Below are 166754 nucleotides of genomic sequence, written 5' to 3' on the forward strand. Positions count from 1 at the left end.
TACTCGATCTGGTAGACCGTATGACTGCCGTATCTGTAATCCATGCGCTTGCCCTCCAGCCCCGCATGGTGGCGCTAAAGCTCACCGGCTGAAAGCCGGTGGTTTTAACCTTTCGATGGAAAATAAAAAGCCGCTGGCGTTGGTTACACCAGCGGCGAATAACAAGCGGACAGCGCTGGGGCTAACCGGCTTGACGTTGCGCCAGCTCCAGCCGTTTGACCTCATCCATTGCCCAGGACTCGAAAGTGGTTAACTGTGAGGCCTCGACAGGCTTGGCCAGCGGGTAGCAGTTAACCTCATACGCGCGCCCCGGATACTGCTTTGTGAGCACGTCTCTTGCCCAGTTCGCGTTTGCCTCGGTGGATAGCGGGCGCACCATCGCATGGCTTGCCCCCTCGCTCACTGCGGCCCAGCATACGGCCTGCCATATCACCGGCAGGCCCTGTACGGTCTTAAAGCCATTACGCAGTTGACGTGAGACAGCGGCGCGATATGGGGTACTCATGCCGGCCACTCAGAGACCCTGCGGCTGGGCGTTGGCACGGCCAGCCAACTCCACCAGGTCATGCCGGCCCAGGCGCACACGGCTCCCACCTGACGAGAAGAACGGGATATTGAGGTCATTGGTCTCATGGTAGCCACCGTCACTCAGCAACTGCACAAGCGGAGCGCCGTACCTCGCCAACAGGTCAAGAGCGGCGTCATTCCACGCAGCCATGGCCAGCGCGGCCTTGGCACCTTGCACACGGGCTAGAGCCTTAGCTGCCCTATTCTCGGCCTGCTCCATTTCAGCAGTGAGCATTTCCGCCTTGTTACGCAAAGCATCCATTAATCCAGCGTCATCAGCTACAGCCTGCCGGGCAGTGGTGAGGGCACGCCGCGCATCAACTAGGCGAACTTCCAAAGCCTGAATAGCCTTATCCGGCGAACCATTTGCGAGTGCCTCGGCAATCTCCCGTGCAATCTGGCCTTCAGATTGGGCGGCTTTATCAATGGCGGCGGCGCCATTCTCACTCAAAGCAGTGAGCCGGGGGGCAACCGCCTGCAACTGCTTGGCAACTTGTGCCACCTCAGAGTCGGCAACCTGCTGAGACTGCAGAGCATCGGCCAACGCGGCCTTGAGGGATTGATAAACGTCTTCCGAAGTCTTGGTATGAGTCATCTCGTTAAATCTCCAATTCGATATAGGGTCTGTTCGTTCACGGGCGGGCCAGGCCCGAAGGCGGCCGGCACTCTCCTGCATGCGGCAGCCCTGGCTTATGCGGCCTCGGTTGCTGCGTCTTCGGAGAACAGCGCGGCATTGCTCACCACATAGGTACGCGTGCTGCCCATGCCGGGCAACGCCGTAACCTGTGCGGCTTTGCCATCCTTGCCGGGCAGCAAAATCCCACGTGCGACCAGCTCCCTGTTCACGTTGCGGGCGTTCATGCCCTTGAACACCTCATTGCTCCAGGCAGTCGTCAGGAAGTAGTAAGTCTTGGTGGTGTAGAGAATATCTCCATAGCCGTGGCTGTCCGTGCGCTGGAAGCCGAGACGGTCAACCGTGCGCGGGCTGTGGTCGTCGACCTTGGCGGCGACGCTCTCCCAGCGGGTAAACCGGCTTTCGCCATAGCGCTCGATGGTCAGGCGCAGGCGCTGCACAATGGCGTCGCCTTCTAGGTTGCCAGCCCCGCCCCGCTCAGCGAGCCAGGCGCCCAGGCACACCCTGGCCGCGTGTGTGGCCGTGCCATCCGGCCAGCCCGTGACGCCCAGCGACGTGGCCAGTTCGCCGGCTGCAGCAGCCAGGCCAAAGCGCGCCGCAGCTCGCTGGGCCTGGCCGCTCGCGTCAGCCGGCAACGCCTCGGCAGTGAAGCGCTCCACCGTACTGCGCACCACGGCCGCATAGCCGCGCAGCTTGCCCGGCTCGCAGAGGGCCGACAGGAAGGCCAGAGCCGGCGTGCCGTAGAACTTGCCTGCCCGGGCCTTGAGTGCATCCGACAGCGCGGCAGCATCCTCGAAGCCATGCAGCACCTCGAACAGCCCGAGACCCTTGCCAGCGTCTGCAGGTACGGCCAGCAGCCGAACCTCCATCCCTGCTTTCAGTTCCTTGTGTGCCTCGGCCATGTGCTGCGCTAGCGTCTTCTCCCCGGTGGAAAGGAACAGCAAACGCCACTCATGCACCTGTCGACCGGCCTGTCCTCGATCATTGGCGCGAGCCTTGCCGGTGCCATTGCCAAGCATGTAGACCATCTCGCCGATAATGCGTGGCTCTGACTGGCCAATTTCGTCCAGGATCAACAGCGCATCAGACAGAGCGGCGGCAATGCTCTCCATCGCGTTGTCCGTCGCCCGCCACGGCATTACCAATCGGGGGCCACCCCACACCGAGGCAGCTACCTGCAAGTGCGTGGTCTTGCCGCCCGAGCTGTCGCCATAGAGGTGGAAGCCACCCGACTCGGCGCCCAACAGATGCAGCAGCGGGCCGGCGAAGGCCACGCACACCACGAACGCCAGCCGGTTGTTACCGACGCAAAGCGCGCCAACCTGCTGCCGCCATTGTTCCAGGGTGCCGGCCTGGCTGATCGGCGGGAGGCGTGCGCCGGCTTCGTAGAAGTGCAGGTGCTCTACGCTCTGCCCTATCTGGCGATCCGGCAGCAGGTAGGCATCGCCATGCCAGCCCAGGCGCGTGACCAGCCGAGCCCGCTCGGCACTGTCATAGCCCTGCAGGTAGCTCTGCAGGTCGTTGCGTGAATTGCGGGCGGTACGCACGGGAGCCAGGCGCAAGCCTGCGTCAACCAGTGGAGCGACCACCTCCTTTCCGAAGTCGCCAGCCATGGCACGGGCTGGGATGTTAAGCCGCTTCTTGTCGCCGTCCGGGTCGTCGAACTCCACCAGCAGACCCCAGCTCCCGCCGTTACCGTCTCGAGTGCGCGCCTTAATTTCCAGCCATGAACACACCGGCCGCGCCTCGCCATCCTCGCCGGCATAGAACACGCCATCGGCTGTGACGCGAAAGCCCGCCGGCAGGGGCGCGGGCTTCTCGGTTGGTGCCGGTTTGCTGCTGGCACTCCCCTTGGTGCTGGGCTTGCCGCCCTTACCTTTACTGGCAGGCGCTGCAGCCGGCGCCAGGGCGAACAGTTCCCCGGTGCGTTCCAGCTCGGCCAGGTGCGCCGCCGTCCAGCCCTTGGCCACTGCATCGGCGGCGTCGTCACCCTCGGCCCATTCGCCACCAGGGGCGAAGGTGGGCCGGTCGCCATCGAGGCCAGGGCGCTGGCTGAACACCGTCAGCGCTACCGAGCGCACGGAGGCCGCGCCAAGCTGGCGCAGGTGCTCGGCCAGGGCATCCATGCACTTGAGGCCCGGCGCGTCGTTGTCCGGCCACAGCAGCACATGGCGACCGGCCACCGGGCCGAAGTCGGCTTTCTGCCAAGAGTTGGTGCCGTTGGGCCAGCAGGTAACGACGTAGCCCGGCAGCAGCTCGGCGGCAGCGTCTGCCGCTTTCTCGCCTTCGCACAGCACCACCGGGGCAGCCGCTCGGGTGGCCAGCTCATCGAGGCGCAGCAGCGGGCGCGGCTCGGGCAACACCTGCCAACGCCAGGACAGCGAGCCATTGCCCGAGTGCTTGCACCAGGTCAGTGGGGCGAACACCTTGCGCGGCGTGCCGCTTTCATCCGGCCCCAGGTCGAAGCGATACAGCACCATCAACGGTTGGCCATCGGCGGCACGGTAGATCCACACCTTCGACGGCTTGCCGTGCTGGCGGTGCGTCTGCAGCACCTTGCGCATGGCTTCATCAGGAATTGGCAGCACCGGCACCCACTCGGGCGCCTTGGGCTTGTTGCTGGCCGGCGCGCTGGCGCTGACAGTGCCTGGCGTAACACCCAGGAAGTCCGCCAGCTTGTTGCAAGCGTCCACCTCGCTGCCGCCGTCCAGGTAGCGCACCAGGTCTATCAGGTCGCCGCCCTTGTCGCCGGTAGCAAAGTCGCTCCAAGTGCCCTTGGCCAGGCTCACCTTGAGCGAGCCAGCGCGCTTGTCGGCCCGCGTTGGGTTGGGTGCGGTGTATTCCTTGCCACCGTCCACCCGCTTGCCACCGGGCAACCAGTGCGACAGCACCCGGTCGATGGCCTGCAGGGCGGCGCGCTTCACCTCGGCAAAGGTGGGGTACTTCTTGTGCTCTCGGGCGTCAGTCATTGGCCGCCCTCCGCGTCAAACACCCCGCCGGCACTGGCATCTACCAATGCCTTGGCCATCTCGGCCAGGTACTGGATAGCGAAAATATCACCGCCCCGGTTTGCCTCATCGCCAATCTGTACCGCCAGGTTCTCCACGCAGGCGAGTAGGTTGGATGCCTGCTCCAAGGCATCAGCGACCGGCATGCCTGCTTTAACGGCGAACAGCATGCCGGCGGGGAAGCGGCTGAACTCCTGAGGCTGGGTCAGAATGCGGCGGCGCTTCATTTCGCACCCCCTTTCATTTTCTCGGCCTGCGCGTACAGCTCGAAGCCAGTCACGCGCACATAGTTTCCCAGCGCCATGACAGCCTGTTGCAAGCCGTTAACGTCATCGGCGTGCAGCTCGCTTTCATTCAAGAGCCGACCGATTGCCTCCAAGCCCATGCCGGCCGAGGTAAGGCCATCGGCACGCTGACTCAATTGATCCAACTCCCAACGCGAATCGAGGTTATCCATGGCTCACCTCCTTGGCCTTGAGGGCAGCTGCAATCTCTTCGCAGGCATCGGCCCAGGCGTCGCCCTCCAAGCTCTCCAGCCAATCGCAGGCATTGGCTTGTGCTTCAAGAGAGCGCTGGATGGCGCGGTGGTGGTTGTAGCGGTTGAGCCGAACGGCAAGGGAGGAAGTGCTACGCAGTGCAGCAAGGGCCATTGCCCGGTGAGCGGCGGCGCGTGCTTTGGACGGATTGAGGGCGTGCGGGTGCTTCATGGGTGGTGCTCCTTTTGCTTGGTAGGAGCTGCCACGTACCGTCGCCAAACGGATAAGGGTGGCAGCCGTGCGCAGGTTGGCGAACCGGGGCAAAAGGAACCCGGCAGACCCGAAGGTCTCCCACGCACGGCCGCCATAACACGGCATTGCGGGCACAAAAAAAGCGCCTGCAATGGGGTCTATGGCGCCTGTGCGCCTTTTGCTGATCGGGTCGCCAAACCCGGCCGCTGGATTGACAGCGACGGGCGCAGAGTAGCGCGGCCGATTGGCTCGCGCAAGGTTCAAGAGCGAGCGCATTGCTTGCGCGACACTCGGCCAAGGCATAGATTGATCGAACACAGTGCGTCACCTCTAACGCCCTCGGCTGCCACCGGGGGCGTTTTCATTAGTGAATCGTGGTAGTCGGGCGCTGCAGATGCAGCCAGGCCAGGTGCTGGCCTTGCGTGGCATTGCGGTGCATCTGCTGCAGCGCCTCTGGATTGGCCATCAGGTTGGGGATGAGCTGCGCAGCGTCCTTGATCACCACGCCGGCCGGCACCTCGACAGCGAGCAATGCCCACTCGAAGGTTGGCCAGAGCAACAGCAGCACATGCGCACCGTCTGCCAGGGCTCGGTCACGCAAAGTACAGAGACGGCTGCGCCCCTGTCGGGCAGTCTCGGGCAGCGCGGCGGCGCCCAGTTCGTCGATGGCATCAAGGGCCGTGTGCGGCAGGAATATCGGCGTCATGCGGCAGCCTTCCCACGCGCAGCGATGCGAGCCAGCACCCACTGATTAACCTCACCAAGAACCCATGCCACAGGCGCGCCACGGGCGGTGCTATCGCTCAGCTTTACCGGCTGGGGAAAGCCGCTCTCAGGTTGGCGCAGCAGCTTGTAGATGGTGGGGCGCGCCAAGCCGACAATGGCCACCACCTCATTGATACGAATCAGGGTGGTGGACGGGTCACGGGGGATGGCGCCGGCTGTCGCATCCATTGCAGAAGCAGGGCGACTGCCAGCAGAGAGCGCGGCAGGTTTTCGGGTCGGGTGATCCATGGGTAGCCTCCTGTAAATTGGTTCAGGCAGGAGGCTATTGGCGCGCGATTGACAGGGCGAAGCTGGCTTTACTTTTTCTTCGCGGGTGAACTGTGTAGGCCGTAGCGCTTGAGAATGGCGTTCATCGCCGGCTTGCTCAGAGATTTTCCGGTGCCCCGTAGCAGCCATCCACGCAACTTGCTGCTCAGATTATGTAGCTTCGTGCCGGTTCTAATCAGCTCTAGCGCCTTGAGCCGGATTGCCTCATCGCGGGCATCTGTTCCGTCAAGCTGTCGCCGCCCTTCGACCAGCAAGCCGCCTACCGGCTGATACCCTTCAATCCCTCGATAGCCGCTGGCAGAGCGCGTAGCTATCAGCGCTGCAGCGTCAGCAAGGTCGGCTATCTCAAAACAGGCATCTATCTCGCCGGCCGACAGCCCTGACGGATTAGGCGCCGTGTAACCATGCACCGCGCAGTCACGCACCGCGCCTACAGAGTCGAGAAAGACTTTATGCCACTCCCAGTCATCCGCGCCGCCCCGCTCGCCCGCCAGGATCGGCAGCAGCGCCTGCAGAGCGTGCGCAGCGCATGCCAGCACGTACGCCGATATGGCCTCCATATCGCCGGCTTGCTCATAACCGGCAGCCCGCCTTACCTCACCGGGTAACACGCGCCCGCCGTAGCCTTCTGCCATCTGGTCAATTGCGTCATTGCGAGTGTAAGCAGCCTCGGCTAAGCGCCTGGCATGCGCGCCGTCCAGCCAAGGCCTGCAAGCCTCCACAATCGACAGGATGGAGCTGATTCGCGCTTCGCAATCGTCAAAGCGCCGGTAGTCAGCCAAGCGCGCCCGCACACCCTCAACTGGGTTTTCGACTGGTTCCAGATAACTGCCAACAAGAATCTTCCACCCTATGCGGTCATCCAATCATCACCCCCCAGGCCCCGAAGTCGGCGACCATACCCGCGCTGGTTTGCTCATGCCGCAGCAGGCCAACAGGCAGGAACGGGGCCGTATCGTGTCGGACGAGGCATTACACCGATGGTGTAAATTACACGTGGTGTACGCACTCCCCGTGCCTTGTGTAATTTCTCTGAAAGCCACGCCACGCAAGGCTTTCAGAGCTTTCATTACACCTGTTACACCGATTACACCGGATTTTTGAGGGGTACGGGTTCGCATACTCAAACCACCTTGCCGAAGTTGACCGGCACCACGTTAGCGGCGCCCTCCCCTCGGTGAGCAAAATCATAGGGGGTGACGTGCTGCTGCCTGTTGGCATCGAGGTAGTCAGCCCACCACTGCACCATAAGCCGACGCTCCTCAAGGTGTTCAGCCTTGTGGATATAGGCGGCCCGCACCGTGTTGCGTTCTTGGTGGCTCATCTGCCGCTCTACCGCCTCGCGCGTCCACAGCCCTGACTCCACCAGGGCAGAACAGGCCATTGCCCGAAAGCCATGCCCGCATACCTCTGCCTTGGTGTCGTAACCCATGCGGCGTAGGGCAGCATTCACGGTGTTCTCACTCATGGGCTTGTGGTGGTAGTGGTCGCCAGGGAACACCAGCTCATAACGGCTGGACAGCATATGAACCTGCCCGAGCAACCCCAGCGCCTGGCGGCTCAGCGGCACCAGGTGCGGCGTGCGCATCTTGGCCCCTCGGCTGGAGTGCTTGACGCCCTCGATAACCTCACGCTCACCCGGGATCGTCCAGAGGCTGGCTTGCATGTCGATCTCCCGCCACCGAGCAAAGCGCAGCTCGCTGGAGCGGATGAACACCTGCAGGGTGAGTGCCACGGCCAGCTTGGTCAGTGCGCGGCCGTTGTAGGTGTCGATCCGCTCCAGCAACTCGGGCAGCCGCTCCAGTGCGAGCGCCGGTCGGTGCTGCGCCTTGCGGGTCGCCGTAGCGCCCACCAGGTCACTCGCTGGGTTGGTTTCGATAAGCCCATGCTGGACGGCGTAGCGCATTACCCCAGTGGTGTACTGACGCAAACGGCCGGCCAGCTCCAGGGTATCGCGCTGCTCTGCCGCCTTGAGCGGTGCCAGCAGGTCACGCACCTTGAGGCTTGCCACCGCCCGGCTACCGAGCGCCGGGAACAGGTGCTGTTCGATGCGGCGCAGCACCTTGGCGGCATGATCCGGCGACCACTTGCGGGCACCGGCCGCATGCCAGTCCAATGCTACGGCCTTGAAGGTGTTGGTCTGCTCGGCCTGGGCGGTCGCCCTCGCCTGCTGTTCGTGCTCAATGGGATCAACACCTTCGGCCAGCAGCTCAAGGGCTGCAGCACGGCGACCACGCGCAGACTTTAGACCGAGGGCTGGGTAGTTGCCGAAGGTGGCCAATCCGGCGCGGCCATCAGGACGGGTGAACTTGAAGCGCCACACCTTGGAGCCATTGCGCTTCACAAGCAGGAACAACCCTTGACCATCAAACAGGGTGTAGTCCTTTTCCCGAGCCTTGGCGGCCTCGCATTTGGCGTCTGAAAGTGGGGTAACGGTACGCGCCATAGGTATATGCCTCCCTTGCCGAACCGGCGTATACCTAAACGTATACCCATTTTAGGTATATGCCTAGAGACAAGAGTAGACAGCCATAAACAACAAAACCGGCCAAGAGTGCCGGTTTAGATGGGTTTCGTAGACTTATAGAGACTGCTAGAAACAGATGAATGGTGCCCGAAGCCGGACTCGAACCGGCACGCCATTACTGGCGAGAGATTTTAAGTCTCCTGCGTCTACCGATTTCGCCATTCGGGCGGTAGCGCTGTGCAAAGGACCGGACTATATACAGCCCTCCCCGTCCTCGCAAGGTATGCCAAAGCACATCAGGGGTAATGAAAAAGGCCTCGTAAATCATGGATCTACGAGGCCTTTTAAATTGGAGGCTGAGGTCGGAATCGAACCGGCGTTCACGGATTTGCAATCCGGTGCATAACCACTCTGCAACTCAGCCATGAAGCAAACGAACCGCCTTGGCGACTCGTGTAAAGCTGGAGCGGGAAACGAGACTCGAACTCGCGACCCCGACCTTGGCAAGGTCGTGCTCTACCAACTGAGCTATTCCCGCTTGTCTTGTCGACGGGCGCCATTCTATAGAATCGAATCGCGCCGTCAACCCTTTGATTCAAAAATACTTATTTCTTTTCCGAGGTGGTGCTGAGGTGTGGCCAGGCGGCCAACAGGTACTGCAGCATCGACCACAATGTGAGCACGGCTGCGACCACCAGCAAGATGTATCCGAGCACGACCCAGAAGGTGAACACCGGTGGATTACCCAGCAGGATGACCAGCGCCAGCATTTGCGCTGCGGTTTTCCACTTGCCAAGGTTGGACACGGCCACATGTGCCCGAGCCCCCAGCTCGGCCATCCACTCGCGCAGCGCAGAGACGACGATCTCGCGACCGATGATGATCGCCGCCGCCAGCGTCAGCCAAAGATTGGAATGTTCGGCAGCCAACAGCACCAAGGCTACAGCAACCATCAATTTATCTGCGACCGGATCGAGGAAGGCGCCAAAAGGCGTACCCTGCTCCCAGCGTCGCGCCAGGTAGCCATCTAGCCAATCAGTGACGGCAGCAACGGCAAAAACTCCGCTGGCTGCCCAGTAACTCCAGGCAAACGGCAGATAGAACAGGAGGATGAAAACCGGTATCAGTGCGACCCGGAGCACGGTAAGCAGGTTGGGGATATTCATCGGCACAACAAGGCTGCGAGGTGAGCGGGCATTCTACTCGCTGTGCAGAGTGTCATAAATCGACTCAGCGAGCTTTTTATTGATTCCGGGCGCTTTGGCAATTTCTTCAGCGCTGGCACGGGACAATTCCTGCAGGCCGCCGAAGTGGTTGAGCAATTCGCGCCGCCGCTTGGGGCCGATACCAGGCACTTCTTCCAATGTAGAGGTACGTCGGGTCTTGCCGCGTCGCGCACGGTGCCCGGTGATCGCAAAGCGGTGCGATTCGTCACGGATCTGCTGAATCAGATGCAGTGCCGGGGAGTTGCCGGGCAAGGTGAACTCATGCTCGGCATCGTTCAAGTAAAGCACTTCCAGGCCCGGCTTGCGCGTCGTGCCCTTGGCCACACCAAGCAGAATCAGATCCGGCACGGCCAGCTCCTGCAGTACCTCGCGCGCCATGGCCAACTGCCCCTTGCCACCGTCCACCAGCAGCACATCGGGCAACTTGCCTTCGCCATCCTTGATCTTGCTGAAGCGCCGAGTCAACGCCTGGTGCATCGCGGCGTAGTCGTCGCCAGCGGTCACGCCATCGATATTGAAGCGCCGGTAATCGGATTTCAGCGGACCTTCGGGACCGAATACCACGCATGAGGCGACCGTCGCCTCACCACTGGAATGGCTGATATCGAAGCATTCCATGCGCTGCGGCGGCTCGTCCATTTCCAGCACGGTAGCCAGCGCCTCGAAACGCTCGGCCAGATGCTGCCGGTTGACCAGGCGTGCGGCCAGCGCCTGTTCGGCGTTGGTCACGGCAAGCTGCTGCCAACGAGCTCGCGTGCCACGCACGCGCAAGCTGATGCTGAGACTACGGCCGCGTAACGACTCGATGGCCTCGATCAGCGTGGCGAAATCTTCATGCTGCACGTTGACGATCAGCTCGCTGGGCAGGTCGCGCTCGGCATTACCCAGGTAGTACTGAGCGAGGAAGGCCATCAGCACGTCGCCACCCTCCTCTTCGATCGCCACCTGCGGGAAGAAATTCTTGCTACCCAGCACGCGCCCGCCACGCACGCTGATCAGGTGGACGCAGGCGCCGCCGGGGGTGAGCATCACCGCGACCACGTCGACGTCGCCGGTGCCACCTTCCATGCTTTGCTGGTCCTGCACACGGCGCAGCATTGCGATCTGATCACGCAGCTCAGCGGCGCGCTCGAACTCCAGGGCCATCGAGGCCTTTTCCATACTGGCCGAGAGCTCCTCACTCAGTGCATTGCTGCGGCCGTCGAGAAACATCACCGAGTGACGCACGTCCTCGGCGTACTCCTCCGGACTGACCAGGCCGACGCAGGGGGCTTTGCAGCGTTTGATCTGGTATTGCAGGCAAGGTCGCGTGCGGTTCTTGTAGTAACTGTCCTCGCACTGGCGAACCAGGAAGGTCTTCTGCAGCAGGCTCAGGCTCTCGCGAATCGCCAATGCACTGGGATAGGGGCCGAAATAGCGCCCCCTGGCCTTCTTCGCCCCTCGGTGAATGCCGAGCCGTGGAAAGTCGCCGTCAGAGAGAAACACGTAAGGATAGGATTTATCGTCGCGCAGCAGGATGTTGTAAGGCGGCCGCCATTCCTTGATCAAGGTCTGCTCGAGCAGCAGTGCCTCGGTCTCGTTGGCGGTGATGGTGGTTTCGATCTGCGCGATACGTGCGACCAGCGCGGCCGTCTTGGGTGCCTGACCGGTCTTGCGAAAGTAACTGGAGAGACGCTTCTTGAGGTTTTTCGCCTTGCCGACGTAGAGCAGGCGAGCCTCGCTATCGAACATGCGATAGACGCCGGGGCGACCACTGCAGGTCGCCAGGAAGGCACTCGGATCGAATGGGGCAGGCATTTTCAGCTGACGGCGTCGACCATGCCGTGGCACACCGCGAGCAAAGCCAGCTCGACATCGCTGGTGATAGAGAGCTTCTCGAAGATGCGATAGCGGTAGGTATTGACCGTCTTCGGCGACAGGCACAGTTTGTCCGAGATGTTCTGCACCTTGTGGCAGTTGGCGATCATCAGCGCGATCTGGATTTCGCGCTCGGACAACAGATCGAATGGCGAACCACTGTTCTGCGGCTGGAAGGATTTCAGCGCCAGTTGCTGGGCGATTTGCGGGTCGATGTAGCGCTGGCCGGCGAATACGAGACGAATGGTCTGCACCATCTCATCCAACGCTGCACCCTTGGTCAGATAACCAGCGGCGCCCGCCTGCAGCAGGCGCGTCGGGAAAGGTTCATCCTCACACACGGTAACGGCGACGACCTTGATATCGGGATGACTGCGCATCAGCTTACGGGTGGCTTCCAGGCCGCCGATACCTGGCATCTTGACGTCCATCAGGACGACGTCGGGCTTGAGTTCGCGAACCTTGAGCAGGGCTTCTTCGCCAGTGCAGGCTTCGCCCACGACTTGCAGACCGTCGATATCGGCCAGCATACGGGTGATGCCCGTGCGAACCAGATCGTGATCGTCGACAACCAGGACCCTAATCAATCGCCACCTCGTTGCACCTTGTCAGCCACCGTGCAACGACGGTGAGATTGAACTTGCCGGTCACCTTAACAAAAAGCCAAGGCCTGACCTAGCTTGGCGCACGGTAGTCAAAAAGCAAGCGCCAGATTAGGATCAGTAATTGCGTCGTAGCAATTTTGGAGAGTTGGCGGAAGCGGTGAGATTCGAACTCACGGATAGTTGCCCATCGACGGTTTTCAAGACCGTTGCCTTAAACCACTCGGCCACGCTTCCAGATTCTTGAGTGCGGAGGCTAACGCTCAAACCTCCGCAGCAGTGCGGGCGGCAATCTTACCGGAACGCAACACACTGTCAAACTCTAAGTCTTGGCAGGCAATCCCGCTCTGCTATGATCCGATACATTCGAATTTGAAAGCCTCTTACAACAGGAGCGTCGCCATGCAAGAGCGAGATTATGCACTCAACCATTCTCAGGTTGAGCAACAGGAAGTCAGCAGCGTTCTGCGTAATACCTATGGCCTACTGGCCATCACCCTGGCCTTCAGCGGCCTTGTGGCGTTCATCTCGCAGCGCGCCAACGTTCCTTATCCGAACATCTTTGTCGTACTGATCGGTTTCTACGGCCTGTTCTTCCTCACCGCCAAGCTGCGCAATTCTGCGTGGGGTCTGCTTTCTACCCTCGCGCTGACCGGCTTCATGGGTTACACCCTTGGCCCGATCCTCAACCGCTACCTGGGCATGACCAACGGCGCTGAGGTCATCAGCTCCGCCTTTACCATGACTGCGCTGGTGTTCTTCGGCCTGTCTGCCTACGTGCTGACCACCCGCAAGGACATGAGCTTCCTCAGCGGCTTCATCACGGCAGGCTTCTTCGTTCTGCTGGGCGCCGTGGTTGCCAGCTTCTTCTTCCAGATCAGCGGCCTGCAACTGGCGATCAGCGCTGGCTTCGTGCTGTTCTCCTCGGCCTGCATCCTGTTCCAGACCAGCGCCATCATCCATGGTGGTGAACGCAACTACATCATGGCCACCATCAGCCTGTACGTATCGATCTACAACCTGTTCGTCAGCCTGCTGCAGATCTTCGGCATCATGGGCGGCGACGACTGATAGCTTTCGTCCCCCTTCAAGCCCGCTTCGGCGGGCTTTTTCTTGCGCGGCCATCAGTTGCCTTTGTTTGCCGGGCACCCTGGCCTTATCATTGGCACAGTTTTGCCTCGCCGGAAACGCCATGAAGTTTGCCATTGCCCTGTTCGCTGCTCCTCATCTGCCTGCCTCGCGACGCGCACTGCGTTTTGCCCAGGCGGCGCTGGCGGACGGCCACGAGATCGTTCGCCTGTTCTTCTATCAGGACGGCGTGCATAGCGCCGCCAGCAACGTGGTCAGCCCGCAGGACGAGCTCGATCTGCCCGGCGAGTGGCGCGAGTTCGTCACTGCCAACGGGCTGGACGCGGTGGTGTGTATCGCTGCTGCACTGCGTCGCGGCGTACTCAACGCCGAAGAAGCGCAGCGCTATGCGCGCCCTGCGGCCAATCTGCAGGCCCCGTGGGAGCTTTCCGGCCTTGGCCAATTGCATGAAGCGGCGCAACAGGCCGACCGCCTGATCTGCTTCGGAGGCCACTGAATGAGCAAGTCGCTATTGATCATCAGCCGCCAGGCGCCCTGGAGCGGCCCTGGAGCCCGCGAGGCGCTGGATATCGCCCTGGCTGGCGGCGCCTTCGACCTGCCCATCGGCATGCTGTTTCTCGACGATGGCGTGTTCCAGCTAAGCAAAGCGCAGCAACCTGGTGCACTACAGCAAAAAAAACTTGGCGCGAACCTACAGGCGCTGCCAATGTTCGGCGTAGAAGATCTGTACGCCAGCCAACGCAGCCTGGCCGAGCGCGGCCTGAGCGATGCCGAACTGAATCTGGCGGTAGAGCGACTGGACGACAGTGCGCTGACCGCCCTCCTTGATCGTTATGACCAGGTGATCACCCTCTAATGGCCACCCTGCACATACTTTCCCATTCGCCGTTCGCCGATAGCCGCCTGGCTAGCTGCCTGCGTCTGTTGGGTGCCGCTGATGGTCTGTTGCTCAGCGGCGATGCGGTCTACGCGCTACAGCCCGGCACAGCCAACCTGCAGGCTCTGCAACTGATGCCCGCCAGCGTTGCGCTCTATGCACTGGGCGAAGACCTAAGCGCCCGCGGCCTGCAGGCGCCCGAGCGCGCACAGGTCGTGGACTATCCAGAGTTCGTCGAGCTATGCATCCGCTACGCCAAGGTCAACAGCTGGCTATGAGCACGCTCAACGTCGCCGGACGTGAAATTGCCCTGGACAAGGACGGCTACCTGCTCGACCTGCAGGATTGGTCACACCCCGTAGCCGAGGCGCTGGCCGCAGCTGAAGATTTGCAGCTGAGTGAAGAACACTGGGAAATTCTCGACCTGCTGCGCGCTTTCTACGCCGAATTTCAGCTATCACCGGCCAACCGCCCACTGATCAAGTACGTGGCATTGAAGCTCGGTCCGGAGAAAGGCAACAGCCTGCACCTAAACCGCCTGTTCAAGGGCACGCCCGCCAAACTCGCCGCCAAGCTTGCCGGCCTGCCAAAACCGACCAATTGCCTATGAACCTGATCACCCCCGCCGAACATCCCTTCGCCCAGTTCGTGCGTATTCTCGGCAAGGGCAAGCGCGGCGCACGTGGTCTCACCCGCGAGGAAGCCCGCGAGGCCATGGGCCTGCTGCTCGACGGCAAGGTGGAGGACACTCAGCTCGGCGCTTTTCTGATGCTGCTGCGGCACAAGGAAGAAAGCGCCGAAGAACTGGCCGGCTTCACCGAGGCAATCCGTCAGCGCCTGCCCACGCCCAGCGTTGCAGTGGACCTGGATTGGCCCAGTTATGCCGGCAAGAAACGTCATCTGCCCTGGTATCTGCTGGCGGCCAAGGCGCTGGCCGCCAGCGGCACGCGCATTTTCATGCACGGTGGCGGCGCTCATACCGCAGGGCGGCTGTATACCGAACAACTGCTAAAGCAGCTGGATATAGCCAGCTGCGATAACTGGCAGGCCGTGGAAGAAGCGCTCGACACGCACGGCCTGGCCTACAGCTACCTGGGCAACTGGATGCCGGCGCTACAGCGCATGATCGACCTGCGCAACACCCTTGGTCTGCGTTCGCCGATTCATTCCCTGGCACGGGTAATCAACCCACTGAACGCCCACTGCGGCCTGCAGAGCATTTTTCACCCCGGCTACCAGGCCGTGCATCGTGAAGCCAGCCGGCTACTGGGCGATCATGCCATCGTGATCAAGGGCGAAGGTGGCGAGATCGAGGTCAACCCCGATGTCGCCTGCCATCTGTATGGCACCCGCAATGGCGAGGATTGGGACGAAGAATGGCCCGCGCTGTCGGCACAGCGTCACGTCAAGCCCGAGCGGCTCGACCCGGCCGTGCTGGTCGCGTTCTGGCGCGGTGAACATGATGATGCCTACGGTCGCCTGGCCGTGATCGCGACCATGGCAACCGCGCTACGTGGATTGGGCCTGAGCCGCGATGAGGCCATGCAACAGGCTCGACAACGCTGGGATGCACGCTTTCAATCCAACTGATCGATCAGTTAAGCCAGCTTTTTCCACCTTTCCATCGACCCCACAACGCTAGACTCCAGGTTCATTCAAGACGGAGGCACGTGTTATGGGCTTGTTGATCGATGGCCGCTGGCATGATCAGTGGTATGACACCGGCGACAGCGGCCGCTTCCAACGCGAAAGCGCACAACGGCGCAACTGGGTGACCGCCGATGGCAGTGCCGGCCCGAGTGGCAGCAGCGGTTTCAAGGCGGAGGCCGGGCGCTATCACCTGTATGTTTCACTGGCCTGCCCCTGGGCTCACCGCACCCTGATCCTGCGCAAGCTCAAAGGCCTGGAATCGCTGATCGACGTCTCGGTGGTCAGTTGGCTGATGCGCGAGCAAGGCTGGACCTTCGACCGCATCACAGGCTCCAGCGGCGATCACCTCGATAACCTGAGCTACATGCACCAGCGCTACACCGCCGATGACCAGCATTACACCGGGCGTGTAACCGTGCCTGTATTGTGGGACAAACAAACGGGCGGCATCGTTAGCAATGAATCGGCGGAAATCATCCGCATGCTCAACAGCGCCTTCGATGGCCTGACTGGCAACGCTCTGGACCTGTATCCCGAAGCCCTGCGCGAACGCATCGACTCACTCAATGAGCGCATCTACCCGGCGGTGAACAACGGCGTCTACCGCGCGGGCTTTGCTACCACCCAGGACGCTTACGAAGAAGCCTTCGACGAATTGTTCGTCATGCTCGACGAACTGGAGGCATTGCTGGCTGACACACGCTATCTGGCCGGTGAGTACCTGACCGAAGCCGATATTCGCCTGTTCACCACACTGATTCGCTTCGATGCCGTCTATCACGGGCACTTCAAGTGCAACCTGCGACACATCGAGGACTACCCGAACCTGTCCAACTGGCTACGCGAGCTCTACCAGTGGCCAGGCATCGCCGAGACGGTGGACTTCACCCACATCAAGTCGCACTACTACGCCAGCCACGCCAGCATCAACCCTACGGGCGTGATACCCCAAGGGCCGCGGCAGGACTTCATGCGCGCACATGACCGCCAACGCCTGCCGGGCAAAGGTGTGTTCCAGCGTTAGAAACGCGATGGCTGGTGACTTGAAGCCTCGACAACGAGGCTTCAGTCGCGGGGTTTCAGATGCTGTTCTGAGCGCCTTCGAACCAAGCGAGCTTGTCACGCAGAGTGACCACTTCCCCGACGATCACCAGGGTTGGCGCATGTACTTCATGCGCTGCTACCAACTCCGGCAGGGTCGCCAGAGTGCCGGTAAACACGCGTTGATTCTGCGTCGTGCCTTGCTGCACCAAAGCCGCTGGCGTGGCGCCTGAACGGCCGTGTGCGATCAATTGCGCGCAGATGCCGGGCAGGCCAACCAGCCCCATGTAGAACACCAGGGTTTGTCCCGGCGATACCAGATCCTGCCAGGGCAGATTGCTGCTGCCATCCTTGAGGTGGCCGGTAACGAAACGTACGGACTGCGCATGATCGCGATGAGTCAGCGGAATCCCGGCATAGGCTGCGCATCCTGAAGCTGCGGTAATACCCGGCACCACCTGAAACGGAACGCCTTTGGCAGCCAGTTGCTCGATCTCCTCACCGCCCCGGCCGAAGATGAACGGATCGCCACCCTTCAGGCGCAGCACCCGCTTGCCCTGCTTCGCCAGGTCGATCAATAGCTGATTGATCTGCTCCTGCGGTACGGCATGATCGGCGCGGCGCTTGCCGACGTAGATACGCTCCGCATCACGGCGGCACAAATCGATGATCGCCGGCGCCACCAGACGGTCGTACAGCACCACGTCGGCCTGCTGCATCAGGCGCAGCGCCCGAAAAGTCAGCAGATCGGGGTCGCCGGGGCCGGCGCCGACCAGATACACCTCACCCAGCGCACGTGGCGCAGCACCGGCCAGACGCGCCTCCAGCAGACGCTCGCCCTCTTCCAGTTTGCCGGCAAAAACACTCTCGGCGATCTGTCCCTGGAACACATCTTCCCAGAATACACGGCGCTGCTGTACGTCGGGGAACAGCTGCTTGACCCGCTCACGAAAGCGCTTGCCCAGGTTGGCCAACTGGCCATAGGTGGCCGGAATCCAGGTTTCGATCTTGGCGCGGATCAAGCGCGCCAGTACCGGTGCGTCACCACCGCTGCTGACCGCGACGATCAGCGGCGAGCGGTCGACGATGGCTGGGAAGATCACGCTGCACAGAGCCGGCGCATCCACCACGTTGACGGGGATACCCAACGCCTGGGCCTCGGCAGAGATTCGCGCATTGAGCGGCTCGTCGTCGGTCGCGGCAATCACCAGGCCAACGCCCTGCAGATCATCGCTCTGGTAACCGCGCAGGAAAACACCCTGCTCGCCGGCCATGGCCTGCAGCTCGCGACGGACATCGGGCGCCACAACCCGCAGGCATGCGCCCGCTTCGGCCAGCAGGCGCGCTTTACGCAGCGCCACCTCGCCGCCGCCGACGACCAGCACCGGGCGACCCTGCAGCTTGTGGAACAGCGGAAGAAATTGCATAAAGTCAGCCTCGAATGAGGTGGGAAGGCGAACGACGGGCACGTAGGGTGCGCCATGCGCACCCTACGTCCATCGCCAGGCGCGCCGCTTGTAAACGGGGCAGCCGCACCACCCCGTTTTAGTAGCGGCTCAGCCGATTACTTCAATGCCGCCCATATAGGGTTTCAGAACCTCGGGCACACGAATACTGCCGTCAGCCTGCTGATAATTCTCCAGTACCGCCACCAGGGTGCGACCAACTGCCAGGCCGGAGCCATTGAGGGTGTGCACCAGCTCCGGCTTGCCGGTTTCCGGATTGCGGTAGCGCGCCTGCATGCGGCGCGCCTGGAAGTCGCCGCAGTTGGAGCAGGAAGAAATCTCACGGTACTTGTCCTGGCTCGGCACCCAGACTTCCAGGTCGTAAGTCTTCACCGCGGAGAAGCCCATGTCACCAGTGCACAGAGCCAGCTTGCGATACGGCAACTCCAGCAGTTGCAGCACGCGCTCAGCGTTTGCGGTCATGCTTTCCAGAGCCTCGAAGGACTTGGACGGCTCGACGATCTGCACCATCTCGACCTTGTCGAACTGGTGCTGACGGATCATCCCACGGGTGTCTCGGCCGGAGGCGCCCGCCTCACTGCGGAAACATGGGGTATGGGCGACGAACTTCAGTGGCAGCTGTTTGGCATCGAGAATTTCGCCGGCGACGATATTGGTCAGCGAGACCTCGGCAGTCGGGATCAGGTACAGGTCGGCCTGGTCTTCGCGACGGATTTTGAACAGGTCTTCCTCGAATTTCGGCAGCTGACCTGTGCCCTGCAGCGCCGGAGCCTGCACCAGGTACGGGGTGTAGGCCTCTTCGTAGCCATGTTCGCCGGTGTGCAGGTTGATCATGAACTGCGCCAGGGCGCGATGCAGGCGCGCGATGGGGCCGCGCAGCAGGGCGAAACGCGCGCCGGACAGCTTGGCAGCGGTCTCGAAGTCCAGCCAGCCGTGCTGCTCGCCCAGGGCCACATGATCCTTGATCTCGAAATCGAAGCTGCGCGGCGTACCCCAGCGCGCGACCTCGACGTTGCCGTCCTCATCCGCGCCAACCGGCACAGACTCGTGCGGCAGGTTGGGAATGTTCAGCAGCAGGTTGTCCAGCTCGTTCTGGATGGCGTCCAGCTCGCGCTTGCCGGCCTCCAGGTCGCTGCCCAACTGATCGACCTCCGCCAGCAGCGGCGCAATATCCTCGCCGCGCGCCTTGGCCTGGCCAATGGACTTGGAACGGCTGTTACGCTCGGCCTGCAGCTGTTCGGTGCGTACCTGCACCGACTTGCGCTGACTCTCCAGGGCCTCGAAGCGGGCGACGTCGAGGACGAAGCCACGGGTGGCGAGGCGCTCGGCGATTTCGGTGAGTTGCGTGCGGACGAGTTTGGAATCGAGCATGTTCGGGTCTCAATACATCGGCGAAAAAAGGTTGCGGCCACCAGCGTGACGCGGGTTGCCGAGTGTAAAGCCTTAGCAGGCTGTTGAAAAACCACCTGCGCTCTTTTCAACAGCCTGCTGCCAGGTCAGGCAGCCAAACGAGCCAGGCTCAAACCTGCCCAGGCCGCCAGCAGACCGCCGATGATGCTGAACGCCAGGTAGCCGAGCGCCTCGACTGCGCGACCACCCTCGATCAGTTTCATGATTTCCAGGCTGAAGGATGAAAAAGTGGTGAAACCGCCCAAAACGCCGGTAATCAACCCCGTGCGCAGCTCCTGTGGAAGATCGGTACGCGTGAGGAACAGCCCCGAAAGCAAGCCGATCAACAGGCAGCCAACGAGGTTGACGGCAAAGGTGCCCAGATAAAAGTGCCTGGGCCAATTGCCCGCGACCCAGCTGGAAGCCAGAAACCGCAGCACCGAGCCAACCGCGCCCCCAGCAGCTACGGCAAGCGCGACGCGGATCATGGTGCTCTCCTCCGCCTTGGGCTCGCAGCGTCCAGGCTGCGCAAATGCAGCAGCTTGTCGCGAATCTTCAGCTCCAAGCCGCGCGGCACAGGGTCGTAGTACTGACGCGGCTGCAAGCTCTCGGGGAAGTAATCCTCGCCCGCCGCATAGGCATCCGGCTCATCGTGCGCGTAACGATATTCGTCACCGTAGCCGAGCTGCTTCATCAGCTTGGTCGGTGCGTTGCGCAGGTGCAGCGGCACCTCCTGCGAACCCTGCTCGGCCGCATCACGCATGGCTGCCTTGAAAGCTGTGTACACCGCGTTGCTCTTCGGCGCACAGGCCAGATAAACGATGGCCTGTGCCACGGCCAGCTCGCCTTCCGGGCTGCCCAGGCGCTCCTGCACGTCCCAGGCATTCAGGCACAGGGTCAGGGCGCGCGGGTCGGCGTTGCCGATATCCTCGCTGGCCATGCGCACCACACGGCGGGCGATGTACAGCGGGTCGCAGCCGCCGTCGAGCATGCGTGCGTACCAGTACAACGCGCCATCCGGGCTGGAGCCGCGTACCGATTTGTGCAGGGCGGAAATCTGATCGTAGAAAGCTTCGCCGCCCTTGTCGAAACGGCGGCGGCTGTCGCCCAGCAGGTTCTGCAGCAGCTCCACCCCAATTTCGCCACCGTCCTCGGCCAGGTCTGCAGCGTTCTCGAGGAAGTTGAGCAAACGACGGCCATCGCCATCGGCGGCAGCCAGCAGAATCTGAAAAGCCTCGTCCGGCAGGCGTAGATGGCGTTCGCCCAGGCCTTTCGGGTCGGTCAGAGCGCGATTGACCAGCTTGCGCATCGCCGCCTCATCGAGGCTCTTGAGCACGTAGACGCGGGCCCGCGAGAGCAGCGCATTGTTCAGCTCGAACGAAGGATTCTCGGTAGTGGCACCAATGAAGATCAGCGTGCCGTCTTCCACGTAGGGCAGAAAGGCGTCCTGCTGGCTCTTGTTGAAGCGGTGCACTTCATCGACGAAGAGGATGGTACGCCGGCCATACTGCGCCGCGTGCTGCTGAGCCACTTCGACGGCCTGGCGAATCTCCTTGACCCCGGACAGCACGGCCGAGATGGTCTCGAAATGAGCATCGGTGACCTTGGCCAGCAGGCGCGCCAGGGTCGTCTTGCCCACCCCGGGCGGCCCCCAGAAGATCATCGAGTGCAAGGCGCCCTGCTCCAGCGCCTCACGCAGCGGTTTGCCCGGCGCCAGCACATGCTCCTGGCCGACGTACTCGTCCAGGCTGGTAGCACGCAAACGCGCAGCCAGGGGCTGCGCGACGGGTTGGCGACTGAACAGATCCACGCCTTACTCCTGGATGACGTCCGCACCTTCCGGAATGTCGAAGGTGAACTGCCCATCATCGACCGGCTCGTTCATCTTCACATTGAGGAACAGGATGTTGGTGCGCTGGCCGATGCTGTCGATCAGTTGCATGTCGTTGAGCACGCGGTTGCGGAACGACAGACGCAGGCTGTCGAACAGACTGTCCTTGGCCTTGGGCTTGAGGATGAAGTCGACCACGCTGCCGCCTTCCTTGTAGTCGATCTCGAAGTTCTCGCGAATCTGCGAGACATCACCGGAAAGCAGCAATGCCGGGGTATGGGTCAGGCGCTGATCGAGTGTCTGAATGGTCACCTGCTCCAGATCCGGGTCGTACAGCCAGACCTTTTCGCCATTGGAGACCAGCAACTGCTCCATGGGTTGATCGGTGTGCCAGCGGAACATGCCCGGACGCTTGAGCGCCAGTTGCCCTGCAGTTTCCTGCAATTGCGTGCCGCTGGCGTCGAGGGTCAGCTGCGAGAAGCGCGCACTGATGGTCTGGGCCTGGCCGAGTAGCTCGCTCAGCCGCTTGCTCGCCACCTCTTCATCGGCCTGTGCGTTCAGCAGGGTAAAACTCAGAGCAGCCAGCATCAGCAGGCGAATAACACGCATATAAACCCCTTGAGTCGAATGAGAACGGCGAAGCAACTGCACACCTCGCACTGCTCGGCAGCCCGGGCTGCCGTGAATCCTGTAGACCGCGAAATCAGCGGTTTATCCGTGACGGCAACACTCAGTCACGAGATGAACCGGGCGCCAGCACTTCGCGTGAGCCGTTGGTGTTCATCGAGCTGACCACGCCGGCCATTTCCATTGCCTCGATCATCCGCGCGGCGCGGTTGTAACCGATCTTCAGCTTGCGCTGCACGGCGGAAATGGAAGCACGGCGGCTTTCCAGCACGAAGTTGACGGCTTCGTCGTACAGCGGATCTTCCTCGCTGCCCTCACCACCCTCACCACTGCCGCCACCCTCGAAGCCGCTGCCACCTTCTTCGGCGCCGGCGAGGATATCTTCGTTGTAATCCGGCGCGCCACGCAGCTTCCAGGCCTCGACCACGCGATGCACTTCATCGTCGGAGACAAAGGCGCCGTGAACACGAATAGGCAAGCTGGTGCCGGGCGGCATGTAGAGCATGTCACCGTGGCCAAGCAATTGCTCAGCACCGCCCTGGTCGATGATGGTGCGCGAGTCGATCTTGCTCGAGACCTGGAACGCCATGCGGGTCGGGATGTTGGCCTTGATCAGGCCGGTGATCACGTCCACCGAGGGGCGCTGGGTGGCGAGAATCAGGTGAATACCGGCCGCACGCGCCTTCTGCGCAATACGCGCAATCAGCTCTTCGACCTTCTTGCCAACGATCATCATCATGTCAGCAAATTCGTCGACCACCACCACGATGGTCGGCAGCGGCTTGAGCAGCGGTGCTTCATCGTCCAGGTTTTCCCGGCGAAACAGCGGGTCAGTCAGCGGCTCGCCAGCCTCGATGGCATCCTTGACCTTGCGGTTGAAGCCCGCCAGGTTGCGCACGCCCATCTTCGACATCAGCTTGTAGCGACGCTCCATCTCGGCGACGCTCCAGCGCAGGGCGTTGGCCGCCTCCTTCATGTCGGTGACCACCGGGCACAGCAGGTGCGGAATGCCCTCGTAGATCGACAACTCGAGCATTTTCGGGTCGATCATGATCAGTTTGGCGTCTTCCGGGCTGGACTTGAACAGAATCGACAGAATCATCGCATTCACGCCCACCGACTTACCGGAACCGGTGGTGCCAGCCACCAGCAGGTGCGGCATCTTGGCCAGATCGGTGATCACCGGTTTGCCGCCGATGTCGTGCCCCAGTGCAAGGGTGACCGGCGACTTGGCCTCGTCATACTCGGGGGTCGACAGCACTTCGGAGAAACGCACGATCTGGCGGTTCTCGTTGGGAATCTCGATACCGACGGTGGTCTTACCCGGAATGACCTCGACCACACGCACGCTGGTCACGGCCAGCGAGCGCGCCAGATCCTTGGCCAGGTTGGCGATGCGGCTGACCTTGACCCCGGCAGCCGGCTGAATTTCGTAGCGGGTGATCACCGGGCCCGGGTGGATCGAATCCACCGCCACTTCGACGCCGAACTCCTTGAGCTTGATTTCCAGCAGATGGCCGACGCCCTTGAGCGACTCCGGCGAATACTCGACCTTCTTGGCTTCCGCCGGGTCGAGCAGGGAAATCGGCGGCAAGGTGCCTTCCACCGCGCTGTCAACAAACAACGGCGCCTGTTTTTCCTTCTGCACGCGCTTGCTAGGCTCTGGCGCCTTGACCACTGGCGGCGTGGCGATGACCGGCGCAGGGCGCCTCTCGCGCTCGCTCATGTGCTTGCTCAGCGACTCTTCGCGCTCGAGCAGACGCTCCTTGACCCTGGCCTGCTCACGACGATCGGACACCACCGGCGCGGCCACCTCGATAACGCGTTCGTCCAGCTCGCGCAGCTGGATCTTCATCTGCTTGCGTTCGCTGCGGGCGTTCCACCAGCTGGTGATGGCACCATGAATCAGCTCGAGCAGATCGAGGGTGATCTTGCCAGTCAGATCCATCACGCGGAACCAGGACAGGTCGGTGAATACGGTCAAACCGAACAGGAACAGCGCCAGAAAAATCAGCGTACTGCCCTGTACGTTCAGCGCATGCACGGCCAAATCGCCCAGGCTGGCACCCAGCATGCCGCCGCCGGAACCCTGCATGCCGGCCGCGGCGGCAAAATGAATGTCACCCAACGCTGCGCCGGAAAGAATCAGAAAGACCAGACCGATGCTGTGCCAGGAAAACAGCCAGCCATTCCAGTGCCAGGGTTGATTACGGGTGCGAAACACCTGCCAGGTCTTGGCGGCCAGCAACAGGGGGAAGATGTAGGCGAAGTAACCCAGGGCGCCGAACAACGCGCTGGAGAGCCAAGCACCAATACTGCCACCGGCATTGATGATGCGCTCGACCTGCACGCTGTTGTCCCAGGCCGGATCAGCCACGTTATAGGTCAACAGTGCCATCAGCAGGTACAGGCACATCGCGCCCAGGGCGATCAACGCGCCTTCCTTCAGTCGATACTGAAGCTTGTGGCGCCAGTCGGTAATCTGGGTGGTGGAATTCTTCAAAACAGCCATTTCCTGCGCCCTTGGCGCGTCCATCTGGTGGTTGATCACAAGCGACTTATTGTAGGGCCAGCCTGACGCCGAGGCCAATTGCCAAGCTCCCGCACCCACCCTGCTTCGGTGTAGCATAGCCGCCAGCAGCTTCCATGCGGCTCAATTGGAGCACGCATTCTCTTTTGTGACAAAGGCTTATGGGGTTTTTTTATGAGCGAAGTCAAGCATTCCCGCCTGATCATCCTGGGTTCCGGCCCAGCCGGTTATAGCGCTGCCGTGTATGCTGCGCGCGCCAACCTGAAACCCGTCGTGATCACCGGCATCCAGCCTGGCGGTCAGCTCACCACCACCACCGAAGTGGACAACTGGCCGGGCGACGTCGAAGGCCTCACCGGCCCGGCGCTGATGGAGCGCATGCAGAAGCATGCCGAGCGCTTCGACACCGAGATCATTTACGACCACATCCATACCGCTGAGTTGCAGAGCCGTCCCTTCGTGCTCAAGGGTGACAGCGGCACTTACAGCTGCGATGCCCTGATCATTGCCACCGGCGCCAGTGCCCAGTACCTCGGCCTGCCATCGGAAGAGGCGTTTTCCGGCAAGGGCGTTTCGGCCTGCGCCACCTGCGACGGCTTCTTCTACCGCAATCAGGTGGTCGCCGTGATCGGCGGCGGCAATACCGCCGTCGAAGAGGCGCTGTACCTGTCGAACATCGCCAAAGAAGTGCACCTGGTGCACCGCCGCGACAAGCTTCGCTCGGAGAAGATCCTGCAGGACAAACTGTTCGATAAGGTCGAGAACGGCAACATGCGCCTGCACTGGAACCACACCCTGGATGAGGTGCTGGGCGACCAGAGCGGCGTAACTGGCGTACGCCTGAAAAGCACCCTCGACGGTAGCACCAAGGAGCTGGCCCTGGCTGGCGTGTTCATCGCCATCGGCCACAAACCCAATACCGAACTGTTCGTCGGCCAGCTGGACATGCATGACGGCTACCTGAAGATCAAAGGCGGCAGCGAAGGCAATGCCACTGCTACCAGCATCGAGGGCGTATTCGCCGCCGGCGACGTGGCCGACCACGTCTACCGCCAGGCCATTACCTCGGCCGGCGCCGGCTGCATGGCCGCACTGGACGTCGAGAAGTTCCTCGACAGCAACTGATGGACAAGGGCGAGCCGCCCCGCTCGCCCTCCCCCGCCCCAATGGACAAGCGCGCATGCTGACCTGGCTGCAACGTGACTCCCTGCAGTTCCCGCCACTGGCAAAAGCCATGCGCGAACCCAACGGCCTGCTCGCTGCTGGTGGCGACCTGAGCGCCGACCGCCTGATCAGCGCCTATCGGCACGGCTGCTTTCCCTGGTTTCAGGATGGCCAGCCGATTCTCTGGTGGTCACCCGATCCGCGTACCGTTCTGTTCCCCGAGGAGCTGCATGTCTCCCGCAGCCTGGCCAAGCTGCTGCGCCAGCAGCGCTACCGCGTCACCTTCGATCAGGACTTCGCCGCCGTCATACAGGCCTGCGCCGAGCCGCGCACCTACGCCGATGGCACCTGGATTACCCGTAGCATGCAGGAGGCTTACCTGCAGCTGCATGAGCGCGGCATCGCCCACTCGGTGGAAGTCTGGCAGGAGGATCAACTGGTCGGCGGGCTTTACGGCCTGGCGATGGGGCAGCTGTTCTTCGGCGAATCCATGTTCAGCCGCGCCGACAATGCCTCGAAAGTCGGTTTCGCCACACTGGTCGGCAAACTTCGAGACTGGGGCTTTGTACTCATCGACTGCCAGATGCCCACACAGCACCTGCGCAGCTTCGGCGCCAGGGCCATACCGCGCGCCAGCTTCGCCGAATACCTCAAGTGTCACCTCGATCTGCCCACCGGAGCAGATTGGCTCGCCTAGTCGATCTTCGCAGCCTGGCATACACTCTTTATCAGGCTTCCCCGAGACACCGCCATGACCGAGCTGGCCCGCCTGAAGTTCTATGCCACTCAACCCCATCCATGCAGCTATCTGCCGGAAGAACAGGCCACCACCCTGTTTCTCGACCCCAGCCAGCCCATGGATGTGCTGGTTTATGCAGAACTTTCGGAAATGGGCTTTCGCCGCAGCGGCGACCACCTCTACCGACCGCATTGCCAGCAGTGCACCGCCTGCATTCCTGCACGCATTCCTGCTGCGCGCTTCACACCTAACCGCCAGCAGCGGCGCATCCTCAAACGCAATGAAGACATCGTAATTCGCTGCGTGCGCCCGGCATTCACTGAAGAGTATTACGATCTCTACGTGGGCTATATCGAGCAGCGCCATGCCGATGGTGACATGTACCCACCGAGCCGTGACCAGTTCTCGACCTTTCTGATTCGCGACCTGCCGTTCTCACGCTTCTACGAGTTTCGTCTGCAAGGCAGATTGGTCGCCATCGCAGTCACTGACGTTCTGCCAAACGGTCTGTCAGCGGTTTATACCTTCTATGACCCCACCGAAGAACGCCGCAGCCTGGGGCGATTCGCCATCCTCTGGCAAATCGGCGAGGCCGAGCGCCTGGGGCTGGAGGCCGTCTACCTCGGCTACTGGATCAAGAATTGTCGGAAGATGAACTACAAGACCCAGTACCGCCCCATCGAACTATTCGTTAATCAGCGCTGGACACTGCTTACCTAGGGTCTGTTGCCGTTTCGCGCACGGCCGCAACGGAGCCAGTTTTTGCGTGGGGCTAGGCGCGAGACGCGAAGTTTGGTCGCCCAAATGAGCCGTCGAGTAACGACGTACCACGCAAAAACTGGCCGTCCCTTCGGGTTGCGCGGCAAATTGCGCCATGCGTCGTTGCGGGATTTGGCAAGGGAACGACCATTACCTGCATCCCGCGCCTCGCGTGGCGCAATTTGGCGCAGCAACGCGGCTCGCGTCGAAACGGCAACAGACCCTAACCTCTCAGCCACCATCCCAGTCAGTTCGACACTCCAAGCCACTTGGCGCAGCCCACTGTTTTCGGGCACAATGCACGCCGCTTTTGCCTGGCGCCAGTTGCACCGGGCCATTTCCTGGATACCGAGGGCTTTACTGCATGTCGAAAGAAGACAGCTTCGAAATGGAAGGCACTGTCGTCGACACCCTGCCCAACACCATGTTCCGCGTGGAGTTGGAAAACGGGCACGTCGTTACCGCGCACATCTCCGGCAAGATGCGCAAGAACTACATCCGCATTCTCACTGGTGACAAGGTGCGCGTTGAGCTGACGCCTTATGACTTGAGCAAGGGCCGCATTACCTACCGCGCCCGTTAAGCCAAGCACCAAACGAAAACGCCCGGCATATGCCGGGCGTTTTCGTTGACTTACTGAAAGCCACCAGGGCTTTCAGTGCACTTGAGGCCATTCGATCAGGCGACCTCTGCCGCCGTCTCGAACTCGAAGCTGGGCTCGCCACCCTTGATGTCGATGTGCACCACACCGCCATGCTCGGCCAGCTCGCCGAAGAGGATTTCCTCCGCCAGCGGACGCTTGATCTTGTCCTGGATCAGGCGTGCCATCGGTCTGGCCCCCATCATCACATCGTAACCGCGCTCGGCCAGCCAGCTGCGCGCCGCATCGCTGACTTCCAGCGTGACACGCTTGTCTTCGAGCTGCGCCTGCAGCTCGGTGAGGAACTTGTCGACGATGCTCTTGATAGTTTCGTGACTGAGACGACCAAACTGGATGATAGTGTCCAGACGGTTGCGGAACTCCGGCGTGAAGCTCTTCTTGATGACTTCCATGGCATCGGTGGAGTGATCCTGCTGGGTGAAACCGATCGACGCACGCGAAGCGGTTTCCGCACCGGCGTTGGTGGTCATGATCAGGATCACGTTGCGGAAGTCCGCCTTGCGTCCATTGTTGTCAGTCAGCGTGCCGTGGTCCATCACCTGCAACAGCAGGTTGAAGACTTCCGGATGCGCCTTCTCGATCTCATCGAGCAACAGCACGCAGTGCGGCTGCTTGGTGATCGCCTCGGTCAGCAAGCCACCCTGGTCGAAACCAACGTAACCGGGCGGCGCACCGATCAGGCGCGATACGGTGTGACGCTCCATGTACTCGGACATGTCGAAACGCACCAGCTCGATACCCATGGCCTTGGCCAACTGCCGCGCCGCTTCGGTCTTGCCCACGCCCGTGGGGCCGGCGAACAGGAAGGAGCCGACCGGCTTGTCCGGCGCCTTGAGTCCGGCGCGCGACAGCTTGATCGCAGTGGCCAGCGAGTCGATGGCAGCATCCTGGCCGAACACGGTGAGCTTGAGATCACGCTCCAGGTTACGCAGCAGTTCCTTGTCGGAACTGGAGACATGCTTCGGCGGAATCCGCGCGATCTTGGCGACGATATCCTCGACCTGTGCTACCTCAATACGCGCCACGCGCTTGTCTTCCGGCTGCAGGCGCTGGTAGGCGCCGGCCTCGTCGATGACGTCGATGGCCTTGTCCGGCATGTGCCGATCATTGATGTAGCGCGCAGCCAATTCAGCCGCTGCACGCAGGGCTTCGTCACTGTATTCGATGTGGTGATGCTGCTCGAAGCGCGCCTTGAGCCCCTTGAGAATGCCGACGGTGTCCTCTATCGAAGGCTCGACCACGTCGACCTTCTGGAAGCGTCGCGCCAGCGCACGGTCCTTCTCGAAGATGCCGCGGAATTCCTGGAAGGTGGTGGAACCGATGCAGCGAATCTCACCCGAGGACAGCATCGGCTTGAGCAGATTGGAGGCATCCATGACCCCGCCCGACGCCGCGCCAGCACCGATGATGGTGTGAATCTCGTCGATGAAGAGGATCGCATGCGGCCGCTTGCGCAGCTCATTGAGCAGCGCCTTGAAGCGCTTCTCGAAGTCGCCGCGGTACTTGGTGCCGGCCAGCAGCGCACCGAGATCCAGAGAATAGACCACGCTGTCAGCCAGCAGGTCGGGCACCTGCTCGTCAACGATACGCTTGGCCAGGCCTTCGGCGATGGCTGTCTTGCCGACACCGGCCTCGCCTACCAGCAGTGGGTTGTTCTTGCGCCGACGCGCGAGAATCTGCGCAACACGCTCGACTTCATGCTCGCGACCGACCAGTGGATCGATACGTCCCTGACGAGCCAGTTCGTTGAGGTTGCTGGCGTAGGCATCCAGCGGATTGCCGGACGCTGAGGACTCACCGCCCTCCTCATCCTGCATGTCCTGATCATTTTCGTGGTGATCGCCATGCCCAGGCACCTTGGAGATGCCATGGGCGATGTAGTTGACCACATCGATGCGCGCCACGCTCTGCTGCTTGAGCAGGAACACGGCCTGACTTTCCTGCTCGCTGAAGATCGCGACCAGGACGTTGGCGCCGGTCACTTCACGCTTGCCGGAGCTCTGCACATGGAAGACAGCACGCTGCAGAACGCGCTGGAAGCCCAGAGTCGGCTGGGTTTCGCGGTCTTCATCGTGCTGAGGAATCAGTGGCGTGGTGGAGTCGATAAACTCCTGCAGATCGTGGCGCAGCTTGTCGAGGTTGGCCCCACAGGCCCGCAGCACACTGGCGGCTGCCTCGTTATCCAGCAAGGCGAGCAGCAGGTGCTCGACCGTCATGAATTCATGACGCCTGGCACGGGCCTCCTTGAAAGCCAGATTGAGGGTGACTTCGAGCTCTCGATTCAACATAGCTTCACCTCATACCCAATTGGCCGGCGTTAACCGTCCTTCTCTATTTCACAGAGTAGCGGATGCTGGCTCTCTCGCGCGTATTGGTTGACCTGCATTGCCTTGGTCTCCGCAATATCACGGGTGTACACACCACATACCGCACGCCCTTCCGTATGGACGGCCAGCATGATCTTGGTCGCCAACTCCCGGTTCATGCCAAAAAACGTTTCGAGCACTTCGACAACGAAATCCATCGGGGTGTAGTCGTCATTGAATAAGACCACCTTGTACATCGGTGGCGCCTGCAATGCTGGCTTGGATTCCTGAACAGCGATACCAGAGGAGTCATCCTCATGCTCTGCCGGGTGATCCTGATTGAATGTTAGTCGAATCTGGCTACTTGCATGCATGCTGAAATCAGAGGTTCAGGGCCGGGCGAACGGGGATGCTAGAAGGAGTTTGACTGAGTTCTCAGCCATCCGCCGTATAGCCTTGACTAACGGCAAAAGGGTGTTACAACAAATGAGTACCCATACGCGGGTATCAGGGATTCCGCACCTTCGCCCAGCCTGGTCGGTTATCGCGCGGAATCAGGGTGGATGATACTCCAGAGATGGAGTCCTTTGCAGAGGGATATCAGCATGCTCAGCGGTAAGGTCAAGTGGTTCAACAACGCCAAAGGTTATGGATTCATCCTGGCCGATGGCCGAGATGAGGACCTGTTCGCCCACTACTCGGCTATCCAGATGGACGGTTACAAAACGCTCAAGGCCGGCCAACCGGTTCGCTTCGAGATTGTGCAAGGCCCCAAGGGCCTGCATGCCATCAATATCAGCGCGGTTACCGCCAACCAGGGCGCCCCAGCGGCCTTACCCCAGGCGCACACTGTCGCGAGCCCTGTCGAAGCCTGAGCATTCTGGCAAATCGTCACGAAAAGGCCGGTCATTTGACCGGCCTTTTTTTCACACCTGAATCAGCCTACATATGGCTGATCATCGCATCGCCAAATTCGGAGCATGACATCAACTTCGCTCCTTCCATCAGGCGCTCGAAGTCATAGGTGACCGTCTTCGCAGCGATGGCGCCATTGGTGCCCTTGATGATCAGATCGGCAGCCTCGGCCCAACCCATATGACGCAGCATCATTTCGGCAGAAAGGATGATCGAGCCCGGGTTGACCTTGTCCTGGCCAGCGTACTTGGGCGCCGTACCGTGCGTCGCTTCGAACATGGCCACCGAGTCGGACAGGTTGGCACCCGGCGCGATGCCGATACCCCCCACCTCGGCCGCCAGCGCATCGGACAGATAGTCGCCATTGAGGTTTAGGGTAGCGATCACGTCATATTCAGCCGGACGCAGCAGAATCTGTTGCAGCATGGCGTCGGCGATCACGTCCTTGACCACGATATTCTTGCTGGTGCGCGGATTCTTGAACTGCATCCACGGGCCGCCATCGAGCAACTCGGCACCGAATTCCTCACGGGCAATCTCGTAACCCCACTCCTTGAAGGCACCCTCGGTGAACTTCATGATGTTGCCCTTGTGCACCAGGGTCACCGAGCTGCGGTCGTTATCGACTGCGTACTGCAGCGCCTTGCGCACCAGGCGCTTGGTACCCGCTTCGGAGACCGGTTTGATGCCGATACCGCACATATCAGTGAAGCGGATCTTCTTGACGCCCATTTCCTCGGTGAGGAACTTGATGACTTTCTCGGCTTCAGGGCTGCCGGCCTTCCACTCAACGCCGGCATAGATGTCTTCGGAGTTCTCGCGGAAGATCACCATGTCCACGTCACCCGGTTTCTTCACCGGGCTGGGTACGCCCTCGAACCAGCGCACCGGGCGCAGGCAGACATAAAGGTCGAGCTCCTGGCGCAGGGCTACGTTCAATGAACGGATGCCGCCGCCTACGGGCGTGGTCAGCGGGCCTTTGATCGAGACCACGTAATCACGCACGGCCTCGAGGGTTTCTTTCGGCAGCCAGGTGTCCTGATCGTAAACCTGGGTCGCCTTCTCACCGGCATAAACTTCCATCCAGGAGATCTTGCGGGCGCCGCCATAGGCTTTTTCGACGGCAGCGTCGACCACCTTGATCATCACCGGGGAAATATCGACACCAATACCGTCACCCTCGATGAACGGGATGATCGGATTGTCTGGAACATTCAGCGACATATCGGCGTTAACGGTGATTTTGTCACCGCTGGCTGGCACCTGGATCTTTTGGTATCCCATGCTGGACTCCATCTTGTGGTTAGGCAGTGTGCATCTCCGAGAGTAGCGCAAACCGCTCAAGGAGACACATGTGCAAAGGTCTTATGCAACTGGGCATTCTGTGGCGAGGTGTCGCAGTGGTATACTGCTTAGGTGACTAACGAGTCATAAGGGGCGACCTATCTGGAACCAGACAGCAACCTCTTGAACCCGGTAAACGGCCACCACTGTCTGCCGGCTCGAAATGCTCGACACTCTACGGGTGCATCCAACATCACCGCGGCGAGTCCTCGACCCGGCCCCGCCATCATGGGGCTCAAGCGCCTACCCGCGCAGGTCGAGTTTCTATGCGCGCTCAGCAAAGAAGAGAGTTAACCCTAAATGTCCACCCCTTCGAAGATCATCTACACCTTCACCGACGAAGCTCCGGCCCTCGCTACCTATTCGCTTCTGCCAATTGTAGAAGCCTTTGCCGCCTCGGCTAACATCTCCGTTGAAACCCGCGACATCTCTCTTGCTGGACGGATCCTGGCAAGCTTTGCCGACCGCCTGGACGCCGACAAGCGCATCGATGACGACCTGGCCAAACTGGCCGAGCTGACCCTGCAGCCGGACGCCAACATCATCAAACTGCCGAACATCAGCGCCTCCGTACCTCAGCTCAAGGCTGCCATCGCCGAGCTGCAGGCTCAGGGCTATAACATTCCGGACTTCCCGGAAGATCCGCAGAGCGACGAAGACAAAGAAGTTCGCGGCCGCTACGCCAAAATCCTGGGCAGCGCCGTGAACCCGGTTCTGCGCGAAGGCAACTCCGACCGCCGCGCCCCGGCCGCGGTCAAGGCCTATGCACGCAAACACCCGCACAGCATGGGCAAGTGGAGCATGGCCTCGCAGTCCCACGCCGACTACATGCGCGGCGGCGACTTCTTCTCCAGCGAGCAATCGATCACCATGGCCAAGGCCGGTGACGTGCGCATCGAGTTCGTCGGCAAGGACGGCAAGGTCGAGGTCAAGAAACAACTCGCCCTGCAGGAAGGCGAAGTGTTCGACAGCATGTTCATGAGCTGCCGCAAGCTACGTGACTTCTTCGAGAAGACCCTGCAGGACTGCAAGGAAACCGGCGTGATGTGGTCCCTGCACGTCAAGGCGACCATGATGAAGGTCTCCCACCCGATCGTCTTCGGTCACGCCGTCAGCGTTTACTACAAGGACGTGTTCGACAAGTACGGCGAGCTGTTCAAGGAACTGGGCGTCAACCCGAACAACGGCATCAGCAGCGTTTACGACAAGATCAAGGCCCTGCCGGCCTCGCAGCAGGAAGAAATCCTGCATGACATCCACGAGGTTTACGCCCATCGCCCGGAAATGGCCATGGTCGACTCGGTCAAGGGCATCACCAACCTGCACATCCCGAGCGACGTGATCGTCGACGCCTCGATGCCGGCGATGATCCGCAACTCCGGCCAGATGTGGGGCAAGGACGGCAAGCAGAAAGACACCAAGGCCGTCATGCCTGAGAGCACCTACGCGCGCATCTATCAGGAAATGATCAACTTCTGCAAAACCAACGGCGCCTTCGACCCAACCACCATGGGCAGTGTGCCGAACGTCGGCCTGATGGCGCAAAAGGCCGAGGAATACGGCTCCCACGACAAGACCTTCGAAATGACCGCCGACGGCACCATGCGCGTCGTCGCCGCCGACGGCACCGTGCTGATGCAGCACCAGGTCGAAGCCGGCGACATCTGGCGCGCCTGCCAGACCAAGGACGCGCCGATTCGCGACTGGGTCAAGCTGGCCGTTACCCGCGCCCGTCAGTCCAACACCCCGGCGATCTTCTGGCTGGACCCGGAGCGCGCCCACGACCGCGAACTGCAGAAGAAGGTCGAGCTGTACCTCAAGGACCACGACCTGACTGGCCTGGATATCCGCATGATGGGCTACAACGAAGCCATCCGCGTATCCATGGAGCGCATGATCCGCGGCCAGGACACCATCTCGGTAACCGGCAACGTACTGCGTGACTACCTGACCGACCTGTTCCCGATCATGGAGCTGGGCACCTCGGCCAAGATGCTGTCCATCGTTCCGCTGATGGCTGGCGGCGGCATGTACGAAACCGGCGCCGGCGGTTCGGCGCCCAAGCATGTGCAACAGCTGGTCGAAGAAAACTACCTGCGCTGGGATTCCCTGGGCGAGTTCCTGGCCCTGGCCGTGTCGCTGGAAGAAACCGGCATCAAGACCAACAACGCCAAGGCCAAGGTACTGGGCAAGACCCTGGATCAGGCTACCGGCAAGCTGCTGGACAACAACAAGTCCCCGGCGCGCAAGGTCGGCGAGATCGACAACCGCGGCAGCCACTTCTACCTGGCACTGTACTGGGCACAAGCCCTGGCCGAGCAGAATGACGATGCCGAGCTGAAAGCCCATTTCGCCCCGCTGGCCAAGCAACTGACCGAGCAGGAAGCGACCATCGTCGCCGAACTGGCTGCCGTACAAGGCAAGCCGGTCGACATCGGCGGCTACTACCGCTCCAACCCTGAGCTGACCAGCAAGGTGATGCGCCCCAGCGCCACCTTCAATGCCGCTCTGGCTGCACTGAATGCCTGATAAGGCTTGAGTGTCAAAGAACCCCGGCCTTGCGCCGGGGTTCTTTATTTATGGATCTGGACAATCTTTGTAGGAGCGAGCTCTGCTCGCGAAGCCGTTTTTCGCGAGCAGAGCTCGCTCCTACAGAATCCTGCACGCTGATCGTTTTTTGGAGCACTGAAAATGCAGTGGCAACCCCATATCACCGTGGCCACGGTGATCGAAGATGATGGCCGTTTCCTCTTCGTCGAAGAGGTCAAGGCCGGCCGCCTGGTACTCAACCAGCCGGCCGGGCACCTGGAAGCCAATGAATCGCTACGCGAAGCCGCACTGCGCGAGACGCTCGAGGAAACCGGCTGGGACGTCGAGCTCACCGCCCTGCTCGGCATCTACCTCTATACCGCACCAAGTAATGGCGTGACCTATCAGCGCGTGTGCTTCAGCGCACGCCCCGTGCGCCATGACGCCGAGCGCGAGCTGGATAACGACATCAGCGGCATCACCTGGTTGACCCGCGATGAGCTGGCCACCCAGCCCGAGCGCTGGCGCAGCGAGCTGGTACTGCGCTGCGTGGACGATTACCTGGCCGGTGTAAACGGGCCGCTTGAGCTGCTGCGCGACTAAGCGTAGCCCAATGAGATCCGGGGATGTCGTGCTCACCGGTTCCAGATGAGGACGCAGGGCGGACCGGAACGCCGGCCGCTCGTAGCGAAGCGAGCAGTCCGCCGCTCTTGAGCGCCACACAAACCCAGCGGCGTACTGCTTCGCGACGACTGCATGGATGCAGGAGGTAGAGCGACGCAGGAAGCCAAAGCCGAGTACGCCCTACGGGCGGCAGGCTTTCTGGTAGACTCGGCAACTTTTAAGGCTTCACTCGCAGATTCCTATGCAAGCACCTAGCACCCAACGCGTGATCGTCGGCATGTCCGGCGGCGTCGACTCGTCCGTTTCCGCCCTGCTGCTGATGGAGCAGGGTTACCAGGTCGAAGGCCTGTTCATGAAGAACTGGGACGAAGACGACGGCACCGAATACTGCACCGCCATGGATGACCTGGCCGACGCCCAGGCCGTATGCGACCGCATCGGCATCAAGCTGCACACCGCCAACTTCGCCGCCGAATACTGGGACAACGTGTTCGAGCACTTCCTGGCCGAATACAAGGCCGGGCGTACGCCGAACCCGGACATCCTGTGCAACCGTGAAATCAAGTTTAAAGCCTTCCTCGACTATGCCCTGTCGCTCGGTGCCGACCTGATCGCCACCGGTCACTATGTGCGTCGCCGCGATATCGATGGTCGCACCGAACTGCTCAAGGGGCTCGACCCTAACAAGGACCAGAGCTACTTCCTGCACGCCGTCGGCGGCGAGCAGATCGCCAAGACCCTGTTCCCGGTTGGCGAGCTGGAAAAGCCGCAGGTACGCGCCATCGCCGAGAAGTACGAGCTGGCCACGGCGAAGAAGAAGGACTCCACCGGCATCTGCTTCATCGGTGAGCGTCGCTTCAGTGACTTTCTCAAACAGTACCTGCCGGCCCAGCCAGGCGACATCGAGACCACCGAGGGCCAGGTCATCGGCCGCCATCACGGCCTGATGTACCACACCATCGGCCAGCGCCAGGGGCTTGGCATCGGCGGTCTCAAGGACGCCAGCGACGATCCCTGGTACGTGCTGCGCAAGGACCTAACGCGTAACGTACTGATCGTCGGCCAGGGCAACGAACACCCCTGGCTGTTCTCACGCGCCCTGCTCGCCTCGGACATCTACTGGGTCAACCCAGTGGATCTGAGCAGCCCGCGCCGCCTGACCGCCAAGGTGCGCTACCGCCAGAACGATCAGCACTGCACCCTGGAGAGGACCGAGACCGGCTATCGCGCCGTGTTCGACGAGCCGCAGCGCGCCGTCACTCCGGGTCAGTCCGTGGTGTTCTACGACGGCGAGGTGTGCCTCGGCGGCGGCGTGATCGAAACCGCAGAAGCCTGGTACGAGGACGCCCGATGAGCCCGCTGCAGGAGCAACTGGTTGCCCTCGGCGCCGTATTCGAAGCAGCAGTGCTGGCCGACAAGATCGCCCGGACCGGCCAGGTCAGCGAAGCCTCGATGGGCTGCATGCTCGGCAGCCTGCTGGTGCGCGACCCGAAAAGCACGCTGGACGTATACGGCGGCGACGATCTCAACCTGCGTGACGGTTATCGCGCGCTGATCAGCTCGCTGGAGCGCAATCCGTCTGCCTTGCAGCGCGAGCCCCTACGCTATGCGCTGGCGATGATCGGCCTGGAGCGGCAACTGGACAAGCGCGGCGACATGCTGCAGGTGATGGGCAGCCGGCTGGATCAGATCCAGCAACAGGTCGAGCATTTTGGCCTGGTCCATGACAACGTCATCGCCGCCTGCGGCGGCCTCTATCAGGACACCATCAGCACCTTCCGCCAGCGCATTCAGGTGCACGGCGACATGCGCTTCCTGCAGCAGCCGAACAACGCGGCGAAAATCCGCGCACTGCTGCTCGCCGGCATTCGCTCAGCGCGCCTCTGGCGCCAGCTCGGCGGCCACCGCTGGCAGTTGGTGTTCAGCCGCAGCAAACTGCTCAAAGAACTCTACGAACTGACGCGAAACTGACCATGGAACCCGCCAGCCGCAGCGTAAAACCCATACAGGGTGCCCTGCTGCTGGCGCTCTCGGCGCTGCTGTTTGCCTTCACCGGAGTCGGCATCCGCGAGATTTCCGTCAGCGTCAACAACGAGTCGGTGGTGTTCTTCCGCAACCTGGTCGGCGTGTTGTTCTTCCTGCCTTTGCTGCTGGTGCGTGGCGTTCGACCGTTGCGCACGACACGCCTGAAGTCCCATCTGTGGCGCACCACCTACGGCCTGGCGGCGATGTACTGCTTCTTCTACGCCATCGCCCATCTGCCACTGGCCGACGCCATGCTGTTCACCTATTCGGCGCCGGTGTTTACCCCGCTGATCGCACATATCTGGCTCAAGGAGCCGCTGACTCGGCGCATGCTGGTAAGCAGCCTGATCGGCTTGTGTGGCGTGCTGCTGGTAGCCAAGCCCAGCGCAGCATTATTCGAAGGGCCAGCCCTGGCCGGCCTGGCTGCCAGCCTGCTGGCGGCCTTTGCCTTCGTCTCCATCCGAGAGATGAGCGACAGCGAGCCGGCCACACGCATCGTCTTCTATTTCTCGCTGTTTTCCGCGTTGTTTTCCGCCATCCCGCTGACCTGGAGCTGGCAGCCGCTGGACGCCAACCAGCTTGGCTGGCTGCTGGGCATCGGCCTGCTGGCCACCGCCAGCCAGGTGATCATGTCACGCGCCTACGGCCTGGCGCCGCCGGGACTGATCGGTCCGGTGGCTTACCTGGCCATCGTCTTCGCCGGCATCATTGCCTGGCTGCTCTGGGGCGAGACGCCAGACACCCTGTCGCTGTTCGGCGCGGCGCTGATTTTTGCCGCCAGTCTGTTATCGGTCGCCAGACGCAGGACATAGGCGGTCACACGCCGGTTTTCATGTATGATATGCGCCCTTTTCGTCAGAGGTCGTCCAGGCACCTGAGCTAGCGCCCGCTTCACTGAAGCAGGCACGACGCGCAGCGACCCCGGATGGCTTTTCAGCCCGACAGCCCGAGAACGCCTACATGCAGCTTTCCTCGCTCACCGCGGTTTCCCCCGTCGACGGCCGCTACGCCGGCAAAACCAGCGCCCTGCGCCCTATCTTCAGCGAATACGGTCTGATCCGTAGCCGCGTACTGGTCGAAGTGCGCTGGCTGCAGCGCCTGGCCGCTCACGAGGGCATCCCGGAAGTCGCGCCCTTCTCCGCCGAAGCCAACGCCCTGCTCAACGAGCTGGCCGAGAACTTCGCCGTCGAGCACGCCGAGCGCGTCAAGGAAATCGAGCGCACCACCAACCACGACGTCAAGGCCGTGGAATACCTGCTTAAGGAACAGGCTGCCAAGCTGCCGGAGCTGGACAAGGTCAGCGAGTTCATCCACTTCGCCTGCACCAGCGAGGACATCAACAACCTGTCCCACGCCCTGATGCTGCGTGAAGGCCGTGACAGCGTGCTGCTGCCGCTGATGAAGCAACTGGCAGGCGCCATTCGTGAACTGGCAGTGAAGTTCGCTGACGTGCCGATGCTCTCGCGCACCCACGGCCAGCCGGCCTCGCCGACCACCCTTGGCAAGGAACTGGCCAACGTCGTCTACCGCCTGGAGCGCCAGATCGCTCAGGTCGCGGCCGTGCCGCTGCTGGGCAAAATCAACGGCGCCGTGGGCAACTACAACGCCCACCTGTCGGCCTACCCGAGCATCGACTGGGAAGCCAACGCGCGTCAGTTCATCGAAGGTGACCTGGGCCTGACCTGGAACCCCTACACCACCCAGATCGAGCCGCACGACTACATCGCCGAGCTGTTCGACGCCATCGCTCGCTTCAACACCATCCTGATCGACTTCGACCGCGACGTCTGGGGCTACATCTCCCTCGGTTACTTCAAGCAGAAGACCGTGGCCGGCGAGATCGGCTCCTCGACCATGCCGCACAAGGTCAACCCGATCGACTTCGAGAACTCCGAAGGCAACTTAGGGATAGCCAACGCGATCTTCCAGCACCTGGCCAGCAAGCTGCCGATTTCCCGCTGGCAGCGTGACCTGACCGACTCCACCGTGCTGCGTAACCTGGGTGTCGGCTTCGCTCACAGCGTCATCGCTTACGAAGCCAGCCTCAAGGGAATCAGCAAGTTGGAGCTCAATGCTCAGAAAATTGCTGAAGACCTGGATGCCTGCTGGGAAGTGCTCGCCGAGCCGATCCAGACCGTCATGCGTCGCTACGCCATCGAGAACCCGTACGAGAAGCTGAAAGAGCTGACTCGCGGCAAGGGCATCAGCCCCGAGGCCCTGCTGGCCTTCATCGACGGCCTGGACATGCCTGCCGCCGCCAAGGAAGAGCTCAAGCAACTGACTCCGGCGCGCTACATCGGTAACGCCGTGGCCCAGGCCAAGCGGATCTAAGCGCGATCAGCCTGGCAGACAGCCGAAAAACTACCTACGTTGGCAATACTGCATTAAAACCGGCCTCAGAATGCTCATTTACAGCACGTAAACTCCGCTTCTTCGGCCGCTTTTGCCTTGTCTTGCCTGCCTCGCCTACGTTTTTTGACAGTCCGCCAAGGACGCCCGGCTGAGCCGGGCGTTTTTGTTTTAAGGTTTTTATCTATTTCAAGGGCTTACTGATGAATCCTGATACTCCGCTGCAATTGCTGGGCGGCCTCACAGCCCGTGAATTTTTGCGCGACTACTGGCAGAAAAAACCGCTGCTGGTGCGCCAGGCCATTCCCGACTTCGAAAGCCCGATCAGCCCGGACGAACTGGCCGGCCTGGCGCTGGAGGAAGAAGTCGAATCGCGCCTGGTGATCGAGCATGGCGAGCGTCCCTGGGAACTGCAGCGTGGCCCGTTCAACGAGGACAGCTTCCAGGATCTGCCCGAGCGCGACTGGACGCTGCTGGTGCAGGCCGTCGATCAGTTCGTTCCGGAAGTGGCCGAACTGCTGGAAGACTTCAAGTTCCTGCCTAAATGGCGCATCGACGACCTGATGATCAGCTTCGCCGCCCCCGGTGGCGGCGTTGGCCCGCATTTCGACAACTACGACGTATTCCTGCTGCAGGCTCACGGCCATCGCCGCTGGCAGATTGGCCAGATGTGCGATGCCGACAGCCCGCTGCTCCCCCACGCCGATCTGAAGATCCTGGCCCAATTCGAACCAACCGATGAATGGGTGTTGGCACCCGGCGACATGCTTTACCTGCCGCCCTGCCTCGCCCACTGTGGCACCGCTGAGGATGATTGCATGACCTATTCTGTGGGCTTCCGCGCGCCGAGCGCCGCCGAAGTACTGACCCATTTCACTGATTTCCTCGGCCAGTTCCTGCCCGACGAAGAGCGTTACAGCGATGCCGACATCCAGCCGAGCGAGGATCCCAACCAGATCCAGCGCGACGCCCTGGAGCGCCTCAAGGCGCTGCTCAACGAGCACATGAGTGACGAACGCCTGCTGATGACCTGGTTCGGCCAGTTCATGACCGAGCCCAAGTACCCGGAGCTAGTTGCCGGCATCGAGATCGAGGAAGAGGACTTCCTCGGCGCACTGGAAGATGGCGCGATCCTCATTCGCAACCCCAGCGCACGCATGGCCTGGTCGGAAGTCGGCGAAGACCTGGTGCTGTTCGCCAGCGGCCAGAGCCGCCTGGTTTCCGCCCGCCTGCGCGAGCTGTTGAAGCTGATCTGCAGCGCCGATGCGTTACATGTGGAAAACCTCGGCGCCTGGCTGGCCGACGACGAGGGGCGTACCCTGCTATGGGAACTGGTCAAGCAAGGCAGCCTGGGATTTGCCGATGAGTGAGATCACTGTCCGTGTCGCGGACTGGCATAGGGACAATGCCGAGCTTCGTCGTATCCGCGACAGCGTTTTCGTTGCCGAGCAATCGGTACCGCCGGAGCTGGAATGGGACGCCGAGGATACCGACGCCGTGCACTTTCTCGCCGAGGAAGGTGATTACCCGGTGGGTACCGCGCGCCTGCTGCCCGATGGCCATATCGGTCGCGTTTCGGTGCTCAAGGACTGGCGCGGCCTGAAAGTGGGCGAAAAACTGATGCAGGCGGTGATTGCCGAAGCTGAAAAACGCGGCCTGCATCAGCAAATGCTCACCGCTCAGGTGCACGCCACGCCGTTCTATGAAAGGCTAGGCTTCAGGATTGTCAGCGACGAGTACCTCGACGCCGGCATACCGCACGTGGATATGGTGCGCAGCAGCCAGTAGAGACCGAAATGAACGACAAAGACGCCCCGGTCGAACCGATCGATACGCCAGATCCCATTGAACTGGCGGCCATCGAATTCGAGTCGCCGGGGCGTTTTGCCGTGCACAACCCCGAACCCATCACGCCGGATGCGGCGCAATGGGAGCCGGCCCCGTTCATACTCGGCCAGCACGAGCGTCTGGAGCGTTTCAGCCAGCCCCAGCAGGCTCGCGCCCACATCCTGGCGCTGATCCAGCAAGCCCAGCGCAGCCTGTGCCTGTACAGCGATGACCTGGAGCCCTGGCTCTATCACCACAGCAGCGTGCAACAGGCCTGCACCCGGTTCCTGCTGAGTAGTCCTCGGGCGCGCCTGCGCATTCTGCTGCGCGACCCGACCCGTGCCGTAAAGGAAGGTCATCGTCTGCTCGCCCTGCCACGCCGACTGTCCTCCAACCTGCATATCCGCAAACTCAATCCGGACTATGCCAGCGAGGAACTGGCCTTCCTGATCGCCGATGACAGGGGCCTGTTCGTGCGACCTGAACTCGATCAACAATCCGGCTACACCCTGTACAACGATCCGGCGCGCGTGCGCCAACGCCAAACCCAGTTCGACCAGGCCTGGGATACCAGCATCACCGACCCTGATCTGCGGAGCTTTCTGCTATGACCCTGCGCACGCTGTTCGCCGCCCTGCTTCTCGGCCTGTGCCTGCCGCTGCAAGCGGCCACCGAGGTAATCGCATTGAATTACCGCACTGCCGATGACGTACTCGGCGTGGTGCAGTCGATGCTCGGTAACGAGGGCAAGGTCAGTGCCTATGGCAACCAACTGATCGTCAATGCGTCACCGGCCAAGATCGGCGAGGTGCGCGTGCTGCTGCAGCAACTCGACACCCGCCCGCGGCGCCTGCTGATCACCGTCGAAAGCGCTGACAGCAATTACCAGAACGACCGCGGCTATCGCGTCGACGGCACCCTCAGCGCCGGCAATGCCGAGGTTCAGGTCGGACGTGGCGAAGTCAACGGTCGCGACCAGGTGCGCATCATCCGCCGCAGCACCGACAGCCGTGGTGGCGGCACCCAGCAGGTACAGGCCACCGAGGGCTATCCGGCGCTGATCCAGGTCGGTCAGAGCGTGCCGCTGACCACCACCAGTACCGGCCCGTACGGCCAGGTTTACCAGGACACCCAGTATCGCGACGTGACGCGGGGCTTTTACGTGACAGCCAGCCTCTCTGGCGAACTCGTCCACGTGGCCATCAGCAGCCAGCGCGATCGCGTCAGCAACAGCCGCCCCGGCGTGATCGACGTGCAAAGCACCGACACGCGCGTCAGCGGTCGTCTCGGCGAGTGGATTACCTTGGGCGGCGTCAGCGAGGAAACCAGCTCCAGCGGCCGTGACGTGTTGCGTCGACACTCCACCCAGGGCCGCGAGGACATGTCGCTGCGCCTTAAGGTCGAAGCGATCGACTGACACCCCCGACCAAAGTCGAATGCCTTTCCCTCGCAAGAACGATGGACAACTCTCGCAACCCGCGAAATGCCTGAAACGCCCAACCCATGGGCTGCCAAGCGTGACCAGCCAGTCGCCTACTGAATATGTAGTAGCTTTAAAAAACCACTACAAAACGTTTGACGAAGCATTTTCCCAGAGGCATGATGGCCTCGCTCCCGCTAGCCAGGGGTCCTGAAAAGGATCTCCAGACCGCCCGCGAAGTACTTCGCACCGGTCCGTGTCCCAACAGCCCACAAGGCCGTACGACGAGGTTGCGACTGGAACGAAGTTGTCCTGAGGGACGGGGAAGCGTTTAGCGTCAGACAGATCGAAAGCCCAGCAGGTGCCCAAGGTTTCCACGAGCCAAACGGCCCACGCGACGCTCTCGCACTGTTCGCCACATCCCCCTCCTCGCGGTCAATCCTCGCCCCAGCCGTATTCTCGCCGTCAAAGTGGAAGCCTCCCGCAGCCGCTGCATCCGTGCACGCATTGCGTGGGTAGTCGGTGCTCAACCAACACATTTTTTTGAAGGATTGACCATGTCCGCATATCAAAACGACATCAAGGCTGTAGCCGCTCTGAAAGAGAAGTTCGGCAGCAGTTGGAGCGCTATCAACCCCGAGTCCGTCGCCCGTATGCGCGCTCAGAACCGCTTCAAGACCGGTCTGGAAATCGCTCAGTACACTGCTGACATCATGCGCAAGGACATGGAAGAGTACGACGCCGACTCCTCCCTCTACACCCAGTCCCTGGGCTGCTGGCACGGCTTCATCGGTCAGCAGAAGCTGATTTCGATCAAGAAGCACCTGAAGAGCACCAACAAGCGCTACCTCTACCTGTCGGGCTGGATGGTCGCTGCCCTGCGTTCCGAGTTCGGCCCGCTGCCGGATCAGTCGATGCACGAGAAGACCGCCGTCTCCGACCTGATCGAAGAGCTGTACACCTTCCTGCGTCAGGCCGACAGCCGCGAACTGGACCTGCTGTTCACCGCTCTGGACGCTGCCCGCGACGCTGGCGACCACGCCAAGGCTGCCGAGATCCAGAACCAGATCGACAACTACGAAACGCACATTGTCCCGATCATCGCCGACATCGATGCCGGTTTCGGTAACCCGGAAGCCACCTACCTGCTGGCCAAGCGCATGATCGAAGCGGGTGCCTGCTGCATCCAAATCGAAAACCAGGTATCCGACGAGAAGCAGTGCGGCCACCAGGACGGCAAAGTTACCGTTCCACATGCCGACTTCCTCGCCAAGATCGCTGCCGTTCGCTACGCCTTCCTGGAACTGGGTATCGACAACGGTGTAATCGTTGCTCGTACCGACTCCCTGGGTGCCGGCCTGACCAAGCAGATCGCCGTGACCAACCAGCCGGGCGACCTGGGCGACCTGTACAACTCCTTCCTGGATTGCGAAGAAGTGTCCACTGCCGAACTGAAGAACGGCGACGTCGTTCTGAACCGCGAAGGCAAGCTGCTGCGTCCGAAGCGCCTGCCGTCCAACCTGTTCCAGTTCCGCGCTGGCACCGGCGAAGACCGCTGCGTACTGGACTGCATCACCAGCCTGCAGAACGGCGCCGACCTGCTGTGGATCGAAACCGAGAAGCCGCACGTTGGCCAGATCAAAGGCATGGTTGACCGCATCCGCGAAGTCATCCCGAACGCCAAGCTGGTTTACAACAACAGCCCGTCCTTCAACTGGACCCTGAACTTCCGCCAGCAAGTGTTCGACGCCATGGTTGCCGAAGGCAAGGACGTTTCCGCCTACGACCGCGCCAAACTGATGAGCGTCGAATACGACAATACCGAACTAGCCCAGATCGCTGACGAGAAGATCCGTACCTTCCAGCGCGACGGCTCCGCTCACGCCGGCATCTTCCACCACCTGATCACTCTGCCGACCTACCACACTGCCGCTCTGTCGACCGACAACCTGGCCAAGGGCTACTTCGCCGACCAGGGCATGCTGGCCTACGTGAAAGGCGTACAGCGTGAGGAAATCCGTCAGGGCATCGCCTGCGTCAAGCACCAGAACATGGCTGGCTCGGACATCGGCGACACCCACAAGGAGTACTTCGCTGGCGAAGCCGCTCTGAAAGCGAGCGGTAAAGACAACACCATGAACCAGTTCCACTAAGAACGGTTCCCCTGCTGCGGACCACGCATCCGCAGCAGCCTGCTTGCCTAATCCGCCCCGGCTTGCCGGGGCTTTTTTTACTTGCGCGATAAACCGCTTCAGCCAAACAGGGCGCAGCCTTGGCATATCCCCAAGACAGGATGGGCGAGTAAATGCCAAAGGCCCGATAAACCTTGAGGCAGAGCTGCAGGCGGAGAGATACATCAAGAGAATTTAAGTCAATGCCTGCTGCCGTCGCCCCAATACCAAAGTGGCAGACAATTACTCATCTTGCCGAGGCGCATCACCCAGCAAAATGAGGCAGATTAGCCGGATGAATGGGCGCCACGGATTGCCAGAACAAAGCCATCAGCCATAGTCCAGAAGCGCCGACCTGCATGGCCTGCAGCGCAATTACAGCGATGCGACAATTCAGGCAAAAACCTGGCAATAGTGATGAAAATGCAGGAATAATTTTCTTTGAAAAATTGACTTACAGTCGGCATACACATAGTATTGTATACACACTTTGCATCAGCACCCTTGACGGTGCTTGTCAGCTAACCAAATACAAGCCGTTCCTTGAGTTTCAGGAGTACCGGCATGCCTGATGCGGTAACCACCATGTCCCAGAACTGGGCCTTCGCTGTTTTCTTGCTGGGTGTCTGCGCGCTCATCGCCTTCATGCTCGGCGTTTCCAGTCTGCTCGGCAGCAAAGCCTGGGGACGTAGCAAGAACGAGCCTTTCGAGTCGGGCATGCTTCCTACCGGCAGCGCGCGTCTGCGCCTGTCAGCCAAGTTCTATCTGGTCGCGATGCTCTTCGTGATCTTCGACGTTGAAGCCCTCTATCTCTTCGCTTGGGCAGTCTCGGTGCGCGAAAGCGGCTGGGCGGGTCTGATCGAAGCTACAGTTTTCATAGCAATTCTGTTGGCAGGTCTTGTCTATCTTTGGCGTATCGGCGCGCTCGATTGGGCACCGCAGGGACGTCGTGAACGGCAGGCGAAGCTGAAACAATGAGGCTTTGGCGATGCAATACAAACTTACTCGGGTCGACCCGAATGCGCCCAACGAGGCGTATCCGATCGGCCAGCGGGAGGTCGTCTCCGACCCGCAGCTAGAGGACCAGGTTCACAAGAACATCTACATGGGCAAGCTCTCGGACGTGCTTAACGGCGCGGTCAACTGGGGGCGCAAGAATTCCTTGTGGCCGTACAACTTCGGCCTGTCCTGCTGCTATGTGGAAATGACCACCGCCTTCACCGCCCCGCATGACGTGGCGCGTTTCGGTGCGGAAGTCATTCGCGCATCACCCCGTCAGGCTGACTTCATGGTCATTGCCGGCACCTGCTTTATCAAGATGGCGCCGGTCATCCAGCGTCTCTACGAGCAGATGCTGGAGCCCAAGTGGGTCATTTCCATGGGTTCATGCGCCAACTCCGGCGGCATGTACGACATCTACTCGGTCGTTCAGGGCGTGGACAAGTTCCTCCCCGTGGACGTCTATATTCCCGGCTGCCCGCCCCGCCCCGAGGCGTTCCTGCAAGGCTTGATGCTGCTGCAGGAATCCATCGGCCAGGAGCGCCGCCCGCTATCCTGGGTCGTTGGCGATCAAGGCATCTACCGTGCCGAAATGCCTTCGCAGAAGGAACAGCGACGCGAGCAGCGAATCGCCGTTACCAACCTGCGTAGCCCCGACGAAGTCTGAGCTGATGCTTGCCTGCGCAAGCGTCACGCCCACTTTCTACGTTGATCGACAGCGACCGAGACCATGACTCAAGACACCGTTGTGTCCATACCGCCTTACAAGGCTGACGACCAGGACGTCGTCGCCGAACTGTGCGCCCGTTTTGGCGACGACAGTTTCACCCTGCAAGCGACCCGCACCGGCATGCCGGTACTCTGGGTCGCCCGTGAGCGCCTCATCGAAGTGCTCACCTGCCTGCGCAACCTGCCGCGCCCCTACGTGATGCTCTTTGATCTGCACGGCGTCGACGAGCGCCTGCGCACCCAACGTCGCGGCCTTCCCGATGCCGACTTCACGGTGTTCTATCACCTGATGTCGCTGGAGAGTAATAGTGATGTGATGATCAAGGTCGCCTTGTCCGAGCGCGACCTCAACCTGCCCACCGCCACCGGCATCTGGCCCAACGCCAACTGGTACGAGCGTGAAGTCTGGGACCTGTACGGCATCACCTTCACCGGCCACCCACACCTGAGCCGCATCATGATGCCGCCGACCTGGGAAGGTCACCCGCTGCGCAAGGACTACCCGGCGCGCGCCACCGAATTCGACCCGTTCAGCCTGACCCTGGCCAAACAGCAGCTGGAAGAGGAAGCCGCGCGCTTCCGCCCCGAAGACTGGGGCATGAAACGCGGTGGTGAGCACGAGGACTACATGTTCCTCAACCTCGGCCCCAACCACCCTTCCGCTCACGGCGCGTTCCGCATCATCCTGCAGCTCGACGGCGAAGAGATCGTCGATTGCGTGCCAGAGATCGGCTACCACCACCGTGGCGCCGAGAAGATGGCCGAACGGCAGAGCTGGCACAGCTTCATCCCCTACACCGACCGCATCGACTACCTCGGCGGGGTGATGAACAACCTGCCCTACGTGCTCTCGGTGGAGAAACTCGCCGGCATCAAGGTGCCGGCCCGCGTCGATGTCATCCGCGTGATGCTCGCCGAGTTCTTCCGTATCACCAGCCACCTGCTGTTCCTCGGTACTTACATCCAGGACGTTGGCGCGATGACCCCGGTGTTCTTCACCTTCACCGACCGCCAGCGTGCCTACAAGGTGATCGAAGCCATCACCGGTTTCCGCCTGCACCCGGCCTGGTACCGCATCGGCGGTGTCGCCCATGACCTGCCGCGCGGCTGGGACAAGCTGGTCAAGGAATTCGTCGACTGGCTGCCAAAGCGCCTCGACGAATACGAGAAGGCCGCGCTGAAGAACAGCATCCTCAAGGCCCGTACCATCGGTGTGGCGCAGTACAACACCAAGGAAGCGCTGGAATGGGGCACCACCGGTGCCGGCCTGCGCGCCACCGGTTGCGATTTTGACCTGCGCAAGGCGCGTCCCTACTCCGGCTATGAGAACTTCGAATTCGAAGTGCCGCTGGCGGCCAATGGTGACGCCTACGACCGCTGCATGGTGCGCGTGGAAGAAATGCGTCAGAGCATCCGCATCATCGATCAGTGCCTGAAGAACATGCCGGAAGGCCCGTACAAGGCCGACCACCCGCTGACCACGCCGCCGCCGAAAGAGCGCACGCTGCAGCACATCGAAACCCTGATCACTCACTTCCTGCAGGTTTCCTGGGGCCCGGTCATGCCGGCCAACGAAGCCTTCCAGATGATCGAGGCGACCAAGGGCATCAACAGCTACTACCTGACGAGCGACGGCAGCACCATGAGCTACCGCACCCGGATTCGCACCCCCAGCTTCCCCCACCTGCAGCAGATCCCTTCGGTGATTCGCGGCAGCATGGTGGCGGATCTGATCGCCTATCTGGGCAGTATCGACTTCGTCATGGCCGACGTGGACCGCTGATCATGAGCACGCTAATTCAGACCGACCGTTTCACCCTCAGCGAAACCGAGCGCTCGGCCATCGAGCACGAGATGCATCACTACGAAGACCCGCGCGCCGCCAGCATCGAAGCGCTGAAGATCGTGCAGAAGCAACGCGGCTGGGTGCCGGACGGCGCCGCTGACGCCATTGGCGAAATTCTCGGCATTCCTGCCAGCGACGTCGAGGGCGTGGCCACCTTCTACAGCCAGATCTTCCGTCAGCCCGTCGGCCGCCACGTGATTCGCGTGTGCGACAGCATGACCTGCTACATCGGCGGCCATGAGTCGGTGGTCAGTGAGATGCAGAAGCAGCTTGGCATCGGCCTTGGCCAGACCACCAGCGATGAGCGTTTCACCCTGCTGCCGGTGTGTTGCCTGGGCAACTGCGACAAGGCTCCTGCAGTGATGATCGACGACGACACATTCGGCGATGTCCAACCTGACGGCGTCGCCAAGCTGCTGGAGGACTACAAATGAAAACGCTGACCTCCATCGGCCCAGCCAACCGCATCACTCGTAGCGAAGAAACCCATCCGCTGACCTGGCGCCTGCGTGACGACGCCCAGCCGGTATGGCTGGAGGAATACCAGCAGAAGAACGGCTACGCCGCCGCACGCAAGGCACTGACCGAGATGGCCCAGGCCGACATCGTGCAGACCGTCAAGGAATCCGGCCTCAAGGGCCGTGGCGGCGCAGGCTTCCCCACGGGCGTGAAGTGGGGCCTGATGCCGGCCGACGAATCCATGAACATCCGCTACCTGCTGTGCAATGCGGACGAAATGGAGCCCAACACCTGGAAAGACCGCATGCTGATGGAACAGCTGCCGCACCTATTGGTGGAAGGCATGCTGATCTCGGCGCGCGCACTGAAGGCCTATCGCGGCTACATCTTCCTGCGTGGCGAGTACGTCGATGCGGCGCGTAACCTCAACCGCGCCATCGATGAAGCCAAGGCCGCCGGCCTGCTCGGCAAGAACATCTTTGGCAGCGGTTTCGATTTCGAGCTGTTCGTGCACACCGGCGCCGGCCGCTACATCTGCGGCGAAGAAACCGCACTGATCAACTCGCTGGAAGGCCGCCGCGCCAATCCGCGCGCCAAACCGCCCTTCCCCGCGGCCGTTGGCGTCTGGGGCAAGCCGACCTGCGTCAATAACGTCGAAACCCTGTGCAACGTGCCGGCCATCGTCGGCCAGGGTGTGGACTGGTACAAGGGCCTGGCCCGCCCGGGCAGCGAAGACCACGGCACCAAGCTGATGGGCTTCTCCGGGAAGGTGAAGAACCCCGGCCTGTGGGAACTGCCGTTCGGCATTACGGCGCGCGAATTGTTCGAGGACTACGCCGGCGGCATGCGCGATGGTTACCAGCTCAAATGCTGGCAGCCGGGCGGCGCCGGCACCGGCTTCCTGCTGCCCGAGCACCTCGAGGCGCAGATGTACGCCGGCGGCATCGGCAAGGTCGGCACCCGTATGGGCACTGGTCTGGCGCTGGCGGTCGACGACTCGATCAACATGGTGTCGCTGCTGCGCAACATGGAAGAGTTCTTCGCCCGCGAGTCCTGCGGCTGGTGCACGCCGTGCCGCGACGGCCTGCCGTGGAGCGTGAAGATCCTTCGTGCACTGGAGCGGGGCGAAGGCACACGCGAGGACATCGCCACCCTGCTCGGCCTTGTCAACTTCCTCGGCCCGGGCAAAACCTTCTGTGCTCACGCGCCAGGCGCCGTGGAGCCGTTGGGCAGTGCCATCAAATATTTCCGTAAAGAGTTCGAGGCCGGTGTGGCCAAGGTGGCGACCACGCCCCGCATGCCGGCAAGAGCGAGCTGAACAGACGAATTCCCTTAGCCAGCCGCTTTTCTGAAGCGGGTAAACGAAGACTGAAGAAATGGCCACTATCCACGTAGACGGCAAAGATTTCGAAGTCGATGGTGCAGACAACCTCCTGCAGGCCTGCCTGTCCCTTGGACTCGATATCCCCTACTTCTGCTGGCACCCGGCGCTTGGCAGCGTCGGCGCCTGCCGCCAGTGCGCGGTCAAGCAGTACAACGACGAGAACGACACCCGTGGTCGTATCGTCATGTCCTGCATGACGCCTGCCACCGACAACACCTGGATCAGCATCGACGACGAGGAGTCCAAGGCGTTCCGCGCCAGCGTCGTCGAATGGCTGATGATCAACCACCCGCACGACTGCCCGGTTTGCGAGGAAGGTGGCCACTGCCACTTGCAGGACATGACGGTGATGACGGGGCACAACGCCCGGCGCTACCGCTTTACCAAGCGGACTCATCAAAACCAAGAGTTGGGCCCGTTTATCGCCCACGAGATGAACCGCTGCATCGCCTGCTACCGCTGCGTGCGCTACTACAAGGACTACGCCGGCGGCACCGACCTGGGCGTCTACGGCGCGCATGACAATGTGTACTTCGGCCGCGTCGAAGACGGCACGCTGGAAAGCGAGTTCTCCGGCAACCTGGTGGAGGTCTGCCCGACCGGCGTATTCACCGACAAGACCCACTCCGAACGCTACAACCGCAAGTGGGACATGCAATTCGCCCCGAGCATCTGCCACGGCTGCTCCAGCGGCTGCAACATCAGCCCCGGCGAGCGCTACGGCGAGCTGCGCCGTATCGAGAACCGCTTCAACGGCTCGGTGAACCAGTACTTCCTCTGTGACCGTGGCCGCTTCGGCTATGGCTACGTCAACAATGCGGATCGCCCGCGTCAGCCGCTGCTGGCCGGCCAGGCCGTCGGCATCGATGCCGCGCTGGACAAGGCCGCCGAGCTGCTCAAGGGCAAGCGCGTGATCGGCATTGGCTCGCCGCGCGCCAGCCTGGAATCCAACTTCGCTCTGCGCGAACTGGTGGGCGCCAGCAACTTCTATAGCGGCATCGCCGCTGGCGAACTGGCCAATATCCGCCTGATCCGCGACATCCTGCAGAACGGCCCACTGCCGACCCCGACCCTGCGCGATGTCGAGCTGCACGACGCCATCTTCGTCCTCGGCGAAGACCTGACCCAGACCGCCGCACGCCTGGCCCTGGCCCTGCGCCAGGCGGTCAAGGGCAAGGCCACCGAGATCGCTGCCGGCGCGCGCATTCAGGACTGGCACATGGCCGCCGTGCAGAACGTCGCCCAGCACGCTCGTCACCCGCTGTTTATCGCCAGCGTCACGGAAACCCGCCTGGACGACGTGGCCGCCGAAAGCGTGCACGCCGCGCCGGCTGACCTGGCTCGCATCGGTTTCGCCGTGGCTCATGCCATCGACCCGAGCGCCCCAGCCGTCGACGGTCTGGAAGCCGAGGCGCAAGCGCTGGTACAGCGCATCGCCGACGCCCTGCTGGCAGCCCAACGCCCGCTGATCGTTTCCGGCGCCTCGCTGGGCGACAAGGCCTTGATCGAAGCTGCCGCCAATATCGCCAGCGCGCTGAAGAACCGCGAGAAGAACGGCTCGCTGAGCCTTGTGGTGCCCGAAGCCAACAGCCTGGGCCTGGCACTGCTTCTGGATAAAGAGCAGGGCGGCGAGTCCGTCGATGCCGCGCTCGATGCGCTGAGCAACGGCCAGGCCGATGCCGTGATCGTGCTGGAAAACGACCTGTACCGCCGCGCCGATGCGGCCAAGGTCGATGCAGCGCTCAGCGCCGCGCAGGCGGTGATCGTCGCCGATCACCAGCGCACTGCCACCAGCGAACGCGCCCATCTGTTGCTGCCGGCGGCCTCCTTCGCCGAAGGCGACGGCACCCTGGTCAGCCTCGAAGGCCGCGCCCAGCGCTTCTTCCAGGTCTATGAACCGAGCTACTACGACAGCAATATTCTGATCCGCGAAGGCTGGCGCTGGCTGCACGCGCTGCACAGCACGCTGCAAGGCAAGGCCGTGGACTGGACGCAACTGGATCAGGTCACCGAGGCCTGCGCCGCCAGCAACCCGCTGCTGGCCGGGATCAAGGACGCCGCGCCGAACGCCTCGTTCCGCATCAAGGGCCTCAAGCTCGCCCGCGAGCCGCACCGCTACAGCGGCCGTACCGCCATGCGCGCCAACATCAGCGTGCACGAGCCGCGTCAGCCGCAAGATCAGGACACCGCCTTCGCCTTCTCCATGGAAGGCTATGCCGGCAGCAAGGAAGACCGTCAGCAGATTCCATTCGCCTGGTCGCCGGGCTGGAACTCGCCACAGGCCTGGAACAAGTTCCAGGACGAAGTCGGAGGTCATCTGCGTGCCGGCGACCCCGGCGTGCGCCTGCTCGAAGCGGCCGGTAACGTCCTGCCCTGGTTCGCCGTCAATGCAGCGTTCAACCCGGCAGCCGGCACCTGGCAGGTGGCGCCGCTGCACCACCTGTTCGGCAGCGAGGAAAACTCCGCGCGCGCCAAACCGATTCAGGAGCGCATGCCCGAGCCCTACGTGGCCCTGGCCCGCGATGAAGCGGCACGTCTGGGCGTGAACGACGGTGCGCTGCTGGCTCTGCGCGTCAACGGCCAGGCGCTACGCCTGCCGCTGCAGGTGCGTGATGATCTGGCCGTTGGCCTGGTCGGCCTGCCGGTTGGTTTGCCAGGCATTCCGGTGACACTCGCCGGCGCCAGGGTGACCCTGCTGCAGGAGGCCGCGCAATGAGCTGGTTGACGCCCGAACTGATCGAGATCGTCATCGCGGTGCTCAAGGCCATCGTCATCCTGCTGGTGGTGGTGGTCTGCGGCGCACTACTGAGCTTCGTCGAACGCCGTCTGCTCGGCTGGTGGCAGGATCGCTACGGCCCCAACCGTGTGGGGCCGTTCGGCATGTTCCAGATCGCCGCCGACATGATCAAGATGTTCTTCAAGGAGGACTGGACGCCGCCGTTCGCCGACAAGTTCATCTTCATCCTGGCACCGATGATCGCCTTCTCGGCGATGCTGATGGCCTTCGCCATCATCCCCATCACCCCGACCTGGGGCGTGGCGGACTTGAACATCGGCATCCTGTTCTTCTTCGCCATGGCGGGTCTTTCGGTCTATGCCGTGCTGTTTGCTGGCTGGGCAAGCAACAACAAGTTCGCCCTGCTCGGTGCCCTGCGTGCTTCGGCGCAAACGGTGTCCTACGAAGTGTTCCTGGCCCTGGCGCTGATGGGCGTGGTGGCGCAGGTCGGCTCGTTCAACATGCGCGACATCGTCGATTACCAGGCGCAGAACCTGTGGTTCATCATTCCGCAGTTCTTCGGCTTCTGTACCTTCTTCATCGCTGCCGTTGCGGTGACCCACCGTCACCCGTTCGACCAACCGGAAGCCGAGCAGGAGCTGGCCGATGGTTACCACATCGAATACGCCGGGATGAAATGGGGCATGTTCTTCGTCGGCGAGTACGTCGCCATCGTCACCGTGTCGGCCTTGCTGGTAACCCTGTTCTTCGGTGGCTGGCACGGCCCGTTCGGCATCCTGCCGCAGATTCCGTTCTTCTGGTTCGCGCTGAAAACGGCCTTCTTCATCATGATCTTCATCCTGCTGCGCGCGTCGATCCCACGCCCTCGCTATGACCAGGTCATGGCCTTCAGCTGGAAGTTCTGCCTGCCGCTGACCCTGATCAACCTGCTGGTGACCGGCGCCGTCGTGCTGGCCACGGCCCAGTAAGGAGAACCACAGAATGTTCAAATACATATGGGACGTGCTGGTCGGTACCGGCACCCAACTGCGCAGCCTGGTCATGGTGTTCAGCCATGGCTTTCGCAAGCGCGACACCCTGCAATACCCGGAAGAGCCAGTCTACCTGCCGCCGCGCTACCGTGGCCGCATCGTCCTGACCCGCGACCCCGACGGCGAGGAGCGCTGCGTGGCCTGCAATCTGTGCGCCGTGGCCTGCCCGGTGGGCTGCATCTCGCTGCAGAAGGCGGAAACCGACGACGGGCGCTGGTACCCGGAGTTCTTCCGCATCAACTTCTCGCGCTGCATCTTCTGCGGCCTGTGCGAGGAAGCCTGCCCGACCACCGCGATCCAGCTCACCCCCGATTTCGAGATGGGCGAGTTCAAGCGCCAGGATCTGGTGTACGAGAAGGAAGACCTGCTGATCAGCGGCCCCGGCAAGAACCCGGACTACAACTTCTACCGCGTTGCCGGTATGGCCATCGCCGGCAAGCCCAAGGGCGCCGCGCAGAACGAGGCCGAGCCGATCAACGTCAAGGGGCTGTTGCCATGAGCCAAGGTCATGGGTTTTCCCGCCCTGTAGGAGCGAGCTCTGCTCGCGAACGCAGACGACGCCAAACGCTTCGCGAGCAGAGCTCGCTCCTACGTCTTTGGTGTCATCTCCCGAAATATGCCGCTGCTTCTCACGAGGCGAGCGCAATGAGGAGCTTCTGATGGAATTCGCATTCTACTTTTCCGCCGGTGTGGCGGTGGCATCGACGGTTGGGGTGGTCACCAACACCAACCCGGTGCATGCCCTGCTCTACCTCATCGTCTCGCTCTTGGCGGTGTCGATGGTATTCTTCGCCCTCGGTGCGCCCTTTGCCGGCGCGCTGGAAATCATCGTCTACGCCGGCGCCATCATGGTGCTGTTCGTCTTCGTGGTGATGATGCTCAACCTCGGCCCGGCTGCCGCCGAGCAGGAGCGCAAGTGGCTGACGCCCGGCATCTGGGTCGGCCCGGCAATTCTCAGCGCGCTGCTGCTCGGCCAGTTGCTCTATGTGCTGCTGAATCATGTCAGCGACGCCCATATCGGCCACACCACGGTCGAAGCCAAGGCTGTCGGCATCAGCCTGTTCGGCCCTTACCTGCTGGCGGTGGAGCTGGCCTCCATGCTGCTGCTCGCCGCACTGGTCGCTGCCTACCACCTGGGCCGCCATGACGCCAAGGAGCCCACCGCATGACTGGAATCCCACTCGAACACGGCCTGGCCCTGGCCGGCGTGCTGTTCTGCATCGGCCTGGTCGGCCTGATGGTGCGACGCAACATCCTGTTCATCCTGATGAGCCTGGAAGTGATGATGAACGCCGCCGCGCTCGCCTTCGTCGTCGCCGGCGCCCGCTGGGGCGCTGCTGACGGCCAGGTGATGTTCATTCTGGTGATCACCCTGGCAGCCGCCGAGGCCAGCATCGGCCTGGCGATCCTGCTGCAGCTGTATCGCCGCTTCAACACCCTGGATATCGACGCTGCCAGCGAGATGCGCGGATGAACCTTCTAGCCCTGACTCTATTCTTCCCGCTGCTCGGCTGGCTGCTGCTGGCCTTCTCGCGCGGACGCTTCTCGGAAAACACCAGCGCCGTAATTGGCGTCGGTTCCATCGGCCTGGCGGCTGCCAGCGCTGCCTGGGTCATCGCTGCCTTTCTCGGCAATCCGCCGGCCGGCGGTGCCTACAGCCTGACCCTGTGGCAGTGGATGAGCGTCGAAGGCCTGGCGCCGAGCTTCACCCTGCATCTGGATGGTCTGTCCGCCACCATGCTCGGCGTGGTCACCGGCGTGGGATTCCTGATCCACCTGTTCGCCAGCTGGTACATGCGCGGCGAGGAAGGCTATTCGCGCTTCTTCGCCTACACCAACCTGTTCATCTTCAGCATGCTGCTGCTGGTGCTCGGCGACAACCTGCTGGTGCTGTTCTTCGGCTGGGAAGGCGTCGGCCTGTGCTCGTACCTGCTGATCGGCTTCTACTACAAGCACGTACCCAACGGTAACGCCGCGCTCAAGGCCTTCATCGTCACCCGCGTCGGCGACGTGTTCCTGATGATCGGCATGTTCCTGCTGTTCATCAACCTCGGCACCCTGAACATTCAGGAGCTGATGGTGCTGGCACCGCAAAAATACGTGGCCGGCGATACCTGGCTGTGGCTCGCCACCCTGATGCTACTGGGCGGCGCGGTGGGTAAATCCGCCCAGTTGCCGCTGCAGACCTGGCTGGCCGACGCCATGGCCGGCCCGACCCCGGTGTCGGCGCTGATCCACGCCGCCACCATGGTCACCGCTGGCGTCTACCTGATCGCCCGTACCCATGGCCTGTTCCTGCTGACCCCGGAGATTCTCGAACTGGTCGGCATCGTCGGTGGCGTGACCCTGGTACTGGCCGGTTTCGCCGCACTGGTGCAAACCGACATCAAGCGCATCCTCGCCTACTCGACCATGAGCCAGATCGGCTACATGTTCCTGGCCCTGGGCGTTGGCGCCTGGGATGCGGCGATCTTCCACCTGATGACCCACGCCTTCTTCAAGGCCCTGCTGTTCCTCGCTTCCGGTGCGGTGATCCACGCCTGCCACCACGAGCAGAACATCTTCAGGATGGGCGGCCTGTGGAAGAAGCTGCCGCTGGCCTATGCCAGCTTCGTCGTCGGCGGTGCCGCCCTGGCCGCTCTGCCGCTGCTGACCGCTGGCTTCTACTCCAAGGACGAAATCCTCTGGGAAGCCTTCGCCAGTGGCCACAGCGAGCTGCTCTACGCAGGCCTGGTCGGTGCCTTCCTGACCTCGATCTACACCTTCCGCCTGATCTTCATCGCCTTCCACGGCGAGCAGAAGACCGAGGCGCACGCCGGTCATGGCATCGCCCACAACCTGCCGCTGCTGGTGCTGATCGTGCTGTCGACCTTCATCGGCGCCTGGATCACCCCGCCGCTGGCCGGCGTGCTGCCACAAAGCGCCGGCCATGCCGGTGGCGAGGCCAAGCACAGCCTGGAGCTGCTGTCGGGGCTGATCGCGGTGAGCGGTATCGTCATCGCCGCCCTGCTCTTCCTCGGCCAGCGCCGCGTCGCCTCTGCCGTGGCGCAGAGCGCGCCGGGTCGCCTGCTGAGCGCCCTGTGGTTCGCCGCCTGGGGCTTCGATTGGCTGTACGACAAGTTGTTCGTACAGCCCTACCTGCTGCTCTGCCGTGTGCTGCAACGCGATCCGATCGACCGTGGCATCCGTGTCATCCCGCTGGCAGCACGGGGCGCCAACGCCCTGCTGGCCACCAGCCAGACCGGCCAGGTGCGCTGGTACGCGGCCTCCATCGCAGGTGGCGCGGTACTGGTACTCGCCGTCATTCTATTTCTGAGCTAAGGAACGCAGCCTGTCATGATTCTGCCCTGGCTAATCCTGATTCCCTTCATCGGCGGCCTGCTGTGCTGGCAAGGCGAGCGCTTCGGCCACGTCCTGCCGCGCTGGATCGCCCTGATCACCATGGGCCTGCTGCTGGGCCTCGGCCTGTGGCTGTGGGCCAGCGGTGATTTCACCCTGGCACCCGCGCCTGGCGGCGAGCCGCGCTGGGCCCACGAGTTCGTCATCGACTGGATCCCGCGCCTGGGTATCACCATCCACCTGGCGATGGACGGCCTGTCGGTGCTGATGGTGGTGCTCACCGGCCTGCTCGGCGTGCTCTCGGTGCTGTGCTCGTGGAACGAGATCCAGAACCGTGTCGGCTTCTTCCACCTCAACCTGATGTGGATTCTTGGTGGCGTGGTCGGCGTGTTCCTCGCCGTCGACCTGTTCCTGTTCTTCTTCTTCTGGGAAATGATGCTGGTGCCGATGTATTTTCTCATCGCGCTCTGGGGTCATAGCGGCAGCGACGGCCGTACCCGCATCACCGCCGCCACCAAGTTCTTCATCTTCACCCAGGCCAGCGGTCTGATCATGCTGGTGTCGATCCTGGCCCTGGTGTTCGTGCACTTCAACCAGACCGGCGTGCTGACCTTCAACTACGCCGACCTGCTGAAGACCGAGCTGGCGCCAGGCACCGAATACCTGCTGATGCTCGGTTTCTTTGTCGCCTTCGCGGTGAAGTTCCCGGTGGTGCCGGTGCACTCCTGGCTGCCGGACGCCCACGCCCAGGCACCGACCGCCGGCTCCGTCGACCTGGCCGGCATTCTGCTGAAGACTGCGGCCTACGGCCTGCTGCGCTTCGCCCTGCCGCTGTTCCCCAACGCCTCGGCGGAGTTCGCGCCCATCGCCCAGTGGCTTGGCGTGTTCGCCATCATCTACGGCGCCCTGCTGTCGTTCGCACAGACCGACATCAAGCGCCTGGTGGCCTACTCCAGCGTCTCGCACATGGGCTTCGTGCTGATTGCCATCTATTCGGGCAGCCAGATCGCCCTGCAAGGTGCGGTGGTGCAGATGGTCGCCCACGGCCTGTCCGCTGCTGCGCTGTTCATCCTCTGCGGCCAGCTCTACGAGCGCGTGCACACCCGTGACCTGCGCCAGATGGGCGGCATCTGGGCGCGTATGCCGTGGCTGCCGGCCATCAGCCTGTTCTTCGCCGCTGCCGCGCTGGGCCTGCCGGGCACCGGCAACTTCGTCGGCGAATTCCTCATCCTGATCGGCAGCTTCCCCGGCGCGCCCTGGATCGTGGTGCTGGCCGCCACCGGCCTGGTGCTCGGCTCGGTGTACGCCCTAGCGATGATCCACCGCGCCTACTTCGGCCCGGTGCAACAGGACGCGCCGCTGCCTGGCCTGAAAGCCCGTGAGCTGGCGATGGTACTCGGCCTCGCGGCCCTGCTGATTCTGCTTGGCGTTTACCCGCAACCGGTGCTCGATACCTCCGCTGCCAGCATGCATGGCGTGCAGCAGTGGATGGCTGGCGCCCTCGATCAACTCGCCTCGGGCCGGTAAGGGTAAGGATTAGAGACTCATGGAACATCACGCTGTCGAATTCACCCTGCAACACCTGATCGCCCTGCTGCCACTGCTGGTGACCAGCCTCACCGCTATCGTGGTGATGCTGGCCATCGCCGCCAAGCGCAATCACGCCCTGACCTTCATCCTCTCGGTGGTGGGCCTGAACCTGGCGCTGCTATCGTTGATTCCGGCACTGGAAGTAGCGCCGCTGGAAGTCACCCCGCTGCTGCTGATCGACACCTTCGCCTGCTACTACATGGCGCTGGTGCTGGCCGCCAGCCTGGCCTGCGTCACGCTGATCCATGCCTACCTGGGCGGCGAGTCCGGCAAGGGCTACCCGGGCAACCGCGAGGAGCTGTACCTGCTGGTGCTGCTCTCCGCCGCGGGCGGCCTGGTGCTGGTCAGCGCCCAGCATCTGGCAGGCCTGTTCATCGGCCTGGAACTGCTGTCGGTGCCGACCTACGGCATGATCGCCTACGCCTTCTTCAACAAGCGCTCGCTGGAAGCCGGCATCAAGTACATGGTGCTGTCGGCCGCAGGCAGCGCCTTCCTGTTGTTTGGCATGGCGCTGCTGTATGCCGAGTCTGGCAACCTGGCCTTCGCTGATATCGGCGCAAGCCTGGCGCGCGAGAGCAGTCAACTGGTGCAGATCGGCATCGGCATGATGCTGATCGGCCTGGCCTTCAAGCTGTCGCTGGTGCCCTTCCACCTGTGGACGCCGGACGTCTACGAAGGCGCCCCGGCGCCGGTGGCGGCCTTCCTCGCCACTGCCAGCAAGGTGGCGGTATTCGCCGTGCTGCTACGCCTGTACCAGATATCCCCGGCCATGAGCGGCGGCTGGCTGAGCGAGCTGCTGACCCTGATCGCCATCGCGTCGATCCTGTTCGGCAATCTGCTGGCGCTGCTGCAGAACAACCTCAAGCGCCTGCTGGGTTACTCGTCCATCGCCCACTTCGGTTACCTGCTGGTGGCATTGGTGGCGAGCAAGGGGCTCGCGGTGGAAGCCGTGGGCGTGTACCTGGCCACCTACGTGCTGACCAGCCTCGGTGCGTTCGGTGTGATCACCCTGATGTCCACGCCCTACAGCGGCCGCGATGCCGATGCGCTGTACGAATACCGTGGCCTGTTCTGGCGCCGCCCGTACCTGACCGCCGTGCTCACGGTGATGATGCTGTCGCTGGCCGGCATTCCGCTGACCGCAGGCTTTATCGGCAAGTTCTACGTGATCGCTGCCGGCGTCGAGGCGCAACTGTGGTGGCTGCTCGGCGCCATGGTGCTGGGCAGTGCCATCGGCGTGTTCTATTACCTGCGGGTGATGGTCACGCTGTTCATGCGCGAACCCAATATGCATCGCCACGATGCGCCCTTCGACTGGGGTCAGCGTGCCGGCGGCATCATGCTGCTGGTGGTCGCCCTGCTCGCCTTCTTCCTCGGCGTGTACCCGCAGCCGTTGCTGGAACTGGTGCAGCAGGCAGGACTGGTCGCCCTGGCGCAGTAAGCGAAGCCCCGCAATCGGGTAGGAGGCGGGGTCACCCCCGCCGTCCTCCCACACCACCGTACGTACGGTTCCGTATACGGCGGTTCCTGCCTACTGACAAACAGCATCAGTGAGCTTGGTTCCGTTGATGTGTCGCCTGCGGTAGCTAAGCGCCCAGACCGACCCTCGGAGTTTCCGACTCCTACCTCCTGATGGTCTCGACCACCGCTGCTCACGGCGTTTCTGCTTTACGCTCCAACAGAGAGCACACCTGACTATCCACTCATGACAGGTTCAGCCCTTCATCGCTCCGGTTTCCAGCAACTACTACGGCCTCTGCTGACTTCTGTTCGCCCATCCCGTCACCTCTCGGGGCCGGTAGCACATGGCAGGCCAAACAGATCTCCCAGGGTAATTCGCGCGACCTTCCTGCTTATGCCTGTCGGATTTACGTCGTAGCGTTCCGTGCAAGTATCGGGCTTTGGCAATCGTTGCTACCTCACCCCGCTACGCCGCCTCTATCCGCTTCCTGTTCGTCAGGCCAGCATTTTGCCTCGGGCTTCCTTCAGATTCGCAGTCGCCCGCGACACCCTTGCCTCTGGCTAACACTTCCCCTTGCCGGGTGTGTAGAGGACTTTCACCTCCAAGTCGTCCAGTCCACCACCACAGTGAACCGAACAGCGCCAGTCACGGCGCTACGCGCCATGCCTGGCGCAGTAAACGAACAGCCCCCGCAAATGCGGGGGCTTTCTTTCTTTTAAGGGTCGCGGCTAAAGCCCCTCCCACAGATCGCAGTGAAGACTGTGGGAGGGGCTTCAGCCGCGACAGACCTGCCCCGGATTGCATCCGGGCTACCGCCGAGCTACCAGAAACAGACGCGGAAACGGCAGCAACAGCCGACCATCGGTCTGCGCCGGATAGGCCTCGGCAATCGCCGCCTGATAGCGTTGCAGAAATGCGACCTGCTGCTCGGCCTCCAGCGGTTGCAAAAACGGCAGTAACGCCGTGGATTTGAACCACTCCACCACCGCTGCGGCATTCTCCAATACGTGGAAGTAAGTGGTACGCCAGATATCCAGCTCACGGGCGTGGGCAGCAAGCATGTCGTAATAGGTTTGCGCGTCATGCCGCTCGGCATGGCGCACCTCGCCGATCTGCGCTGCCCATGGTCCATCTGCCGCCACCTCACGAGCCAGGCGATGCGCAGGTTCCTGCAGGTTGTCCGGGGTCTGGATCGCCAACCAGCCACCGGGCGCCAGTTGCGCGAGCAATCTCGGATACAGCCGAGCATGGTCCGGCAACCACTGCAGCGAGGCATTGGCCAGGATCAGTTGCGGCGCGTGCTCGGCCTGCCAGTGCTGGATATCCATCAGTTGAAAGGTCACCTGGGGCAGCCGCTCACGCGCTGCGCGCAGCATGTCTGCGCTGCTGTCGATAGCGATCACCCGTGCCCCGGGCACATGCGCCTGCAACACGGCAGTGGAGTTGCCGGGGCCACAGCCGAGATCGACGGCCAACTCGATACCGTCGCGCGGTACCGCTGCCAGCACGTCATGGACCGGGCGAGTGCGCTGGCGTTCGAACAGGGAATATTGTCGGGCAGACCAACTCATCGGCACCTCCGCAGCACAATCGACTGGCGCAGAGTAACAGGTGACAAGAAACTCGGCACATCAGCAATTTTCCGCCGCATGGACACGCACACCTGGCGGTTTTTCGCCATGCATTGTGCGCCACTTCACAGTGCTTTTCTCAGCCCTGAAAGCCTGGCGGGAATTCGCCATACTGGCACAAGCCTTGCGGTAACAAGGCACGCTCTAAACTGTCGACGCGGCTGCCCATAGCCCTCCAGCAGAACAGTGGAGCAACCAACACGAGGCACCCACGGGTGTCGCAACCGACAAGAAGAAAAGGAAGCAGTATGTTCAATCCAGTCCGCGCCCTGGCCGCCTGCGCCTTGGCGTTAGCCTCTTTCGGTGCCACCACGGCACTGGCCGATGAACCTATCCTGATCAAATTCTCCCACGTCGTCGCCGATGCCACGCCCAAGGGCCAGGGCGCACTGCTGTTCAAGCAGCTGGTCGAGGAACGTCTGGCCGGCAAGGTGAAGGTCGAGGTCTACCCGAACTCCAGCCTCTTTGGCGACGCCAATGAGCTGGAAGCCCTGCGCAAAAACGATGTTCAGTTGCTGGCACCGTCTCTGGCAAAGTTCGAGCAGTACACCAAGCAACTGCAGGTGTTCGACCTGCCGTTCCTGTTCGATGACCTGGATGCGGTCAACCGCTTCCAGAAACGCGCCAAGGGCCGCCAGCTGCTGCGCTCGATGGAAGACCACAACATCGTTGGTCTGGCTTACTGGCATAACGGCATGAAGCAGCTTTCCGCTACCCGCGCGCTGAACATGCCTGGCGATGCCAATGGTCTGAGCTTCCGTATTCAGCCGTCGGCGGTACTGGAGACACAATTCGCCCAGGTAGGCGCAAATAGTCAGAAACTACCGTTCTCGGAAGTCTTCAAAGCGCTACAGAATGGCCAGGTACAGGGGGCGGAAAACCCCTGGTCGAACATCTATAGCCAGAAGCTGCATGAAGTGCAGCCCTTCATCAGCGAAACCAACCATGGCGTGCTGGACTACATGCTGGTGAGCAATTCGCGCTTCTGGTACGGCATCCCGCATCAGACCCGGATGGAGCTGGAAGCCATCATCGACGAGGTCACCTACGTGGTGAACAAACAGGCCGAGGCCGCCAACCAGGCCGACCGCCAGCGCATCGTGGATTCTGGTCGCAGCCAGGTCATCAACCTGACCGCCGAGCAGCGCCAGGCCTGGCGCGATGCGATGCGTCCGGTATGGGAACAGTTCCAAGGGCAGATTGGCAGTGACGTGATCAAGGCGGCGCAGACGGTGAACCGCAAGCATCGCGAATGACTCACAGCCGGCATGGCGGTTTTCCGCCACGCCGACTGCTTACTTCCTTCACCTACTGGGGCGCCTGCTGCTGTAGTCGCTCCACCTGCCAGCCGCCACCGAGAGCAGCGATCAGCTGCACACTGGCAGTCAGCCGGCTACCCAGTAGCGTGAGATTGGTGCGTTCGTTGTTCAGCGCGGTGGCCTGTACGGTAACCACGCTGTTGTAGTCGACGGTACCGGCGCGGTACTGGTTCTCGATCAGCCGCAGCGACTCGCGCGCCGCATCCAGCGCCTCCTGCTGCACTCCGCTCTCCTGCTCCAGCACGCGCAACTGCACCAGGTAATCCTCCACTTCGCGGAAGCTGTCCAGCACGGCCTGGCGGTATTGCGCCACGGTCTGGTCATAGACGGCTTCGCTACGTTCCAGCTCCGCACGCCGCGCGCCGCCGTCGAACAGGCTCAAGGCCAGTTGCGGGCCCAGCGACCAGAAACGATTGGGCACTTCGATCCAGTCGGCGAAGCTGCTGCCGCGATACCCCCCGCTGGCCGAGATCGTCAGATCGGGGAACCACGCAGCCTCGGCTACGCCTATCTGCGCGTTGGCCGCCATCACCCGGCGCTCGGCGGCGGCAACGTCAGGGCGGCGCTCGAGCAGCTGCGAAGGCAGCGCCACGGGCACCTCGGGCAGCGTCGGCAGGCTTTCGCGCGGTGCGATGGACAGTTCGGCCGGGCTGACGCCGACCAACACGGCAATGGCGTGTTCGAGCTGCGCCCGTTGCCACTCGAGATCGATTGCCTGCGCCTGGGTGCTCTTGAGCTGCGTGGTGGCCTGGGACACATCTGACCTGGGCACGATGCCGGCGCGGTACTGGTTCTCGGTCAGGCGCAGCGAGCGTGCGTAAGCGGCCACCGTGGCGTCGAGCAGGCGCTTCTGTTCGTCGAGGATGCGCAGTTGCAAATAGTTCTGCACCAACTCGCTCTGCAGGCTCAGGCGCGCAGCGGCAAGGTCGGCGGCGCTGGCCTCGAATTCGGCGCGGCTGGCCTCCAGGCCCCGGCGCAGCTTGCCCCAGAGATCCAGCTCCCAGGCTGCATTGAGGCTGAGGTCATAACTCTTGGAAATGCTTGACGCTCCAGAACCGCTGACGGTGACGCCATCGGCGGTACGGATGGTGCTGTCACCGCCACCCTGCCCGACCCGAGTCACCCCGGCGCTGCCGGACAGCGTTGGATAGAAGCTGGCCCGTGCGCCGCGCACCAGCGCCCTTGCCTGGCGGTACTGGGCCTCGGCGGCGGCCAGGTTCTGATTGGACAGTTGCAGGCGCTCGGCCAGCGCATTGAGCTCGGTGTCGCCGTACAGCGCCCACCAGTTGCCACGCTCCAGAACATCTGCCGGCGCGGCGGCTTTCCAGCCCTCGACCTGTTTGAACTGCACGGGCGCCATCAGCTCGGGGCGTTGATAGTCAGGCCCCAGGGCGCAGCCGCCCAGCACACCGAGCAGCACGAACAGACTGTAGGAGCGAGCTCTGCTCGCGAATGGGTTGTATCGAGGCTCTTCGCGAGCAGAGCTCGCTCCTAGCGGAACGGTATGCATGGTCATAACGGATTTTCCAACGAAGCATCGGTGCGCACGCCACGCCAGCGGTTGACGCGATGGCGCAGGCGGTCGAAGTAGAGGTAGACCACCGGAGTGGTGTAGAGGGTCAGCATCTGGCTCAGCACCAGACCACCGACGATGGTGATACCCAGTGGCTGGCGCATCTCCGAACCTTCGGCACTGCCCAGCACCAGCGGCAAGGCGCCAAGGATCGCAGCCAGGGTGGTCATCATGATCGGTCGGAACCGCAGCAGGCACGCCTGGCGGATGGACTCCTGCGGACTCAGGCGCTCACCACGCTCCAGTTGCAGGGCCAGATCGACCATCAGAATGGCGTTCTTCTTGACGATACCGATCAGCAGGAACAGACCCAGCAAGGAGATCAGACTGAACTCCATGCCTACCAGTTGCAGCGCCAGCAAGGCGCCAACCCCGGCCGACGGCAAGGTCGAGAGGATGGTCAACGGATGCACGTAGCTCTCGTAGAGCACGCCCAACACGATATACACCACCACCAGTGCCAGCAGGATCATCAGCGGTTGATTGCCCTGGGTCTGCTGGAAGGCCGCGCCAGTGCCGCCCAGCATGCCCTGCACTTCGGTGGGCAGGCCGACCCGCGCCACGGCATTGTCGATGGCGCGGCTGGCCTGATCCAGGCTGACCCCTTCGGCCAGGGAGAAGCCGATGTTCTCGGCGGCGAACTGGCCCTGGTGGTTGACCCGGTCCTCTTCCAGGCTGCGTTCCCAGTGGGCGAAGGTGGACAGCGGCACCCGTGCGCCATCGGCGGTGATCAGCTGAATCTGGTCCAGCGCCTCGGGATGTTGGGCATAGAGCGGGTTGATTTCCATCACCACGCTGTACTGGTTCAGCGCTTCGTAGATGGTGGAAACCTGGCGCTGACTGAAGGCGTTGTTGAGCACCGCGGTGATCATGCTCATCTCCACGCCCAGGCGCTGCGCGGCTTCGCGATCCACCACCAGGCGAATCTGCTGGGCACCACTGTTCTCGCGGGCGTCGATATCGGTCAGTTCGGGCAACGCGCGCAGCGCTTCACGCACCTTGGGTAGCCACTCACGCAGGGCATCGAGGTCGCCCGAGAGCAGCATGTACTCGTTCTCCGAACTGCGCCCCTCGCGCCCGCCAATCTGCAGGTCCTGGTCCGGCATGAGGAACATGCGCCCACCGGGCACCTTCGGCACGCTGGCGCGCAGGCGGTTGATCACCTGTTGCGATGACACGCTGCGCTCGCTGATGGGCTTCAGGCGCACGATCATGAAGGCGTTGTTGATGCCGCCGGCACCGCCGATGAAGCCAGCGACGCTGTCCACCGCCGGATCGGCCAGCACCGCCCTGCGGAAAATCTCCATCTTCGGCTGCATGACCTGGAACGACAGGCCATCGTCGCCGCGGATAAAACCGATCAGTTGGCCGGTGTCCTGCTGCGGCATGAAGGTCTTCGGAATGCTGACGAACAGGTAGACGTTCAGCGCGATGGTCGCCAGCAGGCTGATGACCATCAGCAACGAATGGCGCAGTGCCCAGTCCAGCGAACGCCCGTAGATAGCCAAAACCCGCGTCTGCAGGCGGTCGCCCCATTGCTGCAGGCGGCCGCGTGGTTGTTCGTCCTCGGCCTTGAGCCAGCGCGCGCAGAGCATCGGCGTCAGGGTCAACGACACCAGCAGGGAAATCACCACCGCCACGGCCAGGGTGATGGAGAACTCACGGAACAGCCGCTCGACGATGCCACCCATGAACAGGATGGAGATGAACACCGCTACCAGCGACAGGTTCATCGACAGCAGGGTGAAGCCTACCTCGCGCGTGCCTTTGAACGCCGCCGCCATCGGCTTCTCGCCGTTATGGATGTGCCGGGCGATGTTCTCCAGCACCACGATGGCATCGTCCACCACCAGCCCGGTGGCGATGATCAGCGCCATCAGCGACAGGTTGTTCAGCGAGAACCCCAGCAGGTACATGGCGGCGAAACTGCCGATCAGCGACACCGGCACCGCCAGCGCCGGAATCAGCGCTGCGCGCCAACGCCCGAGAAACGCCAGCACCACGAGGATCACCAGGCCCACGGCGATCAGCAGCGTCTGCTCGGCCTCGTGCAGGGTGGCGCGGATTACCGGCGAGCGATCCATCGCCACTTCCAGCTCGACACTGGCTGGAATCACCTCGCGCAGCGCCGGCAGCTCGGCGCGGATGTCGCTGATGGTCTGCAGGATGTTCGCCCCGCTCTGCCGGTTGATAACCAGCAGCACCGCTTCCTTGTCGTTGTAGAAACCGCTGTTGTAGCGGTCTTCGACGCCATCGGTAACCGTGGCCACGTCGCCCAGGCGCACGGCAGCGCCGTCCTGGTAGCGGATGATCATCGGCAGGTAATCGGCGGCCTTGGCCAACTGGTCACTGGCCTGCACCTGCCAGCGGCGCTGCTCGTCCTCGACCGCGCCCTTGGGACGCAGGGCATTGCTCGCGGCGATGGTCTGGCGCACTTCGTCCAGCGCAATGCCATAGTGATCGAGCAGGCGCGGCTCCAGCGACACCCGCACAGCTGGCAACGAGCTGCCGCCGACCTGCACCTCACCCACGCCACCAACCTGGGACAGTTTCTGCGCCAGGATGGTCGAGGCCACGTCGTACAGCTGGCCCTTGTTCAGCGTGGCACTGGTCAGCGACAGCACCATGATCGGTGCCTGCGATGGATTGATCTTGCGGTAGCTGGGCATGCTGCGCATGCCGCTGGGCAGCAGTTCGCGCGCCGCATTGATCGCCGCCTGGACCTCGCGCGCGGCGGTGTTGATGTCCTTGTCCAGGTCGAACTGGATCATGATCCGCGTGCTGCCCTGGCTGCTGCGGCTATTCATCTGGCTGACCCCGGCGATCGAGCCGAGCGAGCGCTCCAGCGGCGTGGCCACGGTCGAGGCCATGATCTGCGGGCTGGCCCCAGGTAGGCTGGCCTGCACGGTGATGGTGGGGAAATCCATCTGTGGCAGCGGCGCCACCGGCAGCAGGCCGAAGCTGACGCCGCCGAGCAGCATGATCGCCAGGCTCAGCAGCAGCGTGGCCACCGGACGGCGGATAAAGGGGGCGGAGAGGTTCATGCGCGATTGCCCTGCTCCCTCTCCCATTTATTGGGGGCACGCCTAGTGGAGAGGGTTGGGGAGAGGGCCGATGGCACAGCACGACACCCGCCCTCTCCCCCGGCCCCTCTCCCGCAAGCGGGAGAGGGGAGGAAAAGCCACACACCAGTCATACCGCCACCCCCGCCGCACTGCGCCCACTAAAGCGGCGCGACAGGCGATCGAAGTACAGATAGATCACAGGTGTGGTGAACAGCGTCAGCACCTGGCTGACCAGCAGGCCGCCGACCATCACCAGCCCCAGCGGCTGGCGCAGCTCGGCGCCGGAGCCCGAGGCGAGCATCAGCGGAATGGCACCGAACAGCGCCGCCAGGGTGGTCATCAGAATCGGCCGAAAGCGCAGTAACGCCGCCTGGTAGATCGCCGCCTCGGGCGCCATGCCCTGGTTGCGCTCAGCCTCGAGGGCGAAGTCGATCATCATGATCGCGTTCTTCTTGACGATACCGATCAGCAGGATGATGCCGATGATGGCGATCAGCCCCAGGTCGTTACCCGTCAGCAGCAGCGCCAGCAGCGCACCAACGCCCGCCGACGGCAGCGTGGAAAGAATGGTGATCGGGTGGATATAGCTCTCGTAGAGCACGCCCAGCACGATGTACATGGTGACGATGGCCGCCAGAATCAGCAGCAAGGTCGACGACAACGACGCACGGAACGCCTCCGCAGCGCCCTGGAACTGGGTGTTGATGCCGCCCGGCAGGCCGATTTCCTGCTCGACCCGCTCGATCACCGCCACTGCCTCGCCCAGCGACACGCCAGGCGCCAGATTGAATGACAGGGTCACCGCCGGGAACTGGCCGATATGGTTGACCAGCAGGCTGGCCGGACGCTCCTCGACATGCGCCAGGGACGACAACGGCACCTGCTGGCCGTCGCCGGTGGCCACGTGAATCTGACGCAGCGCGGCCAGGCCGATACGCCCGCCATCGCGGCTCTCCAGCACCACGCGGTACTGACTGGCCTGGGTGTAGATGGTGCTGATCTGGCGCTGGCCGAAAGCGTCGTACAAGGCATCGTCGATAGTGCCGACGTTAATGCCAAGGCGCGCCGCGGCGTCGCGGTCGATATCCAGAAACACCTGCAAGCCGCGGTTCTGCAGGTCGCTGGCCACGTCAGTCAGCTCCGGCTGCTCGCGCAGCGCCTCGACCAGACGCGGCGTCCAGGTTTCCAGCAGCGCGCTGTCGGGCGACTCCAGGGTGAACTGGAACTGGGTGCGGCTGATGCGATCTTCGATGGTCAGGTCCTGCACCGGCTGCATGAACAGCTCGATCCCGGGAACCTTCGCCAGCTCAGGACGCAGACGTTCGATTACCTCACTGGCGGTGACGTCGCGCTCGGCGTGGGTTTTCAGGTTGATCAGCAGACGGCCGCTGTTGAGCGTCGGATTGTCGCCATCCACGCCAATCGACGAGGACAGGCTGGCCACCGCCGGATCACGCAGGATGACATCCGCCAGGCGCTGCTGACGCTCGCTCATGGCGGCAAAGGAGATCGACTGCGGCGCCTCGGAAATACCCTGGATCACGCCGGTGTCCTGCACCGGGAAGAAGCCCTTGGGCACCGCCATATACAACAGCACGGTCAGGCCCAGGGTCGCCACGGCCACCAGCAGGGTCAGCGGCTGATGCCTGAGCACCCACTGCAGCCAGACGCCATAGCGTTCGATCATGGCGTCGATGGCGCCACCGGCGACGCGATAGAAGCGCCCTTCCTGCTCGGGTTTCTCGGCCTTGAGCAAGCGCGCGCACATCATCGGCGTGAGGGTCAGCGACACCACCAGGGAAATCAGGATGGCCACGGCCAGGGTGATGGCGAACTCGCGGAACAGCCGGCCGACCACATCGGCCATGAACAGCAGCGGGATCAGTACGGCAATCAGCGACAGGGTCAGCGAGACCAGGGTGAAGCCGATCTGCCGGGCACCCTTGAGTGCGGCGTTGAGCGGCGTCTCGCCCTCCTCCAGATGGCGGGCGATGTTCTCCAGCATGACGATGGCGTCGTCGACCACGAAACCGGTGGCGATGGTCAGCGCCATCAGCGTCAGGTTGTTGATGGTGAAACCGGCCAGGTACATCACGCCGAAGGTGCCGATCAGCGACAGCGGCACGACGATCGACGGGATGATGGTCGCCGACAGCTTGCGCAGGAACAGGAAGGTCACCATCACCACCAGGGCAATGGCCAGCAGCAGTTCGTGCTGCACATCGCGCACCGCAGCACGGATGGTCTGGGTGCGGTCGGTGAGCACCTTGACCTCGACGCTGGCCGGCAGGCCCTCGGTCAGGTGCGGCAGCAGGGTCTGGATGCGGTCGACCACATCGATGACGTTGGCACCAGGCTGACGCTGCACGTTGACCAGTACCGCCTGGTTGCGGTTGGCCCAGGCCGCCAGGCGCTCGTTTTCGGCGCCGTCGATGATCTCGGCGACATCCTTCAGGCGCAGCGCGGCACCATTCTGATAACTGAGGATCAGCTCGCGATATTCCTCGACCGACTTCAGCTGGTCGTTGGCATCGAGCTGGGAAACCCGCGTAGGCCCGTCGAAGTTGCCCTTGGGCTGGTTGACGTTGCTGGCGGTGATCAGGCTACGCACGTCGGCCAGGCTCAGGCCGTAGGACGCCAGCGCCTCCGGGTTGACGCGGATACGCACGGCCGGGCGTTGCCCGCCGGCCAGGGTCACCAGGCCGACACCGCTGGTTTGCGCGAGCTTTTGCGCCAGGCGGGTATCGACCAGGTCGTTGACCTGCGGCAGCGGCATTGTCTTTGAACTCACCGCCAGGGTCAGCACCGGCGTATCGGCCGGGTTGACCTTGTTGTACACCGGCGGCGCCGGCAGATCGCCAGGCAGCAGATTGCTCGCCGCGTTGATCGCCGCCTGCACCTCCTGCTCGGCCACCGCCAGGGAAACATCCAGATTGAAGCGCAAGGTGATCACCGAGGCACCACCAGAGCTGGTCGAGGACATCTGTTTGAGCCCGGCCATCTGCCCGAACTGGCGCTCCAGCGGCGCGGTCACGGCGCTGGTCATCACATCCGGGCTGGCGCCTGGATAGAGGGTCAACACGCGAATGGTCGGGTAATCCACCTCCGGCAGCGCCGACACCGGTAGCAGTCGGTAGGCGATCAGGCCGCTGAGGAAGATCGCCACCATCAACAGCGTGGTAGCGACCGGCCGCAGGATGAATGGGCGGGAGATGTTCATGCGTCATTCCGCGCCGCGGTCCGACCAGGCTCACGCAGCCCTTCGCTCTTGGATTCCTGCACGGCAGTGGGCTCGACCACCTCCACTTCGCTACCGTCCCGCAGACGATCGGTGCCCTCCAGCACCAGCCGCTCACCCTGCTGCACGCCCTCGTTGACCATGCTGCGTTCAGCGTCGCTGGCGGCGATGGTGACCGGGCGGATGCTCACCTTGTTATCGTCACCCACGACATAGACGAAGGTGCCCTGGGTGCCGAACTGCACCGCAGCGGACGGAATGATGGTGGCGGCCTCACGGGTTTCCACGCGCAGACGCACGTTGACGAACTGATTGGGGAAGAGCATCTGCTCGGCGTTGTCGAAGCGCGCCTTGAGCTTGACCGTACCGGTGGTGGTGTCGATCTGGTTATCCAGGCTTTCCAGCACGCCCTCAGCCAATTTCAGGCGTTCGCCACGGTCCCAGGCCTCGACGGCCAGGATCGTGCCGTCGCGGCGGCGCTGCAGCACGGCTGGCAGATCGCCCTCGGGGATGGTGAAGATCACCGCAATCGGATCGGCCTGGGTGATTACCACCAAAGGCGTGGTATCACCGCTGCTGACCAGGTTGCCGATATCCAGCTGACGCAGACCGAGGCGACCGTCGATGGGCGCGCGAATCTGGGTGAAGTCGAGGTTGAGCTTGGCCGTGGCGACATCTGCCTGGTTGCTCTGCAGACTGCCACGGTACTGATTGACCAGCGCCTGCTGGGTGTCCAGGGTCTGTTTGGCGATGCTGTCTTCGTCGTACAGCCCCTTGTATCGCTGCAGGTCCAGTTCGGCGTTCTTCAGTTGCGCCTGGTTTTCCTGCAGCGCCCCCTGCGCCTGCTGCAAGGCCACCTGATAAGGACGTGGATCGATCACCGCCAGCAGGTCGCCGGCCTTGACCTGCTGGCCCTCCTCGAACAGCACCTTGACCAGTTCACCGTCGACTCGCGAGCGTACGTTGACCGTGTTGTAGGAAGTTACCGTGCCAAGCGCCTTGAGCTCGATGGCGAACTCACCCTGCTTGACCTCGGCCACGCGCACCGGCACCGGCCCCATGTCACCGAAACGGCCACGGCCCATCTGCTGGCTTTCTGGCTTGCTCGGCCAGAACCACCACAGCAGCAGAAGCAGCACGGCGAGCAACGTCAGGCCAATCAGCCATTGACGGGAGGAATTCGATGGAGACGGGGAAGCATTCGACATGGCAGGCGCAATATCACTTTTAAGGGGAGTCGGCACGATAAGCACTGGCCCGCGTCAAGCAAAGCCCATTTACCCGCTTTTTACGCTGCCCTTACGTTACTAACTGTTTGACTCCGCGAAAAAATCTGCATTGGGCAAGGGACTGTCGACGTGCTCAGAACGTTCGCCTTGGTGCACAAATAAAAACGGCCTGCAAAGCAGGCCGTTACATCGAACCAGCTGCGAGTTACTTCAGCGCGGCCAGGGCAGCTGCGTAATTCGGCTCATCAGCGATTTCGCCAACCAGCTCGCTGTGCAGCACCTTGTCGTTTTCATCCAGCACTACCACGGCGCGCGCGGCCAGGCCGGTCAGCGGGCCGCTGGCAATGGCCACACCGTAGTTCTTGAGGAAGTCGGCGCCACGCAGGGTGGACAGATTGACCACGTTTTCCAGACCTTCAGCACCACAGAAGCGTGCCTGGGCGAACGGCAGATCCGCGGAGATGCACAGCACCACGGTGTTGTTCAGTTGACCGGCTTCAGCGTTGAACTTGCGCACGGAAGTGGCGCAGGTCGGCGTGTCGACGCTGGGGAAGATGTTCAGCACCTTGCGCTTGCCGGCCAGGCTGGCCAGGGTGACGTCGCTCAGGTCGCCCGCGACCAGGCTGAACGCCGGCGCCTGTTGACCAGCCTGCGGCAGTTGACCATCGACCTGTACCGGATTGCCTTTGAGAGTGACTTGCGCCATGGGAGTTTCCTTATCGTCAGGGAGTTGAAGGGCAAATATGTGACACGGGCTTCGCCACAGCGAATAACCCGTCGAATGGCAGGTCACGGCCCGACCATGCGTCCAGACTAGCGCAGAAGCGACGCCGATACACCGGAGATCGAGTAGGGATTTTAGCCAATGAACCTTTTGCCATCAGAAATCGCGCCGGTAGAACAGGTCGAGCGAACTGGCCAGGCCGCTGGCGGCCTCCAGATACAAGCGGCGGCTCAACTGATAGCGCAGGGCGATGGTGTTGGCCGGCTCGAACACACCCACGCCGTAACGCAGACTCAAGCGCTCGGTGATATTGCCGCTGGCCACCACACTGGTGGTCACGCCACTGCCCTCGGTGTCGAGCTGAAAATCCTGAATACCCAGACTGGTGGCCAGGCTGGTGGTGAGCGAACTGCTGCCGGCCAGACCGAGCGCCAGCGCTGCCTGGCCAAGCATGTTGTTGTCCCCCGTGCCTTGCCCCAACGGCCGGCCCAGCACCAGATAGGACAGCGCCTGTTCCTGGCTCATGGCCGGCTCGGCGAAGACCGTGGTGCTCGGCTGCTCGGCGCTACCGGACAGACGAATACCGGCGACTACCGTATCGACCCGGCGAATCGCCTCGACATCGAGAAACGGCTGATCGATGGGGCCGGTGAACAACAACCGCGCGCGACGGATGGTCAGACGCTGACCGTAGGCACGATAGCGGCCATTGGCAAGATCCAGCTCACCACGGGTATCGAGGTTATCGCCGATATGCACGCGCCCACGCAGGTCGGCGCTCAGGCCAAAGCCGCTGAACGCCAGCCTGTCCTGGCCCACCTCGACCTCGACATCCATGGCGACGCCGAGCCCCTCTTCGGCCTCTGGCACTTCACGCCCGACCACCTGCGCATCGCCGGAGACTTTCACCGTTGACGGCGGCAGCTCACGGACGCTGATCAGCCCGCGTGGCACGCCGACTTTACCGCTGATGGCCAGGCGCTGAGCACGTAGCTGCAATTGCAGGTCAGGTTCGACTTCCAGTTCGGCGTAAGGCTCGACCTTCACCGGCAGACGCCGGCCCTGCAGGGCCAGGTCGCCGCTCAGGCCTTCGGCCCAGGCAACTTCGCCACGCAGGTTGCCCTGGCCCTGCTCACCACTGCGCCAGTCTGCAGACAGCTGCATTCGCTCACCTGCGATCAGCGCCTGCAGCTGCAAGCCCTCCAGGCTCACCGGCAACTCGCTGCCGGACAGCTCGCCGCCCTCCAGCCGCAGCTGGCCGTTGATCTGCGGCGCCATCAGCTGGCCACCAATAGTGCCACTGCCCTGCAGCTTGCCTTCAAGGGTGTCCGCCATTGCCACGAAGGGGCGCAAGACGGCGAGGTCGAAACCACTCAGACGAAACTCGCCGCTGACCGGCTTGTGCGCCGGGCGCGGGTCGATCTGCGCCTGCAGCAGCAGCTCACCCAGGCGGCTACTGACGAAACGCAGTTCGCTGTCTACCCGCTGAGGGCGCAGCGTGCTGTCCAGGCGCAGGCTGTCGTAGGGAAAGTCCAGCCACTGCTCTTCATCCGGCTGACGAATACGCAGGTTGCCGCCGCCGGCATCGAGCCTGATCTGGCCGTTGGGACCGCTGTCGGGTAGCTCGACTTTCAGCTGACCATCCAGCCGCCCCTGCCAGGCAAAGTCCTCGGGCAGCCAGGGCTGCAGGCTGGCCAAGGGGAAATTCTCCAGGCGCCAGTCCAGGCTGGGCTGTGGCATCAGCCGCTGCTGCCCGCCGCACAGGCTGGCATCGCCGGACTGCCAGCAATGCGCGCCCAGGTTCATGCGGCCGCTGGCCAGGCGCTCCAGTGTCGCCACCTGTTGCAATTGCCAATCCTGCCCGCCGCTCTGCACACGGCCACTGGCAATACGACCGCGCCAGTCGCCCTGCTCGCTCAAGCTGCCGTCCAGGGCCAACGCCAGCTGCAACAGCGGACCTTGCAAATCGATGTCCAGCGCCTGGCGACGCTGATCGCCACGACCATCGGCCTGCAGGCGCCCAAGGTAGGTATCGCCGATGCGGATGCCACGCAGATTCAAACCGATGCGCGCCTGCTGGCGGGCATCCAGCGTCGCGTCCAGCTGCAGTCGCCGCAGGCTGGGGTCGCCAAAGGCCAGACGCTCCCCACTCAGCGCCAGCTGGCCTTGCGGCGTTTGCAACGTACCGGCCAGGGACAGCTGGCCCTGTATCTGCCCTTGCAGGCTGGGCCAGAGTTGCCCCAGGCGCGGCAAGGCCAACTCCAGCTGGCCACGCAAGCGCTGATCCATAGCGCCTTGGCCACTGATCCGATTGTCGCCCAGACGCACCAGCAACCGCTCGAGCTGCCACCGCTCGCCGCTACCGGCGCCCTGTACCTGTAATTGCGCGGGCTGGCCACGCAGACGGCCATTGAGGTCGATATCAGCGTTGGCCTGCAGCGCGCCGGCGTTGAAGCTGCCCGAGGTATTCAGCGGCCCTGCCAGATTACCCGGCATCTCAGCCAGCCAGTAACCCGGGTCGAGGGCGCTGAGCTGCAGCATGGCCTGCCAGTCGACGCCGTCGGCAAAACCAACCTTGACCACCCCTTCGGCGCGGCCCTGGCCGGCCACCAGCTGCAACTGCGGCAGGCTGACCTGGCCGAGATCGCCACTGACCGGACTGCTCAGGCTGAAGTCCCCTGCCGGTCCCTTAAGCTGCGCAGCGAAGTTACCCAGGTAATTGCCTTCGCTATAGCTGGCTTCGGCGTGCAGCTCCTGCAGCGCCACGGGCGGCGGCTCATCCAGCGGGTACAGGCGCTGCCAGGGAAAATTCAGCCAGTCGAGCTTGGCATCGACCTGAAACGCTTCGCTCCAGGCGAGCGTACCGCTGAGCTGCAGATGCTGCTGATCCTCGGCCTCGATGCGTAGCAATTCGATATCCGCGCCCTTGGCATCGACCCTGCCGCGCAAGGCCAGCGGCATCGGCGCCTGCTCGGCGGGCAGAGTGGCGCTGCCGTCGATGCGATAGCCGCTGCTCAGGTCACCCTTTGCCGACAAGGTAAGCGCCTGCAGGTGCAGCGTCTGCGGCAAACCGCTGCTGGCCTGGAAATCCTGGCTGGTCAGGCGCAGTTCAGCGGGCAGATGCTCAGCCAGCGCCTGCACCTGTCCTTCCAGACGAGCATCGAGATAGCCACTGCTATCGGCCTCGATCGTCAGGTTGCGTTGCAATTCGCCGCCCACCTGCAGCGCCACCTGCCAGGCCTTGCCATCGACCTCCGGCAACTGCAGGCGCCCGCTCAAGGCCAGCGGCCAACCACCCTGCGGCGTCAGACGACCGCTGACCTCCAGGCGCAGATCATCACGCTGCAGGGCAAGACGTTGCAGGTCGACGCCCTGCTCGTTCCAACTGGCAATCAGTGCGACATCGCGCACCTGCGGCTGGCCGTCCAGAGTCAGCTCACCCAGCTGGATATCGCCCAATTGCAGGCGCAGTGGCAGTTTTACATTTGGCAGGCTGAGCGGTTCGCTGTCCGACTCGGCACCGGCCGGCAAGGTCACGGCAACCTGCCGCAGATGTAGACGATCCAGGCACAGCGTCAGGCGCAGCAGGCAGGACGGCGACCAGGTCATGTCCAACTGCTTCAGCTCAACCCGCCTATCGTCTTGCTGCCAGATCAGCGCATCGGCCTGCCAGGCACCGCCCAGACGGCCTGCGAAGTTGTCGACCTGCAAACCTGGCACCTGGGCCAGCAGCGAACGGCTACCACCCTGAGTACCGAGCAGCGTCCATAAAGCTGCTACGAGCAGCAACAGCAGACCGAACAGACCTCCGGCCAGCCATTTCAGCAGGCGCCGACTCATAGCTCAGGCCCCATGGAGAAATGCAGGCGCACGCCACCGTCGTCGTCCAGCGCATGAGCGAGGTCCAGGCGCAGCGGGCCCACCGGCGAAACCCAGCGCACGCCGAAGCCGACACCAGTCTTCAAGGTGGGAATGTCCAGCGAATTGAAGGAATTGCCCTGGTCGATGAAAGTCGCCAGGCGCCACTTGTCGGTGAGGCTGTACTGGTACTCGGCGCTGGCGGTGAACAGGTAGCGGCCGCCAATCTTGTCGCCGCGATTGTTCACCGGCGACAGACTCTGGTAGTCGTAACCACGCACGCTCTGATCGCCACCGGCGAAGAAGCGCAGCGACGGCGGCACGGCAGAAAAACCATTGGTTTCGGTACCGCCAAACTGCACCCGCCCGAGCAGACGGTGATTATCGAGTACGGTAGTCAGGCCCTTGAGCATGACGTTACCGTGCAGCACGTTTGCGTCGGACAGTACGCCATCGACGGCGCCGCGCAAATCGAACTGCACGCGGTAACCCTGATTCGGGTCGAGGCGATTGTCGCTGCGCAGCAGCGAGTAGCTGACACCCGGCATCAGCAAGTTGCTCAACCCGGAATCGTCGCCCAGGCGATATTCCTCACGCTGCCATTTCACCGACAGCACGCGCTGCCAGCCCCCAGGGCGCTGGCTGTGCCATTCCGGACCGAGGGTAAGCAGCCGGCTCAAGCTGTCCTTGCTGGCCAGCTCCTCATACTGATAACCGCCGGCCAGGCGCAGTTTGTCGGTCAGTGGCGGGTCACCGGGAATGTCGTACCACAGGCCAACGTTCTGTCTGGGAGCGGACAATTCGGTTTCCACCCCGTAGCTGTGCCCCTGCGGATTGCGCCAGTGGCGCGTCCAGTTGGCGCGCAGGCGCGGCCCGACGTCGGTGGAAAAGCCCAGTCCCAGGCCCATGGTGCGCGGCTCACGCACCTGCAGCGCCACCGCCACTGGAATACGCAACTGATCGGCCTGGGTCGGGATGGCATCGACCCTCACCGACTCGAAATAGCCGCTGGACTGCAGGGCCTGGTACAGCTCGGCGATCAGCTCGGAGTCGTAGGGGGTGTCTGGCGCAAAGGGCACCATGCGCCGCAGCAGATCCTCGTCGAAGGGGAAATCACCGCTGAAGGCGATATCGCCCAGGCTGTAACGCGGCCCGCTGACGAACACCAGCTCGATATCGGCCACCCCGACAGCCGGGTCGATTTGCAAACTCTGGCGAGAGAATCGGCCGTCGAAGAAGCCATAGCGCAAGGCCTGATTCTGAATCAGTCGCTTGGCGTCCTCATAGCGCCCATGGTTGAGCACCGAGCCTGGCTGCAAACGGCCGGCACTGGGTACGCGAAAGGCAGACAGCTCGCTGGCAGGCCCTTCGATACGAATGTCCACGTTGCGCAGGCGCACCCGTTCGCCGGGCTCGACTTCCAGCACCAGGCGTGGCGTTGCGCCCTCTTCGATATGGCTGCGGATGCGCGCCTGGTAATAGCCCAGCGCCTGCGCGGCCTTGTCCGCCTCGCTTTCGGCGATGCGGCGCAAACGGCGCAACGACTGCGTATCACGGCCATCGAGGCTACCGACGTAGCCCTCGATATTGGCCTTCAGCGCCGAATTGCTCGGAGTGATTCGCACGTCCAGCTCGCCAGCCGCGAGGGCGCCAGTACTGATCAGCAGCAGCGCGAGGCTGCGCCGGATATGTCCATATACACTCATGGCGGGGATGCTACCACGGCGCGAAGCGCGCGCCAGAGGCTTCGCGACATGGGCAGACAGCCGGAGCTTGGAACCTGCTCACGATCTTGCGAGCTAGAGCGATGCAAGGCAAAAACAGGCGAGGAAGCGCAGTTTACGAGTTGTAAATGAGCATTCCGAGCCTGTTTTTAACGCAGCAGCGCCGACGCGCAGCTGATCGTGAACAGGTTCTCAAGCGCTGGCCCGCACCACCGGCTGTGGATTGGGATGGAAGAACACGTGCCCCACCACCGGGCCGATGGCCAGCTCGCCGATTTCCTCGTAGCCCTGGCGCCTGTAGAAGTCCAGATAGCGCGCATTGCCGGTATCCAGCACCACACCTTGCGAGCCGCTGTCCTGTGCACACCAGTCGTGCAGCGCCTCGAGCAACTGCTCGCCGTGATGCTGCCCCTGAAACTCGGGGTGAATGCCCAGTAGCGGCAGCACGTGGTAAGGCCCGGGCGGCAGACTGGCAAGCACCGCATCGTGGTACTCGAGATAGCGCTTGGTGCAGCTGAAACCGGTGCTCAGCAGCATGCGCAGACGCCACCCCCAACTTTCGGTGATATCCAGGCGGCGCTGCGGTGGCGCGATCAGTGCTGCGCCGATCAGGCGGTCATCGATCAGCAGGCCAATGGCCGGCAGATCCTCGGCGAAGTGCTGCTGCACAAGTTCGCGAATCGTCGCGCGTACACGCTGATCAAAACCCGGTCGCTGCGCTTCGAACAGGTAGGCGAAGGTCGGCTCGTGGCGATAGGCGTGGTAGAGCAGCGAACGGACCTCGCGGGCGTAACCACCATCAAGCATGCGCACTTCTGCTGGAGCGTTGTTGGGCATGGCAGACCTCTGTTGTTATGCGTTGTGGGTCAGGCGCGTCCCATCCAACTTAGCACCACCTCATGATGCCCGCCAGGCGCTGGCCGCGAGCGCCGAGGATCGGCTAGCATCGCCGTTTAATCTGAAAGTCGCGCAGCGACACCTTCCTCATGCCCTTCCCCTTTCGGGAGAAGGTGGCGCGAACCACCGGATGAGGGAAGGCATGCCGCGAAGGCTTTCATCATCCGGGATACCTCTCATGGCATGCCCGTTAGCCCAGGACCCGCTGCCCATGAAAATCGTCTCTTTCAATATCAATGGCCTGCGTGCGCGCCCTCATCAATTGCAAGCCCTGATCGAAAAACACCAGCCGGACGTGATCGGCCTGCAGGAAACCAAGGTGGCCGATGAGCAGTTCCCCGAAGCCGAGATCCGTCAGCTCGGCTACCACGTGCATTACCACGGCCAGAAAGGCCACTATGGCGTTGCCCTGCTCTCGCGTCAGGAGCCACTGAGCCTGCACAAGGGGTTTCCCGGCGATGGAGAAGACTCTCAACGCCGCTTCATCTACGGCACCTTCGCCGATGCGGGTGGCAACCCGGTCACCATCATGAACGGCTATTTCCCGCAAGGCGAAAGCCGTGACCACCCGGTGAAGTTCCCGGCCAAGCAGCGCTTCTACGCCCACCTGCATCAACTGCTGGTGGAGCACTTCGATCCGCAGCAGGCCCTAGTAGTGATGGGCGACATCAACATCAGCCCGGAAGATTGCGACATCGGCATCGGCGAGCCTAATCGCCTGCGCTGGCTGAAAACCGGCAAGTGCAGCTTTCTGCCGGAGGAGCGCGAATGGCTGGCGACGCTGAAGAGCTGGGGCCTGGTAGACAGCTTCCGCCACCTCAACCCCGAGGTGAATGATCGTTTCAGTTGGTTCGACTACCGCAGTCGCGGCTTTGAAGACGAGCCCAAGCGCGGCCTGCGCATCGACGTGATCCTCGCCAGCCAGCCGCTGCAGGCGCGCTTCAAGGATGCCGGCATCGATTACGACCTGCGTGGAATGGACAAGCCCTCGGACCATGCGCCGATCTGGCTGGAACTGGCGTGAAACTGGGCGCGTGTCGATGACGCGCCCTGTAATATGACTGCAACTCGACTGACTTAATCTGCGCGGTATTTCTCTCCACTAGAAGGTGCTTGCCGCATGCCGCGCGCCCTGTCCGCCGACCGCGACCTCTGGGGTCGTACTCTGTCCCTGCTGCTGATCGGTTTCATCTGCTACGCCCTGCCTCTTTCCGTCTTCGCCGCACTACCAGCCTCCGAGGGCAACCAACCGGTACTGCGCATCCAGGGCTCCAACACCATTGGTGCCAAGCTCGGCCCGGAGCTGGTCAAAGGGCTGTTCGAAGCTCAGGGCCTGCACGATATCCACAGCGAAGAAGGTGCCCGGGAAAACGAGCAGCGCCTGCTCGCGCGACGGGCCGACGGCCGCCAGGTGATAGTCGAAGTCGCCGCTCACGGCTCTGGCACCGGTTTTACCTCGCTCAAGGACGGCAGCGCCGATCTGGCCGCCTCGTCGCGGCCGATCAAGGATGGCGAAGCCGCTACCCTGGCGACCCTTGGCGATCTGCGCAGTCCGCAGAGTGAACAGGTCATCGCCATCGATGGTCTGGCCATCATCGTCCATCCATCGAACCCGATTGGAACGCTGAGTGTGGAGCAGATCGCGCAGCTGTTTTCCGGCGAGATCGGAGACTGGGCTGCGCTGGGCGGCAAACCCGGCAAGGTTCGCCCCTACGCACGCGATGACAATTCCGGCACTTACGACACCTTCAAGGAGTTGGTGCTGGCTCCAGGCGGGCGCACACTCGCCGCCGACGCGCAACGCTTCGAATCCAGCACCCAACTGTCCGACGCAGTGAGCAGCGATGCCAATGGCATCGGTTTCATTGGCCTACCCTACATCCGCCAGGCCAAGGCTATCGCCGTCGCTGCGGGCAATTCTCAGCCGATGCCACCGAGCACCACGCTGATCGCCACCGAGGACTACCCCCTGGCACGCCGCCTGTTTCTCTACAACGACCCGCAACTGGCCAATCCCTGGGTACGCGCGCTGATCGACTTCGCCCACAGCCCACGCGGCCAGGCCATTGTCGACAACAGCGGCTTCATCGCCCAGACCGTCCAGGCGGTCAAGGTCGCCGCAGATGCGCAAATGCCAGCGGAGTACCAGCAACTGGCAAAGCAGGCGCAGCGCCTGTCGGTGAACTTCCGCTTCCAGGAAGGCAGCGCAACGCTGGATAACAAAGCACATCGTGATTTGCAGCGGGTGCTGGACTATCTCAAACAACACGACAAGCTGCAGGACAAGGTGGTGCTGGTGGGTTTCGGCGATCCGAAAAGCGACCCCGAGCGCGCCGAACTGCTGTCGAAACTGCGCGCCATGGCCGTGCGCCGTGAGCTGGCCAAACAAGGCGTACTGTTTCGTGAAATCACCGGGATGGGCAGCGAGCTACCGGTGGCGGCCAATGATCAGAACAATGGCCGTATCCGTAATCGCCGTGTCGAAATCTGGGTCTACTGACGCCTGAAAATATTTCCTTACAAAGGGCTTGGCAGAGTAAGGGCTCGGCGCTAATCTTCGCCGCGCGTGACGCCGGGCCCCTCTGGCGGTGAGTTTTCTCACCGTGATGTCGGAGTCACTGAGTCGATTTCTTTCAACTCAGGCAGACATAAGGGAGGGCTCATGGACGCTCTACTTGCCTTTTTGACATCCCCCATTTTCGGTACCCCCGGCTGGTTCTGGCTGGCCTTCCTGATACTGATCATCACCCTTCTGGTACTCGACCTCGGCGTGCTGCATCGCGATCAGCATGAAATCGAGATGCGCGAAAGCCTGCTGCTGTATTCCGGCTACTTCAGTGTCGGCGTCGCCTTCGGCGGCTGGATCTGGTGGCAGCTCGGCGGTACCAAGGCGATGGAGTACTACACCGGCTTCCTGGTGGAGCAATCGCTGTCGATGGACAACGTCTTCGTCATGGCGATGATCCTCGGCTACTTCAACATCCCGCGTAAATACCAGCACCGCGTGCTGTTCTGGGGCATTCTCGGGGTGATCGTGCTGCGCGCGATCATGATTGGCCTGGGCACGGCGCTGGTGCAGCAGTTCGACTGGATTCTCTACATCTTTGGCGCCTTCCTGCTCTTCAGCGGCGTCAAGATGCTGCGCAGCGGTGACGAAGAGTCGCATCCAGACCTGGCGCAGAATCCGGTGATCCGTTTCGTGCGCAAGCACATTCGCGTCACCGATGAGCTGCACGAAGGCAAGTTCCTGGTGCGTCTGAAGGATCAGGTCAGTGGCAAGCCGCTGCTCTATGCCACCCCGCTGCTGCTGGCGCTGGTGCTGATCGAACTGGCCGACCTGGTGTTCGCGGTGGATAGCGTGCCGGCGGTACTGGCCATCTCGCAGGACCCGTTCATCGTCTACACCTCGAACATCTTCGCCATTCTCGGCCTGCGCGCGCTGTATTTCGCCCTGGCCGCACTGATGCACCGCTTCATCTACCTGAAGTACGCCCTGGCGCTGGTGCTGATGTATATCGGCGGCAAGATCTTCCTGCACGACCTGATCAAGGTTCCCGCCCTGCTCTCGCTTGGCGTCACCCTGGGCCTGCTGGCAGGCGGGGTGATCCTGTCGCTGCTCAATACCCGCGACCATAAAGCCCCGGAACACTGAGAAACGGCGTAGCCGGACGACCGAGCAGCAAAGTCGACGACAGACAAACAAAGAGGCCCGCAAATGCGGGTCTCTTTGCTTTGGCTTGCGGGATCAGCGGCTGGCTTTCATCACGTCGCGCGGCACGTACTTGCCAATCTCAAACTTGCCGATGGCTGCGCGATGCACCTCGTCCGGGCCATCGGCCAGGCGCAGGGTGCGCTGCATGGCGTACCAGTAGGCCAGCGGGAAGTCGTTGGAAACCCCGGCACCGCCATGCATCTGGATCGCCCGGTCGATCACCTTGAGCGCCACGTTGGGCGCCACCACCTTGATCTGGGCGATTTCACTGGCGGCGATCTTGTTGCCCACGGTATCCATCATGTAGGCCGCGTTCAGGGTCAGCAGACGCGCCTGGTTGATCTCCATGCGCGAATCGGCGATGTGATCGATATTGCCACCCAGGCGCGCCAGCGGCTTGCCAAAGGCGGTGCGCGAAACGGCGCGCTTGCACATCAGCTCCAGGGCGCGCTCGGCCATGCCGATCGAACGCATGCAGTGGTGGATGCGGCCCGGGCCGAGGCGCCCCTGGGCGATCTCGAAGCCACGCCCTTCACCGAGCAGTACGCTCTCGTAGGGCACGCGCACGTTCTCGAACAACACTTCGGCATGGCCATGCGGCGCATCGTCATAACCGAACACCGGCAGCGGGCGCAGTACGGTGACGCCTGGCGCATCCATCGGCACCAGGATCATCGAGTGCTGTTGGTGGCGCGGCGCGTCCGGGTTGGTCAGACCCATGAAGATCATCACCTTGCAGCGCGGGTCGCAGGCACCGGAGGTCCACCATTTGCGACCGTTGATGACCCACTCATCGCCCTCGCGGCGAGCATTGGCCTGCATGTTGGTGGCGTCGCTCGAGGCCACGCCCGGCTCGGTCATGGCAAAGGCGGAACGAATCTCGCCGGACAGCAGCGGCTCCAGCCATTGCTGCTTTTGCGCCTCGTTGCCGTAACGCACCAGCACTTCCATGTTGCCGGTATCCGGCGCGGCGCAGTTGAACGGCTCGGGGCCGATCAGCGAGCGACCCATGATCTCCGCCAACGGTGCATATTCGGTGTTGGTCAGGCCGGCGCCGTAGTCCGACTCGGGCAGAAACAGGTTCCACAGACCTTCGGCTTTGGCCTTGTTCTTCAGCTCCTCCATGATCGCGGTCGGCTGCCAACGATCACCTTCGGCCACCTGCTGCTCGAACACCGCTTCAGCCGGGTAGATGTGCGCCTCCATGAATGCACTGACGCGCTCACGCAGCTCTTGAACCTTCGGGGAATAGGCGAAATCCATGGAATTACCTGTTTGTAATAAAGGGTGAGAGGTTGTGGAAATGATGCTAGAACAGCGCTTAGGATTTATCTAACCTATTTTCAGCGTGTATGAACATTCATAACCTATATATGATCGATTGATATCGACGCCCCCTGGAGCACTGCCGGCATGAACCTGACCAAGGTGGATCTGAACCTCTTCATCGTCTTCGACGCCATCTACACCGAGGCCAACCTGACCCGTGCCGGGCAGATCGTCGGCATTACCCAGCCAGCGGTTTCCAACGCCCTCGCCCGTCTGCGCGAAACCTTCAACGACCCGCTGTTCGTGCGCACCGCCCAGGGCATGGTGCCGACGCCGATGGCGCAGAACATCATCGGTCCGGTACGCAACGCCCTGCAGTTGTTGCGCGTTTCCGTGCAGGAAAGCCGAACCTTCAACCCGCAGCAGGCCGGCAAGACCTACCGCATCAGCATGACCGACCTGTCGGAGCAGATCCTCCTGCCACCGCTGTTCCAGCGCCTGCGTCGCCTGGCGCCGAGCGTATGCATCGAGAGCTTCCTGGCCAAGCGCCGCGAAACCACCAAGGAGCTGGCCGCCGGCCGGCTCGATTTTGCCGTCGACGCGCCACTCAATACCGACCCGCAGGTTCGTCACGTCAAGCTGCTGGATGATCGCTATGTCTGCGCCATGCGCCCTGGCCACCCAATGGCCAAGGAAAAGATCAGCCTCGACGAATACCTGTCGCTGAGCCACATCCACATCTCCAGCCGCCGCAGTGGCTTAGGCTATGTGGATCTGGCCCTTGGCAAGATGGGCATCCAGCGCAAGATTGCCCTGCGCTCGCAACACTATCTGATGGCCAGTAGCGTGATACAGCAGACCGACATGGTGATGACCGTGCCGGAGCGTTTCGCCCGCCGCCACAACCTGCATCATGTGACCTTACCGGTCGGTGATGTGCCGGCGCTGGAAACGCACCTGTACTGGCATGAGAGTACCGATCAGGACCCGGCCAACCGCTGGATGCGCGAGCAGATGATCGAACTGGCGCAGCAGGTCATTGCGCAGGAAAAGAAAGCTGATCAGGCCGCTACCGCCTGATCGTTCAGCGCTTGATGCAAGAAGGCCCGCATGTGCGGGCCTTCTTGCTGGTACCTGAACGCAGGATGCGTGATGCCGAAGCTGGCCTGGGTGGCGGTGATGTTCTTGATCAGGTTGTTCATTACAACCCTTCCTTCGTGTGTGGAGTTGATGGCGCACAGAATATCCAATGCACTCGATTAAAAAACAGCAAAACACCGGCAATTAATATCAAATAAATATCTACTTGGCCGTCAGACGCTGCCTTTACGGTTCGAGCAGATAGCGCTCACGGTCATAAGCAAGGTAGTACTTATTCACCGCATTCACATAACTCACCACGCCCATGCCCATCTGCTCCATGGCCACACGTTCGACCTGGAAGAACCACTGATTGGGATTGAGGCCACGCCTGCGAGCCTCGGCGCGCAGGCTCTGCACCCGCTGCGGCCCCAGGTTGTAGCCAGCCAGGACGAAGGCCATGCGCTCGCGCTCGTTGAGCTGCGGGCTGTTGAAGAAGTTGCGGCGGATCATCGCCAGGTACTTGCTGCTGGCCTGGACGTTACCGTCGAGGTTCTGAATGTTGCTCACCCCGACGCTACGCGCTGCCGCCGGGGTGATCTGCATCAGCCCGGTCGCGCCGCTGGCGCCGCGCGCCGATGGGTTCAACGTCGACTCCTTGAATGCTAGCGCAGCCAGCATCAGCCAATCGAAACCCTGCTGCTCGGCATGCTGCTGCAGCACCGGGCGCACCTTCTCCAGACGCTGTCGTTCAGTGCGCCCCAGCGGCGAATGCACCTTGTATAAGCGGCGATAGACACGTTGGAACGCCGCATCCTGGTCGGCCGGGCTCTGATAGCTACTGAAGAAACGGTCGATACTGGCTCGTAGCATCGGCGCATCGGGGCGCATGAACCATTTCATGTCGCCATCACGTGCCAGGACCAGATGCTTGTCGACGCGCAACTTGGGCATCACCTTGGCCCAACGTTCGGCGATCGGCAGCTCCACCGCAGTACGCTCGAAGATGCCGGCCTGGACCATTTCCAGTACATCTTCGACGGCCAGGCTGGGGTCGACCCACTCGACCACGATGGGCGGCAGTTTGCGCTCAGCCAGTTGCTGGTTGATCAACCGTAGCGCGTCACCCACGGCGCTACCCGCTGGCAATGAAAGACTACGCCCGGCCAGCTGTTCGAGGCTGCGGTAATGCCGGTTACCCTGCTTCGACACCAGCACCAGCGGTACTCCGCGGCGAATCGCCGTACTGGCACTGACATCATGCCCGGTGCGCACATTGAGCAGTTCGCCGGGCGCAACCAGATCGCCCTCGCCGCGCTGCAATGCGCCAAGCAACTGATCCTTGGCTTTGGGGATGATCTTCAGTCTGAGGCTGCGACCATCTCGGGCATTGCGGTTGAGGTACTGCTCGAACGCCCGTAGGCGGTGATATTCGACGCCAATGCTCTGGCCCTTGACCGAGCCCGAGCTGTTGCGGCTCTGATTGACCAGCACCCGTAGCTCACCACTGCTGCGAATCGTCGGCAGATCGCGCGCACTGCGGGCCTGACTGCCGACCTCCGGCGGGCCGGCCACGCGCGCACTGACCGACAACGGCAGCGCAGCCAGTAGGCACAGGATCAGCAGCAATCGCGACATCGACTCTCCAGGGAAGGCGGTAGACCGCCGAAGCCTCATCCGGTTGGTGGCTGCTGTACGCCAATACGCGACAGGCGGCTACTGACCGTATACCCGCCAAACAAGCTCCAAGGGCGGCAGGGGCGCGGAGATTGGCACAGCCGAGCGCTGCCGCGCCACCCCACAACCTTGCATCAACCTTAAAAACAGCGACCAACTTATTGTTTTAAATCGACTTCCTGACGAACGGATAGCATCTGCTATTCTGCCCCCTCGCGTTCAACAGGTGGCACCATGCAACTCATCGATATTGCCGTCAATCTCACCCACCCCAGCCTCGCGGTGCAGGCCGAGGCGCTGCTCGAACGCGCCTATGCAGCCGGGGTGTGTCAGTTGGTGCTGACCGGCACCAGTCTGAATGAAAGCGAGGCGAGCCTCGCACTTTGCCGACAGTTGGATAACAGCGGCCAGCGCCTGTTCAGCACCGCCGGGGTCCATCCGCACGACGCCAGCTCGTGGAACGGCGCCAGCAGCGCTACCCTCAAGGCGCTATTGGCGCAACCACCAGTACGCGCCGTGGGTGAATGCGGGCTGGACTTCGATCGCGATTTCTCGCCACGCCCGGCACAGGAAAAAGCCCTGGAAGAACAACTGGCGCTTGCCGTCGAATTGCAGATGCCGGTGTTTCTGCATGAACGCGAAGCCAGCCAGCGCCTGCTGGAAATCCTGCATGACTATCGTGACCGACTGCCAGCGGCCGTGGTGCACTGCTTTACTGGCGAACGCTCTGCACTCTATGCCTATCTCGATCTCGACCTGCATATCGGCATCACCGGCTGGGTCTGCGACGAACGTCGCGGTACGCACCTGCATCCGCTGCTCAAGGATATCCCCGGCGAGCGCCTGATGCTGGAGACCGATGCGCCCTTCCTGTTACCGCGCAGCCTGCGGCCAAAGCCCAAGAGCGGGCGTAACGAGCCTGCCTTTCTCGGCGAGGTGCTGCGCGAGGTGGCGTTGCACCGCGGGCAAAGCGAGGAAACCCTGGCGGCACAGACCACAGCCTGTGCGCGAGCGTTCTTCGATATGCCAGCCATAGTGGAAGACTAAGGCGCCAGAGTATTGATTGGCGTCAAGACCCTGGCTGTGTACCGATGCATACTGCTGGCACTTGGCCAATAGCGAACGCAGCGAGACGGATAACAACAGCATGGGCGCCTGGATCAGCGATCTTTCTCTGAAGTACAAATTCTGGGCGGTCAATGCCGTTGCCTTCGTCATCAGTCTGATGCTGGTGCTGTTCGCCCTGCATACCGAACAGCAGGCACGCAGCGCCGATGCCAAGCAGGCTGCAATCGCGCAGGCGCGCCTGCTCCAGCAGTGGCCGCAGCAGGCGGCACTGCCCAGTTCGAGCAACATCCAGGTGGGCAACGGCAGCCTGCCAGGTGCTCAAGGTGGCCCCGACGCCAGTGGCTGGCAGGCCGTGCAGCATGACGCCCGGTTAGGCGACTCGCCGGTGATCGGCGCGCAGCGCGTCACCCTCAGCGATGGACGCACCCTGGCGGTCATGGCGCGCGCGCCCAGCCTGCTCGACCTGTTCGCCCAGCACGCGCTGACCTATGCCGTCGCAGTTGCCGTGTTGATGCTGTTGCTGCTGGCTGCTTCGCAGCTGTTGATCCGCTTTCTGCTCAGCCATCTCAACACCCTCAAGGACGTGATACTGCAAGCCGAGCGCAGCGGCGACCTGTCCCTGCGCGTCCCTCTGAGCAGCCGTGACGAGGTCGGCCAGATGGCCGCCGCCTTCAACGCCATGCAAGCCGGCTATCAGCGCGTGGTCGGCACCGTCGGCCAGGTGGCTGACGAGCTGAACAGTGGCACCCGCGATATGGCCGAGCGCATGGGGGCGGTGCGTCAGGGCATGCTCAGCCAGCAAAGTGAAACCGATCAGGCTGCCACCGCGATCAACGAGATGTCGGCGACCGTGCAGCATATCGCCGATCACGCTGGTACCACCCGCGATCAGTCGCTCAATGCCGATCAGCTAGCGCGCGCAGGCCAGCAGGTGGTCGAACGGGTCGAGCAATCCATCGCAGCCCTGTCGCAGGGCGTACGCCAAAGCGCCGCCAGCATCGAGCGCCTGGCCGAAGACAGCCAGCACATCAGCCGCGTGGTCGGTGTGATTCACGGCATCGCCGAACAGACCAACCTGCTCGCCCTCAATGCCGCCATCGAGGCCGCCCGCGCCGGTGAAATGGGTCGCGGCTTCGCCGTGGTCGCCGACGAGGTGCGCAACCTGGCCAAGCGCGTGCAGGACTCCACCGACGAAATCACCCAGATGATCGGCAACCTGCAGGGCGGCACCCGCGACGCCGTGGAGTTCATGCGCGAAAGCTCGGAGAACGCCAACCATTGCGTACAACTGGCGCAAGAAGCCGGCGAGTCGCTGGCGGCGATCACCGCCGCCGTGGCGCTGATGCGCGACAGCAATACACAGATCGCCGTGGCCGCCACACAGCAGAGCCAGGTGGCCGAAGAAATGAGCCGCTCGGTGGTGGGCATTCGTGACGTCACCGAACAGACCGTCGGGCAGACCCTCGAATCGGCCGCCACCAGTCAGCAACTCGCCCAACTGGCAGGCGAGCTGAACAAGGCCATCGGCCAGTTGCGCCTGTAGAGGTGGCCCTTTAGGCATAAGCCTATCTGCGCCATAGCCAGGAGCAATTCGCTCTGCATTGGCGGCGATCCTAGACTCGTCTTATCGAGTCGAGGATCGTCCCATGAGCAAACGTCACCCCAACCTGCTGGCCTGGCAATGGCGTCATTACGCCAGCCAGCATCGGCATCCCACCAATCTGCTGCTGCACCTGATCGCCGTGCCACTGTTCCTGCTGTCGCTGATACTGCTGCTGATCGGCCTATGGCATCTGCGGTTCGTGCCGTTGGCACTGGGCAGCATCGGCCTGATCGCCTCCCTGGCGCTGCAAGCTCACGGCCACAGACTGGAGCAACAGCCTGCGGAACCCTTCGCCAGCAAGAGCGATGCGCTGAAGCGCCTGCTGTTGGAGCAGTGCGTGACGTTCCCGCGCTTTCTCTTCAGCGGCGCGTGGTGGCGCGCCTGGCGCCAACGCCGGCGCCACTGAATCAGGCAAATACGGTCACGGTCTGCCGGCTCAAGGCGATCAGCTCACCTGCAGGTGTCCACATCGCCGCCGCTACGTGCCCGTAACCATCGCGGGCATATTCGATGTCCGCGCGATACAGGCACCAGTCTTCGCTGCTGAGAGTGTGTAGCGGCTGAACGAACTCGATGGTCCAGGTCAGCGAGCTGCCCGGCGCCGGGCTTTTCAGATAGGGCAGCAGCGCAGGCGGCCAGGCATCGACCAGTGCCAGCAAGTGCGCCTCGCTGAGCGCCTGTGGCTCGCGCTCACCACGCAAACGCACCCAGCCGCCCATCTGCCGCGATGGCGTGTTGCTGAAAGGCATACCGCCAATTCCCCAGCGCATGGCCAGAAAGCGCGTGAACTCCGGCGTGACGTTGCGCACGTAGGGCAACTCCTGGCACTGCTCCACCGGCGTGATCTGCGGCGCGGCAAGCGCCTCCACGGCAATCGCCGAAGGGCGCGATGCGCCAAAGCTGCCCTGCACCACGGTCACCACCTGTCCGTCCTGAACCGCGCGTAGGAACATCTGGCTGACCGCCTTGCCCTCGCGCAGCACCTCGGCCTGGAAACTGACGGGAACATCCGGCGCCACGGGGCCGACGAAGGTGATGGCCAGCGAGCGTACCGGTCGGCCCTGCGGCACCTTGGCGCGCATCGCCTCGAACGCCAGAGCCGCCACCAGACCACCGAAACTGGCGCGCCCCTGCCCCCATTCGGCCGGAATCACCACGGCATCGGCATCGCGGCGCACCGCTTCGAGCATTTCGGAAAAGATCATACGCACCTCGGCATTCATCGATGGCGACGATCTTAGGGGATGGTGGCAACTGAACGATAGTCCGCAAGGATGCTTATTCGGTCATATTTGCGGCGAAAATGTCGCCTTATTCCACGCTGGGAAAATCGCCATACAGTGCCAGCAGGGCTCCATCAGCGCGTTGCTCGGCCGCCTGCTGAGCCTGCAGCCAGATTGCCCGGCAAGGGCCCAGCGACGCCAGCGCATCGGCCTGCGCCAGCCACTGCAGGTGGTCATGCCAGTCGCCAAGGGCGCTTTGCGCACGTTTGAGCCTGAGCTGCACCGCCTTGCTCAAACGACTTTGTGCCGGGTAGGTTTCAGCAGCGTAGCGCACGCGTTTGATCAGCAGGCGCAGGCGATGGCGGTCATGCGCCGGATCGCGTAAGGCGCGGGCCAGTTGTCGTTGCTGGCGCCGCAGGCGGCGCCGGATGCGCTTGTCCACATCGTTCAATTGGCCTTGCCTGGCAGCTTCACGCCAATTCGCCGGCCAGCCGTCGAGCAACAGCATCAGGTCGGCCAACTCGCCACTGCTGGCAATGGCAACGTAACCTGCGGCGCGCTGCGCCTCATCGGCAGGCGCCAGATGCACCAGGCCCAGACGAGTCAGCTCGGCCACCAACACCTCACGATCACGCAGCGGCCCACTGAGGCGGCCCAGCACTGCGGCTCCCTGCTCCAGAGCATCCACAGCCGGCAAACCGCGCAGCGGACGCAACAGGCTGCGCAATTGCCGCAGGGCGATGCGCAGGTCGTGCAAGGCCTCGGTGTCAGTGCAGTCAGCCAACCGCGCCTGGCAGGCATACAGCCGCACCTGCAGAGCCAGGACACGCCCCAAACAATGTTCGATGAAATCGCTCATGCTCGATCCTCCCAAACGACGATGCATCAAGCTAACAACCCGGCCCCCACTCAAACAAGTGACCAATGGTCGCTAACGCGACAGGCGCCAGGGTAATGCTCTGCGCAAATCACTCAATGCCTGCCGCAGGGCATCACGCGACGCGGGCCCGCCGGCATAGCGCTGCTGCTCGAAGCATCGGGCAAATGTCTCGATCTGCTCCGCCTGCTCGGGCAACTGCCGCGCCGCGCGCAACGCGAAGGAGCGTGCGCCCTCACCCGCTTCCCGGCGCACGTCATGGCGCGCCAACAGCCGCTCGAACTTGCGAAACGCCTGGCGTTGCGGATCAGGCCGCTGTTGCCAGGGCTTGAGCAACCACAGCGCCAGCAGGCCAATCAGAAGCGCTCCGGTGCCCACCAGAACGAGCGCCAGACGCTGCCAATCGAGGCTGCCGAACCAGTTCTGCAGCAGTTTCAGCTGCTGCTCGCCCTGGTACCCCAGCACCCAGCGCTGCCAGCCGTAATTGAGATTCTCCCAGCTCATGCGCAGCTGATTGAGCCAGGCCAGCTCGCGGTAGCGCAGTGGCGAGAAGGGTTGATCGTCGAGAAAACCATCCTCCTCGGCCAAGGCCTCTTCCAGCCCTTGCTCGATACGCTCCGGTGCTACCTGAAAAGTCGGATCGACGCTGCGCCAGCCACGGCCCGGCTGCCAGTACTCGACCCAGGCATGGGCGTCGAACTGACGGACCTGGATGTAGTTGCCATTGGGATTGAGCTCGCCGCCCTGATAACCGGCCACCACCCGCGCGGGAATACCCGCGGCACGCAGCACGAAGGTCATGGCGCCGGCATAGTGCGCGCAAAAACCACGCCGGGTGTTGAACAGGAAATCGTCGATGCTGTCGCTGCCCAGAGGCTGCGGGCGCAGTGTGTAGACGTAGGGTTCACGGTTAAAATGCTGCAGCACTGCCGCCACTAATGCGTCGCTCTGCGGATACTGCTCCTTCAGTTCAGCCGCCCAGGCGCGACTGCGCGGGTCGCCCTGCTCGGGTAATTGCAGCGCCTGCCGGATACCTGGCGGTTCGGCCTGCGCCTCCCGCATGGCCTCCGGCCAGGAACGCACCTGGTACAGCAGGGGCCGATCCACCGGACGCAGTCTCTGCCAACGGAAGTCGTTCATCATCCGCCCGCTGTCCTGCGCCATCTCGCCGACATCCAGCGCGTACAGCCAGCGCTTACCGCTGGGCTGCATGATGATGCTGTAATCGAGCGGTTCGCCGGCCTTGCTCCACTGCGGCGCGACGGGTACATCAGCGTAACCGGACTGCGACCAGCGCCGGCCATCGAAACGCTCCAGTGTCAGGGCGCGCCAGTACAGTTGTTCGCGCGGCGGCACGTCACCTTCGAAGCTGGCGCGAAAGGCCAAGGCCGGGGAGCGACTGAGTTCGGCGATATCGGCCGGTTCCATGCTGTCCGACAGCCCGGTAACGCCCTTATCACTGGGCAGTGGCAGCGACCACAACGGCCCCATGCGCGGGAAGAAGACGAACAGCAGCACCATCAGCGGTATCGCCTGCAGCAGCAGCCCACCGGCCAGGCGCAGGGTCGGCCAGGGGCGTTCGGCGAAACCACTGTGCTGCAATCCAACCAGGGCAGCCAGCAAGGCAGTGACCGGCAACAGACTGTAGAGCGCGGCAAGAATGCCGTCTTCGAACAGATAGGCGGTCACCACGCAGAAGAAACCGAGGAAAATCAGCACCAGCGCATCACGCCGCGTGCGCATCTCCAGCAGCTTGAGGGTGAAGGTGGCGATCAGCAGCACCGACGCGGCATCCAGCCCCACCAGTGTGCCGCGCGAAAGCAGGATGCCAGCCAATACCAGCAGCACCAGGCCGCCCTTGGCCCAGCCATTGGGATAGCGCGCCCGCATGCGAAAGATCTGTACGCGCCAGGCCGCTGCGCCCAGCCACAGCGCGATCATCCACAACGGCAGATGCAGCAGATGCGGCACGATCACCAGCACCTGGGCGACCAGCAACCAGATCAGAGCAATACGCGGGATACCCGGCAGGCTGCTCATGCGCGCGCTCCGAACAGCGCCAGGGCACGCAGGCAGGCATCGCGGTGGCCCTCGCCATAATCCGGGGCAATCACCTGCCCCGGCAGTTGCAGACCGAAGGCCTGCTGACGCTGTGATAACTGCAGCACCCAATGACAGAGCAGCGAAAGGCGCGTTTCACTGTCGCCTCCCAGGCTGTCGAAATCCAGCCACAGGTCACGCCCGCTGAGCATGGCGAAATCCTTGACCAACAGGCCCTGTCCACGTGAATAGGCTTTCCAGTCCAGGCGCCGTTTCGAATCGCCAGGCTGATACTCGCGCAGCCCCTGGAAATCATCGGCACCCTGGCCGCGCGCACGCATGCCCTCTTCCTCCTCGTCGTCCAGGCCCGCCGACAACGGCAGCTCACCCTCCAACGGCCGCGGGTAGACCAGCACCGCCTGATCCAGATCGACCCAGCTCCAGGCCACCAGCAAGCCCAACGGAAAACGGCTTTCCACCCTCAGACGCTCGGGTCGCAGCCAGCCACGTCTCACGGCGGGCTGGCTCAAATCCACTTCGGTCTGCCCCTGGCGCGGCACATCACGCAGCATCAGCTCGGCTGGCGGCCAACCGAGCGCGATGGCCTGGTGCTCGCGCTCGCGGCTTTCCAGGCGCACGCGAAAACACGCCTGCTCGCCGACGAACACCGCTGCGCCGCCACCCGCCTTGAGCACCAGCCCGGCCAGGTTGCGGTAGGTGTGCAGAATGGTGACGACGAACACCGCCATCAGTAGAAAAGTCAGGCCATAGGCCAGGCTGTTCTGGTAATTGATGCCCACCAGCAGCATCAGCAGCAGCGCCACGGCAAATGCGCCCCCCACGCGGCTGGGCAGGATGAAGATACGCCGCTGGTTCAAACGCACGCTGGCCGCTGGCGGAATGCGCCTGGCCAGCCAGCGCTGCCAGAGCGGCTTCAACGCGGCACGCATCAGAGCGCCGGCACTTCACGCAGCAGCCATTGCACCAGGCTGCCGCCGCCATGGCCAGCCGGGTCGGCGCGCTCGCGCAGGCGATGGCCAACCACCGAGGGCAGTACGGCCTGCACGTCTTCGGGGATCACATAATCACGCTCGGCCAGCAAGGCCCAGGCCCGTGCCGCCGCCAACAGCGCCAGACTGGCACGCGGCGACAGGCCCCAGGCGAACTGCGGCTGGCTGCGCGTGGCCTCGACCAGACGCAGCACATAGTCGACCAGGGCATCGCTGGCGCGTACCTTCGGCACTTGCGCCTGCAGGCGGGCCAGTTCGGCATGGTCGAGAATGGATTCCATACGCGGCAGCAGATCGCGCCGGGCATCGCCCAGCAGCAACGCCCGTTCCGCAGCTTGCGCCGGATAGCCCAGCGAAAGACGCATAAGAAAACGATCGAGCTGGGATTCGGGCAAGGCGAAGGTGCCGCCACTGCTGACCGGGTTCTGCGTGGCGATGACGAAGAACGGCTCGGGCAGTGGCCGGGTCGCGCCCTCGATGGTCACCTGCCCTTCTTCCATGGCTTCGAGCAGCGCGCTCTGACTCTTCGGCGTGGCGCGGTTGATTTCATCGGCCAGCACCAACTCGGCAAAGATCGGTCCCGGATGAAAGACGAACTGCCCGCTGTCCTTGTCGAACACCGAGGTGCCAAGAATGTCGCCCGGCAACAGGTCGGAGGTGAACTGAATACGCTGGAAACTCAGCCCCAGCACGCGCGCCAGGGCATGGCTGAGAGTGGTCTTGCCCATGCCCGGCAGGTCTTCGATCAGCAGGTGACCACGCGCCAGCAGGCAGGTCAGGGCCAGGCGCACCTGCGCCTCTTTGCCCAGCAATACCTGATTGACCGAGTCGAGACAGGCATCGAGTTTGGTTCGCATCGTTGGCTCCTTATGCAGAACACCGATGCTACTGGGGCGCCGAGGCGTGGCATAGCGCTATGCAAAGTTTGCTCACGAAACTGTGAGGGCAGACGCTATGTCATGCGAAAGTGCCCTGCCATGCCCTGCAGCTCCCGCCCCAGCTCAGCCAGCTGGATGCTCGACGCAGCGGTTTCGTCCATGGCCGTAGCTGACTGATCGGCAATATCGCGGATCGAGGTGACGCTGCGGTTGATTTCCTCGGCCACGGCAGTCTGCTGCTCGGCCGCGGCAGCGATCTGCTGATTCATCTCCGAGATCAGGCTCACCGCCTCGGCAATGGCCGCCAGGGCGCCTTCGGTCTGGTTGGCGTCGCCAACCGTGAGATTCACCAGGCTGGCGCTCTGCTCCATGTCCGTCACGGCGCGGCGGCTACCCTCGCGCAAGGCCGCGATCAGCGACTCGATTTCCGCCGTGGATTGCTGAGTGCGTTTTGCCAGCGCCCTTACCTCATCGGCGACCACCGCGAAACCGCGCCCCTGTTCTCCGGCGCGCGCCGCTTCGATGGCCGCGTTGAGCGCCAGCAGGTTGGTCTGCTCGGCCACGCTCTTGATCACCTCGAGTACGGCATCGATACGCTGAGTGTTCTGGCTCAGGCGCTGAATGCTCTCGGTAGTGGCGTCCATGGCGCGAGCCAATTGCTCGATGCGCTGCAGGGTCTGGCGCACCACCTGGCTACCGGCACCGACACGCTGGTCAGCCTGTTCAGTGGAAGCCGCTGCGGCCTCGGCATTGCGTGCCACCTCGTGCACCGTGGTCGTCATCTGGCTCATGGCGGTGGCGACCTGATCGGTCTCCAGCTTCTGACCATTGACGCCCTGGCGCGTCTGCTCGGCAGTTGTCGAGAGGGTTTGGGCGGAGCTGGAAATCTGCGCCACACCCCCCTGCAGGCGGCCGACCATATCGCGCAGGTTGGCGGACATCCCTTGCATGGCAGCCAGCAGCTGCCCGATTTCATCGCGCCGATCCTGTTCGATACGTACGCTGAGGTCGCCACTGGCAATGGATTCGGCGAGGCCGATCACGCGCTTGAGCGGACGCACGATGGCCAGGCTGATCATGATCGCCGCGCCAAGACCGAAAAGCAGCGCCAGGGCCGCTGCCAGGATGATCAGACCGCTGCTGGCCTGACGCTCGGCATGCATGGCCTGGCGTTGCGTGTCCAGGGCCAGCTCGACTCGCTGCAGCAACTGCTCGACCTGAGCGACCAGTTGCCCGTATACCTGTTTTTGTTGCTGCAACTGGGTGGCGTATTCCTTCAGGCGCTCATTGAAGGAGTCGACGTTGACCACCACCTCGCCGAGCACCGCGGCATAGCCGGGATCGTCCAGCGCATCGCGCAACTCGGCAGCCAGGGCTTGCGCCTCGCCTGCCTGGGCAATTTCCGCCAGCTCACTGCTATCGCTGCGCCGGCTGGCCTCCAGGCGCTGGCGTGCCTGATCCAACGCCTGCAGCAGTAGTTGATGAATCTTGCCGACCTTGCCGGCCTGCAGGACCGAATCACCGCCCTGCTCGCCTTGGGAGCTCTTGAGCAGGTCGACGCCGTCTTCGGTCAGCCCTTCCTGCAGCAGATCCAGGCTGTTGGCCGCGCTGACCACCAGCCAGTCGGCGGCTTGCAAGGACAGCTGCATGTTGTCGGTGAGTTCAACGTAGCGGGCAAAAGCGCTGCGGTAGTCGGCCAGTGCAGGCTCGACCTGCGCCAGAATCGCGGCCCTGTCGCTATCGAGCTCACCTTGCAGTGCCTGCCCGGCCTGCAGAATCGCCTCGGCCTGTTCGGCCAGACGCGCGGCGTGCTGACTATCGCCACTCAGCGCGAACGCCTGCTCGCTCTGACGCATGCGCAGCACCTGCTCACCCAGCGCGCTCATGCGCTGCTGCAGCTCAGCGCCAGCACTGACTTCACGCAACGCCAGCAAACCGGTAACAGCCACCAGAGCGGTCAGAATCAATACCAAAGCAAAACCCAGCATCAACTTGCTGGCCGTGCTCAGACTGGCCAGCCGCTTGCTCAATGAGCCACCCATGACATCCTCCTGCCTACTGCAGCTAGCCCCGAATTCTGGAACATAGGAGCGCAGCGCTACTGGCGACAAGCCAGCAGACGCCAAGATGGCCGGGAGAGTTAACTGGACGTCGTTTTCAGAACGGGTTCAGGGCCGCTGCATCTGGAAAAGGTCACGTGTGCGGCAGTAGGCGCTGCCCCCCAGGCGACCGACCAGATCGAGCTTGAGCGGGTCGATACGCCCCTGCTCGTTGAGCACCGCATCATCAATGTGCGCCAGCAGCACTTCGGCGAAGATCAGGTGGCAATTGGGTTGTTGCGGCGGATAGGGCTGGATCTGCGCTACGCGGCATTCGAAGGTCACCGCTGCGCCAACGACGCGCTGCACGTCGATGCGCTCGCACGGCTGGCTGGCGATATCACAGTGGGCGAACTCGCTGACCTCATGGGGCAGGATCGCAGCGCTGTCATTCATCGCCTCGGCCTGGGCGAAGCTGACCAGTTGGATCGCCAGTTCGCCACTGGACTGGGCGTTGCGCAGGCTGTCCTTGAGGCTGCCGTCATCGCGAGTGTTGACGTTGACCAGCAAGGTCGGGGGGTTGTCGCTGATCACCTGAAAGAAACTGAACGGCGCCAGGTTGGCTACGCCGTCGGCCGAACGGGTCGAAACCCAGGCGATAGGCCGCGGGGTGACACTGGAGGCCAGCCAGCGGTAGGCCTCAAGCGGGCTCAGATCGGCGAAATCGAGTTGCATCAACGCCCCGCTCGCGATTCGCGGATGTAAAAGCGCGCACGCTCGGCCTTGCTGGTGCAGCCTTCGTAGGCTTCGAACTGCTGCTGGGTCTTGGCAGCGGTAAGCAGCGAAAGCGCCTTGGAATAGCTCACCGTACCGGCGAAACCCTCGGCCTCGGCGATGCTCAGCTCTTTCCAGGCGGCATCCAGTTGATTGGCACAGGTCTCACGGTAAACGGTCTTGCCGGCGCAGCCGGTGAGCACCAGCGCAAGCAGCGGTAAACAGATCCAGTGTTTCATCGACCACACTCCTCGAACGGATATGACTACGTATAACAGGCTGTTGAAAACGTAGGCGAGGCAGCCAGTGCAATACCGATGGCGGCCCCGCAAAAACAGGTGAAAAACGACCGGGGTCGTGTTCGACTTTACGAGCTATAAATGAGCATTTTGATCGGGCTCGCGCACGAGCCTGTTTTTAACGCAGCAATGGCAACGCAGGTAGTTTTCAACGGCCTGCTAGGGTCTGTTGCCGTTTCGACGCGAGCCGTGCGCGAAACGGCAACAGACCCTAGGCCCAGTCTATGACGCTACGGCAGAAGGAAAGTGCCCACCTCACCCGCCGTTTCGCTTACGCAGGTATTCCACCACAGCCTGCTGCTCCCCGGCGAATTCAATCCGCCCGGATTTGCTCTCGCGCTGGAACACGTACATAGGATCGTAGTACTCGACCAGCAAGGCCTCGATCCAGCCGCGATGGGTATCGACCTGGCCGTCGCGCGCCTGCTCCTCCAGCGCCTGGTCCATGATCGCCGCCAGGCGCTGATAACGCTCGCCGCCCAGGCGACGGGTGATATTGGCCAGGCTCTCGCGCAGGCGCGCGGCGAACGCGGTGAAGCCTGCCTCGGCACCCTGGGCTGCAACGAACTCGGCACACAACTCGACCACGTAGGCCTGCAGAATCCGCTCCACACGGTTGGCCACGCTGTCCTCCAGCCACACCAGGGGATGATGCTGCATCGCCTGATACAGCGGTAATGGCAAGGAGCAGCGGCCGATCAGACGCGCCTCATCTTCCAGCACGAACTGCTGCTGTCCCGCGGCACGGCGCTTGAGCAGATCGATGGCCAGAGCATTTTCGAAATCGATCTGCTCGGGCTGGCCAGTGGCGCGCTTGCCAAAGCTGGAGCCTCGGTGATTGGCGTGCGCCTCCAGGTCCAGGCTGTTGCTCAGCTGGCTGATCACCTCGGTCTTGCCGGTGCCGGTCATCCCGCCCACCAGCACGAAATCGCACGCCTGTACCGCCTCGTCGGTGGCCTGCAGAAGGAAGGTGCGCATGGCCTTGTAACCACCGACCACGCGCGGATAGTCGATGCCCGCCTCGCTTTTCAGCCATTGCTGGACGATCTGCGAGCGCAGGCCACCGCGAAAGCAGTACAGGTAACCGTCAGGGTTGGCCTTGGCAAAGGCGGCCCAAGCCTCGATGCGCTCGGCCTTGGTCTGGCCGCTGACCAGTTGATGGCCCAGCTCGATGGCCGCCTGCTGGCCTTGCTGCTTGTAGCAGGTGCCGACCCTTTGCCGCTCGATATCGGTCATCAGCGGCAGATTGATCACGCCGGGGAACGCGCCTTTGTGGAATTCGACCGGTGCACGGGTATCCATCATCGCCCGGTCATGCAGGAACAGATCGCGGTAGTCGGTGCAGTTGTCGCGCATCAGAGCACCTCGACCGCGTAACGCTGTCGCTCGACCATCTCACCGATGGGCGCCAGATCCAGCCCCAGCTCGGCGGCCACGGCGAGGAACTCGGCCTCGCCCTCCGGCGCCACGGCAATCAGCAGGCCACCGCTGGTCTGCGGGTCACACAGCAGTAGCTTGGCCAGCTCGGGCAGCGGCGCGATCTTGTCGCCGTAACTGTCGAAATTGCGCAAGGTGCCACCCGGTACGCAGCCCTGCTCCAGATAGTGTTCGACACTCTCCAGACGCGGCACTCGGGCGAACTCGACACGGGCACTCAGACCGCTGCCATCGGCCATTTCCACCAGGTGGCCAAGCAGGCCGAAGCCGGTGACGTCGGTCATCGCGCGCACGCCGGCGAGCTTGCCAAAGCGGCTGCCGGGCTTGTTCAGGGTGCACATCCAGTCACGCGCCAGGCCAACGTCCGCATCGCGCAGCTTGGCCTTCTTCTCCGCCGTGGTGAGGATGCCGATGCCCAGCGGCTTGGTCAGGTACAGCTTGCAACCAGCCGTGGCGGTATCGTTGCGTTTCATGTTGGCCTTGCTCACCAGGCCGGTCACGGCCAGGCCGAAAATCGGCTCCGGCGCATCGATCGAGTGACCGCCCGCCAGCGGGATGCCGGCTTCATCGCACACGGCGCGGCCACCGCGGATCACTTCGCGTGCCACTTCCGGGGCCAGCAGGTTGACCGGCCAGCCGAGGATGGCGATGGCCATCAGCGGGTCACCGCCCATGGCGTAGATGTCGCTGATCGCATTGGTCGCGGCGATACGGCCGAAATCGTAGGGGTCGTCGACAATCGGCATGAAGAAGTCGGTCGTAGAGACCACGCCACGCTCTTCGTCGATGGCGTATACCGCCGCGTCATCACGCGAGGCATTGCCCACCCAGAGTCTGGGGTCGAGATTCTGCGCGCCGCTGCCAGCGAGAATCACCTCAAGCACCTTCGGCGAAATCTTGCAGCCGCAGCCGGCGCCGTGGCTGTACTGGGTCAAACGGATGGGTTCGCTCATGGTTCTTCTCTCACCGCGATAACTGGCGGCGGATTCTAGCAAAGACTGCCTTGGCTAAGCCCAATTGCGCGAGTAAGGTCGAAGCTTCACTGGGGGAGTCGGTCAATGAGCAAGAAAGTGGCGCTGGTATTGGGCTCGGGAGGTGCGCGCGGCTATGCGCACATCGGTGTGATCGAGGAGTTGCAGGAGCGCGGTTATGAAATCGGCTGCATCGCCGGCTGCTCGATGGGCGCGGTGGTCGGCGGTATTTTCGCCGCAGGCAAGTTGCGCGAATACCGTGAATGGACGGAAAGCCTGGACTATCTCGATCTACTGCGCCTGCTCGATGTCAGCTTCCGCCTCGGTGCCATTCGCGGTGAGCGGGTGTTCGGGCGCATCCACGACATAGTCGGCGAGATCAACATCGAAGAGCTGGCGATCCCCTTCACCGCCGTCGCCACCGACCTCACCAACCAGCAGGAGATCTGGTTCCAGGAAGGCTGCCTGCACCAGGCCATGCGCGCCTCGGCGGCGATTCCCAGCCTGTTCACCCCGGTCATCCAGGGCAAGCGCATGCTGGTCGACGGCGGCTTGCTCAACCCGCTGCCAATCGTGCCGGTGGTCTCCAGCCACTGCGACCTGATCATCGCGGTCAACCTCAACGCCACCAACCAGAATCACTATCAGTTGCCGGTGATTGAGCGGCCGGCGGCGCTCAAGGGGCGCATCGACCAGTTGATGACCACGCTCGGCTCGCGCCTGCCAAGCTTCCGCCGCAAGAGCGAGGACGACGTCCTGCTGCTGGCCGAGGAGCAGCAGCGCGCCGATGCCGTCAGCCCGGCTGCCGCGCCGAGCCGCGCCTGGGAGGATGAGGCGGCGCCGAAATCCGCCAGCGGCTCGCGTGTTGCCGAGTTCAGCGGCCCGGCCTCGCTGCTGGAGCTGGTCAACCAGAGCTTCGAGGTGATGCAGACCTCGCTGGCACAATACAAGATCGCCGGCTACCCGCCGGACATCCTGATCAACGTGCCCAAGAGCGTGTGCCGTTTCTTCGAGTTCTACAAGGCGCCGGAGCTGATCATGCTCGGCCGCCAGATCGCCCGCGACACCCTCGAGCGCTACGAGCGCGAGCGCTGATCACTCACGGATCTGCACCTGCTGCGCGGTGAAGGCCAGTTGCGCCAGGCGCGCCTTGGTCTCGGCCTGGTCGAGGTGCTCGAGCGAGGTCAGCTTGCGTTCGCCCAGGTGCTGCAGTCGGCGGTAATCACGCTGGTACAACTCGGCCTTGCGGCACAACTGCTCGCGCTCGCTGCGGCGTACCTCAAGACGCGCGCAGGCCTCCTCGACCCGCGCCAGGCGGTCGTCCTGGCGCAGACGCATGAGCACCTGGCCGACCTCGACCTGCTGGCCTGCGTCGACCAGCAGCTCGCTGACCTGGCCGCCGACATTGAACGACAGCCGCGAACGGCGACAGGATTTCAGGGTACCGGCGCGGGTATTGGCGACCAGGGTTTCCACCGGGCCGCGCTCCACCGCGATCATCAGTTGCACGGGCATCGATTGGGGCCGCTGCCACCACCACACAACCGCCAATAAACCGGCAAAAACGAGGGAAACTGACAGGCTACGCACAAGCGACTATTTATTGACACCAAACCTCGACCTAGGTCAGCCTCTCCCCATCAACAACGCGGTACGCCCGCCATTGGTCTCTTGATAGAAGCTCTTAGTTTCAACGGTTGTTACGTCTCATGCTGTTTGTCTGGCGGCAACTGGTCGAGGGCTGCCTGGTTGTCCGGTGTCTTCTGCGCCACCCAGTCGCTGAGCAGGCTGTAGGCCACCGCCAGCAGGGTCGGGCCAAGGAACAGGCCCATAAAGCCGAAGGCCAGGATGCCGCCGAACACACCGAGCAGCACCACCACCAGCGGCAGGTTGCCGCCACGGCTGATCAGGTAGGGCTTAAGGATATTGTCCACCCCACTGATAATGAAGAAGCCCCAGATACCCAGGAAGATCGCCATGCCGATTTCCCCCTGCCATACCAGCCAAGCCACGGCGGGGCCCCAGATCAGCGGCGGGATCATGATGAAACTGCAGGCGAAGGTCAGCAGGCCCAGCACCAGGGCGCCCGGCACGCCGGCGATGACGAAACCGATGTAGGCCAGCACGGCCTGCGCGGCGGCGGTACCGATCACGCCGTTGACCACACGTTGCACGGTGCCGGCGACCAGTTCCAAGTAATGATCGGCACGCTCGCCAATCAGTCGCTCCAGCAGGCTGTGCACGAACACCGCCAGGCGCGGCCCGTCACGGTAGAAGAAGAACACCAGCACCAGGCTCAGGGCCAGTTCGACCATGCCCGCACCGATCTTCGCACTACGTGCCAACAGCCAGTTGCCGACCTGGCCCAGATAGGGCCGCAGCGTGTCGAAGAAAGCAGCGCCCTGCTGGTCGATGGTGCGCCACAGTTCCACCAGGCTATCACCGACCAGTGGAATGCTGGCCAGCCAGCTTGGAGCTGGCGGCAGGCCTTCGACCTGCAGATCCTTGACCAGGGCGTTGGCATCGTTGATGTGATCGGCCAAGTTGAAGCCCAGCCAGACCAACGGCACCGCCACCATGATCACCCAGACCACAGTCAGGATGCCCGCCGCCAGCGACAGGCGCCCATTGAGCAATTGCGTCAGCAGGCGCATCAGCGGCCAACTGGCAAAGGCCAACACGGCGGCCCAGAACAGCGCCGACCAGAATGGCGCCAGCACCCATAAGCTGGCAGCCAGCAGGCCGAGCAGAAGAATCTGCACCAGCAGACGATCATTAGTGGCCATCAAGCGAAACTCCCTTCGACGAAACGACAAAGCGCCCTTGCGGGCGCTCTGTTACAGGCGATTGCGAGTGCTAGCTTAACGCAACAAACGCACGCTCAGTGTTTCATCCGAGCTCTCACCTAACTCCAGGCGCGCTTCGCGCACGCGCTGCTCGATCAACGCCTCGCGCCAGGCCTCGGCCTGGCTACCGGCGAGGCTGACGCGCAAGGTGCTGTCGAGGTTCAGGCTGCGCGCCAGCACCTCGACCCAGGCGCTGTCGGCCTTGGCTTCATCGGGCAGTTTCAGTTGCCCATCGGTACGCAACTGACGCAGCAAGGTCGCCGGCGTCGGCAGCAATACGCCTAGAGGGGCTTCGGCATCCAGTTGCTCGGCATGCAGGTAAGCACGGCGATTCCCACGAGTGATGCTGTATAGCGCCAGCAGGCTCTGGTGATTCGGCTCGGCCAGGCGTAACAAGGCATAGGCCTGCTGGTCGTCAGGGCCATATAGCGTGGCATTGCCGAATACCGAGTTAGCCCATAGGCTACTCGCACCACACTCACGGCCCTGGCACCAGTAGAGCAATTCGGCGCCCTGCTGCAGCAGCGTTTCCCGTACGGTGGTGAATACCTGATCGGCACTGTGGGTGCGTGGCAGCTCGTAGGTCACCGCACTGTGCTTGCCCTGCACGAGAATCTCCCGCTCATAGCGCAACCGCCCGCTGATGCGGCGAATCGAGCCTTGCGGATAGATACGCTCGACATCGGGCGCTTCCTTGAACGCGACGATGTGACTGGCAGGAAACCGCGGCAGTACCTCGAGGTCGCGACTGCCAGGTAGATCGGCCGCCAGTACGGCACCGCTGCAGACCGCGGCAAGCACCGCAGAAAAAAACTGCACAGCCCCCTTCATGAGGTGGCAGTCCACTGAAAAAACGCGACGGGTGAGCTTGCTGTACAGCGAGTGGCGACTTTTAACGGGTCGATCATGCGATCCTCCATGGCAGACCACCACACCTTTCCCCACGGCCGCAGGCAAGTCAAGGCAAGCGCAGGAATGGATTGAAACAATCCGCTACGAGCTGCGCACCGGCTTCATCATCCAGATGCAGGTGATGCCCACCGGGCAGACGGTGTACCTCGAACGGCAGATCCTGCAGCAAGGTGCGCACGGCCGCCTGCGCCCTCATCATGCCCTGCTCCGCCAACACCAGGCTGACCGGGCATTGCAGCGCGCGAACGAACGCCTGGGCATGCGCCCAGCTCAGACGCAGCGGCGACGGCAGGGTCAGGCGGCTGTCGGTACGCCAGGTGTAGCCGCCCGGCACCGGCATCAACCCACGCTGGGCCAGCAATTCGGCCGCCTCACGGCTGACCGCGCCCACGCCTTTCATCCGCGCCTCGACCGCGCGCGCCATCTCCGCGTACACCGGCTTGCGCTTGTCAGTCAGCGCCTGCCTGGCGCGCAAGGCTTCACCCAGCTTCTGCGGCGCCTGCTCGGCTTCACCGGTGTAAGGCACCAGGCCGTCAATCAGGGCCAGGCGCGCGATCCGCTCCGGCATCGCTCCCGCCAGCAACACGGCGGTGATCGCGCCCATGGAATGACCGAGGATGGAGAAACGCGCCCAGCCAAACTGCTCGGCGACCTGCAGCACGTCAAAGGCATAGTCCCACAGCGCATAACCGGCGCCTGCCGAACGATGCTCGGAATGCCCATGACCGGCAAGATCAAGGGCGACGATGCGCATTCCCTCGAGTTTCGGCGCCAGCCGCGCAAAGCTCGCTGCGTTATCCAACCAGCCGTGCAGCGCCAGAACCGGCACACCATCCTCTGGACCGTAGAGATGAGCCGCCAACTCGATATGCGGCAGGCTCAGGCGTACTTCCTCGAAATCCATGCTCATGCTCATGCACGTTGCTCCTGGCTACCAGCCCAGCGGGTGAACAGTTGACGCAGCAGGTCGGCGGTAGCCTGCGGGCGCTCCAGCGGGAACATATGGCCGCCAGGCAGATTGTGATATTCCGCGCGCGGCATGCGCCGTAGCAGGCGCGCATGATGCGGCAACACCACCCGACTGTGGCGACCGCGCACCATGGCCAGCGGCACCGCCAGCTGCTGGGGTAGCCCCGGAGAGGTGTGCGGCACGCTGCGGTAGATACTGATCTCGGTGGCCGGATCGAATTTCAGGCGCAGCCCCTGCTCACCCGGTTGCAGGCCATGGCTGACATAGGCGTCCAGGCACTCGGGGTCGAAACGGCGAAACAGGCTCTTGCCGGCGAAGTAGTCTCGCGCCTCGACGAGATCGGCAAAGGCTTCACGGCGCCCAAGAGTACGGCCGGCCGGGGTGATGCGGTCGATGAAGCCGAAGCGCTTGGCGGCGCGAATCACCATGCGGTCGGCCAGGGTCAGCACTGGCGAGTCGAGCATCACCACGCCGCGATACAACTCCGGGCGAAGCAAAGCGGCGTGATAATGCAGCACGCCGCCGAGCGAATGGCCGACGCCCCAGACCGGCTCGGCGCCGCCCTCGAGGTGATGGATCAGCTCATCGACCAGATTCGACCAGTTGTCATTGACCGGAAAACGCGGGTCGTGGCCATGCTGTTCCAGATGCTGCACCTGAAAATCCGGCGCCAGCGCGGCGAACAGCTTGCCGTAGGTGGCCGACGGAAAACCGTTGGCATGAGCGAAGAAGATCGACTGCGGCATGCATCAAACTCGAGAAAACAAATATGCCCGGATTCTCCGGCAGCCACCGACGCACGGCAATGACCGTAACGGCCATTGATGGCGGCGCAATGGTCAGGGCTATAGCAGCAGACGTCCGACGATACTGGCCGCCACCAGCAGAAATACCAGGCCGCAAACGAAGTCGATGATCGGCGCCACCTGCAGCAGCCGCTGACGCATCAGCGGGCGGCTCAGGGTCAGCCCCAGCAGGCTGAACCAGAACAGGCTCAGGCCGAACAGCAGCGCCGCACAGGCCACCTTGCCGGGCAGCGACATATCGGCGGGTACCAGACTGCTGAGCAGTGCCAGGAAGAACACCAACGCCTTGGGATTGCCCAGGTTGGTGAGCACGCCGCGTAACCAGGGGCCGAACAGCGAAGGCGTCAGCTCGCCATCCAGCCGCCTCGGACCAGCACTGCCACGCCACCAGGCACGCACAGCGCCGATACCCAGCCAGCCCAGATAGAGTGCACCACCGACCTGCACCAGCTCGAACAGCCACTCGGTACGACTGAGCAGCAAGGCCACTCCGCTGAGCACCAGGGTGCCGTGCAGAAGAATGCCGCAGGCCAGGCCCAACGCACTGAGCAAGCCGGCACGCTGTCCCTGATGCAAGGCGGTGCGCACCACCAGCGCTACATCCGGGCCGGGGCTTACAAGGGCCACCGCGAACACGGCAGCCAGCGACAGCAAGGCGGACGCCTCCTGCATGGTGATCTCCAGAAAATTGAAACGATGACGTATGGACTGATGGTCGATGCAGCGGATCTGTAGGAGCGGCGCCCCGCCGCGAATCAGGACGCCTCCGACTCGCAAGGCTTCCCCCCGGGTCGGAGCTCCTACAAAAGGCTAGCTTCGCGGTCTTGCCTGGTAACCGCTGAATCAGCCCTGACGCAGGCGCGCCGGTGGCAGACCGTAGGTGCGGCGGAACAGCCGCGAGAAATGCGCCTGGTCGTAGAAGCCCAGGCGCAGGGCGATCTCGCTCAGAGGCTCACCCGCCAGCACCAGCGGCAACGCCCGCTGCAAGCGCAGTTGCGTCAGCCACTGATGCGGTGGCAAACCGGTGTGCTGGCGGAAACGCCGCAGCGCCTGCCACGGGCTCATGGCGCAGAAAGCAGCGATTTCCTCCAGCGTGGGCGGATCGCCCAGGCGGTTCTCCAGCCAATCGCGCAGCCGCTGCCAGGTCTGCTGATCGAAGACGCGATGTGGCTCGCTGACGCGCAACGTCGAGCCCATCTCCAGCAGGTGGGCCAGCGCCTGCCAGAGCGCCTCCTCCTGAGCCAGTCTCGAGCCGCCCAGCATCGCCGCATGAAAGCGCTGCAGGTGCTGTGACAGCCGCGGGTGACGCAGACTGCTGGTGGTCAAGCGTGGCGCGCCCTGACGACCGTCACTCAGGGTACGACTGGCTTCATCCAGCCAGGATGGATCGAAGGCCATCACCCGAATACGTTAACTCTGGCCATCCAGGCCGGCACCGTCATGAATCCCTTCCAGCGCCATCAGCAGCACGTCCCCCGCTCCGACATGCCGGTGCTCACCGCCATAGGCGTAGCGATGCTGACCCTGTATCAGCAGGCCGACGTGATATTCCAGGTGAAAGTGCCGGGGAAAGGCGAAGCGATGGTACTCGGCATCGATCAGGCGCACGCCGGGCAAGCTGCTTTGGATATGAGTGATCTGGTCCATGGCGCCTACTGTAGCGCCACGGGCCGGGCAAATCTTGGATGAAATTGCAGGCAGAACCTAAAGTTTCGGGGGCTGATCACCCAGGGGAACGATGGCCATGGTCAGCCGCGAGATACAGCTGGCCTTGCCGTCGTCGCCACTGAGGCGAATGTCCCAGACGTGGGTGGTACGGCCCAGATGCACCGGCCGCGCCACCGCATACACGCGCCCGCTGCGCAAACCGCGCAGATGGTTGGCGTTGACTTCCAGGCCGACGCAGTAGAAGCGGCTGCTGTCGATGCACAGATAGCTGGCAGTGGAGCCTAGGGTTTCCGCCAGCACCACCGAGGCGCCACCGTGCAGCAGGCCGTAGGGCTGATGAGTGCGCGAGTCGATCACCATGCTGGCGCTGAGCGATTCGTCGTCGAAGGCGTCGAAACGAATGTCCAGCACCTCGCCGATGCTGTTTTTCAAGGTCGCGTTGAGTGCATCGATATCGGGCGTTCGTTGCCACAGTCCCATGAAGGCGTTCCTTGTGCGTTGAACACAGGGCCGGTGAACCCGGCCAATTCGGCTCAATCGTGCCAGAGCACGGCTTCGCTGCGCTGTTGCCACTCGGCGAAACGCTCGCCATAAATGCCCTCGATCACCGCGCGTTTGATTTTCAGGGTCGGCGTCAGGAAACCATTCTCCACTGCCCAGACCTCCTTGACCAGTACCAGGCCTTGCAGCCGCTCATGATGATCGAGACGACCATTGACCTCGGCGAGCAAGGCCTTGAGGCTGTTCTCCAGCTCATCGCGGCTGTCATTGGCCACCTCCTGACGCCCCACATCGGATAGCACGCACAGGGCTATGGGCTGCGGCAGGCCGTCGCCGACCACGCACACCTGCTCGATACGCGAGTGCTCGCCAATGCGGTTTTCGATCGGCGCAGGCGCGACATACTTGCCCTTGCTGGTCTTGAAGATTTCCTTGATGCGTCCGGTGAGGCGCAGGTTGCCTTCGGCGTCCTGCTCGCCCTTGTCGCCGGTGTGCAGGAAGCCATCGTCAGTCAGCGTCTCGGCGGTCTTGATCGGGTCCTTGTAGTAACCCTGCATGGTCGCGCCGCTGCGCACCAGGACTTCGCCATCCTCGCCGATACGTACCTCGACGCCTGGGTTGTTCTGGCCGATCCAGCCCTGCTTAAACTTGCCCGGCAGACACACGTGGGAATAACCACAGTTCTCGGTCATGCCATAGACCTCCTGGATCTCCATGCCCAGGCGGCGATACCAGTTGAGCAGCGCCTCGGGCACCGGCGCGGCGCCGGACAGCGCATAGCGAATGGCGTCCAAACCGAGGCCGGCCAGTACCTTACGACCGATGAAGCGGCCGATGATCGGCAGCCGCAGCAGGCGGTCGAGCTTCTGCGCCGGCATCTTGCTGTACACCCCCATCTGGAACTTGGTCCAGATGCGCGGCACGCCGAACATCACGGTCGGCCGCGCGCGCTTGAGATCCTCCAGAAAGGTATCCAGGCTCTCGGCAAAGAAGATCGCCTGCCCGGCATAGATGGACGCCAGCTCGACAAACATGCGCTCGGCCACATGGCACAGCGGCAGGTAGGAGATCAGTCGATCATCTTCACCGACGCCAAACAGCTTGATGGCGTTGCTGGCGGCGAAACCGAAATTGGAGAAATTGTGCATCACACCCTTGGGCGTACCTGTGGTGCCGGAGGTATAGATGATGGTGGCCAACTGGTTGGCTGCGGGCTTGGGATCGTCCTGAATCGGCGCGCTGTGCTGCAGGTCATCCCAGCTGTAGTCGAAGCTGCCCTGCGGATGCAGCGGCAGGCTGACGGTCGGCAAGCCCTGTGGCAAGCCCGGCGCCATCGAGGCCCAGTCATCGAGCTTGCCGACAAAGGCCAGGGCAGCTTCTGAATGCTCCAGCACCTGCCCCATGGAGTCGGCGGTGAGGTTGGGGTACAGCGGTACCGAAACGTGGCCTGCCATCCAGATCGCCAGATCGGCAACGATCCAGTGCGCGCAGTTCTTGGAGATGATGGCGATGCGGCTGCCCTGTGGCAGTTCGCGGCTACGCAACCAGCTGGCTGCACGGCGCGCCTGCTCGCCCACGTCGGCCCAACTCAGCTCCAGCAGCTGGCCGCCCCCCAGAGGTTGCACCATGTAGCGTTTGTTCGGGTGCCTTGCTTCACGTTCATAAAACAGCTCGAGCGGCAAACGGATTGCATCAGCCACAGGGCTTCCTCCTTTGTTGTTTTTGTAGGAATCAACCAAGCACTTGCTTGGTTGAATATTCCACGCAGACAAAAGAGGCGCAAGTTAAGAAATGTTTCTCGCCTGGAACATTTGCCCCCACGGGCAATAAGTCAGGCATGAGGCACCTGCGACGCCACAAGTGGCGACACAGGGCGAAAGGTCAACGGGGGTGGATAAGCGCCAACAGCTCCATCAGCCCGGCGGCCGGGATATCGCCTTCCAGCTCAGCCAGGCTGGCGGTGCGCATGGGCAGCGGCTCCTGGCGATGCCCGTGCACCAGCAGCCCGCCCAGCGCGCCGATCAGCGGTTGATGGCTGACCAGCAGCACCTCGGCACGCTCACGCTCATCGAGATACTTCAGGGCATCACGCGGATCACTGTCCGGCGTCAGCCAGGTCACGGTGTTTATCTTGCCGCTGAACCCCAGCTCGCTGCGTACCAGCTCGGCCGTCTGCTGGGCACGCACGTAGGGGCTGGCGACGATGGCGGTCAGGGGCCGACCGGCGAGCTGGGCGGCAGCCTGCTGCACTTCCTTGCGACCATGGGCGGTCAGCTCGCGGGCAGCATCAGTGGCTGCCTGCGGCTCGGCCTCACCATGGCGCAACAGCCATAACCTCACAGCTTGGGCTCCTCGTCACGCACCGGATGCGGCGCCGGCGGGATACTGTGCGCGGTCTCGCCTTCCGGCGCCCGCGGCGTCGGCCAATCGGCGAACGGCCAGGGTTTTTCATCGGTATTGAAGGTGCCGAAACGACCGATCTGCGCCAGATACTGGCTGAGGCTGTCGCCAAAACCCAGCAGGCTGGCATTGGGCGCACCGTAGAACAGGCGGTAACCCAGTTGCAGCAGCACCACGGCGCCGAGCAGCAATTCGGCCAGTTGCCAGACGATGACGAATATCACCATCCACATAATGCGCAGCAGAATCGACTCACGCTCCAACTCCTGCTTTTCATCACTCATGACTTACGCTCCTTGATTGGCTGCCTGGTTCAGAAGCCGGCAGTGGGGATGAAATCGACGTCGGTCTTGGGCTCACCGAGCATCAACAGTTCGATGACCTGCGCCAGCGTACGCCCCTCGAAGAGAATGGCATGCAGGCCAGCGACCAGCGGCATGTACACGTCCAGTTCTTCGGCACGGGCCTTGAGTACCTTGAGCGTATTGACCCCTTCGGCGACTTCGCCAAGGCGCTGCACCGCGTCTTCCAAGCTGAGGCCTTCACCCAGGGCGTAACCCACCTGATAATTGCGACTTTTCGGTGACGAACAGGTGACGATCAGATCGCCGACGCCGGCCAGACCAAGGAAGGTCATGGGATTGGCACCAAGCTTGACCGCGAAACGGGTCATTTCCGCCAGGGCGCGGGTGATCAGCATGCTTTTGGTGTTCTCCCCCATGCCCAGCGCCGCCGCCATGCCGGACATGATGGCGTAGACGTTCTTCAACGCGCCGCCGAGCTCGACGCCGAAACGATCGGCGCTGGCGTAGACACGGAAGGTTCTGCCATGCAGAGCCTGCTGCACGCACAGGCACAGTTGTTCATCTTCACTGGCGATCACCGTGGCAGTCAGGGCGTGATCGGCCACTTCCTTGGCCAGATTCGGCCCGGACAGCACGCCGATACGCGCGTCGGGGGCGATCTCTTCGAGAATCTGGCTCATCAGCTTGAAGGTCTTGGCCTCGATGCCCTTGGTGGTGCTGATCAGCATCTTGCCCGCCAACTGCGCCGCCACCGGTTGCAGGGCATCGCGCAGGGCGTTGGAAGGCAATGCGACCAGCACCAGCTCGGCCTGCTGCAGCACGCCGCTCAGGTCACTGGTCGGCTCGATACCGCAATGCAGCTTGACGCCCTTCAGATAGCGCGGGTTCTCGCCGCTCTGACGCATCTGCTCGGCCTGCTCGGGATCACGCATCCACTGCAGGACGCGCTGGCCGTTCTCCGCCAGCAGGTTGGCCAGGGCGGTGCCGAAGCTGCCGCCGCCGAGTACGGCAATGGGTTGGAGCTGTGTCATAGGTCTTCCGAATGAGGCCATGCGTGATGGCGGTCTGCGGGCATTATACGGAGCCGAGAGTACCCGGTCAGGGCAAAAGTTCAGTGCAGACTATCCGCAGAGCCGGGCAAACGAGAATTACCGCAGAGTGCAGGCGCCTGACGCTGGCAAAGCGCGTCGGGTCGGTTAACATGCGGGATTGACCATAATTGCCAAGGACGATGCGCCTCACGTCAGGCAGCAGCGCCGCTTTTCAGGGATGGTGGAGCCATGAACCAGCGTCGCGGCTAGAACATTCACACCTGCACTCAGTTGATCAGTGTCGGCCCGTCCCTGCTGCTGACCGGCTTTCTCACCCATCCGCCTGCAGGACCTGCGCCTGGAGCAAGGTCATATCGGCCACTGGAAAGCCTGCTGCGTGCCACCCTTGGCCCCCCCGACGTGCGTTTCGCTGAAGTGCGTGACCGCGACGACAACATTCTGGTCTACGTCGAACGGCCCAAGGAACAAGGCCATAGCACGCCGCAAGTCGAGGTGTTCCAGGCACCGACTCGCCTGCAGGGCCAGCCTGCCCATACGCAAGCGCTGCCACCCTTGGGCAAGTCACTCGGCGACGGCTACCTGGGCCGGGTTGTGGTGGGCATGTCCAACGACACCTTAAATACGCGCCAGCAGGAGATACTGTTCAAGGCCGGCGTTCTCTCATTGCTTGCCCTGCTCCTGACCTTCCTGCTCGCCCGTACCCTGGCCGAGCGCATGAGCGGCACCCTGTGCGCGGAAAGCCAACTGGACACAGGCTCGGTGTTTACCCTGGAAATACCGCTGCCCTTTCTGGCCCACAACGAACCGGTACAAAGCAGTGACACTCAAAACCTGGGTAGCGGCGAGGGTCAGTCGGTGTTGCTGGTCGAGGACAACCCGGTCAACCAGACCGTGATCGAAGCCATGCTGCGCAGCCTGGGCTAGCAGATCAGCCAGGTCGGCGACGGCCAACAGGCCGTACAGAACTGCCGCGCACAGGATTACGCCGCCCTCCTCATGGACTGCAGGCTACCGCTGATCGACGGTTACGAGGCAACGCGGCAAATTCGCCAGCTCGAGGCAGACAACAACTGCCCATCATCGCCCTCACCGCCAATGCCCTGCAGGGCGACCGCGAAGCCTGCCTGGCCGCCGGAATGAACGATTACCTGGCAAAACCATTCAAACGTGCCGACCTGCAACGTATCCTGCAGCGCTGGCTGCCATCGCGACCTTAGTCAACTGGCGCCCGTGACAAGCCGGCGTTACAAGGGGAAACTGCGGCAGCTGTGACAACATGGAAGCAGCAGAGTACAACTGTACTCACTGCGCTGTGACTTTCACCACAACGCAACAGTCTATGACTAGGCTGCCGGCGCCCGGTCTGATTTTCCAGACGCGCCGGCCAGGACGATTCGCCCAGCCTTAGAAGCGTGGGGACAATTGAGGAGCTCGCATGACAAGACAAAACGCCTACACCCGGGAAGATCTGCTCGCCTGCAGCCGCGGCGAACTGTTCGGCCCGGGGAACGCGCAACTGCCCGCCCCAAATATGCTGATGATCGATCGCATCGCTCACATCAGCGAAACCGGCGGCAAGTACGGCAAGGGCGAAATCGTCGCTGAGCTCGATATCAATCCGGACCTGTGGTTCTTCGGCTGCCACTTCGAGGGTGATCCGGTCATGCCGGGCTGCCTCGGTCTCGACGCCATGTGGCAGCTGGTCGGCTTCTATCTCGGCTGGCAAGGCAACCCGGGGCGCGGCCGTGCCCTGGGTAGCGGCGAAGTGAAATTCTTCGGTCAGGTACTGCCGACCGCCAAGAAGGTCACCTACAACATTCACATCAAGCGCACCATCAGCCGCTCGCTGATCCTCGGCATCGCCGACGGCACCGTAGCCGTCGACGGTCGCGAAATTTACAGCGCCGAAGGCCTGCGCGTCGGCCTGTTCACCTCCACCGACAGTTTCTGAAGGACTTGCACATGCGTCGTGTAGTGATCACCGGTCTGGGCATCGTTTCCTGCCTGGGCAATGACAAAGAAACCGTTGCCGGCAGCCTTCGCGTGGGCAAATCAGGCATCCGTTTCAACCCCTCCTACGCCGAAATGGGCCTGCGTAGTCATGTCTCCGGTTCGGTCAACCTGAATCTGGAAGAGCTGATCGACCGCAAACTGTTCCGCTTCATGGGCGACGCTGCGGCTTACGCCTATCTGTCGATGGAACAGGCGATCAAGGACTCCGGCCTCAGCGAAGAGCAGGTTTCCAATCCGCGCACTGGCCTGATCGCCGGTTCCGGTGGCGCTTCCACCGTCAACCAGATGGAAGCCATCGATACCCTGCGCGAAAAAGGCGTCAAGCGCATCGGCCCATACCGCGTAACCCGCACCATGGGCAGCACCGTATCAGCGTGCCTGGCGACTCCGTTCAAGATCAAGGGCGTCAACTTCTCCATCTCCTCGGCCTGCGCCACCAGCGCACACTGCATCGGCCAGGCCATGGAGCAGATCCAGCTGGGCAAGCAGGACGTGGTCTTTGCCGGCGGCGGTGAAGAAGAACATTGGAGCCAGAGCTGCCTGTTCGACGCCATGGGTGCCCTCTCCACCCAGTACAACGAGACCCCGGAAAAAGCCTCGCGCGCCTACGACGCCAAGCGTGACGGTTTCGTCATCGCCGGCGGTGGCGGCATGGTCGTGGTCGAGGAGCTGGAGCACGCTCTGGCCCGCGGCGCCAAGATCTACGCGGAAATCGTCGGTTACGGCGCCACCAGCGATGGCTACGACATGGTTGCTCCGAGCGGCGAAGGCGCGATCCGCTGCATGCAGCAGGCGCTGGCCACCGTCGACACCCCGATCGACTACCTGAACACCCACGGCACCTCCACCCCGGTCGGCGACGTCGCCGAAATCCGCGGTGTACGTGAAGTGTTCGGTGACAAGGCTCCGGCCATCAGCTCGACCAAGAGCCTGTCCGGCCACAGCCTCGGTGCAGCCGGCGTGCAGGAAGCGATCTACTGCATGCTGATGATGGAAGGCAACTTCATCGCCGCCTCGGCCAACATCGACGAACTCGATCCGGAAGTCGCCGACATGCCGATCCAGCTCAGCACCGTCGAGAACGCCAAGCTCGATACCGTGATGAGCAACAGCTTCGGCTTCGGTGGCACCAATGCCACCCTGGTGCTCAAGCGCTGGGCCGGCAAGTAACTGCTGCCGCGGTAAAGAAAACGGCGCCTTCGGGCGCCGTTTTCGTTCGTGCTGCTTTCCCCTGCCGCTGGCAGGAGGGAAAATGGCCGTGCCTCAGACCTTGAAACGCGCTACCAGGTTGTTCAGGTCGATCGCCAGGCGCGACAGCTCCTGGCTAGCCGCACTGGTCTGGTTGGCACCCGCCGAACTCTGCAGCGACAGATCGCGAATATTGACCAAATTGCGATCCACCTCCCTCGCCACCTGAGCCTGCTCTTCCGACGCACTGGCAATCACCAGGTTGCGCTCGTTGATCGAGGAGATCGCCTGAGTGATCAACTCCAGCGCCGCGCCCGCAGCCTGGGCCACCTCAAGGGTGGAGCGGGCGCGATTGTTGCTGCTCTGCATCGACCCGACCGCCTGATCGGTGCCGCTTTGAATGGCACCGATCATCTGCTCGATCTCCTGCGTGGATTGCTGAGTGCGATGCGCCAGCGCACGCACCTCGTCAGCCACTACAGCGAAGCCTCGTCCCGCATCACCGGCCCGCGCCGCCTCGATGGCAGCGTTGAGCGCCAACAGGTTGGTCTGCTCGGCAATGGAGCGGATCACGTCAAGCACCTTGCTGATCTCACGGACCCGCTCGGCCAACTTCTCAACCTCACCCGCGGTGCCATTTACGTCATCAGCCAGCTGACTGATTGAGCTCACGGTCTGGCGCACCTGCTCGCGCCCCTGCTGTGCGGTCACGGTAGAGGCGCGCGACGCTTCCGAGGTACTCACCGCATTACGCGCGACCTCTTCGACCGCGGCAGTCATCTCGTTGACTGCCGTAGCAGCCTGTTCGATCTCGGCGTTCTGCTGATGCAGGGCGCGAGTCGAATCTTCGGTCACCGCATGCAATTCTTCGGATGCCGATGCCAGTTGATTGGACGAGTCGGCGATGCTCTGAATGGTGTTACGCAGGCTCTGCTGCATGCTTTTCAGGGCGTTTAGCAGCCGTGCCGGCTCGTCACGGCCCTCGACGTGGATGCTCTGGGTCAGATCACCCGACGCCACTACCTCGGCAAGACGTACCGCCTCCTTCAGCGGCGCGACGATGCTACGGGTCAGCAGCAGTGCCAGGCCCACGGTAGCCAGCGCCGCCAGTGCCATCATCACCACTACCCAGGTACGCGCCGAATCGAACACCTGCCCAGCCTTGCGAGCTGCCTCGATAGCGCCCTTGCGGTTCAGCTCGGAAAGATCAGTTAGAGCACGCGCCATATCATCGGCATGTTGATTAAGCGTGCCACGGGTCACGGCAATGGCATCGTCGAAGTTACCTTGGCGAATGAAGGCAACGATCTTGCCCTGCTCCTGCAAGTAGGCCGCTTCGGCTCGGCGAAAAACCTCGTAAAGGCTACGCTCCTCACTACCGGAGATAAGCTTTTGATACGGGGAGTCAGCCGCACTCAACTCAGTACGCAGTTCATCGGCAAGGCGCAGGTTCCTCTGAAGCTCATCAGGCTCACGACTGAGCATCAGCCGCAGCGTCACGGCACGCAGACGCAGGATGTCCTGGCTGACCTCCCCCAGCGCCATCATACTTGGCAGCCAATGCTGATCGACTGCCTCGGACTGCTTGCGCATCTCGCTCATCTGCAACAGCGAAAAAGCCCCAAGCAGCAACACCAGCAAAGCCACTAGACCGAACCCCAAGGCAGCCCGTGGTGCGATAGAAAGATTACGCAGCGACATTTTTGCCACTCCCATTGCGCGCAGAAATCGAGACATCCTTCGCCGCACTTGGCAAAAGACCTTCAGAGATTGCGCTAATCCCTTCTTTCTTATCGACGCGATTCAGTCGTTCTTGATAAGGAAATAAAGAAATTTCTAACGACGCAGAGCCTTGGCCATCGCCTGGTCGACGTGGTGTCGCCATTCGTCATCGCGCCACTGCTCCTCCCGACGCGCCTGCCAGTCATCGATGCGCTGCACGTCTTCGCATTGGCGGAAGCCATCCTCCCAGCCGCGGGCATACAGCGGCTCGGCCATGTAACGTGGCACGTCCTTGTCGAACTGACCGAGCGGGCCAACAGCCGAACGCCCACTGCTGCAACCGTCCTCGAAGCCGTCGACGAAGGTCGGCGGATAGTTCTCTGCCAGCATCTGCTCGCGCAGGCTCTGACACCCCAGCAAGACCAGCAACGACAGGCCACAGATCAGCAAACGCGCGACCTTCATGACTTCATACCCCCTCGATTACGCCGAGCAGCCGATCCTTTAACGCGCACAGTGCCCATGCGCTGGTGCTGCATGCACCGCTGGCCAACGCCGAGCGCAACGCCGGAATATCGACACCTCGCAGGTAACGCTCGGCGTCGTCCATGCGCTCCTGGCCACCAAAACCGCCACCGCGCATTTCCGCCAGCGCCTGCTCCTTGCTCCAGTTCTGGTAGATCACCCGGTACATGGCGGCGATAAGACCCGTACGATTCTGCCCGTGCTTGCAGTGAATCAGAACGCGGCCACGGCTTTGCGCGTGGTGAATGCTGCGCAGCGCTTCGATGACATCGGCGTCATCGATACGGTCGGTACGCAGCGGCAGATGCACCTGAACAACCTGGGGATCCTTCAACCACTGCTCATCGCCGCGCTGGTAGAAGTTGATCACCGTGGCGATACCCAGCGCCTGCAACTGTGGCAGGTCCCTGGCACTGGGCAAGGCGCTGCGATAGAGATCAGGCGCCATGCGATAGAGGTTGATGCGGCTGTCCAGCGACTGAGCCCAACTGGCCGGACGTTCGCCCTGCCCGGGTACTGGCGCAGTGGTGGCGGCCCAGACCATGCTCAACGGCAGCGCCAGTAGCGCTGCGAAAAACACCATTGCGGCCAGCGTCAGGCGCAGGCCCTGTAGAAATCTGTTCATCGGCAGGTTTCTCCCCATTTCAGCGAGTTATCTGATAGCTGGTGGGCCGGCGCTCGATAGAGCAGCCCGCGGTAGGTCAGCACGCAGATGCTCCAGTCGATCAGCAGCGTCCACAGGTTGTGCGAGAGAAAGTGCGCGCCTTGCAGCATGCGACCCAGGGAAAACAGAGAACCCAGCCCCAGCGCTACCACCAGCGCGATGCGTGCTGCCCGCGGCCTGCGGTCGCGCAGGACGAAGAACAGCGCCAGCAGCGAGAATCCTGCCGAAGCATGCCCGCCCGGCCTGCATCGGCCGGGGTTGGCCGGGGCTGGCGGTGGGTGCACGTTCGCTCAGCAGCGGGGTGAACTGCTCCTGGCCACCAAACTCGCTCAGGCTCCAGGGGCAATGCATACCGGTCAGCGTCTTCAGCGGCGTGACCACCGAAGTCGACAGACCCAGCGCCAGCACCAGATAACCGAGCTGTCGACGCCAGGCACGCAGCCGTGTCGGCATGAGGCTGAGCAGAAAGCCGGCGATGGCCAGCACACCGAGCATGATCAGCGCCTGCTTGGCACGGTCATGCAGGATGTCTTCGAGCCAGAAACTGCTACGACCGATGAAGCCCTGGCCAGGTTCGTAGAACAGACGGGCCAGGGCGAAGTCCACAGGTGTGGGATCGACTACCAGCAACAGCGCCATCAGCAGCAGCGCAATACCCAGCGCCAGGCGAAAATCGAAATAACGAGACGGCATCTTCATTCCTTAGCGCTGGCTGAGCTGCTGGCTCGATTGAGCGTCTGGTTGCCAGGCGATCAGCCGCTTGCCGAAGGCATGACTGGCGCCCTGGTAGTAGGCGATGTCGCGCCGCAACAGCGGATCGGAATCATCCACCCGCCACTCATGACTCAGGCCCAGAGCATCGTCGTGGCGACGCATGCCCTGGCGCGGGCTGAGAATCGCCAGGTTCTGCCCATCGAACAGGCCCAGATGCTGGTAGTTGCCGAGTAGTGCCCGCCCGGGCGCGTGGTCGGCGCGCAGCAGGTTGCGACCAAAGAAAGTGGAGACGTAATCCAGGTTGAGCAGACCAAGCAGTGTCGGTGCTACGTCGATCTGACTGGCCACATCGGTGTACTGCGCCGGCTTGACATACCTGGGCGAGTAGATGAACAGCGGGATCTGGTAGTTGGCCAGCGGCAGATCCTCACGCCCGGCGCTGCCTGCGGTGTGGTCGGCGACGAAGACAAACAGCGTGTTGTCGAACCAGGGCTTGCTGCGCGCCTGCGCCAGGAACTGGCCGATGGCGTAGTCGGTGTATTTCACTGCTCCCTCACGCCCCTCGCCGGAGGCGATGTCGATACGCCCGTCCGGGTAGGTGTAAGGCCGGTGATTGGAGGTTGTCATCAGTTGCAGGAAGAACGGCTTGCCGGCCGCATGGTCGCTATCGGCCACCTTCAGCGCCTGATGGTAGAGATCCTCGTCGGCCATGCCCCAGGCATTCTGGAAGCTCATCTCGGACTCATCGACGCTGCTCTGATCGACGATGCGATAACCATTGCCGCCGAAGAAGGCGTTCATGTTGTCGAAGTATCCGCGCCCGCCATAGACGAAGACGCTGTCGTAGCCCTGCGCGCCCAACTGCTGGCCCAGGCTGGCATAGCCGGACTCGCGGCCGATGCGCTTGACGATGGAGCGCCCCGGGGTCGGCGGTACCGACAGGGTCAGCGCCTCCAGACCGCGGTCGGTGCGCGTACCCGTGGCATAGAAATTGGTGAACACCAGGCTGTGCTTGCGCAGCTCGTCCAGGTTCGGGGTCAACCCACGGGTATCGCCAAAACTGCCCAGATACTTGGCACTCAAGCTCTCGATGGTGACCAGCACCACGTTGAGCTTGCGCGCCTGGCCGGGGTTGTCGATCACCCGGCGAATGTCCTGCGGGTCACTGCCGATGAAGCGCGCATTGGGCTCGGCCACTTCGGCGCGCAACTGCTCGGCCACCGCAGCATCGGGCAAGGTGGCGTAGAACTGCTGATAGTCCAGCTCGTTGTTACGAAACGCAGCGAAGAACTGGTACGGGCCATTGCTCGCCAGCTCACGCTGGTAGGTATTGCCACCCAGGCTACGCGGCGCGTCCTGCCCCACCAGGCCGCTGCACAGCCCGACCAACAATGCCAGCATCACCAGTGCATAGATCGCACGCAGCCGTGGCAAACGCGGCGCCTGCAACGCCGCACGCAGCGGCCGGCGCAGCGCTACGGTCAAGCCGATGGCCAAGACCGCCAGCAGCGCCAGCAGCGGATAGATCGGGTAGGACTCGAGAATGTTGTCGACGACCTCTTTGGAGTACACGAGGTAGTCCACGGCAATGAAATTGAAGCGCACGCCGAACTCGTCCCAGAACAGCCATTCGGCCACCGCGGTGAATAACATCGCGAACAGGCTGACGGCCGCCAGGGCGATCAACAGACGCTGGTGCCAACGGCGCTGCCACAACCAGGCAGGACACAGCAGCAGGTAAAGCGCCAGCGGCGCGGCGGCGTAGACCAGGAAGCTCAGGTCATAGATCAGACCGACGCCATACAGGCCAAGCAGGTTCGGCAGGGTGACACCGGCATCGCCCAGATGCGCAATCAGCAGCACGCTACGAGTGAGGAAGAAAACCGCCAGCCAAGCCAGCAGAATGATCGACAGATAACGAAGTTGCGCGTAATGGAGACGTGGCAAAGTATGATCCTTGTAGGATGAACGAGCCGCAGTCTGCGAGGCGAGCCGTGAGCCTCTCGTCAAAGCCGTGTGAAAAAATCGTCAAACCCAGGAATTACTCGCGATGCGCATTCTGGTCATCGAAGACAACCGAGACATCCTCGCCAACGTGCTCGACTACCTGCAGCTCAAGGGCTTTTCCGTCGACTGCGCGCAGGACGGTCTCAGCGGTCTGCACCTGGCCAGCAGCGGTCATTACGATCTGATCGTGCTGGACATCATGCTGCCCGGCATCGACGGTTATCAGGTGTGCAAGCGCCTGCGCGAGGACGGGCGCAGCGAGGTTCCCATCCTCATGCTGACCGCGCGCGATGCCCTGGATGATCGCCTGCAGGGGCTCAATGCCGGCGCCGATGACTACCTGATCAAGCCCTTCGCGCTGTCCGAACTGGTGGCGCGCATCGAGGCGATCCTGCGCCGTAGCCGCGGCAGCCGCAAACGCCAGCTGCAGGTCGCCGATCTCAGCTACGACCTCGATACCCTGCAGGTCAGTCGCGCCGGCCAACTGCTCAAGCTCAACCCGTTGGGCCTCAAGCTGCTGGCCATCCTCATGCAACGCAGCCCAGCGGTGGTACGCCGTGAAGCGCTGGAAGAAACCCTGTGGGGCGACGATTGCCCGGACAGTGACAGCCTGCGCAGCCATGTCCATCAACTACGCCAGGTACTCGACAAACCCTTTCCCACACCACTGCTGCACACCATCCACGGCGTCGGCTATCGCCTGGCGGAGAACCCCGATGCTGTCTAAGCAGCCCTTCCAGCGCCGGATTCTGATCGCCTTCGTGCTGATGACGGTGATGGTCAGCGGCCTGTTCTCGTTGAGCATCGTCGGTGTGGTGCATTTCATCGAGGAGCATCTGGTTTCCCAGGAGATGAGTCGCGAGCTGGGTGAAACACTGAACGAGGACATCCGCCAGGGGCGCCCACCGCGCCTGGACTCCAGCACCCGCTTCTTCTCGTCGAATAATCCCGACTATGCCATCCCGCCCGAATATGACGGCCTGCGGGAAGGGTTCAACGAGGTCGTCAGCGGCAACGAGGCGTTTTACGTCTACGTACAGAAGATCAACGGCGAGACCTACATGCTGGTGCAGGAGCAACAGGAATTCGAAGCCCGCGAGAATGCGCTGTTCAATGTGGTGCTGGCGGGCTTTCTGCTGACGGTGATCGCCGCCTGGGGCCTGGGCTTGATGATGGCGCGCAAGGTCATGGCGCCGATCAGCCGGCTGGCGCAGCAGGTGCGTCATCGCGACCAGCTGCATCCGCTGGCGCCACCATTGGCACCGGATTACCCCGACGACGAAATCGGCCAGTTGGCCGCTGCCTTCGACAGCACGCTGGGCCAGGTGCGTCAGTCCCTGGAGCGCGAGCGTCTGTTCACCAGCGATGTCAGCCACGAACTGCGTACACCGCTGATGGTCATCGCCACTTCCTGCGAGCTGCTTGCCGAGGCGCCCCTGGGCTCGCGCGAGAAGGAACAGGTGGCGCGCATCGCCCGCGCCAGTGAGGAAATGCGCGAACTGGTGCAGACATTCCTGCAGCTGGCGCGCGACAAGAGCAACGAAGCCGCGTTCGTCGGCGACCGTACCCTGGCTGCCGTCGCCGATGAGCAAGCCAGTCGCTGGGGCGCGCTGATGAAAGAGAAAGGCCTGGACTTCCAGTTGATCGAGGAAGGCCAGGACGACGGCCGCTACAACGCCACGTTCCTCGGTACGGTGATGGCCAACCTGCTACGCAATGCCCTGCACTACACCGAGAGCGGCAGTGTGCGCCTGATCCTCGAAGCGGGCGCGTTTCGTATCGAGGACAGCGGCGCCGGCATTCCTGCCGAGCAGCACGAGCAGATTTTCCAGCACTTCGTGCGCGGCTCGCAGGCACGTGGCGAGGGGCTCGGGCTGGGGCTATCGCTGGTCAAACGCATTTGCGCCAAACAGGGCTGGAGCGTCAGTTTGCAGAGCAAGCCAGGTCATACCCGCTTCCGGGTCACCCTGAACAATGGCGCTTGACGAAATTTTCACACCCTTTTGACGCGGCCTTGATGCCCTGCTCTTTAGGCTGACGAACGTATCCATCAAAGGACGTTCGTCATGCCCAAGCCTAGCCCCATCGAACTGGACTTTTCCCGCAAGTACGATTTCGAGCATTCGCAGCAATACCTGCACAAGCATCAGGATGGCCTGGCCCGACGCCTGTCGCACTGGCGCGACGTACAGGTGGCGCGCCGTGCATTGCAGATGGCCGATAAGCCGAATCTGGTACTCGACCTGCCCTGCGGCGCCGGGCGCTTTTGGCCGATGCTCTGCGAGCAGCCGAACCGGGTGATCTTCGCCGCCGACAACTCGGCCGACATGATCGCCACCGCCCGCGCTGCGCAAACGCCTGAAGTGGTGGCGCGGATCAACAGCTTCCGCACCTCGGCCTTCGATATCGACCTGGGCGCCAATGCGGTGGACTGCGTCTTCTGCATCCGTCTGCTGCATCACATCGAATCGGCCGAACACCGCCTGGCCATCCTTCGCGAGCTTCATCGCGTCAGCCGCGATACGGTGATCGTCTCGCTATGGGTCGACGGCAACTACAAAGCCTGGAAACGCCGCCGTCTGGAGGCCCGTAGAACGGCTCAGGGCCGCGCCGCGGAAAACCAGAACCGCTTCGTCGTCGCTCGCAGCACGGTGGAAGAGGAATTTCGTCAGGCCGGCTTCGCCATTCTCGGCCACCTGGACTTCCTGCCCGGCTACGCCATGTGGCGCACCTACGTCCTGCGCAAGGTGGCCTGAGATGGGCGTCCTCAGCGAACAGGCAATGGCCGCCCTGCCCTCGACCGAATTCGATCGCTGGTGGTACAGCCCCGGGGAATGGGTCGAGCCGGCCAATCAGCGACGCGGCGGCGAAAGTGGCGTGCGCCTGCTGCAACACTGGGACACAAGCCGGCCCCTGCTGTTCTGCAAGCGCCAGAGCGGGCATCTCTACCGCTCGCTGCGCCACCCGTTGGGGCGGCCAACCATCCTGCGCGAGCTGCAGGCCTACCGCGCCCTCGCCCGCCTCGGCATCCGCACGCCGAAGATCGTCTACTGCTCGGCGCGCAAGCAGAGCGGACAGTGGCAGGCACTGTTGGTCACCGAAGCGCTGCAGGGCTTCGTCAGCCTGGAACAGTGGTACGAAGAGGCGCATGCAGCGAAGCTCCACCAGGCCATGCTGCAACGCCTGGCCGTCACCCTGGCGCGTCTGCACCTGGGTGGATGGCAGCATGGCTGCTGCTACGCCAAGCATCTGTTCGTCAAAGCTCGCAGCGACGGTGATGTGGACATCGCCCTGCTGGATCTGGAGAAAAGCCGACGGCATTGGCGTATTGCCAGCGCTTCGCGGCGTGATCTCGGCCAGTTGCAACGCCACGGCGGCAGCATGCCCGAAGCTGACATGCTCTATCTGCGCCAGGCTTACCAGCGTGCGCTGAACGATCCATGGGGTGGGCTGCAATCATGAACGACAGCCCCGATCTGGACGCCCTGTCCTTCAAGGGCCGCCGAGGCCTGGCGCGCATCTCCGACGCCACCGGTTATTCGCTGGCCGGGCTGCGCGCGGCCTACCAGGGTGAAGCCGCGTTCCGCCAGTTGCTGTGGTTGAACCTGCTACTGCTGCCGCTGGCCTGCCTGGTCGATGTCGGCCGCGCCGAGCGCGCGTTGCTGATGCTGGTGCCGTTACTGGCGCTGATGGTGGAATTGCTCAATTCCGCCATCGAGGCGGTGGTCGACCGCATCTCGCTGAACCTGCACCCGCTTTCCAAACAGGCCAAGGACATGGGCAGCGCGGCGCAAATGGTCGCGCTGCTGATGATCGCTCTGACCTGGGCGATCATCCTGCTCTGATCAGCGCACCATGAAACGCTGTTCGGCCAGCTTGCGATCCCCCTGATAGACGATGAAATGCCATTCGCCGGGCACCACTTCATGATGCTCGGTGAATTCGAAGGCCATCACGTCCTGCGGTGCACCGACCACCAGCTTCTGCTGCACTTCGAACTTGTCATGACGCTGACCATCCGGCGTGACAACGCCTGGCGTGAGGTACAACAACGTCAGTGGAATATCACCCTCACGCTTGCCGGCCAGGCTGTAACGCATGCCGAACTTGGTGCCGAGCTTGGCGGGAATCTGCTCGGTGCGCTCGATGTCCTGATTGCTGCGGGTCAGTACCCGCTCGCCGGGCTGAAAATCCTGATACTGGCTGCTGAAGATGCCGTATTCCACCGCCCCTTCGACACGGACGTCAGCCTGGCTCAGACCTGCCCAGGCGAATAGACCGGCCATCACGGCCACTCGAGTGTAATGCATGGTGCGCTCCTCGTTGAGATGAGCGCGAGCCTATGACGTGTGAATGACAGGTTGATGACATATTGCCCTTACCGCCCTTGCTTGTAAGACTGCACCGCACGGTTTAAAGGACATTACCGAGGGAACCTGATGTCGTCGCTCACGCCCCCAAGCAGCCTTACCCCGCATCACGCCAAATATTTCGCCTGGGAGCTCACGCGCCGTCGCGCTGCCAGCGAAGAGGATCGGCTCTCCCAATCGCTATTCGATGCCAGTGTCGATCGCAATCCACACCAGATAGACGCAGCCCTTTTCGCCTTGCACAACCCACTCAGTAAAGGGGTGATGCTGGCGGATGAGGTAGGCCTCGGCAAAACCATCGAAGCCGCGCTCGTCCTGTGCCAGATGTGGGCAGAACGCCGCCGTCGTTTGCTCGTCATCTGCCCGGCAGCGCTGCGCAAACAGTGGGCACAGGAGCTCTCCGACAAATTCAACCTACCGACGCAAGTGCTGGACGCTCGGACCTGGAAATTGCTCCGCGAGCAAGGCATCTACGATCCATTGGATCGCGACGTCATCAGCATCATGTCGCTGAACTTTGCAGCCCGTATGGAGGAGCAGCTTGGCAACATTCCCTGGGATTTGGTCGCCATCGATGAAGCCCACAAGCTGCGCAACGCCCATCGCAAAAGCAATGAAACCGGCCAGTCGCTCAAGCGTTCATTGGCTGGACGGCGCAAGCTTCTGCTGACCGCCACCCCTCTGCAGAACTCATTGATGGAGCTGTATGGTCTCAGCTCCTTGATAGACGAAGACATCTTCGGCGATGAGCGCAGCTTCCGTGCCCAGTACAGCAACATCGACGCGGATCTAGTTGCGCTAAGTCGCCGCCTGCATGCCTTCATCAAGCGCACACTGCGTAAAGACGTCCTTGAGTACGTGCCCTATACGCAGCGTCACGCACTGACTACACCGTTCACCCCCAGCGATGATGAACAGCGCCTCTACGATCTCATTTCCACCTACTTGCATCGCGACTTCAGCTACGGCTTTCCACAACGGCAAAAGCATCTCGTCGCACTCATCCTGCGCAAGCTCCTGGCCTCTTCGACAGAAGCTGTTCTGGCTACCCTGGAAGCCATCAAGGCGCGCCTACAGAAGCTACTGGATCGCCAGAGCATCGATGAGCAATGGTTCGAGCATCTGATCGAAGAGAACGAACTAGAAGAAGACCTACTGGAAGCCGCAGAAGATGCAGCAGGTTACGAAGCCCAAGACTCGGCCAGCAAAATCGACTTCGAGCTGCTGAGCAAGGAAATCACCGAGCTCGATACCTACATCGAGATTGCCCACAGCATCCGCGAAGACCAGAAATCATTCGCCTTGCTCAATGCGCTGGAACAAGGCTTTGCACGCATGTCCGGCATGGGCGCCCCACGTAAGGCCGTCATTTTCACCGAGTCACGCCGGACTCAAGAATACCTGGCCCGTTTTCTAGAAGCCCACGGCCACCTTGGCAAAGTCGTCACCTTCAGTGGCGGCAACCAGGGTGAGGCCGCTACCGGCATCTATCAACGCTGGCTGGCTCGCTACCACGGTAGTGACCGTGTAACCGGCTCGCCAGCTATCGATCGCCGCACAGCGCTTATCGATCACTTCCGTGATACGGCCGAAATTCTGATTGCGACCGAGGCTGCCGCCGAAGGTGTAAACCTACAGTTCTGCTCTTTGGTCGTGAACTATGACCTGCCGTGGAACCCGCAACGAGTAGAACAGCGCATTGGGCGTTGCCACCGCTATGGCCAACGGTTTGACGTAGTCGTCATCAACTTCCTCAACCAGCGCAATGCCGCAGATCGACGAGTCCTGGAACTCCTTCAGGACAAGTTTCATTTGTTCGATGGCGTTTTTGGTGCGTCTGACCAAGTGCTCGGCAGGATCGAAGCCGGCATTGATTTCGAGAAGCGCATTGCTGAGATCTACAACTGCTGCCGCACCCCACAAGAGATCGACGCAGCGTTCACCAGCTTGCGTGCCGAACTGGACGCCGACATCCAGGCAAGAATGCTGGAAACCGAAAAGCTCCTGCTGGAAAACTTCGATGCGGACATTCACAGCCTGCTCAAGACCCACAAAGAGCGCGCCGAAAGCCAGCTAGACCGTATAACCCGCCTGTTCTGGAAGCTGACTCAGTACATCCTGGCTGAGCACGCTAAATTCGACAGCCAGAACCTGGCTTTCGATCTCCAGCTGCCACCTCTCCCACAGGTGGTCACAGGGCATTATCAGCTCATCCGCAAAGGCGAACAGGCCAAGCAGATCCAGCCTGAAAACACCCGCATCTACCGGCTTACACACCCCCTTGGTGAATACGTTCTCGATCAAGGCCGCAGCGCTCAGGCGCCCAGCGCAACGCTGCACTTCAGTTATGCGCAATGGCTTGAAGCCCGTAACCCACGTATCAGCGTGATCGAGCAACTGCTGGGTAAACAGGGCTGGCTTCAGCTCAACCTGCTGGAACTCGATAGTTTTCAGCGCGAAGAGCACTTGGTTTTCACCGCCATGACCGATAGCGGCGAGCTACTCGATCAAGAAACCTGCGAGAAGCTCTTCCAGCTTTGCGCAAATGTAGAGCCAACGCAGATCAGCCCGCCTGATGATCTGCATGGCAATGCCCGTCGCCAGATCGATGCCGCATTGAGCCAAGCACTGGAACACAATGACAAGTTCTTCCAGCAAGAACGCGACAAGCTCGATGCCTGGGCCGAAGACCGCATTCTCGCTGCCGAGCAAGCCCTACAAGACACCAAGCTCAAGCTCAAAGGACTGAAACGTCAAGCGCGAGTTGCCCAAAGCATGGACGAGGCCCGCCGTCTGCAGGATGACATTCGCAAGGTAGAGGGAGAACAGCGGCGTCAACGCCAGGAAATCTTCTCCGTGGAGGACGAAATCGAGGCTCGCCGCGATGCGCTCATCGAAGCTCTGGAGAAACGCCTGCATCGCGCCAGCCGTACCCAAACACTCTTCACCGTGCGCTGGGCCGTGATTTGACACGTCGCCGAAAGAGCATTTCGAGAACACGAGGGGCACACATGTCGCCACCAGCGACATGAACGCAAAACGTGTCGCCGAAATCTAAAAATAGCGACACGTCATGCATACATGTTTACACTGCAACCACGAAAGGGCGCTCACCAGAGCGCCCTTGCCACTAGCAGGCCGTTGAAAAACGTAAGCGAGGCAACCAGTGCAAGGCAAAAGCAGGCGAAAAAGCGGAGTTTACGAGCTGTAAATGAGCATTTTGATCGGACTCGCGCACGAGCCTGTTTTTAACGCAGCAATGGCAACGCAGATAGTTTTTCAACGGCCTGTTAGATGGATACTAAGGATTAGGACTGCATCCATGACTGCATCCCCCCTGCCCTGGCAGGCTGACAAGCCTTATAACCAACTTCCGCCATTGCCGCCCACGGCAGAGCTGGAAACCCGTGCAGTGCTCAAGCGCTGCATCGAGGCCCGCACAGCCCTGGCGGAATTGAAGCAGGCAGCCGAGCTGATTCCCAACCAAACGGTATTGATCAACACCATCCCGTTACTGGAAGCCAAGGACAGCTCGGAAATCGAAAGCATCGTCACTACCACGGATTTGCTCTTCCAGCATGCCCAGGATGGCGACAATCACGCCGACCCGGCCACCAAGGAAGCCCTGCGTTATCGCAAAGCCCTGCACCAGGGCTATCTGTCCTTGAGCGAGCGCCCACTCTCGACCGTTACGGCAGTGGAGATCTGCCGCACGCTCAAGGGCGTGAATATGGATATTCGTCGGGTGCCGGGTACCCAGTTGGCCAACGACCGCACCGGCGAGATCATCTACACACCACCGGAAGGTGAAGACCATTTGCGCGACCTGCTCGCCAACTGGGAGCGCTTCCTGCACAACGAAACCGACCTCGACCCGCTGGTACGCATGGCCGTTGGGCATTACCAGTTCGAAGCGATCCACCCGTTCGCCGATGGCAACGGCCGCACCGGGCGCGTGCTCAACACCCTGTACCTGATTCAGGAAGGTCTGCTGAGTCTGCCGATTCTCTACCTCAGCCGTTACATCATCGCCCACCGCGCTGATTACTACCGCCTGCTGCTGGATGTCACCCGCGACCAGGCCTGGGAACCTTGGCTGCTGTACATGCTCAGCGCCGTGGAAGAAACCGCCCGCTGGACCACCGCCAAGATCGCCGCCATCCGCAGCCTCTCGGAACACACCACCGAGTTCGTGCGCGAACGCCTGCCGAAAACCTATTCCCGTGAGCTGGTCGACGTGATTTTCGAACAGCCCTACTGCCGTATCAGCAACCTGGTCAACAAGCAGATCGCGCAGCGTCAGGCCGCCTCCCGCTACCTGAAAGAGCTAGTCGGCATCGACGTGCTGCGCGAAGTGCAGGTCGGCAAGGAAAAACTCTTCATTCATCCCAAGCTGATGCAGCTCCTGACGCGCGACAGCAACGAATTCCAGGCCTACGCCTGACCTTTATCGAGACGTACCCATGAGCAAGCAAAAAGACCAATTCATCGCCCTGCTGGGCGAACTGTTCCAGCTCAACCAACCCGAGCTCGACTTTGGTTTGTACCGCATCCTTCACGCCCGTAGCGCCCAGATAAAGGCCTTTATCGATACCGAACTGGGCAGCGAGATCGATGCCCACTTTGCCGAGCAATCGCAAAGCAACGCCCACGACTCGCTCGAAGCCGCTCGGGTCAGGGTCGCCGAAACACTCGGCGAAGATGCCTTCCTGCCCACGGGTGAACTGAAACCCGAGTATCGCGGCACCAAGGTTGGCAAGGAGTTCGAGCTCGCTCAGCAGCAAGCCCGCGACGGCGGCGGCGTGTTGGCGGACGATGCCCAGGTCTACGAGCACCTGTACCGCTTCTTCAGCCGCTACTACGACAAAGGCGACTTCATGTCCAAGCGCTACTTCGTCGCCGAGAACGACAGTCGCGCCGCCCCCTATGCCGTGCCTTATGACGGCCGCGAAGTCATGCTGCACTGGGCCAACAAAGACCAGTACTACATCAAGTCGAGCGAAGCGCTGAGCAACTTCACCTTCGACCTCAGCACGGCACAGGCCAAGGAACAAGGCCAGCAAAGCGGCTTCGACTTCCAACCCGCGCATGCCACCCCGCTGAAGGTGCACTTCCGCCTGGCCGCTGCCGCAGAGGGTGAGCACAATAACGTCAAGGAGGGCCAGGAGCGTTTCTTTATCATCCACGCGGCAGAGCCGCTGAAACTGGAAACCAACGATAAAGGCCTGCCGGAACTCGTTATCCAGTTCGACTACCGTCCGGATCATGAAAAAACCGGCCAGGCGGCCACCTGGCAACAAAAACGCCTGGCTGAAGCCGAACAGGTGATTGGCGATCAACTCGCCAAGCTGGCCTCAGCAACTCAGCAACTCAGCAACTCAGCAACTCAGCAACTCAGCAACTCAGCAACTCAGCAACTCAGCAACTCAGCAACTCAGCAACTCAGCAACTCAGCAACTCAGCAACTCAGCAACTCAGCATTTTACTTTCGCCAGCACCCACTGGCAAGCAGCCTAATCGAACTTTATTAGGGAAATACCTGAGTCAATTCACTGCACGCAATACCATGGATTACTTCATCCATAAAAACCTGGGTGGATTCCTGCGTCGTGAGCTGGATTTCTATATCAAGAACGAGATCATCCGCCTCGACGATATCGAAGCTGCCGATGCTCCGCGCGTGGATGACTACCTGAAGAAGCTGCGTGTACTGCGCAAGATTGCCCGCCGTATTATCGACTTTCTCGCCCAGCTCGAAGACTTCCAGAAGAAGCTTTGGCTCAAGAAGAAATTCGTAGTTGAGACGAATTGGCTGATCTCATTGGATCGCATCTCTGAAGAGCTATATTCCGACATCTGTGCTGAAGCCAATGCAGCACCAGAGGATGGCCTACTAAAGCAATGGAGGGAGCTGTTTGACATCAGAGTTACCCAACTGACCCCCAGTTTTCTTAACAAAAATAGCGCACTGGTAATAGACACGGCACAGCTAAGTGACGAACTCAAATCTCGCATCATTGCCAGCATTAGCGAGCTGGAGGAGCGTGCCAATGGCGTATTGGTCAACGCCCACAACTTCCATGCATTAGCCTTGCTGAACACGCGCTATAAAAAATCAGTAAAAACTGTCTATATTGACCCGCCTTACAACACTGGCGCCGGAGAGTTCCTCTACAGGGATGGATACAAAGAATCCTCTTGGCTCTCCATGATGGCCAATGCAGTTGAGCAAGGTCATTCTCTTCTAAAACCTGAGGGTTCGCTATTCGCCTCAATCGATGACAACGAATCGCACCGCCTAAAACTCAATCTCGAACAAGTATTTGGCGCTGAAAATCATATCGCTGATATTGTTTGGCAGAAAAGATATGCCCCAGATGTAAGGACTATAATCAGCGATGCACATGAATATGTACACTGCTTCGCAGTAGAACGGGAAAAATTCGCAGAAACAAGACGCAAGCTTCCGCTGACTGCGACCCAAACTAATCAATTTGACAACAGCGATGATGACCCTCGCGGCCCCTGGAAAGCTGCTGACTTTACAGCTCAGGGGTATCGCCCAAATCAAATGTATGAAATTACCAACCCTGCAGGTCAGGTAATGACACCACCAGCAGGACGTTGCTGGGGCGTAGTTGAGGAAAAGTACAAACAACTGCTTGCAGATAATCGCATGTATTTTGGCCGAGATGGCACGGGCAGACCTGCAGTTAAGCGTTTCTTGAATGAAATGGATGGAATGGTTCCTTGGACATGGTGGTCTTGCCAGGATGTCGGTCACTCTCAAGATGGCATGAAAGAAAGTGTGTCCTACTTTGGACGTGAAGGCGCATTCCTGACAGCAAAACCTCTGGAGCTAATCAAGCGTGTTATCAAAATCAGCAGTGCTAATGGAGACATCATTGCAGATTACTTTGCAGGCTCAGGCACCACTGCTGATGCTGTGATTAGGCTGAATGCTGAAGAAAGCTTCAATAGGCGCTTCCTATTGGTTGAAGCCGGCGAGCATTTCGACTCAAAACTCAAGACTCGCATTCAGAAAATTGGCTATACATCAAAATGGCGCGAGGGTAATCCAGAAACTGCCGACGGCAACTCTCTCCTGGTGAAGTACATCCGCCTGGAATCTTTCGAGGACACGCTAAACAATCTCCAACTCCCAGATACGCCTCGTTTGAATGTCAGCGCGACCGACTCCAGTGAGATGGCCCGCGACTATTTGCTCAAATACTGGCTGGAATTCGAAACGGCTGGCAGCCCGAGCCTGCTCAATGTTCGCGAATTTAGTGACCCGACCGCCTACAAGCTCAAGGTCAAACAGCCAGGCAGCGATGCCCAGGTGGAGAAAACCATCGACCTGGTGGAAACCTTCAACTGGCTGATTGGCCTGCATGTCGCCCACCTCGATCAGCCGCGCCGCTATGCCATCGAGCTGGTGCGCGAAACCGATCCCGAGCTGCCGCAGGATCAGGACACGCGCTGGCGCGCCACCTCCATCAAGGAGCGTGAAGACGGCGAGTTCTGGTTCCGCGCCGTGGAGGGCCATGTGCTGCGTGTACCGGGTGATGAATTGTCACGCGAGCGCGTGCTGGTGATCTGGCGCAAGCTCACCGGCAACTCCGGTCGCGACCAGGCGGCGCTGGAGGCCTGGTTGGGCAAACGTGGCATCAACCCACGTGAGAGCGAGTTCGCCCGTATTTACGTCAATGGCAACCATGCGCTGCCCAGCGATGGGGAAGCGGCCCTGCGCGTTCAGTTGATCGAACAAACCTTCGCTCAGCGCATGTGGGAGGACGCCTGAGATGGCTCGTGCTCCACGTAAAGGCAAAGCTCAGCCGCCCTTGGTGGCCAGCCATTTCCAAGAGGCGTTGGTGCTCAACCAGTACCTGATCAGCCTGTTTGGCATCGACCCGCTGGTTACGCACAAGGACGGCACGCACAGCGTTCGCCCGCTGGAGATCATCGCCAAAAGCCTGCGCGGCGCTACGGCGGGCATCGACAAGAATGGCAAGCATCATTTCCTCACCGCCCTGCTCTCGCACTTACCGCCCCATGCCGCATTGACCCCGGCCCAGTTGGAGCGCTACGACGCCAATCTGGTGGCCCATACGCGCACCATCAATGCGCGGCGCAAGCACAAAGGTGAAATTGCCTGGAAGTACTTCCAGTGGCTCACGCTGCTGTTTGTCGAAATCTACCTCGACCGCTATTTCAACGACCGCCAGGGGCTTTGTGTTGCTCTCAATGCCTTTATTGAGCGCTTCAACCAGCACCACCTCACGCAGGGGCGCGAAACCGGCATCGGCGCTTACGCCGTCGAAGACCTCAACAAGCTCTGCCTGCAGAACGCCACAGGCAGCGGTAAAACGCTGCTGATGCACATCAACCTGCTGCAGTTTGCCCACCATGCGCGGACAACCGGCCAGGCCGATGATTACAGCCGGGTGATCGTGCTCTCGCCGAATGAGCGCTTATCCGAGCAACACGAGCGTGAGCTGCGTGAGAACGGCTTCTACCCCGAGCCGCTGCGCCAGGAAAGTGACCTGATCTCGCGCGGGCAAAATGCCCTGGATGTGCCGCTGCTGACCGAAATCACCAAGCTGGCGGACGAGCAAAAGGTCAAGCAGATGGCGGTCGACAGCTTCGGCGATGCCAACCTGCTGCTGGTGGATGAAGGCCATCGCGGCATGAGCGGCAGCGACTGGAAGAGCAAGCGCGACAAGCTGGCAGCAAAGGGCTTTACCTTCGAGTACTCAGCCACCTTCAAACAGGCCGTCAAGGCTGCCAATGACCGTGCACTGGCTGAAAGCTACGCCAAGGCCGTGCTGTTCGATTACAGCTACCGCTACTTTTATGCAGACGGTTACGGCAAGGACTACCGCATCTTCAACCTGCCCAAGGATGAACAGGCGCACAAGGACACCTACCTCACCGCCGCCCTGCTGGCGTTCTACCAGCAACTACGCATGTACACGGAAGCCGGCAAGCGTTACGCCGGCTATAACCTGGAAAAACCGCTATGGGTCTTCGTCGGCGCCAGCGTCAGCGGGCGCAAGGTCGACGAGGAAAGCGTATCGCCCTCGGACGTCGCGCAGATCCTCGATTTCCTCGCGCGCTTTCTGGCCCATCGTGAAGCCTTCACCACGCTCATCGACACCGTGCTCAACGGCAATAGCCAGCAGACCGGCCTGCTCGACGCCCAAGGCCGCGATATCTTCATACAGTCTTTCCCCTACCTGAAAAGCTTGAAGCAAAGCGCGGCGCAGCTTTATGCCGACATCTGCCAACGCCTGTTCCACGCCCCTGGTGGTGGTCATCTGGTGGTCGAGCGGGTGAAAGGCGACAGCGGCGAACTGCTGCTCAAGGTGGGCGAGGCCGAACAACCCTTTGGCGTGATCAACGTGGGTGACGCCGCAGCGCTGGCCAAGCATGTGCAGAGCGAGCTGGAAGACAAACACTCCCTGGCCGAGGTTCGCCCGAGCGAGTTTGGCGAGCCGGTATTCGCGGACGTGCACAAGCCGACTTCGCCCATCCATATGCTGGTCGGCTCGAAGAAATTCATCGAGGGCTGGGACTGCTGGCGCGTGTCCAGCCTTGGCTTGATGCGTATGGGCCAGAGCGAGGGCGCACAGATCATTCAGCTTTTCGGCCGTGGCGTGCGCCTGCAAGGCAAGGACATCAGCTTGATGCGTACCAGCCGCTATCAGCCGGTCAATCCGCCACAGGATATTCACTTCCTGGAAACGCTGAACGTGTTCGGCGTGCAGGCTGACTTCATGGCGACCTTCCGCGACTTTCTGGAAAGCGAAGGCCTGCCTCCGAACGACGCGCCGCATGTCGAGGAAATCAAGCTCAACGTCACCCATGACTTCGGCCAGAAGCTCAAGATCCTGCGCTCCAAGTTCCGCAAGGACACGCAGGAGCAGTACGACTTCCGCAAACATGGCCCCATCGTGGATCTCAGTATCGATGCCCTCCCCCCAGGCATGACCAAAGGCGCCATGCCGCTGGTGGTCGATCGCTTCCCACGTCTGCAGATGCTCCAGGCCACCGAGGTCACCGGCCAGACACCAGAGGCTATGGCCAACCCGCCCCGCCACTTCGACAACCTGAGGCTGTCGATGCTGGACTGGGATCGGCTTTGGTTCGATTTGGAGCGTTTCCGTCGCCAGCGACATCTGGATAACGTCATCATCAAAGCCGGGGCATTACGCTCGTTGCTGGAGATCCCGGACTGGTATCGCATCCTGGTGCCAGCGCATTGGTGGACACCTTCGATGGCCAATCTGCGTCACTGGCAGTCCATTGCACTGGAATTGCTCTGTGGCGCTCTCGAACGCTGCTTCAATCACCAGAAGCGCAAATATCTCGACCCGCGCATGGAGCTGGTGCTGCTCACGCGTGAGCATGAAAACCTGCCAGGCGACGACGCCAGCTATCAGTTGATCGTCGAAGCAACGGAGCAATACCTGATCGACGACATCCGCAAGCTGAAGGACGAGCTCGCTCAGGTTGGCTGGCGTGACAGCGGCTATATCCAGGGTTTAAGGCTGGATGCTCACCTCTACGAGCCACTACTTTCCAGCGAGAAGGTGAAGATCCAGCCTGTCGCGCTGAACAAATCCGAATTCCAGTTCGTTGACGACCTACGCCAATGGCTGCAAGCCAACGAGGCGAATCTTGCCGAGCGTGGCGAGCGCATCTTCTTGCTACGCAACCTGGCTCGCAAAGGCGTTGGCTTCTTCGAGGCGGGTAATTTCTATCCCGACTTCATCCTGTGGTGCCTGAAGCCTGACGGCAGCCAGCACATCTGCTTCATCGACCCGCACGGTCTTGAGCATGAAGGCCCTGGCAGCGACAAGGTTCAGCTCGCGCAAAACATCAAGGATCTTGAAGCGCGCCTGAATGATCCAGAAGTGAGGCTAGAGTCGGCCATCCTATCGCCAAGTACGAACCGCATGCGTATCGAGCATCTGTGGAGCCAGCAAGGCCTTGCAAAGCCTGATCTGAGTGATCTGCACGTCTTCTTCATTGGCGAAGAGGGCTATATGGACGAAGTGCTGAGCCTCGTATTGCAGTGAGCCACCATAGCAGCGGGCTACTCAACCCGCTGCCATGATCACTCACATACCACAGTAGTCGCGTTCGACTTCACTTCGACAGATCAGCCTGCACCCGGCGCGGCAGCACGGAGAGGAAGTTGTCGCGCGCCACCTTGTGCGCCACGTCTTCGGGCAAGGCATCGAGGAACGGGTCGAAGCCCTTCATGTAGTCGCCCAGGCTGCCGAAACGGCCGACCACATCCGAGCCCAGCATGAAACGCTCCGGGTAACTGCTGACCAGATGCACCCATTTCGGATCAGGCTTGCCGTCCGCGTCCAGCAGATAGGGGCGCAACATGGTCCAGGACAGGTCGATATAAAGATTCGGGTACTGGCCGAGCATGCGCTCGACCGTCTCCAGGAGGAAGTCGAGCTTCTCCTGATGACGGTGAATCTCGGCGCTGGTGCCGGCATGCGCCCAGATGAAACGCACATGCGGGTGGTTGCGCAGCGGCGCCTCGATTTCCTCCAGGAACAGCGGTTCACGCTCGCGCTTGGAGGTGATGTTCGAATGCAGCATCACCGGCAGGTCATACTCGGCGGCCAGATGGAACACCCGCGCCAGCGCCTCGTTGTTGGCGCGCGGCGCACTGCCGTGAATCAGCGCGGTGAGGTCGTCGTGACGGGTGAAGACCTCGCCGATGCCCTGCCACAGGCCGGGGTGCAGCTCCAGCATACGGCGGATGTGCGCATCGGCGTTCTTGTCGTTGGGATTGAAGCCGGACAGAAAGGGATGGAAGCGCTTGCGCTGCTCGGCGGGCAGACGCCTGTAGGCGGCCGCGATGAACACGTCGGTAGCGCTGTACCAATAGGCATTGGCGTCATCACCGGCGTAATAACGCGGACGCTTGGGCTCGTCCTCGTCCCATTTCTTGGCCACCGGAATACCGGAGAACATCACATGATCGACGTTGTTTTCCGCCATTTTCTCCAGCAGTTCGTCCATGCCGGCACTTTCCTGGAAAAAGTCGACGTAGTGCAGGTGGGCGTCGCTGTAGCGGTATTCGCGGGCCTGGGCGCTGCAGACGATAGCGGCACTGAGCGCGAGTATCCATGGCATCGTTCGAGATGTGAGCAAGGCGAGTCCTCCTGACGGTACGAGCAGCATAGACCGCCGAGCGACCCGGCAAGTTCGGAGATCACCCCACGCCATTCGCATCAGCGCCCTCAAAAGAAGCAGGCAACCAGAGGCCGCACCAAGCCGGAACATTAATAGCTGGCTAACGGCCTGAAACGGCCATGGGTACGTCAGCCAATGATGGCACCTCGCTTGCAGTGACTCAGGCAGACCAAACAGGGGAATCATCATGTTGCAGTTGCTGCGCAAGCCAACCCGCAAGGCCCAGGACGAGGCCGCATTGGACGCTTTGTTCCAACAGCACGACCTCACGACTCGCCTCCCGGCGGACTACCAGTGGATGGTGCGTCTGAATGATTTCAGCGCCGGCCTCCAGCAACGTATCCGCGCCAGCCTCGGCGCCGCCGTCGGCATCGCCGCGCATGCGCCTCAACTGGCGCGCATCGCCGCTGCCAACCAACAAAGCGGACAGACGCTGGCACAGTCATCGGAGTTGATCGCCAGCGCCAGCGAGCAGGTCACCACCACACTGGACGCCGAGCTGGTGCCCGGCGCTGGCGAAGTCGCGCGCTTGTCCGCCGAGGTTTCCGCCACCCTCAACCAATGCCAGCAAAGCGGCCAGGCGGTACTACGGCAAGTCGAAGTGATCGATGCCAGCGAGGCGCAACTGGCTCAGGTGATCCAGCAACTGGCCGGACAGCTCGATGAAGTGAGCAAGGTCATTGGTGTGATCGCCAGCATCTCCCAACAGACCAATCTGCTCGCCCTGAACGCCGCCATCGAGGCCGCACGCGCGGGTGAACATGGTCGGGGCTTCGCCGTGGTCGCCGAGGAAGTGCGGCGTTTGGCTGGCCATACCACCGATGCCACCGGCCAGGTCAGTGGCATCATCGAACGTTTCCGCGAGGGCATGCAGCAGCTCGGCAGTGCCGGCCAGCACATGAACCAGGCGGTGGCCGACGGCCGCGCCGGCATTCTCGCCGTCAGCGGCGGACTTGACAGCACGCGCCAGGCCATGGATCGCCTGGACGCTCAGGTTGGCCAGATCGCCGCCGGCACCGAGCAGATCGGCCAGGCGGTGCGCTCGATCAACGGTGATGTGCAAAACATCGCCCAGGTCGCTGGCGAGCTGCTTGGCAAGGCTGGTCAGGTGCTGCATCACAGCAAGGCCGTGCGCGAAGACGGTGATCGCCTGCTCGCCGGGCTCGGCGACTTCCGCCTGGAAATTCACGCAGCCGTGCGCGCCAGCGTCGAACAACTGGCCAAACGCCCCGAGCTGGCCAGCGATGTGACAGCGGCCGAACGACTGCTTGCCGATACGCTGACGCGCGACAGCCGTTTCGAGCTGTTCTACCTGGTAGACAGCCGCGGCGTGCAGATTTCCGAGAACGTCTTCGCCGCCGATGTGGCGCACGGTGAGGATGCCAGCTGTCGCGGCCGCGACTGGAGCCAACGCCCCTGGTTCCGCGCTGTGGCCGAGCGCATGGAGAGTCATATCACCCAGGTCTACCGCTCCTCGGCCACAGACGACTTCTGCTTTACCGTGTCGGTACCTATCATCGACAGCCAGGGGCGCCTACTGCGAGTGCTGGGGGCCGATGTGCGCTTGTCGGCACTGGTGTGAACAGAGCTGCCTGAGCCAGGTCTGTTGACGCTTCGCCGCGACCGCGCCGGGAGCCCTTTCTCGCCGCAACGCGGCTTGCTCCGGAGCGCCAACAGCGCCTAGGCTGGCGGAAATTGCCGTCACGCCTACAAGGAAGCACCATGATCCGCATTCACAACCGCAAGGGCCTGCAGCAGCAGATCGAAATCGGCTCGCACCAGCTCCTCGGCGATGTTTCGACCGAGCTCGGTGGTGAAGGCGCCGGCCCCGATCCGCACGACCTGTTCGACTCCTCGCTCGGCACCTGCAAAGCCATGACCCTGCTGCTCTATGCGCGCCAACGCGGCCTTGCGCTGGAAGGCATCGACGTGCACGTCGAGCGTGACGACAGCGAGGAGCGCCAGGGCAACTACCGCCTGATAGTCGACCTGGCGCTCAAGGGGCCACTGGACGAGACACAGCGTCAGCAACTGCTGCGCGTGGCGGACAAATGCCCGATCCACAAGCTGATGACCACCACCGACATCCAGATCGAGACCCGCCTGGCGGGAGCTCCGGCATGAGCGAGTTACAGCTGATCCGCCCGCGCGCCGAGGACATTCCCGGCCAACCGATTCTGCGTCCCCTGCCCTCGGCACGCTTTCGCAGCATCGGCCCCTTCGTGTTCTTCGATCACATGCTGGAGCATGACTACCCGGCCGGCAAAGGCATGAACATTGCCCAACATCCGCATATCGGCCTGTCCACCCTCACCTACCTGTTCGAAGGCCAGCTGCAGCACAAGGACAGCCTGGGTTCGGACCAACTGATGGGTCCTGGCGATGTCAGCTGGATGACCGCAGGGCGCGCCGTTGCCCACGTCGAACGTACGCCGCCCGAGCAGCTCGGGCAGAACAAGCGAGCCCACGGCCTGCAGGTATGGCTGGCCTTGCCGGAAGCCGAGGAACAGTGCGAACCGGCTTACAGTTATCACCCCGCCGCTTCGCTACCCCGCAGCGAAGCCATGGGCGTGCAGATCACCCTGATCGCCGGCAGTGGTTTCTGCCTCGAATCACCAGCACCGGTTCGCTCACCGACTCTGTATGCCGAGCTGCGCCTGGCCGCCGGTGCCAACCTGCTGATATCCGCCGAGCACAGCGAACGAGCCCTGTACCTGATCGATGGCGAAGCCGAGCTGGATGGCGAGCCCCTGCCCCGGCATACCATGGCGGTGATCCCGACAGACGAAACGCCCGTGCTCAGCGCCTGCGGCGAATGCCACCTGGCCCTGATCGGCGGCGAACCCATTGGTCCACGGCGAATCAACTGGAACTTCGTCGCCACCAGCCCGGAGCTGATCGACCAGGCGCGCCAGCGCTGGGCCGCGGGCGACTGGCCGCAAGTACCAGGCGAATCCACGCGCATCGAACTGCCGCGCTGAAACCGCGCCATCAATGACAGGCGCGCAAAGGCGCCTGTCGCTCGCAAAGGATTGCCCTCTTGTCCTCGTATCGCCCCCTCGCTGGTCTGCTGTTTTTGCCCACATTAGCAACCCGACGGCAGCCGTGTGGAACTAAGCATTCCCGAAGGCAACGACGCAGAACCGCCGAGCTTCGCCGTCGAGGACTACGATTTCGACGACCACCCGGATCTGGCGATTCGCGTGCCGGCCGGGATGGTCAACTCCGCCCACCACGTTTACCTCTACCGTCCGGCCCTGCGTCGTTTCGAGCAGTTGCAGATACCGCCAGCACTGATGGAACGCGTCAATTGCGCATGGCTGTCGGAGCTGCAGCCCAATAATGATGAAAACAGGCTGCGCCCATCGGGCGCAGCCTTTCGCTCAACGCATCGCAAACCTGGCGTCACTGCTCGGCGAATACCTCATCGAACAGATCGTTCATCGCCTTGAATGCTCGCGCGGCGACCACCGGATGGTATTCGTTGCGACCCGGCACGTTGGCCTTGGGGTTGGTGAACGAGTGCACGGCGCCGCCGTAGCTCACCAATTGCCAATCAGTCTTGGCCGCCTTCATCTCGGCGATGAAGCCGTCGACCTGCGCCTGCGGTACGGCGGGATCATCAGCCCCATGCAGTACCAATACCGGCGCCTTGATGTTCTGGGCATCGGCCGGATTGGGCGTATCCAGATTGCCGTGGAAGGATACGAAGCCTTTCAACTGCGCCCCAGAGCGCGCGAGTTCCAGCACCGTGCCACCACCGAAGCAGAAGCCGATGGCACCCAGCTTGCTCAGATCCAGTGCCACCTCGCCGTTCTGCGCCTTGAGCACCTCGACTGCAGCCTGCGCCCGCTTGCGCATCAGCGGGCGATCTGCTCGCACGGCAGTGGCCGCAGCCCCTGCTTCTTCGGCATTGCTGGGACGAATGGATTTACCGTACATGTCGGCGACGAACACCACGTATTTGTCGCCTGCCGCACGGGCGGCCTTGGCCACGGTGTCTTCATTCACCCCCATCCAATTGGGAACGGCGAGCAGCCCAGGGCGCGGCGTGGTGACCGAATCGTCGTAAACCAGCACGCCTTCGAACGCTTCGCCATCGATTTCGTACGCAACTGTCTTGGTCACGACCGCCGCATTGGCAAGACCGGCGAATGCGGCGCACAACAGGGGAATCAGTGTCTTCTTCTGCATGGTGAGGCCTGCCCTTGGCAATGGTAGCCCCTAACAATAGCCTCACCTTCGACAATGACTAAGTCGAGAGGAGGCGGGTTTTAGACAGGAGATCTCAAGCGGCAGGTTGTTCGGCCCAGCGTTCCTTGATCTGCAGAATCTCGGGCAAACAAGCGATGAACAGCTCGACCAGGCGCGGATCGAAATGACGACCGCTCTGCTCACGCAAGAAGTCGACCGCAGCCTCCACAGTCCATGCCTGCTTGTAAGGGCGCACGCTGGTCAGCGCATCGAACACATCGGCGATGGCGACGATGCGGCCCTCCAGGGGAATGTCCTCACCACTCAGACCGTTGGGGTAGCCGCTGCCATCCCACTTCTCATGGTGCGACAGGGCAATGCGTTGCGCCGTGCGCAGCAGCCCCGAGCTGTGCTCACCGATGATCCGCGCACCGATCTCCACGTGCTGGCGCATCACCTGCCACTCCTGCTCGTCGAGCTTGCCCGGCTTGCGCAGCACGGCATCGGGTATGCCAATCTTGCCGACATCATGCATGGGTGCTGCATTGAGCAACTCCTCGGCAGCGCTCTCGCTGAAGCCGGCGGCCAACGCCAGCACCTTGGAGAAATGGCTCATGCGGATAACATGCAGGCCGGTCTCGTTGTCCTTGTATTCAGCCGCCATGCCCAGGCGCTGGACGATCTGCAAGCGAGTCTGTTTCAGCTCGTCGACCCGCACCAGTGACAGGTGGGTACGCACACGCGCACGCACGATCGGCGGGCTCACCGGCTTGGTGATGTAATCCACCGCGCCGACCTCGAAGCCACGCGCTTCATCGTCGACATCGCCCAGGGCGGTAACGAAGATCACCGGAATCGTATGTAGTAACGGATTGGCCTTGAGCTGTTCGCACACCTCATAGCCAGTCATGCCCGGCATCATCACGTCGAGCAGAATCAGGTCGGGCCGCTCACGCTCGGCCATTTCCAGGGCGCGCGGCCCTTCCTTGGCGAACAGCAGGCGATAGTCCTCCTGCAGGATATGGCGCAGCACCTGCAGGTTAGTGGGTTCGTCGTCGACCAACAGTAATAGCGGGCGAGTATCGGCAGCCAGGGTCATGATGCAGTCGCGTCCTCATCTTGCAGTCGCAGCAACAGTCGATCGAGCACCTGCAGGGCCTGATCGAAATCAAAGTCATCCAGCGCCTGGCGTATGTCGTTCAGGGCCGCGCTGTAGGCCGTACTCTCGGTGGTCTGCGCCATGGCTGCAAGGACTTCATCGTCCAGACCGCCCCGCTGCAGCGCGTGTCGCAGCTGACTTGCCTGTTCACGCAGCGAGCGTGCGTCAACAGCCGAACTTTCGCTCGTAGATGCCGTATCCGGCACCTGCGGCACTACGTCCTTGACCGTTAACAGGGCCTGCTCAAGTTCCACGATCAGTGCAGGCAGCGCCTGCTCGTCTCGCACTTGAAAGGCCCGCTCGACCGACTGCCCCAAAGTGGCAAGGCTGCTCATGGCCAAGTTTGCGGCGGCACCATGTAGGCGATGAGCAAGCGCCTCGCCCTCTTGCCAGTCGCGTGCCGCCAGCAGTCGACTGAGGCGCACCGCCAGATCATGCTGTTCGCCAATGAACGTATTGATCGCCTGAGCCATACGCAGCGGCCCGCCCCACAGGCTGCTGCCGCGAACCCAGTCGAACAGGCCGTCGGCGGCGACACGAGTGGCACTGACCACTGCGCCGGGCACATCGGTCAGACCCAGCAGACGGGCAACTTCCCAAAGCAGTGCGTTGAGATCCAAAGGCTTCGAGGCGAAACCATTCATCCCCGAGTCCAACGCCGCCTGACGGTCCTGATCAAGTACGCTGGCGGTCAGAGCAATGATCGGAATCGGCTCTCGCGCCTCGGCGGCCTCCAGCTGGCGGATTCGTCGCGACGCCTCCAGGCCGTCAACACCCGGCATCTGCACATCCATCAGGATCAGATCGAAACGCTGCTGGGTGAACGCCTGTAGTGCGCCTTCACCATCGGCGACGCAGTGTACGCGATGGCCGAAATGCTCCAGGGTCAGTTGCAACAATTCGAGGTTCTGCGGCACGTCATCGGCCGCCAGAATATTCAGCCGCCCCAGTTCAGGCAGCACGGCGCGTTGCTGCGACGCCAAGCGCTTGCCGGCGCGCAGCGGCAATTCGATGCTGAAGCAGCTGCCCTGCCCTTCGGTACTTTCGACCCGCAAGCGCCCCCCCCATCAACTCGACCAATTGCCGAGAGATGGTGGTACCGAGGCCGGTACCACCGAAACGTCGACTCATCGACGCATCGGCCTGGGCGAACGGCTCGAAGATCTTCTCCAGGCGGTCGACTGCGATACCAATGCCGGTGTCTTTCACCGCCAGACGCATCGCGCCCGGCTCCCCCGTCACTTTCAGGCGAACCTCGCCGTGCAGGGTGAACTTGACCGCATTACCGAGCAGGTTGGTCAGCACTTGTTGCAATCGCAGTGGGTCCCCGCAGAAGAACTCGTTGGTCGTTGCCGGGTAATCCAGATGCAGTTGCAGGCCTTTGCTTTCGGCCGTCAGGCGCTGCGTTGCGAGCACCTGCTCGCACAGTTCGCGCAGGGAGAAATCCAGTTGCTCCAGCTCGATGGCACCACGGTCGAGCTTGGCCGTGTCGAGGATGTCATTGAGCAAGCCCAGCAATGAACGCGACGAATGCTGCACGGTGCTCAGGTGACGACGCTGCTCACTGGAAAGCGGGGTTTCCAGCAGCAGGTCGGTAAAACCGATGATGGCATTCATCGGCGTACGAATTTCATGACTCATGTTGGCCAGGAAGCTGCTGCGCGCGGCAGCGGCGGTCTCGGCGCGATCACGGGCAGCCCGCAGATCCTGTTCCATGACGCGGCGCGGGGTCAGGTCGGTTGCCAACTTGACGACCTTGAACGGCTTGCCGTCGGTGTCGAGGATCGGGTTGTAGCTGGCCTGAATCCAGACATCCCGTCCGCCCTTACCAAAGCGGTGGTATTCGCCTGCACGAAAATGACCCGCACGCAGATCCATCCAACCCTGGCGATAAGCATCGCTTGCCACCAGCTCAGGAGCGCAGAACATACCGTGATGGCGCCCTACCACCTCCTCCTTGTCATAACCATACAACGCCAGTGCATTGTCGTTGATGTCGAGGATATTGCCGTCGAGGTCGAACTCGATCAATGCCATCGCCTTGCTGATCGCGGTGTCCTTGCCTTCGTATTCGGCATTGCGCCGCTTGGTTTCGGTCTGGTCGAGCAACACGCCGTCGATCCAGCGCGGCATACCATTCTCGTCGCAAACCGGGCTACCACTTTCCCATATCCAGTGCTCGGTTCCGCTACGATCAAAGAGACGATATTCGACGGTATAGTTGCACCCTAGCTCAATGGCCTGAACGACCTCGTCAACGACCCGCTGGTAGTCGTCCGGGTGATACATATCGGCAATCGAACAGCGGCGACTGATGAAGTCGTCCGCGCTCCACCCCGTGAGGGTCTGCACCGCATCGCTGATAAATATCATGGTCCAGTCCCGGTCCAGCATGCAGCGAAACGACACACCAGGAATGTTGCTGATCAACGAGCGGTACTGCTGCTCGCTGTCACGCAGGGCTCTCTCCATGGCCTGTCTTTCGCTGATGTCGGCGACGAATACCACAAACAGCGGCCGGCTGCCTGAATGGGTAACGCCAACGCTGATGCGCACAGGTTTTTCTTCACCCTCTCGAGTCAGGCACACCAGCTCCTGCTCGCCCGCCGGCATCGTCAGGCGTCCGGTTCTGAGGTAGCTCTCCAGCAGTACCTCCACCTGTTCGACATGGCTGGCAGGCATCAGCGAGCGCATGTGCATGCCCACCAGCTCGTGCGGTAACCAGCCGAATAGGCGCGAAACCGCACGATTGGCCGAGCGCACAGTGCCGGTGTGATCAACGGTGACGATGGCATCCAGCGCGGTATCGAAGATCGAGCGCAGATGCTGTTCGCTGGCCTTGAGCTGGAGGCTCATGCGGCGATAGCGCAGCAGCGTGTTGACCGATACCACGAATACCGTAAGAGCTACGGTCAGCAGTGTGATGGCGATAGCGATATAGTCACTGTCGACCACCCCCATTGGCGCTACCGACTCCGGCGTACCGACGAAACGTGCCGCCGCCATGCTGGTGTAATGCATACTGCTGATTGCCAGGCCCATGACCAGCGCGCTGATCAGCAACGACAAGTACGTCGACAGGCGTCCCTCCAGACCGAAGCGCACCCACAGCGCAACGATAGCCAGGGCGACGGCCACGACTATCGACAGCGCGAACATCCAGGGGTCATAACGCAGCAGCGGCGCCATCTGCATCGCCGCCATGCCGCTGTAGTGCATGGCACCAATACCAGCACCAACCAGCACACCACCGACGCAGAGTTGCAGCAGGCTCAGATCACGTCGCGCCAACAGATTCAGGGCGACCCAGGAGGCTGCCAGGCTCGGCAGCATGGACAGCAGCGTGATACCCAGGTCGAAACGCACCGCCGCACACAGCTCGAAAGCGAGCATGCCGAGAAAGTGCATGGCCCAGATGCCACCGCCGAACGCGAGGGAACCGGTAAAGATGGTGATTTGCCGGGCGACGGGGTGGGAACTGTCGCGCGCCTCACCAGCCAGTTGCAACGCCATGCCAGCGGTGAACACGGCAATGGCCAGTGACAACAGCACCAATTCGGGATCGTAGCGGCTGAGCACGAGAACACTAGGATCCGCGCCCATGATGAAGAACAACTCGAGAATCGACATACAACCCCAAGGCACCGGCAGAAAGCCAGCCAATTGCCAGCATCTGAAACGACGGGGTCACACTTGTCAATTAAACCCGATCAATCACACCCATAGAAAAGCCCGCCGAAGCGGGCTTGTCCTATTGCCAGATAGATCAGGCGGAGAGCTCCACCAGCAGCTTGTTCAAGCGCTGCACGTAAGCGGCCGGATCCTTCAGGCTGTCGCCTGCGGCCAAAGCGGCCTGGTCGAAGAGGATGTGCGAGAGATCGGTGAAGCGATCCTCGTCCGGCTCGGCATCCAGGCGCTCGATCAGCGGGTGCGCCGGGTTGAACTCGAAAATCGGCTTGGACTCAGGCACCTTCTGCCCGCTGGCCTCGAGAATCTGACGCATCTGCAGGCCCAGATCCTGTTCGCCAATGGCGAGGATCGCCGGCGAGTCGGTCAGACGATGCGACACACGCACCTCCTTGACCTGTTCGCCCAGCGCGCCCTTGAGACGCTCGATCAGTCCTTCCTTGGCCTTAGCCACTTCCTCCTGGGCCTTCTTGTCCTCTGCCGAGTCCAGCTTGCCCAGATCCAGGTCACCACGGGCCACGTCGACGAATTGCTTGCCGTCGAACTCGGTCAGGTAGCTCATTAGCCACTCGTCGATGCGGTCGGTGAGCAGCAGCACTTCGATGCCCTTCTTGCGGAAGACTTCCAGGTGCGGGCTGTTCTTGATCTGCGCGTAGGATTCGCCGGTGAGGTAGTAGATCTTGTCCTGACCGTCCTTGACCCGGCCCAGGTAGTCAGCCAGCGAAACCGACTGCTCGTCGCCCTCGCCAGCGGTGGAGGCGAAACGCAGCAAACCGGCGATCTTCTCCTTGTTGGCGAAGTCTTCCGCCGGGCCCTCCTTGAGCACTTGACCGAAGGCCTTCCAGAACACCTTGTAGTCGTCCGGCTTGTCCTTGGCCAGATTCTCCAGCATGTCCAGTACGCGCTTGGTCAGCGCCGACTTCATCGAATCGATGATCGGGCCGGACTGCAGGATTTCGCGGGAAACGTTTAGCGACAGGTCATTGGAATCGACCACTCCCTTGATGAAACGCAGGTACAGCGGCAGGAATTGATCGGCCTGATCCATGATGAACACGCGCTGCACGTAGAGCTTGAGGCCCTTGGGTGCTTCGCGGTGATACAGGTCGAACGGTGCACGGCCCGGCACGTAGAGCAGCGAGGTGTACTCCAGCTTGCCTTCGACCTTGTTGTGGCTCCAGGTCAGCGGGTTCTCGAAGTCATGGCCAACGTGCTTGTAGAACTCCTGATATTCCTCGTCCTTGATTTCGGTACGCGGGCGGGTCCACAGGGCGCTGGCGCGGTTGACGGTTTCCCACTCGACTTCGGCAGGCTTGTCCTTTTCTTCGCCATAGTGCTCTTTCGGCATTTCGATGGGCAGGGCGATATGGTCGGAGTACTTCTTGACGATATTGCGCAGGCGCCAGCCATCGGCGAACTCCTCTTCACCGCTCTTCAGATGCAGAACGATGCGGGTACCACGCTCGGCTTTCTCGACGGTGGCGACTTCGAACTCGCCTTCACCTTTGGATGACCAATGCACGCCTTCGCTGGCCGGGCTACCGGCACGGCGGCTGAACACCTCGACCTCGTCGGCGACGATGAAGGCAGAATAGAAGCCCACACCGAACTGGCCGATCAGGTGCGAATCCTTCTTCTGGTCACCGGAGAGATTTTTCAGGAAGTCGGCAGTGCCGGACTTGGCGATGGTGCCCAGGTGCGCGATGACTTCCTCGCGGCTCATACCGATGCCGTTATCTTCGAGGGTGACGGTCTTGGCATCCTTGTCGAACGACAGGCGGATCTTCAGTTCGGCGCCACCTTCGAGCAGCTCCGGCTTGGCCAGCGCTTCGAAACGCAGCTTGTCAGCGGCGTCTGACGCGTTGGAGATCAACTCGCGCAGGAAGATTTCCTTGTTCGAGTACAGGGAATGGATCATCAGGTGAAGCAGTTGCTTCACCTCGGTCTGGAAGCCCAGGGTTTCTTTTTGAGTTTCCACACTCATGGTCTGCTAACTCCATCTGTAGGACAGGAACCGCTATCGCGGCGATGACCTACAGATGGGGCCTGCTGGATGAACTTCAAGGGCTTGGAGCAGGCGCATCATCGTCTCGGGCAGGTAAAAACCATCCGCAAGCCGAATATGGCGGGTTGCACCCGCCCTACGGCTCCAGCAGTTCCAGGCGACCGATTTCTTCCGGTTTGAAACTGAAGCTGGCCTGGCCACCGCCACTGCCCATTTGCTGAATGAGGCGAATGCTGCCGTCGGCGTCGAGCCCGGCAAAACGTCCCTCCACCGTGCCGCCACTGGCGCGGCTCAGGCGCATGCTGAGGTTGCGGTACTGTTCCGGGTTGCGCTGCAAATGCGCCAGGCTGAAACGCTGACGACGGTCGACCGGACGACTCAGGCGCTCCTCGACGGCAGTCGCTTCAATTTGTTGTGCCGGTTGCTTGGCCGCAACGGAGGGCAATGCCGGGAAGCGATCGCCCTCCACCATCCAGCCTTGCTCAGAGCGCTTGTGCAAACGAATTGGCAAGCGCTCGTTACGCCCGTCGATCTGCGCGTCAACCTGCAATTCCAGGGTATCGCCCTCGAAGGTGAACACCGGCAGTTTCAACTCGCGCACGTCGCGCGTAGCGAAACGTCGTTGCAGATAGTCCTGCAGGAGATGGGCGATGGTGTCATTGGAGTCGTACCGGGTATCGACCTTGCCATCCACATAGCGCAGGCGATCACGGTACAGCTCGACCCGACCACTCAGGCTGGTCTTGAAGCGTGGCGGCATGACCAGATGGAAATCACCGACCAGCCGATTCGGTTCCTGCGGTTGCAGGTCCAGATGCAGGGTGTAGCCACGACTCAGGCGACGCGCCTCGGGCAGATCCTGCTCCGGCAACAGCCAGCTCAGCTCGACCTCTGGCAGGTTACCGCTGTCCTGGGGCAGCACGTCGATACGTACAGAACCCTCGACTGGCTGCGGCAGGCGGATACTCAGTTCGCGCAGGGCGAAGAAATCCAGGCCTTCGCGCAGCACCAACACGCCATCGATCAGCTCACCCTGCTGCGGGTGAAATGGCTGGCCGTTGAGCTCACCGTCCAGCTCGATGGCAAGCTCGGCCGGCGCCTGCACTTCGGGCTTTAGCCAGTCCAGACGGACGATCGCCGCCAGACGTTCGGCATCCTTGCTCGCCAGCAAGGTCAAGCCCACCACCAGCGGGATGACGCCAAGCCCGATGAGCGTGACCGCGCTACGCGCTCGTCGCCAGTGGCGCACGATGTAGATCAGGGTGATCGGTGGGATCAGACTGCCCCAGCCCCACAACAGGCTGGTGGCGAACGCCCGCATGACCAGCCATACCAGACCGGCCAGCATCATTACCAGGCCACCAATTATCAGCAACGCATCCATCTACAGGGTCCTTGTTATGATTTCGCTGCGCTGCCGATCCGCTCCAATTGCCGGGCAAGTCTCAACGACTCAGGGCTCATCGACCTTGAAGTGGGTACGGGCGGTGGCAATCGGTTCGGTCTGCCTGGTCTGCCAGGCGGTGATCGCCACGTTGGCCACCCGACGCCCCTGCCGCCAGACCTGGCACTGCGCATAGGTGTCACGATAATGGCCGGCGCGCAGGTAATCTATCGAGAAGTCGATGATTTTGGGCAAATGTGGAATGCCCATGAACATCAATAGATGGAGCATGGCTGCATGCTCCATAAATCCGGCGATTACGCCGCCATGCAGCGCCGGTAATACCGGGTTACCGATGCAGTCGTGGTTGGCTGGCAGACGAAAGACCATGTCGTCGCCCAGACGCAGGCATTCGATGCCCAGTAGCTTGGCGTAGGGGATCAGACTGATCAGCGGGTCATAATCGTTCTGCTGGTGCGCACGCGCTACCAGTTGCTCCAGACTCAACTCGCTCATGCGCCACCGCCTTGCCGGATATTGCGTTTCAGCTCAGCGCCGCCCTGCACGGCCTTGCCCATGCGCATGAAGGCTCCGACCACGTGGGCAATTGGCTGCTCGGGGTCGTCCTGATAGGCATAGCCGCGAGTGAAGATAATGTTGGGCGTGACCCGATAACACTCGGCGAAACCAAAGACGTCCTTGCCGGGCAAGGCCGGGTGCATGTAATCGATGCGCAAATCCAGGGTCGGGCATATTTCGAACTCCGGCAGCACGCAGACCGTGGAGATACCGCAGGTGGTGTCCATCAGCGTGGTAATGGCGCCACCGTGGATCACACCGGTGTCCGGGCTGCCGACAATATGCGGTGCGTAAGGCAAGCGCAGCGTCAGTCCTTTGCTATCGGCCGACTCAACACTCATGCCCAGCACCTGACAATGACGTAGCACGGCCAGAAACCGCTGCGCCCGCTCCTCGATCGACTGCTCACTCATCACACTGCTGCTCTGCCGCAAAAAAGGCTGCGCATGATAGCGCCTTGCTCCCGGACTGACACCCGTCCGGGCCAGCCTTCAAGGCCAAGGGAACTTATTGGCAGCGCCGACATTCAAAGTGACTGTGTGCTCTGGGGTAAGCCCAGCCACTTATAACTCTCACACATGGAGTGATGACCGTGAACAAACCTCTGACTTATGCCCTGCTGCTTGCCACTGCCCTGGGTCTCGCCGCCTGCGAGAAAACCCCGGAAGACAAGATGGAGTCGGCCAAGGAGTCAGTCTCCGAAGCGATGGAGAACCTGGGCGATGCCGCCAAAGACACCGGCGATGCCATCGAACAGAAGACCAACGAAGCCTTGGGTAATGAACCTACCACTGGCGAGAAAATTGAGGATGCGGCCAGCGATGCGGCCGATGCCATCGAGGATGCCGGCGACGAAGCCAAAGACGCTGTGGACGGCCAGTAACCTCCGCTGAGAATCAGGAAGGCCCGCAATGCGGGCCTTCTTTCATTTCAGCGCAGGGCTGATCATCAGCAGCAGGCTACAGGCCAGGCCCACCACCCATACCAGACTGCGCTGCCAGTGCAGATCCCACCAATAGAACAGCAGATACAGCACCCGACTGACGACGAAGGTGACGGCGAGAATGTCGATCAGAAAGCCGTATGTCTGCGTGGTGTGCGACACCTGCCGCGAACAGTGGGAAGGCCTCGATACTATTCAAATGCGCCGCCAGGGCACGCGCGCCGAAACCCGTCAGACGCGCCTGCTGGGCACGCGGGTGATGGTTGTCATAACGACCACCGCCCCGGGGCCCTCCTCGGCCATGGCCCTGGCCACCGGGGCCTTGGCGATGAAGATCAACAAGGCGCTGATGAATACACACCAGAACGGCAGGCTCACTCACTCTTCTCCTTGGCCACCTCGACGGCCGGCGTTGGGGTATACACCATCACTTCCAGCACATCCGAATGGAACTCGCGGCGATACAGCACCACGACCACGCCGGCAGTCACCAGCATGAAGAACCAGGGATTGATGAACCACGCCAGGGTTGCCATACCGAAATAGTAGGCGCGCAAACCGAAGTTGAACTGGTTGGCTGCCATCGAGATCACCCGAGCTGTGCGCTCGGCGAAAGCCTTGCGCTCCTGCTCGGTGACATGCCGTTCACCCACCATCGGCGCCGACCCCACCAGCACCGCGGCGAAGTTGTACTGGCGCATGCACCAGCTGAAGGTGAAGAAGGCATAGACGAAGATGATGCACAGGCACAGCAACTTGATCTCGGACAGGCCACGACTGGCCTGTTGCACGAAAGGAATGTCGGCCAGCAGCGACAGGGCGCGGTCGGAGGCACCCAGCACGGTGAGGATGCCGGCCAGGATAATCAGCGTGCTGGAGGCGAAGAACGAGGCGTTGCGCTCGAGGTTACCGATCACGTTGGCGTCGGCAATGCGATTGTCACGCATCAGCATGCGGCGCATCCAGTCTTCACGGTACAGGTGCAGGACGCTGGCCAGACAGGGTGTGGTTCGCGCCTTCGAGAAGGCATAGCGGGTGTAGCCGCCCCAGCACAGAACGAACCACAGTGCGGCCAGAAAATGAGGCAGGTACGGATAGCTGTTGAGCATGCCAACTCCTTGTAAGACTGCTGCAGATTATAGCCAGGCTGTCTGTTTTCTTGTTCGACAAAAAGGCCGCCTCGTGGGCAGCCTTGTTTTGTTTCGAGGGTCTATTACGCAGTGGTAGCGCTCTGACGCAGGCCCAGAAGGCGGTCGAGCGCCACCACCAGAACCAGCGTCACCGCCACCGGCAGCAGCCAGCCCAGGCTCTGACCGGCCAGAGGCAGTTGCCCGAACCAGGCGGGGACCTTGTCGGCCCATGGGGTCGCGGCAACACCGTCGGCAACACCGAAGACCAGCGTAACGGCCATCACCGGCACGAAAACCAGCGCCTGGGAAACCCACAGGCGATCGGCCAGGCTCAATGCAACCAGCACGATTGCCAGCGGATACAGCCCCACCAGAACCGGAATCGAGAAACTGATCAGTTGGGTCAGGCCCTGATTGGCCACCACCAGGCTGAACAGGCCGAAAACGATTACTACCGTACGATAGGAAACCGGCAGCAGCTTGCTGAAGAACTCGCCACAGGCAGTCAACAGGCCAACAGCGGTGGTCAGACAGGCCAGGGTGATGACCACCGCCAGCAGCAGGCTACCAGGGGTGCCGAAGGTATGTTGCACGTAGGCGGTCAACACCTGCACGCCATTTTGAGCATCACCGGCGATGCCCTGGCTGGTAGCACCGAGATAGAACAGCGCCAGATACACCAGCGACAGACCGATGGCCGCGATAACGCCGGCAATTATCGAATAACGGGTCACCAGGCCTGCATCACTGACACCACGGTCGCGAATGGCGCTGGCGATCACGATGCCAAACACCAGCGCGCCCAGTGTATCCATGGTCAGGTAGCCCTGCAGGAAGCCCTGCACCAGCGGCGCTTCGCGGTAGCTCTCGGCTACCACGCCAATCTCGCCTGCCGGCGCGAACAGCGCAGCACCGCCCAGCACCAGCAGCGCTGCCAGCAGTACCGGCGTGATGAATTTACCGATACGGTCGACCAGTTGGCCGGGATTGAGCGAGAGGAACAGCACGGCTGCGAAATACACCAGGGTATAGATCAGCAGAGGCGCCCCTTCGTTACCGGTGAATGGCGCAATGCCCATCTCGAAGGACACCACGGCGGTACGCGGCGTGGCGAACAGCGGACCGATGGCCAGATAAACCGCTACCGCGAGGATTGCACCCGCCACCTTACCCAGGGGAGCGGTGAGTCGATCCATACCGCCGCCCACTCGGGCCAGGGCCACCACAGTCAAAAGCGGCAAGCCGACGCCGGTCAGCAGGAAACCGAGTGCTGCGGGAAACAGATTTCCCCCGGCGGCAAGACCAGCACTGGGCGGGAAGATGATATTGCCTGCGCCGAGAAACAACGCAAAGGTCATGAAACCGAGGGCCAGGAGGTCCGAGCCTTTCAAACGAGTCATAAAGGGAAATACCACAAGCAGGATATCGAAGAGTTGCGGGGGTTTCCTTGAGGGATCGGGGGAAACGTCGCCCGAGCGTTTGGCTCGAACCACTGCAGGCATCGCCAGGCACTTGTGGCGCCACGGACACGACAAGGCGCACATACTAACGAAAAGTGTCCGCCAGCAGCACAGTTGGCGGACGAGCTGTCGAACTGGCGTAACTGACTGTCGCATCGGCAAAAGTTATGGGAAATCTGACCACCACACTTTCGCCCCTTACCTGGATCGCTCCTTATGGGACTCGGCAACTCGCTCACAGCGCAAGAGACCGAAAAACGACAAAGGCCGCGAAAGCGGCCTTTGTCGTTGAGCGCGGGGCTTACTCGGCCAGGCGCCAGGTGGTACCGCCCTTGCCGTCTTCCAGCACCACGCCCATGGCGGTGAGCTGATCGCGGATGCGGTCGCTTTCCGCCCAGTTCTTCTCCGCACGCGCTTGCAGGCGTGCAGCGATCAGTGCGTCGACCTCTGCTGCATCGACCTTGCCGGCAGCGCCGGCCTGGAGGAAGGCCTCTGGCTCCAGTTGCAGCACGCCAAGCACGCTGGCCAGTTGCTTGAGCTGGGCAGCCAAGCCGGCAGCAGCCTGCACGTCGGACTCACGCAGGCGGTTGACCTCACGGATCATCTCGAACAACACGGCGCAGGCTTCCGGCGAGTTGAAATCGTCGTCCATCGCCGCGCCGAAGCGCTCGACGAACGCCTCTCCACCGGCAGGCGCGGCTTCCGGCAAGCCTTTGAGGCCGTTGTAGAAACGCTCCAGGGCGCCCTTGGCTTCCTTGAGGCTCTCTTCCGAGTAGTTGATCGGGCTACGGTAGTGACTGGACACCAGCAGGTAGCGCACCACCTCCGGGTGGTACTTCTCCAGCACCTCGCGAATGGTGAAGAAGTTGCCCAGGCTCTTGGACATCTTCTCGCCATCCACGCGCACGGCGCCGGCGTGCATCCAGGCATTGGCGTACTGCTTGCCGGTGGCCGCCTCGCTCTGCGCGATCTCGTTCTCGTGGTGGGGGAACACCAGATCCGGGCCGCCGCCGTGAATGTCGAAGGTCTCGCCCAGGCAGCAGGTGGACATCACCGAGCACTCGATATGCCAGCCCGGGCGCCCTGCGCCCCAAGGCGACTGCCAGCTCGGTTCGCCCGGTTTGACGCCCTTCCACAGGACGAAGTCCAGCGGGTCTTCCTTGGCCTCGTCGACCTCGATGCGCGCACCGATCTTCAGGTCTTCGATCTTCTTGCGCGACAGCTTGCCATAGCCAACGAACTTGCCGACGCGGTAATACACGTCGCCATTGCCCGGCGCGTAGGCATAGCCCTTGTCGATCAGGGTCTGGATCATCTGGTGCATGCCGGCGATATGGCCGGTGGCACGCGGCTCGATGTCAGGGCGCAGCACGGAAAGGCGCGCCTCGTCCTCGTGCATCGCCGCGATCATGCGCTCGACCAACGCCTCGAACGGCTCGCCGTTCTCGTTGGCCCGGCGGATGATCTTGTCGTCGATGTCGGTGATGTTACGCACATAGGTCACGTCATAGCCGCGCTGGCGCAGCCAGCGGGTGACGACGTCGAAGGCAACCATCACCCGGGCGTGACCGATATGGCAGAAGTCATAGACGGTCATGCCGCACACGTACATGCGCACGCTATTACCTTCCAGCGGCTTGAACGGTTCCTTGGCCTTGCTCAGCGTGTTGTAGATCGACAGTGCCATTACTGACCCCACGAATCGCGCAGCGTGACGGTACGGTTGAACACCAGCGCGTCAGCGGTCGAATCCTTGTCCAGGCAGAAGTAGCCTTCACGCTCGAACTGGAAGCGGTCGTCAGCGCTGGCCTGGGCCAGGGACGGCTCTGCACGGCAGCCGGTGAGCACCACCAGCGACTCGGGATTGATGTTGTCGAGGAAGCTGCCGCCCTCTTCGCTCTTCTCCGGATTGGCCGAGCGGAACAGGCGGTCGTACAGACGTACTTCGCATTCGACGCTCTCGGCCGCTGGCACCCAGTGGATCACGCCCTTGACCTTGCGACCTTCCGGGTTCTTGCCCAGGGTGTTCTCGTCATAGCTGCAACGCAGTTCGACGATATTGCCGGCGGCGTCCTTGATGGCTTCGTCGGCGCGGATCACGTAGCTGCCACGCAGGCGCACTTCGCCGCCAGGGATCAGGCGCTTGAAGCCGTCCGGCGGAGTTTCCTCGAAGTCGCTGGCGTCGATGTAAATCTCGCGGGAGAACGGCAGCACGCGTACACCCATGTCCTGCTTGGGATGACGCGGCAGTTCGAGGTTCTCGACCTTCCCTTCCGGGTAGTTGGTGATCACCACTTTCAACGGCTTGAGCACGCACATGGCGCGCGCGGCGTTGGCATCCAGGTCGTCACGGATGGCGAACTCGAGCATGCCGATATCCACCAGACCACCAGCGCGGTTGACGCCGATCATGTCGCAGAAGGCGCGGATTGAGGCTGGCGTGTAGCCACGACGACGGTAGCCGGACAGGGTCGACATGCGCGGGTCATCCCAACCCTTGACGTGGCCTTCATCGACCAACTGCTTGAGCTTGCGCTTGCTGGTAATGGTGTAGTTCAGGTTCAGGCGGGCGAATTCGTACTGACGCGGATGCGCCGGCACCGGCAGGTTGGCCAGGAACCATTCGTACAGCGGGCGGTGATCTTCGAACTCCAGGGTGCAGATGGAGTGGGTGATGCCCTCGATGGCGTCCGACTGACCGTGGGTAAAGTCGTAGCTCGGGTAAATGCACCACTTGTCACCGGTCTGATGGTGATGGGCATGGCGAATGCGATAGAGGATCGGGTCGCGCAGGTTGATGTTCGGCGAGGCCATATCAATCTTGGCGCGCAGCGAACGGGCACCATCGGGGAACTCACCGGCCTTCATGCGGGCGAACAGGTCGAGGTTTACCTCGACAGAGCGCTCGCGGAACGGGCTGTTCTTGCCCGGCTCGTTCAGACTGCCGCGGTATTCACGCATCTCTTCGGCATTGAGGTCGCAGACGAAGGCCTTGCCGGCCTTGATCAGCTCGATGGCCCAGGCGTGCAACTGGTCGAAATAGTTGGAGGCGTAGCGCTCCTCACCGGCCCACTTGAAGCCCAGCCACTCGACGTCGGCCTTGATCGCGTCGATGTATTCCTGGTCTTCCTTGGCCGGGTTGGTGTCGTCGAAACGCAGGTTGCACTGGCCACCGAACTCTTCGGCCAAGCCGAAGTTCAGGCAGATGCTCTTGGCGTGGCCAATGTGCAGGTAGCCGTTGGGCTCCGGCGGAAAGCGGGTCACAATCTTGGCGTATTTGCCGCTGTCCAGATCGGCCTGGACGATGGGGCGCAGGAAGTTGGCAGCTTTTTCGACGGTAGGCTTGCTCATGGTGTCCTTAACAATACTGGCGCGGCACAGGGTAGGCCGCTTCGGGCAAAGTCCGTATCATAACCAACCTGTCAAGCCCCTGACAGGGTGCACACCACCCTGACAACCGCTGTTTACCTCAGGGCCACAGACTCGAACCTGCCTCATCACGGATACGACCATGATCAAACTGCACACCAACTTCGGCGTCATCACCCTGAAGCTGTTCGCCGACAAGGCCCCGGAAACCGTGGCCAACTTCGAGCAATACGTGAAGGAAGGCCATTACGACGGCACCATTTTCCACCGCGTGATCGGCAATTTCATGATCCAGGGCGGCGGTTTCGAGCCGGGCATGAAGCAGAAGCCGACCCGCGCACCGATCAAGAACGAAGCCAACAACGGCGTCGCCAACAAGGTCGGCACCATCGCCATGGCCCGCACCATGGAGCCGCATTCGGCCAGCGCGCAGTTCTTCATCAACGTCGCCGACAACGCCTTCCTCAACCACAGCGCGCCGACCGTTCAGGGCTGGGGCTACGCCGTATTCGGTGAAGTGGTCGAAGGCATGGACGTGGTCGAGAAGATCAAGGGCGTCGCCACCACCATGAAATCCGGCCACCAGGACGTACCGGTGGACGACGTGATCATCGAGAAGGCTGAAGTCGTAGCCGAGTAAGTCGATGATCCTGCTGATCTCCGATCTGCACCTCGAAGAGAAACGCCCGGATATCACCCGGGCGTTTCTGCTTTTTCTCGCCACGCGCGCGCGCCAAGCCGAGGCGCTGTACATCCTCGGTGACTTCTTCGAAGTCTGGATCGGCGACGACGGCATGACGCCCTTCCAGCACGAGATCGCTGGCGCCCTGCGCGAACTGAGCGAAGCCGGCACGCGCATCTACCTGATGCACGGCAATCGCGACTTTCTCATCGGCAAGCGTTTCTGCCGCGAGGCGGGCTGCATTTTGCTGAGCGATCCGCACAAGGTACAGATGAATGGCGAACCCGTGCTGCTGATGCACGGCGACAGCCTGTGCACCCTTGATGTCGGCTACATGAAGCTGCGCCGCTGGCTGCGCAACCCGCTGTCGCTGCTGATCCTGCGCAACCTGCCACTGAGCACGCGACAGAAGCTGGCGCGCAAGCTACGCAACGAAAGCCGCGCACAGACGCGGATGAAAGCCAGCGAGATTGTCGACGTCACCCCGCAAGAAGTGGCCAAGGTGATGGCCGCACATGGCGTACGCACGCTGATCCATGGCCACACCCACAGGCCGGCGGTGCATAATCTGGAAGTCAACGGCCAACCGGCACGGCGCATCGTGCTGGGGGACTGGGATCACCAGGGCTGGGCATTGCAGGTCGACGAAACGGGCTTCAACCAGGCGCCGTTCGAACTGACGCCAGCCTGAGCGCAGCCCCATATACGGATGAAATCCGGGGCGATCTTTCGATAAATCCCCGGATTTATCCGAGCTACGACACTGTAGGGCTTTGCTCCCCTCTCCCGCTTGCGGGAGAGGGGCTGGGGGAGAGGGCGGCGGCGTAGGCTGAAGCACCCTCTCCCGCCCTTCGGGCACCCTCGGCTTTGGCGTCCTGCGTCGCCCTACCTCCGGCATCCCTGCAGTCGTCTCCCCGCAAACGGCATTGGCTGAAACACCCTCTCCCGCCCTTCGGGCACCCTCTCCCATAAATGGGAGAGGGTCATCAGATGGCCGCTTCGCGGCTGCTTTCTAAGGGCACGCCACTATGGAAACGGAATTGCTCATCCGGCGTGGTGATCAGCTCCTGCTCCACCGCGCGCACCACCTCGATACGCGCATCGACATCGGCCGCGTCGCCATACAGGTAAGCGAGCTTGAGATAGCCCCGATAGTGGCGCCCTTCGCTCTCCAGCAACCCGGCGTAGAACTTTGCCAGTTCGGCATCCAGACGCGGTACCAGGGCAGCAAAGCGTTCGCAGGAGCGCGCCTCGATGAAGGCACCCACCACCAGCACATCGACCAGCCGCTCCACTTCGCCACCGCGCAGCAACGCGCGCAGGCCAGCCGCGTAACGCGAGGCGGAAACATGACGAACCTCGATGCCACGCCCGCGGATGATCTTGCTCACCTGCTCGAAGTGCACCAGCTCCTCACGAGCCAAACGCGACATTCTCGCGGTCAATTCGGTCTTGGTCAGATAGCGCCCCATCAGGCTCAGGGCCGTCTGTGCCGCCTTGTATTCCAGATTGCGGTGGTCAAGCAGGAGGATTTCCTGCTGGCGCAAGGCCTCGTCCAGCCAGGCATCAGGCGTGGCGACGCCACCAAGAAACCCGAGAATTTCCTGCAGAATCGACACAGGTTCTTCACCGCTACTCGGAATTTGCCCGGCATTTAACATCATATTTGAAGCGCTCTAGGTGCTGGCGAGGTTGAAAATGGCGGGCCATTATACGAGTGGCAGGCCGGACGACCAGCACGCCGTTGATGCAGGTCAACAAGCCGCTGGCAACAACGCACCTATAGTTGAACAAGCACTATTCATTCTCAGGGAGACGACCATGCAAGCGATCCGTAGCATTCTGGTGGTGATGGATCCCCAACACCCAGAAGCCCTCGCACTGAAACGGGCCAAACTGATAGCCGGGGTAACCCAATCACACCTGCACCTGCTAGTCTGCGACAAGAAAGGCGACCACAGCGCCTGGCTCAATGACCTCAGCAGCGAACTGGGCAAGGAAGGCTTCAGCGTTTCGTCGCAGCAGTCCTGGCATGACAACCCGCATCAGACCGTAATCGCTGCACAGCAAGCCGAGGGCTGTGGCCTGGTCATCAAGCAGCATGTCCCCGACAACCCGCTGAAAAAAGCCATTCTCACCCCGGAAGACTGGAAGTTGCTGCGCTACTGCCCGGCGCCGGTGCTGATGGTCAAGACCGAACGCCCCTGGACCGGCGGCAACATCCTCGCCGCAGTGGACGTCGGCAACGCCGATGGCGAGCACCGCACCCTGCATGCCGGCATCGTCAGCCACGGCTACGATATCGCCGGCCTGGCCAAAGGTACGTTGCACGTGGTCACTGCGCATCCGACGCCAATGCTGTCGGCCGCCGACCCGACCTTTCAGCTCAAGGAAACCATCGAAGCGCGCTACCGCGAGCAATGCCGCAGCTTCCAGAGCGAATACGACATCAGTGACGAGCGCCTGCATGTGCTCGAAGGCCCTGCCGACGTAGTGATTCCGCAGGTCGCCAGCCAGCTCAACGCCGCTGTCACGGTGATTGGCACCGTGGCCCGCACCGGACTCTCCGGTGCGCTGATCGGCAATACAGCCGAAATCATACTCGACGCCCTGGAATGTGACGTACTGGTGCTCAAGCCGGACGAAATCATCGCCCACCTCGAAGAGCTCGTTGCCCAACGCTGACGACAAGGACGCATGTTCATCTGTAGGAGCCAGCTTGCTGGCGATCTGTGGTGCTAAAGATCGCCAGCAAGCTGGCTCCTACAAACGCTAAACCCGCAGTTCCAGCCCTTCGCGCAAAAACTTCGGCGCAATATAGCGCTCGTAATGCGCCTCCGAGAGCAGGAAGAATTCGCGGTCAATGGCGTCACGCAATTCCGGCAAGGCCCAATTGCGGAATTCAGGCAGTACAACCATGCCGTACGCCTCCAGCTGATTGATCACCCGAGCGCCCCGCGCAATCAGCTGATAGGCCCAGCAATAAGGCGACTGCTGCGGCACGAAGCGAATCTGACGCTGTTCCAGCTGGCTACGCAGACGCAGCTCATCGAACACCTCCACCTTGGCCGTCATCACCTGCACCAGCAACAATTCCAGTCGCGTCCACACCGCACGCTTCTCGTCATCGTTGTAGCTGTTCCAGTTGATCACCTCATGGTGGAAGCGCTTGCAACCGCGGCACACGACATCGCCGTAAACGGTCGAACACAGCCCCACACAAGGCGTCTTGATGCGCTGATTGGACATGGCAAAAGCAGAATAGACAGCAGAATGACCTGGCATCTTAGCCCTTTGTCTAATTCAGATCACCCCTGCCGACAGGCCACCGAAAACTACCTGCGTTGGCACTACTGCGTTAAAACGGCCTCTAAATGCTCATTTAGAACAGCTAAACTGCGCTTTTCGGCCATGTTCTGCCTTGTATTGCCTGCCTCGCCCACATTTTCAGCAGCCTGCCGATACGGGGACATCGGCTTAACTTTATCCGCGCTTTCCATTAGAATCGGCCCGCCTTTTACGGCGCCAATGTCCGTTGGAAGCTGTTTTCAAAGCGTCACGAGCACAGTCGATCCTGCAGGTACGATGGCGACGCAGCCACTTGGAGTCCCCCCGAGCGTCTGCGTCAGCCCTCATCAGAAACCGTCCTGCCGGCGTAAAACTTTGAAAGCAGCTTCTACAAGAGACTCATGCAACCTCGGCTGATCGGCTCATAAAGTCGAAAAGCGCCTGGTCATGAGTATCTGGATCGCGTCCCGGACAACCCTTTGGGACCACTGATGAGGGTAATAACTGTGCTTGAAGCCTATCGCAAACACGTAGCAGAGCGTGCCGCTCAGGGTATCGTGCCCCAGCCGCTGAACGCCGAACAAACCGCAGGCCTGGTCGAGCTGCTGAAAAACCCGCCGGCTGGCGAAGAAGAATTCCTCGTAGACCTGATCACCAACCGCGTACCGCCAGGTGTGGACGAAGCGGCCTACGTCAAGGCCGGTTTCCTCTCCGCCGTCGCCAAAGGCGAAGCCACCTCTCCGCTGATCAGCAAACAGCGTGCTGTCGAACTGCTCGGCACCATGCAGGGCGGCTATAACATTGCCACTCTGGTGGAACTGCTGGACGATGCCGAGCTGGGCGCAGTTGCAGCCGAGCAGCTCAAGCACACTCTGCTGATGTTCGACGCCTTCCATGACGTAGCCGAGAAGGCTAAGTCAGGCAACGTCAACGCCAAGGCCGTACTGCAGTCCTGGGCTGACGGCGAGTGGTTCACCAACAAGCCGGCCATCGCCGAGAAATACAGCCTGGCCGTGTTCAAGGTGCCCGGCGAGACCAACACCGACGACCTCTCCCCGGCTCCTGACGCTTGGTCGCGCCCCGACATCCCGCTGCACGCATTGGCCATGCTGAAGATGCCCCGTGATGGTATCACCCCCGATCAGCCGGGCTCCATCGGCCCACTGAAGCAAATCGAAGAAATCAAGGCCAAGGGCTTCCCGGTTGCCTACGTCGGCGACGTGGTCGGTACTGGCTCCTCGCGCAAATCCGCCACCAACTCGGTGCTGTGGTTCTTTGGTGACGACATTCCGTACGTTCCGAACAAGCGCGCAGGCGGCTTCTGCTTCGGCACCAAAATCGCCCCGATCTTCTACAACACCATGGAAGACGCCGGCGCCCTGCCGATCGAGTTCGATGTGTCGAACATCAACATGGGCGACGTGATCGACGTCTATCCGTTTGCCGGCAAAGTTTGCAAGCACGGCACCGACGACGTCATCACCACCTTCGAACTGAAGACCCCGGTACTGCTCGACGAAGTCCGCGCTGGTGGCCGTATCCCGCTGATCATCGGCCGCGGCCTGACCGAGAAGGCGCGTGCCGAACTGGGCCTGGGTGCTTCCGAGCTGTTCAAGAAGCCGGATCAGCCTGCTGCCAGCACCAAGGGTTTCACCCTGGCGCAAAAGATGGTCGGCAAGGCCTGCGGCGTCGAAGGCGTCCGTCCGGGCACCTACTGCGAACCGAAGATGACCACCGTCGGCTCTCAGGACACCACCGGCCCGATGACCCGTGACGAGCTGAAAGACCTGGCGTGCCTGGGCTTCTCGGCTGACCTGGTGATGCAGTCCTTCTGCCATACCGCGGCCTATCCGAAGCCGATCGACGTCACCACCCACCACACCCTGCCGGATTTCATCCGCACCCGTGGCGGCGTGTCCCTGCGTCCGGGCGACGGCATCATCCACAGCTGGCTGAACCGCATGCTGCTGCCGGACACCGTCGGCACCGGTGGCGACTCGCACACCCGCTTCCCGATCGGCATCAGCTTCCCGGCCGGCTCCGGCCTGGTCGCCTTCGCCGCCGCCACCGGCGTGATGCCGCTGGACATGCCGGAGTCGGTGCTGGTGCGCTTCAAAGGCAAGATGCAACCGGGTATCACCCTGCGTGACCTGGTCCATGCCATCCCCTACTACGCCATCCAGAAGGGCCTGCTGACCGTCGAGAAGAAAGGCAAGAAGAACATCTTCTCCGGCCGCATCCTCGAGATCGAAGGCCTGGACAACCTGACCGTCGAGCAGGCGTTCGAGCTATCCGACGCCTCCGCCGAGCGTTCGGCTGCCGGCTGCACCATCAAGCTGCCGGAAGAAGCTATCGCCGAGTACCTGAAATCCAACATCACCCTGCTGCGCTGGATGATCAGCGAAGGCTATGGTGATGCTCGTACCCTGGAGCGTCGTGCCCAGGCGATGGAAGCCTGGCTGGCCAACCCGGTACTGCTGGAAGCCGACAAGGACGCCGAGTACGCCGAAGTCATCGAGATCGATCTGTCCGAAGTCAAGGAGCCGATCCTCTGCGCCCCGAACGACCCGGACGACGCCCGCCTGCTGTCCACCGTGGCCGGCGACAAGATCGACGAAGTGTTCATCGGTTCGTGCATGACCAACATCGGTCACTTCCGTGCTGCCGGCAAGCTGCTTGACAAGGTCAAGGGCGGTATCCCGACGCGCCTGTGGCTGTCGCCGCCGACCAAGATGGATGCCCACCAGCTGACCGAGGAAGGCTACTACGGTATCTACGGCAAGGCCGGTGCACGCATGGAGATGCCGGGCTGCTCACTGTGCATGGGTAACCAAGCGCGCGTCGCTGCCAACTCCACCGTGGTATCGACCTCCACCCGTAACTTCCCCAACCGTCTGGGCGATGGCGCCAACGTGTATCTGGCCTCTGCCGAACTGGCTGCGGTCGCCTCGATTCTCGGCAAACTGCCGACCGTCGAGGAGTACATGGCCTACGCCAAGGATATCGACAGCATGGCTGGCGACATCTACCGCTACCTGAGCTTCGACCAGATCGCCGACTTCCGCGAAGCGGCGGCCAACGCCAAGATCCCGGTCGTTCAGGCCTGATCCAAGCGTTACAAAGGAGCCCCGCCTAGTGCGGGGCTTTTTTATGGGTTCTTTGCACAGTTTGGGGAAAGTGCGAATTGACTCCGGACTGGCAAATTTGTGTTTTCTGTACGCAGCGCTATTTATCTTCGGGCAACGATCATTGGCGTGGCGATCTTTCGTCTTGGTTTCGCCCCTCACTACCGAGCCTGGCAGGGCAAGTTGGACGTGGTGATGCGTCAGGAGCACCGCGTCGGCGAGAAGCTGTTCGTCGACTATGCTGGCCAGACGGTGCCGGTTATCGATCGCCACAGCGGCGAGATCCGCCAGGCGCAGGTGTTCGTCGCGGTGCTTGGCGCGTCCAGCTACACCTTCGCCGAAGCCAGCTGGTCGCAGCAGCTGCCGGACTGGCTGGGCTCGCATACCCGTTGCTTCGCCTTCCTCGGCGGCGTGCCGGAGATCGTGGTGCCGGACAACCTGCGCAGCGCGGTGAGCAAGGCCCATCGTTACGAGCCGGACATCAACCCCAGCTACCGCGATCTGGCCGAGCACTATGGCGTGGCGGTGGTGCCGGCGCGGGCACGCAAACCGCGCGACAAGGCCAAGGCCGAAGTCGGCGTGCAGGTGGTCGAGC

The 166754-nt window shown here is 62.1% G+C and carries 141 protein-coding genes, 4 tRNA genes and 5 pseudogenes; 68 read left to right on the forward strand and 82 right to left on the reverse strand.

Annotation, left to right across the window (positions count from 1 at the left end; all coding sequences use genetic code 11):
- Positions 1-181: 181 nt before the first annotated feature.
- The 17 genes from PSOLE_RS05520 to PSOLE_RS05605 all read right to left on the reverse strand — a co-directional run bounded on the left by PSOLE_RS05520 (position 182) and on the right by PSOLE_RS05605 (position 12379).
- On the reverse strand, positions 182-505 hold the full coding sequence (locus PSOLE_RS05520) for a hypothetical protein (RefSeq protein ID WP_039964603.1): 324 nt from the start codon (positions 503-505) through the stop codon (positions 182-184).
- A gap of 9 nt (positions 506-514) precedes the next feature.
- Complete coding sequence (locus PSOLE_RS05525) at positions 515-1162, reverse strand: hypothetical protein (protein WP_039964604.1); 648 nt, start codon at positions 1160-1162, stop codon at positions 515-517.
- Positions 1163-1257: 95 nt separating this feature from the next.
- The gene (locus PSOLE_RS05530) at positions 1258-4170 is read right to left on the reverse strand and encodes a DUF927 domain-containing protein (protein ID WP_003460258.1); all 2913 of its coding nucleotides are present in this window, start codon (positions 4168-4170) and stop codon (positions 1258-1260) included.
- A complete protein-coding gene (locus PSOLE_RS05535; RefSeq protein ID WP_003460259.1) occupies positions 4167-4436 on the reverse strand; it encodes a DUF3077 domain-containing protein in 270 nt (89 codons plus the stop codon). Before PSOLE_RS05535 ends, PSOLE_RS05530 begins: the two co-directional genes overlap by 4 nt.
- Complete coding sequence (locus PSOLE_RS05540; protein WP_003460260.1) at positions 4433-4666, reverse strand: hypothetical protein; 234 nt, start codon at positions 4664-4666, stop codon at positions 4433-4435. The genes PSOLE_RS05535 and PSOLE_RS05540 overlap by 4 nt, the downstream gene beginning before the upstream one ends.
- Complete coding sequence (locus PSOLE_RS05545; protein WP_039964605.1) at positions 4659-4916, reverse strand: hypothetical protein; 258 nt, start codon at positions 4914-4916, stop codon at positions 4659-4661. The genes PSOLE_RS05540 and PSOLE_RS05545 overlap by 8 nt, the downstream gene beginning before the upstream one ends.
- Before the next feature lie 385 nt (positions 4917-5301).
- Positions 5302-5643 carry a hypothetical protein gene (locus PSOLE_RS05555; RefSeq protein ID WP_003460262.1) on the reverse strand — a complete coding sequence of 114 codons (342 nt, stop codon included), beginning with the start codon at positions 5641-5643 and terminating at the stop codon, positions 5302-5304.
- Positions 5640-5891 carry a helix-turn-helix transcriptional regulator gene (locus PSOLE_RS05560; protein WP_039964606.1) on the reverse strand — a complete coding sequence of 84 codons (252 nt, stop codon included), beginning with the start codon at positions 5889-5891 and terminating at the stop codon, positions 5640-5642. The genes PSOLE_RS05555 and PSOLE_RS05560 overlap by 4 nt, the downstream gene beginning before the upstream one ends.
- 128 nt (positions 5892-6019) lie before the next feature.
- Positions 6020-6856, reverse strand: coding sequence for a hypothetical protein (locus PSOLE_RS05565; protein WP_003460264.1), 837 nt, complete (start codon positions 6854-6856; stop codon positions 6020-6022).
- A gap of 257 nt (positions 6857-7113) precedes the next feature.
- Positions 7114-8436: a tyrosine-type recombinase/integrase gene (locus PSOLE_RS05570; RefSeq protein ID WP_003460265.1), complete on the reverse strand. Its 1323-nt coding sequence runs from the start codon at positions 8434-8436 to the stop codon at positions 7114-7116.
- 162 nt (positions 8437-8598) lie between these two features.
- Positions 8599-8685: transfer RNA gene (locus PSOLE_RS05575), tRNA-Leu, on the reverse strand.
- Positions 8686-8807: 122 nt separating this feature from the next.
- A tRNA-Cys gene (locus tag PSOLE_RS05580) sits at positions 8808-8881 on the reverse strand.
- Between the two features lie 38 nt (positions 8882-8919).
- A tRNA-Gly gene (locus tag PSOLE_RS05585) sits at positions 8920-8995 on the reverse strand.
- A gap of 67 nt (positions 8996-9062) precedes the next feature.
- Positions 9063-9623 carry a CDP-diacylglycerol--glycerol-3-phosphate 3-phosphatidyltransferase gene (gene pgsA, locus PSOLE_RS05590; protein WP_003460392.1) on the reverse strand — a complete coding sequence of 187 codons (561 nt, stop codon included), beginning with the start codon at positions 9621-9623 and terminating at the stop codon, positions 9063-9065.
- A 33-nt stretch (positions 9624-9656) separates the two neighbouring features.
- Positions 9657-11480: an excinuclease ABC subunit UvrC gene (gene uvrC / locus PSOLE_RS05595; RefSeq protein WP_074858386.1), complete on the reverse strand. Its 1824-nt coding sequence runs from the start codon at positions 11478-11480 to the stop codon at positions 9657-9659.
- 2 nt (positions 11481-11482) lie between these two features.
- On the reverse strand, positions 11483-12127 hold the full coding sequence (gene gacA, locus PSOLE_RS05600) for a response regulator transcription factor GacA (RefSeq protein ID WP_074858390.1): 645 nt from the start codon (positions 12125-12127) through the stop codon (positions 11483-11485).
- A gap of 164 nt (positions 12128-12291) precedes the next feature.
- A tRNA-Ser gene (locus PSOLE_RS05605) sits at positions 12292-12379 on the reverse strand.
- 165 nt (positions 12380-12544) lie between these two features.
- On the opposite strand from PSOLE_RS05605, the gene PSOLE_RS05610 reads away from it, so the two are divergent.
- The 7 genes from PSOLE_RS05610 to PSOLE_RS05640 all read left to right on the forward strand — a co-directional run bounded on the left by PSOLE_RS05610 (position 12545) and on the right by PSOLE_RS05640 (position 16782).
- The gene (locus PSOLE_RS05610) at positions 12545-13213 is read left to right on the forward strand and encodes a Bax inhibitor-1/YccA family protein (protein ID WP_003460410.1); all 669 of its coding nucleotides are present in this window, start codon (positions 12545-12547) and stop codon (positions 13211-13213) included.
- Positions 13214-13334: 121 nt separating this feature from the next.
- Positions 13335-13727 carry a sulfurtransferase complex subunit TusD gene (tusD, locus tag PSOLE_RS05615; protein WP_017677050.1) on the forward strand — a complete coding sequence of 131 codons (393 nt, stop codon included), beginning with the start codon at positions 13335-13337 and terminating at the stop codon, positions 13725-13727.
- A complete protein-coding gene (gene tusC, locus PSOLE_RS05620; RefSeq protein WP_074858393.1) occupies positions 13728-14087 on the forward strand; it encodes a sulfurtransferase complex subunit TusC in 360 nt (119 codons plus the stop codon). It abuts the gene before it with no gap.
- A complete protein-coding gene (gene tusB / locus PSOLE_RS05625) occupies positions 14087-14386 on the forward strand; it encodes a sulfurtransferase complex subunit TusB (RefSeq protein WP_003460413.1) in 300 nt (99 codons plus the stop codon). The genes tusC and tusB overlap by 1 nt, the downstream gene beginning before the upstream one ends.
- Positions 14383-14718 carry a TusE/DsrC/DsvC family sulfur relay protein gene (locus tag PSOLE_RS05630; protein ID WP_003460414.1) on the forward strand — a complete coding sequence of 112 codons (336 nt, stop codon included), beginning with the start codon at positions 14383-14385 and terminating at the stop codon, positions 14716-14718. Before tusB ends, PSOLE_RS05630 begins: the two co-directional genes overlap by 4 nt.
- Positions 14715-15698 carry a glycosyl transferase family protein gene (locus PSOLE_RS05635; RefSeq protein ID WP_003460415.1) on the forward strand — a complete coding sequence of 328 codons (984 nt, stop codon included), beginning with the start codon at positions 14715-14717 and terminating at the stop codon, positions 15696-15698. The genes PSOLE_RS05630 and PSOLE_RS05635 overlap by 4 nt, the downstream gene beginning before the upstream one ends.
- Before the next feature lie 85 nt (positions 15699-15783).
- Positions 15784-16782, forward strand: a complete 999-nt coding sequence (locus PSOLE_RS05640) for a glutathione S-transferase family protein (RefSeq protein WP_003460417.1) — start codon at positions 15784-15786, stop codon at positions 16780-16782.
- Positions 16783-16837: 55 nt separating this feature from the next.
- On the opposite strand, the gene cysG is transcribed toward PSOLE_RS05640, so the two are convergent.
- From cysG to PSOLE_RS05670, 6 genes are all read right to left on the reverse strand, one after another.
- A complete protein-coding gene (cysG, locus tag PSOLE_RS05645; RefSeq protein ID WP_003460418.1) occupies positions 16838-18226 on the reverse strand; it encodes a siroheme synthase CysG in 1389 nt (462 codons plus the stop codon).
- 129 nt (positions 18227-18355) lie between these two features.
- Positions 18356-19636: a serine--tRNA ligase gene (serS, locus tag PSOLE_RS05650; RefSeq protein WP_003460419.1), complete on the reverse strand. Its 1281-nt coding sequence runs from the start codon at positions 19634-19636 to the stop codon at positions 18356-18358.
- 125 nt (positions 19637-19761) lie between these two features.
- Entirely contained in the window at positions 19762-20142 is a 381-nt protein-coding gene (crcB, locus tag PSOLE_RS05655; RefSeq protein ID WP_003460420.1) for a fluoride efflux transporter CrcB, read from the reverse strand.
- Complete coding sequence (locus PSOLE_RS05660) at positions 20139-21464, reverse strand: replication-associated recombination protein A (RefSeq protein ID WP_003460421.1); 1326 nt, start codon at positions 21462-21464, stop codon at positions 20139-20141. Before PSOLE_RS05660 ends, crcB begins: the two co-directional genes overlap by 4 nt.
- A gap of 3 nt (positions 21465-21467) precedes the next feature.
- Positions 21468-22094, reverse strand: a complete 627-nt coding sequence (lolA, locus tag PSOLE_RS05665) for an outer membrane lipoprotein chaperone LolA (RefSeq protein ID WP_074858396.1) — start codon at positions 22092-22094, stop codon at positions 21468-21470.
- Positions 22095-22215: 121 nt separating this feature from the next.
- Complete coding sequence (locus PSOLE_RS05670; RefSeq protein WP_371821479.1) at positions 22216-24624, reverse strand: DNA translocase FtsK; 2409 nt, start codon at positions 24622-24624, stop codon at positions 22216-22218.
- 192 nt (positions 24625-24816) lie between these two features.
- Here PSOLE_RS05670 and trxB point away from each other — a divergent pair, with 192 nt between their 5' ends.
- The 4 genes from trxB (at position 24817) to infA (ending at position 27887) form a co-directional block, all read left to right on the forward strand.
- Positions 24817-25767 (forward strand): thioredoxin-disulfide reductase, encoded by a 951-nt coding sequence (gene trxB, locus PSOLE_RS05675; protein WP_024308152.1) that lies wholly within the window; start codon positions 24817-24819, stop codon positions 25765-25767.
- Positions 25768-25822: 55 nt separating this feature from the next.
- Positions 25823-26503: a leucyl/phenylalanyl-tRNA--protein transferase gene (gene aat / locus PSOLE_RS05680; protein ID WP_074858399.1), complete on the forward strand. Its 681-nt coding sequence runs from the start codon at positions 25823-25825 to the stop codon at positions 26501-26503.
- Positions 26504-26557: 54 nt separating this feature from the next.
- Positions 26558-27265: an arginyltransferase gene (locus PSOLE_RS05685; protein WP_003460426.1), complete on the forward strand. Its 708-nt coding sequence runs from the start codon at positions 26558-26560 to the stop codon at positions 27263-27265.
- A gap of 403 nt (positions 27266-27668) precedes the next feature.
- Positions 27669-27887 (forward strand): translation initiation factor IF-1, encoded by a 219-nt coding sequence (infA, locus tag PSOLE_RS05690; protein WP_002553999.1) that lies wholly within the window; start codon positions 27669-27671, stop codon positions 27885-27887.
- Positions 27888-27982: 95 nt separating this feature from the next.
- Here infA and clpA read toward each other — a convergent pair whose 3' ends face one another.
- A complete protein-coding gene (gene clpA, locus PSOLE_RS05695) occupies positions 27983-30253 on the reverse strand; it encodes an ATP-dependent Clp protease ATP-binding subunit ClpA (RefSeq protein WP_074858402.1) in 2271 nt (756 codons plus the stop codon).
- 29 nt (positions 30254-30282) lie between these two features.
- The gene (clpS, locus tag PSOLE_RS05700; protein ID WP_003460431.1) at positions 30283-30645 is read right to left on the reverse strand and encodes an ATP-dependent Clp protease adapter ClpS; all 363 of its coding nucleotides are present in this window, start codon (positions 30643-30645) and stop codon (positions 30283-30285) included.
- 231 nt (positions 30646-30876) lie between these two features.
- On the opposite strand from clpS, the gene cspD reads away from it, so the two are divergent.
- Complete coding sequence (gene cspD, locus PSOLE_RS05705; protein WP_003460433.1) at positions 30877-31146, forward strand: cold shock domain-containing protein CspD; 270 nt, start codon at positions 30877-30879, stop codon at positions 31144-31146.
- Positions 31147-31213: 67 nt separating this feature from the next.
- Here cspD and icd read toward each other — a convergent pair whose 3' ends face one another.
- Positions 31214-32470, reverse strand: coding sequence for an NADP-dependent isocitrate dehydrogenase (gene icd, locus PSOLE_RS05710; RefSeq protein ID WP_003460435.1), 1257 nt, complete (start codon positions 32468-32470; stop codon positions 31214-31216).
- Positions 32471-32830: 360 nt separating this feature from the next.
- Here icd and PSOLE_RS05715 point away from each other — a divergent pair, with 360 nt between their 5' ends.
- The 24 genes from PSOLE_RS05715 (at position 32831) to nuoN (ending at position 61030) form a co-directional block, all read left to right on the forward strand.
- Entirely contained in the window at positions 32831-35059 is a 2229-nt protein-coding gene (locus PSOLE_RS05715; RefSeq protein ID WP_074858406.1) for an NADP-dependent isocitrate dehydrogenase, read from the forward strand.
- A gap of 162 nt (positions 35060-35221) precedes the next feature.
- Positions 35222-35662, forward strand: coding sequence for an NUDIX hydrolase (locus PSOLE_RS05720; protein WP_003460440.1), 441 nt, complete (start codon positions 35222-35224; stop codon positions 35660-35662).
- 262 nt (positions 35663-35924) lie between these two features.
- Entirely contained in the window at positions 35925-37037 is a 1113-nt protein-coding gene (mnmA, locus tag PSOLE_RS05725) for a tRNA 2-thiouridine(34) synthase MnmA (protein WP_074858410.1), read from the forward strand.
- Entirely contained in the window at positions 37034-37654 is a 621-nt protein-coding gene (gene hflD / locus PSOLE_RS05730) for a high frequency lysogenization protein HflD (protein WP_074858413.1), read from the forward strand. The genes mnmA and hflD overlap by 4 nt, the downstream gene beginning before the upstream one ends.
- A gap of 2 nt (positions 37655-37656) precedes the next feature.
- Positions 37657-38520 (forward strand): DMT family transporter, encoded by an 864-nt coding sequence (locus tag PSOLE_RS05735; RefSeq protein WP_074858416.1) that lies wholly within the window; start codon positions 37657-37659, stop codon positions 38518-38520.
- Between the two features lie 148 nt (positions 38521-38668).
- Positions 38669-40039 carry an adenylosuccinate lyase gene (purB, locus tag PSOLE_RS05740; protein ID WP_074858419.1) on the forward strand — a complete coding sequence of 457 codons (1371 nt, stop codon included), beginning with the start codon at positions 38669-38671 and terminating at the stop codon, positions 40037-40039.
- A gap of 221 nt (positions 40040-40260) precedes the next feature.
- Positions 40261-41427, forward strand: coding sequence for a ribosomal protein uL16 3-hydroxylase (locus PSOLE_RS05745; protein WP_003460451.1), 1167 nt, complete (start codon positions 40261-40263; stop codon positions 41425-41427).
- Entirely contained in the window at positions 41420-41845 is a 426-nt protein-coding gene (locus PSOLE_RS05750; RefSeq protein ID WP_074678642.1) for a GNAT family N-acetyltransferase, read from the forward strand. The genes PSOLE_RS05745 and PSOLE_RS05750 overlap by 8 nt, the downstream gene beginning before the upstream one ends.
- 8 nt (positions 41846-41853) lie before the next feature.
- Positions 41854-42495, forward strand: a complete 642-nt coding sequence (locus PSOLE_RS05755; RefSeq protein WP_074858422.1) for a DUF7931 domain-containing protein — start codon at positions 41854-41856, stop codon at positions 42493-42495.
- Entirely contained in the window at positions 42492-43301 is an 810-nt protein-coding gene (locus tag PSOLE_RS05760; protein WP_003460463.1) for a secretin N-terminal domain-containing protein, read from the forward strand. The genes PSOLE_RS05755 and PSOLE_RS05760 overlap by 4 nt, the downstream gene beginning before the upstream one ends.
- Before the next feature lie 560 nt (positions 43302-43861).
- On the forward strand, positions 43862-45457 hold the full coding sequence (locus PSOLE_RS05765) for an isocitrate lyase (protein WP_074858424.1): 1596 nt from the start codon (positions 43862-43864) through the stop codon (positions 45455-45457).
- A 582-nt stretch (positions 45458-46039) separates the two neighbouring features.
- Positions 46040-46453 (forward strand): NADH-quinone oxidoreductase subunit A, encoded by a 414-nt coding sequence (locus PSOLE_RS05770; protein WP_003460466.1) that lies wholly within the window; start codon positions 46040-46042, stop codon positions 46451-46453.
- 10 nt (positions 46454-46463) lie between these two features.
- Entirely contained in the window at positions 46464-47141 is a 678-nt protein-coding gene (locus PSOLE_RS05775; protein ID WP_003460467.1) for a NuoB/complex I 20 kDa subunit family protein, read from the forward strand.
- A gap of 63 nt (positions 47142-47204) precedes the next feature.
- Positions 47205-48986 (forward strand): NADH-quinone oxidoreductase subunit C/D, encoded by a 1782-nt coding sequence (gene nuoC, locus PSOLE_RS05780; RefSeq protein WP_074858427.1) that lies wholly within the window; start codon positions 47205-47207, stop codon positions 48984-48986.
- Positions 48983-49483 carry an NADH-quinone oxidoreductase subunit NuoE gene (gene nuoE, locus PSOLE_RS05785; RefSeq protein WP_088339300.1) on the forward strand — a complete coding sequence of 167 codons (501 nt, stop codon included), beginning with the start codon at positions 48983-48985 and terminating at the stop codon, positions 49481-49483. Before nuoC ends, nuoE begins: the two co-directional genes overlap by 4 nt.
- Entirely contained in the window at positions 49480-50826 is a 1347-nt protein-coding gene (gene nuoF, locus PSOLE_RS05790) for an NADH-quinone oxidoreductase subunit NuoF (RefSeq protein WP_074858433.1), read from the forward strand. Before nuoE ends, nuoF begins: the two co-directional genes overlap by 4 nt.
- 58 nt (positions 50827-50884) lie before the next feature.
- Positions 50885-53608, forward strand: a complete 2724-nt coding sequence (gene nuoG / locus PSOLE_RS05795) for an NADH-quinone oxidoreductase subunit NuoG (RefSeq protein WP_074858436.1) — start codon at positions 50885-50887, stop codon at positions 53606-53608.
- Positions 53605-54597: an NADH-quinone oxidoreductase subunit NuoH gene (gene nuoH, locus PSOLE_RS05800; protein ID WP_074858439.1), complete on the forward strand. Its 993-nt coding sequence runs from the start codon at positions 53605-53607 to the stop codon at positions 54595-54597. Before nuoG ends, nuoH begins: the two co-directional genes overlap by 4 nt.
- A 13-nt stretch (positions 54598-54610) precedes the next feature.
- Positions 54611-55159, forward strand: coding sequence for an NADH-quinone oxidoreductase subunit NuoI (gene nuoI / locus PSOLE_RS05805; protein WP_017677093.1), 549 nt, complete (start codon positions 54611-54613; stop codon positions 55157-55159).
- 160 nt (positions 55160-55319) lie between these two features.
- On the forward strand, positions 55320-55829 hold the full coding sequence (nuoJ, locus tag PSOLE_RS05810) for an NADH-quinone oxidoreductase subunit J (protein ID WP_074858442.1): 510 nt from the start codon (positions 55320-55322) through the stop codon (positions 55827-55829).
- Positions 55826-56134: an NADH-quinone oxidoreductase subunit NuoK gene (gene nuoK / locus PSOLE_RS05815; RefSeq protein ID WP_003460477.1), complete on the forward strand. Its 309-nt coding sequence runs from the start codon at positions 55826-55828 to the stop codon at positions 56132-56134. Before nuoJ ends, nuoK begins: the two co-directional genes overlap by 4 nt.
- Positions 56131-57981, forward strand: a complete 1851-nt coding sequence (gene nuoL / locus PSOLE_RS05820; RefSeq protein ID WP_003460479.1) for an NADH-quinone oxidoreductase subunit L — start codon at positions 56131-56133, stop codon at positions 57979-57981. Before nuoK ends, nuoL begins: the two co-directional genes overlap by 4 nt.
- 15 nt (positions 57982-57996) lie before the next feature.
- Positions 57997-59526 (forward strand): NADH-quinone oxidoreductase subunit M, encoded by a 1530-nt coding sequence (nuoM, locus tag PSOLE_RS05825; protein WP_074858445.1) that lies wholly within the window; start codon positions 57997-57999, stop codon positions 59524-59526.
- Between the two features lie 19 nt (positions 59527-59545).
- Positions 59546-61030 carry an NADH-quinone oxidoreductase subunit NuoN gene (gene nuoN, locus PSOLE_RS05830; protein WP_074858448.1) on the forward strand — a complete coding sequence of 495 codons (1485 nt, stop codon included), beginning with the start codon at positions 59546-59548 and terminating at the stop codon, positions 61028-61030.
- Between the two features lie 830 nt (positions 61031-61860).
- Here nuoN and tam read toward each other — a convergent pair.
- Positions 61861-62622: a trans-aconitate 2-methyltransferase gene (gene tam, locus PSOLE_RS05840; RefSeq protein WP_074860535.1), complete on the reverse strand. Its 762-nt coding sequence runs from the start codon at positions 62620-62622 to the stop codon at positions 61861-61863.
- Positions 62623-62930: 308 nt separating this feature from the next.
- On the opposite strand from tam, the gene PSOLE_RS05845 reads away from it, so the two are divergent.
- Positions 62931-63938: a TRAP transporter substrate-binding protein gene (locus tag PSOLE_RS05845; protein WP_074860532.1), complete on the forward strand. Its 1008-nt coding sequence runs from the start codon at positions 62931-62933 to the stop codon at positions 63936-63938.
- 52 nt (positions 63939-63990) lie between these two features.
- On the opposite strand, the gene PSOLE_RS05850 is transcribed toward PSOLE_RS05845, so the two are convergent.
- The 8 genes from PSOLE_RS05850 to PSOLE_RS05885 form a co-directional block, all read right to left on the reverse strand.
- Positions 63991-65517 carry an efflux transporter outer membrane subunit gene (locus PSOLE_RS05850; protein WP_083393760.1) on the reverse strand — a complete coding sequence of 509 codons (1527 nt, stop codon included), beginning with the start codon at positions 65515-65517 and terminating at the stop codon, positions 63991-63993.
- Positions 65514-68618: a multidrug efflux RND transporter permease subunit gene (locus PSOLE_RS05855; protein WP_074860530.1), complete on the reverse strand. Its 3105-nt coding sequence runs from the start codon at positions 68616-68618 to the stop codon at positions 65514-65516. Before PSOLE_RS05855 ends, PSOLE_RS05850 begins: the two co-directional genes overlap by 4 nt.
- A 148-nt stretch (positions 68619-68766) precedes the next feature.
- Complete coding sequence (locus PSOLE_RS05860) at positions 68767-71859, reverse strand: MdtB/MuxB family multidrug efflux RND transporter permease subunit (protein WP_074860528.1); 3093 nt, start codon at positions 71857-71859, stop codon at positions 68767-68769.
- The gene (locus tag PSOLE_RS05865; RefSeq protein ID WP_074860526.1) at positions 71856-73085 is read right to left on the reverse strand and encodes an MdtA/MuxA family multidrug efflux RND transporter periplasmic adaptor subunit; all 1230 of its coding nucleotides are present in this window, start codon (positions 73083-73085) and stop codon (positions 71856-71858) included. The genes PSOLE_RS05860 and PSOLE_RS05865 overlap by 4 nt, the downstream gene beginning before the upstream one ends.
- A gap of 226 nt (positions 73086-73311) precedes the next feature.
- Positions 73312-73812, reverse strand: coding sequence for a thiol peroxidase (tpx, locus tag PSOLE_RS05870; protein WP_074860525.1), 501 nt, complete (start codon positions 73810-73812; stop codon positions 73312-73314).
- 174 nt (positions 73813-73986) lie between these two features.
- Positions 73987-77670, reverse strand: coding sequence for a translocation/assembly module TamB domain-containing protein (locus PSOLE_RS05875; protein WP_074860523.1), 3684 nt, complete (start codon positions 77668-77670; stop codon positions 73987-73989).
- Positions 77667-79394: an autotransporter assembly complex protein TamA gene (locus PSOLE_RS05880; protein ID WP_003460491.1), complete on the reverse strand. Its 1728-nt coding sequence runs from the start codon at positions 79392-79394 to the stop codon at positions 77667-77669. Before PSOLE_RS05880 ends, PSOLE_RS05875 begins: the two co-directional genes overlap by 4 nt.
- 210 nt (positions 79395-79604) lie before the next feature.
- The gene (locus PSOLE_RS05885) at positions 79605-80249 is read right to left on the reverse strand and encodes a GNAT family N-acetyltransferase (protein WP_003460493.1); all 645 of its coding nucleotides are present in this window, start codon (positions 80247-80249) and stop codon (positions 79605-79607) included.
- 271 nt (positions 80250-80520) lie between these two features.
- Here PSOLE_RS05885 and xthA point away from each other — a divergent pair, with 271 nt between their 5' ends.
- The 3 genes from xthA (at position 80521) to PSOLE_RS05900 (ending at position 83961) form a co-directional block, all read left to right on the forward strand.
- Complete coding sequence (xthA, locus tag PSOLE_RS05890; RefSeq protein WP_074860521.1) at positions 80521-81333, forward strand: exodeoxyribonuclease III; 813 nt, start codon at positions 80521-80523, stop codon at positions 81331-81333.
- Positions 81334-81429: 96 nt separating this feature from the next.
- A complete protein-coding gene (locus PSOLE_RS05895; protein WP_074860519.1) occupies positions 81430-82809 on the forward strand; it encodes a substrate-binding domain-containing protein in 1380 nt (459 codons plus the stop codon).
- Positions 82810-82971: 162 nt separating this feature from the next.
- Positions 82972-83961: a TerC family protein gene (locus PSOLE_RS05900; RefSeq protein WP_074860517.1), complete on the forward strand. Its 990-nt coding sequence runs from the start codon at positions 82972-82974 to the stop codon at positions 83959-83961.
- A gap of 93 nt (positions 83962-84054) precedes the next feature.
- On the opposite strand, the gene PSOLE_RS05905 is transcribed toward PSOLE_RS05900, so the two are convergent.
- A complete protein-coding gene (locus PSOLE_RS05905) occupies positions 84055-85284 on the reverse strand; it encodes an acyl-CoA dehydrogenase (RefSeq protein ID WP_003460500.1) in 1230 nt (409 codons plus the stop codon).
- A 150-nt stretch (positions 85285-85434) separates the two neighbouring features.
- Between PSOLE_RS05905 and PSOLE_RS05910 the strand changes: the two genes are divergently transcribed.
- Positions 85435-86370 (forward strand): LysR family transcriptional regulator, encoded by a 936-nt coding sequence (locus tag PSOLE_RS05910; RefSeq protein WP_003460507.1) that lies wholly within the window; start codon positions 85435-85437, stop codon positions 86368-86370.
- Here the strand turns inward: PSOLE_RS05910 and PSOLE_RS24080 are convergent.
- Positions 86352-86492, reverse strand: a complete 141-nt coding sequence (locus tag PSOLE_RS24080) for a hypothetical protein (RefSeq protein ID WP_156157168.1) — start codon at positions 86490-86492, stop codon at positions 86352-86354. The two genes, PSOLE_RS05910 and PSOLE_RS24080, sit on opposite strands and share 19 nt — an antisense overlap.
- A 124-nt stretch (positions 86493-86616) precedes the next feature.
- A complete protein-coding gene (locus PSOLE_RS05915; RefSeq protein ID WP_084340370.1) occupies positions 86617-88008 on the reverse strand; it encodes an MltF family protein in 1392 nt (463 codons plus the stop codon).
- 273 nt (positions 88009-88281) lie between these two features.
- Between PSOLE_RS05915 and PSOLE_RS05920 the strand changes: the two genes are divergently transcribed.
- From PSOLE_RS05920 to PSOLE_RS05930, 3 genes are all read left to right on the forward strand, one after another.
- Entirely contained in the window at positions 88282-89094 is an 813-nt protein-coding gene (locus tag PSOLE_RS05920) for a TatD family hydrolase (RefSeq protein ID WP_088339298.1), read from the forward strand.
- A 100-nt stretch (positions 89095-89194) separates the two neighbouring features.
- Positions 89195-90658, forward strand: a complete 1464-nt coding sequence (locus PSOLE_RS05925) for a methyl-accepting chemotaxis protein (RefSeq protein ID WP_074857195.1) — start codon at positions 89195-89197, stop codon at positions 90656-90658.
- A gap of 103 nt (positions 90659-90761) precedes the next feature.
- On the forward strand, positions 90762-91124 hold the full coding sequence (locus tag PSOLE_RS05930) for an Mpo1-like protein (RefSeq protein ID WP_003460511.1): 363 nt from the start codon (positions 90762-90764) through the stop codon (positions 91122-91124).
- Position 91125: 1 nt separating this feature from the next.
- Here PSOLE_RS05930 and PSOLE_RS05935 read toward each other — a convergent pair whose 3' ends face one another.
- The 10 genes from PSOLE_RS05935 to selD form a co-directional block, all read right to left on the reverse strand.
- Positions 91126-91923 (reverse strand): acyl-CoA thioesterase, encoded by a 798-nt coding sequence (locus tag PSOLE_RS05935; protein WP_074857308.1) that lies wholly within the window; start codon positions 91921-91923, stop codon positions 91126-91128.
- A 106-nt stretch (positions 91924-92029) separates the two neighbouring features.
- A complete protein-coding gene (locus PSOLE_RS05940; protein ID WP_074857198.1) occupies positions 92030-92800 on the reverse strand; it encodes a CHAD domain-containing protein in 771 nt (256 codons plus the stop codon).
- A gap of 72 nt (positions 92801-92872) precedes the next feature.
- A complete protein-coding gene (locus tag PSOLE_RS05945) occupies positions 92873-94858 on the reverse strand; it encodes a transglutaminase TgpA family protein (RefSeq protein WP_074857200.1) in 1986 nt (661 codons plus the stop codon).
- Positions 94855-95808 carry a DUF58 domain-containing protein gene (locus tag PSOLE_RS05950; protein ID WP_074857204.1) on the reverse strand — a complete coding sequence of 318 codons (954 nt, stop codon included), beginning with the start codon at positions 95806-95808 and terminating at the stop codon, positions 94855-94857. Before PSOLE_RS05950 ends, PSOLE_RS05945 begins: the two co-directional genes overlap by 4 nt.
- The gene (locus PSOLE_RS05955) at positions 95808-96725 is read right to left on the reverse strand and encodes an AAA family ATPase (RefSeq protein WP_074857207.1); all 918 of its coding nucleotides are present in this window, start codon (positions 96723-96725) and stop codon (positions 95808-95810) included. The genes PSOLE_RS05950 and PSOLE_RS05955 overlap by 1 nt, the downstream gene beginning before the upstream one ends.
- A 95-nt stretch (positions 96726-96820) precedes the next feature.
- Entirely contained in the window at positions 96821-98788 is a 1968-nt protein-coding gene (locus PSOLE_RS05960; RefSeq protein ID WP_074857209.1) for a methyl-accepting chemotaxis protein, read from the reverse strand.
- Between the two features lie 126 nt (positions 98789-98914).
- Positions 98915-99520: a flavin reductase family protein gene (locus PSOLE_RS05965; protein WP_003460518.1), complete on the reverse strand. Its 606-nt coding sequence runs from the start codon at positions 99518-99520 to the stop codon at positions 98915-98917.
- Entirely contained in the window at positions 99520-99798 is a 279-nt protein-coding gene (locus tag PSOLE_RS05970; RefSeq protein WP_003240752.1) for a hypothetical protein, read from the reverse strand. The genes PSOLE_RS05965 and PSOLE_RS05970 overlap by 1 nt, the downstream gene beginning before the upstream one ends.
- 315 nt (positions 99799-100113) lie before the next feature.
- Positions 100114-101214 carry a tRNA 2-selenouridine(34) synthase MnmH gene (gene mnmH / locus PSOLE_RS05975; protein ID WP_074857211.1) on the reverse strand — a complete coding sequence of 367 codons (1101 nt, stop codon included), beginning with the start codon at positions 101212-101214 and terminating at the stop codon, positions 100114-100116.
- Positions 101214-102248, reverse strand: coding sequence for a selenide, water dikinase SelD (gene selD / locus PSOLE_RS05980; protein WP_074857213.1), 1035 nt, complete (start codon positions 102246-102248; stop codon positions 101214-101216). Before selD ends, mnmH begins: the two co-directional genes overlap by 1 nt.
- 105 nt (positions 102249-102353) lie before the next feature.
- Between selD and PSOLE_RS05985 the strand changes: the two genes are divergently transcribed.
- Complete coding sequence (locus PSOLE_RS05985) at positions 102354-103361, forward strand: patatin-like phospholipase family protein (protein WP_074857217.1); 1008 nt, start codon at positions 102354-102356, stop codon at positions 103359-103361.
- Here the strand turns inward: PSOLE_RS05985 and PSOLE_RS05990 are convergent, their stop codons facing one another.
- The 12 genes and pseudogenes from PSOLE_RS05990 to PSOLE_RS06045 all read right to left on the reverse strand — a co-directional run bounded on the left by PSOLE_RS05990 (position 103362) and on the right by PSOLE_RS06045 (position 113705).
- A complete protein-coding gene (locus tag PSOLE_RS05990; protein WP_003460522.1) occupies positions 103362-103781 on the reverse strand; it encodes an efflux RND transporter periplasmic adaptor subunit in 420 nt (139 codons plus the stop codon).
- A 185-nt stretch (positions 103782-103966) separates the two neighbouring features.
- Positions 103967-105052: an AI-2E family transporter gene (locus PSOLE_RS05995; RefSeq protein ID WP_003460523.1), complete on the reverse strand. Its 1086-nt coding sequence runs from the start codon at positions 105050-105052 to the stop codon at positions 103967-103969.
- A 75-nt stretch (positions 105053-105127) separates the two neighbouring features.
- On the reverse strand, positions 105128-105943 hold the full coding sequence (locus PSOLE_RS06000) for a DUF4892 domain-containing protein (protein WP_074857220.1): 816 nt from the start codon (positions 105941-105943) through the stop codon (positions 105128-105130).
- A gap of 127 nt (positions 105944-106070) precedes the next feature.
- Positions 106071-106934 (reverse strand): alpha/beta hydrolase, encoded by an 864-nt coding sequence (locus PSOLE_RS06005; RefSeq protein WP_074857311.1) that lies wholly within the window; start codon positions 106932-106934, stop codon positions 106071-106073.
- A 2-nt stretch (positions 106935-106936) separates the two neighbouring features.
- The gene (locus tag PSOLE_RS06010) at positions 106937-107740 is read right to left on the reverse strand and encodes an alpha/beta fold hydrolase (RefSeq protein ID WP_003460526.1); all 804 of its coding nucleotides are present in this window, start codon (positions 107738-107740) and stop codon (positions 106937-106939) included.
- A gap of 99 nt (positions 107741-107839) precedes the next feature.
- Entirely contained in the window at positions 107840-108472 is a 633-nt protein-coding gene (locus PSOLE_RS06015) for a LysE family translocator (RefSeq protein ID WP_074857314.1), read from the reverse strand.
- A 171-nt stretch (positions 108473-108643) separates the two neighbouring features.
- Positions 108644-109447 (reverse strand): annotated as a pseudogene (locus PSOLE_RS06020) (AraC family ligand binding domain-containing protein).
- A gap of 57 nt (positions 109448-109504) precedes the next feature.
- Positions 109505-109948 carry a hotdog fold thioesterase gene (locus PSOLE_RS06025; RefSeq protein WP_074857223.1) on the reverse strand — a complete coding sequence of 148 codons (444 nt, stop codon included), beginning with the start codon at positions 109946-109948 and terminating at the stop codon, positions 109505-109507.
- 53 nt (positions 109949-110001) lie between these two features.
- Entirely contained in the window at positions 110002-111669 is a 1668-nt protein-coding gene (locus PSOLE_RS06030; protein WP_074857226.1) for an AMP-binding protein, read from the reverse strand.
- Positions 111670-111850: 181 nt separating this feature from the next.
- Entirely contained in the window at positions 111851-112309 is a 459-nt protein-coding gene (gene sixA, locus PSOLE_RS06035) for a phosphohistidine phosphatase SixA (protein WP_003460536.1), read from the reverse strand.
- Complete coding sequence (locus tag PSOLE_RS06040) at positions 112306-112653, reverse strand: DUF4389 domain-containing protein (RefSeq protein WP_003460537.1); 348 nt, start codon at positions 112651-112653, stop codon at positions 112306-112308. The genes sixA and PSOLE_RS06040 overlap by 4 nt, the downstream gene beginning before the upstream one ends.
- 29 nt (positions 112654-112682) lie before the next feature.
- Positions 112683-113705: an NAD(P)H-dependent glycerol-3-phosphate dehydrogenase gene (locus tag PSOLE_RS06045; RefSeq protein WP_074857229.1), complete on the reverse strand. Its 1023-nt coding sequence runs from the start codon at positions 113703-113705 to the stop codon at positions 112683-112685.
- A 711-nt stretch (positions 113706-114416) separates the two neighbouring features.
- Here PSOLE_RS06045 and PSOLE_RS25260 point away from each other — a divergent pair.
- The 3 genes and pseudogenes from PSOLE_RS25260 to fabB form a co-directional block, all read left to right on the forward strand.
- A pseudogene (locus PSOLE_RS25260) lies at positions 114417-114943 on the forward strand (response regulator); the annotation flags it as partial.
- A 218-nt stretch (positions 114944-115161) separates the two neighbouring features.
- Positions 115162-115677, forward strand: a complete 516-nt coding sequence (fabA, locus tag PSOLE_RS06055; protein WP_003240795.1) for a 3-hydroxyacyl-[acyl-carrier-protein] dehydratase FabA — start codon at positions 115162-115164, stop codon at positions 115675-115677.
- 11 nt (positions 115678-115688) lie between these two features.
- Positions 115689-116909, forward strand: coding sequence for a beta-ketoacyl-ACP synthase I (gene fabB, locus PSOLE_RS06060; protein ID WP_074857232.1), 1221 nt, complete (start codon positions 115689-115691; stop codon positions 116907-116909).
- Positions 116910-117002: 93 nt separating this feature from the next.
- Here fabB and PSOLE_RS06065 read toward each other — a convergent pair whose 3' ends face one another.
- The 5 genes and pseudogenes from PSOLE_RS06065 to PSOLE_RS06085 all read right to left on the reverse strand — a co-directional run bounded on the left by PSOLE_RS06065 (position 117003) and on the right by PSOLE_RS06085 (position 122499).
- Positions 117003-118628 carry a methyl-accepting chemotaxis protein gene (locus PSOLE_RS06065; RefSeq protein ID WP_074857235.1) on the reverse strand — a complete coding sequence of 542 codons (1626 nt, stop codon included), beginning with the start codon at positions 118626-118628 and terminating at the stop codon, positions 117003-117005.
- 135 nt (positions 118629-118763) lie between these two features.
- Positions 118764-119114 carry a hypothetical protein gene (locus tag PSOLE_RS06070; protein ID WP_003240801.1) on the reverse strand — a complete coding sequence of 117 codons (351 nt, stop codon included), beginning with the start codon at positions 119112-119114 and terminating at the stop codon, positions 118764-118766.
- A gap of 4 nt (positions 119115-119118) precedes the next feature.
- Positions 119119-119799 (reverse strand): dual specificity protein phosphatase family protein, encoded by a 681-nt coding sequence (locus PSOLE_RS06075; RefSeq protein WP_083393727.1) that lies wholly within the window; start codon positions 119797-119799, stop codon positions 119119-119121.
- Positions 119796-120531: pseudogene (locus PSOLE_RS06080) on the reverse strand (phosphatase PAP2 family protein). The gene PSOLE_RS06075 and the pseudogene PSOLE_RS06080 overlap by 4 nt, the downstream one beginning before the upstream one ends.
- Before the next feature lie 9 nt (positions 120532-120540).
- Positions 120541-122499, reverse strand: coding sequence for an LTA synthase family protein (locus tag PSOLE_RS06085; protein ID WP_074857241.1), 1959 nt, complete (start codon positions 122497-122499; stop codon positions 120541-120543).
- A gap of 103 nt (positions 122500-122602) precedes the next feature.
- Between PSOLE_RS06085 and PSOLE_RS06090 the strand changes: the two genes are divergently transcribed.
- The 5 genes from PSOLE_RS06090 (at position 122603) to PSOLE_RS06110 (ending at position 126404) form a co-directional block, all read left to right on the forward strand.
- Complete coding sequence (locus PSOLE_RS06090; RefSeq protein WP_003460545.1) at positions 122603-123286, forward strand: response regulator transcription factor; 684 nt, start codon at positions 122603-122605, stop codon at positions 123284-123286.
- The gene (locus PSOLE_RS06095; protein WP_074857243.1) at positions 123276-124544 is read left to right on the forward strand and encodes a sensor histidine kinase; all 1269 of its coding nucleotides are present in this window, start codon (positions 123276-123278) and stop codon (positions 124542-124544) included. The genes PSOLE_RS06090 and PSOLE_RS06095 overlap by 11 nt, the downstream gene beginning before the upstream one ends.
- An 81-nt stretch (positions 124545-124625) precedes the next feature.
- A complete protein-coding gene (locus tag PSOLE_RS06100; RefSeq protein WP_074857246.1) occupies positions 124626-125315 on the forward strand; it encodes a class I SAM-dependent methyltransferase in 690 nt (229 codons plus the stop codon).
- A 1-nt stretch (position 125316) separates the two neighbouring features.
- Positions 125317-126021 (forward strand): lipopolysaccharide kinase InaA family protein, encoded by a 705-nt coding sequence (locus PSOLE_RS06105; protein ID WP_074857248.1) that lies wholly within the window; start codon positions 125317-125319, stop codon positions 126019-126021.
- On the forward strand, positions 126018-126404 hold the full coding sequence (locus PSOLE_RS06110; RefSeq protein WP_074857251.1) for a diacylglycerol kinase: 387 nt from the start codon (positions 126018-126020) through the stop codon (positions 126402-126404). Before PSOLE_RS06105 ends, PSOLE_RS06110 begins: the two co-directional genes overlap by 4 nt.
- Here the strand turns inward: PSOLE_RS06110 and PSOLE_RS06115 are convergent, their stop codons facing one another.
- Entirely contained in the window at positions 126405-126869 is a 465-nt protein-coding gene (locus PSOLE_RS06115; protein WP_074857253.1) for a DUF3859 domain-containing protein, read from the reverse strand.
- Between the two features lie 129 nt (positions 126870-126998).
- Here PSOLE_RS06115 and PSOLE_RS06120 point away from each other — a divergent pair, with 129 nt between their 5' ends.
- From PSOLE_RS06120 to PSOLE_RS06140, 5 genes are all read left to right on the forward strand, one after another.
- Positions 126999-129899, forward strand: a complete 2901-nt coding sequence (locus PSOLE_RS06120; RefSeq protein WP_074857256.1) for an SNF2-related protein — start codon at positions 126999-127001, stop codon at positions 129897-129899.
- 352 nt (positions 129900-130251) lie between these two features.
- Positions 130252-131373, forward strand: coding sequence for a protein adenylyltransferase Fic (gene fic, locus PSOLE_RS06125; RefSeq protein WP_074857258.1), 1122 nt, complete (start codon positions 130252-130254; stop codon positions 131371-131373).
- A gap of 19 nt (positions 131374-131392) precedes the next feature.
- A complete protein-coding gene (locus PSOLE_RS06130; protein ID WP_088339299.1) occupies positions 131393-132460 on the forward strand; it encodes a hypothetical protein in 1068 nt (355 codons plus the stop codon).
- Positions 132461-132495: 35 nt separating this feature from the next.
- Positions 132496-134733 carry a site-specific DNA-methyltransferase gene (locus PSOLE_RS06135; RefSeq protein ID WP_083393728.1) on the forward strand — a complete coding sequence of 746 codons (2238 nt, stop codon included), beginning with the start codon at positions 132496-132498 and terminating at the stop codon, positions 134731-134733.
- A 1-nt stretch (position 134734) separates the two neighbouring features.
- The gene (locus PSOLE_RS06140; protein ID WP_074857261.1) at positions 134735-138013 is read left to right on the forward strand and encodes a DEAD/DEAH box helicase family protein; all 3279 of its coding nucleotides are present in this window, start codon (positions 134735-134737) and stop codon (positions 138011-138013) included.
- 70 nt (positions 138014-138083) lie between these two features.
- Here the strand turns inward: PSOLE_RS06140 and PSOLE_RS06145 are convergent, their stop codons facing one another.
- Positions 138084-139094 carry an amidohydrolase family protein gene (locus tag PSOLE_RS06145; protein WP_074857264.1) on the reverse strand — a complete coding sequence of 337 codons (1011 nt, stop codon included), beginning with the start codon at positions 139092-139094 and terminating at the stop codon, positions 138084-138086.
- 247 nt (positions 139095-139341) lie between these two features.
- Between PSOLE_RS06145 and PSOLE_RS06150 the strand changes: the two genes are divergently transcribed.
- The 4 genes from PSOLE_RS06150 to PSOLE_RS06165 all read left to right on the forward strand — a co-directional run bounded on the left by PSOLE_RS06150 (position 139342) and on the right by PSOLE_RS06165 (position 142606).
- Complete coding sequence (locus tag PSOLE_RS06150) at positions 139342-140736, forward strand: methyl-accepting chemotaxis protein (protein ID WP_074857267.1); 1395 nt, start codon at positions 139342-139344, stop codon at positions 140734-140736.
- Positions 140737-140876: 140 nt separating this feature from the next.
- Positions 140877-141278, forward strand: coding sequence for an OsmC family protein (locus PSOLE_RS06155; protein ID WP_074857270.1), 402 nt, complete (start codon positions 140877-140879; stop codon positions 141276-141278).
- Positions 141275-142135, forward strand: a complete 861-nt coding sequence (locus PSOLE_RS06160; protein WP_074857273.1) for a pirin family protein — start codon at positions 141275-141277, stop codon at positions 142133-142135. The genes PSOLE_RS06155 and PSOLE_RS06160 overlap by 4 nt, the downstream gene beginning before the upstream one ends.
- Before the next feature lie 126 nt (positions 142136-142261).
- Positions 142262-142606, forward strand: a complete 345-nt coding sequence (locus PSOLE_RS06165) for an FG-GAP repeat protein (protein WP_242445011.1) — start codon at positions 142262-142264, stop codon at positions 142604-142606.
- Here the strand turns inward: PSOLE_RS06165 and PSOLE_RS06170 are convergent.
- The 8 genes from PSOLE_RS06170 to PSOLE_RS06200 all read right to left on the reverse strand — a co-directional run bounded on the left by PSOLE_RS06170 (position 142560) and on the right by PSOLE_RS06200 (position 152575).
- On the reverse strand, positions 142560-143348 hold the full coding sequence (locus PSOLE_RS06170) for a dienelactone hydrolase family protein (RefSeq protein WP_074857276.1): 789 nt from the start codon (positions 143346-143348) through the stop codon (positions 142560-142562). The two genes, PSOLE_RS06165 and PSOLE_RS06170, sit on opposite strands and share 47 nt — an antisense overlap.
- A gap of 94 nt (positions 143349-143442) precedes the next feature.
- The gene (locus PSOLE_RS06175; RefSeq protein WP_074857279.1) at positions 143443-144447 is read right to left on the reverse strand and encodes a response regulator; all 1005 of its coding nucleotides are present in this window, start codon (positions 144445-144447) and stop codon (positions 143443-143445) included.
- Positions 144444-145562 carry a response regulator gene (locus tag PSOLE_RS24575; protein WP_244597270.1) on the reverse strand — a complete coding sequence of 373 codons (1119 nt, stop codon included), beginning with the start codon at positions 145560-145562 and terminating at the stop codon, positions 144444-144446. The genes PSOLE_RS06175 and PSOLE_RS24575 overlap by 4 nt, the downstream gene beginning before the upstream one ends.
- The gene (locus PSOLE_RS06180) at positions 145459-148137 is read right to left on the reverse strand and encodes a PAS domain S-box protein (RefSeq protein WP_244597271.1); all 2679 of its coding nucleotides are present in this window, start codon (positions 148135-148137) and stop codon (positions 145459-145461) included. The genes PSOLE_RS24575 and PSOLE_RS06180 overlap by 104 nt, the downstream gene beginning before the upstream one ends.
- 136 nt (positions 148138-148273) lie before the next feature.
- The gene (gene htpG, locus PSOLE_RS06185; protein WP_003460566.1) at positions 148274-150178 is read right to left on the reverse strand and encodes a molecular chaperone HtpG; all 1905 of its coding nucleotides are present in this window, start codon (positions 150176-150178) and stop codon (positions 148274-148276) included.
- 157 nt (positions 150179-150335) lie between these two features.
- Positions 150336-151583: an MFS transporter gene (locus tag PSOLE_RS06190; protein WP_074857282.1), complete on the reverse strand. Its 1248-nt coding sequence runs from the start codon at positions 151581-151583 to the stop codon at positions 150336-150338.
- Positions 151584-151652: 69 nt separating this feature from the next.
- Complete coding sequence (locus PSOLE_RS06195) at positions 151653-152099, reverse strand: PaaI family thioesterase (RefSeq protein ID WP_074857285.1); 447 nt, start codon at positions 152097-152099, stop codon at positions 151653-151655.
- On the reverse strand, positions 152096-152575 hold the full coding sequence (locus PSOLE_RS06200; protein WP_074857287.1) for a PaaI family thioesterase: 480 nt from the start codon (positions 152573-152575) through the stop codon (positions 152096-152098). The genes PSOLE_RS06195 and PSOLE_RS06200 overlap by 4 nt, the downstream gene beginning before the upstream one ends.
- Positions 152576-152748: 173 nt before the next feature.
- On the opposite strand from PSOLE_RS06200, the gene PSOLE_RS06205 reads away from it, so the two are divergent.
- Positions 152749-153045 (forward strand): hypothetical protein, encoded by a 297-nt coding sequence (locus PSOLE_RS06205; protein ID WP_003460576.1) that lies wholly within the window; start codon positions 152749-152751, stop codon positions 153043-153045.
- A 42-nt stretch (positions 153046-153087) separates the two neighbouring features.
- On the opposite strand, the pseudogene PSOLE_RS06210 reads toward PSOLE_RS06205, so the two are convergent.
- From PSOLE_RS06210 to PSOLE_RS06230, 5 genes and pseudogenes are all read right to left on the reverse strand, one after another.
- Positions 153088-153483 (reverse strand): annotated as a pseudogene (locus PSOLE_RS06210) (MAPEG family protein).
- Positions 153480-154214, reverse strand: coding sequence for a DUF599 domain-containing protein (locus PSOLE_RS06215; RefSeq protein WP_003460581.1), 735 nt, complete (start codon positions 154212-154214; stop codon positions 153480-153482). The pseudogene PSOLE_RS06210 and the gene PSOLE_RS06215 overlap by 4 nt, the downstream one beginning before the upstream one ends.
- Positions 154215-154318: 104 nt before the next feature.
- Complete coding sequence (gene brnQ, locus PSOLE_RS06220; RefSeq protein WP_039964637.1) at positions 154319-155635, reverse strand: branched-chain amino acid transport system II carrier protein; 1317 nt, start codon at positions 155633-155635, stop codon at positions 154319-154321.
- A 361-nt stretch (positions 155636-155996) separates the two neighbouring features.
- On the reverse strand, positions 155997-157382 hold the full coding sequence (gene cysS, locus PSOLE_RS06225) for a cysteine--tRNA ligase (RefSeq protein ID WP_074857290.1): 1386 nt from the start codon (positions 157380-157382) through the stop codon (positions 155997-155999).
- Entirely contained in the window at positions 157382-159046 is a 1665-nt protein-coding gene (locus PSOLE_RS06230; RefSeq protein WP_074857293.1) for a glutamine--tRNA ligase/YqeY domain fusion protein, read from the reverse strand. The genes cysS and PSOLE_RS06230 overlap by 1 nt, the downstream gene beginning before the upstream one ends.
- Before the next feature lie 160 nt (positions 159047-159206).
- Between PSOLE_RS06230 and PSOLE_RS06235 the strand changes: the two genes are divergently transcribed.
- The gene (locus PSOLE_RS06235; RefSeq protein ID WP_074857296.1) at positions 159207-159704 is read left to right on the forward strand and encodes a peptidylprolyl isomerase; all 498 of its coding nucleotides are present in this window, start codon (positions 159207-159209) and stop codon (positions 159702-159704) included.
- 4 nt (positions 159705-159708) lie between these two features.
- A complete protein-coding gene (gene lpxH, locus PSOLE_RS06240; protein ID WP_074857298.1) occupies positions 159709-160437 on the forward strand; it encodes a UDP-2,3-diacylglucosamine diphosphatase in 729 nt (242 codons plus the stop codon).
- 295 nt (positions 160438-160732) lie between these two features.
- On the opposite strand, the gene miaE is transcribed toward lpxH, so the two are convergent.
- Positions 160733-161410, reverse strand: coding sequence for a tRNA-(ms[2]io[6]A)-hydroxylase (gene miaE, locus PSOLE_RS06245; protein ID WP_074857301.1), 678 nt, complete (start codon positions 161408-161410; stop codon positions 160733-160735).
- A gap of 157 nt (positions 161411-161567) precedes the next feature.
- On the opposite strand from miaE, the gene PSOLE_RS06250 reads away from it, so the two are divergent.
- Positions 161568-162431: a universal stress protein gene (locus tag PSOLE_RS06250; RefSeq protein ID WP_074857305.1), complete on the forward strand. Its 864-nt coding sequence runs from the start codon at positions 161568-161570 to the stop codon at positions 162429-162431.
- A gap of 87 nt (positions 162432-162518) precedes the next feature.
- Here the strand turns inward: PSOLE_RS06250 and PSOLE_RS06255 are convergent, their stop codons facing one another.
- The gene (locus PSOLE_RS06255) at positions 162519-162995 is read right to left on the reverse strand and encodes a DUF1289 domain-containing protein (protein WP_039964638.1); all 477 of its coding nucleotides are present in this window, start codon (positions 162993-162995) and stop codon (positions 162519-162521) included.
- A gap of 545 nt (positions 162996-163540) precedes the next feature.
- On the opposite strand from PSOLE_RS06255, the gene acnB reads away from it, so the two are divergent.
- Positions 163541-166141, forward strand: coding sequence for a bifunctional aconitate hydratase 2/2-methylisocitrate dehydratase (acnB, locus tag PSOLE_RS06260; protein WP_039964639.1), 2601 nt, complete (start codon positions 163541-163543; stop codon positions 166139-166141).
- Between the two features lie 168 nt (positions 166142-166309).
- Positions 166310-166754 (forward strand): annotated as a pseudogene (istA, locus tag PSOLE_RS06265) (IS21 family transposase); the annotation flags it as partial.

Source organism: Pseudomonas oleovorans subsp. oleovorans, assembly GCF_002197815.1.
Classification (GTDB): domain Bacteria; phylum Pseudomonadota; class Gammaproteobacteria; order Pseudomonadales; family Pseudomonadaceae; genus Aquipseudomonas; species Aquipseudomonas oleovorans.

Coding starts and splice junctions, on each gene's coding strand:
- PSOLE_RS06025 (WP_074857223.1), bottom strand. CDS start 109,948: ATGGGACTGTGGCAACGAACGCCCGATATCGATGCACTCAACGCGACC.
- PSOLE_RS05770 (WP_003460466.1), top strand. CDS start 46,040: ATGCCTGATGCGGTAACCACCATGTCCCAGAACTGGGCCTTCGCTGTT.
- PSOLE_RS06255 (WP_039964638.1), bottom strand. CDS start 162,995: ATGTCCAATCAGCGCATCAAGACGCCTTGTGTGGGGCTGTGTTCGACC.
- PSOLE_RS05910 (WP_003460507.1), top strand. CDS start 85,435: ATGAACCTGACCAAGGTGGATCTGAACCTCTTCATCGTCTTCGACGCC.
- infA (WP_002553999.1), top strand. CDS start 27,669: ATGTCGAAAGAAGACAGCTTCGAAATGGAAGGCACTGTCGTCGACACC.
- PSOLE_RS05635 (WP_003460415.1), top strand. CDS start 14,715: ATGAACCTGATCACCCCCGCCGAACATCCCTTCGCCCAGTTCGTGCGT.
- PSOLE_RS05970 (WP_003240752.1), bottom strand. CDS start 99,798: ATGAAACACTGGATCTGTTTACCGCTGCTTGCGCTGGTGCTCACCGGC.
- PSOLE_RS05905 (WP_003460500.1), bottom strand. CDS start 85,284: ATGGATTTCGCCTATTCCCCGAAGGTTCAAGAGCTGCGTGAGCGCGTC.
- PSOLE_RS05765 (WP_074858424.1), top strand. CDS start 43,862: ATGTCCGCATATCAAAACGACATCAAGGCTGTAGCCGCTCTGAAAGAG.
- PSOLE_RS06215 (WP_003460581.1), bottom strand. CDS start 154,214: ATGCTCAACAGCTATCCGTACCTGCCTCATTTTCTGGCCGCACTGTGG.
- nuoI (WP_017677093.1), top strand. CDS start 54,611: ATGTTCAAATACATATGGGACGTGCTGGTCGGTACCGGCACCCAACTG.
- nuoL (WP_003460479.1), top strand. CDS start 56,131: ATGAACCTTCTAGCCCTGACTCTATTCTTCCCGCTGCTCGGCTGGCTG.
- PSOLE_RS05760 (WP_003460463.1), top strand. CDS start 42,492: ATGACCCTGCGCACGCTGTTCGCCGCCCTGCTTCTCGGCCTGTGCCTG.
- brnQ (WP_039964637.1), bottom strand. CDS start 155,635: ATGACTCGTTTGAAAGGCTCGGACCTCCTGGCCCTCGGTTTCATGACC.
- PSOLE_RS06235 (WP_074857296.1), top strand. CDS start 159,207: ATGATCAAACTGCACACCAACTTCGGCGTCATCACCCTGAAGCTGTTC.
- PSOLE_RS24080 (WP_156157168.1), bottom strand. CDS start 86,492: ATGAACAACCTGATCAAGAACATCACCGCCACCCAGGCCAGCTTCGGC.
- PSOLE_RS06070 (WP_003240801.1), bottom strand. CDS start 119,114: ATGAAGGTCGCGCGTTTGCTGATCTGTGGCCTGTCGTTGCTGGTCTTG.
- PSOLE_RS06105 (WP_074857248.1), top strand. CDS start 125,317: ATGGGCGTCCTCAGCGAACAGGCAATGGCCGCCCTGCCCTCGACCGAA.
- PSOLE_RS05735 (WP_074858416.1), top strand. CDS start 37,657: ATGGAACCCGCCAGCCGCAGCGTAAAACCCATACAGGGTGCCCTGCTG.
- PSOLE_RS05525 (WP_039964604.1), bottom strand. CDS start 1,162: ATGACTCATACCAAGACTTCGGAAGACGTTTATCAATCCCTCAAGGCC.
- uvrC (WP_074858386.1), bottom strand. CDS start 11,480: ATGCCTGCCCCATTCGATCCGAGTGCCTTCCTGGCGACCTGCAGTGGT.
- PSOLE_RS06155 (WP_074857270.1), top strand. CDS start 140,877: ATGATCCGCATTCACAACCGCAAGGGCCTGCAGCAGCAGATCGAAATC.
- clpS (WP_003460431.1), bottom strand. CDS start 30,645: ATGCATGCAAGTAGCCAGATTCGACTAACATTCAATCAGGATCACCCG.
- PSOLE_RS05995 (WP_003460523.1), bottom strand. CDS start 105,052: ATGGCCACTAATGATCGTCTGCTGGTGCAGATTCTTCTGCTCGGCCTG.
- mnmA (WP_074858410.1), top strand. CDS start 35,925: ATGCAAGCACCTAGCACCCAACGCGTGATCGTCGGCATGTCCGGCGGC.
- PSOLE_RS05895 (WP_074860519.1), top strand. CDS start 81,430: ATGCCGCGCGCCCTGTCCGCCGACCGCGACCTCTGGGGTCGTACTCTG.
- PSOLE_RS05945 (WP_074857200.1), bottom strand. CDS start 94,858: ATGAGCAGCCTGCCGGGTATCCCGCGTATTGCTCTGATCTGGTTGCTG.
- trxB (WP_024308152.1), top strand. CDS start 24,817: ATGAGCGAAGTCAAGCATTCCCGCCTGATCATCCTGGGTTCCGGCCCA.
- PSOLE_RS05860 (WP_074860528.1), bottom strand. CDS start 71,859: ATGAACATCTCCCGCCCATTCATCCTGCGGCCGGTCGCTACCACGCTG.
- PSOLE_RS06250 (WP_074857305.1), top strand. CDS start 161,568: ATGCAAGCGATCCGTAGCATTCTGGTGGTGATGGATCCCCAACACCCA.
- PSOLE_RS05940 (WP_074857198.1), bottom strand. CDS start 92,800: ATGAGCGATTTCATCGAACATTGTTTGGGGCGTGTCCTGGCTCTGCAG.
- PSOLE_RS05880 (WP_003460491.1), bottom strand. CDS start 79,394: ATGAGTGTATATGGACATATCCGGCGCAGCCTCGCGCTGCTGCTGATC.
- icd (WP_003460435.1), bottom strand. CDS start 32,470: ATGGGATACCAAAAGATCCAGGTGCCAGCCAGCGGTGACAAAATCACC.
- PSOLE_RS06160 (WP_074857273.1), top strand. CDS start 141,275: ATGAGCGAGTTACAGCTGATCCGCCCGCGCGCCGAGGACATTCCCGGC.
- PSOLE_RS05750 (WP_074678642.1), top strand. CDS start 41,420: ATGAGTGAGATCACTGTCCGTGTCGCGGACTGGCATAGGGACAATGCC.
- PSOLE_RS05755 (WP_074858422.1), top strand. CDS start 41,854: ATGAACGACAAAGACGCCCCGGTCGAACCGATCGATACGCCAGATCCC.
- xthA (WP_074860521.1), top strand. CDS start 80,521: ATGAAAATCGTCTCTTTCAATATCAATGGCCTGCGTGCGCGCCCTCAT.
- PSOLE_RS05955 (WP_074857207.1), bottom strand. CDS start 96,725: ATGCGAACCAAACTCGATGCCTGTCTCGACTCGGTCAATCAGGTATTG.
- cysS (WP_074857290.1), bottom strand. CDS start 157,382: ATGGCACTGTCGATCTACAACACGCTGAGCAAGGCCAAGGAACCGTTC.
- serS (WP_003460419.1), bottom strand. CDS start 19,636: ATGCTCGATTCCAAACTCGTCCGCACGCAACTCACCGAAATCGCCGAG.
- PSOLE_RS06000 (WP_074857220.1), bottom strand. CDS start 105,943: ATGAAGGGGGCTGTGCAGTTTTTTTCTGCGGTGCTTGCCGCGGTCTGC.
- PSOLE_RS06130 (WP_088339299.1), top strand. CDS start 131,393: ATGAGCAAGCAAAAAGACCAATTCATCGCCCTGCTGGGCGAACTGTTC.
- PSOLE_RS06120 (WP_074857256.1), top strand. CDS start 126,999: ATGTCGTCGCTCACGCCCCCAAGCAGCCTTACCCCGCATCACGCCAAA.
- PSOLE_RS06045 (WP_074857229.1), bottom strand. CDS start 113,705: ATGACACAGCTCCAACCCATTGCCGTACTCGGCGGCGGCAGCTTCGGC.
- PSOLE_RS05685 (WP_003460426.1), top strand. CDS start 26,558: ATGACCGAGCTGGCCCGCCTGAAGTTCTATGCCACTCAACCCCATCCA.
- PSOLE_RS05925 (WP_074857195.1), top strand. CDS start 89,195: ATGGGCGCCTGGATCAGCGATCTTTCTCTGAAGTACAAATTCTGGGCG.
- nuoN (WP_074858448.1), top strand. CDS start 59,546: ATGGAACATCACGCTGTCGAATTCACCCTGCAACACCTGATCGCCCTG.
- PSOLE_RS06005 (WP_074857311.1), bottom strand. CDS start 106,934: ATGAGCATGGATTTCGAGGAAGTACGCCTGAGCCTGCCGCATATCGAG.
- PSOLE_RS05555 (WP_003460262.1), bottom strand. CDS start 5,643: ATGACGCCGATATTCCTGCCGCACACGGCCCTTGATGCCATCGACGAA.
- PSOLE_RS05775 (WP_003460467.1), top strand. CDS start 46,464: ATGCAATACAAACTTACTCGGGTCGACCCGAATGCGCCCAACGAGGCG.
- PSOLE_RS05570 (WP_003460265.1), bottom strand. CDS start 8,436: ATGGCGCGTACCGTTACCCCACTTTCAGACGCCAAATGCGAGGCCGCC.
- PSOLE_RS05530 (WP_003460258.1), bottom strand. CDS start 4,170: ATGACTGACGCCCGAGAGCACAAGAAGTACCCCACCTTTGCCGAGGTG.
- nuoK (WP_003460477.1), top strand. CDS start 55,826: ATGACTGGAATCCCACTCGAACACGGCCTGGCCCTGGCCGGCGTGCTG.
- PSOLE_RS05915 (WP_084340370.1), bottom strand. CDS start 88,008: ATGTCGCGATTGCTGCTGATCCTGTGCCTACTGGCTGCGCTGCCGTTG.
- PSOLE_RS06015 (WP_074857314.1), bottom strand. CDS start 108,472: ATGCAGGAGGCGTCCGCCTTGCTGTCGCTGGCTGCCGTGTTCGCGGTG.
- PSOLE_RS05640 (WP_003460417.1), top strand. CDS start 15,784: ATGGGCTTGTTGATCGATGGCCGCTGGCATGATCAGTGGTATGACACC.
- nuoM (WP_074858445.1), top strand. CDS start 57,997: ATGATTCTGCCCTGGCTAATCCTGATTCCCTTCATCGGCGGCCTGCTG.
- PSOLE_RS06170 (WP_074857276.1), bottom strand. CDS start 143,348: ATGCAGAAGAAGACACTGATTCCCCTGTTGTGCGCCGCATTCGCCGGT.
- PSOLE_RS05850 (WP_083393760.1), bottom strand. CDS start 65,517: ATGACCATGCATACCGTTCCGCTAGGAGCGAGCTCTGCTCGCGAAGAG.
- purB (WP_074858419.1), top strand. CDS start 38,669: ATGCAGCTTTCCTCGCTCACCGCGGTTTCCCCCGTCGACGGCCGCTAC.
- PSOLE_RS06205 (WP_003460576.1), top strand. CDS start 152,749: ATGACCGTGAACAAACCTCTGACTTATGCCCTGCTGCTTGCCACTGCC.
- PSOLE_RS05950 (WP_074857204.1), bottom strand. CDS start 95,808: ATGCGTGCCGCGTTGAAGCCGCTCTGGCAGCGCTGGCTGGCCAGGCGC.
- lolA (WP_074858396.1), bottom strand. CDS start 22,094: ATGCGTGTTATTCGCCTGCTGATGCTGGCTGCTCTGAGTTTTACCCTG.
- PSOLE_RS06140 (WP_074857261.1), top strand. CDS start 134,735: ATGGCTCGTGCTCCACGTAAAGGCAAAGCTCAGCCGCCCTTGGTGGCC.
- pgsA (WP_003460392.1), bottom strand. CDS start 9,623: ATGAATATCCCCAACCTGCTTACCGTGCTCCGGGTCGCACTGATACCG.
- lpxH (WP_074857298.1), top strand. CDS start 159,709: ATGATCCTGCTGATCTCCGATCTGCACCTCGAAGAGAAACGCCCGGAT.
- tusB (WP_003460413.1), top strand. CDS start 14,087: ATGGCCACCCTGCACATACTTTCCCATTCGCCGTTCGCCGATAGCCGC.
- PSOLE_RS05920 (WP_088339298.1), top strand. CDS start 88,282: ATGCAACTCATCGATATTGCCGTCAATCTCACCCACCCCAGCCTCGCG.
- mnmH (WP_074857211.1), bottom strand. CDS start 101,214: ATGCGCGACAACTGCACCGACTACCGCGATCTGTTCCTGCATGACCGG.
- PSOLE_RS06090 (WP_003460545.1), top strand. CDS start 122,603: ATGCGCATTCTGGTCATCGAAGACAACCGAGACATCCTCGCCAACGTG.
- nuoC (WP_074858427.1), top strand. CDS start 47,205: ATGACTCAAGACACCGTTGTGTCCATACCGCCTTACAAGGCTGACGAC.
- PSOLE_RS06100 (WP_074857246.1), top strand. CDS start 124,626: ATGCCCAAGCCTAGCCCCATCGAACTGGACTTTTCCCGCAAGTACGAT.
- tusD (WP_017677050.1), top strand. CDS start 13,335: ATGAAGTTTGCCATTGCCCTGTTCGCTGCTCCTCATCTGCCTGCCTCG.
- tusC (WP_074858393.1), top strand. CDS start 13,728: ATGAGCAAGTCGCTATTGATCATCAGCCGCCAGGCGCCCTGGAGCGGC.
- tam (WP_074860535.1), bottom strand. CDS start 62,622: ATGAGTTGGTCTGCCCGACAATATTCCCTGTTCGAACGCCAGCGCACT.
- nuoG (WP_074858436.1), top strand. CDS start 50,885: ATGGCCACTATCCACGTAGACGGCAAAGATTTCGAAGTCGATGGTGCA.
- PSOLE_RS06075 (WP_083393727.1), bottom strand. CDS start 119,799: ATGAACAGATTTCTACAGGGCCTGCGCCTGACGCTGGCCGCAATGGTG.
- PSOLE_RS05865 (WP_074860526.1), bottom strand. CDS start 73,085: ATGTCGAATGCTTCCCCGTCTCCATCGAATTCCTCCCGTCAATGGCTG.
- tpx (WP_074860525.1), bottom strand. CDS start 73,812: ATGGCGCAAGTCACTCTCAAAGGCAATCCGGTACAGGTCGATGGTCAA.
- PSOLE_RS05900 (WP_074860517.1), top strand. CDS start 82,972: ATGGACGCTCTACTTGCCTTTTTGACATCCCCCATTTTCGGTACCCCC.
- PSOLE_RS06175 (WP_074857279.1), bottom strand. CDS start 144,447: ATGACCCTGGCTGCCGATACTCGCCCGCTATTACTGTTGGTCGACGAC.
- htpG (WP_003460566.1), bottom strand. CDS start 150,178: ATGAGTGTGGAAACTCAAAAAGAAACCCTGGGCTTCCAGACCGAGGTG.
- PSOLE_RS06230 (WP_074857293.1), bottom strand. CDS start 159,046: ATGAGCAAGCCTACCGTCGAAAAAGCTGCCAACTTCCTGCGCCCCATC.
- cspD (WP_003460433.1), top strand. CDS start 30,877: ATGCTCAGCGGTAAGGTCAAGTGGTTCAACAACGCCAAAGGTTATGGA.
- PSOLE_RS05965 (WP_003460518.1), bottom strand. CDS start 99,520: ATGCAACTCGATTTCGCCGATCTGAGCCCGCTTGAGGCCTACCGCTGG.
- PSOLE_RS06040 (WP_003460537.1), bottom strand. CDS start 112,653: ATGAGTGATGAAAAGCAGGAGTTGGAGCGTGAGTCGATTCTGCTGCGC.
- PSOLE_RS06110 (WP_074857251.1), top strand. CDS start 126,018: ATGAACGACAGCCCCGATCTGGACGCCCTGTCCTTCAAGGGCCGCCGA.
- PSOLE_RS06095 (WP_074857243.1), top strand. CDS start 123,276: ATGCTGTCTAAGCAGCCCTTCCAGCGCCGGATTCTGATCGCCTTCGTG.
- PSOLE_RS06200 (WP_074857287.1), bottom strand. CDS start 152,575: ATGAGTGAGCAGTCGATCGAGGAGCGGGCGCAGCGGTTTCTGGCCGTG.
- PSOLE_RS06065 (WP_074857235.1), bottom strand. CDS start 118,628: ATGTCGCTGCGTAATCTTTCTATCGCACCACGGGCTGCCTTGGGGTTC.
- PSOLE_RS05930 (WP_003460511.1), top strand. CDS start 90,762: ATGAGCAAACGTCACCCCAACCTGCTGGCCTGGCAATGGCGTCATTAC.
- PSOLE_RS06145 (WP_074857264.1), bottom strand. CDS start 139,094: ATGCCATGGATACTCGCGCTCAGTGCCGCTATCGTCTGCAGCGCCCAG.
- PSOLE_RS05935 (WP_074857308.1), bottom strand. CDS start 91,923: ATGATCTTTTCCGAAATGCTCGAAGCGGTGCGCCGCGATGCCGATGCC.
- PSOLE_RS06115 (WP_074857253.1), bottom strand. CDS start 126,869: ATGCATTACACTCGAGTGGCCGTGATGGCCGGTCTATTCGCCTGGGCA.
- fabA (WP_003240795.1), top strand. CDS start 115,162: ATGACAAGACAAAACGCCTACACCCGGGAAGATCTGCTCGCCTGCAGC.
- PSOLE_RS05985 (WP_074857217.1), top strand. CDS start 102,354: ATGAGCAAGAAAGTGGCGCTGGTATTGGGCTCGGGAGGTGCGCGCGGC.
- PSOLE_RS05545 (WP_039964605.1), bottom strand. CDS start 4,916: ATGAAGCACCCGCACGCCCTCAATCCGTCCAAAGCACGCGCCGCCGCT.
- selD (WP_074857213.1), bottom strand. CDS start 102,248: ATGAGCGAACCCATCCGTTTGACCCAGTACAGCCACGGCGCCGGCTGC.
- PSOLE_RS06010 (WP_003460526.1), bottom strand. CDS start 107,740: ATGCCGCAGTCGATCTTCTTCGCTCATGCCAACGGTTTTCCGTCGGCC.
- PSOLE_RS06180 (WP_244597271.1), bottom strand. CDS start 148,137: ATGTCGATTCTCGAGTTGTTCTTCATCATGGGCGCGGATCCTAGTGTT.
- PSOLE_RS05535 (WP_003460259.1), bottom strand. CDS start 4,436: ATGAAGCGCCGCCGCATTCTGACCCAGCCTCAGGAGTTCAGCCGCTTC.
- cysG (WP_003460418.1), bottom strand. CDS start 18,226: ATGCAATTTCTTCCGCTGTTCCACAAGCTGCAGGGTCGCCCGGTGCTG.
- nuoJ (WP_074858442.1), top strand. CDS start 55,320: ATGGAATTCGCATTCTACTTTTCCGCCGGTGTGGCGGTGGCATCGACG.
- PSOLE_RS05845 (WP_074860532.1), top strand. CDS start 62,931: ATGTTCAATCCAGTCCGCGCCCTGGCCGCCTGCGCCTTGGCGTTAGCC.
- PSOLE_RS06190 (WP_074857282.1), bottom strand. CDS start 151,583: ATGGATGCGTTGCTGATAATTGGTGGCCTGGTAATGATGCTGGCCGGT.
- PSOLE_RS05560 (WP_039964606.1), bottom strand. CDS start 5,891: ATGGATGCGACAGCCGGCGCCATCCCCCGTGACCCGTCCACCACCCTG.
- PSOLE_RS05855 (WP_074860530.1), bottom strand. CDS start 68,618: ATGAACCTCTCCGCCCCCTTTATCCGCCGTCCGGTGGCCACGCTGCTG.
- miaE (WP_074857301.1), bottom strand. CDS start 161,410: ATGATGTTAAATGCCGGGCAAATTCCGAGTAGCGGTGAAGAACCTGTG.
- PSOLE_RS05960 (WP_074857209.1), bottom strand. CDS start 98,788: ATGGGTGGCTCATTGAGCAAGCGGCTGGCCAGTCTGAGCACGGCCAGC.
- PSOLE_RS05610 (WP_003460410.1), top strand. CDS start 12,545: ATGCAAGAGCGAGATTATGCACTCAACCATTCTCAGGTTGAGCAACAG.
- PSOLE_RS05715 (WP_074858406.1), top strand. CDS start 32,831: ATGTCCACCCCTTCGAAGATCATCTACACCTTCACCGACGAAGCTCCG.
- nuoF (WP_074858433.1), top strand. CDS start 49,480: ATGAAAACGCTGACCTCCATCGGCCCAGCCAACCGCATCACTCGTAGC.
- fabB (WP_074857232.1), top strand. CDS start 115,689: ATGCGTCGTGTAGTGATCACCGGTCTGGGCATCGTTTCCTGCCTGGGC.
- PSOLE_RS06195 (WP_074857285.1), bottom strand. CDS start 152,099: ATGAGCGAGTTGAGTCTGGAGCAACTGGTAGCGCGTGCGCACCAGCAG.
- PSOLE_RS05630 (WP_003460414.1), top strand. CDS start 14,383: ATGAGCACGCTCAACGTCGCCGGACGTGAAATTGCCCTGGACAAGGAC.
- PSOLE_RS06135 (WP_083393728.1), top strand. CDS start 132,496: ATGGATTACTTCATCCATAAAAACCTGGGTGGATTCCTGCGTCGTGAG.
- crcB (WP_003460420.1), bottom strand. CDS start 20,142: ATGATCCGCGTCGCGCTTGCCGTAGCTGCTGGGGGCGCGGTTGGCTCG.
- PSOLE_RS05520 (WP_039964603.1), bottom strand. CDS start 505: ATGAGTACCCCATATCGCGCCGCTGTCTCACGTCAACTGCGTAATGGC.
- PSOLE_RS05990 (WP_003460522.1), bottom strand. CDS start 103,781: ATGCCCGTGCAACTGATGATCGCGGTGGAGCGCGGCCCGGTGGAAACC.
- clpA (WP_074858402.1), bottom strand. CDS start 30,253: ATGTTGAATCGAGAGCTCGAAGTCACCCTCAATCTGGCTTTCAAGGAG.
- aat (WP_074858399.1), top strand. CDS start 25,823: ATGCTGACCTGGCTGCAACGTGACTCCCTGCAGTTCCCGCCACTGGCA.
- fic (WP_074857258.1), top strand. CDS start 130,252: ATGACTGCATCCCCCCTGCCCTGGCAGGCTGACAAGCCTTATAACCAA.
- PSOLE_RS05745 (WP_003460451.1), top strand. CDS start 40,261: ATGAATCCTGATACTCCGCTGCAATTGCTGGGCGGCCTCACAGCCCGT.
- PSOLE_RS05720 (WP_003460440.1), top strand. CDS start 35,222: ATGCAGTGGCAACCCCATATCACCGTGGCCACGGTGATCGAAGATGAT.
- PSOLE_RS05540 (WP_003460260.1), bottom strand. CDS start 4,666: ATGGATAACCTCGATTCGCGTTGGGAGTTGGATCAATTGAGTCAGCGT.
- PSOLE_RS05885 (WP_003460493.1), bottom strand. CDS start 80,249: ATGCCCAACAACGCTCCAGCAGAAGTGCGCATGCTTGATGGTGGTTAC.
- nuoH (WP_074858439.1), top strand. CDS start 53,605: ATGAGCTGGTTGACGCCCGAACTGATCGAGATCGTCATCGCGGTGCTC.
- PSOLE_RS05875 (WP_074860523.1), bottom strand. CDS start 77,670: ATGAGTCGGCGCCTGCTGAAATGGCTGGCCGGAGGTCTGTTCGGTCTG.
- PSOLE_RS06150 (WP_074857267.1), top strand. CDS start 139,342: ATGTTGCAGTTGCTGCGCAAGCCAACCCGCAAGGCCCAGGACGAGGCC.
- hflD (WP_074858413.1), top strand. CDS start 37,034: ATGAGCCCGCTGCAGGAGCAACTGGTTGCCCTCGGCGCCGTATTCGAA.
- PSOLE_RS05670 (WP_371821479.1), bottom strand. CDS start 24,624: ATGGCTGTTTTGAAGAATTCCACCACCCAGATTACCGACTGGCGCCAC.